Origin of the sequence: Nocardioides sp. NPDC127503 (assembly GCF_040302165.1) — a bacterium.
Taxonomy (GTDB): Bacteria; Actinomycetota; Actinomycetes; order Propionibacteriales; family Nocardioidaceae; genus Nocardioides.
Map to the genome: position 1 here is coordinate 616063 of NZ_JBEORH010000001.1, position 192441 is coordinate 808503.

Sequence of the window (192441 nt, forward strand, 5' to 3'; positions counted from 1 at the left end):
GGCATCCTGTCACCCGGCGTACGAGACGTTGCACACGGTGGCCTTTGCGGGAGCCGGAGCAACAGACCTGAAACGAAACGCCGACACTTCGCGGGGAATCCAGGCTTATCTCATATATGAGTTACGGTGGTGCACCATGACCGACGGATACAAAGGTCGTATCGGGAATCTGATTCGCGATGCGCGCAAGCACAAGGGCCTCACCCAGGCACAGCTCGCCGACCTTCTCAACACCAGTCAGAGCGCGATCAACCGCATCGAGCAGGGGCAACAGAACCTGTCGCTGGAGATGATCGCCCGGGTGGGTGCCGCTCTGGACTCCTCCCTCGTGGACATCGGCGCCGGCCCGACGCACCTGCGCGTCACCGGCCCGACGACGCTTTCGGGTGAGATCACGGTCAAGACCTCGAAGAACGCCGGGGTCGCCCTCCTGGTCGGCTCGCTCCTCAACCGGGGCCGTACGACGCTGCGCAAGGTCGCACGCATCGAAGAGGTCAACCGGATCATCGAGGTGCTCAACTCGATCGGCGTGCAGACCCGCTGGCTCAACGACGACAACGACCTCGAGATCGTGCCGCCGAAGGAGCTGCGCCTGGACGCCGTGGACGAGGCTGCCGCGCGCCGTACGCGCTCGGTGATCATGTTCCTCGGTCCGCTACTGCACCGCCTGGACACCTTCGAGCTGCCCTACGCCGGTGGCTGCAACCTGGGCACCCGCACTGTCGAGCCGCACATGTCGGCCCTGCGTCCCTTCGGCCTCGAGGTCAAGGCGACCGACGGCGCCTACCACGCGAGCGTCAACCGGGAGATCCAGCCGGGCCGCCCGATCGTGCTGACCGAGCGCGGCGACACCGTCACCGAGAACGCCCTGATGGCAGCCGCGCTGCACCCGGGCACCACCACGATCCGCAACGCGTCCTCCAACTACATGGTCCAGGACCTCTGCTTCTACCTGCAGAAGCTGGGCGTCGAGGTCGAGGGCATCGGCACCACCACGCTGCGCGTCACCGGCCGCGAGGTGATCGACGTCGACGTCGACTACGCGCCGAGCGAGGACCCGATCGAGGCGATGTCGCTGCTGACCGCCGCGATCGTGACCGACTCCGAGATCACCATCAAGCGCGTCCCGATCGAGTTCATGGAGATCGAGCTGGCGACGCTGGAGGAGATGGGCTTCAACTACACCCTCTCCGAGGAATACCTCGCGCTCAACGGCAAGACCCGCCTGGTCGACATCAACACCAAGCACTCGATCCTGCACGCGCCGCTGGACAAGATCCACCCGCTCCCCTTCCCCGGCCTCAACATCGACAACCTGCCGTTCTTCGCCGCGATCGCCGCGGTGGCGCAGGGTCAGACGCTGCTGCACGACTGGGTCTACGAGAACCGGGCGATCTACCTGACCGAGCTCAACAAGCTCGGCGGCAACGTCACGCTCATGGACCCGCACCGGGTGATGATCGAGGGGCCGACCCACTTCTCCGGCACCGAGATCGTCTGCCCGCCGGCGCTGCGTCCCGCCGTTGTCGTGCTGCTCGCGATGCTCGCCTCGAAGGGCACCTCGGTGCTCCGCTCGACCTACGTCATCGCCCGCGGCTACGAGGACCTCGCCGAGCGGCTCAACCAGCTCGGCGCGAACATCACCGCCTTCCGCGACATCTGAGTGAACTGAGCCTGCGGGCTCATGTGATCCGGCCCTCACGGGTGGTTAGATGCTCCCCGTGAGGGAGCAGCAACGACGCGTACGCGCCTATGCGCACCGTGGTGGAGCGCTCCATCCCGACCTGGTCGGGATGGAGAACACCATGGAGGCGTTCCGGCATGCGGTGGAGCTCGGCTACACCCATCTCGAGACCGACGTGCACGTCACCCGCGACGGCGTCCTGCTCGCCTTCCACGACGAAGCGCTCGACCGGGTCACCGACGTCACCGGCCTGATCGCGGAGATGACGTACGCCGAGGTGCAGGCCGCCAGGATCGGCGGCCTGCACGGCGTACCGACCCTGGCGGAGCTCTTCGCGGCGTTCCCCGAGGTCACCTTCAACATCGACCTCAAGTCCGACGGCTCGGTCAGAGCGGTGGCCGAGCTCCTCGCCGCGACCGACCACGAGGACAAGGTCATCGTCGGCTCGTTCTCGGTCAGGCGGCTCAAGGCCTTTCGCCGGCTGACGGAGGGGCGGGTGCGGACCTCGGCGCATCCACGCGAGGTCCTGGCCTACCTGCTGGCGCCGACCACCGGGATCGCCAAGCGACTCGTCGGGTCGCGGTTCGACGCCTTCCAAATCCCTCACCACCAGCGTCTTCGTGGGCCGCTGTCGATCCGGGTGGCCTCTCGTGGTCTCGTCCGCCGCGCCCACAAGGCGGGCAAGGAGGTCCATGTCTGGACCGTCGATGACCCGGCCGAGATGGAGCGGTTGCTCAAGCGCGAGGTCGACGGTCTGATGACGGATCGCACCGACGTACTGAAAGCGTTCCTGGAGGAACGTGGGCTGTGGGAGGCTGTGCCGTCTCGGGTCGAGCCCGTCGACGAGGCCGAGTCCGACGAGAGTGGCGAGGAGCCCGAGAAGTGACCACATCAGCCGGGATCGGCGACTTCAGTCCAGTCGAGCGGACGCGGGAGCAAAAGGGCTGGTTCTTCACCGACTGGGCCGTCTCCGCCTTCCAGACGACGGTGGCCGGCGTGCTGTTCGCGCCCTACCTGATCGAGATCGCGAAGGCAGCCGCCGTCGACAACCGCATCGACGTGCTCGGGCTCTCGATCGCGCCCGGCGCGCTGCCGTCCTTCATCATCACGTTCTCGACGATCCTGTCGGCGATCATCTACCCGCTGGTCGGCGCGATCGCCGACCGCACCTCGCGCAAGCCGGACCTGATGGCCGGTTTCGCCTGGGCCGGTGCGCTCTGTGCGGCGCTGTTGTTCTTCATGACCGGGGACAACTGGTGGTTCGGCTCGATCATGTTCATCATCGCCAACCTGTGCGCAGGCGCGGCGGTGGTGGTCAGCGACTCGATCCTGCCGCTGATCTCGACCGAGGAGGAGCGCGACCGGGTCTCCTCGATCGGCTGGGCCTACGGGTACGCCGGTGGCGGGCTGCTGCTCGCGGTCAACTTCCTCCTGGTCACTTTCGCGGACCCACTCGGGCTCGGGACGGCGCTGGCGGTGCGGATCTCGATGCTCTCGGCCGGGCTGTGGTGGGCGGGGTTCATCATCATCCCGTGGCGCCGGATCCGCCGGCGCGAGCCCGCCGACGTCGAGGACGTCTCCGGCGGTGTCTTGGCGCGTTCCTTCGGCCAGCTGTTCGCGACGCTCCGCGAGCTGCCGCAGTATCCGGTCGCGCTGACGTTCCTGCTGGCGTACCTCTTCTTCAACGACGGCATCCAGACGGTGATCAGCTCGGCGTCGATCTACGGGGTCGAGGAGCTCGGGTTCGAGACCGGCACGATGCTCGGCATCTATCTGCTGGTGCAGTTCGTCGCCGTCGGCGGGGCGATCTTCTTCGGCCGGCTGGCCAAGAGCTTCGGCGCCAAGCGGGTGATCCTCGGCGGCCTGGTCGGCTGGATGGTCATCGTCGTCGCGGCCTACTTCGTGCCGGAGCAGACCCTGCTGCCGCTGCTGGTCGTCGCGGTCGGGATCGGTCTGGTCATGGGAGGCACCCAGGCGCTGGCCCGGTCCTACTTCTCGCTGTTCATCCCGGCAGGCAAGGAGGCGGAGTACTTCAGCCTCTACCACGCGATGGACCGCGGCACCTCCTGGCTCGGCACCCTGGTCTTCGGACTCGTCTACCAGCTCACCGACTCCTACCGGCCGGCGATCCTGGCGCTCATCGCCTTCTTCGTCATCGGTGGCGGGCTGCTCGCGCTGGTGAACACAGCAAAGGGCATCGAGCAGGCAGGCAACCGGGCGCCCGAACGGGTCTAGGACCGCGCCTGGCGGCTGGCGGGTTCGAGACATCGGCCGCTCAGGACTTTCTCAGGGAGATCCGCAGGTCAGGCGGGTCCTGTGTCGAACAACACGGCGAGGATCTCGACAATTCACGGAATCATCACCTCCTCTGTACCGTTGACAATGTGAAGAGGCCTGACCGGCCTGCGTCATGAGTCCGCAGACCGCTTCGCTCTTCAGCTCATTCAACGGGGGACGATCGACTCAGGAGGTGCTTCATGGCCGAGCGCACGTTGCGCGGCGCCCGACTGGGCGGACAAAGTTTTGAGGACGAACGCGGCATCGAGTTCGCGGGTCGCCAGCAGGTGGCCTACCGCTGCCCGCAGGGCCACGACTTCGAGATCACGATGTCGGACGAGGCCGAGGTTCCGGCCATCTGGGAGTGCCCGCGCTGCGGGATGGAAGCTCTCAACCTCTCCGGCGCCAAGCCGGAGGAGAAGGCCGAGAAGCCGGCGCGTACGCACTGGGACATGCTCCTGGAGCGGCGCTCGGAGAAGGAGCTCGAGGACATCCTCAAGGAGCGCCTCGACCTGCTTCGCGGTGGCGAGATCGGCCCGGCTCACCTGCACCGCAAGGGACCGGGGAAGAAGAAGGCCAACGCCTGACTTCTGACATACCAGATACGCCGACGGCGGCCTTCCACCAAGGAAGGCCGCCGTCGGCGTATGTCAGGCGATGTTGTCCTTGTCGATGACCTCGCCGGTGACGATGTCGTCGTTGTGGGGACGGGCTCCGGCACCGAACGTGGAGGGCATCGCGGCGGTCACCAGGCGCTTCTGCACGACCGTGGCCAGGATGCGGCGGAAGAACGGCCGGGTGAACGGCAGGATCAGCACGATGCCGAAGATGTCGGTCACAAAGCCGGGGCTCAGCATCAGCGCGCCACCGAGCAGGATCAGCGCGCCGTCGGCGATCTCGTTGGACGGCAGCTTGCCCGAGGAGAGCGCCGTGGACAGCGCCGACCAGGCCCGGGCGCCCTCGCGACGCATCAGCCAGGCACCGAAGATCGAGTCGGCGATCAGCAGCAGGATCGTCCACCACACGCCGATGACCTGACCGACCTGGATGAGCACGAACAGCTCGGCCAGCGGCATCACCAGGAACAGCAGCACCAGCACCCAGGAGAACTTGCGGCGACGTGTGGTCATCGTCGGCCTCCCGCGAGACGGTCCAGCCCGAAGCGGCGCAGCAGGCGAAGCAGCTGTTCGCGGCGTTCGGCCAGGCCCCAGCGGGTCACCCGGCGCATCGACTCTGCGGCGACCGCAGGGCTCATCTTCGACTCGCCCCGAACACGCTCGATGAACTGGATCGGGACCTCCTTGACGGTGAGGCCGGCCCGCAGCGTACGCGTCACCATCTCGGTCTGGAAGACATAGCCGGTCGACTCGACGCTGCTCAGCTGCAGCTTCTCCAGCGTCGTACGCCGGAAGAGGCGGTAGCCCGCGGTGGCGTCGTGGACGCCGATGCCGAGCAGGAGCCGGACGTAGAAGTTGCCGCCGACCGACAGCACGCGCCGCGACAGCGGCCAGTTGACCACCGAGCCACCGCGGATCCAGCGGGCCCCGATCACCAGGTCGGCGGAGCTGACCGCCTCGAGCAGCAGGTGGAGCTCCTCGGGCTGGTGCGAGCCGTCGGCGTCCATCTCCCCCACGACGTCGTAGCCCTGCTCGAGGGCCCATCCGAACCCGTGGAGGTACGCAGCCCCCAGCCCGGCCTTCTCGGTGCGGTGCAGCACGTGGATCTGGTCGTCGTTGTCGGCAAGCTCGTTGGCGATCGTGCCGGTGCCATCAGGGGATCCGTCGTCGACGATCAGCACGTCGACGCGTGGCTGCGCCTTGCGCAGCCGCCCGACGATCCAGGCGAGGTTCTCCGCCTCGTTGTAGGTCGGGATGACCATCACCGCCCGGCCAATCTCGGTCCAGGGTGGAAGCTGCTCGTTCGTCACGTACGCCGGCCTTGTCAAGGAATGGGGGTGGAGATCACAGGATATCCGCCCACCGGTTGATCCCAAGATCCCGATCGAGCGGGACAGCGCGATGGCGAGGCGATCGCAGAGAGACAGAGCGCGGGAGGAGCAAGACGTTCTTCGGGCCGTTCCGATCCCTGCTGGCGGCAGGGGGACGATCGTTGTCTAAGGGCGCCTTGGCCCTCCCGCGTTGCCCTCGCGGCCGTTGACCGCGCCCACGAAAACGCGTCGAAGGCATGCCTGGCTCGACACCCCCCGACCCGATTCGTCGAGCGCCGGTCCGCCGACCGCAACTCTGCATGGGCGAACGCTGCCCACCATCACCCGCCTGCTCCGCGGAAGTCAACACGGCTCTGACCTGCGGAAACACATGTTTCCGCAGGTCAGCAACAGCCTGTAGAGCGCGAGAAAGTGGCGAATTATCGAAGAACGTCGGCGTGTCGCCTTCGGGTACTCGTTACGGCGCTCACGGAACGACGACTGTACCCCGTGCGGAGGTGGCGAGGATCGGCGCCTCCAGCATCTCAGCGGCCCCTGGACGGGCCTCAGTGGCGGCTCCGCGCGCCACGACGTACACCGCGAACTCCATCACCCGGGACCGGGTCCCGGCCTTGATCAGCTCGCAGGTGATCTCCAGGACGTCGCCGGCACGCACGGGCGCCTTGAACTGCACGTCGTCGTAGGAGGCGAAGAGACCCTCGTCGCCGTCGGTGAGGATGCACATCTCGGTCGCGACGTCGCCGAACAGGCCCAGGCTGTAGGCCCCGTCGACCAGGTTCCCGGCGTAGTGGACGTGGGAGTAGGGGACGTAGCGGCGGTGCACGACCTTGGTGCCGATCTCAGGGTTGCTCATGCCGCGGGCTCCTTCGAGGTGGTGCGGTGGACGAGGTAGGAGGCGACCTCGGCGGGGGTGGTGCCGCGGCCGAAGATGCGGTCGACGCCGAGCTCGGTGGTCATCGACTCGTCGAACCGCGGACCACCGGCGACCAGGAGCGGCCGCTCCCCCGCCGGGTAGGCCTCGCGGAACGCCGCCGACATCTCCCGGGTGTTGAGCAGGTGCGCGTCGCGCTGGGTGACGACCTGGGAGACGAGCACGGCGTCGGCGCGCCGGGTGACGGCGGCCTCGACCAGGGAGGGCACGGAGACCTGGGCGCCGAGGTTCACGACCTCGATCTCCTTGTAGTACTCCAGCCCCTTCTCCCCCGCGAACCCCTTGATGTTGAGGATCGCGTCGATCCCGACGGTGTGGGCGTCGGTGCCGATGCAGGCGCCGACGACGACCATCGGACGCCGCAGCGTCTCCTTGATCACCGCGTTGGCCTCCTTGGGCGTCAGCAGCGGGAAGTCACGCTCGACGACCTGCACCTTGTCGGTGTCGACGAGGTGGTTCACCTGCCCGTAGACGACGAAGAAGGTGAAGTCGTCACCCATCGGCTTGGAGTGGACGACCATCGCCGGCTCCATGCCCATCTTGTTGGCCAGCTGCAGCGCGGCGCCGTCGGCGACCTTGCTGTGCTTGATCGGCAACGTGAAGGAGACCTGCACCATCCCGTCGCCGGTGGTGTCGCCGTACGGCCTGATCAGGTGCCTATTTTCTTGGGTCATTCCTCACCCTCCAGGATGGTGCTCGCGGGGTTGTAGTACGCCTCGGACTTCACTGCCACGCCCTCGAGGCCCTTGCCGGCGTCGGCCGGGCGCTTCATCAGGCCGAAGGTGCCGTCCGCGATCGCGTCGAGGAGCCCGTTGGGCTCGTCGATGATCTTGCCGAGCAGGTCGATCGACTCCCCCAGGACCTCGCGCGCCCGGTTGGCGATGAACCCGTCAGGGGCCGGGTGGAAGTCCTCGCCGAGGCGTCCGGCGGCGTCCATGACGTACCGGACGTTCTGCAGGGCCAGGTCGCGGTCGGAGATCCACGGGGTCACCACCGCCTCGGTCATCATCCCGACCAGCAGGATGCCCTGGTCGGTCATCGCGCCGGCCAGGTTGAAGAACCCGTCGAGCAGGTAGCCCTTGAAGATGTCGCCGGTCATGTGCCGCGTCGGTGGCATCCACTTCAGCGGGGCGTCGGGGAAGATCGTCTTCGCCAGCAGCGCGTGCGCGAGCTCGAGACGGAACGAGTCCGGAACGTCGGGGTTGATCTCGAAGGCGTGGCCGAGACCCAGCTGCCAGTCCTCGAGGCCGGCCTCCTTGGCGAAGTACTCGTTGAGGAGCTGACTCGTGGTGACCGTGTGTGCGGCCTCGACGGCGTCGGCGGTGGTGAGGTAGTTGTCCTCGCCGGTGTTGATGATGATCCCCGCCCGGGCGTGGATCTGGCGCGAGAGCCGCTGGTCGACGAACGTACGCACCGGGTTGATGTCGCGGAACAGGATCCCGTACATCGAGTCGTTGAGCATCATGTCGAGACGCTCCATGCCCGCCAGCGCGGCGATCTCGGGCATGCACAGCCCGCTCGCGTAGTTGGTGAGCCGTACGTAGCGGCCGAGCTCGCGGGAGGTCTCGTCGAGTGCGGCCCGCATCAGCCGGAAGTTCTCCTGGGTCGCGTACGTCCCGGCGAACCCCTCGCGGGTGGCGCCCTCGGGCACGTAGTCGAGGAGCGACTGGCCGGTCGAGCGGATCACCGCGATGATGTCGGCGCCCTCCCGTGCGGCCGCCTGCGCCTGCGGGATGTCCTCGTAGATGTCGCCGGTGGCGACGATCAGGTAGATCCACGGCTTGCGGGGTGCGTCGCCGATCTCGGCGATCATCCGCTCGCGCGCGACCCGGCTCGCGTCGAGACGGGCGATGCCGACCCCGACCGCCTCGCGGGCGTGCTTCGCGGCCAGCTCGGCCTCTGCGCCCTCGGGCAGGTGGAAGGTCACCTGACCGGCGGCGGCCTCCTCAGCGAGCCGCGAGAGGTCGTTGTCGTGGGCGGCCAGCGCCTGCCACACCGGTAGCGCGACGCCGTGCTCCAGCCCGACGTCGGCGCGGACCGCGTCGACCAGGTGGTTCACCCACGGGGTGCCGTCCGGGTCGGCGCCGGAGAGCCCGGCCAGCCGAAGCGTGGCTCGCTCGACGGCGACCGTGGTGTGCTTCTTGGCCATCTCGACGATCGGGTCGCCGACCTTCGCGGCCAGCGCGCGGGCCTGGGCGATCGTGCGTGGGTCCAGATCGAGTCTCACCGGACACCCTCCTTCTCGAATACGGTCCTGCCGCCGACGACGGTCTGCAGGCAGGAAGTGATGACGTCGGCGACGTCGGATGAGGTCAGGTCCGGGAACGCGGTGCGGTCCCAGATGGCGTACGTCGCCCGCTGCCCGGGGGCGAGGGTGCCGGCGTCGTCGATGCCGGCCGCGTACCAGCCGCCGACCGTGTGTGCCGCGAACGCCTCGGCCGGGGTGATGCCCTGGCCGGGCGTGCGGTGATGCACGGCCGCGTGCAGGGCCGTCCACGGGTCCAGCGGCGTGACGGGCGAGTCGGAGCCGAAGGCGAGGCGGACGCCGGCGTCGAGCAGGGTCCGGAACGGGTTCATCTCCTGCCACCGCTCCCCCAGCCGGGCTGCGTACATCCGCTCGGGGCCGCCCCACAGCCCGTCGAACATCGGTTGCACGCTCGCGATGACGCCGAGGTCGGCGAAGGTCTTGATCGCCGTCGGCGAGGGCAGCTCGCAGTGCTCGAGGCGGTGGCGCCGGGCTCGCACGGTCTCGGTGCCGAGCTCCGCCTCGGCGAGCCGGAACGCCTCGGCGATGTTGTCGATCGCCTGGTCACCGATGCAGTGGAAGCCGGCCTGGATGCCGCGCCGCGTGCAGCCGATAATGTGGTCGGCCAGCTGCTCGGGGTCGAGGTAGGCGTGGCCACGATGCCCGGCGAGGTCGGCGTAGTCGCTGGTCAGGGCCGCGCTTCGGGATCCGATGGAGCCGTCGGCGCTGAGATCGCCGGCAAGGCCGGAGATGTCGCCGAGGCGGTCGAGGTCGCCGAATCCGAGGTGAGCACCCCAGTAGTAGGTGCCGTGCAGACCGGCCGCGGTCGCTTCCGACTGCACGGCCTCGAGGTCCGACTCGGGGCCGATGTCGGGTCCGGCGTTGTCGTGGAAGGCACCGATGCCCAGGGAGGCCATGCTCTGCAGCGCCGCTCGCGCACCGCGCTCGGCGTGGCCGGCCGGGGTGAGGTCGGCGAGCAGCGGCAGCAGCGCGCGCAGCGCCTCCCGCTCGACCCGTCCGTCCGCCGCCCAGCCCGGGAGCCCGGCGATCCCGGGCACCTGCGCCATCAGTGCGGTGGAGACGACGGCGGAGTGACCGTCGATGCGGTTGAGGTAGACCTTGCGCCCGTCGGAGGCGCGGTCGAGCTCGGTCGCGGTCGGCAGGGTCGGGTCCGGCCAGAGCGTCTCGTCCCAGCCCTGGGCGAGCACCAGGTCCTGGGGTCCGAGGTCGGTGACGTACGCCGCGACCTTCTCGAGCACCGCCTCGCGGCTGGAGAGGCCGACGAGGTCGAGACCGAGGAGCTGCTCCCCGGTCTCGACGACGTGGACATGAGCGTCCACGAAGGCCGGCGTGACCAGTCGTCCCTCGAGGTCGACCACCTCGTCGGGGCTCGCGAAGGCATCGGGGTCGGTTCCGGTCCAGACGATGCGCCCGCCCTCGACGGCCATGGCCGAGACCGGCTCGCCCGAGGCGAGGCCGGTGTGGAACACACCGTTGCGCAGGAGGATGCGGGTCACGGCGCCAGTCTGCCCTCGAAGAGCGCCCGCACGCCCGCGTGCGCGCGGAGAAGATCCAGTGCGTACGCAGCGTGCCCGGGGACGTAGCCGTTGCCGACGAGCATCGTGACGTCGGCGGCGAGGCCCTCGGCGCCGAGCGCGGCGGCGGAGAACGAGGTCGCCATCGAGAAGAAGATGACGGTGCCCCGGTCGGCGGTGGCGAGGATGGCGCCGCCCTCGCAGCCGGGTACGTCGACGCAGACGACTGTGACGTCGGCTGGACCTCCGGCCTTGGCGACCGCGTCGCGCAGCGCCACCGGGTTCCGGGCGTCGGCGATCACGACCTCGTCGGCCAAACCCGCCTCGCGCAGACGTTCGGCCTCGGCCTCGGTCGGGACGATGCCGATCAGGTGGCCGGCTCCCGCGTCGCGGGCCGCGGCCAGCGACAGCGATCCGGACTTGCCGCCGCCACCGACCACGGCGACGACGCCGCCTGCGTAGCGCTCGGAGACGACCCGGCGGGTCAGCGCCGGAGCGCCGCACACGTCCATCACCGACAGCGCGAACTCGGGGGCGAGATCGTCTGGCAGGACGGCTGCGATCGAGCGGCCGAAGAGGATGGCGTAGCCGTCGCAGGGCACCTGCTCGGAGTCGCCGCCCCAGCCGGCGAGCCCGTCCTCGATCACCAACGGCGTCAGGGTCAGCGAGACCAGCGTCGCGACCCGGTCCCCGACCTTCAGCCCCAGGGGTGATTCGGGGCCGACCTCCTCGACGACACCGACGAGCATGCCGCCCGACCCGGTCACCGGGTTCTGCATCTTGCCGCGCTCGGCGACGATGTCGAGCACCTCGCGGCGTACGGCCTCTCCGTCGCCGTCATGTGCGGACTCGAGCTGGCGGAAAGAGGCGGCGTCGAGGTTCAGACGCTCCACCCGGATCCGCACCTCGTCGGGCCACAGGGTCTTGCGGGTGTCGAGTCTCCGGGCCGCCTGGGGCAGCGGCAACGAGCCGCCCACCGGCTCGTCGAGCACCCGGTGCAGGCCTGTCGGGTCAGAAGTGGTCATCGTCGTACGCCTCCTTGCGTCATCTCACGGCGGACCCTACCAGCGGTTGCGGGAAGAATTGCGGCCGATGGTTGCGAAGGCCGCAGGATCTCCCGCTATGGTGGAGAACATGACGGCAACCATCGAGACTGCGCCCCGTGACGGACAGCCCTACGCCTACCAACGCGTAGAGCTGGTCGAACCCGACTGGACTCGGTTCCCAGGCTGGGCCGACATCACCGACGAGCAGTGGCGCGACGTGCAGTGGCAGCGCGTCAACTGCATCAAGAACGTCCGCCAGATGCGCGCGCTTATGGGAGATCTTCTCGACGAGCGGTTCTACGCCGACCTCGAGCGCGACATGGCCGAGCGGGCGACGATGTCGATGCTGGTGCCGCCCCAGATGGTCAACACGATGGTGCCTTCGGGCGCGTCGGCGGGCGAGGAGTTCACCGCGGCGTTCTACGCGGACCCGATCCGGCACTACATGATCCCGGTCTTCTCCGACCGCCGCACCGACTGGCCCTCGCACCCGCAGGCGAGCCGCGACTCGCTGCACGAGCACGACATGTGGGTCGCAGAGGGGCTGACCCACCGCTACCCGACCAAGGTGCTCGCCGAGCTGCTCTCCACCTGCCCGCAGTACTGCGGCCACTGCACCCGGATGGACCTGGTCGGCAACTCGACCCCGGTCATCGACAAGCTCAAGCTCACCGGCAAGCCGGTCGACCGCCACGAGGCGATGCTCGAATACCTCCGCAACACCCCGCAGGTGCGCGACGTGGTCGTCTCCGGCGGCGACGTCGCCAACCTGCCCTGGCCGCGGCTGGAGGATTTCCTCACCAAGCTGATGGCGATCGACAACATCCGCGACATCCGGCTGGCCACCAAGGGCCTGATCGGCCTCCCCCAGCACTGGCTCCAGGAGCCGCTCCTGGAGGGGATGAACCGGGTGACCACGATCGCCCGCGAGCGCGGCGTCTCGCTGGCGATCCACACCCACGCCAACCACGCCAACTCGGTCACTCCGCTGGTCGCCGAGGCGTCCAAGGCGCTGCTGGCGGCCGGCGTGCGCGACGTACGCAACCAGGGTGTGCTGCTGGCCGGCGTCAACGCCGACAGCCACAGCCTGCTCGACCTGAGCTTCCGTCTGCTCGACGGTGCGCAGATCATGCCCTACTACTTCTACATGTGCGACATGATCCCATTCAGCGAGCACTGGCGGGTCTCGGTGGCCGACGCGCAGCGGCTGCAGCACGACATCATGGGCTACCTGCCCGGGTTCGCCACCCCGCGCATCGTGTGCGACGTACCTTTCGTCGGCAAGCGCTGGGTCCACCAGATCGCCGACTACGACACCGAGCGCGGCATCTCCTACTGGACCAAGAACTACCGCACCTCGATCGAGGCGTCGGATCCCGAGGCGCTGTCCAGGACCTACGAGTACTACGACCCGATCCACACCCTGCCCGAGTCAGGCCAGGAGTGGTGGCGTACGCACGGGGAGTGACCCGGAAGTGACTGAGGCCCGGCGCTGGTCGCCGGGTCTCAGTGCGTCAGAGTCGGGCGGTTCTCGTAGTAGGTGTACATCGCGATCGTGGTGCGCGTGGACACGTTGGCGACCGAGCGGATCCGGCCGAGCAGCTCCTCGAGCGCCTCGGGCGTGGCGACGCGCACCTTGAGCATGTAGGACTCGACGCCGGCGATCGACCAGCACGCCTCCACCTCGAGGAGGTCCGCGACCCGCTCGGGGGTGTCGTCGGGCTGGGAGGGGTCCATGGGCTGCACCGCGACGAACGCGGTCAGCGGCACCCCGATCGCGGCGTAGTTGACGGTGGCGCCGTAGCCGGTGATGAGGCCACGCTGCTCGAGCCGCTTGACGCGCTGGTGCACCGCCGAGGTCGAGAGGCCGGTCGCCTTGCCCAGGTCCGTGTAGGACATCCGACCGTCCTCCGCAAGAAGCTGGAGGATTTTACGGTCGGTGGCCTCGATCTCAGGTGCAGTCACGGCGACAGCGTACCCACAACAGCAATATCTCCGCCGCAACGTCCAAAAAAGTAGTTGATGTCGAAAGATTTCCGCCGTCAGGCGGGCCAGCCGGCGAGCATCTTCAGCTCGCCTCGACCGTCCGCCGACGGCTGGATCACCGACAGCAACCGTCCGCCGACGGCGTCGTCGGAAACCGTCTTCATCGCCTCGCCGGTGGCGAGGTGCGGGTCGGCGGAGACGACCACCCGCCCGTGCGAGTTGACCACCGTGGCGCCGCTCTCGCGCAGGCCGGGCAGCAGCATCGTCTCCAGCGTCTCGACCGTGGTGTCGGCGCCGGCGACACCGACCATCCGGCCGCCCGCGTAGACCGGCAGCGTCGTGGTCATGACGTACTCGTCGGCGCAGACGAAGTCGACGTAGGGGCCGGCGAGGTTCAGCTCTCCGGTGCGCTGCGGGATCCGGAACCACGGCTGGCGGGTGTAGTCGAGAACCTCCCGCGTCCCCGGTACCTCGGCCTCACCGAGGAAGTCGCGGCCCGCCCCCTGCCACCAGGCGAGGTAGAGCCGCCGGTCGACGAGCACGTCCGGCGCGACGACGAAACCGCCGCCCAGGAGGCTCGGGTCCTCGAGGAACGCCAGCGTCCCCGTCTCGACCTGCGCGATCAGCTCGTCCGAGGTCACCGGTCCAGCGCTGAAGAGGGCATCGACCTCGGCGCGCACCCGCTCGAGCTCGGTGAGGATGGAACCGAAGTGCTGCTCGATCCGGATGGCACAGTCGTCCGTCACATCGATGTTCACGGTCGTACCACCTCATGGATCTCGGTCAGACGTTCAACGGCGTGGGTCACGTGGTCGCGTACGCTCGCCCGCGCCGCGGCGACATCGCCCGTCTCCAGCGCGGCGACGAGCGCCCGATGCCGCTCGGCGGATGCCTGACGGAAGTCCGACTCGCTCAGCGGCACTCGCAGCAACGTACCGAAATCGGCCTCCTGCCGCACCACCTCTCGCGTCAGCCGCGCCGACTGGGTCAGCGCCGCCACGGAGAGATAGAGCTCGCTCTCCGCGTCGCGCCACCGGCCGAGGTCGTCCTCGCCGAGCGGGATCAGCAGGTCCTGGAGGTCCTCGATCTCGTCAGGGGCCGCTCGTTCGGCGGCGAGCTCGGCACAGCCGGTCAGCACCACCTGGTAGAGGCTCGCCCGGTCGCGCAGCTCCACCCGCGACATGGTGGCGAGCCGCCCCTTCACGATGTCGCCGGGATCGGGAGCGCGCACGAAGGAGCCACCACCGCGGCCTCGTGTGGTCACCACCAGGCCCTGTGCCCGCAGCGATACCAGCGCCTCCCGGGCGGTCACCGTCGCCACTCCCAGCATCTGGGCGAGCTCCTGCTCGCTCGGGAGTCGGTCGCCGTCGGCGAGCACGCCGGAGCGGATCGCCTCGGCCAGACGGTTCTCGACACGTACGGCTCTGCCTTCGTCGCCGATCGGCGCGAAGATCGCCGACCTGGCGCGCGAGGTCATCGCACGGGCGTTGGCCACGATCTGGCTCCTCCTTCGAGTGGGTTTACAAAGAACTTACGCAGATAACCTTTAAAATCTAAGATCTGGTTCCATATGATTCAGCAATGGGACCGACCGAATCTCCGCAGATCCAGCTCGAAGCCGTGACCAAGGCGTACGGCGACGTGATGGCTGTCGACGCTCTCGACCTGACCATCGGCGATGGTGAGTTCTTCTCGATGCTCGGGCCCTCCGGCTCCGGGAAGACGACCGTGCTGCGCCTGATCGCGGGCTTCGAGCACGCCGACTCCGGCACCATCCGCCTCGGCAGCGAGGACGTCACCGCCCTGGCGCCCTTCGACCGCGACGTCACCACCGTCTTCCAGGACTACGCCCTCTTCCCGCACTTCAACGTGCTCGAGAACGTCGCGTACGGCCTGCGCGTGCGTGGCGTCCCGAAGGCCGAGCGCAGCTCCCGGGCACGTGAGGCGCTGGAGATGGTCCGCCTCGGCCACGTCGCGGCCCGGAAGCCGACCGAGCTCTCCGGCGGGCAGCGACAGCGGGTCGCGCTGGCTCGCGCCATCGTCGTACGTCCTCGGGTGCTCCTTCTCGACGAGCCGCTCGGCGCGCTCGACCTCAAGCTCCGTGAGCGGATGCAGGTCGAGCTCAAGCAGATCCAGCGTGAGCTGGGGATCACCTTCGTCTTCGTCACCCACGACCAGGAGGAGGCGCTCACCCTCAGCGACCGGATCGCGGTCTTCGACAGCGGCCGGATCGTGCAGCTGGGTACGCCGAAGGAGATCTACGAGCGGCCGACCTCGCAGTACGTCGCCGACTTCGTCGGCACCTCCAACGTCTTCGACGAGCAGGCGTCGAAGCGGATGCTGAAGATGGACGGCGCCTTCGCGCTGCGGCCCGAGAAGATCCTGCTGTCCCCGGAGACCGCGAGCGCCCCGGTCGGCGCGATGACCGCCGCCGGCGTGATCACCGAGTCCATCTACATCGGCACCGGGCATCGAGTCCACATCGAGCTCGAGGACGGCACCAGGCTGGTCGCCCTCGAGCAGAGCCGTGGCTCGCTGCACCCGGATGCCGCCGAACCAGAGTCTCGGGGCGACCGCGTGGTCGCCTCCTGGTCGCCGGGCGACCTGGTCCCCCTGGGCACCGATTCGTCCCGTGCCGTGCAACACCGATGAGCCAGAGAACACCAGAGAGGTTGACCATGCGAAACATCCGAACCAGACACACCATCGGGGGCGCCCTCGCGGCCCTGTCCCTGATCACGCTGAGCGCCTGTGGCGGCGACGACGGCGACTCCTCGACCGGAGCAGTCGACAAGCTCGGCGAGAACGAGGGCGAGGTCACGATCCTGGCCTGGCCCGGCTACGTCGAGGACGGCTCGACCGACCCCGAGGTCGACTGGGTCTCCAGCTTCGAGGAGGAGACCGGCTGCCAGGTCACCGCGAAGGTCTACGGCACCTCCGACGAGGCCTTCAACCTGGCCAAGTCGGGCGAGTACGACGTCGTGGCCGCCTCCGGCGACCTCACCCTGCGCATGATCGCAGCAGGCGAGGCAGCCGAGGTCAACACCGACCTGATCCCCAACTACGAGGGCATCTACGACTTCCTCAAGGACCGCGAGTGGAACACCGTGGACGACAAGAACTACGGCATCCCGCACGGCTACGGCGCGAACCTGCTGATGTACAACACCAAGGACGTCACCCCCGCCCCGACCTCGTGGAAGGCGGTCTTCGAGGACGCGCCGAAGCACAAGGGCCAGGTCACCGCGTACGACTCGCCGATCTACATCGCCGACGCCGCGGTCTACCTGATGGCGCACCAGCCCGACCTGGGCATCGAGAACCCCTACTCGCTCGACGAGAAGCAGCTCGCCGCGGCCGTCGACCTGCTCAAGTCGCAGCGGACCTCCGTCGGTGAGTACTGGTCCGACTACACCAAGACGCAGGCCTCCTTCGAGACCGGCGACACCGTGGTCGGCACCACCTGGCAGGTGATCGCCAACCTGATCGACCCGAAGAAGGCCTCGGTCGAGGCGATCCTCCCGTCCGAGGGAGCAACTGGGTGGAACGACACCTGGATGATCTCCTCGAACGCGAAGTCCCCCAACTGCGCCTACGCCTGGCTCAACCACATCTCCGACCCGAAGGTCAACGCCCAGGCGACGGAGTACTTCGGCGAGGCCCCCAACTCGGACAAGGCCTGCGAGTACGCCTCCGAGGGCCACTGCGAGACCTTCCACGCCGGCGATGAGGAGTACGCCGAGAAGATCTGGTTCTGGAACACGCCGATCGAGAAGTGCCTGGACGGCCGGACCGACGTGAAGTGCACCGACTACCAGGACTGGACCAAGGCCTGGGCAGAGATCAAGGGGTGACCTTGAGCTCTGTCAGCAGCACGCTCAGCAGGAGGCCGGGGTTCCGCCTCGGCCTCCTGCTGGCCGCACCCCTCACCTGGCTGGTGCTCGTCTACGTCGTCGCCCTCGCCGCGCTGCTGGTGACGGCCTTCTGGACGATCGACTCCTTCACCAACGAGCTCGAGCGCACCTTCACCCTCGACAACATTCGTGAGATCACCGGGCAGGCGCTCTACCGGACCGTCACGCTGCGCACCATCGGCGTGGCCCTCCTGGTGACGCTGATCGACTGCGCGATCGCGCTGCCGGTCGGCTTCTACATGGCCAAGGTCGCCTCGCGACGCTCGCGCCACCTGCTGGTGATCGCGTTCCTGACGCCGTTGTGGGCGTCCTACCTCGTCAAGGCGCTCGCCTGGCGTTCGCTGCTGTCGAACGGCGGACTGCTGGACTGGGCCGGCGGCCTGGTCGGTCTCGGTTCACCGGGATTCGGCCTCACCGCGATCGTGCTCACCCAGGCGTACATCTGGCTTCCGTACGTCATCCTCCCCGTCTACGCGGCCTATGAGCGTGTCCCCGACTCGCTGCTCGACGCCGCCGGCGACCTCGGTGCCCGGCCGGCGCTGGCGTTCCGCACGGTGGTACTGCCGCTGGTGGTCCCGGGACTCGTCGCGGGCTCGATCTTCTCGTTCTCGCTGACCATGGGCGACTACATCACCGTCAACATCGTCGGCGGCGCCAACCAGATGCTCGGCAACCTCGTCTTCATCAACTCGGGGTCCAACCTGCCTCTGGCCGCCGCGATCGCACTGATCCCGATCGTCGTGATCATGATCTACCTGGCGTTGGTACGCCGCACCGGAGCTCTGGAGAACCTATGACCATCTCGAGATCGACCCGGCGCATCCTGGCCGCGGTGACCGGCCTGGTGCTCGCCATGCTCTACGCACCGCTCGCCCTGGTGGTGGTGAACTCGTTCAACACCTCCCAGGCGCTGACCTGGCCGCCCAGCGGCTTCACCACCGAGTGGTGGCAGCGCGCGGCGGTCAACCCGGGAGCTCACGACGCGATCCTCACCTCGCTGACGGTGGCCGCGTGCGCGACGGTGATGGCGCTCGTCCTCGGCACCCTGCTCGGCCTGGCTATGCAGCGCTACTCCTTCTTCGGGAAGGACACCGTCAACCTGCTGGTGGTGCTCCCGATCGCCCTGCCCGGCATCGTCACCGGGATCGCGCTGTCCAACGCGTTCTCGTCGATCCTCGGCGTACGTCTGGGGTTCTTCACGCTCGTGGTGGCCCACGCGACGTTCTGCATCGTGACCGTCTTCAACAACGTGCAGGCGCGGTTGCGACGGATGGGCGGCAATCTCGAGGAGGCCTCGGCCGACCTGGGGGCGGGGATGTGGACCACGTTCCGGCTGGTCACGCTCCCCCAGTTGCGCTCGGCGCTGTTGGCCGGCGGGCTCCTGGCGTTCGCGCTCAGCTTCGACGAGATCATCGTGACGACGTTCGCCGCCGGGCCCGGTGTGACCACGCTGCCGGTGTGGATCCTGACCAACCTGTTCCGGCCCGGTCAGGCGCCGATCGTCAACGTGGTGGCGGTCGTCATGATCGTCGTCTCGGTCGCGCCGATCTGGCTCGCCCAGCGGCTTTCATCCGACCCGAGCGAAACCACGAGGGCGATTCACTAGGCTTGCCCTCCGCGGCAGCGGAAAACGTGCACAGCGCGTCAGCGGATAATGTGCACAGCGTGGCTGAACCTCGAATGCTCCTGCTGGACACCGCGTCGCTCTACTTCCGGGCCTTCTTCGGCGTGCCCGACATCCGAGCCGAGGACGGCACTCCGGTCAACGCCGTCCGCGGCCTGCTGGAGTTCATCACCCGGCTGGTCAACGACTACTCCCCCACCGACCTGGTCTGCTGCTGGGACAACGACTGGCGACCGCAGTGGCGGGTCGACCTGATCCCCTCCTACAAGTCGCACCGGGTGGTGGAAGAGCTGGAGACCGCTCCCGACGTCGAGGAGGTCCCCGATCCGCTGCAAGTGCAGGTGCCGATCATCCGCGAGGTGCTCGCCGCGGCCGGGATCTGCGTCATCGGCGCCGACGGCTACGAGGCCGACGACGTGATCGGCACCCTCGCGACCGGTGCGGGGATGCCGGTCGACGTCGTCACCGGCGACCGCGACCTCTTCCAGCTGGTCGACGACGCTGCCGGCGTACGCATCCTCTACCCGACCCGGGGCGTGAGCGACCCGGATCTGGTCGACGAGAAGTGGGTGCTCGCCAAGTACGGCATCAGCGCCGCGCAGTACGCCGACTTCGCCACCATGCGTGGTGACACCTCCGACGGCCTGCCGGGCGTGAAGGGCGTCGGCGAGAAGACCGCCGCCAAGCTGCTCGAGCAGTACGGCGACCTGGAGGGGATCATCGCCGCCGTCGCCGACCCGACCACCTCGCTCACCAAGGCGCAGCGACAGAAGTTCATCGACGCGGTCAGCTATCTGTCAGTCGCGCCGAAGGTCGTGGCCGTCGCTCGGGACATCCCGCTGGACCGCAGCAACACCGCTCTGCCCAGCGCTCCGGCCGACAAAGAACGCCTGCACGAGCTGGCCGCGACGTACAACCTCGCCTCCCCCGTCGCCCGCCTGGAAGCCGCTCTCGCGCGGGTGTGACACAGGTCTCCACAACTCGATTCAGAAAGTTTGTAGAAACGGCATCATCAGCCGCGTACGACTCCGTCTCCTTGGCAAGACAACCAAGAAGGAGCGGACGAATGAGCGACATCAAGCACCCGGCAGTGCAGCAGGACATCAAGATCTCGTGCCTCGACCCCTGGGGCCGCACGGTGGAGGTGCCGACGACCCTCGGCTACCGCGAGAGCGACCCGTACGCAGTGAGCCTGACCTTCCACTCCGGCGCCGGTGACGTCGAGTGGGTCGTGTCCCGCACGCTGATGCTGCAGGGCCTGGCCGCGCCCGCCGGTGAGGGCGACGTGAAGATCTACCCGAGCATCGACGAGGACGCCAAGGCGGTGGCTGTCTTCGACTTCAGCTCCCCCGACGGCCGCCTGATCGCGACCGCCGACTCCCGCGAGGTGCAGACGTTCCTCGGCAAGTCCTTCTCGGCCGTCCCGGTCGGCTCCGAGAGCCAGCACATGGATCTCGACGGTCTGATCGCAGACCTGCTGGGCAGCTCCTTCGACGCTGAGTAGGCAATCCGCCCGCCTGCTCATTCGTCTGCGCACCCTCTCGTCCCGGACATCCGGGACGAGAGGGTGCGTGCTTTTCGCTGGCCGGAAGCGATCTCTCGCCGTTGCCACGTCAACTGTGGTAGTGATGTGCGTCACCCGCACCCTCTCGGAGGTCACAGTGCTGCCAGCTTTCCTTTCTCGCGAGCGAACCGTGGCCGGTCCCGGCTTCAGTCGCTGGCTCATCCCGCCCGCCGCCCTCGCCGTCCATCTCTGCATCGGGCAGGTGTACGCCACCAGCGTCTACAAGACCGCCCTGGTCGAGCACTTCGACTCGAGCCAGACCGCGATCGGCGTGATCTTCTCGATCGCGATCGTGATGCTCGGCCTCTCGGCTGCGGTGATGGGCACCTGGGTAGACCGGAACGGACCGCGTGCGGCGATGACCGCGGCCGCGGTCTTCTGGGCGTCCGGCTTCTTCATCGGTGCCCTGGGCATCGGCACCGGCCAGCTGTGGCTGGTCTATCTCGGCTACGGCGTCATCGGCGGCATCGGACTCGGGATCGGCTACATCTCCCCCGTCTCCACGCTGATCAAGTGGTTCCCGGACCGCCCGGGTCTGGCCACCGGCATGGCGATCATGGGCTTCGGCGGCGGCGCGATGATCGCCAGCCCGCTGAGCGGCCGGCTCCTGGCGTTCTACGACCCGTCCTACACCGGTGACGCCAGCACGGTCCCCGACGGCCACGCGGTGATGATGCTCTTCCTCACCCTCGGTGTCGTCTACCTGGTCTTCATGTCCTTCGGGGCGGCCACCGTCCGCGTGCCACCGGAGGGCTGGACGCCGGCGGGCTGGGACCCGGCCAGCGTGAAGGAGAAGAAGCTCGTCACCACGGCCAGCGTCTCGGCGAACAACGCGATCAGGACTCGGTCGTTCTGGCTGGTGTGGATCGTCCTGTTCTGCAACGTCACCGCCGGCATCGGCATCCTCGAGCAGGCGGCTCCGATGATCCAGGACTTCTTCCGCACCGACGGAGTCTCCTCGGTCAGCGCGGTCGCGGCTGGTGGCTTCGTCGGGCTGCTCTCGATCGCCAACATGAGCGGTCGGTTCATCTGGTCCTCGACCTCCGACGTCATCGGTCGCAAGCCGATCTACATGATGTATCTCGGGGTCGGACTGGTGCTCTATCTCCTGCTGGCGACGATCGGGGACACCTCGATGGCGCTGTTCGTCCTGCTCGCCGTCGTGATCCTGTCCTTCTACGGCGGCGGCTTCGCGACCGTGCCCGCCTACCTGCGGGATCTCTTCGGCACCTTCCAGGTCGGCGCCATCCACGGCCGGCTGCTCACCGCCTGGTCGGCTGCCGGCATCGCCGGGCCGCTCATCATCAACGCCTTCCTCGACGCGCAGGGCGAACCCGGCACGCTCACCGCGGCCGCCTACCGGCCCGCGCTGCTGACCATGGTCGGCGTCCTCGCGGTCGGCTTCATCGCCAACCTCTTGGTGCACCAGGTCCCCGATCGGTTCCACGAACCGAAGCCCGCCGACTCCACCGAGACCGAGAGGAGCGCTGCATGAACGCCAAGATCGCAGGTGCCTGGGCCCTGGTCGGGATCCCGCTGGCCTACGGGGTCATCGAGACGCTGCGCCGTGCGGCGCAGCTCTTCACCGGCTGAGCTCTGCCTCTGTCAGAGGCCGAGCAGGCTCGGCTCGTTCGTACGCCACGCCTCCTGCGCCGCCTGGGTCACCGGGCCGTGCGGGAGCGTACGCGTGCCCCACTCGGTCACGGCCTGGACATCGCGCAGGCTGGAGGTGAGGAAGACCTCCGTGGCGTACTCCTCGACCTCGGACAGCGGCTCGTCGGTCTCCTCGGCCCCGAACCACTCCAGCACCAGAGCACGGGTGATTCCGGCCAGCGGGCCGCTGGAGAGCATCGGAGTCTTCAACGCCCCGTCGAGCACGTAGAAGATGTTGCTCCCGGTGCCCTCGCACAGGTCGCCCACGGTGTTGGCGAAGATCGCCTCGCTGGCCCCGTGCTTGCGCGCCTCGGCGAGGGCGATGACGTTCTCGGCGTACGACGTCGTCTTCAGGCCGGTCGTCGCGCCATGCTCGTTGCGGCGCCACGGCACGCTGACGACCTTGGTCTCGGTCGGGTTGGGCCCCGCGTCCTCGAGGCCGATGATGATCGTGGGCGCCACCTCCGCGCGCCCGGACCCGAACGGAGCCGGCCCGCCCGTGACGGTGATCCGCAGTCGTCCGTACGCAGTCGGCTCCGCGCCCACCACGGCCTCGACACCCTTGGTGATGAGCGAGCGGTCGGGGGTGGGCAGGCCGAGGCCGCTCGCGGAGCGCTCGAGGCGGTCGAGGTGAAGGGCGAGCGCGAACGGCTGGTCCTTGATCACCTTGAGCGTCTCGAAGACGCCGTCGCCGACCACCAGACCGTGGTCTCTGATGGAGACCGCCGGGGCGGCCGGGTTGTCGAGAAGGTGACCATCGATCCACGCGCGCATGCGGCAACTCTAAAACGTCCCTGGTCAGAGCGGGGAAAGCGCGCCGGTGCGGTCCTCGAGATGACAGGTGAATGACACGCAGGTGACCCCGGATTTGGCCTCGGGCAGTGGCTCCGATAATGTTCTTCTCGTCGCCAAGGGCACGGGAAACCGGGCCTGAAGCAGCAAGCGGACGTAGCTCAGTTGGTAGAGCGCAACCTTGCCAAGGTTGAGGTCGCGAGTTCGAGCCTCGTCGTCCGCTCGGAGTAGGTCTCCACCGGAGGCATTGCCTCCAGCGGTGGGTTGGCCGAGAGGCGAGGCAACGGACTGCAAATCCGTGTACACGGGTTCAAATCCCGTACCCACCTCGAAGCACCACCCTGATAAATTGAAACAGTACTAAATTTAATACAGCACGGACGATTGGCGCAGCGGTAGCGCGCTTCCTTGACACGGAAGAGGTCACTGGTTCAAACCCAGTATCGTCCACCACTTCAGATAGGGCCCTTGACTGCGGATATGCAGTCAGGGGCCCTATCGATTTGGAAGCCCGTGAGAGCGGTTCAGAGCAGCGAATGGTCTTGATATGGATCGATCGTTTCTGCCACTGCCAACGTCGAATCATTGAGGGCGACCATCGGGCCACAAGTGCGGCCGCGCCGGCGGTCCTGGGCGTACGTTCGACCTCATGCCCGAACACGCGGCTGACGACACGGCCGATGAAGCTGGAGATGATGCCGCCCGAGGCCGTGCCTTCGTGCTCAACCACCATCGCCGTCCCCGGCCTCACTTCGACCTGCGCCTGGAGGAGGATGGAGTGCTCAGGTCGTGGGCAGTGCCACGGGGACTGCCCACCAGCCCCGACACGAATGTCCTCGCGATCGAGGTCGCCGACCACGGGCTCGATCACCTGACCTACACCGACGCAGACAAGACGATCGCCGACACCGGCTGGTGGGAGGAGCACGACCGCAACGATCGGCGCATCCTGTTCACCTTGCACGGGCGCGAAACCGCGCGGCGGTACGCGCTGATCCACACCGACAAGGATTGGCTGCTGCATCTGACCAAGGACCAGCCGTGACCGCGTTCCAGGCCGCGCACAGAGATTGAATCAGGAGCCGTAGGCCCCCACCGAGGATCCGATTCGCGGGGGCCCGACAGGTCAGAGGAGTAGACCGCGTCACCGCGGCGTGGCGATGGCGCCGCTCGGGCGCGCATGCCCGAAATCGGTCAGAGCAGAGGTCATTCACGGTCGACGCTCGAGCCAGACATAGCGTGAAGACGCGTTCATCCGAGCGGACGGACGCACGACAGGAAGGAGACAGCGAATGAAGAAGGCGATTGCGGTGTTGGCTGCCGCCGCTGGTGTGGTTGTCATGAGCAGTGGGACAGCGTTTGCCGGAGAGCGCGGCGGTAACGGGGAGCCCACGCCGATCAACGACTACCGCTCCAACTCGATCTGCTCATTCTCCGGGCTGGATGACATGGACTTCGAAGCACCGGTTGACCCGGGCGTGGTCCAGAACTGGGGCATCATCCCCCAGGACGTTCGGGCGTTCCTGACCAGCATCGGAGAACACCCGGGCCAGGCGTGCAACGGGAACCTGCACGGCCTGCACCCCTGACAGTTCGAGCTCGGACTTGACCGAGAGCCCCTCTTTTCTGGAGGGGCTCTCGCATGCCTGAAGCCATCCAGGCGAGCCTGGTGACGTGTCTAGCCCGGCACCTTCTGGCAAACCTACGGATGGACCGTCGATGCCGCCCGGCAGATGGCCTCGACGATCGCTGCAGGTCGACCATCTTTCCTCTCCATCCCCGAAGGCCCCACTCATCTCATCGGACAGAGTTCCAGGCAGCCGGCAACCCGCTCCGTGATCTCCATCCGTTCTGCCAACGCCAGCATGTCGGCCCGTTCATCGGGCGAGACCGGGAGGTGTACTCGCAGAGCTGATCAGCGAGGTGCTCCAGAGCAAGTCCGAGCTCGTTGGCATCGATGTACTCGTCGGCAATCCGCAGGTCCGCGGTGCTGAGCCGATCAGCGAACCGGATCCCGAGGCTCCGCAGGACACCAGTCAGCCCCTCATAGATCCGCACCGCGCTCTCCCGGTCACGCCACCACGTCATCGGCTCAACTCCTGTAGTCGTTCACATGCCGCCAGCATCACCTCACGGTGCTTCCGGTCTTTGACCCACGCTGGAAGCCGGCTGGCGAAACTGGTGTTCCAGTTCGGCGTACGCTCCCGCAGCGTCGCCGCGACGTACTGCTCGATACGGTCGATATGGTCTGAGTCGAACGCCCACAGCACGTGTCCGGCCACCTCGGTCCTCAGCCACAGGTCCAACCCACCGTAGACGCCTGCTGTGGTGTCGAAGCGCCACTGTCCCCGCGCAGGAAGATCCGTGGCGCGTCGGCAAGAACCGCAACGGATCAGGAGCCGTCCACGGATCGGTGAGCCCGTCCCGCTCACCATCGCGCCACACTTGCCGCAGCGGCCTGAGGCGGAATACGTCGCACCCCAGCCGTTCCAGCTCTCCGCGGCGAGTCCGCAGCCACCGCACACCACCCGATGTACGCCGGAGTCCGTGTGGACGTCCATGCAACAGGCGCACGCCCAAGTCGGCGGCGTCCCCATCCGCGCCCGCCTCGAGCAGCGCGGGCATCGCACCAGGATCGTGGTCGGCAGATGGTAGAGCCGATCATGATCCCGAAATCTTCTCGGCTCATTCACTATCCGTCCCCGCTTCCCGCAGGTTCGCTTGATCCGTGACCCATCGCTGCGGAACGAATCGGCTGAGGTCGGTCTCGCCGGCGACCACAGCCGCGGCCAGGTCACGTACGACCACGTCGAGCGCCGCCATCTGCTCTGGCCGATCCTCGACCACCCAGTAAGGAAACACATCCTCCAGATAGCTGTACTCCGCGTAGAGGTAGGTCAGCGCCCGCAGGTCGACTGGGCCGTTGTACCCGACCCAGTCGCGACCCCATGCGACAAGATCGATGGGCTCAGCCTCTCTCGCAAGCACACTCACCGAGCGGCGCCCCAGGTCAAGGCGCAGCGCACGCTCCTCGGTGGGATGCGGCGCGCCCAACTCATCGACTATGTGCAGGATCAGGTTGTCGATCTCGCTCCAGGTTTCGTCCCCGTACACGCCCGCCAATTCACGCAACGAAGGCGAGTCGAGGCCGGCGACCAACGCATCGACCGCTGAGTTGACGACCCGTGCACGGTCACGGTCGGCACCGTCAAGCCAGTAGCCCCATGCGATCTGCAGATCTTCAGACAGTGCCCGGACCGCCTCCGCGTCGACGATCGCCAAGGGCCACCAATGCCGTTCAGACATTTCCGCGGCGGCTTCCTCCTGCGTCAACCACACACCTTCAACGACCGGGGCCGGCCTCGTCGTCGGACGGTAGACATAGAAGTACGCAACCGGACTCGGCCACTCGTACGCAGCCGCACCGGGGACGACGTTGCGCACGGCCCCAACGGGCGCTACGGGCTGCTGCGTCCCGAACGTGGCAAGAGTCAGGTCGTTGATCACCGCTGCCGGGTCCGCATCTTCTACCGGCGTCGTCGGCAGGTCCCAACCCGGTACGCCACGGCTCCTGGGCGCGCAGAAGATCCGCCCCGCATCATCCGTGATCAAGAGGCGCACCAGCCCGACCGGACCCGGCAACTCATCCCCCGTGCCCGCAAGGACCACCTCGGCGACGCCGCCCGCGGGGAGCCACGGGGCGTCGGGGTGATGGACGATGGTCAGCACCGGCATACCGTAGCTATCTCGGCCCTAGCAGCGCACTGGCGTTTCCCCGGGGACGGCAATCAATCGGCCCGGCCGATCAGTCACCGTCGAGGTGAAGCTCATGTTCCGGAAGGCTCGCGCAACTTCTGGCCAACGCCAGGACCTCCGTACCCACATTCGGTTCGATGTCGAGGCTCGCCACCTCGGCGATGAATGCTCCATCTCCTCCCCCGACAACACCAACGAGCCGTACGGGTCGGCCCGCGAGAGCATCGGCAGGTCCGACGAGGCACAGGCACGGGTGAAGGACTCGTCGAAGTCGATGTAGGTCGCCACCCGATGTCGGCGCCAGCGGCGCGGGCTGGTGCCGGGCTTCTCGACCCGCCACAGCGTGATGTCAACACCCATCGCTCCTACTCCACCGCGTACGACGTAGCGGTGAACCGAACCCTGCTAGCTGATTCCCACTCGCGCGGCCTGGTGACCCATCCTGCCACCGGGTCATCGATCGCCTCCACGACATCGAACCGATCACCATGTCCCGGCACAGTCGCTAACGACCAGCCCAGGTGCCGGGGCAGGCTGGATTCAGCCTCCGCATAGATCGGTGCTGCTACACCCTTCGCTGTCGCGGTGGCGTGCTTGCTGACCGCGAGGACCGCCTCATGCCGCTGCCGCGCGGGCACCTTGGTGCACGCTGCCAACGCCGCGCCGAGACCTGTTAACGAGCGAGCGTGGCGAAGCGCGATCTCGGAGTAGCCATACGCGGGCGCTCCACCAACAACCCTGATCTGCAGCATCACGTGATAGATCTGCCGCGCAACGGCCGTAACCTCTTCGGTGAGCTCATTCCCGCGGCCACGGCCCGCATCCGGCGGCCGAACATCGCGTGGCACAGTCAGGTCGGCTCGCTGCCCCGCTCCGGACAGGTGTCATTCACGGTCATGGATCCACAGCTTGGCGCGCTGGCCAAGAATCTGCGTTCCCGCGCCAGCGACGATCACGACCTCGGGGTCTGCATTTAGCTCGATCCCGGTCACCCGTCGAGAGTCGAACTCGACCTCGCTGACATCTTTGAGCCTGACTCTGATGCGCGCGGCCGACTCCGCACCTTCTGTCACGGCGAAGCGCCGGCGCGCGCTGAGTGTGACTACCGCCTCTGTGCTCCCCCGTCGATGATCGACAGCCACCTGCGAAAGAGTTGCTCCCGCGACGTCGTAGTCCTCACTGATCTCGGCCGCGCACGCCGCAGTCACCGTCACCTCCGGATGCATCACCTTTCCCTTTGAGTCACGCCACGGGCCGATCGGATCACGTGACGGAAGGCTCAACAGGATCTCCTCAGGCACGCTGAGCCGCCGGTACCAGTTCCGGCGACCAGGCCGAAGAGTGACCATCCGTTCCAGCACTTCACGAGCCAGGGCCTCCTGTCCCCGTCGCGTTTGTGCCATCACCGCGGCGTACATGTCCAGGATGTTGTTGTGCCAGATGTCGGCAGCCAAGCGGATGCCTTCGCGGTCGAACGTACGCGGCTGAGCTGCGGCCACGATGTCGGTGACGCTGGCATCGAAGAGCTCAGTCAGCGCACGGAGGTAGGAAGGCACCTACCGATCATGCCAGGCCATTCCGACGCGGGCGACCGCGCTGTTCGCCTGCTTTGAGTCCACGCTGGACGGCATCGAGGATCGCGCCCCACGGCAGTTTCTGGTCGGGTGGCATCTGGCGGGGTGGGTGGAGGGGCCAGAGGTCGGGGCCCTCGATGAGGTGGACGCCGGCGGCGCGTAGGGCTGCCACGTGGGAGGGCCAGGCTGGGTGTTCGGCGTGGGCGGCGTTGATGAGCGGGAAGAGCACGACGGGGACGGTCGGGAGGCTCTCGGTGACGACGGTGAGGGCCTGGTTGTCGGCCAGGCCCAGGGCGATCTTGGCGGTGCTGTTGAAGGTTGCGGGGGCAACGACGATGGCGTCGAGCTGCGCGGGGTGGGTGCGTGGCTCCCAGGGGAGCCGGCTCGGGCCCCGCACCGGGAAGCCGGTGGCGGCCTCGATCCGGTCGGCCTCACCGTTCGCCCGGAGCCAGGTGAAGGCCGTCGGGGTCAGGGTCACCGGCACCTGGTGGCCGGCATCCAGCAGCGGGGTGACCAGTTCGTCGCAGAGTTGCTCCACGCCGCCTGCAGCGCAAGCGATGACTCCGACGATGGCCACCCCGCGAGCGTACGTGACGTGGACTGTGACAGAGGGTCCGACCTTGTGAAGTGATCACAAGGTCGGACCCTCTGTCATAGCGAAGTCACGTCGTCACGGCCTCCATCCGTCCTCGACCCAACCTTGCCGAACTTGGGTGCTGCCACTGCACTTGCCGTCATCGGAGCTGGGCCAGATCTGCACGACATCGACATCGCCGGCCCAGGTGCCTCCGCGCGTCGGATGCGCATAGGAACCCAGGTTCACGTAGGTGTCAGCAGGAATGCAGAGGTAGCGATCCGGGCTCACGCCGGTGTCCAGGAGCCAGACCGAGTCGTCGTTCTTGGTATTGATGACTGAGTCCGCCACGTTCCGATCGCCCTCGGGGAGGATCAGATACCCCGGGGTCCAGTCCTGCCAGATCTTCGTGCCGCCGTTGTAGGAGCCGTCCTTGAGACAGACGTTGGGATAGCTGCAGCCGTAGTGTGAGACCGCCTGGGCCGGCGTCGCGACAAAGACGCCGACGACCGCCGCCAGGGCTGCCAGGACAAGACCGCTGATGACCGTTCTGAAACCTTCGAGCATGTGCACTCCTTCTCCAAGGTGATGGAGTTAGCGAAGGTAGTGAGGTCGTTCGCACGCTGCCGCCCGTACAGGCCCGTACCGTTTCCGTACACAACCAATCCGGTCGCCCGTCCACCGGCCACGTGAGGGATCAGCCCATCTTGCCGGCGCCGGCCTTGATCGCCTCCCGGATCCGTACGTAGGTGCCGCAGCGGCAGATGTTGCGGATCTGGTCGATGTCGGCGTCGGCGACAGAACGACCTTCGGCGTGGGCCTTGTTGACGGTGGCGACGGCGGCCATGATCTGACCGGGTTGGCAGTAGCCGCACTGGGCGACGTCGATGTCGAGCCAGGCCTCCTGCATCGGGTGCAGCTCCTTCCCGACGGAGGCGGCGAGGCCTTCGATCGTGGTGATCTCGTCGTCCTCGTCGAGGGCGCTGATCGGGGTGGCGCAGGGGTTGAAGGCCTTGCCGTTGATGTGGGACGTACAGGCCTTGCAGACGTTGATGCCGCAGCCGTACTTGGGGCCACGCACGCCGAGGACGTCGCGCAGCACCCACAGCAGGCGCTCGCTGTCCTCGACGTCGACCGTGACCTTCTCCCCGTTGAGCTTGAAGGTGTAGTTGGGCATGGGCCAATCCCTTTCGATCAGTCGCTGGTCAGTAGGTGTAGCTGAGGCCGTCGGTCGGCGAGGCGGGCACGGGCGGGACGAACGACTTCACCTCGAAGGAGATCGGGTCGTGGTGGTTGATCGGGAACGAGGTCGGGGTGGTGCCCGTCGCTCGGGCGTACGCACAGGCCACCGCCGCGAACGAGGCGGCGACGCCGGCCTCCCCCGCGCCGCCGGGGATGTCGGTGACCGGGTCCATCACGAAGACGCGTACGTCGGGTGGGGTGTTCCACTGGCGGGTGTAGAAGTAGTTGTCCCAGCTGGCCTCGAGGTAGTGGCCGTCCTCCAGGTGGGTGCTCGCCGTCAGCGCGAGCGCGATGCCGTCCATGATCCCGCCCTGCATCTGCGCCTCGACGCCCTTGGGGTTGATCACCTCGCCACAGTCGATCGCGAAGGTCACCTTGGTGACCCGGGGACCCGTGACACCGTTGTAGACCTTGCGGTTGACGGTCTCGGGACGGCAGTCGATCTCGACGAGGCAGGCGGAGTAGCCCTTGTACTCCTGGTGGACCGCGATCCCCTGAGCCGTGCCGGCGGGCATCGACCTGCCCCAGTTGCCGGCCGCCGCCACCTGCTTGATGACGCGCCGCAGGCGGTCCTCCTTGGCGTACTTCAGCCGGAACTCGACCGGGCTCAGCCGCATCTTCTTGGCGACCTGGTCGATCGTGAGCTCGAGGGCAGCGCGTACGTCGGGCGAGTAGACGTTGCGCACCGCGCCGGAGTTGATCGCGCGGCTGGTCGTCTCCATGAGGCCCTGCGTGGTGACGCCGAAGTCGTACGGCACCTGCTGGGAGGTCACGAAGATGGTCTCCGAGACGCCCAGGTTGCTCACCCCGGCCGGCAGCGAGATGGCCGACGAGGTCAGGATCTCGCCGAAGCCGTGGCGGTAGTCGGTGGCGGTGCAGGTGTGCTGCTGCTCGACGGAGAGGATGTTGTCCCCCGCCCAGACCGTACGCACCCGGGACGTCGCCATCGGATGGTTGCGGCCCTGGCGTGGCTCGTCGGCCCGATGCCACATCAGCCGAACCGGCGCCTGGCACTTCTGCGAGACCAGGGCGGCCTCCAGCGCCGCGTCCCAGAAGAGCTTGCGGCCGAACGAGCCGCCGGACTCCACGACGTTGAAGGTCACCGCGGTCGGCGGCAGGCCGAGCTTCAGCGCGATGTCCTCGGCGGCCACGATCGGCGTCTTCGAGCCCGCCCAGATCGTCGCCTTGTCGGCGCGGACATCGGCGACTGCGCAGTTGGTCTCCAGCGGCGAGCCGCTGCGGGTGTAGAAGACGAAGTCCGTGTCGAGCGTCTTGACGTCGGCCGCGCCGAGCCCACCGGTGAGGCCGCCGACGGCGTCGGTCACCGTGCCGAGGAGCTCGTCCACGTTCGGCACCAGCATCGGGCGCTGGATGCCGCGGATCTCCTCGAGCACGTCGGCGTCGGATCTGCCGCTCACTGAGCCTGGGTTCCACTCGACATCGAGGGCGCGGACGGCGTTGATGCACTGACCGAACGTGCCGGCGCGTACGGCGACACCGGTCGGGATGGTGACGACGTGCGTCACGCCCGGCATCGCCTCGACGTCCTTCTGGTTGCGGACCGATCGCACCGTGCCGTTGTGCTCGGGCGCGCGGCAGATCATCGCGGGCAGGGCGTCCGGGACGTCGAGGTCCATGGCGAACTGCTTCGTGCCGGTGACCGCGTCCAGGGCGTCCTTGCGCCCCCGCGGGGTGCCGATGACCGCGAAGTCGGACTTCGGCTTGAGGTCGACGTCGACGGCCTTCGTGACCAGGGCTGCGGCGGAGGTGGCGAGCTCGCCGTAGGAGATCGAGGCACCGCCGGGGGCGGAGATCACCCCCTCATAGACGGAGAGGGTGTCATGAGGCTGCGCGAGCGCGATCGCCGCGGCATCGAGGAGCGCGCCGCGAGCGATGGCGGCGGCGACACGTACGGGCGTGTACATCGCGTGGATCGTGTTCGAGCCGCCGGTCATCTGGTTCCAGATCAGCTCGGGGCGGGCCTTCGACAAGGTGACGTTCACCTTGCTGAGCGGCAGGTCGAGCTCCTCGGCGATCAGCATCGCGATCGAGGTGGTGATGCCCTGGCCGACCTCGGCGCGGGGCAGCTCGAACGATGCGGTGCCGTCCTTGTCGACGACGACCTGGATCAGGTTCGCGGTCGGGCGGGCGGCATCGGTCAGCAGGTCGTTGAGGTCGTAGAGGTCGGCCGGCTGCGGCACTCCCGGGACGACGGCCGCGGCGGGGTTGCCGAGGCCGATCCCGAGCTGGGCCGCGCCGGTGACGGTGGCAGCGGCCACGAGGTAGCCGACGAAGCGACGGCGTCCGATCTCGTGCTCGGCCAGGCGCGGTACCGACAGGCCTGATGACGTCTCGGGATGTGTTGACAAGGCGGTTACCTCCGTTGGTCCGGTCGGGTCCTGGTCACGTTATGTGCGGCCCGTCACACCTGTGTCGCCATGGAACGCCAACTTCGTTGACTTTCCGCGCCACCTTCGCGCCGGAGCGCGCCCGGCGTGACTCCGAAGCGCGCCCGGAAGGTTCGGGCGAAGTGCGAAGGGTCGGGGAAGCCCCAGCGGGCGGCGATCGCCGCCGTCGAATGGGCGGCGTAGGCCGGGTTGAGCAACGCGTCCCGGATCGCCAGCAGTCGGAACTCCCGCAGATGGGCCATCGCGGAGTGCGGCTGGTCCTCGAAGAGCCGGTGCAGGCTGCGCGGCGAGAGTCCGTGGGCGGCCGCCACGGCATCGTGGCCGAGATACGGGTCGGTGGCGTGCGCCTCCACGTAGGCGACGATCCGGGTCCGGAGCACCTCCCCCGGGTCGGCCTGCTCCACGCCCCCGACCAGACACGAGAGCAGCTGGATGGCGGCCTCGCCCAGATGCGCCGCTCCCCCAGCTTGCGGCACCTCGCGGAAAGCGCTCCCCAGCAGGTGCCCGAGTACGCCGGTCCGGCCGTCGACCGATGTCCAGCCGCGCGACATCGACCGTTCGATCACGGCGTCCGACGCCGCCAGCGCGCGGCGCGGAAGCGTCATCGCGAGACACTCCCACCCCTCGTCGAAGCGCAGCTCGTAGGGGCGGCTGGTGTCGTAGATCGCGATGTCCCCGGGCGCCAGGACGAGCTCGATGTCACCCTGCCGGACGACCGACTGCCCACTGCGCTGGATACACACCTTGAACGGATCGTCGGGTACGTCCGCGAGGGAGCGGCGGGTGCGGCGTACGACCTGCGGGGTGCCGCCGACGCGGAACGCGTCGACGCGTCCCAGGCTGGCGTGCTCGATCGCCCCGGTCAGCGGCGCAGGCGCCACGCGGCCAGGTGGCAACCGCTCCGACTGCAATCCCGCGAAGGCGTCCGCCAACGCGGTCCGCCACCTCTCCGACATGTCGCCCGAGTCCCCATGCGTCATGCCGTGATCTTGCGTACGTCGCGGGTCGGGCGGTACCCCCGTACGAGGGGCGTCAGTCGATCAGGCCGGCCTCGCGCGCCATCCGAACCGCGTGGACGCGGTTGTTGGCGTTGAGCTTGCGGGTGGCACTCTTGAGGTAGGACTTCACCGTGCTCTCCACGATCCCGAGGGCCTCGGCGGCCTGCCGGTTGCTGCTCCCGAGCGCCACCTGGCGCAGGACGTCGAGCTCGCGAGCGGCTAGGCGTACGGCCGGAGCGAGCTGAGGCGGCTGCTTCTCCCCCGGCGCGGCGGTGAGCCGTAGGACCATGGCCTCGAGGCGGCTGCGGACCTCAGGATCGAGCACCTGGCCGGCCAGGTCGGTGAGCTCGGCCGCCATCTCCCGGCGTTCGGCGAGGTCGCGCTTCGCGGCCGTTTCGTCCGGGGTCGCAGCCCGAGTCGGCGCGGGCGCCAGCCGGGAGAGCCGGTTGCGGACCTCGTCGTCGATCAGGATCTCGCGCTCGAGCGTGCGGATCAGCGGACGCAGCGAGTCGAACCAGACGCCGCCGAGACCGAGCCGCGAGCGGGAGGCGAGGTAGATGAGCATCCGCGGGGCCCGGTCGACCAGGATCGGCAGGGCTGCGACGGTCTGGATCTGCTCCTGAGCGACGGCGGTGTCGTAGAGATGGGTGATCCCGCGAGCGGAGTAGTAGTGGTCGACGGAGCCGGGCTGACGGGTCTGCAGGGTCTTGCCGCCCAGGCCCTCCCCGTTGACGACCCGCAGGCCGCGAAGCGAGGCGCCCTTCGCGCCATAGGTCGCGGTGATGTCGATGGCCGTGCCGTCGCCGCGCACCGGCCCACCGAAGGCGAGGTCCAGCCCCGACGCGGTCCGGAAGGAGGCCAGCGTCTGGGCGATCCGGGACCCGTCGTACGGCGCCTCTGGGGCGATGGCGGTGCTGCTCATGACGTGAGCGTAAGTGACGACCATCACAGGCAACAAGAGGCACACCCCCTCTTTCGAGGGCACTCTTCCGGGGGTATCGGCCAAGTGGTGACAGTCCCACACTCGGTTCACCAATCCGAGTAGGAGGCACGATCATGGCCCAAATCGCGGCTGACCGAGCCGAGGTCGACGGGCGCACCATGCGCCGCGTCGCGACGGCGTCACTGACCGGCACCACCATCGAGTTCTACGACTTCCTCATCTACGGGCTAGCGGCAGCCCTCGTGTTCAATGCCGTCTTCTTCCCATCCATGGGCGGACCCGAGGGCACCCTGGCCTCGATCGCGACCTTCGGCGTCGCGTTCGTCTTCCGACCGTTGGGAGCGATCCTCTTCGGCCACTACGGTGACCGGATCGGTCGCAAGGCCACCCTGATCACCACGTTGATGATCATGGGCACCTCGACGTTCGCGATCGGCCTGCTGCCGAGCGTGGAGTCGATTGGCAAGGGCGCCGTGGTGATCCTCGTTCTGCTGCGCGCACTGCAGGGCATCGCGCTCGGCGGCGAGTGGGCGGGCGCGGCACTCCTCACCACCGAGTACGCGGCCCGCGGCCAGCGCGGGCGCTACAGCATGTTCCCGCAGCTCGGCCCCAGCCTGGGCCTGATCCTCGCCGCCGCAGCCATGCTCACCACCTTCCGCCTGATGGAGCCCGCCGCGTTCGCGGCCTGGGGCTGGCGGATCCCGTTCCTGGCCAGCGCCGTCCTCATCGCGGTCGGGCTCTGGGTCCGGCTGAAGATCGCCGAGACGCCGTCGTTCAAGAAAATCCAGTCGGCAGGCACCCGCAGCGCGCTGCCGTTCGTCGGCTGCATCCGTGACCAGTGGCGGCAGGTGCTGCTAAGCGGCGGGATCATGGCGGTCGTCTTCGGCGCCTTCTACACCGGCGCCAGCTTCATGGTCGCGCACGCGGTCGGCACCCTCGGCCTGAGCATGAGCCAGGCCCTGCTCGGCGTCATCGTCGCGGCGTTCGCCATGAGCGTGACGGTCATCGCCTCCGCGTGGCTCTCCGACGTGCTCGGCCGCCGAGTGGTTCTGCTCATCGGCGCCGCCTTCGGCCTCGTCGCCGGCCCGCTGTCCTTCGCCATCATGGAGCCCGGCAGTTTCGTGAGCTTCGCCCTCGGCAACAGCCTGATGCTGTGCGTACTCGGCCTCAACTACGGCCCGATCGCGGCGTTCCTGCCCGAGATGTTCCAGGCGAAGTATCGCTACACGGGAGCCGGTCTCGGCTACAACATCGCGGGCATCCTCGGCGGCGCCGTCCCGCTGGTCATCGCCGAGGACCTGCTGGCCAGATGGGGCACCGACGGGATCGCGTACTTCCTCAGCGCCCTGGCCGTGCTGAGCATCGGCTGCCTGCTGGTGGCCAAGGAGACCAGCCGCGTGGAGCTCGACGCGGAGCCCGCACTCGCCTGATCCGGCACCCTCTCACCCTCCTTCGGGGGTGGGGCTGCCACCACGGTCTCGGTCATGCTCGCGGCATGACCGAGACCTCATCCATCACCGCATCGTCGGCCCGTGGCGACATCGACGTTCCGCTGCTCGAGGAGACGATCGGAGCCAACTTCGAGCGCACCGTCGCCCGCCACGGAGACCGTGAGGCGCTCGTCGAGATCGCCACCGGCCGACGCTGGACCTACGCCGAACTGGACGCCGACGTGGACGCCCTCGCGGTCGGCCTCCGCAAGGCCGGCATCGGCAAGGGCGACCGCGTCGGCATCTGGGCTCCGAACTGCGCCGAGTGGACGATGGTCCAGTTCGCCACGGCCAAGATCGGTGCGATCCTGGTCAACATCAACCCCGCCTACCGGACCCACGAGCTCGCCTACGCGCTCAACCAGTCCGGGGTGCGGCTCCTGATCAGCGCGACCGAGTTCAAGAGCAGCGACTACGTCTCCCTCGTCGGCGAGGTGGCGGACGACTGCGGCGCGCTCGAGCAGACCATCTTCCTGGGTACGCCGCAGTGGGACGCGCTGCTGGCCGCCGGCCGCGGAGAGCGCCTGGCCGACCACGTCGACTACACGCTCGACCCGAACGACGCGATCAACATCCAGTACACCTCCGGGACCACGGGCTTCCCGAAGGGCGCGACGCTGTCGCACCGCAACATCTTGAACAACGGCTTCTTCGTCACCGAGGCGATCCACTTCACCGAGCAGGACCGGCTCTGCATCCCGGTGCCGTTCTACCACTGCTTCGGCATGGTGATGGCCAACCTCGGCTGCACCACCCACGGCGCGACGATGGTCATCCCGGGCCCCGGCTTCGACCCGGCCACGACCCTGCAGACGGTCCAGGACGAGAGGTGCACGGCGCTGTACGGAGTGCCGACGATGTTCATCGCGATGCAGGACGACCCGGGCTTCGCCTCCTACGACCTCTCCACGCTGCGTACCGGGATCATGGCCGGCGCACTGTGCCCGATCGAGGTCATGAAGCGCTGCGTCAGCGAGATGCACATGAGCGAGGTCGCGATCGCGTACGGCATGACCGAGACCTCGCCGGTCTCCTGCCAGACCCGCACCGACGACGACCTCGAGCGGCGTACCGAGACGATCGGCCGGGCCGCCCCGCACGTCGAGATCAAGATCGTCGACCCCGCCACCCGCGAGGTGGTCCCCCGCGGCACGGCGGGTGAGTTCTGCACCCGCGGCTACTCGGTGATGCTCGGCTACTGGGACGATGAGACGAAGACCGCCGACGCGATCGACGCCGACGGCTGGATGCACACCGGCGACCTGGCCGTGATGCGCGAGGACGGCTACTGCGTGGTCGTGGGAAGGATCAAGGACATGGTCATCCGTGGCGGCGAGAACATCTACCCCCGCGAGATCGAGGAGTTCCTCTTCACCCACCCCGACATCGCCGAGGCCCAGGTCGTGGGCGTTCCGGACGAGAGGTACGGCGAGGAGCTCTGCGCCTGGATCCGGATGCGACCCGGCGCCGAGCCGCTCGACGCCGAGGCCGTCCGCGCCTTCGCCAGCGGCAAGCTCGCCCACTACAAGGCACCGCGCTACGTGCTGCTCGTCGACGAGTTCCCGATGACCGTGACCGGCAAGGTCCGCAAGATCGACATGCGCGAGCAGAGCGTCGCGCTGCTCGGCCTCTGAGCCGCCGATGAGCTATTGGCACAGGACCGGTCCGCGCACCTTTACTCCGACCGAGCACGTCGGCGGTGCCTGGGACCTGGACACGCAGCACATCGCCACCCTGCTCGGCGTGCTGGCGCACGAGGTCGAACGGGACCGCGACGCTCGCCGCGACGACGGGCTCCAGATCACCCGGATCAGCTACGACATCCTCGGCACCGTCCCGCTCGAGCCGGTCGACATCGAGATCACCGTGCTCCGCGCCGGACGCACGATCGAGCTCATCGAGGCCCGGGCCTGCCATGGCGGCCGGCCCGTGGTGCTCCTCCGTGCCTGGCTGACCGCCGGCTACCCGACCGCGGAGCTCGCCGGCACCCGCCACGAGCCGATGCCCGCGCCAGACGCCGTGCCCGCCTGGGACATGACCACGCTGTGGGACGGGGGCTTCATCGCCTCGGTCGAGGTACGCCGCCACGACCTCGGCCGGGGTCGGGCGCAGTCCTGGGTGCGTACGGCTCACCCCCTCGTCGCCGACGAGGAGGTGAGCCGGTTGGCGCAGGTCGCCGGCCTGCTCGACATCACCAACGGCGTGGCCGTCCGGGCCGACCCGAAGGTCGTCAGCTTCCCCAACCTCGACCTGACCGCGCACCTGTTCCGTGCTCCGGCTCCTGGCTGGTTGGGGCTCGACACGACGGTCTCGTTCGGCCCGGAGGGCGCCGGCGTGACGACGTCGGTGCTCCATGACGAGCAGGGCGCCTTCGGCGTCAGTACGCAGTGCCTGACCGTCCGTCCCTGACGGCTCAGCTGGCGGCAGCCACCGTGACCGGCGCGGTCGACCTGCTCGCACGCCGGTGGGCGGTCAGCATGACAAGGGCGACGATCACGGCAAGGGCGTAGAAGCCGGTCGCGACGTCGAAGACGGTCGAGTAGCCATGGGCCTGCGCGACGGCTCCTGGCGCGGGGTCGTGGTGCACCGCGCTGCCGTAGACGACGGTGAGGAGCGCGAGCCCGATCGAGCCACCGATCTGGTGAGCGGTGTTGACCAGGCCGGAGGCGGCACCAGCGTCACCCGGGTCGACCTCGGCCATCCCGAAGTCGGTGAGGAGGATGATCGTGATGCCCTGGCCGATGCCCAGCACGAGCAGGGGCGGCAGGATCGACGCCACCGGGGTCGTCGCGTCGATCCGGCTCAGCCACGCCATGCCGATCCCCGCCGTGACCAGGGAGGTCAGCAGCAGCACAGGCTTGCTGATCCTCGGTCCGGCCCAGCGCACGGCGTAGACCATGGCGAAGAACATGCCGGTCATCGGGATGTAGACGAGTCCGGTGGCGAGCGGGCTGAGGCCGCGTACGTTCTGGAGGTACTGCGAGAGGAAGTAGAACGTCGAGAACATCGCGCCGACGATCAGGATCCGGCCGATGTACGCCCCGGAGCGCTGCACGCTGAAGAAGAGCCGAAGCGGCACGATCGGCTGGGCTGCCCGCAGCTCGATGATCACGAAGGCGACGAGCAGGACGACTGACGCGGTCAGCGGGAGCAGGGTTCGGGCGCTGCCCCAGCCGATCTCGGCGGCCTCGACAAGACCGTAGACGAGTGCCGACATGCCGATGGTGACGCTGAGCGCGCCGAGGATGTCGACACGACCTGGCTGAGGCTCGGTCTCGGGGAGAAAGCGCGGTGAGAGGGCGAGGATCAGGATCCCGAGCGGGACGTTGATCAGGAGGCCCCAGCGCCAGGAGAGATATTCGGTGAAGACGCCGCCGACGATGATCCCGACGCTCGCTCCGGCGCCGATCACCGCGCTGTAGATCGCGATCGCCCGGGTGCGCTCCCCGGGCTCGGGGAAGCTCGTGATCAGCAGCGCCAGCGTGGACGGGATCGCGAAGGCCGACGCCACCCCCTGCAAGGTGCGGGCTGCGATGAGAAGTTCGGCCGACGGCGCGAGCCCGGCCAGGAGCGAGGCTGCGGTGAAGAGCGCCGTCCCGGCGATGAACACGCGGCGCCGGCCGAGCAGGTCGCCGGCTCGTGCGCCGAGCAGCAGGAGTCCGCCGAAGGCGAGCACGTAGGCGTTCTGGATCCACGACAACGAGGAGTCGGTGAAGCCGAGCTCCGCCTTGATGTGGGTGAGCGCCGTGGTCACGATCGAGGCGTCGAGGGTCATCATCAGCTGGCAGCCGAGGATCACCATCAGGACCACCACCCGATGACGGGCACCGGCGCGCTGGGATGTCGAAGACATGAATGCACTTCCTAAGTAACTAACGAGTTGGTTATTTCAGTGAAGCACTGCTCGCCGTGAAATGCAACTAACTAGTTACTTGCTTTAGGGTGGGTGCATGGCCAGAGACTCCGAGGCGACCCGTACCCGCATCCTCGACGCCGCCGAGGCCGAGTTCGCGGCGTACGGCATCGCCGGCTCACGCGTCGACCGGATCGCGGAGACGGCGCTTGCGAACAAGGCGCTGATCTACAAGTACTTCGGCACGAAAGACGAGCTCTTCGATGCCGTCTTCGCCCACCGGGTGCTCGCGTTCGTCGACGAGGTCGAGTTCGACGCCACCGACCTGCCCGCCTACGCCGGTCGCTCCTTCGACCTCTACGAGCGCTTCCCCACGACGCTACGGCTGACGACCTGGTACCAGCTCGAGCGCCCGGACGGGAAGCTTCCGGCGATCGTCGCCTCCAACAACGCGAAGCTGGCCAAGATCGAGGAGGCGCAACAGGCAGGGAAGCTGACGACCGCCTACTCCCCGCTCGAGCTGCTCACCGAAGTTCGCGCGCTCGCGATGAGCTGGCACCTGCACACACCCGAGCTCGCCCTGGTACGCCGACCGAGCCGCGCTCGGTGCCGGGAGATCGTCGTCGAGAGCGTCCGGCGCCTGGTGGCTCAGGACTGACGGGAGAAGAAGTCCTCGTAGCGGTGCTCCCCCGGCGGCCGCTGGTCGACGACCTCCTGCTCGCGGGTCCGGAGCTCGACGCGCCGGATCTTCCCCGAGATCGTCTTGGGCAGGTCGAAGAACTCCAGGCGCCGTACGCGCAGGTAGGGCGGCAGGTGGTCGCGGGCGAACTCGAGGATCGCCCTCGCGGTCTCGGCGGTCGGCTCGTGGCCGGCCGTGAGGGAGACGTACGCCTTGGGGACGGCCAGTCGCACCGGATCCGGTGCGGGCACGACCGCCGCCTCGGCCACCGCGGGGTGCTCGATCAGGACCGACTCCAGCTCGAAGGGCGAGACCTTGTAGTCGGAGGCCTTGAAGACGTCGTCGGTGCGGCCGACGTAGGTGATGTAGCCCTCCTCGTCGCGGCTGGCGACGTCGCCGGTATGGAAGAAGCCGCCGCGCATCGCGTCGGCGGTGCGCTTCTCGTCATCGCGGTAGGCGGTCATCAAGGTGGCGGGTCGCGCGGCCAGATCAAGGCACAGCTCGCCCTCACCCGGTCCCTCGATCACGGTGCCTTCGATCGGGTCGACGAGGACGACCGGGACACCGGGCAGCGGGCGGCCCATCGACCCCGGACGTACCGGCTGGCCGGGGCTGTTGGCGACCGTCGCGGTCATCTCGGTCTGCCCGAAGCCGTCGCGGATGGTCAGGCCCCAGGCCTGCTGAACCTGGCTGATCACCTCGGGGTTGAGCGGCTCACCGGCGCTGATCGCCTCGCGCAGCGACCCGCAGCCGCCGGAAAGGTCGGCCTGGATGAGCATCCGCCACACGGTCGGCGGAGCGCACATGCTGGTCACGTGCTCCTCCCGGATCCGCTGCAGCAGCGTGGCGGCCTCGAAGCGGGCGTAGTTGAGGACGAAGACGGTCGCGCCAGCGAGCCAGGGCGCGAAGAAGTTCGACCAGGCGTGCTTGGCCCACCCGGGGCTGGAGATGTTCATGTGGACGTCGCCGGGGCGCAGACCGAGCCAGTACATCGTCGACAGGTGGCCGACCGGGTAGGTGTAGTGGGTGTGCTCGACCAGCTTCGGGCGGCTCGTGGTGCCGCTGGTGAAGTAGAGGAGCAGCGCGTCGGTCGTGGCGTTGCCGGGGTGATCGAGAGGCTCCTGGGCCTCCGCGGCCGCTGCGGCGTAGCCGTTCCAGCCCTCCCGCTGCTCCCCCACGCTGATCCGCACGTAGTCGCCGGGGACGCCGTCGAACTTGTCGGTGTCCTCGGCGTTGCAGACCACGGCCCTCGCCCGGCCACGGGCGAGCCGGTCGACCAGCTCGGCGGTGCCGACCGCCGTCGTCGTCGGCATCAGGACCGCACCGACCTTCATCGCCGCGAGCATGGTCTCCCACAGCTCGACCTGGTTGCCGAGCATGACGACCACGCTGTCGCCCGAGCCGACGCCGAGGCGGCGAAGGTAGCGGGCCACCGCATCTGAGCGACGCGCCAACTCGTCGAAGGAGTACGCAGCCCGCGACCCGTCCGACTCGGCGATGACCAGCGCCGGAGCGTCGTTGCCCCGCGCCATCGGGTCGAACCAGTCGTGAGCGAAGTTGAAGGTCGCCCCGACGTCGGGCCAGCGGAAGGTGTCGAGCGCAGCGGCGTAGTCGAGGCGCTGGGCGATCAGCGCGTCCCGGGCGGCGAGCAGGGCGTCGGTCGAGGTCGAACGAGTCATGGCGGTCATCATCGTCGCGAGGCCGACCCCTGCCCTACCCCCGGAAGAGGGGGCTAACGCTCCAGTCCACCGACGATCACGGTCGGCTCGATGTCGACCGGGAAGTTCACGCTGCTCGCGATGAAGCAGTCCAGGTGGGCCTGGTGGTGGGCCGAGGTCGCCGCCTCGATCATGGAAGCGTCGGCGACGGTGACGACCGGGTGCAGCACGGCGCGGGTGAACCGGCCGCCGGTCCCCTGCGTCTCCATGGTGGCGGTCGCGGCGTCGTGGTAGTCGACGACGACAACGCCCACCGTCACCGCCTGGTGCAGGTAGGAGAGCATGTGGCACTGCGCCAGTGAGGTCAGCAGCAGCTGCTCGGGGTTGTGCCGGCTCGCGTCGCCGCGGAAGGTCGGGTCCGAGGAGCCGAGGACGTCGGGCAGGCCCTCGATGCGTACGACGTGGTCCCGGGCGTAGTCGCGGTAGCCGCTCGTCCCGGTGCCGCGGTTGCCCGTCCACTCCACCGAGACCGTGTAGTCGTGGGTCAGTGCCATGCGCACACGCTAGCGCCGGGCCGTCAACCGGCAAGTATGCGCGGCGCGCCACACGGTTACCGCCCACGTCATGACCCACCTGGCACCCGCTGATGGAGAACGCACACCCTCGAGCGTCACCGCACCCGCTGGGCGCACCGGTCCGGGGTGGTGGCGATCCGCCGTCGTCTACCAGGTCTACCCACGCAGCTTCGCCGACGGGAACGGCGACGGCGTGGGCGACCTGCGTGGCATCAGGCAGCGCCTCGACCACCTCGAGTGGCTCGGGGTCGACGTCCTGTGGATCTCCCCCGTCTATCCCTCGCCGATGGCCGACAACGGCTACGACGTCAGCGACTATCACGATGTCGACCCGACGTACGGCACGCTCGCAGAGCTCGACGCGCTGATCGCCGACCTCCACGAGCGCGGGATGAAGCTGGTGATGGATCTCGTCGCGAACCACACCTCGGACGAGCACCCCTGGTTCGTGGAGTCGAGCTCGAGCCCCGAGAGCCCCAAGCGCGACTGGTACTGGTGGCGCGACGAGCCCAACAACTGGGGGTCGTTCTTCTCCGGCCCGGCCTGGACCTACAGCGAGGGCAGGGCCGCCTACTACATGCATCTGTTCACCAAGAAGCAGCCGGACCTGAACTGGGAGAACCCCGAGGTGCGGCAGGCGGTGTACGAGGTGCTGCGCTGGTGGCTGGACCGCGGCGTCGACGGCTTCCGGATGGACGTGGTGAACCTGATCTCCAAGGACCCGGAGCTTCCGGAGGCACCGGTCATGCCCGGGCAGCGCTACGGCAACATGCGGCAGTCGGTGATCGACGGGCCGCGCGTCCATGAGTACCTCGCCGAGATGCACCAGGAGGTCTTCGACCGGTACGACCGCGACCTGCTGCTGGTCGGTGAGACCGGCGAGACGACGGTCGAGGAGGGCCGGAAGTACACCGATCCCGCCCGCCGCGAGCTCGACATGGTCCTGCACTACGAGCACGTCGAGATCGATCACGGCGCCTTCAAGTGGGACGTACGCCCCTTCGATCTCGGTCGGCTGCGTGATCGGCTCGCGGCCTGGCAGGAGGGTCTGGCGGACGTGGGCTGGAACAGCCTCTACTGGGACAACCACGACCAGCCGAGGATCGTGTCGCGGTACGGCGACGACGGCCGCTGGCGGACCGAGTCGGCCAAGCTGCTCGCGACCGTCCTGCACCTGCAGCGGGGCACGCCATTCGTCTATCAGGGCGACGAGATCGGCATGACGAACTTCCCGTTCACCTCCATCGACGAGGTCGACGACGTGGAGGCGGTGAACTACTACCACGAGGCGGTTGCCCTGGGAGTGGATCCCGAGGAGGTGATGGCCTCGCTGCGGGCGATGTGCCGCGACAACGGACGTACGCCGATGCAGTGGGACGCCTCCCCCGCGGCCGGCTTCACCACCGGAACGCCCTGGCTGGCGGTCAACCCGAACTACCCCGAGGTCAACGTCGCGGCGCAGATGGACGATCCGGACTCGGTGCTCTCGCACTACCGCCGGCTGATCCGGCTACGGCACGAGGACCCGACCGTGGTGGACGGCGACTTCACCCTGCTGAGCGACAGCCATCCGCAGATCTTCGCCTTCCGCCGCCGCCACGAGAGCGGGCAGCTGGTCGTGCTCGCGAACTTCAGCAGCGACGATGCGGACCTGGGCGAGCTCGTCGAGGAGAGCCGCGGCGAGCTCGTGATCGGGAGCGGCAGCGGCCCGGTGATGGCACCGTGGGAGGCACGGGTCCTCCGCCGATGAGCCCTTCGGCTGAGCGGCCTCAGCCGTCGAGGAACCAGGCCGCGGTGTCCGGCGGCAGCTCGGAGGCGAGCGGCTCACCGCTGCAGATCACGACGTCGCCGCGCGGCAGCGGCGCGGGCACCGCGCCGCAGTTGATGACAACGGTCAGGCGGCCACGCCGAAAGGCGATGACGTCCTCGGGCGCATCGAGGAACTCCACCTCCTCGTCGCCACCGAGGGCGTAGCGGCGACGGGCCGCGAGCGCGGACCGGTAGAACTCCAGCGTCGAGCCGGGGCTGCCGGTCTGCGCAGCCACGGTCAGGTTCGCCCACTGGACCGGCTGCGGCAGCCAAGGCTGGCCGTCGCCGGGACCGAAGCCGAAAGGCGGAGCGTCACCGCTCCACGGCAACGGCACCCGACAACCGTCCCGGCCGTTGCCGCCCTCCGCCCACGGGTCCTGCTGGTGCTCCGGGGGCAGCTCCACGTGCGGCAGCCCGAGCTCCTCACCCTGGTAGAGGTACGCCGACCCCGGCAGTGCCAGCATCGTCAGCGTCGCCGCGCGGGCGCGGGCAAGCGCCTGCTCCCCGTCGCCGTAGCGCGTCCGGTGGCGTACGGCGTCGTGGTTGGAGAGAACCCACGTCGGCCAGGCTCGGGAAGGACGCAGCGCCTCGAGTGTGGATGTGATCGCGTCGGTGAACTCGCGTGCCGACCAGTGCGACTGCAGCCACCGGAAGTTGAAGGCCTGCTCGAACTCGTCGCTGCGCAGGTAGCCGCGCAGGTCTGCCGGTCCCTGGGTCCACGCCTCGGCGATCAGCATTCGCTCACCTGGGTAGGACGCGACGAGATCGTGCCAGTCCCGATAGACCCCGTGGACGTCCGGGTGATCCCACATCGGATCGTCCTCGATGCCCTCGTCGTACATGATCGCCGGGTCGGAGTTGGGTGACCGTCCCTCCGGGACGTGCTGGTCGCGCAGGGCCTTGACCAGTCCGTGGGCGACGTCGACGCGGAAGCCATCGACCCCGCGGTCCAGCCACCACCGCATCACGGAACGGAACTCCTCGGCCACCTCGGGATGGCGCCAGTTGAGGTCAGGCTCTTCCTCGTCGAACATGTGGAGGTACCACTGCCCGTCCTCGACCCGTGTCCACGCCGGCTGGCCGAAGACCGATCTCCAGTTGGTCGGCGGCTCCTCGCCGTCGGACCCTCGACCATCGCGAAAGATGTAGCGATCGCGCTCCGGTGACCCCGGGCCGGCCGAGAGTGCCTCGGCGAACCACGGGTGACCCGAGGAGGTGTGGTTGGGGATCAGGTCGATGATCACCTTCAGGCCGAGCTCGTGCGCCTTGGCGAGCAGGTCCTCGGCGTCGGAGAGGGTCCCGAAGAGGGGGTCCACGCCGCGGGGGTCGACGACGTCGTACCCGTAGTCGATCTGCGGCGAGGGATAGAACGGCGAGAGCCAGATCGCGTCCACGCCGAGGTCTGCCAGATGGTCGAGCCGGGAGGTGATACCGGCGAGGTCGCCCGTGCCGTCTCCGTCCGCATCGGCGAACGATCGCGGATAGATCTGGTAGGTCACGGCCTCACGCCACCACGGAGCATCCACGGGAGCCCGGTAACCGGATGCCGCCCAGGTCATGCCACCCAGGCCGGGTCGGCGCGGTCTCAGTGGTCGTGGTCGGCCGGGTGCAGCTGGGGCCCGGTCACACCGCAGTGCGCGCAGGTCTCGATGTGCATCCGGTGGTCGTCGGGCTGGGGTTCGGCGGCGAGCGGACGCCGTACGAACGCCGCCGCGAGGGCCGCGCCGAGGATAAGTAGACCGGCGTTGATGATCATCGCCATGCCGTAGCCCTCGTCGAAGGTCTGCGGGTTGGTGTAGTCGGCGCCGGCGATCCCGACCGCCGCCGGGACGACGGCGACGGCCAGCAGCCCGGCGGTCCGGGCCACCGCGTTGTTGACGCCCGAGGCGATGCCGGCATGCCGGTCGTCGGCGGCGTCGAGCACGGTGGCGGTCAGCGGCGAGACCAGCAGGGTGAGCCCGATGGCGAAGAGCAGGACGGGCGCGAGCACGTCGACGACGTACGACGCGTCGGGGCCGATCCGCCCCATCCAGAGTGCGCCGCCTGCCGCGAGCAGCGGCCCGAGCGTCATCGGCAGGCGCGGACCGATGCGCTGCGCCAACGCGCCCGCACGGGACGAGAAGAGCAGCATCACGACGGTCACCGGCAGCAGCGCCGAGCCCGCGGCGAGCGGCGACCAGCCGCTGACGATCTGGAGCTGGAGGACGAGCAGTACGAAGATCACGCCGAGTGCGGCGTACACGAGCAGGGTGACGGCGTTGGCCGCGCTGAACTGAGGATTGCGGAACAGCTCGAGCGGGACCAGCGGGTGGGTCGAGCGGGCCTCGACGACCACGAAGGCGACCAGGCAGGCGACTCCGACTGCGGCGGTCGCCGCCACGGAGCCTACGAGGCCCACCTCGCCCGCCCGGGTGAGTCCGAAGGTGAGAGCGCCGAGTCCGGCCGCGGCCAGCACCGTGCCGGTCAGGTCGAGTCGGCCGCTGGCGTCCGGGTCTCTGCTCTCCGGGACGTGGCGCAGGGCGACGATGACGATGAGCACCGCGACGGGGACGTTGATGAGGAAGACCAGCCGCCAGTCGATCTCGACCAGCCAGCCGCCGACGAGCGGTCCGACCGCGGCCGCGACGCCGCTGAGGCCCGACCAGGCGCCCACGGCCGCGGGCCGGTCGTCGACATGGAACGACGCGGCGATGATCGCAAGGCTCCCCGGAGTCAGCAGGGCGCCGCCGACCCCCTGCAGCCCCCGCGCGGCGATCAGCAGCTCGATGTTGGGAGCCAGCCCGCACAGCAGCGACGCGAGAGCGAACCACACCACGCCGATGAGGAACACCCGGCGCCGTCCGAAGCGGTCGCCGAGGGAACCGCCGAGGAGGATCAGCGCCGCGAGGCTCAGCGTGTAGGCGTTGACCGTCCACTGCAGCCCGGAGAAGCCCGCGTCGAGATCGTCCCCGATCCGGCCGAGGGCGACGTTGACGACGGTCGAGTCGAGCAGTGCCAGGCCGGAGCCCAGCACCGTCGTCGCCAGCACCCAGCGGCCGCGGGCCGTACCCAGCCGGAGAGGAGCCCGATCACTCGGAGAGTCCTGCATGATCGGGCTCCTTCCCTCGGCGGTAGACGCGGTGCGAGCAGTATCCCAGTCAGGTGCCTACTGGTCTGCCACCCACGTACGCAGCCCCGGCCCGTGCTGGTCGAGGGTAGGTGGCGCGGCGTGGTCGGTCGGGGTCACCTCCGCCCCGTCGGTGAAGAACCGCAGCGGCGGTCCGGGGAGGGTCAGGTGGCCGAGGGTGGAGTGGTCGACGTCGATCAGCAGGCCCTGGCTGGCGGTCTGCTCCCAGGCGTAGACCTCGTCCAGGGAGCGCACCTTGCCGGCCGGGACGCCGGCCTCGGCGAGCTTGGCGAGCAGCTCCTCGGCCGGCCAGGGCGCGAAGAGCGTCTCGACGAGCTCGACAACCTTCTCCCGATTGGCCGCCCGCTCGGGGTTGGTGGCCATTCCGTCGAGGTCGGGTGAGATGTCGAAGGCGGTGCAGAACCTCCGCCAGAGCCCCTCGCTCCCGACCGCGATCTGCACGGTCCCGTCGGCGCAGCGGAACAGGCCGTACGGCGAGATGCTCGGGTGATGGTTGCCCTGGGCGCGGCCGACCTCCCCTGCCACGGTCCAGCGGGTGCCCTGGAAACCGTGGACGCCGACGACGGCGGAGAGCAGCGAGGTGCGGACGACGGTGCCGCGTCCGGTGCGGTCGCGCTCGTGGAGAGCGGCGAGCACGCCGTAGGCGCCGTACATCCCGGCCAGCAGGTCGGCGATGGGCGTGCCGACCCGCTGCGGGTCCTCGGGACCCGACCCGGTGAGCGACATCAGCCCGGCCTCGCCCTGTGCGATCTGGTCGTAGCCGGACCGCCCACCCTCGGGGCCGTCATGGCCGAAGCCAGTGATCGAGAGCACGACCAGGCGCGGGTTGCGGGCCTGGAGCTCGTCGATACCGAGCCCGAGCCGGTCCAGGACGCCGGTGCGGAAGTTCTCGATGAGCACGTCGGCCCGGTCGACCAGGCGCAACAGCACGTCCTTGTCGTCGGTGTCCTTGAGGTCGAGGGTGATCGACTCCTTGTTGCGGTTGGCGGAGAGGAAGTACGTCGCCTCCCGCTGTCCCTCCTCCCCCACGAACGGCGGGCCCCAGCCCCGGGTGTCGTCGCCGTGCCCGGGCGCCTCCACCTTGATCACGCGGGCGCCGAGGTCGCCCATCATCATCGCGGAGTGCGGCCCGGCCAGGGCGCGGGAGAGATCGAGGACGACGACGTCGTCGAGTGGTCCACGCATGCCCGTCACCAGCCCGGGAGGACCATGGTGGCCCAGACGAGGAGGGGACCGACCAGCACCACGATGACGCTGTAGCCGAGGATCTGCTTGTAGTAGCGCTCCTCGGTGATGGTCTCGGGCCGGTTGGCAAGCATCAGCGCACCGTTGGTGGAGAACGGGCTCACGTCGACGATGGTCGAGGAGATCGCCAGCGCGGCCACGAACATGGCTGCGGAGATCCCGCCCTCGGCGATCAGCGGCACCGAGATCGGGATGATGATCGGAAGCAGCGCAGTCGAGGAGGCGAACGCGGAGACGACCGCGCCGACGTAGCAGAGGATGAGCGCGCCGATCGCCGCGACACCCAGGCCGGCTGCCCAGCCACCCACGAACTCCGGCGCTCCGGCGGTGTTCAGGATCGTGGCGTACGTCGAGACGCCGGCGACCAGGAGGACCGTCGGCCAGGCGATCTGGCGGATGGCGTCCTTGTGCTGGCTCGGCGAGAGAGCCGCGAGGACGGTCGCCGCGGTGATCGAGGCGAAGCCGATGTTCTTGTCGAAGAAGAGGGCGATGGCCGCGACGATGACGAACGCCGCCAGGGTCAGGACCTGCTCGGTGCGGATGCCGGCCTTCGTCCCGGTCGGGGCGACGGTGCCGTAGCCGCGGGCCGGGACGGTCACGCCGCCCTCGTGCAGCTCACCCGGTACGCCAGCGGCGGCGCCGGCCGCCTCATCGGGGTCGAGCCGCATGCTCATCAGCGATCGCCCGCCGAGCAAGAAGAACAGGATCGTCGCCATGATCAGGTTGACCACCAGGCTGGCCACGAAGATCGTCATCTCGCTGGAGGGCAGACCGTTGTCGACCATGACTGAGTTGGTGATCGTGCCGTAGATGCTGATCGGCGAGAAACCGCCGCCCTGAGCACCGTGCACGACGAACATGCCCATCATCAGCGGGTTGATCTTGTAGCGGCCAGCGAAGCCGAGCGCCACCGGCCCGATGATCGCGCAGGCCGCCGGGCTGGCGGCTCCCATGGCGGTCAACAGCGCGGTCACGCCGAACATCACCCATGGGATCAGGGCGACCCTGCCGCCCACCGCGCGTACGGCACTACTGACTATCAGGTCGACCGTGCCGTTGTTCCTCGCGATCGCGAACAGATAGGTCACGCCTATCAGCGTCAGGATCAGGTCGGCACTGACTCCGGCCAGGATCTCCTTCTCGTCGAGGTTCAGCGCGAACATCCCGACCAGCCACGCTGCGACGTACGCGAGCGCTCCCATATTGATCGGCAGCAACGTGCCTGCCACGAACAAGGCGACCAGCGCGATGATCGCCACCCATTCCGGTCCCATCGGACTTCCCTTCTGTTTGGCCCCCGTCTGGCACCGGTGTGACTCGCATCACGGTCGGCTCAGTGGACTAGCCAATAGGACAATCGGCCGAAGGTCAATACCCTGTAGCCATGAGTGAGTCCGCGCGCTTTCCACGTCCACTGCAGCGAACCCGCCTGTATGAGCAGGTCGCGGAGCAGATCACGGCCTGGATCTCGGAGAACGATCTGAAGTCCGGCGACCGATTGCCGCCGGAGAGACAGCTCGCCACCAGCCTCGGCGTGAGCCGAGCGACCCTCAGCCAGGCGCTGGTCGCGCTCGAGGTCATCGGCGTCGTCGCGGTCCGCCACGGCGACGGGACGGTGCTGACCGACAAGCCGCGGGTCGAGCGCATCACCGACGCGATCCGGGCGCACGCGGAGCGGATCCCCGACGTCATCGAGGCGCGTGACGCACTGGAGACGAAGATCGCGGCGCTGGCGGCCCAGCGGCGCACCAAGGAGGACCTGGATCGCATCGACGCGGCGCTGAAGGCGATGGACGAGGACATCACCGGCGGCGGGCGCGGGGTCCACGGCGACGAGCTCTTCCACCGGGCGGTGACCCAGGCCGCTCACTCCCCTCTGCTCGAGCAGATGATGTCCGAGATCAGCGAGCTGATCCGGGAGACCCGCATCGAGTCGCTCTCCCAGCCCGACCGCCCCCGAACCTCGCTCGCCGGGCACCAGAAGATCGCCGACGCCATCGCCGCGGGCGACGCCCAACGTGCCGCCGCCGCGATGCACGGCCACGTCATGCTCGTCAGCGACGTCGCGCTTCTTCGCGACTCATGACCTGGGTCGACCAGCTCGTGGTGCTCGCCGCGGGCCTGGGCGCGGGCATCCTCACCTCCACCGTCGGCGTCGCCTCGCTGCTCAGCTTCCCTGTCCTGGTCGCGGTCGGTCTCCCGCCGGTCGTGGCCAACACCTCCAACACGGTCGGGATGACGCCGGCCGGACTCAGCGGCTCCTTCGGCTACCGGCGCGAGCTGGCCGAGCATCCGGGCGTGACCGCTGCGGTGCTGATCACCGCGGGCGCCGGCAGCATCGCCGGAGCGTTGCTGCTGCTGTGGCTGCCGGGATCGGTCTTCGAGGCGGTCGTGCCGTGGCTGATCCTGGGCACCTGCGTACTCGTGGGGGTGCAGCCGCGGCTGAGCCGGTTCCTGCGCCAGCACGCCGCCGACGCCGAGCCGCGGGTGCGGATCTCCGGCTTCACCACTTTGTTCGCGACGCTGACCGGCGCCTACGGGGGCTACTTCGGCGCCGGGTCCGGGGTGATGATGATGGCAGTGCTCGGGCTCGGGACCGATCTGGAGTTCCGTACGGTCAACGCGCTCAAGACGTTCGCGGTGATGGCCTCGAACGTGGTCGCCACGGTGATCTTCCTGGCCATCGCCGACCTCGACTGGCGGGCCGTCGGCCTGCTCGCCGCAGGATCGGTCGTCGGTGGGTACGTCGGAGCGCACATCGGTCGCCGGCTGCCGGCCACGGTCCTACGGTCGCTGATCGTGGTCGTCGGGATCGGCGCCGCGACGCTCATGATCGTGCGCTGAGACCCCGACTCGAGCGACGTCAGAACGGTGGCTTTCCCGTCCCGGCGAGCCGGAACCGTCCCCAGGGGTCGATGTCGGAGAGTCGTCCCTCGGCCTCGCCGTGCTCGGTGCGGACGGTGACGCTCTGGCCGTTGCGTACGCCTTCGAGGGCTGCGCCGACGCGGCCGTACCAGTGGAAGTGGCCGTCGATCGGCTGGAAGACGCCGCGCAGCGCGACATCGACCTCCCAGGTGCCGTGCTCGGACTCGAGGCGCGCGGGGCCGTCGTAGAGGTGCTGGGGCTCGTGCTCGCTCATCGGGGGCTCTTTCGCAGCGGGGTGACGATCTCGGGGCGGTCCAGGGCGCTCAGGTCGACGCCGTACTCGGCGGTGGTGCCCTCCAGCGCATGCCAGACGAACTCGCTCAGATAGCGGGTGAACGCGGCGCGGGACATGGTGCGCCGGTCGAGCCACCACTGGCCCGTGGACTCACCGATCCCGACGAGGCTGTGCGCCCACGGCTCGGCGCCGGCGGCGTCGACACCGAGGCGGCCGAAGGTGTCGCCGAGCAGGCGCGCGAAGGTCGCGGCGATGAGCTGCTTGCCGTCCGCGAGCGGGTCGGTGCCGCCGGCGTGCTGGCGCACCACGAGCAGGTAGACGTTGGGGTGCTCGGCGATGGTCTCGACGTACGCCGCGACCCCAGCCTCGACGCGCTGGCGGGTCGGCGCGGGGGCGAGCACGGCGTCGACGACCGCGTCGAGGATCTGCCGCGCCGCCCACATCCCCACCGCGGCGTGCAGCTCGGCCTTGTCGGCGAAGTAGCGGTAGAGCACCGGCTTGCTGACCCCGGCCTCCGCGGCGATGTCGGCGATCGAGACCTCGGTCCCGGCCGAGTCGACGGCGCGTACGGCTGCCGCCACCAGCTCCGCCCGTCTCGTCTCGCGGTGGGCGGCCCAGCGTGAGGAGCGGCCGTCGTCCTTGACCTTCCGTGTCATGTCCTGCACTCTAGCAACTACCCGTAACTCTGGGTAACACCTAGTTCGACCGCTCAGCCAGACCGCTCAGTCAGGGAGAAGAAATGACCATCGCCGATCCGACCTCCGACAGGCTCCTGCGCTCCACCGCACGCCAGTCCTACGACCCGGAGGTCGACCTCGACTGGGACGCCGCGCCCGTCGAGGGACTGTGGTGGATGCAGCCCGAGCGCGTCTCCCTCTACGGCACCCGCACCTGGGACCGGCTCAGCCAGGAGCAGCAGATCGAGCTCTCCCGGCACGAGGTCGCCAGCATCATGAGCGTCGGGCTGTGGTTCGAGGTGCTGCTGATGCAGCTGCTGCTCCGCGAGGTCTACGGGGCGGACCCGCGCACGGCACGGACCCAGTACGCGCTGACCGAGATCGGGGACGAGACCCGCCACTCGGTGATGTTCGGCCGGGCGATCGCGGCGATGGGCGCGCCGGCGTACGGCCCCCGGCCCGCCGTCCTGCGTATCGGGAAGTTCGCTCCACTGCTGCACGGAGCGAGCGTCTTCTCCGCGACCCTCGTCGGCGAGGAGCCGCTCGACCGGTGGCAGCGCGAGCTGATGAAGGACGAGCGCTGCCAGCCGCTGACCCGGATGGCCTCCCGCATCCACGTCACCGAGGAGGCCCGCCACGTCACCTTCGCCCGCGAGGAGCTCGCCGCGGCGATGGCGCAGAAGATCGGGCGTACGCAGCTCCGGATGCACCAGAACCTCACCGCCCGCTCCGCCTATGTGATGGCGCGCTCGCTGGTCCACCCGGACTGCTACGCGGCCGTCGGCCTCGACCCGATGGCGGCCCGCCGCGAGGCGCTCGGCAACGAGCACTACCGCGCGACGCTGGCCTGGATGGGCGAGAAGATGATGCCGTACCTCACCGAGCACGGGATGGTCTCGGAGAAGGACCGCAAGATCTGGCGGGCGTCCTTCCTGGTGCCGCGCGACTGACGCGAGGCGTCAGAGCACGGCGAGGCGGTCGACCAGCAGCTCGACCCGGCGCTCGGCGTCCTCCGGCAGCAGCCGCCTCGACCGGGTCAGGGTCGCGACGCCGTGGAGGGACGCCCAGAACACCTCAGTGAACAGCTCCGGGGCGACTCCGTCGCCGGCGGCCTCGCCCAGGGTCTCCATCAGCGCCGCGAAGGCGTCCTTCAGCTGCTCCGGGGTGTCCTCCTGCGCGTACGCCAGGCCGCCGTCGAGCTGGAACAGGGCGTCGTAGACCGCCGGGTTGCGCTCGGCGAAATCGAGATAGGCACGGGCGAGAGCGACGACCCGATCGCGCGGGGCGCTCGCGGCCGCCGTCGCCGAGCGCATCGCCACGGCCATCTCGGCGGCACCCTCGAGGGCGACGGCACCGATGATCTCGCGCTTGCCGCGGAAGTGGCTGTAGAGGACCGGCTGGCTGTATTCGATGCGCTCGGCGAGCCGGCGCGTCGTCACCGCGTCCCAGCCCTGCTGCTCGGCGAGCTCGCGGGCCGTCGCCACGATGAGGCGTTCGCGATCCGCTCGCTCGCGCTGCTTGCGCTCCTGTACCGACATAGGCTTGATCCTAGCAGTGCTAGACATTCGAGCAGCAGCACTGGTGTGGGCTGGCGTCTCAGCGGAAGGCGGACTCCCCCGTCAGCGCCTGGCCGATGATGAGCTGGTGGACCTCGCTGGTGCCCTCGTAGGTGAGGACCGACTCGAGGTTGTTGGCGTGGCGGAGGATCGGATACACCAACGTGACCCCGGCGGCGGCGAGGATGGTGCGGCACTCGCGGGCGATGGCGATGGCCTCGCGGACGTTGTTGAGCTTGCCGAGGGAGATCTGCTCGGAGCGGAGGGTGCCCTCGTCCTTCAGGCGGCCCAGGTGGAGCGCGAGGAGCATCGCCTTGCCGAGCTCGAGCGTCATGTCGGCGAGCTTGGTCTGGGTGATCTGGAAGCCGGCGAGGGGCTTGTCGTAGATCTCGCGGGAGGCGGCGTACGCGATGGCGGACTCGAGGCAGTCGCGGGCCGCGCCGACGGCGCCGAAGACGATGCCGAAGCGGGCCTCGTTGAGGCAGGACAGCGGGCCTTTCAGGCCCCTGACCTCGGGGAACGCGGCAGATTCCGGGAGGCGTACGTCGTCGAGGACGATCTCACCGGTGGCCGAGGCACGCAGGGACAGCTTCTGCTTGATCACCGGCGCGGAGAAGCCCGGGGTGTCGGTGGGGACAACGAAGCCGCGGATGCCCTTGCCGTCGGGGGCCTCGTCGGTCTGGGCCCAGACGACCGCGACGTCGGCGACCGGGGCGTTGGTGATCCACATCTTGGTGCCGTTCAGGATCCAGTCGCCCGAGGCGTCGCGGCGCGCCCGGGTCCGCATCCCGGCCGGGTTGGAGCCGAAGTCGGGCTCGGTGAGCCCGAAGCAGCCGATCGCCTCGCCGGCCGCCATCCGCGGCAGCCACTCCTGCTTCTGCTCCTCGCTCCCCCACTTCCAGATCGCGAACATCGCCAGCGAACCCTGCACGGAGACCAGCGAGCGGATCCCGGAGTCGGCCGCCTCGAGCTCCAGGCAGGCCAGCCCGTACGCCGTCGCCGAGGTGCCCGCGCAGCCGTAGCCCTCCAGGTGCATCCCGAGGACGCCCAGCTTGCCGAGCTCGGGAGCGAGCTCGCGGACCGGGACCTCGCCGGCCTCGAACCAGTCGGCGAGGTGCGGCTTGATCTCCTTCTCCGCGAAGGATCTCACCGTGTCGCGGATCGCGCGGTCCTCATCGCCGATGAGGGCCTCGGTGCCGAAGAGCTCGAGCGGGGTCTGGGGCATGGGGAGTCTCCTTGGTTCGATCGGGGCGCTGCCGATTGTGTCACCCGTCAGGCGAACGCGATCGACTCGATCGCCGTAGGGTCAGCCTTCTGTACGCCGCCGGTGGCGGAGCTGGGCCAGGTACAGGTTCTTCGGCAGCACCGTCGCGTCGAGGGATTCGGTGACCGAGCCGAGCGGCCCGGAGAAGTCGCGAGCGTGGTTGGTCGGTTCGGTGGTGCCGGTGACACCCACCACGGCACTGTGCGGCGAGTTCTCCTCGATCCTGATGCCGTGCGAGCGGCCGTTGGTCACCTCGATGTTCCAGTGGGTGAAGCGGGCTCCCCAGTTGGGGCCTGCGTCGCCGGCTCCGCCTGTGTTTCCGTCGTTGTTGACTCTGATCGCGGTGCGCACCGCGTCGGTGGGGATGAGCTTGTGCGAGTCGAGGGTGCCGTGGGCCATGGTGCCGCCGGCCCACACGTTGCCGGAGGACAATCCCTCGACGTTGAGTCCGTGCTGGGTGGGCCCGGCGATCTCGAAGTCGGCGACGAGATTGTCGTGGGACTGCACACGGCACATGAAGGGGTGGTGACCTCGGCGCCCAGAGACGCGGGCGCCCAGGATGGAGACGTTCTTGGTGCCGACGAGCCCGAAGGCGTTGTCGGCGTGCTCGACGTGCACGTCGCGCGCCCAGCAGTCGATGGCCGACTGGAAGCAGGGCCCGTTGAAGCCGGGCTCGACGCTGTGCTGGGGCGTGGGGATCTCCCGCATCCGCATGGTCAGGCTCTCGATGCCGGCGTTGCGGATCACCGGGCCCAAGGTGGTCAGCGTCGGTTCCCACTCAGGGCGCAGCTCCACACGCAGCGGCTGTGCCAGGGTGATGCGGCCGTCATAGACGGCGGTCACCTGGACGGGCCAGCGGTAGTGCTCGAAGTTGGGGGCGCCGGTCCAGTCGCTGATCTCGGGACGCAACCGTCGGGCCTTGGTCTCCCAGTCGTAGTCGTCGGCCCCGGAGATGTCACCGCACAGGTGCTTCAGCAGGCTGTTGTCGGGCAGATTGCGCAGAGTCAGCAGCACGGTGTCGCCTGCGCGCAATCCGGTGGCGTCGGTGACCCGTAGCTCGCGGTCGCCGCGGGCCGCCGGCGCGAGCGTGGTCAGCGTCTCGTTGTCCATCCAGGCCTCGTTGCCGACGAAGCCCGCCTCGCGCAGCGACGCCAGCCGGCGACGTGGCACGAACCAGATCTGACCGCCCATCCAGCTCCACTGGCTCATCCAGCCGCGGCGGTTGAGCATGTAGCCGTCGTCGAGCGAGTTCTCGCAGTAGATGACGGTCTCCTCCGGGCTCTCGCCGCGGATGACCACCCCGGAGTCGTGCACAGGGATCATTCCGGTGGTGCGGTAGGTGCCTGGCGGAAGGAGCACGACGCCCCCGCCTGCCGCCCCCGCGGCCATGACGGCCCGCCGGAGAGCGTCGGTATCGTCGGCACGGCCGTCGCCGCGCGCGCCGCACTGCATGACGTTGGCGACCACCCTCGGTCGCGGGATCGATCGGTCCCCGCGGCCGTAGCCGGCGTAGGAGACATTGGGGATCTGCGGGTGGGTGTCGGGGGCGGCGAGGTACTCCTGCCACAGTGCGGCGCCGCCCGACGTAGACATCGCGGTCGAGCCGCGCGTTGCTGCCTGGGCCGCGGTGGCCGGCACAAGTGCGGCGCCGGCCGCGAGTCCACTGAGGGCGAGCAGATTGCGGCGGTCGAGGTGGGGCATGGGGGGCGCCTCTCAGGAGTATCGACACCGGCATCGTGGTGCCTGGGATCGGACGGTCGGAGGCTATGACTGTGACGTACCTCACGCAACGGCCTTGTCCGGCCGGAGTGGGCCCAATACCGGCTCTGACGAGCATGAGTTCCACTTGGGCATGGATCGATACCCGGACCTGGATTGCAGCGTCCTACGCGTTCCGATGAGTTTCGCGGATCGTTTGAACCGTTCACCCCACCGCTCCGTAGTAGGGGTGAAGGCCGGCATCGGGTCAGCCTCCAGGCGAGAGGAAACGGCGTGCGGACACGTACGAAAGCAGCAGTCGGGGTCGGTGCGGCAGTGATCGTGGTCGGAGGCGTCGCGGCGATCTTCGGGCCCGGTTGGTACGCGGACCGGGCCGAGGAGTCGGTCGCGGACGAGCCCAGCCTCAGCGCGTCGGCAGCGCCCGCGGACGGCGCCGACAGCAGCGGGACCTGGACGGTCTCGGACGGTTCCTACGCCGGCTACCGCCTCGACGAGGTGCTCCGGGGCGAGGACGTCACCGTCACCGGCCGCACCGAGGACGTGACCGGCCAGGTCACCATCGCCGAGAACGAGGTCACCGAGGCGAGCATCGAGGTGAAGGTGGCCACGATCGCCACCGACTCCGGCAACCGCGACGGCTACTTCCGCGAGAACGCGATCGAGGCCGACCAGTTCCCCACCGCCACCTTCGAGCTGACCGAGCCCGCCGCCCTCGAGGAGGGTGCGACCGAGGTCAAGCTGGTCGGTGACCTCACCGTGCACGGCGAGACGAAGTCGGTGACCGTCGACGCCGAGGTCGGCGGCGACGGCACCGACGCGCTCCAGGTCGTCGGCAGCGTGCCGATCACGTTCGCGGACTTCGGCGTCGAGGCGCCGAACTTGGGCTTCGTGAGCGTCGAGGACACCGGCAGCGTCGAGTTCTCGCTCGACCTGGCCAAGGGCTGATCCGGGACTCTGGGATCCTTGGGGCATGCGGGAGGTGACATGGGTGCGGAGGACGAGCTGCTCGTAGCGGTGCACGACGCCCACTCGGAGGCGCTCTACCGCTACGTCGTACGCCGCACCGGTGACGCCGAGGAGGCGCGTGACGTGGTGCAGGAGACGCTGCTGCGCGCCTGGCGTCACCCGGAGGTGCTGCAGCGGCCCGACGAGGGCGTACGCGCCTGGCTGTTCACCACCGCCCGCAACCTCGTCATCGACGACCTGCGCAGCGCACGCCGGAAACGGGAGTACGCCGCCGAGTCGCCGCCCGAGGCGACTTGGGCGGACGAGACCCAGGCGGTGCTCGACTCCTGGGTCGTCGCGGATGCGCTGCTCGCCCTCTCCCCCGATCACCGCGCGGTGGTGGTGGGCGCCTACTACGGCAGCCGGTCGGTCGCCGAGCTCGCCCGTGAGCTCGACATCCCGCCCGGCACGGTCAAGTCCCGGCTGCACTACGGTCTGCGAGCTCTGCGTCTCGCCCTGCAAGAGAAGGGGGTCACCTCATGAACGACGACCTGGACGCCTCCGCACACGAGACGTATGCCGACTGGGACGCGTCCTACGTGCTCGGGGCGCTGAGCCCGAGCGACCGGAGGGCGTACGAGCGGCACCTGACCAGCTGCAGCATCTGCCACGACGCCGTCGCCGAGCTCGCCGGGATGCCCGGGCTGCTCGGCGCGCTGTCGCGCGAGGAAGCCGAGGAGCTCCTCGAGGAGCCTGCCGTTGAGGTCGCGACGCCGCCGCTGGCAGAGCTGGCCGGGGCCGTACGCCGCTCGCGGCTGCGCCGCCGGGCGTTCGCGGTCGCGGCCGCCGTCGTCCTCCTCGCCGGCGGCACGGCGATCGGCGGCCTGGCGCTCGGTCGTGACGGCAACCAGCAGCCGATCGCGGCCCCCTCCGCCACGCCGTCCCCGTCGGGCTCTGCCGGCGTGAACGTACGCACCGTCGACCTGCGGCCAGTGGGAAGCGTCGACATGTGGGCCCAGCTCGTCGTCACCCCGACGTCCTGGGGCACCAAGCTCAAGTGGAGCTGCCACTACCCGCCCGAGCCCGGAAAGAGCCCGCCGGGACCGTCCGACTATCCGGTTGAGCCGGTGACGTACGACCTGGTGCTGGTCGGCCGCGACGGCGCGCGCACCGTCGCCGGGTCGTGGACCTGGTCGGGTGGGGAGACGCTCGGTCTGGACGCCTCCTCGGCGGTGCCGATCGCCGATGTCGAGCGGGTCGAGATCACCCTCGTCGGCGAGGACACCGCGGTCGCAGCGGCTTCGCTGACCTGAAGCTCTGAGTCTCTAGAGTCCGAGCTTGGAGACGGTCTTCTCCCGCATCTCGACCTTGCGGACCTTGCCGGTCACCGTCATCGGGAACTCCTCGACGACCAGGACGTAGCGCGGGATCTTGTAGTGGGCGAGCTTGCCGGTGGCGTACGCCCTCAGGGTCTCGGCCGTCACCCGCTCGGCGCCGGGGCGCAGGCGGACCCAGGCGCAGAGCTCCTCACCGTACGTCTCGTCGGGGACGCCGATGACCTGGACGTCCTCGATGTCGGGGTGGGTGTAGAGGAACTCCTCGATCTCGCGGGGGTAGATGTTCTCGCCGCCACGGATCACCATGTCCTTGATGCGGCCGACGATGCTGCAGTAGCCGTCGGGGTTCATCACGGCGAGGTCGCCGGTGTGCATCCAGCCCTCCTCGTCGATCGCCGCCCTGGTCTTCTCCTCGTCGGCCCAGTAGCCGAGCATCACCGAGTAGCCGCGGGTCTGGAACTCACCCGCCTCGCCCCGGGGAAGAACGACACCCGAGGTCGGGTCGACGACGCGTACCTCGACGTGCGGGTGCACCCGGCCGACGGTGGCGGTGCGGTGCTCGAGGTCGTCATCCATCCGGGTCTGGGTCGAGACGGGCGAGGTCTCGGTCATCCCATAGGCGATCGAGACCTCGCTCATGTGCATCTCGTTGACACACCGCTTCATCACCTCGACCGGGCACGGGCTGCCCGCCATGATCCCGGTGCGCAGCGTGCTGAGGTCGAAGCTGGGGAAGTCGGGGTGGCTCTGCATCGCGATGAACATCGTGGGTACGCCGTAGACGCCTGTGCAGCGCTCGTCCTGGACCGCCTTCAGGGTGGCCGCCGGGTCGAAGGCCTGGCCCGGGATCACCATCGTGGCGCCGTGAGTGATGCAGCCGAGGTTGCCCATCACCATCCCGAAGCAGTGGTAGAAGGGCACCGGGATCGCCAGCCGGTCGTTCTCGGTGAACCCGATCGTCTCGGTGGTGAAGTAGCCGTTGTTGAGGATGTTGCGGTGGCTCAGGGTCGCGCCCTTGGGGTAGCCGGTGGTGCCCGAGGTGTACTGGATGTTGATCGGGTCCTCGGGCCTCAGCTCGTCGTCGACGTGGTCGCTCAGCTTCTCCCCGGCGCCGGCTTCGAGGAGCGCGGTCCACTCCGGGTCGCCGATGAAAACGGTCTGCTCGAGGTCGGGGCAGTCGCCGCGGACGTCGGCCACCATCGAGCGATAGTCGGAGGTCTTGAACTCGGGCGCGGAGACAAGCAGCTTGATGCCCGACTGGGTCAGGGCGTACGCGAGCTCGTGGGTGCGATACGCCGGGTTGATGTTGACCAGGATCGCGCCGATCTTCTCGGTCGCCACCTGGGTCAGGGTCCACTCCGCACAGTTGGGCGCCCAGATGCCGACCCGGTCGCCTTTTCCGATCCCGGCCTTGCGAAGCCCGACGGCGAGCGCGTCGACGTCGCGGCTCATCTCGGCGTACGTCCACCTTCTGCCGGAGGCAACCTCGACCAACGCCTCCCGGTCACCGAATCTGGCGACGGTGCGATCGAAGCTCGCGCCGATCGTCTCCTCCAGCAGCGGGGTCGTGGTCTCTCCGGCAGCGTAGGCATCCGTCATGAGCCCAGTGTGACCTGAGTCACGGGCGGGTTCCAAGGGTCTGCTGCGGGGTGTCAGTCGCTGGTGATGAGCTCCGCGGCGCGCTCGCCGATCAGGATCGCGGGCGCGTTGGTGTGGCCGCGCACGATCCTGGGCATGATCGAGGCGTCGGCGACGCGGAGGCCCTCGACGCCGCGTACGCGCAGCCGGGGGTCGACCACGCTGGCCTCGTCCGTGCCCATCCGGCAGGTGCCGGTCGGGTGGTAGAGCGTGTGCGCGTGACGTGCCAGGAGCGCGTCGGCGACCTCCTCCGCGGACGAGTCCACCGGTACGTCGGGGCGCAGGAACTTGCCGAGGAACGGCTTGAGTGCGGGCTGCGAGGCGATCTCCAGCGTCACCCGGACACCTTCGACGATGGCCGCGCGGTCCCTGCCCTCGGGGTCGGAGAGGTAGCGGGGGTCGATGATCGGCTTGGCGGCCGGGTCCGTGGAGGTGAGCGTGACGCTGCCGCGGCTGGCCGGGTCGACGAGGATCGGACCGGCGACGACCGCCTCCCCCACGAACGGAATCAGACCCTCGTCGAAGAAGCCAACGGGAGCGAAGATCATCTCGATGTCGGGCGCGTCCAGATCGGGGCGCGAGCGGATGAAGCCGTACGCCTCGCCGACGTTGGAGGTGAGCATCCCGCGCCTGCGCAGCAGGTAGTTGAGCAGGTGACGCGCCGACTCCGCGGTCGCTAGCGAGCCCTGCTCGACCTCCCAGCCGATACCGGCGACGAGGTGGTCGGTGAGGTTCTCCCCCACCTCCTTCGCATCACGGACGACATCGATGCCGAGGCCATTCAGCTGGGCCGCCGGTCCGATCCCGGAGAGCATCAGCAGCTGCGGGGTGTTGATCGCGCCGCCGGAGAGGATCACCTCGCGCCGGGCGGTGATCGTGGTCTGCTGGCCGTCGACGACGGCCTCGACACCGGTCGCGCGAGTGCTGTCGAAGGTCACCCGCGACACCAGGGCGCCGGTCACCACGTTCAGGTTGGCGCGCCTGGCGGCGGGCTTGAGGTAGGCCGCGGCGGTGCTCCAGCGGGCGCCTCGGCGCTGGGTGACCATGGTCTCGACGTACGCCTCGGGGTTGGGGCCGTTGGCCCGCCCGCGCCGGTAGCCGGCCTGCTCGGCGGCCTGGAGGAAGGACTCGGTGTAAGGACGGGGGCTCCGTTGCCGCTCGACGCGGACCGGACCACCGGTGCCGTCGAGCGCGGTGGCGTCCTCGACGTCCTCGAGCTTCGCGTACGTCTTCTTGACGACATCCCAACCCCACTCGGGTCCGGCGGCCGCGCCCCACTCCTCGTAGTCGGCCTGGAGGCCCTTGACCCACATCATCGCGTTCATCGAGGACGAGCCGCCGAGCATCCGGCCGCGCGGCCAGTAGATCCGCCGGCCGCCGAGCGCCGGCTGTGGCTCGGTGGAGTAGTCCCAGTCGTGCTCGGACTGGAAGAGCTTCGAGAACGCCGCCGGGATGTGAATGTTCATGCTCTTGTCGCGCGGCCCCGCCTCGAGCAGCGTCACCTGGACGCTCGGGTCCTCGCTGAGGCGTGCCGCGAGCACGGCACCTGACGATCCGGCCCCCACCACCACGTAGTCGCTGGTCAGTTCCTGGCTCATACCGGATCTCCTTCGTCAACGATGACGGGCTTCCGGAAGATTACCGCCGTGGAGGCGGGGTTGGGGAGAGGATGCGTCAGTACGCCGCGGGTCGGTCTTCGCCCACCGACCAGCTCTCAGTCGGCGAGGAAGGCGCCCAGGGCGTAGGCGGGGTGGCGGTCGAGGTTGTGGCGGCCGCGGTCGTAGCGCCGGGTGGTGCGGGGGTCGGCGTGGCCGGCGGCGTCCTGGACGTCCTCGAGAGGTACGCCGGCCTCGCGGGCCAGGGTGACGAAGGTGTGGCGGAGGCTGTGCGGGGAGAGCTTGTCGCCGTGCTCGATGCCGGCCGAGGCGCCGATCCTGCGGATGAGTCGGAAGGCCTCGGAGCGGTGCCAGCGGTTGCCGGTGCCGGTGATGAAGACCGGGCCGTCGGCGCGGGCGTCGAGGTAGGCGTCGAGCGCCTGTGACGTCGCCGGATTGAGAACGACGTCGCGCCGGGCGCCGCCCTTACGGGTGATTGTGAGGATGCGGTGACCGCGGGAGTGGCTGAGGTCGCTCACGTCGGCGCCCAGGGCCTCGGAGATGCGCAGACCGTCGTGGAGCAGGAGGGTCACCAGCGCGGCGGCGCGGCTGGAGTGCTCCCGCGCGGCGGCGAGGAAGGCGCGTGCCTCTCCCCTGTCCATGCCCAGGGTCTGGGAGTCATTGCTGGTCTTGGGGCGCTTGATGTGCTCGGCCGGTGAAGCGGTGAGGACGTCTTCCGCGACGCCGTAGCGGTAGAAGCCGGCGATCGCGGAAAGCCGTCGGGCGATCGTCGCCGGGCTCCGCCGTGTTTCCAGATGGCGGGCGTAGCCGTCGACCATCGCCCGGTTGGCGGCGAGCGGGTCGATCTCCAGCGCGGCGCACCAGCCGAACCAGTCGGCGAGGTCTCGTCCGTACGCAGCTCGGGTGTGTCCTGCGTACGAGAGCAGGAACCTTCTGGCGAGCGCTTCGGCCCTCTTCTCCTCGGGCAGCTCCCCCAAGTTTTCGAGGAGCAGCTCTCTGACGGATTCCGTCACGGAGAGGTCAGTGGTGGGGGTCTGCGGACGGTGCTCGATCGCGCTCACAAGCACACATCATAATGCCGGTTATGTTGTGTGTCTTGTCGGGATCCCATTTGGACGACATAACGTATTCGTTACGTCTTTCGTCACGCTATGCTGACGTAATGACGGAAACGATTGTTGTCGACGAGAAGCTCTGCCGCTTCCCCGGCTGTCCGCTGCCCGCGGCGGCCTCGGAGAGCGGAAGCGGCCGGCCGCCGGAGTACTGCGACGATCCCTCCCACAACCGAGCCGCAGCCTGGCGCGAACGCAAGCGCCTGCAGAGGCTCGTGGAGACACGGGATCCCGAGGAGACCGCGCGACCGGTGCAGGCAGCCCAGCAGCGGGCCGCGGAGATCACCACTCAGCTGACCCAGCTCGCCGACAGGTTCCTCGATCAGCTCCCGAAGGCGCTGGAGGAGCTGCGTACGCTCGGCGACCTGACCGCTGCCGAGGCGCAGATCGCCACCGTGCAGAGCGAGGCACAGGAGCAGATCGCCGCCGCGAGCGCTCGTGCCGTGCGCGCCGAGCAGGCGCAGCGTACGGCCGAGGCGGAGCGCGACGAGGCAGATGCTGCCGCGGCGGAGGCGTTGGAGGAGTCGGAGCGATCGGCCGAGATCCTGCGGGAGGCGCTGTCCGCCACGACTGCAGCGGAGGAGTCCCGTCAGGCCGCGCAGGCGGCGCGGGAGCGAGCAGAGTTCGACGCGGCTGCCGCGGCGAAGACTGCCTCCGCGACGATCACGGAGCTCGAGAAGAGTCTCGAGGAGACGACCGCCGCGCGCGAAGCCCTGGCCGAGAAGCTCGAGAAGCTGCAGGCCGAGCACGCCTCGGCCGTGCAGCGGAGGCGCAGTGAGACCGCGCGCGCCGACCATGCCGAGAAGGCGATGGCGCGGCTGCAGGAGCAGCTGATCGCGGAGAAGAAGGCCGGCGAGAAGGCGGCGGCAAGTGCGGAGGCGACGATCTCCGGCCTGCGTACGCAGCGCGACGCCGCCCGCGAGCAGATCGACGCCCTGCGGGACCAGGTGGCAGACCTCCGCGGGAGCGAGGCAGCGGCGAAGGCGGATCGCGATGCCACCCGCGCCGAGCTGGACCGCGAGCGCGCTCATGCGAGCGAGCGGCTCGAGGATCTGCGGGCCGCACACCGGGCCCAGGTCGCGCAGCTGATGGAGCAGATCGAGCGGCGTACGTCCTCCCCCGATGTGCCGGAAGAGGGTGCGTGACACGCGGGACCCCAGTTGGAGCTGAACGGACCACATCCGCTACTGTTCTTCTCGCAAGCGGACGTAGCTCAGTTGGTAGAGCGCAACCTTGCCAAGGTTGAGGTCGCGAGTTCGAGCCTCGTCGTCCGCTCCACTCGAGGGCCGCCCGTTCGGGCGGCCCTCGATCAATTTCCCGTGGCGAAACCAGCATCTCGCCGCAACTGCTCTAGGATTTCATTGCTCTGGGATTTATGCGCCAGGTGTGGATGAGCCCGGGGGCGAGGCCGACAACCGAAGGACTGTGCGTGGGGGGCGTTGAGTGAGCGGTAAGTTCATCGACGCCTATGCCGTGCTGGAGATCGCTCCGGACGCGGACGACGCGGCCGTCCGAGCTCGCCATCGCGAGCTCGCGAAGCAGTTCCACCCCGACCGCGGCGGCCGTGCTGCCGACGGCGAGCTGATGATGCGCATCAACCGGGCGCGCGACGTGCTGCTCGACCCGGTCGCCAGGGCCACCCTCGACGAGGAGCTCGCCCGGCGCCGCCGTAAGGCCGCTGCCTCGGGGGCCGCGGGGAAGGCTTCTGCTTCTCCTACTCCGCCGCTCAGCCGCGACCGCCGCTGGCGAGCAGAGTGGGGCGCCGCGACTCCGCGTCCCGCCCCGGCGCCCGGCAGCAGCTCACCGGCTCCGGTGACACCACCCGCTCGGGTACGCCCGTCGGCCAGCCGGCTGCGCCAGGCCACGCGGCAGGCTCGAGCGGCGAATGCCGCGATGGCCTCGCGACAGCGACCCCCGGTGCCGAAGCCTCCTCGCACGGTGACGGAGCCGCCTCCGGCCCAGCCCGCCAGCCAGCAGACGGTGAAGGCCCAGCCCGCCGCCCCACAGCCCCCGAACCCTCAGCCGGTGGCTCCGCAGCCGGCTGCCCCGCAGCAGCAGACCGCGCCGTCGGCAGACAAGCCGGCCAACGCCTGGTCGCTCTATTCCGTGCCGCTCGACGCGGTCTCGGTCGCGTCGCTGCTCGCCAGCGTGCTGATGTGTGGCCCGCTCGGCTTCATCCTCGGCATCATCGGCCTGGCCCGCACCGCCGACGACAAGCGTCGCGGCCGTTGGGCCGCGGTCGCCGGTATCGCCATCAGCAGCCTGACGATGCTGGTCGCCGTCGGCTACGTGATGCAGGCGATGTCCGCACCTGGCCCCTGACGCGGGACTCCGCCCAGCGGCCACTCGGCGATGGTGCGACAGCCGTGGTTCGCGTACCACTGCAGGCTGACCCGGTCCGCGTGACATCGCGCCGGGAGGAACGGCGCCAGGGACGTACGTGTCGAGCCGAGGTCCACTCCCCCGGCGATGTGGTCGACGGTCAGGTGCGGCACCGGTTCGAAGAGGCCGTCATAGGGCGGGCACTGCGGAAACGCCGCACTCAGCTCGGCGGTCAGCGCCGCGAACGGCTCCGCAGGATCAGGGTGCAGATAGATCGTGCCGCCGGCGAAGAGGCGTACGTCGTCCAGCACGAAGTCGAAGGCAATTGCCGCGGCCGCGATCTTCCCGACCCGTTCCAGATCGTCCGTCGTGGGTGCGGCCAGAAACGGCGCGAGCAGCGTGATGTGCGCGTGCACGAACGCCGGGTCCGCCGAGACGAACGAGTCGTCGTAGTGGCGCGTCCGCTCCAGGACGTACGTCTCCAGCGCGGGCACCGGGACGACGAGGACCGCGTGCCCGGCGGAGGATGTGCTCATGGCCGGATTCTCGCGGGCACGCCTGGTCGATGACCACTCGACGCGGGCTGCTCGTCACTCGGCTAGGGTGCCCGGGTGTCTACGCCTGAGATGCCCGCCGAACTGCTCAAGCACGCCCTCGACGCGACGGGGTTCATGCCTCCCGAGGAGGGCACGGCGCTGTTCGAGTACGCCGTGGAGCGCATGCCGCACGGGCCGGCCGTCGAGATCGGGACCTACTGCGGGAAGTCGTCGGTCTATCTCGGCGCCGCGGCGAAGCTGACCGGTGGCACGGTGTTCACCGTCGACCACCACCACGGCAGCGAGGAGAACCAGGCGGGCTGGGAGCACCACGACACGACCCTGGTCGACGAGCGCACCGGGCGGCTGGACACACTGCCGACCTTCCGGCGCACGATCGAGCAGGCCGGCCTGGAGGACGAGGTCGTCGCCATGATCGGCGCCTCGACGACCGTGAGCCGGTGGTGGACCACGCCGGTCTCGCTGCTGTTCATCGACGGTGGCCACGGCGTCGAGCCCGCGCAGCTGGACTACCGCGGCTGGGCACCGAAGGTGATGCCCGGTGGTCTGCTGCTGGTCCACGACGTCTTCCCGGACCCGGCCGAGGGCGGACGGCCGCCGTACGAGGAGATCTACCTCCCCGCGCTCGCCTCCAAGCAGTTCGAGGAGATCGACGCCGTCGGGTCGCTGCGGGTCCTGCGCCGGCTCACCTGATCCCAGGCGCCACAGGAGTCACATCGATCAGGGTATTCCAGCCGAAGACGTCTCGCACCCACACTCCAGCGCCAGCTCCTCGAACGGAGCGGCGAGGGAGGTGCCGCGCATGATGCCGGAGCCGGGGGTGGACCCGCCGTAGCGCTCCCCCAGCGCGTCCGCGGCCAGGATGACGGCGGCGGCGGTGAAGGTGGAGTGCTCCTCGGGCCAGTAGGCGTTGGGGTTCGGGTTGGGGTAGTCGGGCGACTCGTAGACCCAGCCGGTCCAGTAGCCGCCGTCGTCGGCACGCATGTGCTGCATCTCGGTCAGCAGCCGGAGCCCGCGGCGGTGGTCGCCGAGGTTGTCGAGGGCCATCACGAGCTCACACGTCTCCGCGCCGGTCACCCAGGGGTTGGTGTCGACGCAAAGGGCGCCGAGGCCGGGGCGTACGAAGTGGTCCCAGCGCGACTCGATCAGGTCGTGGCCGTCGGCACCGACGACGGCGCCGCCGAGGACCGGGTAGTACCAGTCCATCGAGTGGTGCGACTTGTCCTCGAACGAGTCGCGGTGGTGGCGCAGCGCATGACCGAGCCGGCCGCCGACGATCTCCCACTCCGGCTGCGGGTCGTCCATCAGGTCGGCCAGGGCGACCCCGGCGCGCAGCGACTGGTAGATCGAGGACGAGCCGGTGAGCAGGGCGAACGGGTCCCGCGGGGTCCAGGCGATCCCGCCGAAGGGCAGCTGCAGCCCGACCACGAAGTCGAGCCCGGCGCGCACAGAGGGCCACAGCCGCTCCACGAACGCCCGGTCGCGACGGATCAGCCAGTGGTGCCAGAGCCCGACGGCGAAGTAGGCCGACATGTTGGACTCGCCGATCGTCTCCACCGCCGAGCCTGAGACGATCTTCATCGGCCAGGACCCGTCGCTGTTCTGCAGCGACGGGATCCAGTCGTACGCGGCCTCGGCCTCCTCCACCAGGCCACCGACGAGCAGACCCATGGCCGCCTCGACGTGGTTCCAGATGTCGGTGTGCTGACCGGGGACCCACGGGATCGCGCCCGACGCCTCCTGGACGCGGGCGATCGACCCGGCCGTGGCGACGATCTGGGCAGGGGTCAGCACCCCGTCGACGTACGGGATCTCGACTCTCATCCGCGAATCAGGCGGCCGAGGTGGGGTCGGAGGCGACAGGACCCGGCTTGCGGAAGTAGAGGACCATGCTCTTGCCGATCATCGGGTCCAGGACCTTCCCGGCGAGGCGCAGCGGCAGCGGGTTCTTCATGATCTCCCAGACCAGTACCTGGTGGTACGCCTTCACCAGGACGTGCTTGTCGTTGTCGACGCCGACGGCCGACTTCAGCCACCAGTAGGGCGCGTGCAGGCCGTGGGCGTAGGACTTGCCCTCGAAGATCATCGCCTCACCAGGGGTGCCGTCGTTGGGCCGGCCGGCCTTGGTGACCTTGTCGATGAGCTCGTGGTCGGTGTAGATGCGGATGTGGCCGCCGGGGGTGTTGTGGTAGTCCTCGGAGAGCTTCCAGTTGACGACCTCGGGCAGCCAGCGCGGCACCGAGATGGCCAGGGTGCCACCGGGACGCAGCACCCGGACGAGCTCCTTGATCGCGTCGACGTCGCGGTGGATGTGCTCGAGCACCTCGGCCGCCACGATCCGGTCGAACTCGCCGTCACCGAAGGGCAGCGACAGGGCGTCGCCCTCCTTGACCTCCGCGTTCGCGCCCTCGGGAACCTCGTCACGCATCGCGAAGAACCAGTCGCTGACCTTGGCCAGCTCCTCGGCATCCTGGTCGAACGCGATCACGTCGGCGCCGCGGCGGTACATCTCGAAGGCGTGCCGGCCACCGCCGGCACCCATGTCGAGCACGCGCTCTCCGGGCTTAAGGCCAAGGCGGTCGAAGTCAACGGTGAGCACGGCTCACTTCCTCTCGTCTGTGGTGAACTCGTCGATGGACTGCTGATAGAGGGCCGTCATCCGCTCGGCGACGGCGTGCCAGGAGAAGTGCTCCTCGACCCGGGCGCGCCCGGCGGCCGAGTAGCGGGCCCGGCGCTCGGGGTCGTCGAGCAGCGCCGCGATGGCCTGCTCGAGCTCCTCGGTCTCGCCCGGCGTGACCTGCTTCGCGCACAGGTCGTCGGGGCCGACGACCTCGGGGATCGCGCCGGCGCGAGAGACGACGAGCGGGGTGCCGCACGCCATCAGCTCGGCGGTCGGCAGCGAGAACCCCTCGTAGAGCGAGGGCACGCAGGCGATCTCCGCGGAGCCCATCAGCTCGACGAGCTCGGCATCGGAGATGCCGTTGACGAAACGTACGTGGTCCTTGATCGCGAGCTTCTCGATGAGCTGCTCGGTCGGACCGCCCTTCTTGGGCTTGGAGACCAGGACCAGCTCCAGGTCACGTTCGGTACGCAGCTTGGCGAAGGCCTCGAGCAGGAAGGCGATGCCCTTCAGCGGGGCATCGGCACTGGCCATGGCCAGGATCCGCCCCGGGATGCGAGGTCCGGTCGGCGGGACGAACTCCTCCGGTACGCCGAGATGCACGGTCTGAACCCGGTCGGACGGGACGCCGAAGTCGGTGAGTATGTCGCGCTTGGAGTTGTCCGAGGGCGTGATCACGTGCCGCAGCTGCGAGGCGACCTTCGCCTGCATCTTCACGAACGAGTACCAGCGCCAGACGCCGAACTTCTTCTTCCAGCCCACCGCGCTGTCCAGCTCGATGCGCCGGTCGAAGGAGATCGGGTGGTGGATCGTGGTCACCAGCGGCAGGCCGACCTCGCGCTCGATGCTCAGCAGCGGCGTGGCCAGCGTCTGGTTGTCGTGGACGATGTCGAAGTCGTCCTTCCGCTCCTTCAGCACCTTCAGGACGCGCTTGGCGAAGGTCAGCGGCTCGGGAAAGGCACCGGTACGCATCCGGGCCCACTCCTCGACGTCGACCAGGTCGCGCAGCTCGGAGAGCTTCGGGTTGCCGAACGGGTTCGGCTCCTCGTAGAGGCCCAGGCTCGGCACCTTGGTGAGGGTGACGCCCTCCCCTACGAGGTCGAGATCGGGATAGGGCTGACCGGAGAAGACCTCAACGGTGTGCCCGAGCTTGGCTAGCTCCCGACTCAGATGGCGGATATAGACGCCTTGACCGCCGACGTGCGGCTTGCTGCGATACGACAGCAGAGCGATCCGCATCCGCCACCTCCCTCAAACCTAGGCAGAGCAAAACTAGAACGTGTTCTATACTAGCAGGTAGCCAGCGCGAGTCACTCTAATGCAGGCGCTTCCACAGACGGTGTCGGGCGTGGCGTCTAGGCTGGTGGCGTGGAGGGTTTCTGGACCCGGTTCCGTCTCGATCCGAGACAGGCCGACAACGCACGCATGCGCGCCTCCGATGCCGATCGGGAGGTTGTACGCGCCGTTCTCACCGATGCCTTCGCCGACGGCCGGCTGACCCGCGAGGAGCACGAGGAGCGGGTCGGCACCCTCCTGGAGGCCCGTACGCTCGGCGAGCTGCCCGCTCTCGTGGACGATCTCGTGGTCCCCGAGCCCGCTGCCGGCGAGCCCGGGGCGAACCTGCCCGACACGCTCAGGTTCCGTGAGCAGGGTGCGGCTGCGTACCGCAAGGAGCTCCAGGAGGCGGTTGCCACCTTCTTGATGGTCAGCCTCATCACCTGGGGCATCTGGCTGTTCACCGCAGCCCCTGACGGGCATCCCTGGCCGATCTATCCGATGCTCTTCCTGGTCGTCAACCTGGTCGGCACCGGCGTACGCCGCGAGGCGATCGTCCAGCGCGAGGTGCACCGCCTCGAGAAGAAGGCCGCCAAGAAGGCGGCGAAGAAGGCGGCCAAGGCCGAGATCGAGGCAGCCCCCGAGACAGCTGCCCCGATCCTCGACCCGCCGGCCCAGTCCGAGAAGGACCAGCCCGGCGACCCCTCCTAGCTCCCCAGCTGCGGGTCGCTCACGGAGGGACGTCCGGTTTCCAGGTGGCCGGCGAACCCGCGCGCCCAGGTGGTGCCCGGGACGGTGAGGGTCAGGTCGTACCAGCCCCCGGTGGCGCGGGTGTCCAGGTGGCGGGAGCGGATCGGGCCGGCGTACGCCCTGGTGATCTCGGCCTTGCGGGGCGCGGTCACGGTGAGTCGCTGCGAGCGGCCATCCCGCCGCAGGTTGGCTGGCGCGGGGTCGGCGCCCGCGGTGCCGGCATAGGAGCGGAAGAACCCGTTGGGGCCGTGCAGGTGGATCTCGTAGTCGCCGCTGACCGGCCAGCGCACCGAGAGGGTGTCGCCGGCGCCGACGGTGTAGCTGTGCGGCGCAGCCTCCGGGGCGAGCAGCCGAGCCTGGAAGTGGGCGCCGACGCTGCCGGCGTTGTGGATCTCGACAGCGATCTCGCCTGCGGCGGCGGTCTCGACGACCTCGAGCCGGTAGGGCGTCGGGCGAGCCGGGCGGGTGCCGCGCTCCTGCTTCGGCATCGTCCCGTTCGCCGGCGCCTCCGGGGCGTAGTCCGGGTGGCGCTCGCGGTCGGCGGGCTCCCACCCGCTCGTGTCGGGGAGCACGGGCGGCTCGGAGGTGCGGGAGAAGTCGAAGGCCGAGGTCAGGTCACCACACACGGCGCGACGCCAGGGCGTGATGTTGGGCTCGGCGACACCGAAGCGCTCCTCCATGAACCGCAGGATCGAGGTGTGGTCGAAGGTCTCCGACGAGACCCAGCCGCCGACGCTCCACGGGGAGACGACGAACATCGGCACCCGCGGCCCGAGGCCGTAGTGGCCGTCGCCGTGGGAGCCGGTGTAGAGCTCGTTCTCGGTCGAGACGGTCGACTCCCCTGGCACCAGCGGGCTGTTGATGTGCGGCGGCACCAGGTGGTCGAAGAAACCGTCGTTCTCGTCGTAGGTGATGAACAGCGCGGTCTTGGCCCACACCTCGGGGTTGGAGGTGAGCGCGTCGAGGACCTTGGCGATGTACCAGGCGCCGTAGTTGGTCGGCCAGTTCGAGTGCTCGGAGAACGCCTCCGGCGCCGCGATCCAGCTGACCGAGGGCAGGTTGTCGGCCTCGACGTCGGCGCGCAGGATCTCGAAGTAGTCCTGGCCGTCGATCGCGCGGGTGCCGGTGCGGGCCTTCTCGAAGAGCGGGTCTCCGGGCTTGGCGTCCTGGAACCTGTTGAAGTAGAGCAGCGAGTTGTCACCGTAGTTGCCGATGTAGGCGTCCTTGGTCCAGCCCCACCAGTTGTCGCCCTCGGCGTTGAGGCCGGTGCCCTCGTCCTGGTAGACCTTCCAGCTGACCCCGGCCTTCTCGAGCCGCTCGGCGTAGGTGGTCCAGTCGTAGCCGGCCTCGTCGTTGTAGAGCACCGGCCCGCCGCCCTTGCCGTCGTTGCCGGTCCAGCCCGAGAGCATGTAGTAGCGGTTGGGGTCGGTGTTGCCGATGAAGGAGCAGTAGTAGGCGTCGCACACCGTGAACGCGTCGGCCAGCGCGAAGTGGAAGGCGGCGTCCTGCCGCTGGAGGTACGCCATCGTGGTGGTGCCCTTGGCCGGGACCCACTGGTCGTAGCGACCGCCGTTGACCGCCTGCTGGCCATCGGGCCAGCTGTGCGGGAGGCCCTCGAGGAAGGCTGCGCCCAGGTCGTCGACCTCGGGGTGGAACGGGAGCAGCTCGCCGTCACCGTTCGGCTGGTGCCACACCGGCTTTCCCGAGGGCAGGATCGCCGGGTGCGGGTCGCCGAAGCCGCGTACGCCGCGCAGCGTGCCCAGGTAGTGCTCGAAGCTGCGGTTCTCCTGCATCAGGACGACCACGTGCTCGATGTCGCGGATCGTGCCGGTCCGGCGGGCGGCGGGGATGGAGGCGGCTCGCGCGATGCTCTGGTCGAGCATGGTCAGCGCAGCTGCGCCGCCGGCGAGACCGAGGAACCGACGACGATCGATGTCAACCACAGGAGCTCCTTGACGGTGGGGGGTGAGCGGCGACCACGATCTCGGCTCAGTGGCTCACCTGGGCGACGCGTGGTTGGTTGTCAGATGACCGGCGGGCGAAGAGTTCGTCGTCCGGCCGCAGTCGGCGGCGCAGCTGCGCGGTGACGTACGCGGCGACGACGAACATCACCAGGTCGGCCGCGATCAGCGCGAACAGCCAGGAGGCGTCGGCGGGTCCGTCGATCCGCTGCTGGATGTGGAGGTGGGCGACCATCGCCGAGACGATGAACCCGACGCTGGCATAGAGGGTGATGCGCAGATCCACCCTCTCCTCGTCGACGCCGCGCACCCAGCGGCGGCCGACCCGCAGGATCGCGAGCGAGGTCAGCGCCGCGATCACCGGCAGGAACGGCACCGCGTAGCGGGCGTGGATCCAGCCGCCGCCCGCGTGGAACGAGGCCAGGTTGACGATGATGATCACGCAGTAGATCCCCATCAGCGCCCGCACCGCGACTTCCAGCCGGCGCTCCAGGACGGTCGGCTCCGGCCCGGGGATCACGACGCGGCGCATGACCCCGTCCGGTCTCGGCCGGGCCTTCGCGTTGACGTCGAGCACCATGCCGGTGACCGTGACGGCCAGGGTCGCGGCCGCGGCGACGATCCAGATCTTCGGGATCACGTCGTCGGCCCACAGCGAGCCGTAGAGGTGCAGGTAGAGCTCCGGGTTGACCAGCTGGAAGAGCGTGTCACCGTGGGTCTGGCGGGAGAACTTCTCGAAGAGCGCCGTGGAGGCGGTCGCGTCGCCGTAGAGCACGATGTTGCGTACGTAGAACCAGCCGATCACGACCACCGGCGCCAGCCCGATGCGGATCGCCAGGAGCACGCCCCGGCGGAACGTACGCAGCGTCGGGTCGCGCAGCCACAGTGCGGCCAGCACGCAGGCACCCAGCACGAGCACCGCCACCAGGCCGGTCGAGCGGAAGCTGGCCGCTGCGACGCCGGCGACGGTCGCCCAGATCAGCCGGTCCCGGGTGACGCCCTCGCGGATCATCCGGAAGCCGAGCAGCAGGGTCAGCGAGGCGGCGACCGTGCCCCAGCCGTCGTTGTAGATCGCGCCGCCGTCGTAGGTCACCGCGCCACAGCCGAGCACCATCGCCGCGGCGAGCACCGGGACCACCCGCCGTCTGGGCACCAGCTCGCGCGCCAGCAGCCCGACCAAGATGATGCTCAGCGCGTAGCCCAGCGCGTTGAGCAGCCGCATCCCGAGCAGCGTCACCCCGACGTTGCCGACGGCGTCGCCGAGCCAGACCAGCGGCAGGCTCATCACGTAGAACAGTGGCGGGTGGTTGGCGACCCAGATGTCGCGGCGCGGCTCGTCGAGCCCGAAGAGCGCCTCGGCGAACTGCGGATAGCGCACCGGGTCGGCCGGTGTGTTCGTGTCGATCGTGGGCAGGACGCCCTGCGACAGGACGATGGCGTAGGCCGCGTGCTGCTTCTCGTCGGCCTTCAGCAGCGGAGGCATGCCGATCGCGTACTGCGCACTCATCGCGAACCCGAGCACGCCGAGCAGGAGCAGGCATACGGTCACCTGGGACAGCGAGCGCGTGGGCGTGAGCACCTCGACAAGCTAGTGGGCTCAGATGCCGTTCAGCCGCCACCGCGGTTGGCGGTCAGGTGACGAGTCGGCGAACTGTGCGTGGTGCCTGCGGTGGCTGTCCTCAGTCGATGACCATCGAGGATCCGGCGGCGACCTGCTCCCGGGTCGTACGCCGCCGCACGTCGCGCCGGTGACGCCAGATCTGCACCACTCCGAGGCCCCAGAACAGGTACTGCACCGACATCGCCCAGCGGAACGCCTCCGGCGTGTAGGAGGTCGAGGCCCCCGGCGTACGCCAGTCGAGGATCCAGCCGACCAGCACGATCACGAGCAGCGCGGCGACGAAGCCGCCCTGGTTGATGATCCCGCTGGCGCTCGCCATCCGCGCGGGCGGGTTGCTGGTGCGGCCGACGTCGAAGCCGATCATCGAGGCGGGTCCGCCGAAGCCGACCACGGCCATCAGGAGCAGCAGCACCGGTAGCGGCGCCTCGCCCGGCCAGGCGAGCACGAGGGTCCACACCGACACCAGGGCGGCGATCATCGTCAGCGCCACCGTCGAGCGATGCCACGGGTGGCGTCCGGCGAGGATGCCGATCACCGGACCCGCGGCCAGGGCAGCGACGACGGTGACCGAGAGCAGGGTGCCGGCGAGGGTGTCGGAGAGCCCTTCCGCGGTCACCAGGAACGGGAAGCCCCACAGCAGCCCCATCAGGTGGGAGCTGAACGGGGTGGAGAAGTGGATCCAGAAGCCGAGGCGGGTGCCCGGCTGGTACCAGGACGCCATCAGGCTGCGGCCGAGCTCGCGCGGCTTGAGGGACGTTCCTCGGCGGTGTCGGTCACCGGGTCCGTCGTGGACGAAGAGGCGCAGCAGCACGAGAAGCACCGGGCCGATCAGCGCTGCGGTGAGGTAGGCCCTGGTCCAGCCGAGCTGGCCGAGCGCCCACGTCATCGGGACCGCCGCCGCGATCGCGCCCAGCTGTCCGACAGTGCCGGTCAGCTGGCTGACCAGCGGCACCTTGCGGGCCGGGAACCACGAGGGCACCAACCGCAGCACGCAGATGAACGTCATCGCGTCGCCCATCCCCACGAACGTACGCGCGAGCAGCGCCAGCGGATAGGAGTCCGCGAACGCGAACCCTGCCTGAGCGACCGCCAGGATCAGTGCGCCCGCGGAGAGGACCGTACGTGACCCGAACCGGTCGACCAGCAGCCCGACCGGCACCTGCATGAGGGCATAGACGAGCAGCTGCAGCATGACGAAGGTCGCCAGCTGGCTGGCGCCGATCCCGAAGCGCTCGGTGGCCACCAGACCGGCGACCGCGAGGCTGCTGCGGTGGAAGACCGCCAGACCGTAGACGGCGAGGGCGATACCCCACACGAGCCATGAGCGTGCGGACGACTGGGGGTCTTCGTGGCTCACAGAGAGAGGTTACGGCGCCTTCGAGGTCGTCGAGATGCCGGTGGTCTCCCGTGGACGGTCGGAGGCGACCTCGGTCACAGGCCCGGTCGCCACGTGTGCGGCGAGAGTGCGGGGCGTGTCGAACGTGCCCGGCCGCATCCGTCGGCGCAGCTCGGTGGCGACGTACGCGGCGACCGCGAACATCACCAGGTCGGCCGCCACCAGGGCGACGAGCGCGAAGGTGCTGCTGACCGGACCGTCGACGTACTGCTCGGTGTCGAGGTGGCAGACGAGGCCGACGACCATGAACGCGAGCGAGACGCCCAGGCCGATGCGCAGGTCGCGCGCCTCGTCGAGCGCGGTCACGCCGTTCCGCGAGCCGGTCGGGCGTTGTATCGAGCCTGTCGAGATGACCCGCAGCGGCAGGAGCCGACCCAGGCGCAACGCGGCGATCCCGGCACCGGCGGCGAGGAACGGCAGGAACGGGACCGCGTAGCGAGCGTGGATCCAGCCACCGCCGGCGATGAACCCGGCGACGTTGATCAGGATCAGCAGGCAGTAGCCGCCCAGGAGCGCCCAGATGGCGAGGTCCTGGCGGTGCTGCATCGTGCTCTGCGGGGCGAGGCGGATGCGCCGCAGGACTCCCGTACGGCGCGGGTTGGCCTTCGCGGCGGCATCGAGCACGAGGCCGACCAGGGTGAGCGTGAGCACGACGACGGCTGCCTGGCTCCAGGTGTTGGCGATGTTGCCGTCGGTCCACAGGCTGCCGAGCAGGTGGCCGTAGAACTCCGGGTTGACCAGTTGGAACAGGGTGGTGCCGTTGGGCTCGCGGCCGAACTTCTCGAAGAGCGAGCCCGACGCGGTCGGGTCACCGTAGATCTGGATGTTGCGCACGTAGAACCAGCCGAACACGACTACCGGCGCCATGCCGATGCACGCCGCGATCCCGACGGCGCGCCAGAAGGTCCCGCGCAGGAACGTACGCAGCGACGGCTCCCGCAGCCACATCGCCACCAGTACGCAGGCGCCGAGAAAGAGGACCGCGACCAGGCCGGTCGAGCGGAACCCGGCGGCCGCGACGCCGACCGCGGCCGCGGCGATCAGGCGCTCGCGCGTCACGCCCTGGCGGATCATTCGGAACCCGAGGTAGAGCGTCATGAAGGCCGCCGCAGAGGACCAGCCGTCGTTGTAGATCCCGCCACCCACGAAGGTCATCGCGCCGCAGCCGATGCACATCGCCGAGGCGATCACCGGCACCGCCGGGCGTCGTGGCACCAGCTCGCGCGCCAGCAGGCCGACCATGATCGTGGTCAGCGCGAAGCCGAGCGCATTGAGCAGGCGCATCCCGAGCAGTGTCAGGCCTGGCGAGCCGACCGCGTCGCCGAGCCAGACGAGCGGCAGGCTCATCGCGTAGAAGAGCGGCGGGTGGTTGGCGACCCAGATGTCGCGGTGGGCCTCATCGGCCCCGAAGAGGCTCTCGGCCAGCTGCGGATAGCGCGCGGGGTCGTCGGGGATGTCGGTGTCGATCGTCGGCAGCGTCCCCTGGGACAGCGCCACCGCGTACGCCGCGTGGGCCCGCTCGTCGGCCTTGAACAGGGCCGGCATGGCGATCGCCACCTGGGCGCTCATCGCGAAGCCGAGCACACCCAGCAGCAGGACGCAGATCGTGGATTGGGACATCGAGACCCGTGGAACAGTCACGTACCCGACGTTAACCGCCGAAACTGACGGGACACACGAGCCACGGCTCACGGGCGGTGAACAGCACGCGACGCGCGGGTGAGCGAAGGTTGACGCAAAACTCGGTCGCATCGGCCGCCGGCGGGCCGATAGCGTCCCGAGGTGTCATGACTACTTCACCGCGGTCGCTGCCGCACCACATCGCCATGGTCGCCTCCCCCGCGATCAGCCACCTCCTGCCCAGTCTCGAGCTGATCAAGGAGCTGGTCGAGCGCGGCCACCGCGTCACGTACGCCACCCACGAGTCGATGTCCGACGCGATCAAGCCGACCGGGGCCGAGGTGGTTCCGGTGCCGACGGTGCTGCCCGTCGAGGACCGGCTCTGGCCCGAGGACCCGGTCGCCGGGATGGGCATCTTCCTCGACGACGCCATCCAGGTTCTCCCGCATCTGGAGTCGTTCTACGGCGCCGAGCCGGCCGACCTCTACCTCTACGACATCGGTGGCTATGCCGCCCGGGCCCTCGCGGAGAAGCAGCAGCGTCCGTTCGTGCAGCTCTCGCCGACCTTCGTCGCCTGGGAGGGGTACGCCGAGGAGGTCGGCGCCCAGGTGCGGCAGCTGTCGGGCTACGACGGCTACCTGGACCGGTTCGGGGCCTGGCTTGCGGACGCAGGGGCGAGCACCCGCGACCCGGAGACGTTCGCCGGGGCGCCGAAGCGGACCCTCGCCCTCATCCCGAAGGCGATGCAGCCCAACGCGGACAAGGTCGACGAGGAGGTCGTCACCTTCGTCGGACCGTGCTTCGCGCTCGACTCCGAGGAGAGCTGGACCCGCCCCGCCGGTGCCGATCACGTCCTGCTGGTCTCTCTCGGCTCGGCCTACACCGCCGGCGCGGACTTCTTCCGCGCCTGTATCGAGGCGTACGCCGCCCTCCCCGGCTGGCACGTCGTGATGTCGATCGGCACCCAGCTCGACCCGGCCGACCTCGGTGACCTCCCCGGCAACGTCGAGGTCCACTCCTGGCTGCCGCAGCGCGCCGTCCTCGCCCAGGCCGACGCGTTCGTCACCCATGCCGGGATGGGCGGAAGCAGCGAGGGTCTGATGGCGGGCGTCCCCATGGTCGCGGTCCCGCAGGCGGTCGACCAGTTCATGAACGCCGACCGTCTCGTCGAGCTCGGTGTGGCGCGAAGGATCGACGCCGAGGACGTCACTGCCGCCGCGCTGCGTACGGCGCTGCTCGAGCTGCTCGACGACCCCGACCGCGCCGTGCGGTCGGCTCAGCTGCGTGCGGACGCGATCGCCGAGGGCGGCACCCGCCGCGCCGCCGACCTGATCGAGTCCATGCTCGCTGGTTGATCCGCATCCCGCTGATTGACCCGACACCCTCGCTGGTCGAGCCGCGAGCGCCAGCGAGCGTGTCGACCAGCGGGGACTACTTAGTGGCTTCCATCATCTGCCGCAGCTCCTTCTTGAGATCAGAGATCTCGTCGCGCAGACGGGCGGCGACCTCGAACTGGAGCTCGGCGGCGGCGCCCTTCATCTGCTCGGTGAGGTCGCCGATGAGCTGGGCCAGGTCGGAGGAGGGGAGGCCGACGAGGCCGCGCTCGCGGGCCTCGCGAGCGGCGTCGCCGAGCATCGGGGTCGGGGCCTTCGCGGCGGTCTTGCCGGCGCGGCCCTTGGCCTCGGTGCCGGCCCAGGTGTTGAGCAGCTCCTGGGTGCTCTCGTCCTCGCGGGCGAGCATGTCGGTGATGTCGGCGATCTTCTTGCGCAGCGGCTGCGGGTCGATGCCGTTGGCCTCGTTGTAGGCCATCTGGATCGCGCGGCGGCGGTTGGTCTCCTCGATCGCCGACTCCATCGAGGGGGTGATCTTGTCGGCGTACATGTGCACCTGGCCGGAGACGTTTCGGGCGGCACGGCCGATGGTCTGGATCAGCGACTTGTCCGAGCGCAGGAAGCCCTCCTTGTCGGCGTCGAGGATCGAGACCAGTGACACCTCGGGGAGGTCGAGACCCTCACGGAGCAGGTTGATGCCGACGAGGACGTCGTACTCCCCCAGCCGCAGGTCGCGGAGCAGCTCGATCCGCTTGAGCGTGTCGACCTCGGAGTGGAGATAGCGCGTCCGGATCCCGGCGTCGAGCAGGTAGTCGGTGAGGTCCTCGGACATCTTCTTGGTGAGCGTGGTGACCAGGACGCGCTCGTTCTTGGCGACCCGGTCGTTGATCTCGCCGATCAGGTCGTCGATCTGGCCCTTGGTCTGCTTGATGATCACCTCGGGGTCGATCAGACCGGTCGGGCGGATGATCTGCTCGACCACGTCAGGCTCGCCGCCATCGCGACTGACCAGGTCCAGCTCGTAGTTCCCGGGCGTCGCGGAGAGGTAGATCGTCTGGCCGATCCGCTCCAGGAACTCCTCCCACTTCAGCGGCCGGTTGTCCTGGGCGCTGGGCAGCCGGAAGCCGTGCTCGACCAGGTTGCGTTTGCGGGACATGTCGCCCTCGTACATCCCGCCGACCTGCGGGACCGCGACGTGGGACTCGTCGACGACGAGGACGAAGTCCTCCGGGAAGTAGTCGAGCAGACAGTTGGGCGCCGAGCCCCGCTCACGGCCGTCGATGTGCATCGAGTAGTTCTCGATCCCGGAGCACGAGCCGACCTGCCGCATCATCTCGATGTCGTAGGTCGTACGCATCCGCAGCCGCTGGGCCTCGAGCATCTTGCCCTGCTTCTCGAAGGTGCTCAGCTGCTGGTCGAGCTCGGCCTCGATGCCGTTGATCGCGCGCTCCATGCGCTCGGGGCCGGCGACGTAGTGGGTCGCGGGGAAGACGTAGAGCTCCTGGTCCTCGGTGAGGACCTCGCCGGTGACGGCGTGCAGCGTCATCAGCCGCTCGATCTCGTCGCCGAAGAACTCGATCCGGACCGCGTGCTCCTCGTAGACCGGGAAGATCTCCAGGGTGTCGCCGCGCACCCGGAAGGTGCCTCGCGTGAAGGAGAGGTCGTTGCGGGTGTATTGGATCTCCACCAGCCGCCGCAGGATCGAGTCGCGGTCGTGCTCCTCCCCCACCCGCAGCCGGATCATCCGGTCGACGTACTCCTGCGGGGTGCCGAGACCGTAGATGCAGGAGACGGTCGAGACCACGATGACGTCGCGCCTGGTCAGCAGCGAGTTGGTGGCCGAGTGGCGCAGCCGCTCGACCTCCTCGTTGATCGAGGAGTCCTTCTCGATGTAGGTGTCGGTCTGAGGGACGTACGCCTCAGGCTGGTAGTAGTCGTAGTAGGAGACGAAGTATTCGACCGCGTTCTCCGGGAAGAGCTGGCGCAGCTCGTTTGCGAACTGGGCGGCGAGGGTCTTGTTGGGCTGCAGCACCAGGAGCGGGCGCTGCAGCTGTTCGGCGGTCCAGGCGACGGTCGCCGTCTTTCCGGTGCCGGTCGCGCCGAGCAGGACGACGTCCTTGACGCCGCCCTGGATCCGCTTGGTGATCTCCGCGATCGCGGCCGGTTGGTCACCCGAGGGCTGGTAGTCGGAGACCACCTTGAACGGGGCGACACGACGCTCGAGATCGGTGACTGGACGCATGATGTCCAGGCTACTCGGGACCACCGACAGTCTTGGCGCCCTCGACATCCACGCCGCCGCTCCGACTACTCGCGGCGACGAAGCACCATGACCACCGCCGCCGTCCGGGCCAGACCCACGATCGGCCCGAACGGCAACGCGAAGCCCCACCAGTAGGCGAGCTCGAACGGGAGCAGGGCGATCGAGAGCCATCCGCCGAGGCGGGGACGCGTCCACAGCACGAGGCCAACGACCGCCTCGGCCACGCATACCGCGGTGAACCCGGCCAGCAGCAGCACGGTCGTCGGGATACCGACGTCGACGAACGGACCGTCGCCGTACGTCGGGAAGCCCATGAACATCCACACCTCGCCGTCGTGCGTCGCGAAGTGGTAGGTGCCGTAGGCGGCAGGAATGCCGAAGCCGACGCTGAGCAGACCGGACAGCACCGCGGCGATCCTGCTCCAGACCGTCGATGACGTGCGGTGGGAGCTGGGGATGACTTGGGCGATCATGCAGACACTCAACCGCGCCCCGCACCCGAGAGAGCGAGTAGTGCGCTACCTGTCAGAGCTGGGCCCACGCTGTCGTCCGGACGTGCCCGCCAGACGAGCGGAAGCGCCACCGCGGCGAGTGCGCAGAGTCCGCCGGCGACGAGGATGACGTACGGCACCAGCCGGAGCTCCGGGAGCATGAGGTCCGCGCCCAGACGGATCTGGGTGCGGACCCAGACGGCGAAGGTGGCGGTCGCCATCCCCACCAGGAACGCCGAGATCAGCACCGCCGCGACCTCCTCACGCCGGCGGATCTCGCCCCACGGCAGCGCGTCGACGATGGCGAGCAGGCCGACGGAGAGCACGATCGCGACAAGCGGCATGATCGTCATCAGATAGCGCTCGTGCGGGTTGCCGCCGCCGGAGCGGAACTGGGCGAGGTTGATGACGATCACGAACGCGTGCGCGATCAGCACGAGCAGACCGACGGCCGCCACCGACGGGACCCGGGGCGCGCTGACGACGACACCCCGCTCGCGACCGTGGTCCCGCAGCCGTGCGAAGACCCCCAGAGCCAGTCCGAGCAGAGCGACGAGCGTGATGGCGTCGATCACCCAGTGCAGCGTCGTGCCGCGTAGCTGGGCCGGCACCCACAGGTGGTCGTACCAGCCGTGCCAGAAGCGCGGCGCGGTCATCACCTCGAACCAGGTGTCGATCTGCACCCGCTGGTAGCGCGCCAGGAGCGCCGAGCTCGCGGTCGCGTCGCCGTAGAGCACGATGTTGCGTACGTAGAACCAGCCGATCGCCAGGCCGGGCACCCCGGTGGCGATCGCGGTCAGCCAGGTCGCCCGGAGGAAGCCCTTCCAGGTGCGGTCGCGGAGCAGCAGCGTCACCCCGAGCGCGGCACCGCACATGATCACCGTGATCACGCCGGGCGCCTTCGTCGCAGCCGCCAGGGTGCCGGCGACCGCCATCACGATCATCCGGTTCCGGGTCGCCCCGAGGCGGAGGATGCGCAGGGTCGCGAGCACGGTCAGCGAGGAGGCCGCCACCGCCAGGCTGTCGTTCATGACGAACCCCGCCGCGATCGCCAGCACCGCAGGCGACGCCGTGATCGCGGTGGCGAGCATCGCGGCGCCCGGGCGCCGTGGCGTGACCTCGAAGGCGATCAGGCCGACCAGGAACACCAGCGCCCCGTACGCCAGAGCGCTCACCGCCCGCATCCCGGCGATCAGCACCTGCGGGTTGTCGAGCGCGTCGGCCAGGGCGACCCACGGCACGCCGAGGAGGTAGTAGAGCGGCGGATGGTTGGCGGTCCAGATCATCCGGTGGCGATCGAACTCCTCCCGGTTCGCGCCCTGGGTGATCTGCGGGAAGCGCTCCCTGTCCTGCGCCACCGGTGTGTCGATCGTGGGCAGCTCGCCCGTGTGGAGCGAGATGGCGTACGACGCGTTCGGGCCCTCGTCACGCGCGTGGTACGACAACGCCTGCGTGGTGGCGACGTAGAGGCTCATCGACGCCGCGAAGGCGCCCAGCAGAGCGAGCACCGTGACCAGCCTGGCCGACGGCCTGGCGGGCGCGTCCGTCGGTTCGGCGCTCAGCACCGCAGCATGGCTCATCACATGGCTCCCGAGATTGAACGGCGTCGTGAGCCGCACACCCGTGAGCTCGCGTCGAACCGTAGGACAACTCGATGGAGCAGCGGTGGATGCCGTATGGAATCAGAAGGTGAACGCCTGGCGAACCTCGTCCTCCGTCAGCCCGTAGTCGGCCAGGCTGTAGTCGTGCTTGGGCCGGGCGCTGCCCGAACGGGACTCGGCGTCGATGCGGGAGACCTCGGCTCGGGCGGCGTCGCTCCAGGGGATGTCGAAGTGGGCGTAGATCTTCTCGACGGTGCCGACCGGGTCCTTGACGAACCCGCGGTAGTCGACGTCGAGGAACTGCGCCGGGTCGTACCTCTTCCGGGTCTCGGCGAAGGAGCGCCACGAGCGGGAGAGCATCTCCAGCTGGGTCTGCCCGATGGTCTCCCCGACGAACGTGGTCGACATCCCGGCGGTCGCCTCGGCGGAGAGCGAGCAGCCCGAGGCGACCGAGACGATCGGGTCGCGGTGGGTGACCACGACGAGCGCGTCCGGGTAGACCTCCATCAGCGCGTCGAGCGCGACCAGGTGCGAGGGGTTCTTGAGCACCCAGCGCTTGTCGGTGTCGTTGAGCCCGATGAGTTGCAGGGTGCGGCGGTGCAGCTCGTACGCATCGCGCCAGTCCTGCTTCGCCAGCCAGGCCGAGTAGCGCGGGACGCTGGCCAGCGACTCGAACGAGATCGACTTGCCGCTCTGCCGCAGCACCCGCCAGCACTCCTCGACGCTGGTGGCGTCCATGTAGTGGATCCCCATGAACTCGGGGTTGGTGACGTGGTGCTGCCGGTAGGCGCCCTGCAGCGCGTTGAAGACCGGGTCCTGCTCCCAGGTCTCGCGCGGGGGCCGTGGCTGCGGGAACTCGGTCAGCCAGGTCTCCAGACCCTGGTGCGCCGGGTCAGCGGCCAGGAGCCGGTGCAAGGCGGTGGTGCCGGTGCGGACGAGCCCGGTGACGAAGATCGGGCGCTCGATGCGTACGTCCTGGTGCTGGGGGAACTCCGCGAGCCGGGCCTGCGTCAGGAGCCGGCCGACGAGTGCCGACTTCACCTGGGACCGATGGAAGTAGTTGCCGACCGGGGTCAGTCCGGCCTCGGGCGAGGCCAGGTCCTCGACCAGGAGCCGCAGCCCCTCCTCGTGGTCGGTCCCTCCGAAGTTGCCCAGCCCGGTGGTGCGGGTAGCGGCGGCGCAGATGTCCTCGTACGTCCCCACATCCGCCCGCTCGCGCTGCGCCGTCTTTCCTGGGCCAGTCTCAGTCATGGAACTCCCCGCAGTCCACGTTGAGCACGGTCCCGGTGACCGCCGAGGCCAGGTCGCTGCCCAGGAAGAGCGCCGCCCGGGCGACCTCCTCGGGGGTCGCGAGCCGCTTCAGGTCGGTGGGGGCGACCTTCTCGGCGTACACCTCCTCGTGGGTGCGCCCCGACTCCGAGGCCATCCAGTCGAAGTAGGCCTTGTTGACGTCCTCGTAGATGTAGGACGGCGCGACCGAGTTGACCCGGATGCCGCGCGGGCCGAGCTCGGTGGCCAACGAGGAGGCGAGGTGGGCGAGGGCGCCCTTGGAGAGCTTGTAGCCCGCGAACTCGGGCTGGCTCTGGTAGAGCACCGCGGAGTTGATCATCACGATCGCGCCGCCGGGCTTGTCCGGGGTCGCCGCGAGCGCGTCGGCGAAGAGCGCCGAGAGCCGCAGCGGGGCGTAGACGTTGGACTCCTGGGCCAGCCGGAGCGCGTCGAGCGGGATCTGGGTGAGCGGGTCCATGGGCGGGATGCCGAAGGCGTTGTTGAGGAGAACGTCGACGTGCCCGAACTCCTCCAGCGCGGCGTCGACGAGGTGCCGGCGTGCGTCCTCGTCGGTGATGTCTGTCGGCACCACGAGCGCACGTCGTCCGTGCTCCTCGATGACACCGGCCATCTTCTGCAGCCGCTTCTCGGTGCGGCTGGCGAGCACCAGGTCGGCGCCCATCAGCGCGGCCTGCTCGCCCAGCGAGCGGCCGAGGCCGGGGCCGACCCCCGAGAGCACGACGACCTTGCCATCCAGGAGTCCAGTCATGGCGCCTAGACTAGAACGTGTTTCACTTTTGCGGAAGGGGTCAGGTGGGGAAGCTGAACCTGGCGACCTCGTCGACCCAGGCGGCGTACGCCCCGACCTTCTGTGGCACCTGCTGCGCCCGGACGAGATCGGCATGGGCACGAAGCACCCGGGACCAGTCGGCGCACGGGCCACAGGTCGCCCGCCCGCATCCGGCGGTATGCTCGCGCGCGACCTCTTCGAGCAGCTTCCGGAACGTCGCGCCGTCCTCGCCCGCCGCCAGCGACTCGACCACGGCTCCGAGCACCTGGACGGCCTGCGCCGGGGCGCCGACCAGGATCGCCATCAGGATCCCGAGGGCGTGGTGGCCGGCCGGTTCGGTGCCCACGCTCGCCACCGGAGCCGTGCGCGCCAGCCGATAGACCGCGAGCAGCTTCCTGGCCGCTCCGGGGGTCGGGCAGAACCTGGCCAGCTCGCTCGTGAACAGCGCCTCACCGGGGGTCATCTCGAAGGTCTCGAACGGGTTCAGGCGCCCCGTCCGGTCTCCGGTGCCCGCGGCCAGCGCGGCCGGCCATGACGGCACCGCCTGACGCATCAGCGACCGCATGAACCGCACCGCGGGGTCGCCAGCGAACGCCCGCAGCGCGAACGGCACGTCGAAGACCCGGGAGAGGTACGCCGCGGGCTCCGCCACCCGCCCCTCGATCGCTCGCCGCAGCACCTGCGCATCCACGGCCGCGACGACGGCGACACCCTCCTGGCCGCTCAGCTCGTCGATCGCCTGCAGCACCCCTGCCGCGGTGGCCGGGTCGCACTTGTCCAGGTCGTCGACGTAGACGATCGTGCGGCTCGCCAGCGGTCCCCTCAGCGAGCCGGCCGGCGGTCCCGGCGGCGGTCCGGGTGGGGCCGCCCGCAGCGCTGCCTCATAGGACGCGACCTCACGGTCCATGGCTGCCAGCGCCATCGTGGTGCTCATCGGCTGCGCGCGGCGCTTGCCGCGGGGCCCGTCGTCCTCGGGTACACCCGCGAGCGCGGCCCGCAGTTCGGCCGTCCTTCGCTGTGCGGCCTGGTGCTTCGCCACCAGCGGCGGCGGCTCGCTCTTCCCAGCGCTCTGCACGCTGTCGAGCACCGCGCCGGCCACGTCTCCCTCGGCGTACTGGCGGGCGTCGACGCGTACGTGCGTGGTGCGGGCGGGGTAGGTCTCGTCGTTCTCGGTGAGCCATTCGATGCGTTCCTGGACCTTCCGCAGGAAGGTCGACCGGCCGCTCCCGGGCAGTCCCTGGACGGCGACCGAGATCGGGAGCTGGGTGCGCGCGGAGGCGAGCAGACGGGCCAGCCGGTCTACGTCGCCCCGGTGACCGAGGACGTCGTCGTCGGCCTGCTCGAGCACCGGTGCGGGGGCGATCATGGGTTCGACCACAGGGGCGCTCACGGGTTCGACCACTGGGCCGGTGACGATCGGCACCTCGGCCGTATCCCCTGCCCCTGGCGACTCGGCCTGCAACGGAACCGGATCCGGAGCGACCTCGACCGGGGCCGGCTGGGCCGGCTCGACCACCTCCGCGACCTCGGCAACCTCGGGAACCTCATCCCGCGGCTCGCGCATCTCCGCGAGCGGCGTGACCGTCAGTCCGAGCTCCGCCTCGACCGCCTGCAGCGCCTTGGCGAAGTCGGCGGCACTCCAGTGCCGCCCGGCCCGGCGCTTGAACATCGCCTTGCGCAGCGCCTCCTCGAACGACGCCGGGACGTCGTCGCGGTCGATGGACAGCGGTTCGTACTCCCGGATCCGCTCCGACAGCGCCGCAGGAGCGTCGCGACCGTTGGGCCCCTCGAACGGCGTACGTCCCGCCAGCAGCGTGTAGCAGGTCGCGGCCAGGCTCCAGATGTCCGCCCAGGCACTCGGCTCGGGCGGGTCCGCGAGCATCTCCGGCGCCATCCACGGCAGCGAGGTCGAGTCGACGCCGCCGGAGCGACCGGCCGAGGAGAGGCCTCCGAAGCCGACCACCTGCGGCTCCCCGCCACTGGTCATCAGGATGTTGGCGGGCTTGACGTCGCCGTGCAGGATCCCGTGCCGGGCGGCGACATCGAGCGCTCCAGCGACCTTGATCGTGATGCTCAGCGCCTCGGCGACCGGGAGCCGCTCGCGCTTCCACCGGGCCTGCAGGTCGCCGCCGGCGCGATAATCCATCACCACGAAGCAGCGGTCGTCATCACTGACGCCGACCGCGTGCAGCGGCAGCACATGGGGATGGGCGGCGAGCTCGGCGACCTCTTTGGTCTCCTTGGCGAGCGCGTCCTGGGTCTCGCCGCTGAGCCGGTCGTTCCAGACCTTGACGACGACGTCGACCTTCTCCTGCGGCCACTCGTAGAGGAAGACCTCGGAGGAGCCGCCGACGCCGATCAGCCGACGGTGACGGAAGCCCGGGATCGTCGGTGGCTCGTGGTGGGGACTGGCCATGGGCGGCAATCATAGGCGTCCAACGCGTTCGCGTCGCGCCCCCTGTCAGCTGAGCATCCTGCGCGCAACCGACCGCTGACGTGCGGTGATCCGCTCGGCATACCCCCCAGGGTTCAGCGTCTCGGTGTGCGGAAGCAGGTCACGTACGTCGGCCAAGCCCACCTTGTGGACCACCGGTCCGTCGGCGGCAGTGAGGTCTCGTTCGAGCCGCTGCCAGCGCAGCATCAGCGAGCCGGTGCGGTGGCCGGTGGTCTCGAGCCAGTTCGCGATCGGCTGGCCGTCCAGGGGTGGGTGCTCCGAGATCACGAAGCGCATCACGCCGTCGGGGTCGGTGACCGCCTGGGCCTTGGTGAGGCTGGTCTGATGGGTCTCGTAGTCGGTCGAGGCGTACCAGTCCGAGCCGACCTGGATGCCCTGGTAGGTGCAGTCGTCACAGCGGGGCACCTCCACCACGAGCGCCTCGTCCTCGGCCAGCTCGTAGTGACCGATCGAGGAGAACTGCGACTCCAGCCCGCCGGGCGTCCGGGCCGGGACGGTGAGCGTGTTGACCGGTTCCTTGTACTGGAAGAACTGAGGGAACGCGAACCATGTCTGGATCGAGCCGGCGAGCGACCGTGCGGCGACCTCGTACTTCTTCCGGAGCAGCTCCTGGGTGAGCGGGCGGCGCGGCCGGCCGAGGGTGTCGGGGCGCTCGATGGTGATCGTGCCGCGGGTCTCGGTGTCCCAGTCGTTGAACACCTCGCGCACGATCAGGGTCTTCGCGCCCGGCTCGGCGACATAGGTGAACTCGAAGGATCCGTCGGCGTCGAGCTGGAGCTTGCGGTCGTCGAAGGCCATCAGGCTGGTCGCGGCGGAGTCGGCGGTGTAGGCGCCCCCCATCACCTGGAAGGAGAGGTCGGCGCTGGTCCCGCGCCGGCCGCGGACGACGTACTCGACGCCTTCTCGCAGGTAGGCGTTGAAGTAGATCGCGTCCGGGTTGTCCAGGCCCTGCTTGGAGAACTGGTGGGTCGGGTTCACGAAGAGCGGCTGCTCGAGGTCGTAGTCGAACGCCGTCTGCATCGCCATCCGGATCCGCCCGGAGAGATACTCATAGCCCTCGAGCCGATCGGCTTCGGTGCGGATGAACGGCGCGTTCGCGATCAGCTCCTCCGCCTCCGCGATCGCCCGCTGGAGCGGCTCGGTCAGGCCGTACGCCTCACTCACTTGCCCACCTTCGCGATGATGTTCTCCCCGTACCACTCCAGGTGCTTGATCTTCTTCTCCAGCGGCTCGGGGTCGGCGCCCTTCACGTAGGGGTCGCGGAACCCGACGATGCAGTCGGTGACGCCCTTGTCCTCGAGCCGCTTGATCCCGTCGAGGTCGTACGCGTCGTAGCTGATCACGTGGACCTCGAAGTCGTCCCTGGTGTCACCCTCCTCGCGCCGGATCTCGGCGAGGCGGACGAGGAGGCGGTCGAGCTCATCGCCGTCGCCGCCGGCGTGCATCCAGCCGTCGCCCTTGAGGACCGCGCGGCGCAGTGCCGCGTCGGCGTGGCCGCCGACGAGGAGCGGAATCTTCTCGGTCGGCGCGGGGCGCTGCTGGAGCGGCGCGAACTCGTAGAACTCACCGTCGTAGCCGAAGAACTCCTGGTCCACACCATGCGGAGAGGCCACCGGCGCAGTTAAACCACGGAGTATGTCCATGCACTCGTCCATCCGCTTGCCGCGGCGCTTCCAGTCGACGCCGAGGGCGGCGAAGTCCTCCGGCCACGGGGACAGGCCGACGCCGAGCCCGAGCCGGTTCCCGGAGAGGAAGGCAAGGCTCGAGGCCTGCTTGGCGGCCAGCACCGGCGGGCGTACCGGCAGCTTCACCACGAACGGGGTCAGGCGCAGTGTCGTGGTCACCGCGAAGAGATGGGCGCACAGGATGAACGCCTCGATGAACTCCTTGCCCTGCAGGAACTCCCGGTCGCCGGTATCGGTGTAGGGATAGGTGGAGTCGGACTCCTCGGGATAGATCAGGCTGTCGGCCACAGTCATGCTGGTGTAGCCGGCAGCCTCCGCCGCTTGTGCCAGCGGTGCGTAGTAGTCGGCCTGCGTCATTGCCTCGGCATAGGTGAAGCGCATGTGCCAACACTAGAACGTGTTCTAAGTTTCTGCCAGAGTGTTCGTCATGTCGCCTTCTCTCGAACGTCCCGCAGGCCTCGACTCGCCGCTGACGGCGAGAATCATCAAGTACGGCGCCCGCGCCAACACCGCGCTGTTCAAGCTCACCAACGGCCGGATCGGCGGCACCTGGCGGGTGATGGCCGGCTGGCGCAAACCCGCCCCGGTCCTGCTGCTCGAGCACATCGGCCGCAAGTCGGGTCGCACGTTCACCACTCCCCTGCTGTTCATGCGCTCAGGCGACGATCTCGTGGTCGTCGGCTCCCAGGGCGGCCTTCCGAAGGATCCGCAGTGGGTCGCCAACTTGCGCGCCCAGCCCGACGTCGCGGTCCGCGTCCCCCGTCGCGGCCGCCGGCTCGTCCGGGCACGCGTCGCCGACCCCGAGGAGCGGGCCGCGCTGTGGCCGCGGCTGCTGGAGACGTACGCCGACTTCGAGACCTACCAGACCTGGACCGACCGGGAGATCCCGGTCATCGTCCTCTCGCCCCGCTGAAGGAGACACTCATGGACGTTCAAGAGCTGATCGACCGCGCCGAGATCACCGACGCGCTGACCCGCTACACCCTGGCCGTCGACGACGGCGACTGGGACGCGCTCGACACGGTCTTCGCCGCCGACGCCACGATCGACTACTCCGAGTCCGGCGGCACGGTCGGCGAGCTCGCCGAGGTCAAGAAGTGGCTCGCCGAGATGCTGCCCGCGTTCTCCCAGAAGCGCCTGCACACCATCGGCCAGGTCGGCATCACCTTCACCGACGAGGGCGCGGCGCCGGGCGCCTCGGGTTTCGCTTCGGCAGAGGTCGTGGTGTACTTCGACAACCCGATGGTCATCTCCGACGGATCCGGCGGCGAGCGCGTCGTCGAGGTGGGCGGTCGCTACCGCCACTCCTTCGTGCGTACGCCGGAGGGCTGGCGCTCGCGCCACCTCCACGAGGAGGTCTTCTGGACCCGCGGCTTCTGAGCCCTCAGGCCGCGCGACCCCGGATGACCCAGTCCGCGAGCCCGGCGAGCGGCACCAGCAGCTCCCGGCCGCGGTCGCTCAGTCCGTACTCCACACCCGGCGGGACTGTCGGGAAGACCGTACGCGTCACGATCCCCTCCTCCTCGAGGACGCGCAGCGTCCGGGTGAGCATGCGCTGGCTGATCCCCTCGACCCGGCGCCGCAGCTCGTTGTAACGATGCGGCCGCTCGGCCAGCATCATCACGACCAGCAGCGTCCACTTGTCGCCGAGCATCTGCACGGCCTGCGTCACCGGACAGTCCTCGTACTCCCCCGCCGGGACCTTCGCCGGCAGTCCTGGCCCGAGCGCCGCGCTCACGATGTGCCGGGGCACATCGGTGTTCCCATCTGACATTGAAGTGCCTTCTTCCGCGAACGCCGCTCGGCGGCGAGGGTTGCTGACATCAGCAACCTATCCATGAGGGAGAAGCAGATGAGCACGATCGCGGTTCTGGGCGCAGGCCCCGGCCTCGGAATGTCGGTGGCGCAGAGATTCGCCAAGGAGGGGTACGCCGTCGGCCTGGTCTCGCGCAGCACCGACCGGCACCCGGCCTATCTGGAGGCGCTGTCGGCGAGCGGCGTACCCGCCGTCGCGGTCGCCGCCGACCTGCGAGCACCAGGCGCTGCGGCGAGCGCCCTCGCCGAGATCACCTCGGCACTGGGACCGATCGACGTCGTCTACCACGGCCCCGGCGCCCAGAACCTGAGCGCACCCATGGTCGGGATCCTCGAGACCGGGCCAGCAGACATCCGCCGTGCGATCGCCGAGACCGTCGAGCCAGCCGCCGAGGTCGCCAACCTGGCCCTTCCCACGATGCGCTCCCGCGGCAGCGGCGCGCTCGTGTACGTCTCCGGCCTCAGCGCGCTCGTCCCGCTACCGTTCCTCGGCCCTTACGCCCCCGCCTCGGGCGCCCTGCGGACCTACGCTCGCACCCTCGCCGCCGCCGCAGCCGAGGACGGCGTGCACGTCGGCTCGCTCGTCGTCGGCGGCCTGATCGAGCGCGGCGACATCCACCAGATGCTCACCGACCCCGCCACACCATCCCCCTACGCCACCCTCGACCCCGACGAGCTCGCCGACGCGGTCTGGCGCCTCGCCTCCGGTCTCGAGGACGAGGTGGTCTTCGACGTGCTCACGCCGCAACCCGCTGAGGGCTGAGAGACCGCCACAAACTCAGTGGCATCACGACCTTCGGGTCTGGTTCGCTGGACGACGAGCGGTGGGCAGGGCAAGGACGGAGGCCCCGCCGACGGATGACGGAGGTGATCACTGTGGCCGGCTATGGCGCATTGTCCGAGGCGTACGAGTGGTTGATTCGGGACGAGAATGTCTCCCCTGCCGGCGCTGCGGCGAGGTTCGAGGACCTGGTGGCGCCTCTGCCACCGAACGCACGGGTCCTCGACTGCTCCTGCGGCACCGGCCAGCTCGCTGTCGGTCTCGCCCGACATGGCCTGGACGTCGTGGCGACAGACGCCAGCGCGGGGATGATCGCTCGAACAGCAGCGCTCGCCGGCGAACATGGCGTACGGCTCGATGCACGCCAAGTCAGCTGGGAGGAGCTGACCGTTCATTTCGAGGCCTCGACCTTCGACCTGGTGTTCTGCGTCGGCAACTCCCTCGGTCACGCCGAAGGCAGGCGCGGCCGTCTGGCCGCGCTTGCCTCGATGGCCCACCTGCTGCGTCCAGGCGGACGCCTCGTGCTCACCTCCCGCATGTGGGAGGTCGTGCGCGCTCGTGGCTCCCGGATCGATGTCCGCGATCGCCTGATCCGCCGCAACGGTCGCGACGCGGTGGTCATCTACCACACCCAGATCGCGCCGGACTGGGAACAGGAGCACCACATGGAGATCGCCGTCACCGAGGTGAGGCCCGACGGGTCGCTCCAGACGTGCGCGGAGCGGTTGTCGTTCTGGCCCTACCGCTACGAAGAACTAATCGCCCAATTGCAGAGCCTCGGGCTCAGCGTTGAGACCACGACGCTCGACGCTGACGGCGCCGGCTATCTGCTCGTCGCTCAGTCGGGCGACGGCCGATCGGTGAACGAGACCGGCTTGCCGGTCTCACGCGCGTAGGCGATCTCCCTGCTCGTGGACTCGCCGATGTAGCCGCCTGGGTTGACCACCAGAACCCGGTCGGCCAGGTCGATCTTGCGCAGGTGGAGGGCGTCGAGAGCTGTCTTCTGCTCGTCGGTGATCGACCTGTCTGCTTCGCGTTCCTCGGCGTGCACGAAGACGCCCGGGGCGAGGACGATCACACCGGTGATCGTCAGGGCACGGTTCGCCGCCGCCATCTCGCCCACGAATCGGGTGGAGCCACAGATGCAGACGATCTCGGGTCGGTCGGACACGGCCACAGCGTACGCAGGGCCGCACGCGTCGTCAGTCGATCGCCCGGTCGAAGAAGACATGCTCCCTCACCTCCCTTCGAGGTGGTCGATGATCGCCGGCGTGATGATCGCGGGTTGCTCGGCGTTGGCCAGGTGCGCCGAGTCGGGGACCACCAGGAGCCGGCCGTCCTGGACAGCATCGGCGATCGCCTCGAGGTGTGGGGCCGGCGTGGCGGGGTCGTCGGCACCGGCGATGGCCAGGGTTGGGGCGGTGATCGCGGGGAGGTCGGGGCGGATGTCCATGGCCGCGATGACCTCGCAGCAGCCGGCGTACCCCTCGTCCGGGGTGGCGGCGACCGTGGCTTCGCAGGTTGCCTTCACCTCGGGATTCGCCTCGAGGAAGCCTGGCGTGAACCAGCGGGCGACGACCGCCTCGGCGACGGCCTGGGTGCCGTCGGCTCGCACCGTGGCCGCGCGGTCGTGCCAGGCGGAGGAAGGGGTCAGGTGCGCTCCTGTGCACAGGAGAACGAGGCGGTCGACGCGGTCGGGATGGCGCGCGGCGAGCCGCATCCCGGTCATGCCGCCGAGCGAGAGACCCACGAAGTGGGCCCGCCGGACACCGAGGCGGTCCAGGAGGGCGACGACGTCGTCGGCGAGGTCGTCGATCGAGTACGGGCCGGGACGTACCGGCGAGCGGCCGTGTCCCCGGGTGTCGTAGCGCACGACGCGAAAGTGGCGCTCGAGGTCGGCCAGGTTCTCGTCCCACATCGCGTGGGTCGCTCCCAGCGAGTTGGACAGCACCACCACCGGTCCGTCCGGCCGGCCCGAGACGACGTGGTGCACTCGGATGGGTTCGTAGCTGGCGTCCATGCCCGAGAATCTAGGATCGCCGACCTGTTGTTGGGAAGTATCGAATCCCATCCGATTGATACGCCCGGCGTATCAACCTGCGCGCAGTGCGCTCAGCCGAGACCCGGACGGGCGTGCAGACCGCCGCCAGACTCGTACAGCAGGCCCTTGTCCTTGATGAGCTGGCCCGCGGCGGCGAGGATCGGGCTGGCGCCCACGGCGGAGCCGGCCATCGAGGCGATCGCCTCGAACATCTTGATCGCGGCGTCGTCGACGGCCGGCCAGTTCCACTCCGAGGGAGCGGCGCCGATCGGCTCCACGGCGTGCCAGCGGGTGGCACGGGCCTCGGCCATGGTGGTCAGCGTGCTCCAGCCGAGGCCGCCGATGCCGACGACCCCACCGAAGTTGAGCCCGATGAGCCCCCAGCCGTTGCACTGGTACTCGAAGGCCGAGGGACCGAACTCCGACTCCTCCAGCTCGACCCGGGTGATCACCGGCTCAGGGCCGGTGTTGGGGGCGTAGAGCTTGAACGCGGGCCGCGCAGCCAGCAGCGAGGCCGATGCCGTCGTGGTGATCTCGCTCAACGGCTGGCCAGGTGCCGAGTAGGCATCGAAGACTCTGAAGCCGAGGTCGAGGGCATAGCCGACGACGAAGCGCCGATCGTCCTGGGCGGCGTAGAAGTTGCGATTGAACACGTTGGGGGAAACCTCGCTTGAGCCCTACCGGTCAGCCGACGATGTTCCTCGGGGTGACACGGTGGGATGTGGTTCGGGCAGCGCGACACTATCGCGCCACGCGCCTCGACCTGGCAACCGGTTGGTGATCTGTGTCTCTCGCGAGTCCCTCAGGAGTAGGTGCCACGGACGGTGTCGGTGGTCGGCAACGACTGGCAGCCGAGCCGGATCCCGTCGTCGAGGTCCTCCTGCTCGAGCACGTCGTTGCGCACCATCTTCACCTCGCCCTCGAGCAGCCGGAACGCGCACGCCGAGCACTCGCCCTCGCGACACGAGTACGGCGCCTTGACGCCCTTCGCCTCGAGGAACTCGAGCATCGGGGTGCCGGGGTCCCAGTCGTCGTACGTCGTCGTGGTGCCGTCGAGCTCGATCTCGAGCGTGGCGGGCTGCTTGGGGCCGTCGTCGACGACCTCGGTCTCCGCCTCCTTGACCGGAGCGACCTCGCCGAACGGGTTGCCGCCCAGGGAGGCGAACTTCTCCTGATGCCGCCGCGCCCGCGGGAACTCGAGCTCCTTGAGCGCCGCGATCGTCGCCTTCATGAACGGCGCCGGCCCACAGACGAAGGCGTCGTACGTCAGACGGTCGGCCGCGAACGCCTTGAGCTGCTCACCCGTGGGCAGCCCCTGGACCGACTCGAGCCAGTGGACCACCTGGAGCCGGTCCGGGTGCTCGGCGGAGAGCCGCGCCCACTCCTCGGCGAAGATCACCGACCGCTCGTCACGGTTGGCGTAGAAGACCACGATCCTTCCGGTGCCCTCGCGCAGGGCCGTGCGGGCGATCGAGATGATCGGGGTGACACCCGAGCCTCCGGCGAAGAGCAGGAAGTCGGCGTCGATGTCGGCAGGGGTGAAGATCCCGCTCGGTGGCAGCACTCGGAGCGTGTCGCCGGGGCGGAGGTTGTCACAGATCCAGTTGGAGGCGTAGCCGTCCACGGTCCGCTTGACGGTGACCGTGAGCGCGTCCCCCGGCGCGCTGGAGAGCGAGTAGCAGCGCGCCGCCAGGCCGTCGCGGTCGCTCGGGACGGCGACGGTGAGGAACTGGCCCGGCTTCGGCTGGAAGGCGTGCCGTACGTCCTCGGGAATCTCGAAGACGATCGAGTGGGCGTCGGCGGTCTCCTTGACGACGTCGCTGACGGGCAGCAGGAAAGAGTCAGTAGCCATCCTCGGCTCCGATCTGGATCCGGCCGTCGGCGACGGCTGCTTCGATGGACGCGGCCAGGCGAGGGCAGCGGGCGTGCACGAGCCGCTCGCCGTTGGCGGCGGCCTTGCGGCGTACGAGATCCGGACACTGCGCTTGCGCCTCGGCCGTCCACTGGACGGAGGTCTGGTGCTCGCTGTTCTTCTTCACCCCGACGCAGGCGAGGCAGTCGAGGCACTCCACCTCGACCAGGCGGGCCTGCGTGTAGAGCCGCTGGTCCTCGACCGTGTCCTCGGACGTCGGGACGAACGAGGCCATCAACTGACCCCTGCGTCGCTCGACTCAGGGTTCTCGGCCTTTTCGGCCTCGATCCGGCGCAGGTTCTCGGCGACCTCCTCGTGCCAGAACTCGTTGGCCTTGGTGGTGTCGACCTCGAACTCGAAGCGGGCACGCATCTCGGGCTCGATGTCGGCGACGTCGACGTAGAACTGCTCGTACCAGCGACGCAGCTGGTAGACCGGACCGTCCTCCTCGCACAGCAGCGGGTTCTGCACCGGCGCCTTGTTCTCCCAGATCGCTACGTCCTGGAGGAACCCGTCACCGAACATGTCGGCGTACTTCTTGCCGATGAAGTTGGCGGTCTTGTCGTCGAGGCCCTCGGGCTTCTTGACGGTGATGCCGTACTGCAGAAGGAACGAGTCCGGGCCGGTCGGGATGTGGCAGTTGATCAGGATCACCTCGGTCACGAAGCCCTTGTAGTCGACCTCGAGCCAGTTGATCATGTACGCCGGGCCGTAGTAAGTCGCCTCGGACTTGAGGAACATCTCGGCGTCACCGTAACCGCCCGACACGTCCGGGCGCCCTCGGGAGGCCATGTACTGCGTGGCCATGTGGTCCTCGAAGACGTTGCGGAAGTCGGTCGGGAAGGCGAAGTGCACGTAGTAGAAGTGCGCCATGTCGACCACGTTGTCGATCAGCTCGCGGCAGTGGCTGCCCTTGATCGGGACGGTGTTCCAGATCCAGTCGGTGTAGATCTCGCGGTTGCTGACGTCGGGCAGCTCCGGCGGCAGGATGTCGTAGTCGGGCTTCGACCCCTCGGGGTCGTGCCAGATCAGCAGCGAGTCGTTGCGGATCACGGTCTCGTACGCCTTGGTGCGGGCGCGCAGCGGGACGCGGCGGGCGTAGGGGATCTGCTTGCAGCGGCCGTCGGCGCCCCAGCGCCAGTCGTGGAACGGACAGCCGACCTCGTCACCCTTCACCGTGCCCTGGGTGAGGTCGCCGCCCATGTGACGGCAGTAGCCGTCGAGCACGCCCAGCTCGCCGTTGGTGTTCTCCCAGACGACCAGCTTGCCGCCGAACGCCTCGACGGCGTGGGGCTTGCCGTCCTTGAACTCGCTGGCCAGGCCCAGGCAGTGCCAACCGCGCGCGAAGCGCTCCGGCTGGGAGCCGTGGTCGAGCGTGCGGGTCTGGGTGGTGGGGTCGGCCATCGTCGTACCTTCCGCGTTGGTCTTTCCAATAAGTGGAACCTGTTCTAGTTTTATCACATGCATGTGGCCTTGACACCCGCCCAGGAGCAACTTCGCTCAGAGCTCAACTCCTATTTCGCCCAGTTGGTCACGCCGGAGCGCCGGGCTGCTCTCGCGCGCGCATCGGGCGAGTTCGGAGACGAGGCCGACAAGGAGGTCTACCTCTCGACCATCCGGGAGATCGGTGCGGACGGCTGGCTCGGGATCGGCTGGCCGAAGGAGTACGGCGGCCAGGACCGCTCCATGGTGGAGCAGCTGATCTTCACCGACGCCGCCGCCGTGGCAGGGGTGCCGATCCCCTATCTGACTCTCAACACGGTCGGTCCGACGATCATGCGGTTCGGGACCGACGAGCAGAAGGCGTACTTCCTGCCGAAGATCCTCGCTGGCGAGCTGCACTTCTCGATCGGCTACTCCGAGCCGGGCTCGGGGACGGACCTCGCCTCGCTGCAGACTCGCGCGGTGCTCGATGAGGGCTCCGGCGAGTGGGTGATCAACGGCCAGAAGATGTGGACCTCGTTGATCCAGTATGCGGACTGGATCTGGCTCGCCTGTCGGACAGAACCGGAGGCGTCGCGGCACAAGGGGCTGTCGATGATCCTGGTGCCGACGTCGTCCTCGGGTTTCTCATACACGCCGGTCCAGACCGTCGCCGGCGTCGGCACCTCGGCGACCTACTACTCCGACGTGCGCGTGCCCGCGTCGAACCTCGTCTCCTCGCGCGGCGGCGGCTGGGCGCTGATGACCAACCAGCTCAACCACGAGCGGGTCGCACTGACCTCCGCCGCGCCGCTGGTCCACTCGCTCGGGCTTGTGAAGGAGTGGGCACGGACCACGGTCGCCCCTGATGGCAGCCGGGTGATCGACACCGAGTGGGTCCAGCTGGCCCTCGGGCGAGCGCACGCACGCATCGAGGCGCTCTCGCTGATCAACTGGAAGCTCGCCTCCGACGCCGACCACGGGGTCGCGCTCTCGCCGGCCGAGGCGTCGGCCACCAAGGTCTACGGCTCCGAGCTCGCGACCGAGGTCTACCGGACGCTGATGGAGATCGTCGGGCCGCACGCGGGTATCACGGCCGACTCCCCCGGCGCCGTGCTCGCCGGCCGCTTGGAGCGGTTCCACCGTTCGTCGCTCGTCATGACCTTCGGCGGCGGCACCAACGAGATCCAGCGAGACATCATCGGCTACGTGGGCCTCGGCCTCCCCGCCGCCAAGCGTTGACCATCCCGACCCGAGGACACCTCATGGACTTCTCCTTCACCACCGAATCCGACGACGCCGCCGAGCTCGCGGCCAAGATCATCGGCGATGCGACCTCGCTCGAGCGGCTGCGTACGGTCGAGGCCGCTGCCGGCGACCGCGGCCGCTTCGACGCCTCCCTCTGGTCCGCGCTCGGCGAGGCCGGGCTACTCGGGCTCCATCTGCCCGAGACGTACGACGGCGCCGGGCTCGGGCTCGTCGAGCTGTGCCGGGTCCTGGTCGAGGCCGGGCGGCGCGTCGCGCCGGTGCCGCTCGCCGTGCACGGGCCGTGTGGCTTGCTGCTCGCCGAGACCGCTTCCGATGCACTCACCGGCGTCGCCGATGGGTCTCGGGTGCTGGCGGCTGCGGTCGCCGAGGAGCACTCCCACCTGCCCGACGTCCCTATGGTCGTCGCCACGGGGGACACGATCACCGGCGCGAAGACGCTGGTCAGGGCCGGGATGATCGCCGATTCCTTCCTGGTCACCGCATCGTTGCCGGACGGCACCGTCGGGGTCTTCCTGGTCGAGGCATCCGCCGAGGGCGTCGACCGCCGCGCGCAGCACACCAGTGACGGCGACGTCACCGCGCTGGTCTCGTTCGCCTCGGCCCCCGCACGTCGGATCGGCGACTCCTCCTCCGCTGCCCGCCTCGGCGAGCTGTTGACCGTGGCGGCGGCTGCCGAACTGTTGGGCATCACCGAGGGAGCCCTCGAGCTCACTTCGTCCTACGCCAAGACACGCGAGCAGTTCGGCCGCGCCATCGGTACCTTCCAGGCCGTCTCCCAGCGACTGGCCGACGGGTTCATCGACGTACTCGCCCAGAGGCTCACCCTCTGGCAGGCCGTCTGGCGGGTCTCCTCCGGCCTTCCTGCCGCCGACCAGGTCGCTGTCGCCAAGCTCTGGGCTGCCGACGCCGCCCACCGCCTCGCCCACACCACCGTCCACGTACACGGCGGTGTCGGCATCGACCTCGACGGCGAGGCCCATCGGTACTTCACGAGCGCCAAGCGCTTCGAGTTCGTCTTCGGCGGAGCTACTGAGCAGGCGCTGCGGATCGGGCGGGCGATCGCTGCATCCTGATTTTGTCACCGACGTCTTGAGAGGCTCCGGCGCCCGCCGGGGCCTCTCTTTTGTGGCTGGTGTTTGTGCTGTATCGCGGCGAACAAGGATGATGTGCGATAGCGCTGCGCCCTACTGACTGCGATTCCAGTGCTCGCCCACGAGACCGCAGTCCCAGGCCCCGCACGGATCGCACTCGACGACTTCGGTCCGTAATGACCGTCTTTGGGGTTACGGCTGCTGGTCATCGCCACCACGGGTCTCGAGCTTGGATCGGCCGCTCCCCTCTTGGGCTGCTGTCCCTCTGAAGCGCGGTCCCCCGGAACTTCCAGTCGACTGGCCCATCGCGCGGCTCGCTCGCCGCCTTCGGGCGGGAAGCTGGATGTGTGTCTGTTTGGTCTCGTGCGGACTTCCGGCGCGGGTGGGGCCAATACGTTGTTTGGGTTGGGAGATTTCAAGACAGGGTGTCTGGGTTGGGTGCCATTTACCTGTCTTGCGGGCTTCCAGCAACGGTCTGGGTTGGGTTTGGGATACCTGTCCCTGACTGGGTTTGGGTTCATTGGTTTTGCGTTGTGTGGTAGGCTCGGCACAGGCGTAAACGTGAAGGCCGACCACCTCGAAAGAGGCGTGCCCTATCCACCCGAGACACAACGGGTGGCGGGTAATCCAGGGGAACCAGGGGCGTGAACGCTGAGCTGCGAGGGTAAGTAATAGCCCGTACTCCGGGCCTCCGAGACCAGCGAACCAACCGGGATTCTGCACAGGCAGAAACCCTTGAGTTCGTACGTCGGGAGGTGACCGTGATGACCACGCTGCAACAACCCCAACACCCTGTGCTGGGTGCCGTGGTCGCGATCACCACCTCCCTTGACCAGGTCGCAGAGGCGAACCCGTCATTCATGGCCACCGAGCAGAAGGCCACTGCACTGCTCGAGATCGCCCGGGCCAAGGCCCAGCTGGCTGAACTCGAACTGCGGGTGATCGCCACCGCCGATGACGTGGCGGCCGAGAGTGCCGCGCGCGATGTGGCGGCCTGGCTCCATCACCACACCCACCAGCGCCCCGAGACCCTGCGCGCCGACCTACGCCTGGCCGAGGCACTCGACCGGACCTACCACCAAGTCGCGGCCGCGATGCGCGCCGGTGCCTGCAACCCGGCCCAAGCCCAGGTGATCGTCGACGCCCTCGACGACCTCCCCGCCGACCTCGATCCCGAGATCAAGACCAAGGCCGAAGAGGCCCTGGTCGCCTACGCGACCCAGTTCGACCCCACCCAGCTCCGCCGCCTGGGCCGCCGGATCCTCGATCTCATCGCCCCCGAGATCGCCGAGGCCGAAGAAGCCAAACGGCTCGCCGCGGAGGAAGCCCACGCCCGCAAGAAGACCCGGCTAACCATGCGGCGGCTCGGGGACGGCACCACCCGGATCTCCGCGGTCCTCCCAGATGCGGCCGCGGACCGTCTCGCCACCAACCTCGAGGCCTTCGCCTCACCCCGCCGCGACGACGGCACCCGCACCGAGACCGGCGACTACCTCCCCTACGACCGGCGCCTGGGCCGGGCCTTCTGCCACATGCTCGAGACCCTCGACCCGACCCGGCTCCCCATCCACGGCGGGGACGCGACCACGGTGATCGTGACCATCGATATCGACCAGCTCCGCAAAGAAGCCGGCATCGCCCAGATCCTCGGCGGCACCCCGATCACCGCAGCCGAAGCCCGGCGCCTGGCCTGCACCGCAGGCATCATCCCCGCCGTCCTCGGAGGCGCCTCGGAGGTCCTCGACCTGGGCCGCAAGGAACGCTTCTTCACCGCCGCCCAACGCCGAGCCCTCCTGCTCAGGTCGGCGACCTGCGAGGCCGAAGGCTGCGACATCCCCGGCACCTGGGCCGAAGCCCACCACTGGATCGCCTGGGCCCAAGGCGGGGAGACTGACCTCGACAACGCGGCCCTGCTCTGCTCCCATCACCACCACCGCGCCCACGACGCCGCCTACCTCCACGAACGACTACCCAACGGTGATATCCGCTTCACCAGGCGCACGTAGAGATTCCGAGGATCACTGGACCGCACGTCCGTCCGCCCACCAGACACGCGCGTGGAGGCAATGCTCCTCTTCGTCGCGGCTGTCCGTGCTGTATCGCGGCAAATCACTACGGTGTGCGATAGCGCTTCGGCCTATCAGCCATATGGGGAGGGTCGCCCGGATCTTCTTGGACGAATGCCGGTCAAAAGGGCGTGCGGTGCTCGCCGATGCATGTCATCATCGCTCACAGTTGAGAGCACTGCTCTCACTGCATCCACCAAGGAGCTTCGCAGTGACTGTCCCCCACGCCTCCCCCGACCGCCGCACTCAGATGGGCGCCGTCGCGTTCGCGATCGCCGGTGTCCTCTTTGCCGTCTACGAGGCCGTTGCGCCACGTGCCGACGAGACCACGCTCGACGGAGCGGCGGCGTGGGCCTCCGCCGGCTGGAGCATCGCGCACCTCAGCGCCATCGTCGGCCTCATTCTCATCCCGCTCGGCTACGGCGCGATCCGCGGCTTCCTCGACGGCACGCCCCAGGAGAGGACCGCCTACCTCGCCGCCGTCATCGGCTATATCGGCTCCGGTCTGACCATCTCCTACTACGGCGCCGAGGTCTACGGCCTCAAGGCCATCGGCGAGCGCGCCGTGGCTGACGGCGACCCCAGCCTGACGGACGTCGGCAATGACTTTCGCCTCGACCCGACTGCGATGACCGTCTTCGTGATCGGACTGCTGCTCGTCGCCGTCGCCGCCGTGCTTGCCGCGATCGCGGTCTGGCGCTCGGGCTCCCTGCCCCGCTGGAGCGCCGTCCCGCTCGCCGCGCTCCTGGTCACCATGCTCCCCCAGTTCTTCCTCCCGCACGCGGGGCGGATCGCCTGGGGCGTACTCGTCGCCGTCGCAGCCTTGTGGCTTGCCGCCGCACTCTGGTGGGCTTCAAGGGTCCGCTCGTAGCTCCCCGCAGCTGCGGGTCGTTCAGGCGCCGTCGCCGCCATCGCGTAGGGAGTGGATCATGCCCTGCAGGATCCGGAATGCGTCGGACTGATCGGTCGGACTCATGCCGGCCAGCATCCTGACCTCGACAGAACGGACCGCGACGGTGGCCTCCTCGAGCTTCCGCCCGCCTTGGGGCGTGAGCCGCGTGGGGAGGACCTTCCCGACGGGGGCCGCCGCCGGCCTGGTCACGTCACCGTCTCGCTCCAAGGAACGGAGCAGCACGTTCATCGTCTGGCGCGTCACGAACGCGCCCCGGGCGAGCTCGGAGTTCGACAGACCCGGTCGCTGCGCCAGCAGCTCGAGGCAGGCGTAGTGCGTCACGCTCATCCCGAGCGGGCGCAGCACCTCCTCCATGGCGGTACGCAGCGCGCTCGACGCCTCCTTCAGCAGGTAGCCCAGCGACTTGTCCAAGTCGACGCCGTCTTGACTCATGTCAGTACTCTGACATAGTTCCGCTATGTCAGATAACTGACACAACTCAAAGGAGCATCCCCATGCCCGTCACTGGCCCCGACTTCATCTCACTGCAGGCGCGCGACATCGACGCGTCGCAGGCGTTCTACGAGCACTACCTCGGCCTCGTTCGCTCGCCGGCCAGGCCCCCGCATGCCGTCGTCTTCGAGACGAAGCCGATCGCGTTCGCGCTTCGCGAGGTCGTGCCAGGCACCGATCTCGCCTCCGTCGCCCAGCCTGGTATCGGTGCCGCGATCTGGCTCCACGCCACCGATGTCCAGGCCATCCACGATGCTCTCGTCGCGGACGGACACCCCATCGTCTCCGCCGCGATCGACGGTCCCTTCGGGCGTACGTTCACCTTCGCCGACCCTGACGGCTACCAGATCACGCTCCACGACCGCGGCTGACGGCAGCCTCAGCCACCGACACATTCGTCGTTGTCGCCGCCGGAGTAGCAGGGCGGGGCGTGGTAGCCGTCCTCCTCCTGCTCCGGCGCAGGTAGATCCACCGCGCCGGGGATGTAGCTGAGCAGGATCATCGCCGTGCCGACGAGGACCAGCAGAACCTGCCAGAAGGTTCCGAGCATTCGGCGGTCGGGGTTGAGCATGTGGGCGAGCGCGCCGCACAGGAGCGCGGCGAGCGCGATCGCGGCCCAGACGCGGTAGGCGGCGATGTTCGCCGGGTCGATCTGCGGCTGCTCACCGAAGAAGACGAGATAGACGTCCAGCCAGTTCATGGCCAGCTTCCCGATGGCGAGGACGGCCACGACCGAGGCCAGGGCCGTGGTGACGGGGAACCAGGGCAGGCGCGTGATGCGCCAGCGGACACTGGCCGGGCGGTCGAAAGCGAGCATGCGACGAGTCTTGCGGCGTCGCGGCGTGGCGTGATGAGCCCGCGTACTCAACTCTTGACCTTCGGGTCGGACGAAGCCTCAGCATCGAGGCATGACCGCTACCCCTGCTGTTGACCCCACGATGGACGCCATCACCACCGCCGTGACCCTTGGCCACGAAGGAGAGACCGCTCGAGCACGACAGGAGCTGCTCGCGATCTGGGAGGACCTCGGCGTGCTGGGCGATCCCCTTCACCGATGCACGCTCGCCCACTATCTCGCCGATCTGCAGAGCGATCCTGCCGCGGCGCTCATCTGGGACGTACGTGCCCTCGACGCCGCCGGAGCACTCACTGACCAACGAGCCGGCGAGCATCATGCGGGCCTTCAGGTCGACGGCTTCTATCCGAGCCTGCACCTCAACATCGCGGACAACCTGCGACGCTTGGGCGCTTTCGAGGCAGCAGCCGAGCAGATCAGCAGGGCAGAGGAGCGTGTCGCTGCCCTGCCACCAGGGCCGTACGGCGACATGATCCGCGCGGCGATCGGCGGCGTCAGCGATGCGATCGCCGCTCGCGACACCACACCCCGGTCGACGTCTCCGACCGTCACCGCGACCGACTGATCAGCGGTGTCGGGAGGGCTGCTGCGAGCCAGACCGATGCTGCTGCCGCGGCCGCCACGGTCACCGGCCAGAGCCACGGGACCGAATCCGGCAGAAGCTGGCCGATCCCGAGGAAGACGACCAGGGCGAGCGGCAGCGTGATCAGGACTGCCAGCCAGGCGCGCTCGAACCCGGTGCCTCCCAGCGCCAGGCCCATCGCCGCCAACGGCATCACGGCCACGACGGTGAGCAGCGCGACGGCCGCGAAGAAGAATGTGGCCAGCACCGCCCCCAGCGCGCCGAGCCCGGTGGCGAGCGCGTCGCCCACCGCCGATCCGGTGTCGGCGGCCTCCACCTCGATGAAACCACCGAAGAAGTCCACCGCCGGCGAGAACAGCAGCCTCATCAGTCCGATGCCGGCCAGCGCGCCTACGGCCGCAGCGGCACCACCGATCACGGCATGGCGAGCCACCCCACCTCGGACTTGGCTCACGACTGACTCGTCCTGGCAATGGTCGAGAGGATCGCGCCGGCGGCCGCCTGCGGTGCCTTGGTGGGGATCCAGTGGCTGACCCCGGCGAGCTCGATGAACTCGTAGGGACCGGTGACGGAGTCCTCGTTGCCCTCCAAGGCGGTTCGGCCGATCGCGACGTCGCCGTCGCTCCAGAGCATCGTCGTCGGCACCGAGACCCGGCCGACGCGCGGGGCCAGGGGCAAGGCTCGATACCAGCCGAGGCCACCGGGCAGCGCGCCGTAGTCGACGATCTCCTCCCGGAAGCGCTCGACGTCGTCGTCGTTCCAGCCACTCCCCCGCATCATCCGCTCCATCCGGCCGCCAGGCCCGGAGACCAGCTCGGGCAGCAGCGGGATGTTGAAGAGCGCCATGTACGCCGACTTGCGCCGCTGCGGGCCCTTCATCGACCGCGCGAACGGAACCGGGTGCGGCACCGACATCGCGGTCCAGCTGCGGACCAGGTCGGGCCGCTTGGCCGCCACTCCCCAACCGACCGCACTCCCCCAGTCATGACCGGCCAGGTGCACCGGCCGGCCGATCTCGTCGATGAGCGCCACCACGTCCTCGACCAGCTGGCCGGCGCCGTAGCCGAGACGGGTACGCGGCCGGGCACCCGGCGAGTAACCGCGCTGGTCCGGGGCGATGGTCCGGAAGCCGGCCTCGTGCAGGATCGGTGACACCTCACGCCAGCAGGTCGCCCGCTCCGGGAAACCGTGCAGGAGCACGACCGGGTCGCCGTCGGCAGGACCCGAGTCGATCACGTCGAAGGTGAGTCCGTCACGTACGTAGCTCGAGATCGTCACGCGTTCATCCTGTCAGGGCCTCTCCCGCCTCATTGGCCGGGTTGGGGTGTGCGGTAGCGGCGCCGGCGACAGGCGTGTGCGATAGCGCGCTGAGGTAAGGCGCGCCGGGGTGAGGACATGAGAAAGGCGCCGGCTCGGGTCACCGAGCCGGCGCCTTTGTGGCGCTGTGGTCTATCCCTGCGCGATCGCGTCCAAGCGCTTGACGGTGGCCTCGAACTCCGCGATGAGGTCGGCCATGACCTCGGCGACGGGGCGTACCTCGTTCATCCGGCCGACGATCTGCCCGACCGGCATCGCGACGACGTCGGGGTCCCCCGCGGCGTTGATGCGGTTGTGGGCGTCGGAGACGAGCAGGTTCTGCAGCGGCATCGGCAGCGGCGCCGGCGAGCCCTCGGCCTCCCAGGCGTCGGTCCACTTCGACTTCAGCAGCCGGGCCGGCTTGCCGGTGTAGATCCGCATCCGGCGGGTGTCGGCGGAGGTGGCGCGGGTGAAGGCGCTCTCCCAGCCGGCGTGGGTGTTGAGGTTGCGATACTCGCTCGTCCCGAGCCAGATGGAGCCCGTCCAGACGCCCTGCGCACCGAGCGCCAGCGAAGCGGCGATCTGCCGACCCGAGCCGATGCCGCCGGCACCCAGCACGGGCACATCCGGCCCGACCGCGTCGACGATGTCGGGCTGGAGCACCATCGAGGCGATCTCCCCGGTGTGCCCGCCGGCCTCGTAGCCCTGGGCGACGATGATATCGACGCCGTTCGCGACGTGCGAGACCGCGTGCTTCGGGGCGCCCGCGAGGGCGGCCACCTTGACCCCGTGCTCGTGGGCCTTCTCGATCACGTCGTTGGGCGGGGTGCCGAGCGCATTGGCGATCAGCACCGGGCGGTGCTGCAGCGCGACGTCGACGTGCGAACGCGCGGTCGAGTGCAGCCAGCCGAGCACACCCTCGCGCCCCTCCCCCTCCGGCAGCGGCGGTACGCCCAGCGAGAGCAGCGTCTTGTCGACCCACTCGGTGTGCTCCGCGGGGATGTAGGCCGACAGGTCGGTCGAGGTGCCCTCGGTCGGCACCTTCATCGGCATGACGACGTCGACGCCGTAGGGCTTCCCGTCGGTGTTCTCGTCCATCCAGGTCAGGGTGCGGTCGAGCTCCTCGGCGTCGTTGAAGCGTACGCAGCCCAGCACGCCCAGCCCGCCGGCTTTGGAGACCTCCGCGGCCACGTGCTCCGAGGGGGTGAAGGCGAAGATCGGGTAGTCGATCCCGAACGCCTCGCACAGTGCCGTACGGATCATGCCTTTGCTCCTTCGGGGTCCTGCTCGATCGCGGTCGCTTGGGTGGCCAGGGCGATCTCCTTGGCCTTGGGGTACTGCGCCTTGCCGGTGGCGTTGCGGGGCACCTCGTCGACGATGGTCAGGGCCCGCGGCAGCTTGTAGCCGGACAGGTGAGCCCGCAGGAACGTACGCAGCCCCTCGAGCTCGATGGTCGCACCCGGTCGCGGCTGTACGACCGCCGCGACGGCCTGGCCGTAGCGCTCGTCCGGGATCCCGACGACGAGCGTGTCGTAGACGTCGGGGTGTGCCTTGATGGCGGCCTCGACCTCCTCGGGGTAGACCTTCTCGCCGCCGGTGTTGATGCAGTTGGAGCCTCGTCCGAGGAGGGTCAGGCGGTTGTCGGTCTCGATCCGGGCGTAGTCCCCCGGGATCGCGTAGCGGATGCCGTCGATCTCGACGAAGGTCTTCGCCGACTTCTCGGGGTCCTTGTAGTAGCCGACCGGCACGTGGCCCTTGCGGGCGGTGCGGCCGATCTTGCCGACGTCGGTGGCGAGGTCGAGGGGGTGGCCGTCTTCGCCGATCACGGCGGTATGGGCACCCGCGGTGACCACGGGGCCGTCGGTCGAGAGCGCGGAGGCGTCCTGCAGCCCGGTGCCCTGGAAGCCGGTCTCGGTCGAGCCGATCGAGTCGGTGAAGACCGCGTTCGGGAAATGGCTCATCCAGCGTTCCTTGACCGACTTGGAGAAGATCGCGGCCGAGGAGGCGATGGCGAACAGCGACTGCCCGTCGAAGCTCTCCCCGTTCCCGGGACCGGCCTCGTACGCGTCGATGAGCGGCACCGCCATCGCGTCACCTGTCATGAACATCATCTGGACCTTCTCGCGGTCGACGATCTCCCAGGTGCGTACCGCGTCGAACTTGGGCTCCAGGATCGTCACCTGGCCGGCGAAGAGGTGCATGAGCAGGCTCGCCTGGGCGCCGCCGTGCATCAGCGGGCTGAGCGGCAGGGTGATGAGCCCGGCGCCGGCGGCCTGCTTGGACTGGTCGTACTCCTCCAGCGGCACACCCGTCATGAAGTCGATGCCGCCGCCGAGTACGCGCCAGAAGTCCTCGTGGCGCCACATCACGCCCTTGGGGAAGCCGGTGGTGCCGCCGGTGTAGATGACGTGGATGTCGTCGGGGCTGCGTTCGCCGAAGTCGCGTACGTCGGACTGCCCGGCCTGCGCCTCCTCGAGCGTGACGCCGCCGAACGGGCTCAGGTCGGAGTCGTCGTGGGGCTCGAGCGGGTTGGGGACGGCGACGAACGTCTTCAGCCCCTCCAGCTTCGGGGAGACCTCGGCGACCAGCGGCGCGTAGACGCGGTCGTGCACCAGGGCCTTGAGGTCGGCGTTGCCGAAGAGGTACTCCAGCTCGCCGGCGACGTAGCGATAGTTCACGTTGATCGCGACGGCACGGATCTTGAGGATCGCGAGCAGGGCGATGACGTGCTCCACGGAGTTCTTGGAGTAGAGCCCGACGTGATCGCCCTTCCCGATCCCCTGGCCGGCCAGGTAGTGGGCCAGCTTGTTGGACTCACGCTCGAGCTCTGCGTAAGTCACTTTGCGTTCGCCGACTTGGACCGACACCTTCTCAGGCGCGGCGTCGACGGCGTGTTCGAAGAGGTCAGCAAGGTTCAGCGCCATGACTGCGACACTAGAACACGTTTCAGTTTTCCGCTAGGGTCTGATGTTATGCCGATCACAGAATCTTCTGCTCAGCCGCACGCGATCGTCGAGCAGGACGGCCACAAGCTCATCGTCACCATGAACCGTCCCGAGCGCCGCAACGCCCTCTCTTCCGAGATGCTGCGGATCATGGAGGACGCCTGGGACCGGGTGAACTCGGACCCCGAGATCCGGGTCTGCATCCTGACCGGCGCGGGTGGCTACTTCTGTGCCGGGATGGACCTGAAGAAGGCCGACGAGAAGCCGCCCTCGGAGTCGTTCGAGGAGGGCTTCGACCCGTCGGTGATCAAGGGTCTGCTCAAGGGCTTCCGGCTCACCAAGCCGCTGATCGCAGCCGTCGAGGGCCCCGCGATCGCCGGCGGCACCGAGATCCTGCAGGGCACCGACATCCGGGTGGCCGGCGAGTCGGCCAAGTTCGGCGTCGCCGAGGCCCGCTGGTCGCTCTACCCGATGGGCGGCTCGGCGGTCCGTCTCCCCCGCCAGATCCCCTACACCGTCGCCGCCGAGCTGCTGCTGACCGGACGTACGCTGCTCGCCCCCGAGGCCAAGGAGCTCGGCCTGATCGGCCATGTCGTCCCCGACGGCACCGCGCTCGAGAAGGCCCACGAGCTCGCCGACATGGTCGCCGCCAACGGGCCTCTGGCCGTCCAGGCGATCCTCCGCACCATGCGCGAGTCCGAGGGCAAGCACGAGGAGGAGGCCTGGGCCGACGACGCCAAGGTCGGCGCCGCCGTCTTCGCCTCCGAGGACGCCAAGGAGGGCCCCAAGGCCTTCCTGGAGAAGCGCAAGCCCGAGTTCAAGGGACGCTGAGCCCGAACTGTCGGACTGACCGGCACCCGATCGTGGTGTTGGTGAGCGTGGCCGATCGGCCGCGCCTCACCGCACTCAGGAGGGTTCCATGTCCGACACTTCACGCACCCCGATCCGCTTGACCATGTCGATGACCCTGGACGGGTTCGTCACCGGGCCCGACGATCGTCACGGCCAAGGGCTCGGCCGGGGCGGTGGGCGGATCTTCGACTGGCTCGACGACCGTCACGGCGCCGGGGTGAACGGCGACGTCTACCGGGAGTACCTCGCGACGGGCGCGCTGATCTCCGGGCGGCGTACGTATGAGCTGGCCGACCGCTGGGGCGGCGACCACCACGACGGCGTGCCGATCCACGTGCTGACCCATCACCCCGACGACGTCCCGCCGGGCAGCGCCCGCTACTTCACCGACGTCGACTGCTGCGCCGACGAGGCGAGGCAGGCGTCCGGCGACAAGGTCGTCATGGCACACGGCGCCGGCGTCGCTCAGGCGCTCCTCGGCGCCCGCCAGCTCGACGAGATCGAGATCCATCTCGTGCCGGTGCTCCTCGGTGCCGGGAGGCGACTCTTCCCCGACGACGGCGTCGGGCCCGTCGAGCTCGAGCTCACCCGACGCCTCGAGGGGCGCGGGGTGACCCACCTTCGGTACGCGGTGCGCTACCCCTGACGTACGTCACTGCGAGAAGCGGGCTCGAAGAGCCTTCTTGTCCGGCTTGCCGAGGGCGGTCATGGGGATCGCGTCGATCTCGATGACCGACTTCGGCGCCTGCACGGAGCCCTTCCGCTCCTTGACCAGGGCCTGGATCTCGGCGACGACCTCGTCCGAGAGGACGGCGTCGGGACGCGGGACGACCACGGCGGTGACCGCCTCGCCGAACTTCTCGTGCGGGGTGCCGATGACGGCCACCTGGGCGACCGCGGGATGGGTCGCGATGACGTCCTCGACCTCACGGGGGAACACGTTGAAGCCGCCGGTGACGATCATGTCCTTGGTGCGGTCGACGATGTACCAGAATCCGTCCTCGTCCTCGCGGGCGACGTCGCCGGTGTGCATCCAGCCATCCCGGAAGGTCTCGGCGGTGACCTCGGGCAGCTGCCAGTAGCCGCCGGAGAGCAGCGGTCCGGCGACGCAGATCTCCCCCGGTTCACCGGGCGCCACCGGCGTGCCGTCGGCATCGAGCAGGGCCGTACGGACCAGGGCGGACGGCCGACCGCAGGAGGTGAGCCGGTGGGTGAGCGGCTTCCCGTCGGCGTCGACATGGTCGACCTTGGCGAAGTAGGTGATCGCCATCGGCGCCTCGGACTGGCCGTAGTACTGCGCGAAGATCGGCCCGAACCGGTCGATCGCCTCAGCCAGGCGCACCGGGTTGATCGCGGAGGCGCCGTAGTAGACGGTCTCGAGCGAGGACAGGTCGCGGGTGCGCGAATCGGGGTGGTCGAGGAGTGCGTAGAGCATCGTCGGGACCACCATGAGCGAGGAGATCCGTTCGCGCTCGATGGTCTCCAGGACAGCTGCCGGGTCGAACCTCGGCATCACGAAGAGCGTGCCGCCCTTGATCACGACGGGCACGAAGAAGGCGGCGCCGGCGTGCGAGAGCGGCGTGCACATCAGGAACCGGGGCGCCTCGGGCCACTCCCATTCCGAGAGCTGCACCTGGGTCATCGTCGCGAACGACCCGGACAGCCCGATCACGCCCTTCGGCTTCCCGGTCGTCCCGCCGGTGTAGGTGATCGAGGTGACGTGGTCCGGCGGGAGCAGCTTGGCTGCGAGCGGCTCGACCGGATAGGTCTCCGCGGCGGCAACGAGGTCGACTCCGATGTCGGCCAGCTGCGGCGGCACCGGCCCGATGGTGAGCACCTGCTTGAGCCCGGGGCACAGCTCGAGCAGCTCGACCGCGCGGTCGACGAAATAGGGGTCGATGACCAGGCCGGTGATCTGGGCGTCGTTGATGACGTACGCCTGGTCCTCGGCGCTCCCCAGCGGGTGCAGCGAGGTGCGCTGGAATCCCTGGGTCTGGCCGGCACCGAGGATGAAGAGCACCTCGGGACGGTTGAGCGCGAGCAGCGCGGTCGCCGAGCCGGTGCCGGCGCCGAGCGCCTCGAAGGCCTGGACGTACTGGTTGATCCGCGCCGCCACCTCCGCCCCGGTCAGACTCACGTCTCCGAGATGAATGATCGGACGGCTCTTGTGGCGCTCCAGCGCCGAGACCATCAGATGACCGTTGTGGGGACCGATGCGGCTGGTATCCATGCCCCGCACCTTATCGTGAAACTAGAACGTGTTCTAGAGGTCACCAACAGTCGATCAGGCGTCGCCGACGTGCTCCCGGTCGGCGGCGGCCATCGCCTCGCGTGCCCACCGCGGCAGGATGAAGATCCCCTCCGCCTCGACGCACAGCACCGGCTCGGAGCCGTCGCTCGGCCGGGTGAGCAGCCGGCCGCGTACGACCGCCTTCACACCCTCGGTCGACTCGATCCGCGCCTCACCGCGCAGCGGACCCAGCGGGGTCCCGTGCCTGTAGACGATCGTCAGGGTGCCGGTCATCCCGGGCCGGCCACCCGCCGAGGCGGCCTCGCCGAGCAGCTGGTCCAGGATCAGCGCGGAGACACCGCCGTGGACCAGTCCGGGCGGGCCCTCGTACGCCGGCCCGAGTGAAAAGTCGGCCCAGACGTCCTCGCCGTCGCGCTGGACCTCCAGCGGTGGGGCGAAGGCGTTCCCCTTCCCGACCACCGGGTTGCCGTAGTTGCGGAAGCCGCCGTCCGCGCCGAACCGCACTCCGTGCGGGCCGGGCAGTGCGTCGGCGAGCAGCTCATCGGTCAGCGCCTCGACCCGGCGGCGTACGTCATCGAGGACCGAGTCCGGGACCTGGGTGCGTACGACGGCGTCGACGAGACTGCGCACCGAGTCGGTCAGCGGGACCAGGGCGGCCTCTCGCTCCTTGATCTCAGCCTTGGTCATGTCGTCGTGGACGTATCCGGCAGGAGCCTGCGGGTGGTGGGCGCGTCCGTAGTGCATGGAGGACATCTAGCTACTCGTCTCAGGTCTGTCGGCCGAAGAGGAGTCGGCCACAATCGGGTGAGCCTCACCGTAGACGTGCTCGTCGTCGAGGTGGCAGTGGGTCCCCGGGTAGATGGTCGACATGCACAGGTTGCAGTGGGTGCATCGCGACACGGTCGAGGGGTCGGCCCGGAGGCGGTTGACCAGGTCCGGCTCGCGAAGCAATGCGCGGGCCATCGCGACGTACTCGAAGCCCTCGTCCATCGCGGTCCGCATCCCGGTCAGGTCGGTGACTCCGCCGAGGAGGACCAGCGGCATGCTCAGGGCGCGGCGGAACTCGCGGGCGTTGTCGAGGAAGTAGAGCGGCTTGTAGGGGTACTCCTTGAAGAAGCCTTTCCCCACCATCCGCATGCCCATCCTGATCACCGGGTGCAGCGGCATGTTGGCGGCCATCTCGCGGTAGGGAGCGTCGCCGCGGAAGAGGTACATCGGGTTCATGAACGAGGAGCCCCCGGTGAGCTCGAGCGCGTCGAGATGACCGTCGGACTCCAGCAGGCGCGCGAACTCCACCGACTCCGGCAGGTCGAACCCGCCGCGGTAGCCGTCGCGCATGTTCATCTTGGCGAGCACGGCGACCTGGCCGCCACCCACTTGGGCGACTGCTTCCCGCACTGCGGCCAGGATCCGACGCGGAAATGAGGCCCGGTTGGCCAGCGACCCGCCGAACTCGTCGGTGCGCGGGTTGAGACGCGGGCTGAGGAACGAGCTGGGCAGGTAGTTGTGGCCCAGGTGCACCTCGATCGCGTCGAACCCGGTCTCGACCGCCATCCGGGCCGCGGCGCCGTGCTGCTCGACGACCCGGTCGAGGTCCTCCGCTGTCGCGGCGCGGTTGAACGCCATCCCCAGCGCGTTGAACGACCGCGTCGGCGCCAGCGACGGCACCCCGTTGGACTTGGCGTTGGCCACCGGGCCGGCGTGACCGATCTGGGCCGAGATCTTGGCGCCGGTCGCATGGACCTCCTCGGTCAGCCGTCGCAACCCGGGCAGCGCCTCCGGGCGCCAGTAGATGCAGTCGGCATGCGTACGTCCCTCCGGGGCCACTGCGAGATAGGCGACCGTGGTCATCCCGACGCCGCCCTCCGCGACGGCGAGGTGGTAGTCGATCAGCCGGTCCGAGACCAGCGCCCCGGGCGAGGCGCCCTCGAAGGTCGCCGCCTTGATCACCCGGTTGCGCAGGGTCACCGGGCCCAGCGTCGCCGGGGCGAGCGGGTCGGTCGTGGAGTCGGTCACGCGCGTACCTTCCTGAACTCGCGCATCCTGCGCAGATAGCTGCGCAGCCGCCGGCCGGGCACCGGCCGCGGCCAGTCGTCGGCCCGGAACCAGGCGTCGGTGCCGCCGTCGACCACGACGACGCTGCCGACCATGAAGTCCGCGGCGGGGCCGAGCATGTGGATCACCCAGTCGGCGAGGAGCCCGGGGTCGCCGTAGCCTCCGGCCGGGACCGGGAACGACCGGATCGCCTTCGCCTCCCCCGGCGTCGCGAGCTGCTTCTCCAGCAGCGGCGTCAGCACCGCGCCCGGCGCGATCGCGTTGAGCCGGATCCCGGCCTGTACCCACTCCGGCTCGACCGCGCGCCGCCGCACCCAGCGGGTCACGGCGACCTTAGAGGCGCCGTAGGCCATCGCCGGCGCCTGCTTCCCGAAGATCCGGTACGCCTTCAGCGCCCGCTCCGCGTCGCCCTCGAGCAGCGCCGCGACCGCCCGTGCCGGGACCAGCGGCATCGTGGTGGTCGAGTTGCTGGAGAAGACCACGACCTTGGCGTTGCCGGTGGCGGCGAGCGCCTCGCGCCAGCCCTCGAGGAGCTCGACGACGCCGAGGTAGTTGACCTGAGTGATCAGGGCGGGCCGCTCGCGCCCCGGCGCCGGCCCGAGCCCGGCTGCGAGGACCGCACCGTCGAGCCGGCCGCCACAGGTGGCGAGCACCTTCTCGGTGGCGTCGCGGCGGCCCTGCGGCGTCGACAGGTCTGCGACCACATCGGCCTCCGCGATGTCGACGGTCACGACCCGGTGTCCGGCGGCGAGGAGCCGTTCGACGACGGCGGCGCCCATGCCCGAGGCCGATCCGGTGACGGCATAGACCGCCATCAGCGGACGGCCCCGGAGATCTGCGTAGCCGTCATCCGAGCACCTCGGCGATGCGGTGGACGTCGGTGGCCGAGCCGAGGCTCAGCAGCAGGGTGGTCACACCGGTCTCCTCCCACTGGGCCACCTTGTCGCGTACCTCGCCCTCGGTGCCGATGATGTGCAGGTCGTCGACGAGCTCGTCAGGGATGAGCGCGGTGGCCTTCTCCTTCTCACCGGTCAGGTAGAGCGCCTGGACCTGCCCGGCGAGCTCGGCGTAGCCCATCCGCTCGAAGACCTGGTTGTGGAAGTTCTGCTCCTTGGCGCCCATCCCGCCCATGTAGAGGGCCGCGAACGGCTTCATCGCCTCCAGCGCCGCCTGCTTCTCCTCCGCGTCGGCGACGACCTGGAGGTGGCAGGTCGCGGCGATCTCGAAGTCGTCGGCGGTACGCCGCGCCCCAGGTCGCGCGAAGCCCTCGGCCAGCCAGTCGGCGTACATCGGGGCGGACCTGGGGGTGTAGAAGATCGGGATCCAGCCGTCGGCGATCTCGGCGGTCTGGGCCACGTTCCTGGGGCCTTCGGCGCCGAGCCAGATCGGGATGTCGGCGCGCAGCGGGTGCACGATCGGCTTGAGCGGCTTGCCGAGCCCGACCGACCCCTCCCCCTTGAAGGGCAGCGGGTAGTGCGGCCCGTCGTTGGTCACCGGTGCCTCGCGCGCGAGCACCTGGCGGATGATCGAGACGACCTCGCGAGTCCGGGCCAGCGGCTTGCCGAACGGCTGGCCGTACCACCCCTCGACCACCTGTGGGCCGCTCACGCCGAGCCCGAGGATGAACCGGCCACCGGAAAGATGGTCGAGCGTCAGCGCGTGCATCGCGATCGAGGTCGGCGTACGCCCGGACATCTGCACGATCGAGGTGCCGAGACGGACCCGGGAGGTCTCCCGGCCCCACCAGGCCAGCGGCGTCAGCGCGTCACTCCCCCAGGCCTCAGCGGTGAAGATCGCATCGAACCCGGCCTCCTCCGCGGCGGCGACGAGCTCGCCGACGCCGGTCGGTGGCTGTGCTCCCCAGTAGCCAAGCTGTAGCCCCAACTTCACTCTCATCGACTCCTTCGTCCGCGGCTCCGCCGCCGATCTGCATGGCGTACGGGTTGTGGCCAATACTAGAACGTGTTTCACTTTCTGTCATGAGTCGCACCCTGCAGGCACCCGTGACGGTCGCCTTCGACTACACCAGATCCACAGGCCCGGTGATCGGCCGCTTTCTCACCGGACTGCGAGACACCACCATCGTCGGCGGCCGGCTCGGCGACGGTCGAGTCGCTGTCCCACCCCCTGAGTACGACCCGGTCACGCACCAGGCCGTGACCGAGTTCGTGGAGCTTCCCGACACCGGCACGGTCACCTCGTGGACCTGGGTCAGCGAGCCCGTCGCCGGACAGCCGTTCGCGAGGCCGTTCGCGTACGCCCTGATCACCATCGACGGCGCCGACACCCCATGGCTGCACGCCGTCGACGTCGCCTCCCCCGACGACATCGAGACCGGGATGAGGGTCCGGGCGAGATGGGCAGAGGAGCGGACCGGCTCGGTCAACGATCTCGTCTTCGAGGCTGACTCTGTTGGTCTCGACACGAATTCGCTCGTCCCTCACGAATCCGGCTCGACCAGCGAGACCGCAGTGACCCGGATCGTGACCCCGGTCAGCCTCGACTACCACTACGCGGCCTCGCCGGAGGAGTCCTCGTTCTTCCGCGGCCTGGCCGAGGGACGGATCCTGGGCCAGCGCTGCCCGAAGTGCCTGAAGGTCTACGTCCCGCCGCGCGGCGCCTGCCCGACCGACGGGGTGCCGACAGCGGAGGAGATCGAGCTCTCCCACGTCGGCACGGTGACCACCTTCTGCGTCGTCAACGTCCCGTTCCTGGGACAGAAGATCAAGCCGCCGTACGTCTCCGCGTACGTCCTCCTCGACGGCGCCGACATCGCGCTGCAGCACCTGATCCTGGACATCCCGGCCGACGAGGTCCGGATGGGGATGCGGGTCAAGGCGGTCTGGAAGCCGCGCGACGAGTGGGGCACCAGCATCGAGAACATCAGCCACTTCGCGCCGACCGATGAGCCAGACGCGGACTTCGACAGCTACAAGCACCACCTGTGAGGAGCGGTCAGTGAGAGACGTTGCCGTCGTCGGGTTCGCCCAGCGACAGATGAAGGACTTCGACGGGTCGCCGAGCATGGCCGAGCTGCTCGTGCCGATCCTGGCCGAGTGCTACGAGCAGACCGGATGGGCCAAGAAGGACATCGGGTTCTGGTGCTCGGGCTCCTCGGACTACCTGGCCGGCCGGTCGTTCTCGTTCGTGAGCGCGATCGACGCGATCGGGGTACTGCCTCCGGTCAACGAGTCGCACGTCGAGATGGACGCCGCCTGGGCGCTCTACGAGGCCTGGATCAAGATCCAGACCGGCGAGGTCGACACCGCGCTGGTCTTCGGGTTCGGCAAGGCGTCGGCGGGCGTGCTGCGCCGTACGCTGTCGCTGCAGCTCGACCCCTACACGATGACCCCGCTGTGGCCCGACACCGTCTCCCTGGCCGCGCTCCAGGCGCGCCTCGGGCTCGACGCCGGGCTCTGGGACGAGGCCGCGCTGGCCGAGGTCGTCAACCGGTCGCTGACCGATGCGGAGAAGAACGAGTACGCCGTCCGTGCCGGCGGCTCCTCGGTGAGCGAGCTGCTCGCCCGGCCGCTGTTCGCCGACCCGCTGCGCAAGCACGACTGCGCTCCGGTGACCGACGGCGCGGCCGCGATCGTGCTCGCCGCCGGCGACCGGGCGTACGACGCCAACCAGCGTCCCGCCTGGATCACCGGGATCGCGCACAGCTCGGATGGTCTCCACCTCGGCACGCGCGACCTGACCATCTCCGGGTCGGCCGAGCGGGCCGCGGCTGCTGTGGGCGGCACCGCGGGTGTCCAGGTCGCCGAGCTGCACGCGCCGTTCAGCCACCAGGAGCTCGTCCTGCGCTCGGCGCTCGGGCTGGGTGATGACGTACAGATCAGTCCTTCGGGTGGGGCGCTCGCCGCCAACCCGATGTTCAGCGCCGGCGCGATCCGGATCGGCGAGGCCGCCAAACGGATCTGGGACGGGTCCGCCGACAAGGTGCTCGGCCATGCCACCAGCGGGCCGGCACTGCAGCAGAACCTCGTGTGCGTGATGGAAGCCCAAGAGAACGGGAGTGGCAAGTGAGCAAGGTTCCCGCGGCCGTCATCGGGATCGGCCAGACCCACCACCGCGCCAAGCGCGAGGACGTGTCGATGGCCGGGCTGTGCCGCGAGGCGATGGACCGCGCCCTCGAGGACGCCGGGCTGACCCTCGACGAGGTCGACGCCATCGTCATCGGCAAGGCACCGGACCTGTTCGAGGGCGTGATGATGCCCGAGCTCTACCTCGCCGAGGCGCTCGGCGCGGCCGGCAAGCCGCTGCTCCGGGTGCACACCGCCGGCTCGGTGGGCGGCTCGACCGCCATCGTCGCCTCCTCGCTGGTGCAGGCCGGCGTCCACAAGAAGGTCCTCACCGTCGCCTTCGAGAAGCAGTCGGAGTCCAACGCGATGTGGGCGCTCTCGGTGCCGATCCCGTTCGTGATGCCGGTGCACGCCGGCGCCGGCGGTTACTTCGCCCCGCACGTACGCTCCTACATCCGCCGCGCCAACGCGCCCTCGCACATCGGCGCGATCGTCGCCGCCAAGGATCGCAACAACGCGCTGAAGAACCCCTTCGCGCACCTGCACAACGAGGGCACCACGGTCGAGTCGGTCCTGGCCTCGCAGATGCTCTGGGACCCGATCCACTACGACGAGACCTGCCCGTCCTCCGACGGTGCCTGCGCGATGGTGATCGCGGCCGAGGACGTCGCCAAGACGTACGAGGCTCCCGCCTGGATCCACGGCACCGTGATGCGCTCTGAGCCCACCTCGGCCGCCGAGCGCGACCAGGTCAACCCGCAGGCCGGCCGCGAGGCCGCGGCGGCGCTGTGGAAGGCGACCGGGATCACCGACCCCGCCCGCGAGATCGACTGCGCCGAGATCTACGTGCCGTTCGCCTGGTTCGAGCCGATGTGGCTCGAGAACCTCGGCTTCGCCGCCGAGGGCACGGGCTGGAAGCTCACCGAGGCGGGCGAGACCGCCCTCGATGGCAGCCTCCCGGTCAACATGAGCGGCGGCGTGCTCTCCTCCAACCCCATCGGCGCCTCCGGCATGCTCCGCTTCGCCGAGGCCGCTCTCCAGGTCCGGGGCCGGGCCGGCGAGCACCAGGTCGACGGCGCCCGCCGGGCGCTCGGGCACGCGTACGGCGGCGGGTCGCAGTTCTTCGCGATGTGGGTCGTGGGTTCGCAGCCCCCTTCCAACTGAGACACCCACCGATAGGGCCCGGCGTTCCTCGCCGGGCCCTATCGTTCATGTGCATGAGCTACGCAGGACTGAGCAAGCTGCTGGTCGTCCCGGACGGGTTCGAGGCGCCGCGGGTGCTCACCCACGGCGATCTGACGGCGCGGACGCTGTCGCGCGAGTGCCTGGCCGATGACGTACGCGCCATCAACGCCGACCGCGACCTGATCAACGCGACCCGCGGCGGCGGGTGGCCTGAGGGGCCGACGTCGGAGGAGGACGACTACATCGACCTGGTCTGGCACGAGGGCGAGTGGAAGGAGAACAAGTCGTTCTCCTACGTCCTGGAGGCGCCCGGGCTCGGCTACGTCGGATGCGCCTATCTCTACCCGCTGGGCGTCCGGCAGGAGCTGAGCGAGGAGCTGGCTGCGTACGACGTCGACGTCAGCTGGTGGGTGACCACCGAGGCGTACGAGCAGGGTCTCTACGAGGTGGTCTACGAAGCGCTGAAGAAGTGGGTGCCGGCGCACTATCCGTTCCGCCGGCCCCACTTCTCCAATGTGAAGGTCCCTGGTCAGGCGTAGGTGACCGGAAGCTCCTTGATGCCGTTGATCCATGCGTGACGCAGCCGGCGCGGGGCGCCGTTGGGCTTCAGGTCGGGCATCCGGTCGGCGATCACGTCGAACATGATCCGCACCTCCATCCGGGCCAGGTTGGCGCCGATGCAGTAGTGGGCGCCGTGGCCGCCGAAGGCGAGGTGGGGGTTGTGCTCGCGGGTGATGTCGAAGGTGTCGGGGTCGTCGAAGACGTCCTCGTCGTGGTTGCCCGAGGCGTAGAAGATGCCGACGCGCTGGCCCTTCTTGACCAGCTGGCCACCGACCTCGACGTCGTTGAGGGCCGTACGCTGGAAGACGGTGACCGGGGTGGCCCAGCGGATCACCTCGTCGACCATGGTGTCGGGACGCTCCTTCTTCCACAGCTCCCACTGGTCGGGGTTGTCGAAGAAGGCCTGCATGCCGTGGGAGATCGCGTTGCGGGTGGTCTCGTTGCCGGCCACTGCGAGCAGGATGACGAAGAAGCCGAACTCGTCATCGCCCAGCGCGCCGCCCTCCAGCTCGGCGTTGACGAGCTTGGAGATGATGTCGTCCTTGGGGTCCGCCTTGCGCTCGGCGGCCAGCGTCATGGCGTACGTCAGGATCTCGATGGAGGCGGCCTCGGGATCTGCGTTGTAATCCGGGTCGTCGTAGGCGAGCATCTGGTTGGACCAGTCGAAGAGCTTGCGCCGGTCCTCCTGCGGGACGCCGAGCAGCTCGGCGATCGCCTGGAGCGGGAGCTCGGCGGCGACCTCGGCGACGAAGTCGCCCTCGCCCTTGGCCAGGGCGTCGTCGACGATGTTGTGGGCCCGCTCGACCAGACGGTCCTTGAGAGCGTTGATCGCCCGCGGGGTGAACCCGCGGCTGATGATCTGGCGCAGCTTGGTGTGGTCGGGCGCGTCGTGGTGGATCAGCATCGCGCGCTGCAGCTCGACCTGCTCGCGGGTCATGTCGGGCGCGAACCGGATGATCACGCCGTTCTCGTTGGTGCCGAAGTTCTCGTTGTCCTTGGAGACGGCAAGGATGTCCTCGTGCTTGCTCACCGCCCAGAATCCGGTGTCGAGGAAGCCCGCGCGTGCCTCCGGTGTCTGCTCGACCCACCACACCGGGGCGTTCTTGCGAAGCTCGAGAAACTCCTGGAGCGGGACGCGCTCCTCGTTGAGCACGGGATCAGTCGGATCGAAATCCACGGGGAGAGCGGTCACGGGTGTGCTCCTTCGAGGTCTTTTCTGTAACACGTTCTAGTTTATGTTCACACAGTGCTCGCCATCACACAAGGCTCAGTACGCAAAGGGTTGCGTCAAACGAGAACACGTTCTACTTTGGAACAATCGAGTGTAACCGGTGTCACGTCATCAGGCGTGACGGTGCGCGCCCGCGCACCAGCGACTTGTCGAAACCCCCGAAGAGCGAGGTTCCATGGGCACGCCCGTCATCGTCGAAGCCGTCCGTACCCCCATCGGCAAGCGCAAGGGCTGGCTCGCGGGCCTGCACCCGGGCGTCCTGCTCGGCGCCGCCCAGGTCGAGGTGCTCAAGCGCGCCGGGATCGACCCTGACCTGGTGGATCAGGTCATCGGCGGCTGCGTCTCCCAGGCCGGCGAGCAGTCCAACAACATGGTTCGTCGCGCGTGGCTCCACGCGGGGCTGCCGATCCACACCGGCTCCACGGTCATCGACGCGCAGTGCTCCTCGGCCCAGCAGGCCACGCACCTGATCAACGCGATGATCGCCGCCGACCAGATCAAGGTCGGCATCGCCTGCGGCATCGAGTCGATGTCACGCATCCCGCTGGGCGCCAACGTGCCCAAGGGCGCCGGCGATCCACGTCCCGCAGACTGGAACATCGATCTGCCCAACCAGTTCGAGGGCGCCGACCGGATCGTGAAGAACCGCGGGTTCTCCCGCAACGAGGTCGACGAGTTCGGACTGTGGTCGCAGGTCAAGGCGCGCCAGGCGCGTGACGCCGGCCACTTCAAGAGCCAGATCTTCGCCGTCGAAGCCCCCATGCTCGACGACGAGGGCAAGCCCACCGACTCGGTACGCACCGTCACCGAGGACCAGGGCATCCGCGACACCTCGCTCGAGAAGCTGGCCGGGCTCAGCCCGGTGCTCGAGGGCGGCACCCACACCGCCGGCACCTCCTCGCAGATCTCCGACGGCGCCTCGGCGCTCCTGCTCATGGACTCCGCGGTCGCCGCTTCGCTCGGGCTGAAGGCTCGGGCACGGATCGTGACGTCCAACCTCGTCGGCTCCGACCCCTACTACCACCTCGACGGTCCCGTCCAGGCGACCGAGAAGGCGCTGAAGGACACCGGGATGACGATCGGCGACATCGACATCGCCGAGGTCAACGAGGCCTTCGCCGGCGTCGTCATGTCGTGGGCCAAGGTGCACCAGGTCCCCGAGGAGAAGATCAACGTCAACGGCGGCGCGATCGCGCTCGGCCACCCCGTCGGCTCGACCGGCACCCGTCTGCTCACCGCGGCGCTGCACGAGCTCGAGCGTCGCGACGCCAGCACCGCCCTGGTCTCCATGTGCGCCGGCGGCGCCCAGGCCACCGCGACCATCATCGAGAGGATCTGAGATGGCCCGCGAGAAAATCACCGAGGCCGAGTACGTCGTCGTCGGCGCCGGCTCGGCCGGTTGTGCCGTCGCCGGCCGCCTGGCCGCGGCCGGGAAGTCGGTCATCCTGCTCGAGGCCGGGAAGAACGACAGGCGCAACTACTTGGTGACCAAGCCGGGCATGATCGGCCCGCTCCACGCCGAGCCGCGGCTGAAGAAGCTCGTCGACTGGGGCTACCACACGGTCCCCCAGCAGCACGCCCGCAACCGCGAGCTCCCACAGCCGCGCGGCAAGGTGCTCGGCGGCTCCTCCTCCATCAACGGCCTGCTGTGGGTCCGGGGCAACCGCGCCAACTACGACGCCTGGGCGGCCGAGGGCAACACCGGCTGGGACGCGGACTCGGTCAACGAGGCGTACCGGCGGGTCGAGGACTACGAGGGCGGCGGCTCCGACTACCGCGGCACGGGCGGGCCGATCAAGGTCATGAAGCATCCGCGGCCGACCGAGGCGTCGCTCTCCTTCCAGCGCGCGGCCGCCGAGACCCTCGACGTGAAGGTGCTCGACGACTACAACGGCGCCGAGCAGGAGGGCGTCTCGACGTTCCAGCAGAGCGCGATCGACGGGCTGCGCTACTCGGCCTCGCGGGGCTACCTCCACGACCAAGCGCTGCCGAGCCTGACCACGCTCACCCAGGTGCACGTCTCGAGGATCGTGATCGAGAACGGCCGGGCCAAGGGCGTCGAGATCCTCACCAGGCAGGGTCCGCAGACGATCTCGGCGACCCAGGAAGTCATCGTCTCCGCGGGCGTCTTCGGCTCCGCGCAGCTGCTGATGCTCTCCGGAATCGGTCATTCCGCCCACCTCGCCGAGCGCGGGATCACCGCGATCCACGAGCTGCCCGTCGGCGACAACCTGCACGACCACATGTTCGTACCGACCACCTGGGAGATGCCGACCGCGCTGCACCGCGGCACCGCCGGCTACTTCGGCAAGGCGGTCCTCAAGGAGCAGACGGTCGGCAGGTCGATCCTCGGCCACACCGTCTTCGAGACGGTCGGCTTCGTACGCACCTCGTTGGCCACCGACGTACCCGACCTGCAGCTGCACGTCCTCCCCTGGGCCTACCCCTCCCCCAACCAGGACGCGCCGATCCGCCACGAGGTCGACCCGCGGGCGGCGCTGACGGTGATGTCGTCGCTGATCTACCCGCGCTCGCGCGGGACGCTTCGGCTGCGCAGCGCCGATCCGACCGCCGAGCCGCTGATCGACTTCAACTACCTCGCCGAGCCCAACGACAAGCGCGTCCTGCTCGAGGGTGTGGAGATGATCCGCGAGATCATGGCCGCCCCGGCCTTCGGAGACCAGGTCAAGTCGGAGATCCACCCCGGCAAGGCGATCGACGCCGAGGCGATGAAGGACGAGGTCACCAATCGGGCGACCTCGATCTACCACGGTGTCGGCTCCTGCCGGATGGGCGTCGACGAGCGGGCAGTGGTCGACCCGCAGCTGCGCGTACGCGGCATCGACGGCCTCCGCGTCGCCGACGCCTCGATCATGCCGTCGATCATCGGCGGCAACACCAACGCTCCCGCGGTCATGATCGGTGACCGTTGCGCAACCTTTGTTCTTGACGAAAATCTGTAGAGCCGTCCTCGACAACCGCTGATCGGAAGCAGACATGAGCACTGACACCGCGAAGACAGCAGGCGTACGCCGCCCCGACTGGATCACCGAGGAGCTGCTGAATGAGCTGGTCTCCCGGGTCCCGTCCTCGACGGGTGCGTCCTGGAAGCTGACCGAGGTCTACACCGGCGAGGTGCTGGTGGCGCTGCCGCAGTCCTCACCGGAGGACGTGGAACGGGCCGCCGAAGCCGGACGGGCTGCCCAGCACAAGTGGGCGGCGACCCCGCTCCCGGAGCGGCTCGCCGTCTTCAAGCGCGCCCACGAGCTGATCCTGCGCAACCAGCACAAGATCGCCGACCTCATCCAGGCTGAGTCGGGCAAGGCCCGCCGGATCGCGTTCGAGGAGGTCTGCGACCCGCCGATGGTGATCTCGCACTACCTCAAGCGGGCGCCGAAGCTGCTCAAGGACAAGAAGCGCCCAGGCATGATGCCGGTGCTGTCGAGCTCGATCGAGCGCCACCCGCCGCGCGGCCTGGTCGGGATCATCGCGCCGTGGAACTTCCCGTTCGCGACCGGTCTCTCCGACGCGATCCCGGCGCTCATGGCCGGCAACGCGGTGCTCCTCAAGCCCGACAACAAGACGGCGCTATCTCCGCTGTTCGGGATCTCGCTGCTCGAGGAGGCGGGACTGCCGAAGGGCCTCTTCCAGGTGGTCTGCGGCGAGGGCCCGGACGTCGGTCCGACGATGCTGGACAACGTCGACTACGCGATGTTCACCGGCTCGACCGCGACCGGCCGGTTGATCGGCGAGCAGGCGGGACGCAACCTGATCGGCGCCTGTCTCGAGCTGGGCGGCAAGAACCCGATGATCGTCCTCGACGACGCCGACATCGACGAGACCGTCGGCGGATCGATGTTCGCCGTCTTCGGCAACACCGGCCAGATCTGCATGCACATCGAGCGGATCTACATCCCCGAGGCCATGTACGACGAGTTCCGCGACAAGTTCGTGGCCGCCGTCGAAGGGATGCGGATCGAGGCGGCGTACGCCTTCGGGCCCGACCTCGGGGCGCTGGTCTCCCTCGACCATCTGGCGCGGGTGCAGTCGCACGTCGAGGACGCGGTCGCCAAGGGCGCCACCGTGCTGACCGGCGGCAAGGCGCGCCCCGACATCGGGCCGACCTTCTTCGAGCCGACCATCCTGGAGGGCACCACCAAGGAGATGCTCCACGGGGTGACCGAGACGTTCGGGCCGGTCGTCTCGCTGCACCGCTACTCCACCCTCGAGGAGGCGATCGAGCTGGCCAACGACACCGAATACGGGCTCAACGCCTCGGTGTGGACCACGAACTTCAAGCGCGCCCAGGCGATCGCGGCGCGGATCGAGTCGGGCAACGTCAACATCAACGACGGCCTCGCCACCGCGTACGCCTCGAAGTCGACCCCGTCGGGCGGCATGAAGCAGTCCGGTGTCGGTGCCCGTCACGGTGACCAGGGGCTGCTGAAGTACACCGAGACCCAGAACGTCGCGACACTGAAGAAGCAGGTCATGGGGCCGCAGGGCAAGCAGACCTTCGACGACTACGCCAAGCAGATGCAGATGTCGCTGCGCTGGATGCGGAAGCTCCGCATCCGTTGACGCCCGTCTCCCGTTACTCCGAGCTGACCCGGGAGGAGCTCGCCGAGGTCGTCCGCGAGCTCCTCCTGATCGGCCAGCTGATCGACCGCTCCGGGATGGCGTGGTGCATCTCCGCCTTCGGGCGCGAAGAGATGCTCCGGATCGCGATCGTCGAGTGGGCCGCCGCCTCGCCGATCTACACCCGGCGGATGCAGACCGCGCTGGGCTACGCGCCGGCCGTGGCCGGGCAGGGTGACGTACCGACCATCTTCAAGGGCCTCCAGCTCGACATCGGCGCACCGCCGCAGTTCATGGACTTCCGCTACACCGTCCACGACGCCCGCCACGGCGAGTTCCACCTCGACCACTGCGGTGCGCTGATGGACGTCGAGCCGATGGGCGAGGAGTACGTCCGCGGGATGTGCCACGACATCGAGGACCCGACCTTCGACGCCACCGCCATCGCGACCCATCCCCGGGCCCAGGTGCGCCCGGTCCACCGGCCGCCGCGGGTGCCGGCCGGTCGTACGCCCCACTGCCGCTGGACCGTGACCATCGACGACGCCCACCCCGAGGCGGTGGCGATCCCGGAGCTGGCCGTCAACGAGCGCTCCCGGGCCGCGCAGCTCGAGCTGGCGCCGATCGATCCGTCCGAGGACGGCGCCGCCGACTACGCCGGGCCGCTGGTCTCCGACCTCGACCTGGCCGCCTTCTCCCACTCCGCGCTGGCGCGCATCGCCGACGAGGTCTGCCTGCAGATGGCGCTGCTCGACCGCGGCTTCACCCTCGCGCTGGAGTCCAGGGTGACCTCGCCCGAGCAGCTCGTCGACATCCGCCGCAAGCAGCTGGTCGGGGTCGCCGGCATCGCCGGCTCACGCCTCGCCCGGGCGCTCTCCCTGCCGCCGGACACCAAGGGCGCCCTGCGGCTGCTTGCGCTCCATCCCATGCTCAACCCCGCTGCGTACGTCTCGGTCGAGGTGGAGGCCGACGCGCTGACCGTCCGGCCTTCGGCCGCCGACGAGGACGGCGCGTGGGTCTCGCTGATCGGGCCGGAATGGTTCGTTCCGCTCCGGGTCGCGGTGCAGGCCCTCGACCCTCACCTCGACGTCGAGGTCGGTGCGGTCGAAGACGGCTGGCGGGTCGAGGTGGTACGCCGCCCCGAACCCGCTCCCGAGGCCTCCGAGGTCGTGGTGGTGAGGTTCAGCACCGGCGCGGACTTCGCCTTCGAGCCGCGCCGGTCGCTGCCGATCACACCGGTCTGAGGTTCAGTGGCGGCGAAGTGCGAGGACCGGGATGACACGGTCGGTCTTGGCCTCGTACTCGCCGAACCCGGGGCTCATCGCCTTGAACCGATCCCAGGCGGCGTCGCGCTCGGCGCCGGTCAGCTCGGTCACCTCGACCTCGACGACCCCCTCGTCGGGCGTCTCGATCTTGGTCTCCGGGTGGGCCAGGAGGTTGTGGTACCAGGCCGGGTTCTCGGGCGCGCCGGCCTTGGAGGCGGCGATCAGCCAGGTGTCGGGATCCGGGTGGAGGTTGGCGACCGGGGAGACCCTCTCGGTGCCGGTCTTGGCGCCGGTGTGGTGCACGAGCACGAGCCCGCGTCCGAACGGCACCGAGGTCACGTTGCCGTCGTTCGAGCGGAACTCATCGATGATCGACTGGTTCCAGTCCTTGTAGTCGCTGCCTGACATGGAGTGCCTTTCCCCCGAGGAATCGGTTTTCACCCACTCTTGCAGACATCCCCAACGAGAACCGTCAAACCCGGGCGGGGGCCGCGATCCGCACCTGCTCCTCCCGGTCGGTCACCTTCGCCCGCGGCCGGCCGAGCTCCTTGCCCGACTCGCACTCGTGGGTGTCGAGCGTGTTCCAGCCGGTCTGGTCGACCACGATCGTGCCGCGCGCCGCCAAGAGGTCGTCGAGGGGATCGCCAGTGGGGTCGGCGAGCGAGCCGGCGGCGTAGTCGTCCAAGAGGGTGCGTACGGTCTCGGCGGCGCAGGCGCGGTTGGTGCCGATCACGCCGCTCGGACCGCGCTTCGCCCATCCCGCGGTGTAGGTGGCCTCGGCCCCGACCACCCGGCCGGCCTCGTGCAGGAACCGGCCGGTGCCCGCCTCGTTCGGGACGCCCGCGACGCCCGCGGAGCGGTAGCCCGTGGCGCGGACCACCAGCCCGGCCTCGATCTCCTCGCCGCTGGCGAAGCGCACTCCGGTGACGGTCTCGGTGCCGAGGATCTCGGTGGGCGTCAGCCCGAAGCGGAGGACAAGCCGCTTCGCGGCGTCCGTACGCGGCCGGGCGGCCAGGTCGCGGAGCAGGTCGGCCTTCTGGAGCGCCCCGAAGGTGTGGGCGTTGCGTTCGGTCGTGTCCGCCTCGGTCGGCAGGGCGGCCAGGTCCGCCTCGTCGACGACCACGTCGATGCCTGGGGCGTCGGCCAGCGCCCGCAGCTCGGGGCTGGTGAAGGCGGCGTGCTCGGCACCCCGGCGGGCAGTGACGACGACCTCGCGGATGCCGCTGGCCGCCAGGGCCGAGAGCGCGGCCGGAGCCAGGTCGGAGGCCTTCAGGGCCGCCTCGTCGGCCAGCAGCAGCCTGGCCAGGTCGAGGGCGACGTTGCCGTTGCCGATGACGACGGCACGCTCGTGGGCGAGGGGGAAGGTGAGCGCGGCTCGGTCGGGGTGGCCGTTGTACCAGCCGACGAGCTCCGCAGCGGAAGTCGAGCCCGGGAGCTCCTCCCCCGGCAGGCCGAGGCTGCGGCCCTCGCCGGCGCCGGTGGTGTAGACGACCGCGTGGTGGGCGCCGAGGAGCTCCTCGTGGGTGACGTCGCGCCCGATCTCGACGTTGTAGCGCGTCCGCACCCGGCGGTGGCGGGCCGTCTTGGCGAAGCCGGAGACGATCTCCTTGGTGTCCAGGTGGTCGGGCGCGACGCCGTAGCGGACCAGACCGTAGGGGGTCGCGAGCCGGTCGATGACGGTGATCTCGACGTCGCAGCGGCGGGTGGCGGCGAGCTCCTCGGCGACGTACCAACCGGCCGGGCCGGCCCCGACCACGGCCACCTTGAGCGGGCCGGTGCCGGTGATCTTGGCGCCCGGCGACGGCAGCGGCGCGGACTCCTCCTGCTCGCCGGTGAACTCGAAGAAGGCGGCGTTGATGTCGACGTAGGGCGCGAACGCGTCCGGGACCTCATAGTCCGGGAAGATCGCGTTGACCGGGCAGGCGTCCTCGCAGGCGCCGCAGTCGATGCACTCGTCGGGGTGGACGTAGAGCATCTCGGCGGCGCCGAAGCCCGGCTCGTCGGGCCCGGGGTGGATGCAGTCGACCGGGCAGACCTCCACGCAGGAGGCGTCGTTGCAGCACGACTGGGTGATGACGTACGTCATGAGCGCTGAGCCCTCCGTTTGGCCTTGCCGATCGCCTCCTCGACGACCGTGTTCATCCTGGCACCGTTCGGCCACCCCGCGTAGTGACTCAGGAACACCACGATCTCGCGCAGCTCGTCCTCGGAGAGCTCACCGTTGGCGTAGGCCGCGGGGATCTGGATCCCGAGGACGTCCGCGGCACCTTGGCCGGCGAGCAGGCCGATCAGCAGGAGCCGGCGGTCGCGGGTGGTCAGGCCCGGACGCTGCCAGATGTCGCCGAAGAGATGATCGGCGGTGTAGCGGAAGAAGTCGCCCTCACCATCGGCCATGTCGAAGCCGTAGACCTCCTCCATCTTGCGCAGCCCCTTGGCGCGCTGCTCGGGGAGGTCGGCGAACTTCTCGGTGCCATCACTCGTGTGCTCTGTAGTCATGTGTCCGTGTTCCTTGTTCAGTCCTTGGGCAGCCCGAGGCCGGGTGCCAACCGCTCGAGCGCAAGCCGGGCGAGCGGCACCTCGACGCCGAGCTCGTCGGCGAGCGCGATCGCGAAGCCGAGGTCCTTCTCCGCCAGCGCGACCACGTGGCCGAAGACGCCGTGCCAGAAGTCGGTCTCCTCGATCGGCGCGGTGGTCTCGCGGTGCATGATCGCGCCCGGGCCGCCGGTGATCGCGTCGGTGTGGCGTACGACGTCGCCGAGCGCCACCAGATCTAGTCCGGCCGCTTCGGCAAGGCGCTGGGCCTCGGTGGCGGCGGTGAAGGAGGCGAAGTGGAGCAGGTTGCGGGCCAGCTTGAATCTGGTCCCTGCGCCGACCGGGCCGGCATGGACCACCTTGGAGCCCATCGCCTTCAGGACCGGGCCGGCTGCTGCGTACGCCTCCGGGCTGCCGCCCACCAGGATGGCCAGGGTGCCTTGGGCGGCTCCCATCGGGCCGCCGGAGACGGGGGCGTCGAGCACGCTCACCCCGTGCGGCTCGGCGGTCGCCGCCAGCTCGGCAGGCGTGTCGGGAGCGACCGTGGAGTGCACCAGGACCGTCAGCGGGGTTTGCGACGGCCGGTCGCCGACGGCGGTGAGCACGTCGGCGATCACCTGGCGAACCTGGTCGTCGTCACGCACCATCACGCTGAGCACGTCGACGGCCGAGGCGAGTTCGGCGACCGAGCCTGCCGCCTTCGCACCGGCGGCGCCGAGCTCGGCGACGGGCTCCTCGGCGATGTCGTGCACCCACAGCTCGATCCCATCCGTGGCGGCGAGCTGGAGCGCCATCGGCTTGCCGATGTTGCCGAGGCCGACGAAGCCCGCGCGCGTCCTGGGCACCGCGTTCACAGCCGGAACGTCCCGCCGCCGTCGACGGCGATGATCTGGCCGGAGATCCACGAGGAGTCCTCGGAGAGGAGGAACTTCGCGGTTCCGACCATGTCCTCGGTGGTGCCGAGGCGCTTGATCGCCATCTGCTTCGTCATCTCCTTGGCCGCGTCACCGGCCTGGGTGCGGGTCGCCTCGGTGTCCGTCGGCCCCGGCGCGATCGCGTTCACCCGGATGTTCATCCCGCCGAGCTCGTGGGCGAGCTGCTGGGTCAGCCCGTTGATGCCGACCTTGGCCAGTCCGTAGAAGCCGGAGTAGAGGTAGGCGGCGGTCGAGGACTGGTTGACGATTGCCCCGCCGCCCCGTTTCTGCATCGCCGGATAGACCGCACGGGTCATCACCAGGGCTCCGTTGAGGTTCACGCTCATGAACTTCTCGTAGTAGTCCCAGTCGACGGTGATCAGCAGGTCGAAGGCCATGTCGCCGTAGATCGCGGCGTTGTTGATCAGCCCGTCGATCCCGCCGTACGCCTCGGTCGTCTCGGCCACCAGCGCGGCCGCCGACGCGTGGTCGGAGACGTCGCAGCGTACGAAGCGTGCGACGCCGCCGGCCGCCTCGATCTCCTTGGCGACCTGCTGCCCCTTCTCCTCGTTCAGGTCGGCGACGACGACGGCGGCTCCCTCGGCGGCCAGCCCCTTGGCGTACGCCTCCCCGATCCCCTGCGCCGCCCCGGTGACGACGATGACCTTGTCCTTGAACCTCATGGTCTCTCCTGTGCTCATGCCGGCTCCGCGATCAGCTTGGTCTCGAGGTACTCCTCGAAGCCTTCGACGCCCATCTCCCGGCCGAGGCCGGACTGCTTGTAGCCGCCGAAGGGGGCGTCGGGGCCGAACCACTGGCCGCCGTTGACTCCGATGGTGCCGGTGCGGATCCGGGCGGCGACCGACTTCGCGCGCTCGAGCGAACCGGACTCCACGGAGCCGGAGAGGCCGTAGGGCGAGTCGTTGGCGAGGCGTACGGCGTCGTCGTCGCCGTCGTGCGGGATCACCGTCAGCACGGGGCCGAAGATCTCCTCGCGGGCGACGCGGGCGGTGTTGTCGAGGCCGGCAATGACGGTGGGCTGGATCCAGAAGCCGCCGGCGAGGTCGCCGTCCTGGACCGCGACGGCGCCACCGGTGGCGATGCGGCCACCCTCTTCCTCGGCGAGCGCGAGGTAGCCGAGGATGCGGTCGCGTTGGACCGCGGAGATCACCGGGCCGCAGATCGTGCCGGCATCGGCCGGGTCGCCCGCACCGAGTGAGGCCATCGTCGCCGCGGCCGCTTCGACGGCCGCGTCGTATGACTCCCGAGGCACCAGCAGCCGGGTGGTCAAGGCGCAGCCCTGACCTGCGTGAACGGATACCGAGAAGGCTGCCATCGAGGCGGCCGAGGCGACATCGGCGTCGTCGAGGACGATCGCCGCGGACTTGCCGCCGAGCTCGAGGAAGACCTTCTTCAGGCTCGGCGCCGCGGCCGCCATGATCGCCCGGCCGGTCGCCGTCGAGCCGGTGAAGGAGACCAGGTCGACCCGCGGGTCCTCGGCCAGCATCGCGGCCACCCGGTTGTCACGCGGGGTGACGACGTTGAACACGCCCGGCGGGAGGTCGGTGTGCTCGGCCGCCAGCCGTCCCAGCTCCGCGGCCAGCCACGGCGTGTCCGGGGCGGGCTTGAGGATCACGGTGTTGCCGGCCGCCAGCGCCGGGCCGATCTTGGCCAGGTTGATCTGGTTGGGGAAGTTCCACGGGGTGATCGCCGCGACGACCCCGACGGCCTCGCGCCGCACCGTACGCCGCGAGGAGATGCCCATCGTGACCCCGACGCCGAGGTCCCGCTCCCACTCGAAGGACTCGGCCAGGTCGATGGTCCACTTCAACGTCTCGACCGGGGTGTCGAACTGCGGACCGGCGACCAGGAACGCGGGTGCGCCGACCTCGGCGGTCGTCAGCTCGCGCAGCGCCTCGGCGTTGTCGAGGATCGCCTGGTGGAGCTGGCGCAGGCACCGGATCCGCAGCGCCACGTCGGTCGACCAGTCGGTCTCGTCGAAGGCCTTGCGTGCGGCCGCGATCGCGGCGTCCATGTCCTGGGCCGTCGAGTCGGGCGCGCGCCCGATCTCCTGCCCGGTGGCCGGGTTGAGGATGGCGTACGTCTCGCCGGAGCTGGCCGCGCCGAGCTTGCCGTCGACGAGCTGCTGGGCGGGCGGGTTGGTGGGGGTCCTGGTCGTCACACGGGCTCCTGGGTCACGAAGTTCCCGGCCGCCACCGGCGGCGGCCAGACGGTCGAGGGCAGGTCGGCGAGGCGGTAGTGGCCGGGCTGCTCGATGCCGTTCAGCGACATCCGCTCCAGCAGCCCGGCGGTGGCCTTCTTGGCCTTGACGATGTCGAGGAAGGTGGTCGCGGTGGACCCGAGGTCGAACCAGTCCCGCTGCCAGGCGAACTCCAGTCCGTCGCCGTCGGGCCGCGCCGCGACCCCGAACCAGGAGCCGCCGATCCCGAGGATCTCGTACTCCTCGCCGGTCGCGTCGTCGACGATCCCGGCCCGCTGCCGCCAGAAGCCGATCACCATGGCGTTGACGTCGTCGATGACCGTCGCCTGGTAGTCGTAGTGCCAGCCCTCGAGCCCGGCCATCTCGGTGCCGAGCGCCCACTCCCGGATCTGCTCGCGGCCGACGGCCATGAAGTGCTCGTCGGGGGTGTACATCCACCCGTACGTCGCGTCCTCGGCGTACGCGTCGGCCAGCGGCGACCAGTTGCCGTCGGCCTCCGCCTTGCGGTTGAGGTCGAGCCAGTGGGCCCAGAACCCCTCGATCTCGGCGCGGTCCATTCAGTCCTCCAAAATGAGAGCGAAAGCGGGGCAGTACTTCACGGCCGCGCGCGCGGCAGGAAGCTGCTCCTCGGACGGTTCGGTGATGCGTACGACGACGTGGTCGCCGTCGTCGTCGAAGGCGAAGAGCTCAGGGGCCTCGGCGAGACACTCCTGGTGCCCCTGGCAGAGCCCCAGGTCAGCAGCGAGCTTCATGACGATCTCCGCCGGTAGCGGACCCGGCAGGGCTGCTGGAGCTGGATCACCATCTTGGTGAAGTCGTCGGCGTACGACTCCAGCGGCTGTGCCGCCTCGAACGAGTAGTCGCGCAGGATGACCGAGAAGATCGCCTTCATCTGCATCATCGCGAACGCGTTGCCGACGCAGCGGTGCTTGCCGGCGCCGAACGGGATCCAGGTCCAGCGGTTCTGCATGTCCTCCTGGCGCGGGTCGATGTAGCGGCTCGGGTCGAAGGAGTCCGCCTTCGGGAAGTCGGCCTCGATCCGGTTGGAGACTCGTGGCGAGGCGGCGAGCAGGGTGCCGGCCGGGATGGTCTCGCCGAGCAGCTCGAAGTCCTCGCGCACCAAGCGCATCAGGATGATCAGCGGCGGGTGCAGCCGCAGCGTCTCCTTGAGCGCCGCCTCGAGCACCGGGATCGAGCGCAGCGCCTGGAAGGAGACCTCGCTGCCGTCCGCGTAGAGGTCGTCGAGCTCGCCGACGACGTCCGCCATCACCGACGGGTTTCGCAACAGCTCGATCATCGCCCACGAGGCGGTGCCGGAGGAGGTGTGGTGGCCGGCGAACATCATCGAGATGAAGACGCCGGTGATGGTGTCGGTGTCCATGTCGATCGAGATGAGCACGTCGAGCAGGTCGCGCTCCTCGCGAGGGACCTTGCCCCGCGCGACCCGCTTGTCGATGATCGCCTGGACCAGCGCGACAAGCTTCTCCCGGGCGTCATCGCGCATCCGGAAGCTCTCGATGTCGGCGTAGGCGTCGACGTACGCGATCGCGTCCGTGCCGTGCTCCAGCTCGTGATAGTGCTGGGCGAAGGAGGAGTCGAGCTCCTCGCGGAACGGCTTCCCGACCAGGCACGCCGAGGTGGTGTAGATGGTCAGCTCGGCGAAGAAGTCGAGCAGGTCGATCTCCCCCTCCTCGCCCCAGCCGGCGATCATCCGGCGGATCTCGGCCTCGATCGTCTGCGCGTGCCCGCGCATCATGTCGCCGCGCAGCGCCTGGTTCTTCAGCATCTGCTGCCGCTCCTCCGGAGAGGCGTCGAAGACGACGCCCTTGCCGAAGATCGGCGTCATGAACGGGTACGCGGCCGCCTGGTCGAGCACGTCGTCGGGCGCCCGGAAGAACGCCTCGTTGGCCTCTGCCCCGGTGACCAGGACGACGTCCTTGTCAGCGAGCCGGAAGCGCCCGAGGTCGCCGCACTCCTCGCGGACGCGGGTGAAAAGCGAGATCGGGTCGACCCGCATCTCGGGCAGATGTCCGGTGCCGCGGATGATCTCGGGGACGCTCGGGTCCTGGTCGTCCAGGACGGTAGAGACGGTGGGGATCGTCATCGTGGCTCCCGTCGGTCGCTTCGCTCCCCGGGCCCTGCGGGAGCCTGCACAGGGGCTTCGGGGTTGACGTCGATGGTGCTGATGTGGACTCCGCGCTTGGCGGTCACGACCGACGTGATCGCGTCGGCCAGCGCCTGGGCCTTGAGGAAGTGCGGGTGGCGCGCGAGGCCCCACCTGACCCACTGCTCCAGCACGAACCCGCCGAGCTCGGCGGGCCACTCGTTGCCGATGTCGGAGTGGGTGGGTCCGGGTCGCACGATGGAGGCCCGGACGCCGGTGCCCTCGAGCTCCATCCGGAGCGCGTTGACCATGCCTTCGAGGCCCCACTTGGAGGCTGCGTACGCACCCATGAACGGTCGCGGCCTCACCGCCACGTCGGAGGAGAGGAAGACCAGGTCGCCGCGCTGCCGCTCGATCATCCCGGGCCCGAAGGCGCGCAGGACCCGGTGTGCGCCGAGCAGGTTGATGTCGACCTGGCCACCGAAGGTCTCCGTGGAGACGTCGACGGTCGCCCCTGGATGGGTGACGCCGGCGTTGCTGACCACGACCTCGATCTCGCCCAGGTCGGCGACCGCCTTCGCGGCGAACTCGGCGACCGAGTCGTCCGAGGTCACGTCGAGGGGGTGCGCGACCGCCTCTCCCCCGTCGGCCCGGATCGCGGCGGCGATCTCCTCGACCCGGTCGAGCCGCCGGGCGCCGAGCGCGACCGGGAAACCGGCCGTGGCCAGCGCCTTCGCGGTCTCCGCACCGATCCCGGACGAGGCGCCGGTGATCACCGCCGGGCGGCGGTCGGGCTGTGCGTACTTCATGCGTCCTCCCGGGATGCTGACCGAGGTGACTCGGCGAATGCGTACTGACCTCGCGGAACTCCACGAAGTAGGTGGTCGCCGACCGAGTTACCTCGGCGAGCATCCGTCGCGCTGACCGAGATACCTCGGTGAGCATCCGCCCCGCTCATCGCGCCCTCCGGGTGAACGTGACGGGCAGCTCAGCGAACCCACGCACGCTTGTGGAGTGCACGCGGACAGCGCGGTCGGCCTGGACCTCGAACCCAGACGTACGCCGCACCAGCTCGGCCAGCACGACGCGGGCCTCGAGCCGGGCGAGGTTGGCGCCGAGGCAGAAGTGGCGGCCGACGCCGAAGCTCATGATCCTGCCGAGCTCGTCGGAGGGGCGATGGATGTCGAAGACGTCCGGGGCGGTGAAGACGCGCTCGTCGCGGTTGGCCGAGCCGAGCAGGACGAGCAGCTTCGACCCGGCGGGAACGACCTGGCCGTGGAGCTCGACGTCTTCGGCGACGTAGCGGGCCAGCATCTGGCTGGAGGTGTCGTGGCGCAGGGTCTCCTCGATCCACGAGCCCACCGGTGCGGTGTCCTCGGGATCGGCAAAGACCTCGGCGAGCTGAGACTGATGGGCGCCGAGGTGGAAGAGCGCGTTGCCGAGCAGCTTGGTGGTGGTCTCGTTGCCGGCGACAACCATCAGGAACAGGAACGCGATCACCTCGTGGTCGAGCAGCCGATCGCCGTCGACCTCGGCCTCGATGAGTGCCGAGGTGAGGTCCTCGCTCGGCTGCTTGCGCCGCTGCGCGACCATCTCGGCGTAGTAGCCGATCAGCTCGAGGGCGGCCGTCATACCGGCCTCCGGCACGTCGCGTACGCCGTCCTCACGGTGCACCACCAGGTCGGCCAGGCGGCGCACCTCGTCGCGGTCGGCGACGGGGACGCCCATCATCTCCGAGATGACATCCATGGGGAGCTTGCCGGCGAGCTCGGCGATCCAGTCCACCTCTCCCGTCTCGGCGCAGGTCGTGACCAACGCGTCGAGATAGTGGTCGGCGAGCGCCTGGATCTGCGGCGCGAGCTCGCGTACGCGGCGGGGCGTGAACCCGGCCGAGACCAGCTTCCGCAGCCGGGTCTGCTCCCTGCCGTCCAAGGCCAGGAAAGACATCACCCGATGGGCCTCGGCGTTCCAGGCGCTGGCGTCGAGCGAGACCCCCATCCGGTTGGAGAAGGTGATGTCGTTCTTCACCGCGGCGTGCACGTCGGCATGCCGGGAGAGCGCCCAGAAGTCGTCGGAGGCGTTGTAGTAGAGCGGCGCCTCGTCCCGCAGCCGGGCATAGACCGGGTAGGGGTCCTCGTGGAAGTCGTAGTCGTAGGGGTCGAAGATCTCGGTGGTGGTGCTCGTCATCTCACTCCATCTCGGCCGACGATCACGGCAACGACCGGGGCGAGCCGGTCGGCCATCTCGTCGTAGGTCATCAGGCCCATGCCCGCCTGCAGCAGCGCCCCGGAGAAGGCGAGCAGCAGGGCTTCGCGCTCGGCGTCGGCCGCACCGTCGCCGAGCGCCGCCTCGAACCGGGCAGCGAACTCGGCCCCGATCCGCAGCCGCAGCCGCTCGACGTCTGAGTCGCTGCCCAGCAGCGCCGGCGTGACCGCCGCCGCGAGCGCCGGCTCCTCCGCGATCCGCGCCGTCAGGCCGCCGACGGCCGCCTGCACCCGCTCGACGCGGGAGCCGGTCTCCTCGACCGCGGGCGTCTGAGCCAGATGGCGCCAGAAGAGCTCGGCGAAGAGGTGGTTCCTGGAGGCGAGGTAGGTGTAGGCCGTGGCCGGGGACACCCCGGCCCGCGCGGCGACCGAACGGATCGTCAATGCCTCGTGCCCGACCTCGCGCAGCTCCTCCAGACCTGCAGCGAACACGCGCTCGACTGTTTCCGCCTGGCGGGTGCTCGTTGCGCTGGACACGTGTCCAGATTAGAACACGTTCTCGTTTCGGGCAAGGGGTGAACGGGACGCGATCGGGGTACCGCACTGACATGCCGAGAACAGACGTGCTGGGTGAAGAGCTCCAGCGACAACGCGACGTCCTCAAGCTGGTGGGTGCGACACTGAAGGCCGCCGAGATCCCGTTCGCACTCGCCGGCGGGTACGCAGTCTGGACCCGAGGCGGGCCGGAGAGCACCCACGACGTGGACTTCGTGCTCCCTCAGGAGTGCGTCGAGGACGCCGTGCGCGCGCTGGTCCTGAACGGGATGGACACCGTCGACGCCCCCGAGGACTGGCTGGTGAAGGTCGGTCGCGACACCGTGGTCGTCGACCTGATCCATCGGCTCCCGACCGGGCCCGTCGACGAGGAGCTGCTGGTGCGGTGCACCGACCTGCCGGTCGACTCCGTCACCATGCCCGTCATGTCCTCGACGGACCTGCTCATCTCGCGCATGCTGGCGCTGAGCGAGCACGCCTGCGACCTGTCCCCGATTCTCGGCTCCGCACGTGCCCTGCGCGAGCAGATCGACTGGCGGCTGGTGCGACAGGAGGCGAAGCGAAGCCCCTTCGCACAGACCGCGATCGGCCTTCTCGACGCGCTCGCCATCATAGAAGGAAGCAGTATTGGAGGCGATGATGCCTGATCCGATTCGTGTGGCAGCAGTGGGTGACGTACATCTGGCCGACGACCTGCGCGGCCGCTACGCGCCGCTGCTCACGGACATCTCCGAGGAGGCAGACGCACTGCTGGTCGCCGGAGACCTCACCCAGCACGGGACGGTCCAGGAGGCCGAGGCGTTCGCCGACGAGTTCGACGCCGCCGATGTGCCCGTCCTGGTCGTCCTCGGCAACCACGACTACCACTCCGGGGCCGAGCGCGACATCGTCCGGCTGCTGGAGGACCGCGGGGTGACCGTCCTCGAAGGCACCTCGACCACCATCGACACGGATGCCGGCCGCCTCGGCGTCGCCGGCATCAAGGGCTTCTGCCTCGGCTTCGTCGGCCGGTGCGCAGCGGACTTCGGCGAACCCGAGATGAAGGCCTTCACCGGGCACGGCATCGAGACCGCCGCGCTCCTGCGCGAAGCCCTCGACGACCTCGCCGGCGAGGATCCGGACGTCACCGTCGCGCTGTCACACTTCGCTCCCGTCGACGACACGCTGCTCGGCGAGCCGAAGGAGATCTGGCCGTTCCTCGGCAACTACCGGCTCGGCGAGGCGATCGACGAGACGGGTGTGGACCTGGCGGTCCACGGCCACGCCCACGCCGGGCGCGAGAAGGGCATCACCCCGGCCGGGGTGCCCGTACGAAACGTCGCCCAACCCGTCATCCAGGCAGCGTTCCGTGTCTACGACGTCGTCCCCAGGAGGTCGGCATGAACGAGCAGCAGACGCGAGATCTCGAGCGCGAGATCGCGACCGACCCGCGCACCAACGAGCTGGGCATCCGGCTCCAGGTACGCGGCGACAACCTCGTCGTCTCCGGCGAGGTGGCCTCCGAGGAGCGCCGGTCCACGGTCCTCGAGATCATCAGGGAGCGCGACACCGGGCTCGACATCGTCGACTACATCGTGCTCAGCGCCGAGCCCGGGCCGGGCGGACCGCAGCACGAGCAGATACAGCCACCACGAAGGAGCTGATCATCGATGAACGGCACCATCGTCGCGGTAGTGATCGGGATGATCCTGTTCTGGAGCGTCCTGACCCTCATCGCCGCGCTCCTCGACCGGCGCCGCAGCCACCAGATCGAGGAAGACCTGAGCGAGATGGAGCGCAAATACCATCTCGACGGCAGTGACCGGTACGGGAGCTTCGACCAGCGACCCCACGGAGCCCACCGAGCCCGCTGACCCCGCTGAGCCTGCTCAGACGCCAGGCGGAAGCCTGGTGAAGTCGGGCTCCCGCCCCTCGGCGAAGGCGACGAGCGCCTCGATGTTGGCGGGCCCGCCGAGCAGCTCGGCGAACTTGGCGTTCTCGAGCTCCCGGGCGGCCTCGGTCCCGGGACGCAGCGACGCCGTCATCGTCTCCTTGACCGCGACCAGGCTGCTGATCGGCCTCGCAGCGAGCGTGGCGGCGTGGTCCCAGGCGACCTCGAGGAGCTCCTCTGGCTCGGTGACCCGCCAGACGAGCCCCATCTCGTGGGCCTCCTCGGCGCTGAACCACTCCCCCGACATCAGCATCCAGGCGGCGTTCTGACGTCCGATCAGCCGCGGGAACAGGAAGCTGGAGGCCGCCTCCGGCGCGACCCCGAGCGTCGTGAACGGCGTCTTGAACCTCGCCTTCGTCGAGGCGAGGACCAGGTCGGCAAAGCCGAGGAGCGTCACGCCGATGCCTAGCCCCAGCCCGTTGACGGCGACGACCAGCGGCTTGGAGAACGCGGCCAGGGAGTCGACGAGGCTGATGAACCCGTGGGCGGCGCTCTCGTCGCCACCCGAGGCGGTCTCCTTCATCTCGACCAGGTCGGTCCCGGCCGAGAACGCTCGGCCGGACCCCGTCAGCAGCACCACGGCCACCTCAGGGTCCTCGTCGGCCTCGCGCAGCGCCTCGGCGAGGGCGACATAGAGCGCCTGGCTGAACGCGTTGAGCTGGTCAGGACGGTTGAGGGTGAGCGTACGGACGCGGTCGCGGTCCTGGCTCAGCAGCAGGTCTGACATGTGGGGGTCTCCTATCGGCCGAGGATCAGGTCGGCGGCGCGCTCCCCGATCATGATCGAGGGTGCGTTGGTGTTGCCACCGGTGATGGAGGGCATCACGCTCGCGTCGGCGACGCGCAGGCCGTCGATGCTCAGCACCCGTAGCGACGGGTCGACCACGGCGCGCTCGTCCGACCCCATCCGGCAGGTGCCGACGCCGTGGTAGACGCTGTGCACGATGTTGGGCAGCAGCTCACGGGTCGCCTCGTCGGTGGCGTACGACGGTCCGGGCGAGATCTCGCCCTGGCTGTCCCCGAGGCCGACCATCATCTCGCGCACCTTCGCGATGCCGTCGAGGAGCACCTCGGTGTCCTTGCCCGAGGTCAGGTAGGCCGGATCGAGCAGCGGGTGCGCGGACGGGTCGGCGCTGGCCAGGCGTACGGTGCCGCGGCTCTCTGGGTAGATCAGCGTCGGCAGGATGCACAGGCCGGGCTTGCTCGTCGGCGGCCGGATGGCCTTCTCGCCGTCCTGGTTCGGGAACGGGTAGACCCAGTAGAGGACGTGCAGCTGCAGGTCGGGGACCTGACCGGCCAGGGCGCTGCGTACGAAGCCGAAGGCCTCGAACTGCGAGCCGGCCGCCCAGCCCTTGCGGGTGAGCCGAGACTTCGCGAAGCCGGCCGCGAAGTAGGCGGGCGTGGGCCGCCGCAGCGCCGAGTCCATCCGGAACGAGACCGGCACGAAGAGGTGGTCGTGGAAGTTGTCGCCGACCGGAAGGTCGGCGTGGACCTGGATGCCGTGGTCGCGGAGGTGGTCGGAATGACCGATTCCGGAGAGCATCAGCAGATGCGGCGAGCCGTAGACGCCGGCCGCCACGATGACCTCTCGGCTCGCCCGGATGGTCTGCTTGTCGCCGTCCGCACCGACGACCTCGACGCCGGTCGCGCGCGAGCCCTCGATCCGTACGCGGGTGGCCTGGGCCTTGGTCAGGATCAGCAGGTTGTCCAGTGGCTGCTCGCGCAGGTAGGCCTTCGAGGCCGAGTAGCGGCGCCCCTCGGAGGCGCTGAGCTGGACGACGCCGACGCCCTCCTGCTCCTTGCCGTTGTAGTCGTCGAGAGCGCCGACCCCGAGCCGCTTGGGGGCTTCGTCGAGCCAGGACTGCGTCGCCGGGGTGAGGTCCTTCTGGTAGCGCACCTTGACCGGTCCGCCTTCGCCGCGGAACTCGTCTCCGCCGCCTTCGAAGTCCTCCATCCGCTTGAACGCCGGCAGCACGTCGTCGTAGGACCATCCGGTCGCGCCGTCGGCTGCCCAGTCGTCGAAGTTCTGGCGGTTGCCGCGCACCCAGAGCATGCCGTTGATCGAGGACGAGCCGCCCAGCACCTTGCCGCGGGTCATCGGGATGACCCGGTCGAGGGCGGCGCTCTGCGGAACCGACTTGTAGCCCCAGTCGACCAGCTTCTTCAGCTGTGGCGTGGAGAGCATCGCGGCGACCGCGCCGGGCAGCTCGAGCAGGTTCTTGATCCCGAAGGCGGTGTCCTTGCCGCCCGCCTCGATCACGATCACGCTGGCACCGCTCTCGGCCAGCCTGCGGGCGGTGGCGCAGCCCGCGCTCCCGGCGCCTACGACGATGTAGTCGGCTTCCATGTTCACTTCTCTCTCCCGGCGATCCCTTCCGCAAAGACTAGAACACGTTCTACTGTTGTGTCATGCGCCACGGCATCGTCCTGTTCACCTCGGACCGCGGCATCGCGCCCGCCGAGCTCGCCTCCGCCGCCGAGGAGCGCGGTTTCGACACGTTCTACGTGCCCGAGCACACCCACATCCCGGTGCGCCGCGACGCCTTGCACCCCACCGGCGGCACCGAGCTCCCCGACGACCGTTACCTGCGTACGCTCGACCCCTGGGTCACGCTCGGGACCTGCGCCGCGGTGACCTCGCGGATCGGGCTCTCGACGGCAGTCGCGCTGCCGGTGGAGTCCGACCCGATCACGCTCGCCAAGACGATCGCGACCCTCGATCACCTCTCCGGCGGCCGGGTCTCGCTGGGCGTCGGGTTCGGCTGGAACACCGACGAGCTCGCCGACCACGGCATCCCGGGCGACCGTAAGCGCACCGCGCTGAAGGAGTACCTGGAGGCGATGCGCGCACTGTGGACCGAGGAAGAGGCGGCCTACGAGGGTGAGTTCGTCTCCTTCGGCCCGTCGTGGGCCTACCCGAAGCCACCGCAGGGCCGGATCCCGACGATCGTCGGCGCCGGCGGCGGCCCCAAGACGCTGCGCTGGATCGCCCGCAACGCCGAGGGCTGGATGTCGACCCCGACCGAGGCCGGCATCGGCGACAAGGTGAAGACGCTGCAGGACGAGTGGGAATCGGCCGGCCGCGAGGGCAAGCCCGAGGTGCGCGTGCTCGTCGCGAAGCGGCCCACACCCGACGACCTGGCCGAGTGGTCGGTCGCCGACGAGCTGATCTGGGGCGTCCCCGACACCGAGCCGGCCGGCGTACTCACCTACCTCGACAAGCTCGCGGGCAGGCTCGACCTCGGCTGATCAGCCGAGCCGCTCGCGCAGGAACCCGACGATCCGGTCCAGGCCGCCTCGCGAGGCCGGCGAGATGCCCGGCAGGGTGAGATAGGCATGGGTCGCCAGGCGCGGGCAGTGCACGGTGACCTCCACCCCAGCCGTACGCAGCGCCGCGGCGTAACGCTCGGCGTGCGAGCGCATCGGGTCGAACCGCGCGGTGAGCACCAGGGCAGGCGGCAGACCCTCGTGGGACGTCGCTCGCAGCGGCGAGACCGACCACTCCTCGGCGAGCGAACCGTCTCCGCCGAGGTAGTGCCCGACTATCCCGCCCAGGCCCGGACCACGCAGCCCGACGAGATCGACGAGCGGGTAGATGAGCACCTGACCGCGGATCCGCGACTCTCCCTCGTCACGGGCGCGTAGCGCCAGGACCGCGGCCAGCGTGCCACCGGCACTGTCACCCAGGACCGCGATCCTCGCCGGGTCCGCGCCGAGGTCATCCGCGTTCGCCACGGCCCACGTCAGCACGCTCCAGCAGTCCTCGACCGCCGCCGGATAGGGATGCTCCGGCGCGAGCCGGTAGGCCGGCGCGATGACGACGGCGCCGATGCGGGCTGCGATCCGGCCGGCCATCCAGCGCGACTGCTCGGGCGATCCCCAGCACCAGCCGCCACCATGGAAGGCCAGCACGATCGGCCGCCCCGAGGCCAGGGCGCGCGGGATGTGGAGCCGCAGCCGGATCTCGCCGGCCCAGGCCTCGCGCACCACCACGCCCGGGTCGTCCGCTCCGAAGACCCAGGTCAGGCTGCGGTTCGCCAACAGCGCCGCCCGCCGCTGGCGGAGCTCGACCATCCCGTCCACACCGCGATCCTGCACCTGGATGGCGGTCTTCGTCATGACGTACGGCCGACCGATGGCCGAACGGCAGCCCACAGCTCACGCAGACAGCACCCAAAATAGAACACGTTCTACTATGATCGGCTCATGAGTGACATCAGCGAGATAGAGCAGCTCAAGTACCGCTACGTACGCCTCCTCGACACCAAGCAGTGGGACGAGTTCGCCACCTGCTTCAGCGATGACGCCACCGCCGACTACGCCGGGCTCTCCTTCACCTCGCCCACCGAGCTGGTCGACTACATGCGGACGAACCTGCCCGCGGAGATCATCACGATGCACCACCTCCACCACCCGGAGATCGCGGTCGACGGCGAGTCAGCCACCGGCCGCTGGTATCTCTACGACAAGGTCTTCGCCCCCGCCTTCGAGTTCGCCCTCGAAGGCGCCGCCTTCTACGAGGACCGCTACGTCCGTACGCCGCAGGGCTGGCGCATCGCCCACACCGGCTACCAGCGCACCTGGGAGCTCACCACCAGCCTCAAGGACCAGCCCCACGCGAAGTTCACCGGACCCGGCGGACCGGCCACGCACGCCTGAGAACGGCGGTAGGTTCGGCACCATGCGGATCGCCTTCGGAACCGACGACGAGAACGAGACGACCCGAGCCGTGCTCGCCGAGCTGCAGGAGCGCGGCGACGTCGAGATCGTCGAGACCGACTCCTGGCCCGACCTCGGCGCCGGCATCGGCCGAGCGGTCGTCGAGGGCCGCGCCGACGTCGGTGTGGTGATGTGCTGGACCGGGACCGGCACGGCGATCGCCGCCAACAAGGTGCCAGGCGTACGCGCCGCCCTCGCCTGGGAGCCCTGGATCGCCCGCAACGCGCGCCTGTGGAACGACGCCAACGTCCTGGCGATGAGCCTCAAGCGTCTCGCCCCGGACGTCGCGGTCGAGGTCACCCGAGCCTTCCTCGACGAGACCGACCCCGACCCCGAGGAAGCGGCCGCGATCAAGCGCCTCGACGAGCTGTGAGCCCCACCGGGGCACCGCGCGACTGCCCGATCAGCAGCAGGCGCAGCCGTCGTCGCAGCTTTCGTGGCCGGCAAGAGCTCCCGCCGGAGAACAGCAGACCTCACCGCGCCAGGCGTTGATCCCCTCCCCCACGGCCAGGGCCGCGATGACGAGCGCCGCGACCGAATCGGCCCACCACCAGCCCCACGCACTGTTGGCGAGCAACCCGACGAGCAGCGCCGCGGACATGTAGGTGCACAGCAGCGTCTGCTTGGAGTCGGCCACGGCGGAGTGGGAGCCGAGCTCGTTGCCGGTGCGGCGCTGGACCCAGGAGGCAGCGGGCATGACGAGCAGGCTGAGCGCGGCGATGCCGATGCCGAGACCGGAATGGTCGGCGGCGTGCCCGGCGATCAGGCTGGTGACGGCGTCAAAGGTGACGAAGGCAGCGAGCCCGAAGAACGAGAACGCGATGATCCGCAGCGCGACCTTCTCGCGGGCCTCGGGGTCGCGACCGGCGAACTGCCAGGCGACGGCGAGAGCGGACGAGACCTCGATGACCGAGTCGAGGCCGAAACCGAGCAGCGCGGCCGAGCCGGCGATCGTCCCGGCCGCGATCGCCACCACGGCCTCGATCACGTTGTAGGCGATGGTGAAGGCGACCAGGAGGCGGACCCGTCGCACCAGGACGGCACTGCGGGACGGATCGGGTCCCAACGGCGTCGCGCCACCGGGTCGGCCGATGACATGGATCGGAAGGTCGGAGCTCACCAGGTCACCTCGTGGCACTGCCGGGTGGGAGCGGTCTCGGTCTGGAGGGTGGCGTGCTCGATCCGGTGCCGGGTGGCGAGCGCGGTCTGCGCGTCGGTCAGCACGGCTTGGGCATCGGTGCCGGCATCCAGGACGAGATGAGCGGTGGCGACGTGCATCCCGGAGGTCAACGTCCACACGTGCAGGTCGTGGACGCCGTCCACGCCCGGGACGGCTTCGAGGTCGGCGACGACCTGGTCGACCTCCATGCCCTCGGGGACGTGCTGGCCGAGGACCGCCAGGACCTGGCGGCCCAGGGCTATGGCGCGTACGGCGACGAAGACCCCGATCGCGACGGCCACGGCGGTGTCCCACAACGGCTGCCCGGTGGCGGCGACCAGCAGTCCGGCCACGATCACGCCGACGCTTCCGGCGGCATCCGCGACCACCTCGAAGTAGGCGCCCTTGAGGTTGAGCGACTCACTCGCCCCCGCGCGCAGGAGCAGCATCGAGACCAGGTTGATGGCAAGACCGATGGCGCCGACCACGAGCATCGCCCCGGTCTGGACCTCGGATCCCTCCCCGATGCGGCCGATCGCCTCGAGCACGACGTAGACCGCGACCCCGAGCATCACCAGGACGGTCAGGCCGGAGGCGAACACCTCGACCCGGTAGGAGCCGTACGTGCGGCGGCCGGTGGTGTCGGCGCGGCTGGCGATCCGGGTCGCGACCAGCGCCGCGCCCAGCGCGACGACGTCCGCGGTCATGTGGCCAGCGTCCGAGATCAGTGCCAGCGACCCCGACCACAGCCCTGCGACGAGCTCGACGACCAGGAACGCTGCCACCATGACGAAGGTGACGGCCAGCCGCCACCGATGCCTGCCGCCGGCGTGGCCCATAGCAGCGCCGTGCCCGTGTCCGTGTCCGTGGCCCATCAGCAGCAGCCCTGCTCGGCGGAGTCGCGGCAGGCCTCCGGGTCGGTGACCAGGATCAGGTCGTGCAGGTCAGCCAGTGCGTGCGCGAGGCGGCCGTCGGCGAGCTCGTAACGCGTACGCCTGCCCTCGGGGACGGCGACGACCAGGCCGCAGCCGCGCAGACAGGCCAGGTGGTTCGACATCGACTGGCGCGTCACCCCCAGCGACTCGGAGAGCTCGGCCGGATAGGCCGGACCCTCACGCAGCTGCATCAGCACCCGGGCCCGGGTGGCGTCGGAGAGGGCGTGCCCGAACCGGGCGAGCGCGTCCAGAGACGAGGTGGTGGCGGTGACCATGCCGAGACAGTACAGCGAAACATGTATTCAGCAAAAGCTGAACCATGAGAGGACTGGTCAGTCCAGCTCTCGGTAGTTGCTGCGGAAGAAGAGCAGCGGCTCGGCGGCAGTGCCCTCCTCGAGATCCAGGACGCGGCCGACGACGAGATAGTGGTCGCCCTCCTCATGGACCGAGTGGACGGCGCAGTCGAGATAGCCGACGGCCCCGTCGAGATGCGGGTCGCCGTGATGGGCCGACGGGGTCCAGGAGATGTCGGCGTACTTGTCCGCGGCACGTGAGGCGAACTGGTTCGACACGGCCTCCTGGCCGGCGGCGAGGATGTTGACCGAGAAGTGCCCGGCACGCCGGATCCGGGCCCAGGCGCGCGAGGACTTGGTTGGCGCGAAGAGGATCAGCGGCGGCCGCAGCGACACCGAGGAGAACGACTGGCAGGTCATCCCGACCGGGCCCTCCGCGGTCTGCGCGGCGATCACGGTGACCCCGGAGGCGAACCGGCCCAGCACCGTACGGAACCGGGCGTCCGCCTCGGCGTCGGCAGGGGTCTCCGGTGGAGACGGTGGCGCCTCGAAGTCGAAGCGACCGTGGAAGGACTCGATCAGCTCCGGATGCGGCCAGCTCTCGGCGGCATCGGGAGACATCCCATCAGGCACCTCTATACGCATACCCGATCACTGGCCTACGCCGAAGTCGTGACCCCAGTACGAGACGGCCGTCGACTCCCGGGCGACCCACTTCTGGTCGTCGACCTGCAGTCCCTCGGTGCCGAACTCGATGTCGAAACCACCCGGCGACTTCACGTAGAACGAGACCATCTCGTCGTTCATGTGCCGCCCGAGCGTGGCCGACAGCTTCGCGCCGTACTTCTTCACCCGCTCCAGGGCGCGGCCGACGTCGTCGAGCTTGTCGACCTCGAGCATGATGTGGACGCACTTGGAGTCGTTGGGGAACGGCAGGAACGCCAGCGAGTGGTGACGCGGGTTGATCCCGAGGAAGCGCAGCCAGATCTTCGTGCCGGGCTCTTTGCCGGCGAACTCGCCGGGCATGCTCATCGAGTCGCGCAGCCGGAACCCGAGCGTGTCGCGGTAGAACTCCAGCGCCTCGACGTCGTCGGAGACCGGGATCACCACGTGGCCCATCCCCTGCTCGCCGGTCACGAAGGTGTGACCGTAGGGCGAGACCGCGGGACGGCGCTCGTAGGTGATGCCGTGGAAGAGCTCGAAGACGTTGTCGAAGGGGTCGCGGAAGCGCAGCATCTCCTGCACCCGGCGCTCAGCGAGCTCCTCGGGGGTGCCCTCCTCCACCTCGACCCCGGACTTCTCCAGGTGCTCGCGGGCCTGCGCCAGCGCAGTGTGGTCGGCGACCTCCCAGCCGACGCAGCTGAGCTGGTCGACCTCGCCCGGCTCGATCACGAGTCGGGCCGAGACCTCATCGATGCGGTAGTAGAGGTGTTCTGGGTTGGGGCCTTTGGCCGTCACCAGGCCGAGGACCTTCTCCGCGAACGTGCGCCACGCCTCCAGGTCGGTGCTGGTGACGCGTACATAGCCCATGGACTTCAGGTCGATCGTCATGACTTCTCCTTGGGAGTACGTTCGCGGTGCCGCTTCAAACTGTGCCTTTTTAGAAACGTGACCGCCACCTCGCGGAACTCGTCGGCCGCCTCGATCTGTGCCCAGTGCCCACAACGCGGGAAGACATGCAGCTGCGCCTTGGGAATCAGCTTCAGCGCGGGGAACGCGCCGTCGAGCGGGTTGACCCGGTCCTCGCGGCCCCAGGTGAGCAGCGTGTGATGGCGCAGCCGGTGCGCCTCGCGCCACAGCATGCCGTCCTCCGCGGTCTCGGGGTTGTAGAACGACCACCCCATCGACGCCATCGCCTCGCGCGCACCGGGCGCGGTCGCATCCGCGAACCGCTCCTCGACCAGCTCGTCGGTGACCAGCTTCTGGTCGACGACCATGGTCGAGATGAACGCCTTGAGCGCCTCGCGGGTGGGGGCGCCCGAGAAGTCCATCAGGCGTTGTACGCCTTCGGTGGGATCGGCATGGAAGAGGTTGAGCGAGAGCCCGCCCGGTCCCATCAGCACCAGGCGCCCCACCCGATCCGGGTAGGTCAGCGCGATCCGCATCGCGGTTCCGCCGCCGAGCGAGTTGCCCAGCAGGTGCACCTTCTTCAGGCCCAGCTCGTCGAGGAGGGCGATCACCGCGTCGCCGGCGAAGCGGTAGTAATTGCCCACCACCTCCGGCTTGTCGGAGGCGCCGAAGCCCGGCTGGTCGACCAGGATCGTACGGAAGTCGGCTGCGAAGCCTTCGAGCGCAGAGCCGAAGTTGGACCACGACGAGGCCCCGGGACCCCCGCCGTGAAGCATCACCAGCGGCAGCCGGTCGTCCTGCGGTGCACCGAGGTCGTAGTAGCGCAGCGAGATCTCCCCCGCCGCCTCGGTCTTGATCCGGACGTCGTGGGCGACGTCATCCTTCACGAGAACCATCTCAGTACATCCCCGGGTCGACCTTGTGCCCGAACTCGGAGGCGCCGTACATCTGCAGCGCCCGCTCGGGGTCGTTGGCGGCGTGGACACGACCCGCGTGGGCGTCGCGCCAGGCGCGCTGGAGCGGGGTGCCGTTGGCCAGCGCCCGGCCACCGGAGGCCTCGAAGAGCAGGTCGATCGCGTCGATCGCGCGCTGGGTGCCGAGCACCTGGTCGCGACGGATCCGCAGCCGCTGGGTGATCGGGATCTTCTCGCCGCGGGCGACGTACGCCTGCTGCTCGCGGATGTTGCTCATCAGCAGCGCCCAGGCGGCGTCGATGTCGGATGAGGCGGTCGCCACGCGGACGGCGGCGAAGGGATCCAGGGACGCCTTCTCGCCATAGGAGGCGCGGACCCGGTTCTGCTGCATGGTCACGTGCTCCTCGTACGCGCCGCGGGCCATGCCGATGATCGGCGTGGTGATCGTGGTGGTGAACAGCGAGTGGAACTGCAGCTTGTAGAGGTCACCGGTGTTGACCGCCTGCCCGGGCCCCTTACAGCGTCCGGTCTCGCCCATCGAGAGCGTGAAGGTCTCCGGGATGAAGACGTCCTCGACCACGATGTCGTTGGAGCCGGTGCCGGCCAGGCCGACGACGTTCCAGACGTCGACGATCTCGTAGCGCTCGCGCGGCACCAGGAACGTACGGAAGTCGACCACCTGACCCTCGTCGTTAAAGACGAGGCCACCGAGCAGCACCCAGGTGGCGTGCGCACAGCCGGAGGAGAACGACCAGCGCCCGGAGAGGTTGAAGCCGCCCTCGGTGATCGCCGCCTTGCCCATCGGCGCGTACGAGGAGGAGACCCGGGTGTCGGGGTCCTCGCCCCAGACCGCCTGCTGGGCCTCGTCGTCGAAGAGCGCGATCTGCCAAGGGTGCACACCCAGGACGCTGGAGACCCAGCCCGTCGACCCGCACGCCGAGGCGATGTCACGCACACAGGTGTAGAAGTCGACCGGGTCCGCCTCGAGACCGCCGAACCGGGCCGGCTGCAGCAGCTTGAAGAAGCCGACCTCCTCCAGCTCCTTGACGCTCGACTCGGGCACGACCCGGAGACGCTCAGTCTCCTCGGCCCGCTCCCTGATCGTGGGCAGCAGGTCCTGCACCCCGTCCTTGACGGTCTGCGCGTCCTTGTGGGGGCGCTGTGTCGGTTCGCTCACCGCTCTGCCTTCCTGCATGGTGTCCCAATGACCTCGGACGGCGCGGTTCGTGCGCTGCCGATGGATCAATACTAGAACACGTTTCAGTTTTGTCGAGTCCCTGGGCGTGTTTCGTGCACCTTCGTCTATGGTAGAACGTGTTTCAGTTCTGGGACAGTCGAAGCTGAGGGAGCACCATGGGAAAGACCGACGAGACGTACGACGTGGTGGTCGTGGGCGCCGGAGGCGCCGGGATGACCGCCGCGCTCGCGGCCGCCCGCCGCCACGGGCTCGAGACCGTCGTCATCGAGAAGAGCGCCTACTTCGGCGGATCGACGTCCCGCTCGGGCGGCGGGGTCTGGATCCCGCGCAACCACGCCCTTGAGGCGGCCCGCCAGAAGGACTCCCCCGAGGACGCCAGCCTCTATCTCGAGTCGATCGTCGGCGACGTCGTGCCCAGCGACCGGCGCGAGACGTTCCTCGACCGCGGCCCGGAGGTGCTCTCCTTCGTCTGCGAGAAGACGCCGGTGCGGTTCAGCTGGGTCCCCGACTACGCCGACTACCACCCCGAGGCCCCCGGTGGCCGCGGCGCCGGCCGCTCCGTCGAGCCGGTCCCGCTCGACGCCCGGATGATCGGCGAGGAGCTCTCGCGGCTGCATCCGCCCTATACGAAGTCGCCGGCCAACATGGTCGTCACCCAGGCCGACTTTCGGAAGATCAGCCTCGGCATGCGCACGATCAAGGGCCCGATCACGATGGTCAAGATCGCGGTCGCCCGAATCCTCGCCGGCCTCCTCGGCAAGAAGATGTACGCCATGGGCGCGGCGCTCGCGATCGGGCTGCGCAAGGGGCTCCTGGATGCCGGCGTCGAGGTCCGTTACCAGACCGAGCTGGTCGGCCTGGTCACCGAGGGCGGCCGCGTCGTCGGCGTCGAGGTACGCCACGGCGAGTCCGGTCCGACCACGGTGATCCGGGCACGGCGCGGCGTGATCCTCGGCTCCGGCGGCTTCGAGCGCAACCTGGAGATGCGGGAAAAGTACCTGCCCGCCCCGACCTCGGTCGAATGGACCACCGGCGCCTTCTCCAACACAGGCGGCGGCATCCTGGCCGGGATCGCGGCCGGCGCGGACACCGACCTGATGGACGAGTCCTGGTGGGGGCCGACGATCCCGTTCCCCGGGCGGCCGTGGTTCGCGCTCGCCGAGCGCAACCTGCCCGGCTCGATCATCGTCAACAGCGCAGGCAAGCGGTTCATGAACGAGGCACTCCCCTACGTCGAGGCCGTCCACGAGATCTACAAGGGCCAGGAGACTGGCATCTCCCACGTCCCGGCCTGGCTGGTCTTCGACCAGCGCTACCGCAACCGCTACATCTTCGCCGGCCTCGGGCCCGGCCAGCCGTTCCCGGGCCGCTGGCTCAAGAGCGGGGTCGTCGTGAAGGCCTCGACGGTGGAGGCGCTGGCCGAGAAGATCGAGGTGCCCGTCGACGGCCTGCGCGAGACCCTGGCCCGTTTCAACGGCTTCGCCGAGTCCGGCGTCGACGAGGACTTCCACCGCGGCGAGTCGACCTACGACAAGTACTACTCCGACCCCACCGTCAAGCCGAACTGCTCGCTGAACGTCATCGCTCAGGCGCCGTTCTACGCCGTCAAGATGGCTCCCGGCGACCTCGGCACCAAGGGTGGCCTGGTCACCGACCGCCGCGCCCGCGTCCTGCGCCCCGACGGCTCCGTCATCGAGGGCCTGTACGCCGCCGGTAACGTCTCCTCCGCCGTCATGGGCCGCACCTACGCCGGCCCCGGCGCCACCATCGGCCCCGCCCTGGTCTTCGGCTATCTGGCCGCCGAGGACTGCGCCCTCTCGCCCGAGATGCCCCAGAAGCCCCAGGACAAGGAGCACAGCTGATGCCCATCGACCCGACCAAGGCCATCGGCGCGGAGCTGCCGTCCCAGTCGTTCTCGTGGAGCTCCTCCGACGTACTGCTCTACCACCTCGGCATCGGCGCCGGCTCGCGTCCCGGCGACGCGACCGACCCGGCGGCGCTGCGCTACACGTTGGACTCCGATGCCCTGACGGTGCTGCCGTCCTTCGGGGTCGTGGCACCGACCTTCCATGTCACCGAGCCGCCCTCGCTCGACCTGCCGGGCTGCGACATCGACCTCGCCTCGGTGCTCCACGGCTCCCAGGAGATCCACGTCGACGGCCCGATCCCCACCTCGGGAGAGGCGGTCGTCTCGACCCGGATCGTCGAGGTCTGGGACAAGGGCAAGGCCGCCGTCATCGTCCAGGAAGGCGTCGCCACGACCGCGTCCGGCGATCCCCTGTGGACGGTCAGGAGCTCGATCTTCGTACGCGGCGAGGGCGGCTTCGGGGGTGAGCGCGGGCCGTCGACATCGCTGCCGGTTCCTGACCGCGCGCCCGATGCGGTGGCTGCGTACGACGTCACCGAGCAGCAGGCGCTGCTCTACCGGCTCTGCGGCGACCGCAACCCGCTGCACGCCGACCCCGATTTCGCCGCGAAGGCCGGCTTCCCGAAGCCGATCCTGCACGGGCTGTGCTCCTACGGGATCGTGCTGCGCGAGGCGACCGCCCTGCTCCTGGACGGGGACGCCACCCGGGTTGCCGGGTTCGGTGCCCGGTTCGCCGGGATCGTCTTCCCTGGCGAGACGATCTCGATCGAGGCCTGGGATGAAACTGGTCAAGAGGCCGGGAAGATCCTGGTCAGAGCCACGATCTCGTCGGCAGACCCGGCCCGCGACGGCGCCCCGGTCCTCGCCGACTGCTACCTGGAGGCGACCGGAGCGAGGTCGAGCGGCGAGCTTGCTCGTCCGCTCGCGCCGAGCGAGGGAGCGACCGAGCGAAGCGAGGAGGTGCGATGAGCCGCGCGAGCTGTAACACGCTGTTCGTAGGACTACTCGCCCTATTAGAACGACCGGATAGTCCTACGAACGACGTGTTACACGGGGGGACAGCATGAGCGGAACGGCACTGCCTGACGTACTCTCCCCCGCCGACGTCGAGGAGCGGTTCGGCGGCTGGTCGGAGGAGACCGACGTGATCGTGGTCGGCTTCGGCGTGGCCGGCGGGGCCGCGGCGCTGGAGGCGGCCCGGGCGGGCGCACGCACGATCCTGCTGGAGCGGGCCGCCGAGCCCGGCGGCACCTCGGCGATGGCCGGTGGCCACTTCTACCTCGGCGGCGGCACCGCGGTGCAGAAGGCGACCGGGATCGAGGACTCGGCCGAGGAGATGTTCAACTACATCCGCGCGGTCTCCAAGGAGCCGGAGGACGACAAGATCCGGGCCTACTGCGACGACTCGGTCGAGCACTTCGACTGGCTCGAGGCACTGGGCTTCGAGTTCGAGCGCACCTTCTGGCCTGGCAAGGCCGTCATCCAGCCCGGCACCGAGGGGCTGATGTACACCGGCAACGAGAAGGTCCACCCCTTCCGTGACCTCGCCGTCCCGGCGCCGCGCGGGCACAAGGTGCCGGTCCCGGGCGACACCGGCGGCGCCAAGCTGGTCGTTGACCGGATGGCCGACCGGCTGGCCGAGACGTCGGCGGTGATCCGCTACGAGACCGGTGCCACCAACCTGGTGATCGAGGACGGCCGGGTCGTCGGCCTGGCCTGGCGACTGTTCGAGGAGCGTGGCGCGATCCGCGCCAAGGCGGTGATCCTGGCTGCCGGCGGCTTCGTCGGCAACGCCGACATGGTCGCCGAGCACACGCCCCGGCTCGGCGAGAAGCTCTTCCCGCTGGCCTCCACCTACGACGACGGTCTCGGGCTGCGCCTGGGTGCCTCGGCGGGCGGCCGCTGGCGGTTCATGGACGAGCCGTTCCAGACCGCGCCGTTCTACCCGCCCTCGATCCTGCTCACCGGGATCATCGTCAACAAGCACGGCAAGCGGTTCGTGGCCGAGGACTCCTACCACGCACGTACGGCCGCCTTCGTCATGGAGCAGCCGGACTCGGCCGCGTTCCTGATCGTCGACTCCGCGCACATCGAGCACCCGAAGATGCCGCTGTGCCCGTTCATCGACGGCTGGGAGACGGTCGAGGAGATGGCGGCCGGCCTGGGCGTACCTTTCGAGGCCCTGAACGTGACCCTGACCTCGTACAACACCCACGCCGCCGAAGGCAAGGACCCGGAGCTCCACAAGGCGCCGGAGTGGACCGAGCCGCAGGACACCGGCCCGTGGGGCGCCTACGACCTCTCCCTCGGCAAGGCGATGTACGCCGGGTTCACCATGGGCGGTCTGGCGACCACCGTCGAAGGAGAGGTACTCCGTGAGGACGGCTCCGCGATCGCGGGCCTCTACGCCGCCGGCGCCTGTGCGGCCAACCTCGCCCAGGACGCCAAGGGCTACGCCTCCGGCATGCAGCTCGGTGACGGCTCGTACTTCGGGCGGCGCGCCGGACGGCATGCGGCCGGACTGGGCTGACACTGGCCGGCTTCGGTGACGGGCCTCACAAGTTCGGCGCGTCCGGTGAGACCGATCGTCGGTGGACCCCAGCTGCGAGCTAGTCTGTGCAGACGCTCATCAAGCGAACTGTTGCCATATCACATATCTCTTCAGACGTGAATGGCTTCGGTAAAATTTGGGACTTTCGACCCTACGCGCATCACGAGCCTGGCTGGTTATGTATACGCGACGCCACGGGCATCGCCGGTGCTGGCTCTCCCGACGCGTCCGCAGGCCATCGGTCCCCAGTCGACGCCTGTCGCCGAACTAGCCGAAAGGAATCCCCATGTTCGACTTCCGGAGCCCGGCCGGCCTCATGGTCATCGCCGCCCTGGTTGTCATCGCGCTCGTGGTGGTCGGCGCAATCGCCGGCAACAGCCCTTCCTGATCCTGAGCTCTCTGGCAAGGAAACCGCAGGCCCCGGCTCGATGAGCCGGGGCCGCGTGCCTTTCTCGACCAGTCCGGATCAGCGGCTGAAGACCGCCACCGTCCGAGCGGGCACCGTGAAGGTGCCCGAGCCCGCCTCGAACGAGGACGACTTCACGACCTCGTCCGATCCTTCGGCCTGAGTCGGGTGCAGGCGGTAGCCGGCGCCCTCGGCGTCCTTCACCGTCTGCTGCTGCGTCGTCGTGGTCGCGTTGAAGACGGCCACGAGGTCACCGAGCCGCATGGTGATCACACCCGGCGTCTCGTCCTTCCCCGAGAGCGGGAAAGCGAGCTTCTCCTGGACCTGGCCGGTGGTGGACAGGTGGAAGGCGGGCTCGTCTGTACGGATCTTCAGCAGGTCCTGGTAGGCGGCCGAGGCGCCGTCGATGTCCGAGCAGCCCGGGACGGAGACCGACTTCAGCAGCGACTTGGCGTAGGGCCACTTGTCCTTGTTGTCGGTGGCCGGCGGCAGCCCGCGACCGAAGCCGTTGCCGGCGTCGCAGTCCCAGTGGATGGCGTTGAACCAGTCGCCGGAGTCGTAGGAGTTGCGGTCCAGCGACTTCGAGCGGAGCAGGTCGGTGCCGGCCTGAGAGAGCGCCGGGCCCTGCGAGAGCGCGGCCGTCGCCATGGCGAGCACCTGCATCCGGGAGCGGTCCACGGTGCTGGTCGAGGCGGGCAGCTTGAAGGTGAGTGCGTCGAAGAGCGACTCGTTGTCGTGGGCGTCTGCGTAGGCGAGCGCGTCTCCGGGCTCATCCGCGTAGCCGGCCGGCGAGCCGTTGTAGTCGACCTGCGAGCCCTTCACCTGGTTGCCAGCGGTGTCGGTGAACGAGTAGTCGGCGAGGTTGCCGGACAGCCCGACCTTGATCAGGTCCTGGTAGTGCAGCAGTCGCGCCCGCTGCTCCGCCTCGGTGCCGTTGGCGGTCGAGGTGTTGGGGTCGGTGTAGAGACCGCTCGCGAAGCCCTGGACGCCCGGGTCGGCGTCGAACGGGCCGCCGCCGCGTACGGCATCTCGGGCTCGGTCGCTGAACGTGGCGATGCCGGTGCCCGCCATGTTCTTCTGGGTGGCCTGGACGAAGCGGGCGTCGTCGGCGATCTCACCGAAGTTCCAGCCCTCGCCGTAGAGGACGATCGACTTCCCGTCGACGCCGTCCTTCTCGAGCGTGAGGGCGTCGAGGGCCTTGCGGACGGCCAGGATGTTGGCCTTGGGGTGGTGTCCCATCAGGTCGAAGCGGAAGCCGTCGACCTTGTACTCCTTGGCCCAGGTGAGGATCGAGTCGACGACGAGCTTGCCCATCATCGCGTTCTCGGGAGCGGTGTTGGAGCAGCAGGTGGAGTTGGCGACGGTGCCGTCGGCGAGGAGCCGCTGGTAGTAGCCGGGCACGATCTTGTCGAGCACTGACGTCTTCGCCTGCCCGCTGCTGGTGGTGTGGTTGTAGACCACGTCCATGACGACGCGCAGGCCGTCCTCGTTGAGTGACTTCACCATCTGCCGGAACTCGACGGTCCGGTCGGTGCCGTCCGGATCGGTCGCGTAGGAGCCTTCCGGGACTGTGTAGTGGTAGGGGTCGTAGCCCCAGTTGTACGCATCCTTCGCAGCCGCCGCGGCGACACACTTCTGCTGCTCGTCGCTGTCGGCCTCATAGGACCCGAGGTCGCAGTCGGGGGTGGTCTGGTCGGCCTTCGCCTCCGGGATGGTGGCGATGTCGAAGGCCGGCAGCAGGTGGACGTACGACGTGCCGGACCCGGCCAGCTTCCGCAGGTGCCTGACCCCGTCGCTGTCCTCGTCGGCGAAGGCGAGGTAGCCGCCCGGCTGGTCGCTGGTCTCGTCCTCGACGGAGAAGTCGCGGATGTGGAGCTCCTGGATCTGGGCGTCCTTCATCGCCACGGCCTTCGGCTTCTTCAGGGTCGTCCAGCCCTTCGGGGCGAGCGTCCTGTCGCCGAGGTCGACGACGAGGCTGCGCTCGGAGTCGGCGGTGAGCGCGACCGAGTAGGGGTCGGTGACCTTGTTGGTCACGAGCTTCTGCACGCTCGGCGCCCACACGGTCACGGCGTAGCGATACTCCTTGCCGCGCCAGGCCGTGGCGGAGCCGGTCACCGACCAGACACCGCTGGTGTCGTCGCGGCGCATCGGCACGGTCTTGCCGCCGAGCTCGAGCTCGACCTCGTGGGCCGTCGGCGCCCAGACGGACAGAGTGACCGTGCCGCCCTTGAACACCGGTCCGAGCGACGCCTTCTTCGACTTAGCGGCGTAGAGGTCGTCCAGGATGCCCTGGGTCTGGACTCCGGTGCCCGTGACCAGGGCGCCGTTGCCGATCCGCTGGGTGAGCACGACCTGGCCGGAGAGCGCCTCGCGGATCCGGTCGCGGTCGCGGGAGTCGACGGTGAAGGCGGTGTAGTTCTTCAGGTGCGGGAACCGGGCCTTCTGCTCGTCGCTCAGCGTCGAGGCCTGGAGCCGCAGCCAGCGGCCCTCGCTGCTGAGCGCCCCGTCCTCGACGGTGATGCCGCCGTCGCGGTCATAGACCAGCTGCGTCGACAGCGCCGAGCCGCTCGCCATCTCCTTCGGCAGCACGACCGTCTCCCGGTCGATCCACTGTGCCTGCGCCTTGGTCAGGTCAAGCTCGGGCGCCGAGCCGACCGACGGCAGCAGATAGCCGGTGTCGCCTGAGTTGAGCCACACCTCATGGCCGTACGTGGTCAGGTCGAGCGAGCGGTCGTTCGGGATGTCCTTCTCGTCGCCCTTGTGGACGATGTAGTTGAGCGAGGTGGCGCCGTCGACCAGCGGCACCTCGAAGGTGACGCCGTACGCGTCCTTGCCGGCGGGCTGCAGCGGCTTGGACCACTCGGTCGGGCTGGCGGCACCGGTCCAGGTGTGCAGGCCCCAGCCGTCGTAGTCGCCGTCGGCTCGGTGCAGGTGGATGACCGCCTTGGACGTGTCGGGCGCCGGGTAGACGCCGTCGGGCCGGGTGGTCTGCTGGTCGTCGCTGCCGCCCTCGACCCAGACCTCGCCGGTCTTGGCGAGATCGATCGTTCGCTCGCCGCCGTCGGCGGTGCCGTCCTTCTCGACCGTGTACGTCACCGAGGACGCCCCGTCGGGGAGCTTCACCCAGGCGAAGGCGCCGTAGGCGTCGCGGCCGCTGAACCCACTGTTCTGATCGCCGGCTCGGAGGGTCCAGCCGGTGTAGTCACCGTCGGCACGCCGGTAGTGAACGACCACGTAGTCACGGTCGACGGCGCTCGGGTTCTCGGCCTCGGGCGCCTCTCCGGCCGTGGTCTCTGCCAGGTCGCTCGCGGTGCGTCCGTCGCGGTCGACCACCACCGCCTTGTAGCGCAGGGCGGTGCCGGCCGCGACGGTCGCGGGGACGTACTGGGTGATCTTGTAGGGGGCGTGGTCGACCGAGCCGAGGGTGCGCCATTTCCCGTTGCCGACCTGGGCGGCGAAGACGACGCGGGCACCGGCGGTCTTCCCCGGGTCGGCGGAGAGGGTGACCGTGCCGGTGGCGCCGGCATCCGGGGCGGTCAGTGACAGGGTCGGCTTCGCGGTGGCATCGGGGAGCTCGGCCTCGGCACGCAGGACGACCGAGGAGAGCGCCGGGACGGTCACCTCGACCTTGCCGCCGGCGGCGGTCACGGTGCCCGAGCCGCCGTAGATCGTCTCGAAGGCGGTCGACTCCACGGGCAGGGTGACGGTCTTCGCCTCGGTGGCGTTGTTGACCGCGACGACGTACTCGCGGTTCTCGCCGGTGCGCGAGAAGGCGTAGACCGAGTCCTTGGCGTAGAGCTCGTGCTGGGTGCCGTCGGTCAGCGCCGGGTGGTCCTTGCGGAGCTTCGCCAGCGCGGCGATCGCGGTGTAGACCGGGTGGGTGGTGTCGTACGCGTCGTCGGCATGGGTGCGGTCGGTGCCGATCTGGTCGTCGTCGAGGTAGTCGGAGACCTTCGAGCCGAACAGCGTCTGGCGGGCGTCCTTGTCTCCGCCGGCGCCGGTGAACCCCTGCTCGTCGCCGTAGTAGACGACCGGGTTGCCACGGGAGAGGAACATCAGCTCGTTGGCCAGGCGGGTGCGCTGGATGAGCTCGGCGTCGGTCGCGTCGGGGTGGTCGCCCGCGAGGAAGGTGCCGATCCGGCCCATGTCGTGGTTGCCGAGGAAGGTGACCTGCTCGTAGGCGTTGGCCTTGTCGGTGGCGTACTTGTAGTCGTCTGCGAAGACCTTGGCGAGTCGGTCGGCCGGAGCATCCAATGAGGCGTAGGCGCGGGCGGCGTCCTGGAACGGGAAGTCCAGGGTGGCGTCGAGACGGCCTCGGGTGACGTACGGAGAGGTGACGTCGCTGTCGGCGGAGTAGACCTCGCCGAACATGAAGAAGTCCTCGCGACCCTGCTTGGCGGCGTAGGCGTCCAGGGCGGTCGCCCACTCGGTCCAGAAGTCCAGGTCGACGTGCTTGACGGTGTCGATGCGGAAGCCGTCGATGTCGAAGTCGCGGACCCACCGCTGGTAGATCTTGGTCATCCCCTCGACGACCTCAGGGCGCTCGGTCCACAGGTCGTCCAGGCCGCTGAAGTCGCCGTACGTGGTCGACTCGCCCTCCCAGGTGGAGTCGCCGCGGTTGTGGTAGAGCGTCGGGTCGTTGAGCCAGGACGGCACCATCTCGCCGGTGTTGGCCGGCGTGTAGGGGAACGAGTCCTCGTCGACCTTCGCGTCGTCCGAGCTGGGCTCGGCGTCGTCGAAGGGACGGCCCTCGGTGTCCAGGTACGGGAAGGCGCCCTTGGGGCGGTAGCCGTACTTCTTCTCCGCGTAGTCGACGGTGTCGGCGGTGTGGTTGGTGATGACGTCGAAGAAGACCTTCATGCCCTTGGCATGGGCCTCGTCGACGAGGGTCTCGAGGTCCTCGTTGGTGCCGAAGTGCGGGTCGACCTGGGTGAAGTCGGTGATCCAGTAGCCGTGGTAGCCGGCCGAGGCGTTCGCGCCCTCTCCCTGGACGGGCTTGTTCTTGAAGATCGGCGCCATCCAGATGGCGGTGGTGCCGAGGCCCTTGATGTAGTCGAGCCGCTCGGTGAGGCCTTGGAGGTCGCCGCCCTGGTAGAAGCCCTTGTCGGCCGGGTCGAACCCGGTCTCGGTACGGCTGCCGGTCAGGCCGCCCTTGTCGTTAGAGGTCTCGCCGTTGGCGAACCGGTCGGGCAGCACGAAGTAGAACTGCTCCTTCGTCGCCTCGTGACGGGCCGGCTCGGCGGCCAGCTTGGCGTCCGACGGCGGCTTCGGGGCGGCGGCGGTCGCCGACTCCGACGTGGCCGTCTGCAGCACCGTGGCGAGCAGTGCGGTCGCGAGCACGGTCGCTGCGATCCTGGGCGCGCCGTGTGCGCCACTTCTTCGATTCACCTTTGAGGGCCTCTCTGGATTGTGCGGGGGCATGCGGTGGAGACCGACCGTCCGGCGCCCATGGGGGTCGGCGCCGGACGGTCGGCCGAGGGGGATGTCAGCCGCAGGTCATCGCGCCGACGTGCAGCGCGAGGGCGGTGTTGGCGCCGAGGGTGGCGGTGAACTGACCGGAGCCGTTCACGGCGACGCTCTTGCCGCTCTGTACGTCGCAGTAGGTGCCCGCTGCCAGCGACGTCTGGAAGGTGCGGGTCAGCGACGAGGACTCGTGGTTGATCGCTACGTACGCCTTGCTGCCCCGTCCGAAGGCGATGGCGTCGGCGCCGTTGTCCCACCAGTTGGTGACCGCCTGGCCGCGGGCGGTGTTGCGGAAGGCGACCATCTTCTCGATCTCGGGCCAGGCGTGCTGGCACTTCCAGCCGTCCTGCCAGCAGGCGTTGACGGTGCCGGCGTTGGGCGGGCCCGCGTCCTTGTCGCTCCACTCGTAGCCGGAGTGGATGTCGGGCGAGCCGTAGGGCCAAGCCAGCATGAAGACGTTGGCCAGGGTGTAGTTGGCGCCGTCCTTGTAGTTGAGCGTGTCGCCCCCACGCTCGGTGTCGTGGTTGTCGACGAAGACGGCCGAGCTGCCCGAGGACATGTAGCCCCAGCCCTCGCCGTAGTTCTTCAGGTAGGCGAGGTTCTCGTTGTTGAAGACCCGCTTCAGGTCGCGGGCGTAGCGGAACTCCTGGACGTCGCCGTTGCCCAGGTACTCGCTGGGCGAGACCGCCTCCCCCGCGCCGAAGATGGCCTCCTGCTTCCAGTAGACGTTCGGGTTGCTCAGCCGGGACTTGATATTGGCCAGGTCGGAGGCGGCCATGTGCTTGGCCGCGTCGATCCGGAAGCCGTCGACGCCGAGCGAGAGCAGGTCGTTGAGGTAGCCGGCGATCTTGCCGCGTACGTAGTCCTCGCCGGTGTCGAGATCGGCGAGGCCGACCAGCTCGCACTCCTGGACGTTCGTGCGGTCCTGGTAGTTGGTGATCTGCGCGGTGCAGTTGTCCAGGTCGAAGGAGGAGTAGAGGCCGGGGTAGTCGTACTTGCTGTAGGACGATCCGCCGGTGCCGGTGCCGGAGCCCGCGGACATGTGGTTGATGACGGCGTCGGCGACGACCTTCACGCCGGCGGCGTGACAGGTGTCGATCATGTTCTTGAAGGCGGTGCGGTCGCCCAGCCGGCTCGCGATCCCGTAGCTGACGGGCTGGTAGGACGTCCACCACTGCGAACCCTGGATGTGCTCCTGGGGTGGGGAGACCTGGACGTAGCCGTAGCCGGCCGGGCCCAGGGTGTTGGTGCATTCGCGGGCCACCGAGGCGAACTTCCATTCGAACATCACCGCGGTGACGTCCTTGTCTCCCGGCGGCGCGGCCTGTGCTGGGGCCGAGACCGGGATCGTGAGCGCGGCGACAGCGCCCGCCGAGAGGGCAAGTGCGGCAGCCATGGACTTTCTCGTGATGAACGGTTTAGCCATGGTTCCTCCTAGGTCGAAGGCTGAATCTTGCTGCAAGATCTTGCAGAGAGACCGTAGGGTGATCGACGTCACACGTCAACCCATCGGTCCCTACCGCTGCAAGAGCTTGCGCAAAATTTCAGCGCCTTGCGTCGACCCGGTCAGGAGGAGGTGAGCACCAACCCGCTCGTGGGTACGCCCGTGCCCGCGGTCACGAGCACATGCGCGGCGCCCGCGACCTGGTTCACCGAGGTGCCGCGCACCTGCCGTACGCCCTCGGGGATGCCGTTCATGCCGTGCAGGTAGGCCTCGCCGAGCTGGCCGCCATGGGTGTTCACTGGCAGTCGTCCGCCGAGCTCGATGGCCCCGTCGCGTACGAAGTCCTTGGCCTCTCCCCTGCCGCAGAAGCCGAGCTCCTCGAGCTGCATGAGTACGTAGGGGGTGAAGTGGTCGTAGAGGACGGCGGTGTCGATGTCGGCCGGCGTGAGACCGGACTGGCGCCACAGATCCTTGGCGACCACGCCCATCTCAGGGATGCCGATCTCGTCGCGGTAGTAGGAGGTCATCACGTACTGGTCGGCGGCACTGCCCTGGGCGGCCGCGGCGATGCTGACCGGCGGGTTGGGCAGGTCACGGGCCCGCTCCGGGCTGGTGACGACGATCGCGACGGCGCCGTCGGACTCCTGGCAGCAGTCGAGCAGGTGGAGCGGATCGGCGATCATCCGGGAGGCCTGGTGGTCCTCGAGCGTGATCGGCTTCTGGTAGAAGAACGCGGCGGGGTTGGTCGCGGCGTGGCGCCGGTCGGCGACGGCGACGGCTCCGAAGTCCGCGCTGGTCACGCCGTAGTCGTGCATGTAGCGGCGCGCCTGCATGGCGACCGTCGCCGCAGGGGTCGAGAGGCCGAGCGGGTAGGTCCAGGCGTTGTCGATGCCGTTGGTGTTGACCTGCTGGGCTGCCCACGGCTGCACCTGGCCGAACCGTTGGCCCGAGCGCTCGTTGAAGCCGCGGTAGGCGACCACCACATCGGCGACGCCTGTCGCGACCGCCATCGCGGCCTGCTGGATCGTCGCGCACGCCGCGCCGCCGCCGTAGTTGATCCGCGAGAAGAACCTCAGGTCGCCGAGCCCGAGCTCGCGGGCCAGCGCGATCTCGGAGCTGGTGTCCATGGTGAACGTGGTCAGCCCGTCGACGTCGGCCGGGGTGAGGCCGGCATCCTTCAGGGCGCTCCTGGTCGCCTCGACGGAGAGCTGGAGCTCGGAGCGTCCTGACTCCTTGGAGAACTCGGTGGCGCCGATGCCGACGATCGCTGCCTTCCCACTCAAGCTCATGCCGCGACCCTGACGGTTCCGGTCACATGCGCACCGAGAGACACCGCGCCGGTGACGGCGATCGTGGCGATCCCGTCGGTGACGTCGGTGACCTCGCCCGAGAACGACAGCGTGTCGTAGGGGTAGGCCGGGGCGCCCAGCCGGATCGAGATGCCCTTGATCTGAACGTCGGAGCCCGCCCAGTCGGTCACGTAACGCTCGCACAGCGCCGTCGAAGTCAGGATGTTCATGAAGATGTCCTTCGAGCCAGCCGCCTGGGCACGGTCGCGGTCGTGGTGCACGTCTTGGAAGTCCCGCGTCGCGATCGCCGTCGAGACGACCAGCGTCGGGGTGATCGGGAGCTCCCAGACCGGGATCTCGTCGCCAGTCTTCATCAGGGCCTCCTCCAGATCGGGAGCGTCAGCTCCTCATCGATGACGTTCCAGTCGACGACCAGCCGCTCGCCGATCCTCAGGCCGTCCTCACCGTCGGGCGGCACGCCGGTCACCTCAGCCACCATGCGTACGCCCTCGGGAAGGTCGAGCAGTGCCACCACGAGCGGGAGTTCCTTGCCGGGCTGCTTCGGCGCGTGGACGACGGTGAACGAGTAGACGGTGCCCTCGCCCCGCGCGACGACATGTCCGCGGTCGTAGGCGTCGCAGCTCAGGCAGGCCGGGCCCGGCGGGTGCCGTAGGGTGCCGCAGGCGTTGCAGCTCTGGATGCGGAGCTCCTGCTTGGCGGTGCCTTCGAAGAAGTACGCGTTGTCCCGGCCGATCACAGGCCGCACCGGGCCGCTCATGCCGTCACCTTGGGAACGAACTTGAGCACGCGGAACAGCATGGTCGCGACCCGCTCCTCTCCTACGTACCAGGTGCTCCTGGAGGTCACGAAGTAGCCGACGCCCATCCCGGTGCTCTTGGGTCCGACGACGGAGTCGAGGGCCGTGGTGACGCGGACCTGCTCGCCGACGCGGAGGTAGCGGTCGTAGCTCTGCTCGGAGTTGGTGCCGAGGACGCCGTTGAAGCCAGCGTCGGTGAGGACGTTCATGATCGCGTGGAGAGGGTCGCGCTCGGGGCGCTTTCCGCTCTGGCCGTACATCGTCCACACCTGTGCCATCGAGGGCGGCGCCTCGCCCTGGTGGAACCGCTCGGACTCCAGACCCATCGCCTCGAGCCAGTTGTTGACCGTCGGCTGGTTGACCAGGTCGCGGGCATTGCGCTCGGCGGCCTCACCCCAGGCCTTGATCTCGTCGGCGGCGGCCATGATCTTCTCGTGGACGGTCTCGTCCACCAGGCTGTGCACATCTCGGGGCTTCTCGCTCATCGCGGGACCCTCGGCATCCCCAGGCCGAACATCGCGATCAGCTCGCGCTGGACCTCCTGTACGCCGCCGCCGAAGGTGAGCACGAGGTTCCGCTTCGCCTGGGCGTCGAGATAGTCGAGCAGGCTCTTCGTAACCGGATCTCCGGGGTCGCCGTGACGATGGACGAGCGCGATCAGATCGGCGAGCAGGTGCTGAACCTGGTCGGCGGCGAAGACCTTCGACGAGGACGCGTCCGCGACCTCGATCTCGTCGGCCTCACCGGCCTTGGCGACCGCCCAGTTGAGCAGCTCGTTGACCCGGAAGACGGCGGTGGTCTTCCCGATCAGTGCGCGTACGTCAGGGCTGTCGGTGACACCCTCGGACTGTGCCCAACGGAGGACCCTGTCGCGCAGGCCCTCGATCCGTCCGGCCGGGCCGAGCATGACGCGCTCGTGGTTGAGCTGGGTGGTGATCAGCTTCCAGCCCTTGTTCTCCTCCCCCACCAGCATGTCGGCCGGGACGCGCACGTCGTTGAAGTAGGTCGCGTTGACGTGGTGGGAGCCGTCGGCGGTGATGATCGGGGTCCAGGAGAAGCCCGGGTCGGTGGTGTCGACGATCAGGATCGAGATGCCCCTGTGCTTGGGAGCATCTGGGTCCGTGCGCACGGCGAGCCAGATGTAGTCGGCGGCGTGGCCACCGGTGGTCCACAGCTTCTGGCCGTTGACGACGTAGTGGTCACCGTCCAGCCTGGCCGTCGTGCGGAGCGAGGCCAGGTCGGTGCCGGCCTCGGGCTCGGAGTAGCCGATCGCGAAGTGCACCTCGCCGGCGAGGATCCGGTTGAGGAACATCTCCTTCTGCTTGTCGGTGCCGTAGCGGATCAGCGTCGGGCCGACCGTCTGCAGGGTCACCGCCGGCAGGTGCACGTCGGCGTACTGCGCCTCGTTGGCGAAGATCGTCTGCTCGACCTCACCGAGGCCGTGGCCGCCGTACTCCTTGGGCCAGCCGACGCCCATCCAGCCGTCGTCGCCGAGCTGCTTGATGAGCTTCTGATAGGTCGGGCCGTGCCGGTCCCAGGAGCCCTCGGGACCCGGGTCGCCCGGCTCGCCTTCGTGCGAGAGGCCGGCGAAGTACGCTCTGACCTCGGACTTCAGGCTGCGCTGCGCGTCGGTGAGCTCGAGGTTCTTGGCATCGGCGGTCTCGACCGGGACAGCCTCCGCTGGAGTGTCGAGCAGGTGGGCGATGTCGGTGCCCCAGGTGGTGAAGGCGAGCAGCGGGTACGTCACGTCCACCCCCATGCCGCCGTGCAGGTGGTGGCAGTTGCGGAAGGCGTACGGCGCGACCTGGCTGGCCCAGTAGGCGGCGACCTTCAGGTCGACCGTGGCGGCTCGCTGGTCCGCGATGGCAGCGACCGCGTTGTCGGCGGCGAGGTCGAGCGTGCGGGAGGTGACGTAGACGTCGGCCATCTGCAGCGCGACCGCCTGGAACTCCGCGAGGGCGCGGCCGAACTGCTGCCGGCTGCTCACGTAGGCGGCGGTCAGATCCCGCGCACCGGCGAGCACGCCTGCGGCGCTCACCGCCAGCCCGGCGGTCGCGAGACCGGTCAGGGCCTCGAAGGCTCCTTCGCCCAGCGGCTCTGCCGGAGCGTCCGCGAGCACCACGGTGTGCTGCGGCACCTCGCCCGACACGCTCGAGGGTGCCAGCGTGACACCCGGACCGCTCGGATCGACGAGCACCACGACCGGTTCCCCGGTCTCGGCGGCGGTCGCGGTGACCAGGAGGCGCGAGCTCTCGGCGGCGTACGTCACCCCGGTCTTGCGACCGCTGACGGTGCCGTCGCGGTAGCTGGCCGAAGGCGTCTGCGGACGTCCCGGCTCGAGCCACGCCGGGGTCAGCAGCATCTCGCCGCTCGCCACCCCGGGCAGGATCGCTCCCTGCTGCTCCGCGGTCCCGTGACCGGCCAGCGTGAGCGCCCCGACAGCGAGGGTCTCCCAGACCGGCACCCGCGCCGCATGGCGCCCGGCCTCCCGCAGCAGCACCGCGACCTCGGCCAGCCCGAACCCCTCGCCCCCGTGAGCCTCGGGAACCGGCAACGAGGTGAGCCCCGCGCTCGCCCAAGCCGCCCAGTCCCCCCGATCCGACTCCCGAGCGAGCACCTCCCCGACAACAGCCCGCACAGCATCCAAAGCAGAATCGACCATGCTCAGAACTGTAACGCGTTCTAGTTTCCAGAGCCACGCCGAGCCGTCACTTTCTGACGCCGAGAAGTCAGAAAACGACGCCGAGAGGTCAGTTTCTGACGCCACACGCCTCGAAACTGACGTGTCGGCGTCGAAAACTGACCTCTCGGCGTCAAGAAGTGACTTCTCGCGCTATCTGGGTAGACCGAGGATCTGCTCGGCGGCCACGTTGCGGAGCACCTGGGTGGTGCCGCCGGCGATGGAGAGGCAGCGGGTGAGCTGCGACTCGTGCAGGTCCTCGCGGACCTGCGGGTCGTCGGTGAGCGCCATCGGACCGAGGAGGTCGACGACGAGCTCGGAGGCGTCCTGGCGGTTGCGTACGGTCAAGAGCTTGGCCACCGACGACTCCGCGCCGGGTCCGCGCCCGGCGAGCGCCTTGAGCGTGGAGCGGACGCCGAGCAGCGCGCAGACCGTGGAGAGCGCGACCGCATGGCCGACCCGGGCGAGATCGGCCTCGCCCCGACCATCGGCGACTGCCACCGCGCGCTCGACGCTGCCGCCGAGGTTTGTCGAGGCCATCGCGACCCGCTCGTTGGCCAGCGTCGTACGAGCCAGGCGCCAGCCCCCGTCGACCTCGCCGACGACGAGCTCGTCAGGCACGAAGACGCTATCGAGGAAGACCTCGTTGAAGAGCGCGTCGCCGGTCAGCTCGCGCAACGGCCGGACGTCGATCCCCTCGCTGCCCATGTCCACCAGGAAGTACGTGATGCCCTTGTGCTTGGGCACCTCGGGGTTTGTACGCGCCAGGCAGATCGCCCAGTCGGCGTCGGCCGCCAGTGAGGTCCACACCTTCTGGCCGGTCAGCCGCCAGCCACCTTCGACGCGCTCGGCGCGAGTGGCCAGGGAGGCCAGGTCGGAGCCGGCGCCGGGCTCGCTGAAGAGCTGGCACCAGATGATCCGGCCGCGGAGCGAGGCGTCGACGAACCGCTCGCGCTGGGCGTCGGTGCCGTGCTTCAGGATGGTCGGTACGGCCCAGCCGGCGATCTTGATGTCGGGGCGGGACACCCCGGCCGCGGCGAGCTCCTGGTCGATGACGAGCTGCTCGACAGGGCCGGCACCGCGGCCGTACGGAGCGGGCCAGTGCGGCACAAGAAGGGCAGCGTCGACGAGCGCGTCGCGGCGCTCCGTCTCGGGAAGCGCGGCGACCGCAGCGACAAGCTCTTGGACTCGGGGGCGGATCGCCGCGTCCTTGCCGTCGAGGTCGACACGGACCGAACGGCGGGTCCCCGCCACGGCGTGCCCGGCCAGCGCGACCGCGTGGACGTCGCCGCCACCGAGAAGGCTCCGTAGGGCGACGGCGCGGCGCAGGTAGAGGTGGGCGTCGTGCTCGAAGGTGAAGCCGATGCCGCCGAGGACCTGGATGCAGTCCTGGGCCGCCCGGACCGCTCCGTCGAGCGCGGTGACGCCGGCGACCTCTGCCGCGAAGGCCAATTGGTCGGTGTCGCCGCCCTCGGCAGAGGCGGCTGCGTCCCAGGCGGCCGCGGCCACCGACTCGGCGGTCTCCAGCATCTGGGCGCACAGGTGCTTGATCGCCTGGAACGACCCGATCGGCGCCCCGAACTGCTCGCGCACCTTCGCGTACTCCACGGCCGTCGTCAGGCACCACTGCGCGATCCCGGAGGCCTCCGCGGCAGCAAGCGTGAGGGCCGTACGCCGCACCGCGTCGCTGCGCAGGCCGGGCACCTCAACCGCCTCGCGGGCATCGATGTCGACCCGCACCTCGGCGACCCGCCTGGTCAGATCGGAGCCCACCTGGGGACGTACGTCCCCCTGCTCGGCCGTCAGGAAGAACCAGCGCTCCTCGCCGTCGGTGCCGCGGGCACCGAGCAGCACATGGGCGGCTCCGCCACCGTCGTAGACCACGGGAACCGATCCCCGGAGACGATCACCGAGCTCGAGGACCGGGTCGAGCGCGATCCCGCAGCCGCCGGCGGTGACGGCACCGACCAGGTCATCTAGCCCGGCCACTCCTGCATGGAAGGCGGCAACCGCGCTGCCGAGCAGCGGACCCGGAAGCAGCTCATGAGCGCAGGCCTCGAGCGCGACGGCCGCGTCCAGCAACCTTCCGCCACCACCGTTCGGCTCGGGTGCCGCGATGCCGGCGACGCCGTACTCCTCGACACCCCGCCACACCTCGTCGAAATCAGCGGAGGCGGTGCCCTCTGCGGCACGGGCGATCGCGATGCCGCCCAGTCCCTTGGCCCAGTCGCGCAGGCTCTCGCTGAGGGCTTGGTGTTCGTCGGTGATGCCGATCGGCACAGGGACCTCCTACTATTTCCGCCTGGTTCCGCGGCCTTCTGGAATAGAGACTGATGTAGAACGTGTTACAAGTCTAGACTCACGAAGGAACGTGTTTCACTCTCGGGCGCCGTTGCGGTTAGCCTGAGAGCCACAGATCGAGATCCGGTCATAGTCCTAGGGGGACAACCAGTGACGTCCGTCAGCACGGAGCCACGCGACACCGATGGCCCGACCCCGGCCACCGCACCCACCGGCGGTTCCGCGGCCCAGCGAGAGCGCCGTCGGCGCATCCTCGACGCCACCATCACGCTCGCCGCCGAGGGTGGCTTCGACGCCGTGCAGATGCGCGCCGTCGCCGAGCAGGCCGAGGTCGCGCTCGGCACCCTCTACCGCTACTTCCCCTCGAAGATCCACCTGCTGGTCTCCGCCCTGGCGCGTGAGTTCACCAAGGACGTCGACCGCTCCGCCATCCGCGCGACGCCGGGCGACACCGCTCACGAGCGGATCATGTACGTCCTCAACCGCCGCACCCGCGCACTGCAGAAGCAGCCCAAGCTCACCGAGGCCCTGGTCCGCGCCTTCATGTTCGCCGACCAGTCGGTGACCGGCGAGATCCACGAGGTCGGCACCAGCCTGACCACCGTCATCGCCCGCGCCATGCACGGCACCCCCACCCACGGCGAGGTCACCGAGGAGGAGGCCGCCATCATCCGGATCATCTCCGACGTATGGCTCTCCGCCCTCATCTCCTGGGTCACCGGCCGCATGGACGAGAAGGACGTCGAGAAGTCGATCGACGTAGCCGTACGCCTCCTGCTGCGCTGACCCCACGCCGAGGCGTCACTGCCGCCGGCCGAGACGTCACTCGCGTCGCCCGAGTCGGCACTTCGCTGACTTCTCGAGCGACGTACGTGACCTCTCGCCCGGCGTTGGTGACCCCTCGACGCCGAGGCGTCACCCCCGTCGGCCGAGTTGGCATCGTGATGCCTTCTCGGCCGACGTACGTGACGCCTCGGCCGACGGGGGTGACTTCTCGGCTGGGGTCAGCCGCCGAAGGCGTGAGTTGCGGTCGCGCCGCCGTCGATGGCGATCTCGGCGCCGGTGACGAAACCCGACTCGTCAGAGGCCAGATAGACGTAGAGGGGCGCGATGTCCTCCGGGTGACCAACGCGCTTGAGCGCCACCTTGGCGGCGCCGAACTCCATCGCGGCGTCATCGGCACCGACGCCGCGGGTCATCCCGGTGTCGATCATGCCGGGGTGCACGGAGTTGACCCGGATGCCGCTGGGGCCGAGTTCGAGGGCGGCGGCCTTGGTCATGCCGCGGATGGCGAACTTGGTGGAGGTGTAGCCGGCGACGAACGCCATCCCGGCCAGGCCCTCGATCGAGGAGGCGTTGATGATCGAGCCGCCGCCATTCTCCTTCATCGTCTCGATCACCGAGCGCATCCCGAGGAAGCAGCCGAGGGTGTTGACCCGCCACAGCAGCTCGAACTCCTCGACCGGCTGGGTCAGGATCTCGCCGAAGCGCAGGATGCCGGCATTGTTGGCGAGGACGTTGACCGGGCCGTACGCCTCGGCCGTCTCGGCCACCAGCGACGTCCAGGACTCCTCCGAGCTGACGTCGTGGTGCACGAAGAGCGCGGACTCCCCCAGCGAGTCGGCGAGCAGCTTGCCCGGCTCGTCGGCCACGTCGGCGATCACCACCTTCGCGCCCTCCGAGACGAAGGCGCGCGCGATCGCGGCCCCCTGGCCCTGCGCACCACCGGTGACGATCGCGGTCTTGCCGTCGAGACGTGCCATCACTGCTCCTTGAGCTTCAGCTGCATGATCGAGTCGGCCGAGAACCCGGCCGCGGGGTCGCGGTCGGCGAACCAGCCGCCGACCTGCTTGTCGAGCGAGTCCAGGTCCCAGGCCGCGTTGTCGAATCGCTCGGCCACCGTGGGCGGCGCGAGGACGGCGATCATCCCGCCGTAGACGACGAAGACCTGTCCGGTGATCGCGGCGGCGGCAGGCGAGGCGAGGTAGGTGACCAGCGGCGCCACGTGCTCGGGCCCGTAGGAGTCGCCCGAGAGCACGCCCTCGGTCATCGCGGTCGCGGCCCGGGGGCAGATCGCGTTGGCGCGTACGCCAGAACGGCCCATCGAGCGCGCCGTCGAGATCGTCAGCGCGGTGATCCCGGCCTTCGCAGCGCCGTAGTTGGCCTGTCCCGGAGGCCCGGACAGGAACGCCTCCGAGGAGGTGTTCACCACCGCGGCGTCCACCGGCGCACCGGACCACTTCGCGACCGAGCGCCAGTGGGCCGAGGCGTTGCGGGTCAGCAGAAAGTGGCCGCGAAGGTGCACGCGTACGACGAGATCGAACTCCTCGTCGGACATGTTGAAGAGCATCTTGTCGCGGGTGATGCCCGCGTTGTTGACCACGATGTCGAGCCCGCCGAGGCCGTCGACGGCCGCCGCGAGCATCGCGTCGGCGGTGGCACGCTCGCTCACGTCGCCGGCCGCGATCACCGCCTCGCCACCGAACCCACGGATCTCCTCGGCGGCCTCGTCGGCCGCGCCGGGCAGGTCGTTGAGCACGACCCGGGCACCCGCCCGGGCCAGGGCGACCGCCTCGGCACGCCCGAGACCGGCGCCTGCGCCGGTGACGATCGCGATCTTTCCATCCAGGTCGACGCTCACGTGGTGCTACTCCTCGATCCTCAGGGCCGCCTTAGGGCAGCCGGCCACGGCCTGCTCGATGCGGCCGCGGTTCTCGTCGGTCACCGTCGGGTCCTCGATCTGCAGGTAGTCGTCGTCATCGATCTCGAACACGTCGGGAGCGAACGCCTCGCACATCCCGTTGGACTCGCACAGGTCGAAGTCCGCGATCACCTTTGCCATGTCCGTCTCCTTTGTCCTTACGCCGTCTTTGACCCGTCATTCGACAGAGCCTTGGCCGGGCAGCGCACCCAGCTTGCGGTGGTCCCAGCTTGCGACCTTGTCGGGCTCGATGACGATGCCGACGCGCTTGTGCGCCTGCTTCGAGACCAGGTCCTCGCCGAGCTCGCCCAGGTCGGCCCCACCGGCCATCCGGGTCATCACCTGCGACCCGATGCCCTTGATCTCGTCGTAGTCCTCGACGAGCCTCGCCCGCCCGGTGATGCTCACGCCACGCAGCTCGAAGTAGTCCACGCCGTCCTCGACCAGGCAGGTGACCCGAGGGTCACGCCGAAGGTTGCGGACCTTCTGCGAGGACCCGTAGGTCCAGAAGACGATCCTTCCCTCGTCGAGCACGTAGAACAGCGTGGTCAGGTGCGGAGCCCCGTCGGGACCGACGGTCGCGACCTGCACCTTCATCTGCGAGCCGAGGAAGTCCTCGATCTCGGTGTCGGTCAGCTGTACGGACTGGCGGGAGCCGGCCATGTGCCCTCCTCGAGCAGTGAAACTAGAACACGTTCTACCATATCAGGGTGGAGTGGTCCCTTGGCGGGGCCTCATGGTGAGACTAGGCCCATCGCCTCGAACTCCGCTCGACTAGGAGGCGGCCTTCATCTCGGAGATCAGCCACCCGCCGTCGTCCTTCACCAGCGTCAGCACCTCCCAGGTCGGGCTGACCACGGTGTTCTTCGTCTTCGGCGCGGTCGCGCTCTGATTGACGAAGAGCAGCACCTTCGCGGACTCCTCGGTCGCCGAGATGATGGAGGCGGCGCAGTCCTCGTCGACGCAGGCCTTGCCCTCCTCGGCGGCTTTCGCGCCCTCCTCGGAGAGCGGCGCCACCTCGGCGTCGACCTTGATGCCGAGGTCGGCCTGCTCCTTGCGCTTGTCCTCGCCGGGCAGCGTCTTCTCGTAGTCCTTCTGCATCGCCGGCGTCATCAGCTTCTTCGCCGCCGCGATGTCCTTCTCCGCGCTGGCGGCCTGGTAGGACATCACGGTCTGAGCCAGTCCGACCGAGTGCTCCATGATCGCCGCCCGGGATCCGGCCGCGGTCAGCTCGCCTCCGGGCGCGACATCGTCGTTCGACGCCATGTCGACGGCCAGCCAGAGCGCGCCGCCGGCCACCAGGACGAGTACGCCGAGAACGGCCGTCAGCACCCGGCTGCCGTCGCCCAGCCACCGCTCGGCGAACCCGGCGCGCTCCTCGTTCTCACCCTCACCCTCAACCTCAGCTTGAGACTCGATCTCGGTCTCGTCGGCCTCGGACTCCGCCGCGGAAGCCTCGCTCTCCTCCGGAGCAGCGACCTCGTCGCGTACGTCCTGGTCCTTCTGCTCCTCGGCCGGAGGCAGCAGGTCGGACCCGCAGTAACGGCACTTGATCGCGGCGGCCTTGATCGTCTCCGCGCAGAAGGGGCACTCCTTCTGGCCGGTGGAGACCGATCCGTTCGCTCGTACGCCTGTCATCAGTTGACTCCTGCCAGGTCGGACATGCGCCATCCGTCCTTCGTCTTGGCCAGCGACACCTTGAAGCGGTACTTCGAGCACCGCGCACCGTCGTAGGGACAGGTGTCGCTCTTCTTCAGCTCAGCGGTCTGGCTGCTGGTCACGACCGAGTCGACGGCGACCAGCACGACCGCGTTCTTCGACCCGATCGCGCGGATGCCGACCTGCTTGACCTTGCCCTTGGAGATGGTCTGGGCGGGGATCGCAGCCTGCCGGATCTGCTCGGCGATGGCGGTGTACTCCTTGCCGAAGGTGCCGGTCGAGATCTCTTTGACGGCCTGGATCCGCGGGTCCATGTCGCGGTAGTCGACGTCGAGGAAGGCGATCACACCGTCCTCGGCGACGGCCTTGACCTCGTCGTAGTCGGCGGCCGCGGCCTCGGCGGGCGTCGTCCAGGGCAGCACCCGGGCGCCACCGATGAAGACGGCCGCGGCCAGCACGACCAGGATCACCACCACCGCCGCGAGCACGGTGTTGAGCCGCCCCAGTCTGGCGACGGAGAGCTTGACCTCGAGGGGGTTGTGAGAGTTCACGGAACTCACTCCTCTCCCAGGATCATCGATCGCCAGGAGTCGTCGGACAGGGCGGAGACCAGGCCTCCGTCATCGGTCGGGGTGGACATCGTGACCGTCTTTCCATCGGGAAGGTTGGTGCGCCCGGTCTTCGGGTCGTAGGTCGTGACGTACTTCCCCACACCCTCGGGCTTGGGGACCATGTTGACACCGCGCTGCATGATCGGGTTGTCGCCCTCGTAGCCGCGCTGGGCGCGCTCGTCGGTGCACTTGGCCGGGTAGAGCGGCTGGTCCTCCATCACGGTGCCGGGGATCCACTGGTCGGCGGGCTTGTAGCCCTCCTGGCACGGCGGTGTGGTGTAGACGAAGCCCATCGACAGGTGACCGTAGCCGTCACCGGGCGAACCGGTCCACCCTGTCGCCACGACGCGCGGGAAGGTCACCAGGGTCTGCTCGATCGCTGGCAGCCGGGCGGTGAGCACCTCGTTGACGGTGCTGAGGTTGGCCAGGAAGACGGGCAGGAGCGGCTGCAGCCCGTCGAGGAGCGACTGCACCTGGACCGCGGTCGCCTCGCCGCCCTGGAGGATCTCGCGCAGCTCCGGGTCGCGCTTGTCCAGCGTCGCGGTGACCTCCTCGAGCCCGTCGGCGAACTCGCGGATGTCGCCGCTGTGCTCCTTCTGCGTCTGGAGCACGGTCTGGCTGGTGTTCAGCAGCCGCACGGTCTCCTCTTGGTGGGCGGAGGCCTGGTCGACCAGCGTGGAGCCCGAGTCCAGCAACGTACGCAGGTTCTCGGCGTTGCCGCGGAACAGCGTGCCGAGCTCGGCGACCACGGTGCTCAGGTCCTGGCCGTTGATCGAGGTGGTGAAGCTGTTCAGCTCGGTGAGCAGCTCGTCGGTGGTGCCGGGCATCGACTCCGGCCCGGAGGTCACGACGTCGCCCTCGGCGAGGTAGGGCCCGGAGGCGGACTCGGGGATGAAGTTGATGTACTGCTCCCCCACCGCCGAGAGGTTGTGGACCTCCACCTCGGCGTCTCGCGGCACCTCGGTGCCGGGGTCGAGCTCCAGCTCGGCGCGTACACCCTCATCGGTGACGGTCATCGAGGCGACCCGGCCGATGCTCACGCCGCGGTAGTTGACCTCGCTGCCCTCGTAGAGGCCACCGGAGGCCGGCAGGTCGACCGACACGTCCACGTGGCGGCCCAGGACCCGGTCGACGACGCCGAGGTAGGCGGCCGAGACGTAGAAGATCCCGACCGCGGCGAGAACCAGGAAGATGACCAGCTTGTTGCGGACGCTCCGTGTCATCAGCTACCGCCTCCCAGCAGTCCGAGGAGGCCGGCCAGGCCCCCGGTCGTCGGCTCGGCCGTGGGCGACTCGGTCTCCGTCGGGGCCGAGAGGCCCTCGGCGATCTCGGGGACCAGGTTGCTGAGCCCCGGCGTCTTGGTCGAGGTCGAGCTCTTGGGCAGCAGGTCGGAGATGTCGGGCAGCTTCGGCGTCTTCTCGCCCGGCTTCGCCGCCGTGTCCTCCTTGCCGACCACCGAGCAGACCAGCTGCAGGTTGGTCAGGTCGCACAGCGCCTTGGCCAGCGGCTGGATCGCCTCGCAGCCCTTGGAGTAGGACAGGCAGATCTGGAAGACCTGCGGGATGATGCCGCTGGACTGACCGTTGGTGAGGCTGCCGACCAGCTTGCCGAGGTCGAGATCCATGTGGAACAGCGCGTTGGAGTAGTCACCCATCGCCAGCCCGGAGGCATTCTCGGGGAACGGGAAGCTGGCTGCCATCATCAGGCCGCGCGGCAGCGAGTCACCGGCGTCGGCGAGCTCGCGCAGCGTCGGTGCCAGCTCGTCCAGCGCCGTGGTCAGGTTGTCGCCGCTCTGGTTGATCACCCGGGTCGCGACGACCCCGAGCCGGTCGAGCGCCTTCATCATCTTCAGCAGGTCGGCGTGCTGCTGGCGGAGCACCTCGAGCGCCGGCCCGAAGGAGTCGATGGCCGCCTCGATCTTCGCCGACTCCTTGTTGAGGGTGCGAGTCAACCGGTCGACCTGCTCCATCGCCTTGATGATCGAGCCCTTCTGCTGGTTGAGCGAGGCGACCGTGGTCTCCAGGTTGCCCAGCAGCGCGCGCATGTCACCGGTGCGCCCGTCCATCATGGTGTTGAGCTCGTCGCTGATCGTCTTCAGCTGCCCGACGCCGCCGCCCGCGAGCAGGAAGGAGAGCGCGCCGAGCACCTCCTCGACCTCGGGGTTGCGGTTGGTGCGGTCCAGGCCGATGGTGGCCCCGTCGCCCAGCCGACCGGCGCTGGCGATGGTGGACCCCTCGGGCGCGACCAGCGCGATGTACTTCTCCCCGAGCAGGCTGGTCTGGCGTACGTTGGCCAGCGCGTCTGCCGGGAGCTCGATGTTCTTGCGCAGCGTCATGGTGACCTTCGCATGCCAGCCCTCGCGCTCGACCTTGTCGACCTGGCCGACCGGCACGTCGTTGGCCATCACCTTGGTGCGCGGCACCACGTCGACGACGTCGTTGAACTCCGCGGTGACGACGTAGCCGTCGCCCTCGCCGACCTCCTTGCCTGGGAGCGGCAGGTCATAGGCCTGTACGCCGCACCCGCTCGCCATCGCGACGAGGCCGAGCATCGCCAGGAAGACTCGCGTCCTCATTTCTTGCCTCCCGACATCAGGTCCTGGAGCGACCCGCTGAGCTCGGTGATGCCGCCCTGGGTGACCACCTCGGGCTCGACCTCCGGCTGCTTGGGCCGGGTGCCGGTGTCGAGCGGCAGCCCGGTGGCGGTGTCGCGGTCGGTGGGGGCGCTGGCCTCGGTGAGCGCCTTGCCGGCGGGCGCGGTCGATCCGGTCGGCAGCAGCGCCTTGAACAGTGCGCAGATCTCCTTGGCCCCCGGGATCTTGTCGTTCTCCACGACCATGCAGAGGATGTTGGACAGATCGGAGCCGATCGGCCCGACCTGCAGCCGGAAGCCGACCGAGCCCGACGCCGGGTCGAAGGACTCGGCCAGGTTGCCGATCCCGAGCGGCGCCAGGTCGATGACGGTGCCGAGGGTCTCCTTCTCCTTGGCCAGGATGTTGAGCGTCTTGTTGAGCTCCTTGACGTCGCCGACCAAGGCGTCGCGGTTGTTCTCCACGAAGGACTTGGTCACCTTGACCGCCTGCGCGATCGCGGCGAGCGCCTGGTCGAGCTCGTCGCTCTCGCCGGCCAGCTGGGTGGAGACGGTCCCGAGGTCCGTCAGGAACTTCTCGGTCGTGTCGTCGTTGCGGGCCAGCGTCCGGGTGACCTCGGAGAGCTGGGAGAGGGTGCTGAAGAGCTGCTCGGAGTTGCCGCCGAGCACCTGGGCGGCCTCGGACATGTCGGCGATCGCCTGGTTGCCGATCTTGCCGTTGCCCTCCAGGGCGTCGGCGCCCTCACGCAGTACGTCGCTCAGCGCGCCGTTCTTGTTGGCCCCGTTGGGCCCCAGCGCGGTGGTCAGCTCGGAGAGGCTGGCGTAGATGCGGTCGAGCTCGACCGGGACCGCCGTACGCTCGATCGGGATCTCACCGCCGTCAGCCAGCGCCGGCCCGCCGGTGTAGGCCGGGGTCAGCTGGACGAACCGGTCGGCGACCAGCGTCGGGGTGACGATCGCCGCCTTCACGTCCTTGGGGAGCTTGTAGTCGCTCTCGTACTCGATCACCGCGTCCACGTGGTCGCCCTTCGGCTCCAGCGAGGCGACCTTGCCGACCTTGACGCCCATGATGACCACGTCGGAGCCCTCGTAGACGCTCACCGCCTGCGGGAAGCTGACGGTCACCATCTTGGTGTCGGGGGCGGCGACCTCGGAGACGAGCAGCAGCCCGCACATCAGCACCAGCGCGACCGGTAGCGCGGCCCACTTCGACTTCAGGCTGGGGCCCGAGGGCCGCTCGGTGCCCGCCACGACGGCCGGCACCTGCGTACGCCGCCGGCCCCTGCCGCGTGGCATCTCGGACAGTCGTTCGATGATGTTGGTCATTGCACGATCCCTGGTCGTCGTCCCGGTACGAACTCGCCGCTCACGATGCCGGTCAGGTTGGCGAGGTAGGCGTCGAACCAGGGGCCGGTGCCGATGATGTTGATCAGGATCGACGCGTACGGCCCGTAGTTCTGGATGGTCTTGGTCAGGTCCTCGTCGCGGGCGTTGAGGAACTTCAGCGCCTGGTTGAGCGCGTCCAGCGCGGGCCCGATCTGCTTCTGGTTCTCCTTCACCAGGGCCTGCAGCTGCTCGGCCAGGGCGGTGGCGTTGACCAGCAGCTGGTGGATCGCCTGGCGGCGCTGGATCAGCTCGGCGAAGACCTGGTCACCGTTCTCCATCACGCTGACGATGTCCTGCTTGCGCTGGTTGACGAGCTGGACGACCTTCTCGGCGTCCTCCAGCAGCGACTCCAGCTCGTCGCCGCGGGCGGCGATCGTCTGGGAGAGCGCGGCTATGCCCTGGAACGCACCCTGCACCTCGGGTCCGGCCTTGTCGAGCGTGCCCGACATCGTGGTCAGCGCCTTGGCCAGCTGCTGGGTGTCGATCGCCTCCGTCGTCTCGGCGAGATCGCCGAAGGTGCCGACGATGTCGCTGCCGGCACTGGTGCGGGCCAACGGGATCTTCGAGCCTGCGTCCAGCGTCCGGCCGCCCTGCGGCGTGATGTCGAGGTACTTCTCCCCCAGCAGGTTGAGCACGCCGATCGACGCCTCGCTGCGATGACCGATCTCGGTGCCCTCGACCGAGAACGAGACGACCACCGTGGCGCCCTCGATCTCGATGTCGCTGACCCGGCCGACCCGGATGCCGGCGATCTCCACCCGGTTGCCCACGTGCAGGCCGCTGGTGTCGGAGAACTCGGCCTGATAGGTGGTGCCGGCGAACCACGGCAGCTTGCGCAGGTTGAACGCCGCGGTCAGCGCCAGCGCGATCGCCACGATCGTGATCACGCCGGTGCGCTTCAGCTGGGTGTCTGAGTGGTGTGCCATCAGAGCTTGCACCTCTCTGCACGGCTGTAGAAGGCGACGTTGTCGAGCTGCTTCTGGATGGCCTTGACGGCGGGTGAGTTGTCGAGCAGCTCACCGAGCGAGGGCAGCTTGATCGAGAAGTCGAGGTCGCAGAGGTAGTAGTTGTACCAGGAGCCGTAGCTGCCGATCCGCGCCTGCGACTCGAGGGTCTCCGGGAGCCGCTCGAGGGTCTTGTCGAGCAGCTTCTGGTTGCCCGGCTTGTTGAGGATGTCCACCACTCGCTTGAGCTGCTTGATGTCCTCCTTGAGGAACGGGCGTACGTCGGTGAGCAGCCCGGCCAGCTCGTCGGTGAGGTCTCCGATCGAGGAGATCGAGTCGCCGATCGCCTCCTTGTCGCGCGCCAGGTCCTTCATCCAGCCGCTGAGCTGCTGGATGAGCTCGGACAGCTCGGTGTGGTGCTCGTTGACGGTGTTGAGCGTCTTGGAGAGGTTGGTGATCACGTCGCCGATCAGCTGGTCGCGCTCGGCCAGGGCGCTGGTCAGCTCGGCCGTCTCGGAGAGCAGGCTCGCGACCGTGCCACCTTCCCCCTGCAGCACCCGGATCAGGTTGAGCGAGAGCTTGTTGACGTCCTTGGGCTGGAGCGCCTGGAAGAGCGGCTGGAAGCCGTTGAAGAGCTCGGTCAGGTCGAGCGCCGGAGTGGTGTTGGCCATCGCGATCGCCTGTCCCTGTCGCAACGGGGCCGCATCCGCGCCGGCCTCCTGCGCACCGGCGTCCTGGGTCAGCGCCAGGTAGCGGTCACCGACCAGGTTGAGGTAGCGCACCTGGGCGCCGCTGGCGGTCGTCAGCGGCACCGTCCTGTCGACCCGGAAGGTGACCATCGCGTGGTCGCCGCCCTCGATCTCGACGGCGAGCACCTCCCCCACCGTGATGCCGGCGACGCGTACGTCGTCTCCCTCGCTCAGGCCCGAGGCGGTGGTGAACTCGGCGCGGTAGGGCACCCGGTCGCCGAAGCCCACGTTGCCCATGATCGAGGCCAGGGTGCCGGTGACGAGGATCGAGAGGACGGTGAAGATGACCAGCTTGGTGCCGGCCACCGTTGTCTTGAGATCGCGCTTGTTCACTGCAGACCCCCGTTCCCGGGTGCCCACGGGACGTCCTCGGTGCCGTTCTCCAGCTCCTTCGGTCCGGCGGGGACCTGTGGGGTCGGCAGGCCGTCGCACCAGGGGCCGTGGCCGATCTCGCCCCACTCGGGACGGTCGTCGCGGCCGTACGCCGGCTTCTGAGTGCCGTCGAGGACCATCGTCTGGCGCACCCGGTTCTGCTGGAAGACGGTCGCCAGGAGCTCGGTGTAGTCGTCGAGGCCTCGCAGCAGGCAGGTGTACTCCGGCGAGTAGTCGGAGAGGAGCTTGAGCAGCGGGACAGCCAGCTCGGTCTCGTACCTGATCATCTTCTCGTTCTCGGCGAGCAGGTTCTTGGAGGTGTCGGCGACTCCGGTCACGGAGGTGAGCAGGCCGCCGAGACGGGCTCGCTGCTCGGTGACGGTGTTGGCGGTGGTCGTGGTGTTCTCGAGGACCTTGACCAAATCGGGTGCGGCCATGGAGTAGGTCTCGGCGACGTCGGCCATGTCCTCGAGATCGCGTTCGAGTGTGGGGAGGTGGACGTTCATCTCTTCGAGGTAGTCGTTGAGCTGGACCAGGGTCTCGCCGAGCTTCTCCCCGTTGCCGGAGAGTGCGGTGGCGAGGGCGTGCAGGGTGCTGTTGAGGTCCTGGGGACGGATCGACTTCAGCAGCGGGAAGAGCCGGGCCAGGATCACGTCGAGCTCGACGCTGGTGCGGACCCGGTCGGCGGGGATCACGGTGCCGTCGCTCAGCGCGCCGGTGCGCTCCCCCTCGGGGTCGATGAACTCGACGTACTTCTGCCCGAACAGCGTCGTCGGCTTGATCGCGACGCTGACGTTGGCGGGGATCTGCTCGGCCTGCTCCGGCTCCAGGCCGAGCTCGATGACGGCCTTCTTGCCGTCCTGGTTGATCTCGCGGATCTGGCCGACGATGACGCCGTGCATGCGTACGTCGCCGTAGCGCGGCAGCTGCAGGCCGGCCCGGTCGGCCTCGACGCTCACGGTGGTGAACTGCACGAACGCCTTCTGGTAGATCGCGATGCAGAGCGTGACCAGCAGGGCGAGGGTCACCGTGAAGGCGATCCCGGAGACGAAGAGCTTGGTGTGCTCGGCGCGGGTGTCGCGCTGGATGCCCATCAACATCTGGCTGCCCACCTCATCCCGTGATCCGGACCGTGGTCGTCGAACCCCAGATCGCGAAGCTCAGGAAGAAGTCCGCGACGACGACGGTGACGATGGACGTACGGATCGCCTTGCCGACCGCGATGCCGACCCCGGCCGGGCCGCCGGAGGCGGTGTAGCCGTAGTAGCAGTGGATCAGGATGATCGCGACGGCGAGGATGATCAGCTTGAGGAAGCTGTAGAGGATGTCGATCGGCGGCAGGAACGCCAGGAAGTAGTGGTCGTACGTCCCGCCCGACTGCCCGTACATCAGCGTCGTGATCAGCCGCGGGCTGAGGTAGGAGGCGCACAGGGCGACGATGTAGAGCGGGATGACGGCCAGGAACCCGGCGATCATCCGGGTCGTGACCAGGTAGGGAAGGCTCGGCACACCCATCGCCTCGAGCGCGTCGATCTCCTCCGAGATCCGCATCGCGCCCAGCCTCGCCGTGTAGCCGCAGCCGACCGTCGCGGCCAGCGCGATCGCGGAGATCAGCGGGGCGACCTCGCGGGTGTTGAAGAAGGCCGAGATGAACGCGGAGAACTTCGCGACACCGATCTGACTCAGGCTGGCGTAGCCCTGAATGCCGACCTCGGAACCGGCAAAGAAGGCCATGAAGGCGATCACGCCGACGGTGCCGGCGATCATCGTCAGGCCGCCGGCGCCGAAGGCGACCTCGGCCAGGATGTTGAGGATCTCCCGCTTGTAGCGGCGGATGGTGCGGGGAGCCCAGGCCAGGGCCTTGACGTAGAAGAGCAGCTGGTCGCCATAGCCCTCGACGGCATGGCGCTGCTCCTTGACGATCTGGTTGCCCACCTGGGCGAGCGTGTTGGTCACCGCGGGATCACAACCCGTCCTGAGGAACGATCTGGAAGTAGACGGCGGTCATGATGGAGTTGAGGACGAACAGCATCATGAACGCGATGATCACGGCCTCGTTGACCGCTCGGCCGACGCCGCTGGGACCACCCTGGGCGTTGAGGCCGTTGTAGGCGCCGATGATCGCCGCCAGGAACCCGAACAGGGCCGACTTGACCATCGAGATGTAGAGGTCGGGAAGGCTCGCCAGCGCGGTGAAGCTCGACAGGAACGCACCGGCCGAGCCGCCCTGAACGATCACGGTGAAGAAGTAACCGCCGCCGATCCCGGTCGCGATCACGATCCCGTTGATCATCACCGAGACGAAGAGGCACGCGAGCACCCGCGGGATCACCAGCCGGATCACCGGGTCGATGCCCAGCACCTCCATCGCGTCGATCTCCTCACGAATCTTGCGCGATCCCATGTCGGAGCAGATCGCCGACCCGGCGGCCCCGGCGATGATCAGCGCGGCCGCCATCGGCGCCGCCTCCCTGACCACCGCGAGCACCGCCGTCGCTCCCGCGAACGACTGCGCCCCGAGCTGGCCGGCGAGGTTGCCGACCTGCAGCGAGATGACCGCTCCGAACGGGATCGAGACCAGCACCGCGGGCAGCAGCGTGACGCTGGTGATGAACCAGGCCTGCTCGAGGAACTCCCGCATCTGGAACTTGGTTGTGAAGGTGCCCTTGACGACCTCTCCGGTCATCAGGCCCATCCCGCCGACGCCTCGGACCAGCGAGGCGAACTGCACTGCCATCCTGCACCTTTCGGGTGGTCTTGTGACTCGGCTCACGTTTCAAGCCTGTAGTAGAACATGTTTCAGTTCTGAGGGCAACGACCCGCCGCGACATGCCCGGGAACAGGGTGGGAGGTATTCCGGTCCAACGACTTACTCGCCGGTAGGTGACGCGGATCACAGGATCCTCCACCCCTGCGCCCGCGGTCGGAGAAGGTCGTTCTCGGATGCTGGTCCTGAGCGTGATCGGACTGATCGGGACCATCGGCATGGGTAAGAAGTCCGCACCGGTGTGTCTCGCCGCGATGAGACGGTTAGATTGGGGACTGTGATGAGACTGTCGCCGGGGGGCGTCATGAGGTTCCTACGCCGCCTGCTCCTCGCCGTATTCGGCGTGCCGGTGGCGCTGGCCGTCGTGATGAGCCTCGTCGACGGCTACCGCAGCCGCGGCAAGCGCGGCCGACGGGGCAAGCCGTTCCCGGTGACGCCACCGCTGACCAACAGCGTCGGCGACGGCACCGTCACCACCTACACGTTCGGCAACGACCTCTACGAGGACATGATCGCCGCCATCGAGGGCGCGAAGAAGCAGATCTTCCTCGAGACGTACATCTGGAAGGGCGACGAGGTCGGCCAGCGGTTCAAACAGGCACTGGCCTCGGCGACCGAACGCGGCGTCGACGTCTACTGCATCTACGACGAGCTCGCCAACCTCGTGGTGCCCTCCCGCTTCAAGCGCTTCCCCGAGGGGATGCACGTTCTGCGCTATCCCACCTACGCCGCGGGGTGGCGCTTCTTCGACCTCTCCCGCTACGGCCGCGACCACCGCAAGATCCTTGTCGTCGACGACACGGTCGGCTTCGTCGGTGGCTACAACATCGGGACCGCGTACGCCACCGAGTGGCGCGACACGCACGTGCGCATCACCGGACCCGGGGTGTGGGACCTGCGCCGCGCGTTCGCCGACTTCTGGAACCTCAACCGCCGGCGGCCGCACCCGCTGACCCACAGCACCGGCGCCGAGGGTCCGCTGCTCATCGAGACCGCGCCGTCGTGGGAGCCCGATCTCCGGTTCCACCGCAACGTGCCCCGGCTGTGGATGTTCCCGATCCGGTCGATGTACCTGGAGGCGATCAACCGGGCCTCCCGCAACATCTACCTGACCACCGCCTACTTCGTCCCCGACGAGGACTTCGTGGACGCGCTCAAGGCCGCGGCGCGGCGCGGGGTCGACGTACGCATCCTGCTGCCGTTGAAGTCGAACCACATCGTCGTCGACTGGATCTCGCGCGGCTACTTCTCCCAGCTGCTCGGCTCGGGAGTGCGGATCCTGCGGTTCAAGGACGCGATGATCCACGCCAAGACCGCCACCGTCGACGGCTTCTGGTCCACCGTCGGCACCGCCAACATCGACCGGCTCTCGCTGACCGGCAACTACGAGATCAACCTGGAGATCTTCGACCGCGACGTCGCCAAGCAGATGGAGGAGATCTTCTCCCGCGACGAGTCCAACGCGATCGAGCTGACCGCCGACGAGTGGGCCTCCCGCGAGATCCACCGGAAGTTCACCGAGCTGGTCCTCACTCCCCTACGCCCGCTGCTCTGAAGGTCTGCAGGAAAACGGCGGCAATCAGTTCGGCAGGTGTGTCCGCGGCGACATCTTCGGGCCTCGCCTGGGGCGTTTTCCGGCGCCGCGGTAGATGAGGGCGACCACGCGAGCACGATGCGGGCGGAACCGCTCCAGGTAGTCGCGGAGCCGGTCGTCGTCCCAGGCCTGGTTGGTCAGCGCCCAGCCGACGTCCTTGGCGAGGTGGTAGTCACCGAAGCTGACGGCGTCGGGGTCGCCGAGCGCCCGCTGCCGGACCTCGGCGACGGTCCACTCCCCGATGCCCGGGATGGTGGTGAGCCGCCGCTCGACCTCCTCACCCGGGAGGCCGGCGGTGCGCTCGACCGCCGTCGCGACCCGGGCGGCCTGGAGAACGGCCTTGGAGCGGGCCGGGTCGACCGGCAGGCGCAGCCAGTCCCAGCTCGGGATCGTCCGGAGCGTCTCGGGTGTCGGCTGCAGGCGCAGCCCGTGATCGGCGCCCGGCCCGGGAGCGACCTCACCGAAGCGCCTGACCAGGTTGCCGAAGCCGCGGAACGCCTCGTTGTTGGTCACCTTCTGCTCGATGATCGAGGGCACCAGCGCCTCCATCACCAGTCCCGTACGCCCGAACCGCGGCACCTCGAAGCGCTCCAGCAGTCCCGCGAGCAGCGAGTCGTCGGTGTGGAACTCATCGGGGCTGTCGCCCGCTCCCAGCAGCCCGGGCACGTGCCCCAGCGCCCACTCCGCGCCCTCGCCCCATGCCTCGGACTCCACCTCGGCGTCGCGCTGGCGCAGCCTGAGCGTGGCGGGTCCCTGTGGCGTACGGATGGCTCGCCAGTGGTCCTCGCCGAGGATCTTGTACGTCGGGTCGCCCAGCCCACGCCGAAGCGGCCGCAGCATCGAGGCGAGGCCGACGGCGTAGCCCGGGCGCACCGTCCGCTGCTGGCTCATGCCTCGAGGTTAGCCCGCGGGAAGACCCGGCTGGTGGTCAGATGGGTCGCACGGCCGGACGAGTCGCGGCCGGTGAAGCCGAAGACATGGTGCGCGCCGTGGAGGGCGTCGGCGGTGACGACCTGGTCGGTGACGTACGGGAGGACCTCGTAGCTCCGCGGCTCGTCGCCGATGGCGGCACCCTCGGGACCGGGGATCTCCTCGGCCCACAGCCGGCCGTCGGGCGCCTGGCGCAGCGTCCAGTCGACGATGCGGGCGCGGTAGGTGCCGACGAGCCGATCGGCATCGAAGCCGGCCGGCGGCTGGTGAGGTGGCAGCGGGTCGGGCGCGATCCGTACGCCCGCGATCTCGTCGAGGAGGTGGCCGACGACGTCGTGGTAGAGCCCGTAGGTGTCGCCGCCGTTGGTGAGCAGCGCGACCGCCAGGCCGTGCTCGGGCACCATCCTGAAGAACGCCGACTGCCCGATCGTCTGGCCGTCGTGGCCGACGATGCCCTGGCCGATGTCGTCGAGGGACCAGCCCAGGCCGCGTGCGTCGGACCGGGTAGATGCGGGATGGTCGACCTGCTTGGTGAGCACCTCGGCGCAGGAGGCCGCCGAGACGACGCGGGTGCCGTCAGGGACCGCCCCGCCGGCGAGATGCATGGCGGCGAAGCCGAGCAGATCGCGTACGCGCATCGACAGCATCGCGCCGACCGGGCCGCTGGCCCGCGCCATCCCCCACGCCGGACCCGGACGCAGGACATGGTCGGGAGCGGGGTCGATGTGGCCCATCGCGGCGCGGAACCTGATCGCGTCGTAGGCCGTGGTGGCGATGTGGGTGAGTCCCATCGGGGCGGCGAGGCGCTCCTGGAGCGCCCGGTCCCAGGTGGTGCCGCGCAGCACCTCCACCAGGCGCCCGAGCACGGCGAAGCCGGCGTTGGAGTAGGAGAACCGCTCCCCCGGGGCGAAGATCTGCGGCAGGTCGCCCATCGAGGCTACGAACCGCTCGACCGCGTCGTCGCCCGGCCCGTGGTCGGTGAAGATGTCGCCCTCGAAGCCGGCCGTGTGGGAGAGCAGCTGACGGACCGTGATGCTCGCGGCCGCCTCCTCGTCGGCCACGGCGAACCCCGGCAGGTGGCGCCTGATCTGGTCGTCGAGGCCGACCCTGCCCTCGTCGACGAGCTGCATCACCAGGTCGGCGGTCCACAGCTTGGTGATCGAGCCGACCTGGAACAGCGAGTCGGTGGTCGCCTCCACACCGGTGTCGAGGTTGAGGATGCCGTCGGCGTGGTCGATGACCTGGCCGTCCTGGAGCACTCCGACGGCCGCCGCCGGCACTCGACGACGTGCCATCAGGGTGGGCAGCTCGGACTCGATCCAGGAGCGGGCGGCGGCAAGCGACATGGGGCGAGGATAGGCGGGCGCTGCTCAGCGCTCGGCGTCGGCAAGGGCGGTCAGTGCGCGCTCGAACGCGGCCCGGTCGGCCGGGTCGAGATCGGCCAGCAGCTCGGTCTCCATGGCCCCGATGGCGTCGCGGCAGCTGCGGAGGACCCGAGATCCGGCAGGGGTCAGGGAGACGATCCGGTTCCGGCGGTCGGCCGGATCGGGCTCGCGCTCGACCATGCCCTGGGCCTCGAGGCGGTCAAGGTTGCCGATCAGGCGGGTCTTGTCGCGGCCCGTCGTGGTGGCGAGCTGCGCCTGCGTGGGCGCGTCCGACTCGGCCAGCGCGCTCAGCACCGCGTAGTCCCACATCTCCAGTCCGGCGGCGTCGAGGATCGGCTTCTCGCGGGCCATCACCTCGCGCATCAGACGGGACAGCAGGAAGCCGAGCTCGGGTCGATCCACCGCAGAATCCTAACCGCTCGACATATCGTCTACGCATGCTTACGATCTACGTATGCTTACTTTTGAAGAGATGCTCACCGCCTACGACCGCGCCCTCGACGACACCACCGTGCTCGCTTCCGGAGCCGGCGATCTGACCGTTTCGACCCGGTGCGCCGGCTGGGATCTCGCCGACCTGTTCGGCCACATGGTCGGGCAGAACCTCGGCTTCGCCGCTGCGGTGGCCGACGGCGACGCGCCGGTGGCTGCGTACGAGTCCGTTCCGGTCTCGAGCGACGACGTCGCCCGGAGGTGGCAGGAGTCGGCCGCCCGGGTTCGGGACGCGTTCGGCGCCGCCGACGCGGAGGCGACCGTCCATCTCGCCGAGTTCGGCTTCCGCCCGACCGTCGCGGTCGCGCTGGGCATGCAGCTGCTCGACGCCGCCGTGCACGCCTGGGACGTCGCGACGGCGCTCGGGCAGACATACCGGCCGGCCGAGGCCACCGCCGGCTTCGTCCTCGACCTGGCCCGGCAGATCGCCGCGAGCCCGGGCGGGACGCCGGTGTTCGCCGCACCGCTCGCCGAGGGTGGCCAGGACCCTTGGGGCGACGCGCTGCGCCTCCTGGGCCGCGATCCGGGCCAGCCGGCGGCCGCCTAGGTTTCCTGGGAAAGTGTCGGTGGCTTGATGTTCACTGGAGACATGCTGCTCGCCGACATCGTCTCCACCTCGAACGCCGTCGCCGCGACCCGGTCACGGAAGGCGAAGGTCGCCGCGCTGGCCGAATGCCTCGGCGCGGCCACACGCAACGAGCTGCCGATGGTGACCGCCTATCTCGCCGGCACGCTGCTGCAGCGGCGTACGGGGCTGGGGTGGCGCTCGCTCACCGCACTCCCCTCGCCCGCGGCCGAGGCGTCGCTCACGGTGAGCGACGTGCACGAGGCGTTCGAGCGGATGTCGCTGCTCGCGGGCTCGGGCTCGCAGGTCGCCCGTGCAGCCGAGGCCGAAACGCTCTTCGGCGCGGCGACCACTGCGGAGCAGGTGTGGCTGCGAGGCGTGGTCACCGGCGAGGTACGCCAAGGGGCGCTCGACTCGCTGGTGCAGGAGGCGATCGCCGTGGCCGCCGAGGTGCCGTTGCCCGCCGTACGCCGCGCCGCGATGCTGGCCGGCTCGACCGTGGTGGTCGCCGGGCTCGCCTTCGACGGCGAGGAGGCACTCGCCAAGGTCGGCCTGGTCGTGGGGCGGCCCGCGCTGCCGATGCTCGCCTCGTCAGCTGGATCGGTCGAGGAGGCCATGGCCAAGCTCGGCGAGGCGGTCGTGGTCGACACCAAGCTCGACGGGATCAGGATCCAGGCCCACAAGTCGGGCTCGGAGGTACGCATCGCGACCCGCACCCTGGAGGACATCACTGCGCGTCTGCCCGAGGTGGCGGAGATCGTCGCCTCCTTCCCGGCCGACACGCTCGTGCTGGACGGCGAGGCCATGACTCTCGGCCCCGACGGGCGGCCACGGCCGTTCCAGGAGACCGCCTCGCGCACCGCGACCCGATCGGCCGCCGACACGGTCGTCGCGCCGTACTTCTTCGACATCCTCCACGTCGACGGCCGCGACCTCATCGACCTCGCGCTCGACCAGCGCCTCACCGAGCTCGACCGGATCGTCCCCGAGCGGCATCGGGCGCCGCGGCTGGTCACCGTGGACGCCGAGGAGGCGGAGCGGTTCGCCACCGACGTGCTCTCCGCCGGCCACGAGGGCGTCGTCGTCAAGGGCGTCGGCCTGCCCTGGGAGGCGGGGCGGCGTGGCTCGGGCTGGATCAAGGTAAAGCCCGTCCACACCCTCGATCTGGTCGTCATCGGCATCGAGTGGGGCTCGGGGCGCCGCAAGGGCTGGCTCTCCAACATCCACCTCGGCGCCCGGGGCGCCGACGGCGAGCTCGTGATGATCGGCAAGACGTTCAAGGGCATGACCGACCAGATGCTGGCGTGGCAGACGGAGCGCTTCACCGAGCTCGCCGTCGGAGGCACCGACGACTGGCAGGTGAAGGTCCGCCCCGAGCAGGTGGTCGAGATCGCCTTCGACGGGGTGCAGCGCTCGACGCGCTACCCGGGCGGCGTCGCGCTGCGGTTCGCCCGGGTCGTGCGCTACCGCGACGACAAGACGCCGGCGGAGGCGGACACGATCGATACCGTCAGAATGTATCTTCAGTGACCTGATCGGGATACCGGGTGCAGGTGGCCCCGACCGATCCTTTAACCTCACTCCGCGTGCCCCCACACGCCTATGCCCGCCTGCTCGCGATTCTCGCGACACTGACGATGATCCTGGGGCCCACTGCCGTCAACCCGGCCCCCGCCTCGGCCGACCTCTCGGTCGCCGCACCGAGCGCCAGCGTCTCCCGGCCGATCCTGGGTGAGTCGTTCACGCTGAGCGGATCGCTCGGACCCAGCGTGAGCCGGGTGGTCCGGCTGGAGCGCTACCACGACGGCGACTGGCTAACCGTTCAGAAGCAGACCGTCGCGACGTCCGGGCACTACTCCTTCGGCGTGACCCAGTCGTCCTGGCGGACGCGCTGGCGAGTCCTCGCCCCCGGCGTCGAGCACCAGGGCAAGGACTGGCCGATGCGGGTCACGGACCCGCGTACGCTCTTCGGGCAACCGCAGGCCGTCACCACCAGCATGGCGAGATCGGTGCGTGCCGGCAGCGCGGTGCGGCTCACACTCTTCGCCGCTCCGGCCCGCCCCGGGCGGGTGCTCACCCTCCAGCGCGACAGCGGCGACGGATGGACGAACGTCACCCACCTCACCACCGACGCGACCGGCCATGCGACGTACGTCTTCAGGACCCGCGAGGTGGCGAAGACGCGGTTCCGGACGGTCGCCCGGGCGCACGAGGGCGCACCGGCGTTCGTGGGGCCCTCGGCGGCCGTCTACGCCCTCGGCAGCAGGCCGGTCGGGGTGATGGCCTGGCGCGGCGACTCGGGCAGCTATCCGGAGAACACCCTGGACGCGTTCCGGAGCGCGGTGCGGGAGCGGGCCGACTTCATCGAGATGGACTTCCAGCCCACGGCCGACGGCGAGTGGGTGCTGGTGCACGACGGCGACTTCAGGCGTACGACCGACGTCGAGGCCCGCTTCCCCGAGCGCAAGACTGCGAGTCCGCGGAAGTTCACCCTCGCCGAGGTGCAGTCGCTCGACGCCGGCTCGTGGATGGGGCCGCAGTTCCGGGGCGTCCGGGTGCCGACGATCGAGGAGACCTTCGACGCCATCGACGCGGCGGAGCGGCTCCACGGCCACCGGGTACGGCTCGTGGTCGAGCTCAAGGGCGAGAGTGCCGCCGAGATGGGCGCGCTCTACCGCAAGGTCGTCTCGCTACGTCCGGACTGGGTCTCGAGGAAGGGCCACGACGACAAGGCGATCTTCATGAGCTTCGAGGCGAGCCACTTCGACTTCCCCGGCGCCGAGAGGACCGGCATGGAGACGGTCGCCGTCAAGGACGAGCCCGATCCCGCGGACCTCCACGATCAGGACTTCACGCAAGTGCACATCCACACCAGGCTGCTCGACGCCGCCCTCGTGGACCGCTACCGCGGCCAGGGAGCCGAGGTCGGCACCTGGCCGGCGGTCGGCACGGCGTCCGTGCTGCGCGCCGCGGTCGCAGGGGTCGACTACGTCACCACCGACGACGTCGCGGGCGCCCGGCGAGCACTGCTCCACTAGGCCGATGTGAGGACGGACACTCACAGTGCAACTCCGAGTTGCACACCGCGTACAGTGTGCTTGTGAGCAGCCGACCAAGCACTTCCCACTCCGCCTCGGGCTCCGCTTCGGCCTCTGGCTCCGGGGCTGATGGCCGCCGCTCGGCCGCCGCCGCCCGGCGCCGTGCGCGCGAGGCAGACATCGTCGCCGCGACCCGCAAGCTCTTCGACGAGCGCGGGGTGAGCGACGCCCAGATCGAGGACATCGCCAAGGCAGTGGGCATCAACCGCGCGATCGTCTACCGGCACTTCACCGGCAAGGACGAGATCTTCGCGCTGACCCTGGTCGGCTATCTCGACGAGCTCCGCGAGCGGATGCTGACCGCGACCGAGGGCGACAGCGCCCCCACCGACGTGGTCCGCGACGTCGTCGGCACCTTCGTCGACTACGGGATCGAGCATCCCGCGTTCGTCGACTGCGCCCAGACGCTGATGCGCCGCAGCGGCTCCGACCTGCTCGACGAGCTCTCCGAGAGCGCCCTGTTCCGCCTGGGCCGGGCGATGAACGGCTGCCTCACCATCCTCACCACCGTCTTCGAGGACGGCGCCGCCACCGGAGAACTCCACGTCAAGGACGCCAACCTGCTCGCCAACACGCTCTACGCCTCCGGCCTCGGCGCCCTCCAGCTCGCCCGTGTCGGCATCCTGGTCTCCGAGTCCGCCCCCGGCGTACCCACCGTCGGCTCCGTCTCCCCCGACCAGGTCCGCGACTTCCTCGTCACCTCCGCCCTGGCCCTCACCGCCAAGTAGCGCCGAGCCGTCGCGTACGTCGGCCGAGACGGCAGTTGCAACGGCCGAGGCGTCACATAGGTCGGGCGGGGGGGGGGGGGGGGGGCCCCGCCGGCCCCGGGGGGGTGGGGTTGGGGCGGGGGGGGGTTTAGAATGTGGGGTAGACACCCCGGGCGCCCGCG

The 192441-nt window shown here is 69.2% G+C and carries 186 protein-coding genes and 4 tRNA genes; 72 read left to right on the forward strand and 118 right to left on the reverse strand.

Annotation, left to right across the window (positions count from 1 at the left end):
* Positions 1 to 136 precede the first annotated feature (136 nt).
* The 4 genes from ABTW65_RS03020 to ABTW65_RS03035 all read left to right on the forward strand — a co-directional run bounded on the left by ABTW65_RS03020 (position 137) and on the right by ABTW65_RS03035 (position 4548).
* Complete coding sequence (locus ABTW65_RS03020; protein ID WP_350658374.1) at positions 137 to 1663, forward strand: UDP-N-acetylglucosamine 1-carboxyvinyltransferase; 1527 nt, start codon at positions 137 to 139, stop codon at positions 1661 to 1663.
* A gap of 49 nt (positions 1664 to 1712) precedes the next feature.
* Positions 1713 to 2570, forward strand: coding sequence for a glycerophosphodiester phosphodiesterase family protein (locus ABTW65_RS03025; RefSeq protein ID WP_350658376.1), 858 nt, complete (start codon positions 1713 to 1715; stop codon positions 2568 to 2570).
* Positions 2567 to 3919, forward strand: a complete 1353-nt coding sequence (locus ABTW65_RS03030; protein WP_350658378.1) for an MFS transporter — start codon at positions 2567 to 2569, stop codon at positions 3917 to 3919. The genes ABTW65_RS03025 and ABTW65_RS03030 overlap by 4 nt, the downstream gene beginning before the upstream one ends.
* A gap of 242 nt (positions 3920 to 4161) precedes the next feature.
* On the forward strand, positions 4162 to 4548 hold the full coding sequence (locus ABTW65_RS03035; protein WP_008359714.1) for an RNA polymerase-binding protein RbpA: 387 nt from the start codon (positions 4162 to 4164) through the stop codon (positions 4546 to 4548).
* Positions 4549 to 4611: 63 nt separating this feature from the next.
* Here the strand turns inward: ABTW65_RS03035 and ABTW65_RS03040 are convergent, their stop codons facing one another.
* The 7 genes from ABTW65_RS03040 to kdd all read right to left on the reverse strand — a co-directional run bounded on the left by ABTW65_RS03040 (position 4612) and on the right by kdd (position 11645).
* On the reverse strand, positions 4612 to 5091 hold the full coding sequence (locus ABTW65_RS03040) for an FxsA family protein (protein WP_350658381.1): 480 nt from the start codon (positions 5089 to 5091) through the stop codon (positions 4612 to 4614).
* On the reverse strand, positions 5088 to 5840 hold the full coding sequence (locus ABTW65_RS03045; RefSeq protein WP_502890543.1) for a polyprenol monophosphomannose synthase: 753 nt from the start codon (positions 5838 to 5840) through the stop codon (positions 5088 to 5090). The genes ABTW65_RS03040 and ABTW65_RS03045 overlap by 4 nt, the downstream gene beginning before the upstream one ends.
* Before the next feature lie 535 nt (positions 5841 to 6375).
* Positions 6376 to 6762, reverse strand: coding sequence for a 3-aminobutyryl-CoA ammonia lyase (gene kal, locus ABTW65_RS03050; protein ID WP_350658384.1), 387 nt, complete (start codon positions 6760 to 6762; stop codon positions 6376 to 6378).
* Positions 6759 to 7514, reverse strand: coding sequence for a lysine 5,6-aminomutase subunit beta (gene kamE / locus ABTW65_RS03055; RefSeq protein ID WP_350658386.1), 756 nt, complete (start codon positions 7512 to 7514; stop codon positions 6759 to 6761). Before kamE ends, kal begins: the two co-directional genes overlap by 4 nt.
* The gene (gene kamD, locus ABTW65_RS03060; RefSeq protein ID WP_350658387.1) at positions 7511 to 9067 is read right to left on the reverse strand and encodes a lysine 5,6-aminomutase subunit alpha; all 1557 of its coding nucleotides are present in this window, start codon (positions 9065 to 9067) and stop codon (positions 7511 to 7513) included. The genes kamE and kamD overlap by 4 nt, the downstream gene beginning before the upstream one ends.
* Complete coding sequence (locus tag ABTW65_RS03065) at positions 9064 to 10602, reverse strand: amidohydrolase (RefSeq protein ID WP_350658388.1); 1539 nt, start codon at positions 10600 to 10602, stop codon at positions 9064 to 9066. Before ABTW65_RS03065 ends, kamD begins: the two co-directional genes overlap by 4 nt.
* Entirely contained in the window at positions 10599 to 11645 is a 1047-nt protein-coding gene (gene kdd / locus ABTW65_RS03070; RefSeq protein ID WP_350658390.1) for an L-erythro-3,5-diaminohexanoate dehydrogenase, read from the reverse strand. Before kdd ends, ABTW65_RS03065 begins: the two co-directional genes overlap by 4 nt.
* Before the next feature lie 109 nt (positions 11646 to 11754).
* On the opposite strand from kdd, the gene ABTW65_RS03075 reads away from it, so the two are divergent.
* Positions 11755 to 13134 (forward strand): KamA family radical SAM protein, encoded by a 1380-nt coding sequence (locus ABTW65_RS03075; RefSeq protein WP_350658392.1) that lies wholly within the window; start codon positions 11755 to 11757, stop codon positions 13132 to 13134.
* A gap of 38 nt (positions 13135 to 13172) precedes the next feature.
* Here ABTW65_RS03075 and ABTW65_RS03080 read toward each other — a convergent pair whose 3' ends face one another.
* The 3 genes from ABTW65_RS03080 to ABTW65_RS03090 form a co-directional block, all read right to left on the reverse strand.
* Positions 13173 to 13631: an Lrp/AsnC family transcriptional regulator gene (locus ABTW65_RS03080; RefSeq protein WP_502890535.1), complete on the reverse strand. Its 459-nt coding sequence runs from the start codon at positions 13629 to 13631 to the stop codon at positions 13173 to 13175.
* A gap of 77 nt (positions 13632 to 13708) precedes the next feature.
* Positions 13709 to 14410, reverse strand: coding sequence for a cache domain-containing protein (locus ABTW65_RS03085; RefSeq protein WP_350658394.1), 702 nt, complete (start codon positions 14408 to 14410; stop codon positions 13709 to 13711).
* Positions 14407 to 15147 carry a FadR/GntR family transcriptional regulator gene (locus tag ABTW65_RS03090; RefSeq protein ID WP_350658395.1) on the reverse strand — a complete coding sequence of 247 codons (741 nt, stop codon included), beginning with the start codon at positions 15145 to 15147 and terminating at the stop codon, positions 14407 to 14409. Before ABTW65_RS03090 ends, ABTW65_RS03085 begins: the two co-directional genes overlap by 4 nt.
* Positions 15148 to 15233: 86 nt before the next feature.
* Between ABTW65_RS03090 and ABTW65_RS03095 the strand changes: the two genes are divergently transcribed.
* The 8 genes from ABTW65_RS03095 (at position 15234) to ABTW65_RS29395 (ending at position 22347) form a co-directional block, all read left to right on the forward strand.
* A complete protein-coding gene (locus ABTW65_RS03095; RefSeq protein WP_350658397.1) occupies positions 15234 to 16304 on the forward strand; it encodes an ABC transporter ATP-binding protein in 1071 nt (356 codons plus the stop codon).
* A gap of 26 nt (positions 16305 to 16330) precedes the next feature.
* Entirely contained in the window at positions 16331 to 17506 is a 1176-nt protein-coding gene (locus ABTW65_RS03100; RefSeq protein ID WP_350658399.1) for an extracellular solute-binding protein, read from the forward strand.
* A complete protein-coding gene (locus ABTW65_RS03105; protein WP_350658401.1) occupies positions 17503 to 18363 on the forward strand; it encodes an ABC transporter permease in 861 nt (286 codons plus the stop codon). Before ABTW65_RS03100 ends, ABTW65_RS03105 begins: the two co-directional genes overlap by 4 nt.
* Complete coding sequence (locus ABTW65_RS03110) at positions 18360 to 19172, forward strand: ABC transporter permease (protein ID WP_350658403.1); 813 nt, start codon at positions 18360 to 18362, stop codon at positions 19170 to 19172. The genes ABTW65_RS03105 and ABTW65_RS03110 overlap by 4 nt, the downstream gene beginning before the upstream one ends.
* A 74-nt stretch (positions 19173 to 19246) precedes the next feature.
* Positions 19247 to 20155: a 5'-3' exonuclease gene (locus ABTW65_RS03115; RefSeq protein WP_350658633.1), complete on the forward strand. Its 909-nt coding sequence runs from the start codon at positions 19247 to 19249 to the stop codon at positions 20153 to 20155.
* 101 nt (positions 20156 to 20256) lie between these two features.
* Positions 20257 to 20694 carry an SsgA family sporulation/cell division regulator gene (locus tag ABTW65_RS03120; protein ID WP_350658405.1) on the forward strand — a complete coding sequence of 146 codons (438 nt, stop codon included), beginning with the start codon at positions 20257 to 20259 and terminating at the stop codon, positions 20692 to 20694.
* Between the two features lie 157 nt (positions 20695 to 20851).
* Entirely contained in the window at positions 20852 to 22249 is a 1398-nt protein-coding gene (locus ABTW65_RS03125) for an OFA family MFS transporter (protein WP_350658407.1), read from the forward strand.
* On the forward strand, positions 22246 to 22347 hold the full coding sequence (locus tag ABTW65_RS29395) for an MFS transporter small subunit (RefSeq protein WP_502890536.1): 102 nt from the start codon (positions 22246 to 22248) through the stop codon (positions 22345 to 22347). The genes ABTW65_RS03125 and ABTW65_RS29395 overlap by 4 nt, the downstream gene beginning before the upstream one ends.
* Positions 22348 to 22359: 12 nt before the next feature.
* On the opposite strand, the gene ABTW65_RS03130 is transcribed toward ABTW65_RS29395, so the two are convergent.
* Entirely contained in the window at positions 22360 to 23181 is an 822-nt protein-coding gene (locus ABTW65_RS03130; protein WP_350658409.1) for an aminotransferase class IV, read from the reverse strand.
* A gap of 168 nt (positions 23182 to 23349) precedes the next feature.
* Here ABTW65_RS03130 and ABTW65_RS03135 point away from each other — a divergent pair.
* From ABTW65_RS03135 to ABTW65_RS03155, 5 genes are all read left to right on the forward strand, one after another.
* Positions 23350 to 23422: transfer RNA gene (locus tag ABTW65_RS03135), tRNA-Gly, on the forward strand.
* A gap of 35 nt (positions 23423 to 23457) precedes the next feature.
* Positions 23458 to 23528: transfer RNA gene (locus tag ABTW65_RS03140), tRNA-Cys, on the forward strand.
* A gap of 49 nt (positions 23529 to 23577) precedes the next feature.
* A tRNA-Val gene (locus tag ABTW65_RS03145) sits at positions 23578 to 23652 on the forward strand.
* 196 nt (positions 23653 to 23848) lie between these two features.
* Positions 23849 to 24244 carry a DNA polymerase ligase N-terminal domain-containing protein gene (locus tag ABTW65_RS03150; RefSeq protein ID WP_350658411.1) on the forward strand — a complete coding sequence of 132 codons (396 nt, stop codon included), beginning with the start codon at positions 23849 to 23851 and terminating at the stop codon, positions 24242 to 24244.
* Positions 24245 to 24491: 247 nt separating this feature from the next.
* Positions 24492 to 24788: a hypothetical protein gene (locus ABTW65_RS03155; protein ID WP_350658413.1), complete on the forward strand. Its 297-nt coding sequence runs from the start codon at positions 24492 to 24494 to the stop codon at positions 24786 to 24788.
* A gap of 208 nt (positions 24789 to 24996) precedes the next feature.
* On the opposite strand, the gene ABTW65_RS03160 is transcribed toward ABTW65_RS03155, so the two are convergent.
* The 3 genes from ABTW65_RS03160 to ABTW65_RS03170 form a co-directional block, all read right to left on the reverse strand.
* Positions 24997 to 25287, reverse strand: a complete 291-nt coding sequence (locus ABTW65_RS03160) for a MafI family immunity protein (protein ID WP_350658415.1) — start codon at positions 25285 to 25287, stop codon at positions 24997 to 24999.
* A complete protein-coding gene (locus ABTW65_RS03165) occupies positions 25284 to 25634 on the reverse strand; it encodes a hypothetical protein (RefSeq protein WP_350658416.1) in 351 nt (116 codons plus the stop codon). Before ABTW65_RS03165 ends, ABTW65_RS03160 begins: the two co-directional genes overlap by 4 nt.
* Before the next feature lie 250 nt (positions 25635 to 25884).
* Positions 25885 to 26928 (reverse strand): hypothetical protein, encoded by a 1044-nt coding sequence (locus tag ABTW65_RS03170; protein ID WP_350658418.1) that lies wholly within the window; start codon positions 26926 to 26928, stop codon positions 25885 to 25887.
* Between the two features lie 100 nt (positions 26929 to 27028).
* Here ABTW65_RS03170 and ABTW65_RS03175 point away from each other — a divergent pair, with 100 nt between their 5' ends.
* Positions 27029 to 27235 carry a hypothetical protein gene (locus tag ABTW65_RS03175; protein ID WP_350658420.1) on the forward strand — a complete coding sequence of 69 codons (207 nt, stop codon included), beginning with the start codon at positions 27029 to 27031 and terminating at the stop codon, positions 27233 to 27235.
* Positions 27236 to 27839: 604 nt separating this feature from the next.
* On the opposite strand, the gene ABTW65_RS03180 is transcribed toward ABTW65_RS03175, so the two are convergent.
* The 7 genes from ABTW65_RS03180 to ABTW65_RS03210 all read right to left on the reverse strand — a co-directional run bounded on the left by ABTW65_RS03180 (position 27840) and on the right by ABTW65_RS03210 (position 34673).
* Complete coding sequence (locus tag ABTW65_RS03180; protein WP_350658421.1) at positions 27840 to 28511, reverse strand: hypothetical protein; 672 nt, start codon at positions 28509 to 28511, stop codon at positions 27840 to 27842.
* Positions 28512 to 28518: 7 nt separating this feature from the next.
* A complete protein-coding gene (locus ABTW65_RS03185; protein ID WP_350658422.1) occupies positions 28519 to 29106 on the reverse strand; it encodes a flavoprotein in 588 nt (195 codons plus the stop codon).
* 93 nt (positions 29107 to 29199) lie between these two features.
* Entirely contained in the window at positions 29200 to 29670 is a 471-nt protein-coding gene (locus ABTW65_RS03190) for a hypothetical protein (RefSeq protein ID WP_350658424.1), read from the reverse strand.
* Between the two features lie 130 nt (positions 29671 to 29800).
* Positions 29801 to 30280 (reverse strand): (2Fe-2S)-binding protein, encoded by a 480-nt coding sequence (locus tag ABTW65_RS03195; protein ID WP_350658425.1) that lies wholly within the window; start codon positions 30278 to 30280, stop codon positions 29801 to 29803.
* A gap of 28 nt (positions 30281 to 30308) precedes the next feature.
* Positions 30309 to 32714: a molybdopterin cofactor-binding domain-containing protein gene (locus tag ABTW65_RS03200; protein ID WP_350658426.1), complete on the reverse strand. Its 2406-nt coding sequence runs from the start codon at positions 32712 to 32714 to the stop codon at positions 30309 to 30311.
* 53 nt (positions 32715 to 32767) lie between these two features.
* Positions 32768 to 33733: an AraC-like ligand-binding domain-containing protein gene (locus ABTW65_RS03205; protein ID WP_350658427.1), complete on the reverse strand. Its 966-nt coding sequence runs from the start codon at positions 33731 to 33733 to the stop codon at positions 32768 to 32770.
* A 52-nt stretch (positions 33734 to 33785) separates the two neighbouring features.
* Positions 33786 to 34673 carry a helix-turn-helix transcriptional regulator gene (locus ABTW65_RS03210; protein WP_350658428.1) on the reverse strand — a complete coding sequence of 296 codons (888 nt, stop codon included), beginning with the start codon at positions 34671 to 34673 and terminating at the stop codon, positions 33786 to 33788.
* A gap of 134 nt (positions 34674 to 34807) precedes the next feature.
* Here ABTW65_RS03210 and ABTW65_RS03215 point away from each other — a divergent pair, with 134 nt between their 5' ends.
* The 3 genes from ABTW65_RS03215 to ABTW65_RS03225 all read left to right on the forward strand — a co-directional run bounded on the left by ABTW65_RS03215 (position 34808) and on the right by ABTW65_RS03225 (position 38593).
* On the forward strand, positions 34808 to 36124 hold the full coding sequence (locus ABTW65_RS03215; RefSeq protein ID WP_350658430.1) for an MFS transporter: 1317 nt from the start codon (positions 34808 to 34810) through the stop codon (positions 36122 to 36124).
* 65 nt (positions 36125 to 36189) lie between these two features.
* Positions 36190 to 37818 carry an AMP-binding protein gene (locus tag ABTW65_RS03220; protein ID WP_350658432.1) on the forward strand — a complete coding sequence of 543 codons (1629 nt, stop codon included), beginning with the start codon at positions 36190 to 36192 and terminating at the stop codon, positions 37816 to 37818.
* 7 nt (positions 37819 to 37825) lie between these two features.
* Positions 37826 to 38593 carry a thioesterase family protein gene (locus ABTW65_RS03225; RefSeq protein WP_350658434.1) on the forward strand — a complete coding sequence of 256 codons (768 nt, stop codon included), beginning with the start codon at positions 37826 to 37828 and terminating at the stop codon, positions 38591 to 38593.
* Between the two features lie 4 nt (positions 38594 to 38597).
* On the opposite strand, the gene ABTW65_RS03230 is transcribed toward ABTW65_RS03225, so the two are convergent.
* On the reverse strand, positions 38598 to 40037 hold the full coding sequence (locus ABTW65_RS03230) for an MFS transporter (RefSeq protein ID WP_350658436.1): 1440 nt from the start codon (positions 40035 to 40037) through the stop codon (positions 38598 to 38600).
* A 97-nt stretch (positions 40038 to 40134) separates the two neighbouring features.
* Here ABTW65_RS03230 and ABTW65_RS03235 point away from each other — a divergent pair, with 97 nt between their 5' ends.
* Positions 40135 to 40695, forward strand: a complete 561-nt coding sequence (locus ABTW65_RS03235; protein ID WP_350658437.1) for a TetR/AcrR family transcriptional regulator — start codon at positions 40135 to 40137, stop codon at positions 40693 to 40695.
* Here ABTW65_RS03235 and ABTW65_RS03240 read toward each other — a convergent pair.
* Both ABTW65_RS03240 and ABTW65_RS03245 read right to left on the reverse strand, forming a co-directional pair.
* A complete protein-coding gene (locus ABTW65_RS03240; RefSeq protein WP_350658440.1) occupies positions 40686 to 42395 on the reverse strand; it encodes an AMP-binding protein in 1710 nt (569 codons plus the stop codon). The two genes, ABTW65_RS03235 and ABTW65_RS03240, sit on opposite strands and share 10 nt — an antisense overlap.
* 53 nt (positions 42396 to 42448) lie before the next feature.
* Positions 42449 to 42928, reverse strand: coding sequence for an OsmC family protein (locus tag ABTW65_RS03245; RefSeq protein WP_350658442.1), 480 nt, complete (start codon positions 42926 to 42928; stop codon positions 42449 to 42451).
* 70 nt (positions 42929 to 42998) lie between these two features.
* On the opposite strand from ABTW65_RS03245, the gene ABTW65_RS03250 reads away from it, so the two are divergent.
* Positions 42999 to 44699, forward strand: coding sequence for an alpha-glucosidase (locus tag ABTW65_RS03250; protein WP_350658444.1), 1701 nt, complete (start codon positions 42999 to 43001; stop codon positions 44697 to 44699).
* Positions 44700 to 44718: 19 nt separating this feature from the next.
* On the opposite strand, the gene ABTW65_RS03255 is transcribed toward ABTW65_RS03250, so the two are convergent.
* From ABTW65_RS03255 to ABTW65_RS03270, 4 genes are read right to left on the reverse strand one after another with little or no spacing between them, the layout of a single operon-like run.
* Positions 44719 to 46317 carry a glycoside hydrolase family 13 protein gene (locus ABTW65_RS03255; RefSeq protein ID WP_350658446.1) on the reverse strand — a complete coding sequence of 533 codons (1599 nt, stop codon included), beginning with the start codon at positions 46315 to 46317 and terminating at the stop codon, positions 44719 to 44721.
* Between the two features lie 26 nt (positions 46318 to 46343).
* Positions 46344 to 47846, reverse strand: coding sequence for an MFS transporter (locus ABTW65_RS03260; protein ID WP_350658448.1), 1503 nt, complete (start codon positions 47844 to 47846; stop codon positions 46344 to 46346).
* A 57-nt stretch (positions 47847 to 47903) separates the two neighbouring features.
* Positions 47904 to 49070 carry a CaiB/BaiF CoA transferase family protein gene (locus ABTW65_RS03265; RefSeq protein ID WP_350658450.1) on the reverse strand — a complete coding sequence of 389 codons (1167 nt, stop codon included), beginning with the start codon at positions 49068 to 49070 and terminating at the stop codon, positions 47904 to 47906.
* A 5-nt stretch (positions 49071 to 49075) separates the two neighbouring features.
* Complete coding sequence (locus ABTW65_RS03270; RefSeq protein WP_350658452.1) at positions 49076 to 50404, reverse strand: SLC13 family permease; 1329 nt, start codon at positions 50402 to 50404, stop codon at positions 49076 to 49078.
* A gap of 110 nt (positions 50405 to 50514) precedes the next feature.
* Here ABTW65_RS03270 and ABTW65_RS03275 point away from each other — a divergent pair, with 110 nt between their 5' ends.
* Together ABTW65_RS03275 and ABTW65_RS03280 are read left to right on the forward strand one after the other, a co-directional pair.
* Positions 50515 to 51216 carry a FadR/GntR family transcriptional regulator gene (locus ABTW65_RS03275; RefSeq protein WP_350658454.1) on the forward strand — a complete coding sequence of 234 codons (702 nt, stop codon included), beginning with the start codon at positions 50515 to 50517 and terminating at the stop codon, positions 51214 to 51216.
* Complete coding sequence (locus ABTW65_RS03280; protein WP_350658456.1) at positions 51213 to 51974, forward strand: sulfite exporter TauE/SafE family protein; 762 nt, start codon at positions 51213 to 51215, stop codon at positions 51972 to 51974. The genes ABTW65_RS03275 and ABTW65_RS03280 overlap by 4 nt, the downstream gene beginning before the upstream one ends.
* Before the next feature lie 19 nt (positions 51975 to 51993).
* Here ABTW65_RS03280 and ABTW65_RS03285 read toward each other — a convergent pair whose 3' ends face one another.
* Together ABTW65_RS03285 and ABTW65_RS03290 are read right to left on the reverse strand one after the other, a co-directional pair.
* A complete protein-coding gene (locus ABTW65_RS03285) occupies positions 51994 to 52269 on the reverse strand; it encodes a DUF4873 domain-containing protein (protein ID WP_350658458.1) in 276 nt (91 codons plus the stop codon).
* A complete protein-coding gene (locus tag ABTW65_RS03290) occupies positions 52266 to 52946 on the reverse strand; it encodes a TetR/AcrR family transcriptional regulator (RefSeq protein WP_350658460.1) in 681 nt (226 codons plus the stop codon). Before ABTW65_RS03290 ends, ABTW65_RS03285 begins: the two co-directional genes overlap by 4 nt.
* Before the next feature lie 83 nt (positions 52947 to 53029).
* On the opposite strand from ABTW65_RS03290, the gene ABTW65_RS03295 reads away from it, so the two are divergent.
* On the forward strand, positions 53030 to 53917 hold the full coding sequence (locus tag ABTW65_RS03295; protein ID WP_350658462.1) for an AurF N-oxygenase family protein: 888 nt from the start codon (positions 53030 to 53032) through the stop codon (positions 53915 to 53917).
* A gap of 9 nt (positions 53918 to 53926) precedes the next feature.
* Here ABTW65_RS03295 and ABTW65_RS03300 read toward each other — a convergent pair whose 3' ends face one another.
* From ABTW65_RS03300 to ABTW65_RS03310, 3 genes are all read right to left on the reverse strand, one after another.
* On the reverse strand, positions 53927 to 54505 hold the full coding sequence (locus ABTW65_RS03300; RefSeq protein ID WP_350658464.1) for a TetR/AcrR family transcriptional regulator: 579 nt from the start codon (positions 54503 to 54505) through the stop codon (positions 53927 to 53929).
* A gap of 58 nt (positions 54506 to 54563) precedes the next feature.
* Complete coding sequence (locus ABTW65_RS03305; protein WP_350658465.1) at positions 54564 to 55748, reverse strand: acyl-CoA dehydrogenase family protein; 1185 nt, start codon at positions 55746 to 55748, stop codon at positions 54564 to 54566.
* A gap of 81 nt (positions 55749 to 55829) precedes the next feature.
* Positions 55830 to 57488: a glycosyl hydrolase family 28-related protein gene (locus tag ABTW65_RS03310; protein WP_350658466.1), complete on the reverse strand. Its 1659-nt coding sequence runs from the start codon at positions 57486 to 57488 to the stop codon at positions 55830 to 55832.
* 291 nt (positions 57489 to 57779) lie between these two features.
* Here ABTW65_RS03310 and ABTW65_RS03315 point away from each other — a divergent pair, with 291 nt between their 5' ends.
* The 3 genes from ABTW65_RS03315 to ABTW65_RS03325 are packed head-to-tail and all read left to right on the forward strand — an operon-like array spanning position 57780 to position 59764.
* Positions 57780 to 58451 (forward strand): YceI family protein, encoded by a 672-nt coding sequence (locus ABTW65_RS03315; RefSeq protein WP_350658467.1) that lies wholly within the window; start codon positions 57780 to 57782, stop codon positions 58449 to 58451.
* 39 nt (positions 58452 to 58490) lie between these two features.
* Positions 58491 to 58994 carry a sigma-70 family RNA polymerase sigma factor gene (locus ABTW65_RS03320; RefSeq protein ID WP_350658468.1) on the forward strand — a complete coding sequence of 168 codons (504 nt, stop codon included), beginning with the start codon at positions 58491 to 58493 and terminating at the stop codon, positions 58992 to 58994.
* On the forward strand, positions 58991 to 59764 hold the full coding sequence (locus ABTW65_RS03325) for an anti-sigma factor family protein (RefSeq protein WP_350658470.1): 774 nt from the start codon (positions 58991 to 58993) through the stop codon (positions 59762 to 59764). The genes ABTW65_RS03320 and ABTW65_RS03325 overlap by 4 nt, the downstream gene beginning before the upstream one ends.
* Positions 59765 to 59776: 12 nt before the next feature.
* On the opposite strand, the gene ABTW65_RS03330 is transcribed toward ABTW65_RS03325, so the two are convergent.
* The 3 genes from ABTW65_RS03330 to ABTW65_RS03340 all read right to left on the reverse strand — a co-directional run bounded on the left by ABTW65_RS03330 (position 59777) and on the right by ABTW65_RS03340 (position 64103).
* Positions 59777 to 61387: an AMP-binding protein gene (locus ABTW65_RS03330; RefSeq protein WP_350658472.1), complete on the reverse strand. Its 1611-nt coding sequence runs from the start codon at positions 61385 to 61387 to the stop codon at positions 59777 to 59779.
* A gap of 53 nt (positions 61388 to 61440) precedes the next feature.
* Positions 61441 to 63024 (reverse strand): GMC family oxidoreductase, encoded by a 1584-nt coding sequence (locus ABTW65_RS03335; protein ID WP_350658474.1) that lies wholly within the window; start codon positions 63022 to 63024, stop codon positions 61441 to 61443.
* A 116-nt stretch (positions 63025 to 63140) separates the two neighbouring features.
* Positions 63141 to 64103 carry a tyrosine-type recombinase/integrase gene (locus tag ABTW65_RS03340; RefSeq protein WP_350658476.1) on the reverse strand — a complete coding sequence of 321 codons (963 nt, stop codon included), beginning with the start codon at positions 64101 to 64103 and terminating at the stop codon, positions 63141 to 63143.
* 101 nt (positions 64104 to 64204) lie between these two features.
* Here ABTW65_RS03340 and ABTW65_RS03345 point away from each other — a divergent pair, with 101 nt between their 5' ends.
* The 3 genes from ABTW65_RS03345 to ABTW65_RS03355 all read left to right on the forward strand — a co-directional run bounded on the left by ABTW65_RS03345 (position 64205) and on the right by ABTW65_RS03355 (position 66476).
* Positions 64205 to 65299: a coiled-coil domain-containing protein gene (locus tag ABTW65_RS03345; RefSeq protein ID WP_350658477.1), complete on the forward strand. Its 1095-nt coding sequence runs from the start codon at positions 64205 to 64207 to the stop codon at positions 65297 to 65299.
* 57 nt (positions 65300 to 65356) lie between these two features.
* Positions 65357 to 65432: transfer RNA gene (locus ABTW65_RS03350), tRNA-Gly, on the forward strand.
* A 165-nt stretch (positions 65433 to 65597) separates the two neighbouring features.
* Complete coding sequence (locus tag ABTW65_RS03355) at positions 65598 to 66476, forward strand: DnaJ domain-containing protein (protein WP_350658479.1); 879 nt, start codon at positions 65598 to 65600, stop codon at positions 66474 to 66476.
* On the opposite strand, the gene ABTW65_RS03360 is transcribed toward ABTW65_RS03355, so the two are convergent.
* Positions 66440 to 67012 (reverse strand): 2'-5' RNA ligase family protein, encoded by a 573-nt coding sequence (locus tag ABTW65_RS03360; RefSeq protein WP_350658481.1) that lies wholly within the window; start codon positions 67010 to 67012, stop codon positions 66440 to 66442. The genes ABTW65_RS03355 and ABTW65_RS03360 overlap by 37 nt on opposite strands.
* A gap of 75 nt (positions 67013 to 67087) precedes the next feature.
* Here ABTW65_RS03360 and ABTW65_RS03365 point away from each other — a divergent pair, with 75 nt between their 5' ends.
* On the forward strand, positions 67088 to 67726 hold the full coding sequence (locus tag ABTW65_RS03365) for a class I SAM-dependent methyltransferase (protein ID WP_350658483.1): 639 nt from the start codon (positions 67088 to 67090) through the stop codon (positions 67724 to 67726).
* Between the two features lie 27 nt (positions 67727 to 67753).
* Here ABTW65_RS03365 and ABTW65_RS03370 read toward each other — a convergent pair whose 3' ends face one another.
* From ABTW65_RS03370 to ABTW65_RS03380, 3 genes are read right to left on the reverse strand one after another with little or no spacing between them, the layout of a single operon-like run.
* Positions 67754 to 68857: a prenyltransferase gene (locus ABTW65_RS03370; RefSeq protein WP_350658484.1), complete on the reverse strand. Its 1104-nt coding sequence runs from the start codon at positions 68855 to 68857 to the stop codon at positions 67754 to 67756.
* A gap of 7 nt (positions 68858 to 68864) precedes the next feature.
* Positions 68865 to 69632 carry a class I SAM-dependent methyltransferase gene (locus ABTW65_RS03375; protein WP_350658487.1) on the reverse strand — a complete coding sequence of 256 codons (768 nt, stop codon included), beginning with the start codon at positions 69630 to 69632 and terminating at the stop codon, positions 68865 to 68867.
* A gap of 3 nt (positions 69633 to 69635) precedes the next feature.
* Positions 69636 to 70892: a glycosyltransferase family 4 protein gene (locus tag ABTW65_RS03380; RefSeq protein WP_350658490.1), complete on the reverse strand. Its 1257-nt coding sequence runs from the start codon at positions 70890 to 70892 to the stop codon at positions 69636 to 69638.
* Positions 70893 to 71021: 129 nt separating this feature from the next.
* Between ABTW65_RS03380 and ABTW65_RS03385 the strand changes: the two genes are divergently transcribed.
* Complete coding sequence (locus ABTW65_RS03385) at positions 71022 to 71639, forward strand: DUF1707 SHOCT-like domain-containing protein (RefSeq protein WP_350658492.1); 618 nt, start codon at positions 71022 to 71024, stop codon at positions 71637 to 71639.
* Here ABTW65_RS03385 and ABTW65_RS03390 read toward each other — a convergent pair.
* From ABTW65_RS03390 to ABTW65_RS03405, 4 genes are all read right to left on the reverse strand, one after another.
* Positions 71636 to 73621, reverse strand: a complete 1986-nt coding sequence (locus ABTW65_RS03390) for a phosphocholine-specific phospholipase C (RefSeq protein ID WP_350658494.1) — start codon at positions 73619 to 73621, stop codon at positions 71636 to 71638. The genes ABTW65_RS03385 and ABTW65_RS03390 overlap by 4 nt on opposite strands.
* A 46-nt stretch (positions 73622 to 73667) precedes the next feature.
* The gene (locus ABTW65_RS03395; protein WP_350658496.1) at positions 73668 to 75218 is read right to left on the reverse strand and encodes an ArnT family glycosyltransferase; all 1551 of its coding nucleotides are present in this window, start codon (positions 75216 to 75218) and stop codon (positions 73668 to 73670) included.
* A 100-nt stretch (positions 75219 to 75318) separates the two neighbouring features.
* The gene (locus tag ABTW65_RS03400; protein WP_350658498.1) at positions 75319 to 76617 is read right to left on the reverse strand and encodes an MFS transporter; all 1299 of its coding nucleotides are present in this window, start codon (positions 76615 to 76617) and stop codon (positions 75319 to 75321) included.
* A 9-nt stretch (positions 76618 to 76626) separates the two neighbouring features.
* The gene (locus ABTW65_RS03405) at positions 76627 to 78297 is read right to left on the reverse strand and encodes an ArnT family glycosyltransferase (RefSeq protein ID WP_350658500.1); all 1671 of its coding nucleotides are present in this window, start codon (positions 78295 to 78297) and stop codon (positions 76627 to 76629) included.
* Positions 78298 to 78443: 146 nt separating this feature from the next.
* Between ABTW65_RS03405 and ABTW65_RS03410 the strand changes: the two genes are divergently transcribed.
* A complete protein-coding gene (locus tag ABTW65_RS03410; protein ID WP_350658502.1) occupies positions 78444 to 79631 on the forward strand; it encodes a macrolide family glycosyltransferase in 1188 nt (395 codons plus the stop codon).
* 76 nt (positions 79632 to 79707) lie between these two features.
* On the opposite strand, the gene uvrB is transcribed toward ABTW65_RS03410, so the two are convergent.
* The 8 genes from uvrB to ABTW65_RS03450 all read right to left on the reverse strand — a co-directional run bounded on the left by uvrB (position 79708) and on the right by ABTW65_RS03450 (position 90542).
* Positions 79708 to 81849 (reverse strand): excinuclease ABC subunit UvrB, encoded by a 2142-nt coding sequence (gene uvrB / locus ABTW65_RS03415; RefSeq protein WP_350658504.1) that lies wholly within the window; start codon positions 81847 to 81849, stop codon positions 79708 to 79710.
* A 65-nt stretch (positions 81850 to 81914) separates the two neighbouring features.
* On the reverse strand, positions 81915 to 82343 hold the full coding sequence (locus ABTW65_RS03420) for a hypothetical protein (protein ID WP_350658505.1): 429 nt from the start codon (positions 82341 to 82343) through the stop codon (positions 81915 to 81917).
* Positions 82344 to 82351: 8 nt separating this feature from the next.
* Complete coding sequence (locus ABTW65_RS03425; RefSeq protein WP_350658506.1) at positions 82352 to 83941, reverse strand: ArnT family glycosyltransferase; 1590 nt, start codon at positions 83939 to 83941, stop codon at positions 82352 to 82354.
* A 102-nt stretch (positions 83942 to 84043) separates the two neighbouring features.
* Positions 84044 to 85213, reverse strand: a complete 1170-nt coding sequence (locus tag ABTW65_RS03430; protein ID WP_350658507.1) for a sulfotransferase family protein — start codon at positions 85211 to 85213, stop codon at positions 84044 to 84046.
* Entirely contained in the window at positions 85206 to 86000 is a 795-nt protein-coding gene (locus ABTW65_RS03435; RefSeq protein WP_350658508.1) for an SDR family oxidoreductase, read from the reverse strand. The genes ABTW65_RS03430 and ABTW65_RS03435 overlap by 8 nt, the downstream gene beginning before the upstream one ends.
* Before the next feature lie 40 nt (positions 86001 to 86040).
* Entirely contained in the window at positions 86041 to 88437 is a 2397-nt protein-coding gene (locus ABTW65_RS03440) for a serine/threonine protein kinase (RefSeq protein ID WP_350658509.1), read from the reverse strand.
* A gap of 45 nt (positions 88438 to 88482) precedes the next feature.
* Positions 88483 to 89640 (reverse strand): hypothetical protein, encoded by a 1158-nt coding sequence (locus ABTW65_RS03445; protein WP_350658511.1) that lies wholly within the window; start codon positions 89638 to 89640, stop codon positions 88483 to 88485.
* Entirely contained in the window at positions 89637 to 90542 is a 906-nt protein-coding gene (locus ABTW65_RS03450) for a TIGR03619 family F420-dependent LLM class oxidoreductase (protein WP_350658512.1), read from the reverse strand. The genes ABTW65_RS03445 and ABTW65_RS03450 overlap by 4 nt, the downstream gene beginning before the upstream one ends.
* A 46-nt stretch (positions 90543 to 90588) precedes the next feature.
* On the opposite strand from ABTW65_RS03450, the gene ABTW65_RS03455 reads away from it, so the two are divergent.
* Complete coding sequence (locus tag ABTW65_RS03455) at positions 90589 to 91074, forward strand: nitroreductase/quinone reductase family protein (RefSeq protein WP_350658513.1); 486 nt, start codon at positions 90589 to 90591, stop codon at positions 91072 to 91074.
* 11 nt (positions 91075 to 91085) lie between these two features.
* Positions 91086 to 91541 carry a nuclear transport factor 2 family protein gene (locus ABTW65_RS03460; protein WP_350658514.1) on the forward strand — a complete coding sequence of 152 codons (456 nt, stop codon included), beginning with the start codon at positions 91086 to 91088 and terminating at the stop codon, positions 91539 to 91541.
* A gap of 4 nt (positions 91542 to 91545) precedes the next feature.
* Here the strand turns inward: ABTW65_RS03460 and ABTW65_RS03465 are convergent, their stop codons facing one another.
* Positions 91546 to 91935, reverse strand: coding sequence for a winged helix-turn-helix transcriptional regulator (locus ABTW65_RS03465; protein ID WP_350658515.1), 390 nt, complete (start codon positions 91933 to 91935; stop codon positions 91546 to 91548).
* 78 nt (positions 91936 to 92013) lie between these two features.
* Here ABTW65_RS03465 and ABTW65_RS03470 point away from each other — a divergent pair, with 78 nt between their 5' ends.
* Entirely contained in the window at positions 92014 to 92739 is a 726-nt protein-coding gene (locus tag ABTW65_RS03470; protein ID WP_350658516.1) for an SDR family NAD(P)-dependent oxidoreductase, read from the forward strand.
* Between the two features lie 104 nt (positions 92740 to 92843).
* A complete protein-coding gene (locus ABTW65_RS03475; protein WP_350658517.1) occupies positions 92844 to 93653 on the forward strand; it encodes a class I SAM-dependent methyltransferase in 810 nt (269 codons plus the stop codon).
* Here ABTW65_RS03475 and ABTW65_RS03480 read toward each other — a convergent pair.
* The 6 genes from ABTW65_RS03480 to ABTW65_RS03505 form a co-directional block, all read right to left on the reverse strand.
* The gene (locus ABTW65_RS03480; RefSeq protein WP_350658518.1) at positions 93596 to 93928 is read right to left on the reverse strand and encodes a hypothetical protein; all 333 of its coding nucleotides are present in this window, start codon (positions 93926 to 93928) and stop codon (positions 93596 to 93598) included. The genes ABTW65_RS03475 and ABTW65_RS03480 overlap by 58 nt on opposite strands.
* Positions 93929 to 93994: 66 nt before the next feature.
* On the reverse strand, positions 93995 to 94777 hold the full coding sequence (gene pcaD, locus ABTW65_RS03485) for a 3-oxoadipate enol-lactonase (protein WP_350658519.1): 783 nt from the start codon (positions 94775 to 94777) through the stop codon (positions 93995 to 93997).
* 92 nt (positions 94778 to 94869) lie between these two features.
* Complete coding sequence (locus ABTW65_RS03490; RefSeq protein ID WP_350658520.1) at positions 94870 to 95451, reverse strand: hypothetical protein; 582 nt, start codon at positions 95449 to 95451, stop codon at positions 94870 to 94872.
* A 149-nt stretch (positions 95452 to 95600) separates the two neighbouring features.
* On the reverse strand, positions 95601 to 96650 hold the full coding sequence (locus tag ABTW65_RS03495) for a 2Fe-2S iron-sulfur cluster-binding protein (protein ID WP_350658521.1): 1050 nt from the start codon (positions 96648 to 96650) through the stop codon (positions 95601 to 95603).
* Entirely contained in the window at positions 96640 to 96945 is a 306-nt protein-coding gene (locus ABTW65_RS03500; RefSeq protein ID WP_350658522.1) for a hypothetical protein, read from the reverse strand. Before ABTW65_RS03500 ends, ABTW65_RS03495 begins: the two co-directional genes overlap by 11 nt.
* On the reverse strand, positions 96945 to 98114 hold the full coding sequence (locus ABTW65_RS03505; RefSeq protein WP_350658523.1) for a 3-ketosteroid-9-alpha-monooxygenase, oxygenase component: 1170 nt from the start codon (positions 98112 to 98114) through the stop codon (positions 96945 to 96947). The genes ABTW65_RS03500 and ABTW65_RS03505 overlap by 1 nt, the downstream gene beginning before the upstream one ends.
* 57 nt (positions 98115 to 98171) lie before the next feature.
* On the opposite strand from ABTW65_RS03505, the gene ABTW65_RS03510 reads away from it, so the two are divergent.
* From ABTW65_RS03510 to ABTW65_RS03525, 4 genes are all read left to right on the forward strand, one after another.
* The gene (locus tag ABTW65_RS03510; protein ID WP_350658524.1) at positions 98172 to 99374 is read left to right on the forward strand and encodes an acyl-CoA dehydrogenase family protein; all 1203 of its coding nucleotides are present in this window, start codon (positions 98172 to 98174) and stop codon (positions 99372 to 99374) included.
* A gap of 23 nt (positions 99375 to 99397) precedes the next feature.
* Complete coding sequence (locus tag ABTW65_RS03515; protein ID WP_350658525.1) at positions 99398 to 100474, forward strand: acyl-CoA dehydrogenase family protein; 1077 nt, start codon at positions 99398 to 99400, stop codon at positions 100472 to 100474.
* 782 nt (positions 100475 to 101256) lie between these two features.
* The gene (locus tag ABTW65_RS03520; protein WP_350658526.1) at positions 101257 to 102498 is read left to right on the forward strand and encodes an HNH endonuclease signature motif containing protein; all 1242 of its coding nucleotides are present in this window, start codon (positions 101257 to 101259) and stop codon (positions 102496 to 102498) included.
* A 271-nt stretch (positions 102499 to 102769) separates the two neighbouring features.
* The gene (locus tag ABTW65_RS03525; protein WP_350658527.1) at positions 102770 to 103429 is read left to right on the forward strand and encodes a hypothetical protein; all 660 of its coding nucleotides are present in this window, start codon (positions 102770 to 102772) and stop codon (positions 103427 to 103429) included.
* Between the two features lie 21 nt (positions 103430 to 103450).
* Here ABTW65_RS03525 and ABTW65_RS03530 read toward each other — a convergent pair whose 3' ends face one another.
* A complete protein-coding gene (locus ABTW65_RS03530) occupies positions 103451 to 103903 on the reverse strand; it encodes a MarR family winged helix-turn-helix transcriptional regulator (RefSeq protein WP_350658528.1) in 453 nt (150 codons plus the stop codon).
* A gap of 62 nt (positions 103904 to 103965) precedes the next feature.
* On the opposite strand from ABTW65_RS03530, the gene ABTW65_RS03535 reads away from it, so the two are divergent.
* On the forward strand, positions 103966 to 104334 hold the full coding sequence (locus tag ABTW65_RS03535; protein ID WP_350658529.1) for a VOC family protein: 369 nt from the start codon (positions 103966 to 103968) through the stop codon (positions 104332 to 104334).
* A gap of 8 nt (positions 104335 to 104342) precedes the next feature.
* Here ABTW65_RS03535 and ABTW65_RS03540 read toward each other — a convergent pair whose 3' ends face one another.
* Positions 104343 to 104780, reverse strand: coding sequence for a hypothetical protein (locus ABTW65_RS03540; RefSeq protein ID WP_350658531.1), 438 nt, complete (start codon positions 104778 to 104780; stop codon positions 104343 to 104345).
* Between the two features lie 91 nt (positions 104781 to 104871).
* On the opposite strand from ABTW65_RS03540, the gene ABTW65_RS03545 reads away from it, so the two are divergent.
* Positions 104872 to 105384, forward strand: a complete 513-nt coding sequence (locus tag ABTW65_RS03545) for a hypothetical protein (protein WP_350658532.1) — start codon at positions 104872 to 104874, stop codon at positions 105382 to 105384.
* Here ABTW65_RS03545 and ABTW65_RS03550 read toward each other — a convergent pair.
* From ABTW65_RS03550 to ABTW65_RS03565, 4 genes are all read right to left on the reverse strand, one after another.
* Complete coding sequence (locus tag ABTW65_RS03550) at positions 105368 to 105856, reverse strand: hypothetical protein (protein WP_350658533.1); 489 nt, start codon at positions 105854 to 105856, stop codon at positions 105368 to 105370. The genes ABTW65_RS03545 and ABTW65_RS03550 overlap by 17 nt on opposite strands.
* Complete coding sequence (locus ABTW65_RS03555) at positions 105853 to 106680, reverse strand: alpha/beta fold hydrolase (protein WP_350658534.1); 828 nt, start codon at positions 106678 to 106680, stop codon at positions 105853 to 105855. The genes ABTW65_RS03550 and ABTW65_RS03555 overlap by 4 nt, the downstream gene beginning before the upstream one ends.
* 171 nt (positions 106681 to 106851) lie before the next feature.
* Complete coding sequence (locus tag ABTW65_RS03560; protein ID WP_350658535.1) at positions 106852 to 107961, reverse strand: NAD(P)H-dependent flavin oxidoreductase; 1110 nt, start codon at positions 107959 to 107961, stop codon at positions 106852 to 106854.
* Positions 107958 to 109622, reverse strand: a complete 1665-nt coding sequence (locus ABTW65_RS03565; RefSeq protein ID WP_350658536.1) for an acyl-CoA synthetase — start codon at positions 109620 to 109622, stop codon at positions 107958 to 107960. Before ABTW65_RS03565 ends, ABTW65_RS03560 begins: the two co-directional genes overlap by 4 nt.
* A gap of 48 nt (positions 109623 to 109670) precedes the next feature.
* Here ABTW65_RS03565 and ABTW65_RS03570 point away from each other — a divergent pair, with 48 nt between their 5' ends.
* On the forward strand, positions 109671 to 110474 hold the full coding sequence (locus tag ABTW65_RS03570) for a crotonase/enoyl-CoA hydratase family protein (RefSeq protein ID WP_502890537.1): 804 nt from the start codon (positions 109671 to 109673) through the stop codon (positions 110472 to 110474).
* Positions 110475 to 110562: 88 nt separating this feature from the next.
* Complete coding sequence (locus tag ABTW65_RS03575) at positions 110563 to 111141, forward strand: dihydrofolate reductase family protein (RefSeq protein WP_350658537.1); 579 nt, start codon at positions 110563 to 110565, stop codon at positions 111139 to 111141.
* 6 nt (positions 111142 to 111147) lie between these two features.
* Here ABTW65_RS03575 and fadD8 read toward each other — a convergent pair whose 3' ends face one another.
* From fadD8 to ABTW65_RS03600, 5 genes are read right to left on the reverse strand one after another with little or no spacing between them, the layout of a single operon-like run.
* Entirely contained in the window at positions 111148 to 112725 is a 1578-nt protein-coding gene (fadD8, locus tag ABTW65_RS03580; protein ID WP_350658538.1) for a fatty-acid--CoA ligase FadD8, read from the reverse strand.
* Between the two features lie 54 nt (positions 112726 to 112779).
* On the reverse strand, positions 112780 to 113499 hold the full coding sequence (locus ABTW65_RS03585) for a PaaI family thioesterase (RefSeq protein ID WP_350658539.1): 720 nt from the start codon (positions 113497 to 113499) through the stop codon (positions 112780 to 112782).
* Complete coding sequence (locus tag ABTW65_RS03590) at positions 113500 to 114762, reverse strand: NADH:flavin oxidoreductase (RefSeq protein WP_350658540.1); 1263 nt, start codon at positions 114760 to 114762, stop codon at positions 113500 to 113502. It lies immediately after the preceding gene.
* Positions 114759 to 115616, reverse strand: coding sequence for an SDR family oxidoreductase (locus tag ABTW65_RS03595; protein WP_350658541.1), 858 nt, complete (start codon positions 115614 to 115616; stop codon positions 114759 to 114761). Before ABTW65_RS03595 ends, ABTW65_RS03590 begins: the two co-directional genes overlap by 4 nt.
* Positions 115617 to 115647: 31 nt before the next feature.
* On the reverse strand, positions 115648 to 116697 hold the full coding sequence (locus ABTW65_RS03600; RefSeq protein ID WP_350658543.1) for an LLM class F420-dependent oxidoreductase: 1050 nt from the start codon (positions 116695 to 116697) through the stop codon (positions 115648 to 115650).
* A gap of 83 nt (positions 116698 to 116780) precedes the next feature.
* On the opposite strand from ABTW65_RS03600, the gene ABTW65_RS03605 reads away from it, so the two are divergent.
* From ABTW65_RS03605 to ABTW65_RS03620, 4 genes are read left to right on the forward strand one after another with little or no spacing between them, the layout of a single operon-like run.
* Positions 116781 to 117749 carry a Zn-ribbon domain-containing OB-fold protein gene (locus ABTW65_RS03605; RefSeq protein WP_350658544.1) on the forward strand — a complete coding sequence of 323 codons (969 nt, stop codon included), beginning with the start codon at positions 116781 to 116783 and terminating at the stop codon, positions 117747 to 117749.
* Positions 117750 to 117759: 10 nt separating this feature from the next.
* Entirely contained in the window at positions 117760 to 118830 is a 1071-nt protein-coding gene (locus ABTW65_RS03610) for a thiolase family protein (protein WP_350658545.1), read from the forward strand.
* A complete protein-coding gene (locus ABTW65_RS03615) occupies positions 118827 to 119990 on the forward strand; it encodes a thiolase family protein (RefSeq protein ID WP_350658546.1) in 1164 nt (387 codons plus the stop codon). Before ABTW65_RS03610 ends, ABTW65_RS03615 begins: the two co-directional genes overlap by 4 nt.
* A gap of 53 nt (positions 119991 to 120043) precedes the next feature.
* Positions 120044 to 120550, forward strand: coding sequence for a GNAT family N-acetyltransferase (locus ABTW65_RS03620; RefSeq protein ID WP_350658547.1), 507 nt, complete (start codon positions 120044 to 120046; stop codon positions 120548 to 120550).
* Here ABTW65_RS03620 and ABTW65_RS03625 read toward each other — a convergent pair.
* Positions 120541 to 121764, reverse strand: a complete 1224-nt coding sequence (locus ABTW65_RS03625) for a cytochrome P450 (protein ID WP_350658548.1) — start codon at positions 121762 to 121764, stop codon at positions 120541 to 120543. The two genes, ABTW65_RS03620 and ABTW65_RS03625, sit on opposite strands and share 10 nt — an antisense overlap.
* A gap of 214 nt (positions 121765 to 121978) precedes the next feature.
* On the opposite strand from ABTW65_RS03625, the gene ABTW65_RS03630 reads away from it, so the two are divergent.
* From ABTW65_RS03630 to ABTW65_RS03645, 4 genes are read left to right on the forward strand one after another with little or no spacing between them, the layout of a single operon-like run.
* Positions 121979 to 123142, forward strand: a complete 1164-nt coding sequence (locus ABTW65_RS03630; protein ID WP_350658549.1) for a steroid 3-ketoacyl-CoA thiolase — start codon at positions 121979 to 121981, stop codon at positions 123140 to 123142.
* A 1-nt stretch (position 123143) separates the two neighbouring features.
* Positions 123144 to 124766, forward strand: coding sequence for a GMC family oxidoreductase (locus ABTW65_RS03635; protein WP_350658550.1), 1623 nt, complete (start codon positions 123144 to 123146; stop codon positions 124764 to 124766).
* Positions 124767 to 124800: 34 nt separating this feature from the next.
* A complete protein-coding gene (locus ABTW65_RS03640; protein WP_350658551.1) occupies positions 124801 to 126384 on the forward strand; it encodes a succinic semialdehyde dehydrogenase in 1584 nt (527 codons plus the stop codon).
* Positions 126381 to 127625, forward strand: coding sequence for a hypothetical protein (locus ABTW65_RS03645; RefSeq protein ID WP_350658552.1), 1245 nt, complete (start codon positions 126381 to 126383; stop codon positions 127623 to 127625). The genes ABTW65_RS03640 and ABTW65_RS03645 overlap by 4 nt, the downstream gene beginning before the upstream one ends.
* Positions 127626 to 127628: 3 nt before the next feature.
* Here the strand turns inward: ABTW65_RS03645 and ABTW65_RS03650 are convergent, their stop codons facing one another.
* The 12 genes from ABTW65_RS03650 to ABTW65_RS03705 form a co-directional block, all read right to left on the reverse strand.
* Positions 127629 to 128054, reverse strand: coding sequence for a nitroreductase/quinone reductase family protein (locus tag ABTW65_RS03650; protein ID WP_350658553.1), 426 nt, complete (start codon positions 128052 to 128054; stop codon positions 127629 to 127631).
* 64 nt (positions 128055 to 128118) lie between these two features.
* A complete protein-coding gene (locus tag ABTW65_RS03655; protein WP_350658554.1) occupies positions 128119 to 129732 on the reverse strand; it encodes an FAD-dependent oxidoreductase in 1614 nt (537 codons plus the stop codon).
* Complete coding sequence (locus ABTW65_RS03660; protein ID WP_350658555.1) at positions 129729 to 130142, reverse strand: carboxymuconolactone decarboxylase family protein; 414 nt, start codon at positions 130140 to 130142, stop codon at positions 129729 to 129731. Before ABTW65_RS03660 ends, ABTW65_RS03655 begins: the two co-directional genes overlap by 4 nt.
* Positions 130143 to 130159: 17 nt before the next feature.
* Positions 130160 to 131032, reverse strand: coding sequence for an NAD(P)-dependent oxidoreductase (locus tag ABTW65_RS03665; protein ID WP_350658557.1), 873 nt, complete (start codon positions 131030 to 131032; stop codon positions 130160 to 130162).
* Positions 131029 to 131793 carry an SDR family oxidoreductase gene (locus tag ABTW65_RS03670; RefSeq protein WP_350658558.1) on the reverse strand — a complete coding sequence of 255 codons (765 nt, stop codon included), beginning with the start codon at positions 131791 to 131793 and terminating at the stop codon, positions 131029 to 131031. Before ABTW65_RS03670 ends, ABTW65_RS03665 begins: the two co-directional genes overlap by 4 nt.
* A complete protein-coding gene (locus tag ABTW65_RS03675) occupies positions 131790 to 133274 on the reverse strand; it encodes an aldehyde dehydrogenase (protein WP_350658559.1) in 1485 nt (494 codons plus the stop codon). The genes ABTW65_RS03670 and ABTW65_RS03675 overlap by 4 nt, the downstream gene beginning before the upstream one ends.
* Positions 133271 to 133870 carry a hypothetical protein gene (locus tag ABTW65_RS03680; protein WP_350658560.1) on the reverse strand — a complete coding sequence of 200 codons (600 nt, stop codon included), beginning with the start codon at positions 133868 to 133870 and terminating at the stop codon, positions 133271 to 133273. The genes ABTW65_RS03675 and ABTW65_RS03680 overlap by 4 nt, the downstream gene beginning before the upstream one ends.
* Positions 133871 to 134065, reverse strand: a complete 195-nt coding sequence (locus ABTW65_RS03685) for a ferredoxin (protein ID WP_350658561.1) — start codon at positions 134063 to 134065, stop codon at positions 133871 to 133873.
* Entirely contained in the window at positions 134062 to 135417 is a 1356-nt protein-coding gene (locus ABTW65_RS03690; RefSeq protein ID WP_350658562.1) for a cytochrome P450, read from the reverse strand. Before ABTW65_RS03690 ends, ABTW65_RS03685 begins: the two co-directional genes overlap by 4 nt.
* Positions 135414 to 136226, reverse strand: coding sequence for an SDR family oxidoreductase (locus tag ABTW65_RS03695; protein WP_350658563.1), 813 nt, complete (start codon positions 136224 to 136226; stop codon positions 135414 to 135416). The genes ABTW65_RS03690 and ABTW65_RS03695 overlap by 4 nt, the downstream gene beginning before the upstream one ends.
* Before the next feature lie 145 nt (positions 136227 to 136371).
* A complete protein-coding gene (locus ABTW65_RS03700) occupies positions 136372 to 137604 on the reverse strand; it encodes a cytochrome P450 (RefSeq protein WP_350658564.1) in 1233 nt (410 codons plus the stop codon).
* Entirely contained in the window at positions 137601 to 138158 is a 558-nt protein-coding gene (locus ABTW65_RS03705) for a TetR/AcrR family transcriptional regulator (RefSeq protein ID WP_350658565.1), read from the reverse strand. The genes ABTW65_RS03700 and ABTW65_RS03705 overlap by 4 nt, the downstream gene beginning before the upstream one ends.
* A 71-nt stretch (positions 138159 to 138229) precedes the next feature.
* Between ABTW65_RS03705 and ABTW65_RS03710 the strand changes: the two genes are divergently transcribed.
* The 4 genes from ABTW65_RS03710 to ABTW65_RS03725 are packed head-to-tail and all read left to right on the forward strand — an operon-like array spanning position 138230 to position 140029.
* Entirely contained in the window at positions 138230 to 138823 is a 594-nt protein-coding gene (locus ABTW65_RS03710) for a nucleotidyltransferase family protein (protein WP_350658566.1), read from the forward strand.
* Complete coding sequence (locus ABTW65_RS03715) at positions 138816 to 139559, forward strand: metallophosphoesterase family protein (RefSeq protein ID WP_350658567.1); 744 nt, start codon at positions 138816 to 138818, stop codon at positions 139557 to 139559. The genes ABTW65_RS03710 and ABTW65_RS03715 overlap by 8 nt, the downstream gene beginning before the upstream one ends.
* Positions 139556 to 139819, forward strand: a complete 264-nt coding sequence (locus ABTW65_RS03720; protein ID WP_350658568.1) for a hypothetical protein — start codon at positions 139556 to 139558, stop codon at positions 139817 to 139819. Before ABTW65_RS03715 ends, ABTW65_RS03720 begins: the two co-directional genes overlap by 4 nt.
* 6 nt (positions 139820 to 139825) lie before the next feature.
* A complete protein-coding gene (locus ABTW65_RS03725) occupies positions 139826 to 140029 on the forward strand; it encodes a hypothetical protein (protein WP_350658569.1) in 204 nt (67 codons plus the stop codon).
* Between the two features lie 15 nt (positions 140030 to 140044).
* Here the strand turns inward: ABTW65_RS03725 and ABTW65_RS03730 are convergent, their stop codons facing one another.
* Both ABTW65_RS03730 and ABTW65_RS03735 read right to left on the reverse strand, forming a co-directional pair.
* The gene (locus ABTW65_RS03730) at positions 140045 to 140833 is read right to left on the reverse strand and encodes an enoyl-CoA hydratase-related protein (protein ID WP_350658570.1); all 789 of its coding nucleotides are present in this window, start codon (positions 140831 to 140833) and stop codon (positions 140045 to 140047) included.
* An 11-nt stretch (positions 140834 to 140844) separates the two neighbouring features.
* The gene (locus ABTW65_RS03735) at positions 140845 to 142452 is read right to left on the reverse strand and encodes a GMC family oxidoreductase (protein ID WP_350658571.1); all 1608 of its coding nucleotides are present in this window, start codon (positions 142450 to 142452) and stop codon (positions 140845 to 140847) included.
* A gap of 62 nt (positions 142453 to 142514) precedes the next feature.
* On the opposite strand from ABTW65_RS03735, the gene ABTW65_RS03740 reads away from it, so the two are divergent.
* Positions 142515 to 143354, forward strand: a complete 840-nt coding sequence (locus ABTW65_RS03740) for an LLM class F420-dependent oxidoreductase (RefSeq protein ID WP_350658572.1) — start codon at positions 142515 to 142517, stop codon at positions 143352 to 143354.
* Here ABTW65_RS03740 and ABTW65_RS03745 read toward each other — a convergent pair whose 3' ends face one another.
* Positions 143355 to 144224 carry an alpha/beta hydrolase gene (locus tag ABTW65_RS03745; RefSeq protein WP_350658573.1) on the reverse strand — a complete coding sequence of 290 codons (870 nt, stop codon included), beginning with the start codon at positions 144222 to 144224 and terminating at the stop codon, positions 143355 to 143357. It abuts the gene before it with no gap.
* A gap of 87 nt (positions 144225 to 144311) precedes the next feature.
* Here ABTW65_RS03745 and ABTW65_RS03750 point away from each other — a divergent pair, with 87 nt between their 5' ends.
* Positions 144312 to 144764 (forward strand): nuclear transport factor 2 family protein, encoded by a 453-nt coding sequence (locus tag ABTW65_RS03750; protein ID WP_350658574.1) that lies wholly within the window; start codon positions 144312 to 144314, stop codon positions 144762 to 144764.
* A gap of 22 nt (positions 144765 to 144786) precedes the next feature.
* Entirely contained in the window at positions 144787 to 145197 is a 411-nt protein-coding gene (locus ABTW65_RS03755) for an RpiB/LacA/LacB family sugar-phosphate isomerase (RefSeq protein ID WP_350658575.1), read from the forward strand.
* A gap of 30 nt (positions 145198 to 145227) precedes the next feature.
* Here ABTW65_RS03755 and ABTW65_RS03760 read toward each other — a convergent pair whose 3' ends face one another.
* Genes ABTW65_RS03760 through hsaA form a run of 7 tightly spaced genes read right to left on the reverse strand, consistent with a single transcriptional unit; the run spans position 145228 to position 150871 of the window.
* Complete coding sequence (locus ABTW65_RS03760; protein ID WP_350658576.1) at positions 145228 to 145944, reverse strand: cation diffusion facilitator family transporter; 717 nt, start codon at positions 145942 to 145944, stop codon at positions 145228 to 145230.
* The gene (locus tag ABTW65_RS03765; RefSeq protein ID WP_350658577.1) at positions 145941 to 146858 is read right to left on the reverse strand and encodes a cation diffusion facilitator family transporter; all 918 of its coding nucleotides are present in this window, start codon (positions 146856 to 146858) and stop codon (positions 145941 to 145943) included. Before ABTW65_RS03765 ends, ABTW65_RS03760 begins: the two co-directional genes overlap by 4 nt.
* On the reverse strand, positions 146858 to 147193 hold the full coding sequence (locus ABTW65_RS03770; RefSeq protein ID WP_141804731.1) for an ArsR/SmtB family transcription factor: 336 nt from the start codon (positions 147191 to 147193) through the stop codon (positions 146858 to 146860). The genes ABTW65_RS03765 and ABTW65_RS03770 overlap by 1 nt, the downstream gene beginning before the upstream one ends.
* Before the next feature lie 57 nt (positions 147194 to 147250).
* Positions 147251 to 147832, reverse strand: coding sequence for a flavin reductase family protein (locus tag ABTW65_RS03775; protein WP_350658578.1), 582 nt, complete (start codon positions 147830 to 147832; stop codon positions 147251 to 147253).
* A 30-nt stretch (positions 147833 to 147862) separates the two neighbouring features.
* On the reverse strand, positions 147863 to 148762 hold the full coding sequence (gene hsaC / locus ABTW65_RS03780) for an iron-dependent extradiol dioxygenase HsaC (protein WP_350658579.1): 900 nt from the start codon (positions 148760 to 148762) through the stop codon (positions 147863 to 147865).
* Positions 148759 to 149676, reverse strand: coding sequence for a 4,5:9,10-diseco-3-hydroxy-5,9,17-trioxoandrosta-1(10),2-diene-4-oate hydrolase (gene hsaD / locus ABTW65_RS03785; RefSeq protein ID WP_350658580.1), 918 nt, complete (start codon positions 149674 to 149676; stop codon positions 148759 to 148761). The genes hsaC and hsaD overlap by 4 nt, the downstream gene beginning before the upstream one ends.
* A gap of 1 nt (position 149677) precedes the next feature.
* Positions 149678 to 150871: a 3-hydroxy-9,10-secoandrosta-1,3,5(10)-triene-9,17-dione monooxygenase oxygenase subunit gene (gene hsaA, locus ABTW65_RS03790; RefSeq protein WP_350658581.1), complete on the reverse strand. Its 1194-nt coding sequence runs from the start codon at positions 150869 to 150871 to the stop codon at positions 149678 to 149680.
* A 176-nt stretch (positions 150872 to 151047) separates the two neighbouring features.
* Here hsaA and kstD point away from each other — a divergent pair, with 176 nt between their 5' ends.
* From kstD to ABTW65_RS03805, 3 genes are all read left to right on the forward strand, one after another.
* Positions 151048 to 152754 (forward strand): 3-oxosteroid 1-dehydrogenase, encoded by a 1707-nt coding sequence (gene kstD, locus ABTW65_RS03795; RefSeq protein WP_350658582.1) that lies wholly within the window; start codon positions 151048 to 151050, stop codon positions 152752 to 152754.
* Entirely contained in the window at positions 152754 to 153728 is a 975-nt protein-coding gene (gene chsH3 / locus ABTW65_RS03800) for an enoyl-CoA hydratase ChsH3 (protein ID WP_350658584.1), read from the forward strand. The genes kstD and chsH3 overlap by 1 nt, the downstream gene beginning before the upstream one ends.
* Positions 153729 to 153822: 94 nt before the next feature.
* Positions 153823 to 155289 (forward strand): FAD-binding protein, encoded by a 1467-nt coding sequence (locus tag ABTW65_RS03805; RefSeq protein WP_350658585.1) that lies wholly within the window; start codon positions 153823 to 153825, stop codon positions 155287 to 155289.
* 487 nt (positions 155290 to 155776) lie between these two features.
* Here ABTW65_RS03805 and pulA read toward each other — a convergent pair whose 3' ends face one another.
* The 8 genes from pulA to ABTW65_RS03845 form a co-directional block, all read right to left on the reverse strand.
* The gene (gene pulA / locus ABTW65_RS03810; protein WP_350658586.1) at positions 155777 to 161056 is read right to left on the reverse strand and encodes a pullulanase-type alpha-1,6-glucosidase; all 5280 of its coding nucleotides are present in this window, start codon (positions 161054 to 161056) and stop codon (positions 155777 to 155779) included.
* Between the two features lie 145 nt (positions 161057 to 161201).
* On the reverse strand, positions 161202 to 162605 hold the full coding sequence (locus ABTW65_RS03815) for an alpha-amylase (protein WP_350658587.1): 1404 nt from the start codon (positions 162603 to 162605) through the stop codon (positions 161202 to 161204).
* 140 nt (positions 162606 to 162745) lie between these two features.
* Positions 162746 to 163912, reverse strand: coding sequence for a lipid-transfer protein (locus ABTW65_RS03820; RefSeq protein ID WP_350658588.1), 1167 nt, complete (start codon positions 163910 to 163912; stop codon positions 162746 to 162748).
* A complete protein-coding gene (locus tag ABTW65_RS03825; protein ID WP_350658589.1) occupies positions 163909 to 164286 on the reverse strand; it encodes a MaoC family dehydratase in 378 nt (125 codons plus the stop codon). The genes ABTW65_RS03820 and ABTW65_RS03825 overlap by 4 nt, the downstream gene beginning before the upstream one ends.
* Entirely contained in the window at positions 164286 to 164690 is a 405-nt protein-coding gene (locus tag ABTW65_RS03830) for a Zn-ribbon domain-containing OB-fold protein (RefSeq protein WP_350658590.1), read from the reverse strand. The genes ABTW65_RS03825 and ABTW65_RS03830 overlap by 1 nt, the downstream gene beginning before the upstream one ends.
* The gene (locus ABTW65_RS03835; RefSeq protein WP_350658591.1) at positions 164687 to 165214 is read right to left on the reverse strand and encodes an FAS1-like dehydratase domain-containing protein; all 528 of its coding nucleotides are present in this window, start codon (positions 165212 to 165214) and stop codon (positions 164687 to 164689) included. Before ABTW65_RS03835 ends, ABTW65_RS03830 begins: the two co-directional genes overlap by 4 nt.
* Complete coding sequence (locus ABTW65_RS03840) at positions 165211 to 167391, reverse strand: acyl-CoA dehydrogenase family protein (RefSeq protein WP_350658592.1); 2181 nt, start codon at positions 167389 to 167391, stop codon at positions 165211 to 165213. The genes ABTW65_RS03835 and ABTW65_RS03840 overlap by 4 nt, the downstream gene beginning before the upstream one ends.
* Positions 167392 to 167562: 171 nt before the next feature.
* Entirely contained in the window at positions 167563 to 169689 is a 2127-nt protein-coding gene (locus tag ABTW65_RS03845) for an acyl-CoA dehydrogenase family protein (RefSeq protein WP_350658593.1), read from the reverse strand.
* A gap of 171 nt (positions 169690 to 169860) precedes the next feature.
* Between ABTW65_RS03845 and ABTW65_RS03850 the strand changes: the two genes are divergently transcribed.
* Positions 169861 to 170496: a TetR family transcriptional regulator gene (locus ABTW65_RS03850; RefSeq protein WP_350658594.1), complete on the forward strand. Its 636-nt coding sequence runs from the start codon at positions 169861 to 169863 to the stop codon at positions 170494 to 170496.
* Positions 170497 to 170714: 218 nt separating this feature from the next.
* Here the strand turns inward: ABTW65_RS03850 and ABTW65_RS03855 are convergent, their stop codons facing one another.
* From ABTW65_RS03855 to ABTW65_RS03920, 14 genes are all read right to left on the reverse strand, one after another.
* Positions 170715 to 171473 carry a glucose 1-dehydrogenase gene (locus ABTW65_RS03855; RefSeq protein ID WP_350658595.1) on the reverse strand — a complete coding sequence of 253 codons (759 nt, stop codon included), beginning with the start codon at positions 171471 to 171473 and terminating at the stop codon, positions 170715 to 170717.
* Positions 171473 to 172351: an SDR family oxidoreductase gene (locus ABTW65_RS03860; RefSeq protein WP_350658596.1), complete on the reverse strand. Its 879-nt coding sequence runs from the start codon at positions 172349 to 172351 to the stop codon at positions 171473 to 171475. The genes ABTW65_RS03855 and ABTW65_RS03860 overlap by 1 nt, the downstream gene beginning before the upstream one ends.
* A 6-nt stretch (positions 172352 to 172357) precedes the next feature.
* The gene (locus ABTW65_RS03865) at positions 172358 to 172552 is read right to left on the reverse strand and encodes a ferredoxin (RefSeq protein ID WP_141804749.1); all 195 of its coding nucleotides are present in this window, start codon (positions 172550 to 172552) and stop codon (positions 172358 to 172360) included.
* A 36-nt stretch (positions 172553 to 172588) separates the two neighbouring features.
* A complete protein-coding gene (locus ABTW65_RS03870) occupies positions 172589 to 173074 on the reverse strand; it encodes a pyridoxamine 5'-phosphate oxidase family protein (protein ID WP_350658597.1) in 486 nt (161 codons plus the stop codon).
* Between the two features lie 111 nt (positions 173075 to 173185).
* Positions 173186 to 174049: a hypothetical protein gene (locus ABTW65_RS03875; RefSeq protein ID WP_350658598.1), complete on the reverse strand. Its 864-nt coding sequence runs from the start codon at positions 174047 to 174049 to the stop codon at positions 173186 to 173188.
* Complete coding sequence (locus ABTW65_RS03880) at positions 174049 to 174621, reverse strand: Rv1363c family protein (RefSeq protein ID WP_350658599.1); 573 nt, start codon at positions 174619 to 174621, stop codon at positions 174049 to 174051. Before ABTW65_RS03880 ends, ABTW65_RS03875 begins: the two co-directional genes overlap by 1 nt.
* A 5-nt stretch (positions 174622 to 174626) precedes the next feature.
* Positions 174627 to 175904 carry an MCE family protein gene (locus ABTW65_RS03885; protein WP_350658600.1) on the reverse strand — a complete coding sequence of 426 codons (1278 nt, stop codon included), beginning with the start codon at positions 175902 to 175904 and terminating at the stop codon, positions 174627 to 174629.
* Positions 175904 to 177256, reverse strand: coding sequence for an MCE family protein (locus tag ABTW65_RS03890; RefSeq protein ID WP_350658601.1), 1353 nt, complete (start codon positions 177254 to 177256; stop codon positions 175904 to 175906). The genes ABTW65_RS03885 and ABTW65_RS03890 overlap by 1 nt, the downstream gene beginning before the upstream one ends.
* Positions 177253 to 178596 (reverse strand): MCE family protein, encoded by a 1344-nt coding sequence (locus ABTW65_RS03895; RefSeq protein ID WP_350658603.1) that lies wholly within the window; start codon positions 178594 to 178596, stop codon positions 177253 to 177255. The genes ABTW65_RS03890 and ABTW65_RS03895 overlap by 4 nt, the downstream gene beginning before the upstream one ends.
* Positions 178593 to 179582, reverse strand: a complete 990-nt coding sequence (locus ABTW65_RS03900; RefSeq protein WP_350658604.1) for an MCE family protein — start codon at positions 179580 to 179582, stop codon at positions 178593 to 178595. Before ABTW65_RS03900 ends, ABTW65_RS03895 begins: the two co-directional genes overlap by 4 nt.
* Complete coding sequence (locus tag ABTW65_RS03905; protein ID WP_350658605.1) at positions 179582 to 180682, reverse strand: MCE family protein; 1101 nt, start codon at positions 180680 to 180682, stop codon at positions 179582 to 179584. Before ABTW65_RS03905 ends, ABTW65_RS03900 begins: the two co-directional genes overlap by 1 nt.
* A complete protein-coding gene (locus ABTW65_RS03910) occupies positions 180679 to 181821 on the reverse strand; it encodes an MCE family protein (RefSeq protein ID WP_350658606.1) in 1143 nt (380 codons plus the stop codon). Before ABTW65_RS03910 ends, ABTW65_RS03905 begins: the two co-directional genes overlap by 4 nt.
* A 13-nt stretch (positions 181822 to 181834) precedes the next feature.
* Entirely contained in the window at positions 181835 to 182677 is an 843-nt protein-coding gene (locus ABTW65_RS03915; RefSeq protein WP_350658607.1) for an MlaE family ABC transporter permease, read from the reverse strand.
* A 7-nt stretch (positions 182678 to 182684) separates the two neighbouring features.
* Entirely contained in the window at positions 182685 to 183458 is a 774-nt protein-coding gene (locus ABTW65_RS03920) for an MlaE family ABC transporter permease (protein ID WP_091041520.1), read from the reverse strand.
* Between the two features lie 334 nt (positions 183459 to 183792).
* Between ABTW65_RS03920 and ABTW65_RS03925 the strand changes: the two genes are divergently transcribed.
* Entirely contained in the window at positions 183793 to 185043 is a 1251-nt protein-coding gene (locus tag ABTW65_RS03925; RefSeq protein WP_350658608.1) for a phospholipase D-like domain-containing protein, read from the forward strand.
* 24 nt (positions 185044 to 185067) lie between these two features.
* Here the strand turns inward: ABTW65_RS03925 and ABTW65_RS03930 are convergent, their stop codons facing one another.
* The 3 genes from ABTW65_RS03930 to ABTW65_RS03940 are packed head-to-tail and all read right to left on the reverse strand — an operon-like array spanning position 185068 to position 187799.
* Positions 185068 to 185973 carry a DNA-3-methyladenine glycosylase family protein gene (locus tag ABTW65_RS03930; protein ID WP_350658609.1) on the reverse strand — a complete coding sequence of 302 codons (906 nt, stop codon included), beginning with the start codon at positions 185971 to 185973 and terminating at the stop codon, positions 185068 to 185070.
* Positions 185970 to 187358: a serine hydrolase domain-containing protein gene (locus tag ABTW65_RS03935; protein WP_350658611.1), complete on the reverse strand. Its 1389-nt coding sequence runs from the start codon at positions 187356 to 187358 to the stop codon at positions 185970 to 185972. Before ABTW65_RS03935 ends, ABTW65_RS03930 begins: the two co-directional genes overlap by 4 nt.
* A gap of 24 nt (positions 187359 to 187382) precedes the next feature.
* The gene (locus tag ABTW65_RS03940; protein WP_350658612.1) at positions 187383 to 187799 is read right to left on the reverse strand and encodes a MarR family winged helix-turn-helix transcriptional regulator; all 417 of its coding nucleotides are present in this window, start codon (positions 187797 to 187799) and stop codon (positions 187383 to 187385) included.
* Positions 187800 to 187851: 52 nt separating this feature from the next.
* Between ABTW65_RS03940 and ABTW65_RS03945 the strand changes: the two genes are divergently transcribed.
* The 4 genes from ABTW65_RS03945 (at position 187852) to ABTW65_RS03960 (ending at position 192280) form a co-directional block, all read left to right on the forward strand.
* Positions 187852 to 188436 carry a TIGR03086 family metal-binding protein gene (locus ABTW65_RS03945; protein ID WP_350658613.1) on the forward strand — a complete coding sequence of 195 codons (585 nt, stop codon included), beginning with the start codon at positions 187852 to 187854 and terminating at the stop codon, positions 188434 to 188436.
* 27 nt (positions 188437 to 188463) lie between these two features.
* A complete protein-coding gene (locus tag ABTW65_RS03950) occupies positions 188464 to 189984 on the forward strand; it encodes an ATP-dependent DNA ligase (protein ID WP_502890538.1) in 1521 nt (506 codons plus the stop codon).
* A gap of 56 nt (positions 189985 to 190040) precedes the next feature.
* Positions 190041 to 191492 (forward strand): glycerophosphodiester phosphodiesterase, encoded by a 1452-nt coding sequence (locus ABTW65_RS03955; RefSeq protein WP_350658614.1) that lies wholly within the window; start codon positions 190041 to 190043, stop codon positions 191490 to 191492.
* Between the two features lie 62 nt (positions 191493 to 191554).
* On the forward strand, positions 191555 to 192280 hold the full coding sequence (locus ABTW65_RS03960; RefSeq protein ID WP_350658615.1) for a TetR/AcrR family transcriptional regulator: 726 nt from the start codon (positions 191555 to 191557) through the stop codon (positions 192278 to 192280).
* Positions 192281 to 192441 lie beyond the last annotated feature (161 nt).

What these genes read in the sequence shown, in the direction of transcription:
- ABTW65_RS03360 (WP_350658481.1), bottom strand. Translation starts at nt 67,012, where the DNA reads ATGAGCACATCCTCCGCCGGGCACGCGGTCCTCGTCGTCCCGGTGCCC.
- ABTW65_RS03560 (WP_350658535.1), bottom strand. Translation starts at nt 107,961, where the DNA reads ATGATCCGTACGGCACTGTGCGAGGCGTTCGGGATCGACTACCCGATC.
- ABTW65_RS03130 (WP_350658409.1), bottom strand. Translation starts at nt 23,181, where the DNA reads ATGCGCGCGTGGATCGATGGTCACCTTCTCGACAACCCGGCCGCCCCG.
- ABTW65_RS03280 (WP_350658456.1), top strand. Translation starts at nt 51,213, where the DNA reads ATGACCTGGGTCGACCAGCTCGTGGTGCTCGCCGCGGGCCTGGGCGCG.
- ABTW65_RS03605 (WP_350658544.1), top strand. Translation starts at nt 116,781, where the DNA reads ATGAGTCGCACCCTGCAGGCACCCGTGACGGTCGCCTTCGACTACACC.
- ABTW65_RS03770 (WP_141804731.1), bottom strand. Translation starts at nt 147,193, where the DNA reads ATGGTCACCGCCACCACCTCGTCTCTGGACGCGCTCGCCCGGTTCGGG.
- ABTW65_RS03820 (WP_350658588.1), bottom strand. Translation starts at nt 163,912, where the DNA reads ATGAGCTTGAGTGGGAAGGCAGCGATCGTCGGCATCGGCGCCACCGAG.
- ABTW65_RS03460 (WP_350658514.1), top strand. Translation starts at nt 91,086, where the DNA reads ATGGACGTTCAAGAGCTGATCGACCGCGCCGAGATCACCGACGCGCTG.
- ABTW65_RS03110 (WP_350658403.1), top strand. Translation starts at nt 18,360, where the DNA reads ATGACCATCTCGAGATCGACCCGGCGCATCCTGGCCGCGGTGACCGGC.
- ABTW65_RS03575 (WP_350658537.1), top strand. Translation starts at nt 110,563, where the DNA reads ATGTCCGACACTTCACGCACCCCGATCCGCTTGACCATGTCGATGACC.
- ABTW65_RS03450 (WP_350658512.1), bottom strand. Translation starts at nt 90,542, where the DNA reads ATGCGCTTCACCTATGCCGAGGCAATGACGCAGGCCGACTACTACGCA.
- ABTW65_RS03245 (WP_350658442.1), bottom strand. Translation starts at nt 42,928, where the DNA reads ATGGCACTGACCCACGACTACACGGTCTCGGTGGAGTGGACGGGCAAC.
- ABTW65_RS03295 (WP_350658462.1), top strand. Translation starts at nt 53,030, where the DNA reads ATGACCATCGCCGATCCGACCTCCGACAGGCTCCTGCGCTCCACCGCA.
- ABTW65_RS03620 (WP_350658547.1), top strand. Translation starts at nt 120,044, where the DNA reads ATGAGCTACGCAGGACTGAGCAAGCTGCTGGTCGTCCCGGACGGGTTC.
- ABTW65_RS03040 (WP_350658381.1), bottom strand. Translation starts at nt 5,091, where the DNA reads ATGACCACACGTCGCCGCAAGTTCTCCTGGGTGCTGGTGCTGCTGTTC.
- ABTW65_RS03700 (WP_350658564.1), bottom strand. Translation starts at nt 137,604, where the DNA reads ATGACGAGCACCACCACCGAGATCTTCGACCCCTACGACTACGACTTC.
- ABTW65_RS03750 (WP_350658574.1), top strand. Translation starts at nt 144,312, where the DNA reads ATGAGTGACATCAGCGAGATAGAGCAGCTCAAGTACCGCTACGTACGC.
- ABTW65_RS03745 (WP_350658573.1), bottom strand. Translation starts at nt 144,224, where the DNA reads ATGACGAAGACCGCCATCCAGGTGCAGGATCGCGGTGTGGACGGGATG.
- ABTW65_RS03595 (WP_350658541.1), bottom strand. Translation starts at nt 115,616, where the DNA reads ATGGCGGTCTATGCCGTCACCGGATCGGCCTCGGGCATGGGCGCCGCC.
- ABTW65_RS03650 (WP_350658553.1), bottom strand. Translation starts at nt 128,054, where the DNA reads ATGTCAGGCAGCGACTACAAGGACTGGAACCAGTCGATCATCGATGAG.
- ABTW65_RS03465 (WP_350658515.1), bottom strand. Translation starts at nt 91,935, where the DNA reads ATGTCAGATGGGAACACCGATGTGCCCCGGCACATCGTGAGCGCGGCG.
- ABTW65_RS03265 (WP_350658450.1), bottom strand. Translation starts at nt 49,070, where the DNA reads ATGCGTGGACCACTCGACGACGTCGTCGTCCTCGATCTCTCCCGCGCC.
- ABTW65_RS03440 (WP_350658509.1), bottom strand. Translation starts at nt 88,437, where the DNA reads ATGGCCAGTCCCCACCACGAGCCACCGACGATCCCGGGCTTCCGTCAC.
- kal (WP_350658384.1), bottom strand. Translation starts at nt 6,762, where the DNA reads ATGAGCAACCCTGAGATCGGCACCAAGGTCGTGCACCGCCGCTACGTC.
- ABTW65_RS03290 (WP_350658460.1), bottom strand. Translation starts at nt 52,946, where the DNA reads ATGACACGGAAGGTCAAGGACGACGGCCGCTCCTCACGCTGGGCCGCC.
- ABTW65_RS03935 (WP_350658611.1), bottom strand. Translation starts at nt 187,358, where the DNA reads ATGTCGCTTGCCGCCGCCCGCTCCTGGATCGAGTCCGAGCTGCCCACC.
- ABTW65_RS03840 (WP_350658592.1), bottom strand. Translation starts at nt 167,391, where the DNA reads ATGGTCGATTCTGCTTTGGATGCTGTGCGGGCTGTTGTCGGGGAGGTG.
- ABTW65_RS03310 (WP_350658466.1), bottom strand. Translation starts at nt 57,488, where the DNA reads ATGCCCCACCTCGACCGCCGCAATCTGCTCGCCCTCAGTGGACTCGCG.
- ABTW65_RS03690 (WP_350658562.1), bottom strand. Translation starts at nt 135,417, where the DNA reads ATGACGATCCCCACCGTCTCTACCGTCCTGGACGACCAGGACCCGAGC.
- ABTW65_RS03910 (WP_350658606.1), bottom strand. Translation starts at nt 181,821, where the DNA reads ATGTTGATGGGCATCCAGCGCGACACCCGCGCCGAGCACACCAAGCTC.
- ABTW65_RS03890 (WP_350658601.1), bottom strand. Translation starts at nt 177,256, where the DNA reads ATGAGGACGCGAGTCTTCCTGGCGATGCTCGGCCTCGTCGCGATGGCG.
- ABTW65_RS03825 (WP_350658589.1), bottom strand. Translation starts at nt 164,286, where the DNA reads ATGAAGACTGGCGACGAGATCCCGGTCTGGGAGCTCCCGATCACCCCG.
- ABTW65_RS03300 (WP_350658464.1), bottom strand. Translation starts at nt 54,505, where the DNA reads ATGTCGGTACAGGAGCGCAAGCAGCGCGAGCGAGCGGATCGCGAACGC.
- ABTW65_RS03875 (WP_350658598.1), bottom strand. Translation starts at nt 174,049, where the DNA reads ATGACAGGCGTACGAGCGAACGGATCGGTCTCCACCGGCCAGAAGGAG.
- ABTW65_RS03075 (WP_350658392.1), top strand. Translation starts at nt 11,755, where the DNA reads ATGACGGCAACCATCGAGACTGCGCCCCGTGACGGACAGCCCTACGCC.
- ABTW65_RS03655 (WP_350658554.1), bottom strand. Translation starts at nt 129,732, where the DNA reads ATGACGTACGTCATCACCCAGTCGTGCTGCAACGACGCCTCCTGCGTG.
- ABTW65_RS03865 (WP_141804749.1), bottom strand. Translation starts at nt 172,552, where the DNA reads ATGGCAAAGGTGATCGCGGACTTCGACCTGTGCGAGTCCAACGGGATG.
- ABTW65_RS03345 (WP_350658477.1), top strand. Translation starts at nt 64,205, where the DNA reads ATGACGGAAACGATTGTTGTCGACGAGAAGCTCTGCCGCTTCCCCGGC.
- ABTW65_RS03945 (WP_350658613.1), top strand. Translation starts at nt 187,852, where the DNA reads ATGCTTACTTTTGAAGAGATGCTCACCGCCTACGACCGCGCCCTCGAC.
- ABTW65_RS03045 (WP_502890543.1), bottom strand. Translation starts at nt 5,840, where the DNA reads ATGGTCATCCCGACCTACAACGAGGCGGAGAACCTCGCCTGGATCGTC.
- ABTW65_RS03115 (WP_350658633.1), top strand. Translation starts at nt 19,247, where the DNA reads ATGCTCCTGCTGGACACCGCGTCGCTCTACTTCCGGGCCTTCTTCGGC.
- ABTW65_RS03470 (WP_350658516.1), top strand. Translation starts at nt 92,014, where the DNA reads ATGAGCACGATCGCGGTTCTGGGCGCAGGCCCCGGCCTCGGAATGTCG.
- ABTW65_RS03285 (WP_350658458.1), bottom strand. Translation starts at nt 52,269, where the DNA reads ATGAGCGAGCACGAGCCCCAGCACCTCTACGACGGCCCCGCGCGCCTC.
- ABTW65_RS03305 (WP_350658465.1), bottom strand. Translation starts at nt 55,748, where the DNA reads ATGCCCCAGACCCCGCTCGAGCTCTTCGGCACCGAGGCCCTCATCGGC.
- ABTW65_RS03660 (WP_350658555.1), bottom strand. Translation starts at nt 130,142, where the DNA reads ATGACTACAGAGCACACGAGTGATGGCACCGAGAAGTTCGCCGACCTC.
- ABTW65_RS03920 (WP_091041520.1), bottom strand. Translation starts at nt 183,458, where the DNA reads ATGGCAGTGCAGTTCGCCTCGCTGGTCCGAGGCGTCGGCGGGATGGGC.
- ABTW65_RS03240 (WP_350658440.1), bottom strand. Translation starts at nt 42,395, where the DNA reads ATGACTCGTTCGACCTCGACCGACGCCCTGCTCGCCGCCCGGGACGCG.
- ABTW65_RS03095 (WP_350658397.1), top strand. Translation starts at nt 15,234, where the DNA reads ATGGGACCGACCGAATCTCCGCAGATCCAGCTCGAAGCCGTGACCAAG.
- ABTW65_RS03035 (WP_008359714.1), top strand. Translation starts at nt 4,162, where the DNA reads ATGGCCGAGCGCACGTTGCGCGGCGCCCGACTGGGCGGACAAAGTTTT.
- ABTW65_RS03215 (WP_350658430.1), top strand. Translation starts at nt 34,808, where the DNA reads ATGGCCCAAATCGCGGCTGACCGAGCCGAGGTCGACGGGCGCACCATG.
- ABTW65_RS03120 (WP_350658405.1), top strand. Translation starts at nt 20,257, where the DNA reads ATGAGCGACATCAAGCACCCGGCAGTGCAGCAGGACATCAAGATCTCG.
- ABTW65_RS03160 (WP_350658415.1), bottom strand. Translation starts at nt 25,287, where the DNA reads ATGACGTGGTGGCGTGACCGGGAGAGCGCGGTGCGGATCTATGAGGGG.
- ABTW65_RS03715 (WP_350658567.1), top strand. Translation starts at nt 138,816, where the DNA reads ATGCCTGATCCGATTCGTGTGGCAGCAGTGGGTGACGTACATCTGGCC.
- ABTW65_RS03535 (WP_350658529.1), top strand. Translation starts at nt 103,966, where the DNA reads ATGCCCGTCACTGGCCCCGACTTCATCTCACTGCAGGCGCGCGACATC.
- ABTW65_RS03725 (WP_350658569.1), top strand. Translation starts at nt 139,826, where the DNA reads ATGAACGGCACCATCGTCGCGGTAGTGATCGGGATGATCCTGTTCTGG.
- ABTW65_RS03630 (WP_350658549.1), top strand. Translation starts at nt 121,979, where the DNA reads ATGGGCACGCCCGTCATCGTCGAAGCCGTCCGTACCCCCATCGGCAAG.
- ABTW65_RS03020 (WP_350658374.1), top strand. Translation starts at nt 137, where the DNA reads ATGACCGACGGATACAAAGGTCGTATCGGGAATCTGATTCGCGATGCG.
- ABTW65_RS03325 (WP_350658470.1), top strand. Translation starts at nt 58,991, where the DNA reads ATGAACGACGACCTGGACGCCTCCGCACACGAGACGTATGCCGACTGG.
- ABTW65_RS03635 (WP_350658550.1), top strand. Translation starts at nt 123,144, where the DNA reads ATGGCCCGCGAGAAAATCACCGAGGCCGAGTACGTCGTCGTCGGCGCC.
- ABTW65_RS03695 (WP_350658563.1), bottom strand. Translation starts at nt 136,226, where the DNA reads ATGAAGTACGCACAGCCCGACCGCCGCCCGGCGGTGATCACCGGCGCC.
- ABTW65_RS03570 (WP_502890537.1), top strand. Translation starts at nt 109,671, where the DNA reads ATGCCGATCACAGAATCTTCTGCTCAGCCGCACGCGATCGTCGAGCAG.
- ABTW65_RS03370 (WP_350658484.1), bottom strand. Translation starts at nt 68,857, where the DNA reads ATGAGAGTCGAGATCCCGTACGTCGACGGGGTGCTGACCCCTGCCCAG.
- ABTW65_RS03210 (WP_350658428.1), bottom strand. Translation starts at nt 34,673, where the DNA reads ATGAGCAGCACCGCCATCGCCCCAGAGGCGCCGTACGACGGGTCCCGG.
- ABTW65_RS03740 (WP_350658572.1), top strand. Translation starts at nt 142,515, where the DNA reads ATGCGCCACGGCATCGTCCTGTTCACCTCGGACCGCGGCATCGCGCCC.
- ABTW65_RS03540 (WP_350658531.1), bottom strand. Translation starts at nt 104,780, where the DNA reads ATGCTCGCTTTCGACCGCCCGGCCAGTGTCCGCTGGCGCATCACGCGC.
- ABTW65_RS03505 (WP_350658523.1), bottom strand. Translation starts at nt 98,114, where the DNA reads ATGGCCGACCCCACCACCCAGACCCGCACGCTCGACCACGGCTCCCAG.
- ABTW65_RS03925 (WP_350658608.1), top strand. Translation starts at nt 183,793, where the DNA reads ATGAGGTTCCTACGCCGCCTGCTCCTCGCCGTATTCGGCGTGCCGGTG.
- ABTW65_RS03195 (WP_350658425.1), bottom strand. Translation starts at nt 30,280, where the DNA reads ATGCCCAACTACACCTTCAAGCTCAACGGGGAGAAGGTCACGGTCGAC.
- ABTW65_RS03640 (WP_350658551.1), top strand. Translation starts at nt 124,801, where the DNA reads ATGAGCACTGACACCGCGAAGACAGCAGGCGTACGCCGCCCCGACTGG.
- ABTW65_RS03330 (WP_350658472.1), bottom strand. Translation starts at nt 61,387, where the DNA reads ATGACGGATGCCTACGCTGCCGGAGAGACCACGACCCCGCTGCTGGAG.
- ABTW65_RS03520 (WP_350658526.1), top strand. Translation starts at nt 101,257, where the DNA reads ATGACCACGCTGCAACAACCCCAACACCCTGTGCTGGGTGCCGTGGTC.
- ABTW65_RS03895 (WP_350658603.1), bottom strand. Translation starts at nt 178,596, where the DNA reads ATGACCAACATCATCGAACGACTGTCCGAGATGCCACGCGGCAGGGGC.
- ABTW65_RS03255 (WP_350658446.1), bottom strand. Translation starts at nt 46,317, where the DNA reads ATGACCTGGGCGGCATCCGGTTACCGGGCTCCCGTGGATGCTCCGTGG.
- ABTW65_RS03600 (WP_350658543.1), bottom strand. Translation starts at nt 116,697, where the DNA reads ATGAGAGTGAAGTTGGGGCTACAGCTTGGCTACTGGGGAGCACAGCCA.
- ABTW65_RS03710 (WP_350658566.1), top strand. Translation starts at nt 138,230, where the DNA reads ATGCCGAGAACAGACGTGCTGGGTGAAGAGCTCCAGCGACAACGCGAC.
- ABTW65_RS03685 (WP_350658561.1), bottom strand. Translation starts at nt 134,065, where the DNA reads ATGAAGCTCGCTGCTGACCTGGGGCTCTGCCAGGGGCACCAGGAGTGT.
- kdd (WP_350658390.1), bottom strand. Translation starts at nt 11,645, where the DNA reads ATGACCACTTCTGACCCGACAGGCCTGCACCGGGTGCTCGACGAGCCG.
- ABTW65_RS03805 (WP_350658585.1), top strand. Translation starts at nt 153,823, where the DNA reads ATGAGCGGAACGGCACTGCCTGACGTACTCTCCCCCGCCGACGTCGAG.
- ABTW65_RS03425 (WP_350658506.1), bottom strand. Translation starts at nt 83,941, where the DNA reads ATGAGCCATGCTGCGGTGCTGAGCGCCGAACCGACGGACGCGCCCGCC.
- ABTW65_RS03225 (WP_350658434.1), top strand. Translation starts at nt 37,826, where the DNA reads ATGAGCTATTGGCACAGGACCGGTCCGCGCACCTTTACTCCGACCGAG.
- ABTW65_RS03545 (WP_350658532.1), top strand. Translation starts at nt 104,872, where the DNA reads ATGACCGCTACCCCTGCTGTTGACCCCACGATGGACGCCATCACCACC.
- ABTW65_RS03500 (WP_350658522.1), bottom strand. Translation starts at nt 96,945, where the DNA reads ATGGCCTCGTTCGTCCCGACGTCCGAGGACACGGTCGAGGACCAGCGG.
- ABTW65_RS03025 (WP_350658376.1), top strand. Translation starts at nt 1,713, where the DNA reads ATGCTCCCCGTGAGGGAGCAGCAACGACGCGTACGCGCCTATGCGCAC.
- ABTW65_RS03230 (WP_350658436.1), bottom strand. Translation starts at nt 40,037, where the DNA reads ATGTCTTCGACATCCCAGCGCGCCGGTGCCCGTCATCGGGTGGTGGTC.
- ABTW65_RS03670 (WP_350658558.1), bottom strand. Translation starts at nt 131,793, where the DNA reads ATGAGCACAGGAGAGACCATGAGGTTCAAGGACAAGGTCATCGTCGTC.
- ABTW65_RS03220 (WP_350658432.1), top strand. Translation starts at nt 36,190, where the DNA reads ATGACCGAGACCTCATCCATCACCGCATCGTCGGCCCGTGGCGACATC.
- ABTW65_RS03930 (WP_350658609.1), bottom strand. Translation starts at nt 185,973, where the DNA reads ATGAGCCAGCAGCGGACGGTGCGCCCGGGCTACGCCGTCGGCCTCGCC.
- ABTW65_RS03410 (WP_350658502.1), top strand. Translation starts at nt 78,444, where the DNA reads ATGACTACTTCACCGCGGTCGCTGCCGCACCACATCGCCATGGTCGCC.
- fadD8 (WP_350658538.1), bottom strand. Translation starts at nt 112,725, where the DNA reads ATGGATACCAGCCGCATCGGTCCCCACAACGGTCATCTGATGGTCTCG.
- ABTW65_RS03260 (WP_350658448.1), bottom strand. Translation starts at nt 47,846, where the DNA reads ATGCAGGACTCTCCGAGTGATCGGGCTCCTCTCCGGCTGGGTACGGCC.
- ABTW65_RS03320 (WP_350658468.1), top strand. Translation starts at nt 58,491, where the DNA reads ATGGGTGCGGAGGACGAGCTGCTCGTAGCGGTGCACGACGCCCACTCG.
- ABTW65_RS03270 (WP_350658452.1), bottom strand. Translation starts at nt 50,404, where the DNA reads ATGGGACCGGAATGGGTGGCGATCATCGCGCTGGTCGCCTTGTTCGTG.
- ABTW65_RS03165 (WP_350658416.1), bottom strand. Translation starts at nt 25,634, where the DNA reads ATGGTGAGCGGGACGGGCTCACCGATCCGTGGACGGCTCCTGATCCGT.
- ABTW65_RS03455 (WP_350658513.1), top strand. Translation starts at nt 90,589, where the DNA reads ATGTCGCCTTCTCTCGAACGTCCCGCAGGCCTCGACTCGCCGCTGACG.
- ABTW65_RS03530 (WP_350658528.1), bottom strand. Translation starts at nt 103,903, where the DNA reads ATGAGTCAAGACGGCGTCGACTTGGACAAGTCGCTGGGCTACCTGCTG.
- hsaD (WP_350658580.1), bottom strand. Translation starts at nt 149,676, where the DNA reads ATGGTTCTCGTGAAGGATGACGTCGCCCACGACGTCCGGATCAAGACC.
- ABTW65_RS03205 (WP_350658427.1), bottom strand. Translation starts at nt 33,733, where the DNA reads ATGACGCATGGGGACTCGGGCGACATGTCGGAGAGGTGGCGGACCGCG.
- uvrB (WP_350658504.1), bottom strand. Translation starts at nt 81,849, where the DNA reads ATGCGTCCAGTCACCGATCTCGAGCGTCGTGTCGCCCCGTTCAAGGTG.
- ABTW65_RS03830 (WP_350658590.1), bottom strand. Translation starts at nt 164,690, where the DNA reads ATGAGCGGCCCGGTGCGGCCTGTGATCGGCCGGGACAACGCGTACTTC.
- ABTW65_RS03275 (WP_350658454.1), top strand. Translation starts at nt 50,515, where the DNA reads ATGAGTGAGTCCGCGCGCTTTCCACGTCCACTGCAGCGAACCCGCCTG.
- ABTW65_RS03515 (WP_350658525.1), top strand. Translation starts at nt 99,398, where the DNA reads ATGGACTTCTCCTTCACCACCGAATCCGACGACGCCGCCGAGCTCGCG.
- ABTW65_RS03835 (WP_350658591.1), bottom strand. Translation starts at nt 165,214, where the DNA reads ATGAGCGAGAAGCCCCGAGATGTGCACAGCCTGGTGGACGAGACCGTC.
- ABTW65_RS03720 (WP_350658568.1), top strand. Translation starts at nt 139,556, where the DNA reads ATGAACGAGCAGCAGACGCGAGATCTCGAGCGCGAGATCGCGACCGAC.
- ABTW65_RS03775 (WP_350658578.1), bottom strand. Translation starts at nt 147,832, where the DNA reads ATGTCTCCCGATGCCGCCGAGAGCTGGCCGCATCCGGAGCTGATCGAG.
- ABTW65_RS03175 (WP_350658420.1), top strand. Translation starts at nt 27,029, where the DNA reads ATGTTCCGGAAGGCTCGCGCAACTTCTGGCCAACGCCAGGACCTCCGT.
- ABTW65_RS03950 (WP_502890538.1), top strand. Translation starts at nt 188,464, where the DNA reads ATGTTCACTGGAGACATGCTGCTCGCCGACATCGTCTCCACCTCGAAC.
- ABTW65_RS03815 (WP_350658587.1), bottom strand. Translation starts at nt 162,605, where the DNA reads ATGGCTAAACCGTTCATCACGAGAAAGTCCATGGCTGCCGCACTTGCC.
- ABTW65_RS03765 (WP_350658577.1), bottom strand. Translation starts at nt 146,858, where the DNA reads ATGGGCCACGGACACGGACACGGGCACGGCGCTGCTATGGGCCACGCC.
- ABTW65_RS03190 (WP_350658424.1), bottom strand. Translation starts at nt 29,670, where the DNA reads ATGCTCGAAGGTTTCAGAACGGTCATCAGCGGTCTTGTCCTGGCAGCC.
- ABTW65_RS03510 (WP_350658524.1), top strand. Translation starts at nt 98,172, where the DNA reads ATGCATGTGGCCTTGACACCCGCCCAGGAGCAACTTCGCTCAGAGCTC.
- ABTW65_RS03155 (WP_350658413.1), top strand. Translation starts at nt 24,492, where the DNA reads ATGAAGAAGGCGATTGCGGTGTTGGCTGCCGCCGCTGGTGTGGTTGTC.
- ABTW65_RS03900 (WP_350658604.1), bottom strand. Translation starts at nt 179,582, where the DNA reads ATGGCACACCACTCAGACACCCAGCTGAAGCGCACCGGCGTGATCACG.
- ABTW65_RS03680 (WP_350658560.1), bottom strand. Translation starts at nt 133,870, where the DNA reads ATGGACCGCGCCGAGATCGAGGGGTTCTGGGCCCACTGGCTCGACCTC.
- ABTW65_RS03150 (WP_350658411.1), top strand. Translation starts at nt 23,849, where the DNA reads ATGCCCGAACACGCGGCTGACGACACGGCCGATGAAGCTGGAGATGAT.
- ABTW65_RS03250 (WP_350658444.1), top strand. Translation starts at nt 42,999, where the DNA reads ATGACCCACCTGGCACCCGCTGATGGAGAACGCACACCCTCGAGCGTC.
- ABTW65_RS03730 (WP_350658570.1), bottom strand. Translation starts at nt 140,833, where the DNA reads ATGTCAGACCTGCTGCTGAGCCAGGACCGCGACCGCGTCCGTACGCTC.
- ABTW65_RS03565 (WP_350658536.1), bottom strand. Translation starts at nt 109,622, where the DNA reads ATGGCGCTGAACCTTGCTGACCTCTTCGAACACGCCGTCGACGCCGCG.
- ABTW65_RS03855 (WP_350658595.1), bottom strand. Translation starts at nt 171,473, where the DNA reads ATGGCACGTCTCGACGGCAAGACCGCGATCGTCACCGGTGGTGCGCAG.
- kamE (WP_350658386.1), bottom strand. Translation starts at nt 7,514, where the DNA reads ATGACCCAAGAAAATAGGCACCTGATCAGGCCGTACGGCGACACCACC.
- ABTW65_RS03430 (WP_350658507.1), bottom strand. Translation starts at nt 85,213, where the DNA reads ATGACTGAGACTGGCCCAGGAAAGACGGCGCAGCGCGAGCGGGCGGAT.
- ABTW65_RS03420 (WP_350658505.1), bottom strand. Translation starts at nt 82,343, where the DNA reads ATGATCGCCCAAGTCATCCCCAGCTCCCACCGCACGTCATCGACGGTC.
- ABTW65_RS03100 (WP_350658399.1), top strand. Translation starts at nt 16,331, where the DNA reads ATGCGAAACATCCGAACCAGACACACCATCGGGGGCGCCCTCGCGGCC.
- hsaC (WP_350658579.1), bottom strand. Translation starts at nt 148,762, where the DNA reads ATGACGATCGACCTGAAGTCCATGGGCTATGTACGCGTCACCAGCACC.
- ABTW65_RS03735 (WP_350658571.1), bottom strand. Translation starts at nt 142,452, where the DNA reads ATGGAAGCCGACTACATCGTCGTAGGCGCCGGGAGCGCGGGCTGCGCC.
- ABTW65_RS03380 (WP_350658490.1), bottom strand. Translation starts at nt 70,892, where the DNA reads ATGCGGATCGCTCTGCTGTCGTATCGCAGCAAGCCGCACGTCGGCGGT.
- ABTW65_RS03335 (WP_350658474.1), bottom strand. Translation starts at nt 63,024, where the DNA reads ATGAGCCAGGAACTGACCAGCGACTACGTGGTGGTGGGGGCCGGATCG.
- chsH3 (WP_350658584.1), top strand. Translation starts at nt 152,754, where the DNA reads ATGCCCATCGACCCGACCAAGGCCATCGGCGCGGAGCTGCCGTCCCAG.
- ABTW65_RS03755 (WP_350658575.1), top strand. Translation starts at nt 144,787, where the DNA reads ATGCGGATCGCCTTCGGAACCGACGACGAGAACGAGACGACCCGAGCC.
- pcaD (WP_350658519.1), bottom strand. Translation starts at nt 94,777, where the DNA reads ATGGACGCCAGCTACGAACCCATCCGAGTGCACCACGTCGTCTCGGGC.
- ABTW65_RS29395 (WP_502890536.1), top strand. Translation starts at nt 22,246, where the DNA reads ATGAACGCCAAGATCGCAGGTGCCTGGGCCCTGGTCGGGATCCCGCTG.
- kstD (WP_350658582.1), top strand. Translation starts at nt 151,048, where the DNA reads ATGGGAAAGACCGACGAGACGTACGACGTGGTGGTCGTGGGCGCCGGA.
- ABTW65_RS03235 (WP_350658437.1), top strand. Translation starts at nt 40,135, where the DNA reads ATGGCCAGAGACTCCGAGGCGACCCGTACCCGCATCCTCGACGCCGCC.
- ABTW65_RS03495 (WP_350658521.1), bottom strand. Translation starts at nt 96,650, where the DNA reads ATGGCTACTGACTCTTTCCTGCTGCCCGTCAGCGACGTCGTCAAGGAG.
- ABTW65_RS03885 (WP_350658600.1), bottom strand. Translation starts at nt 175,904, where the DNA reads ATGACACGGAGCGTCCGCAACAAGCTGGTCATCTTCCTGGTTCTCGCC.
- ABTW65_RS03870 (WP_350658597.1), bottom strand. Translation starts at nt 173,074, where the DNA reads ATGGCCGGCTCCCGCCAGTCCGTACAGCTGACCGACACCGAGATCGAG.
- ABTW65_RS03585 (WP_350658539.1), bottom strand. Translation starts at nt 113,499, where the DNA reads ATGTCCTCCATGCACTACGGACGCGCCCACCACCCGCAGGCTCCTGCC.
- ABTW65_RS03435 (WP_350658508.1), bottom strand. Translation starts at nt 86,000, where the DNA reads ATGACTGGACTCCTGGATGGCAAGGTCGTCGTGCTCTCGGGGGTCGGC.